The organism is Pectobacterium sp. A5351 (genome assembly GCF_028335745.1).
Classification (GTDB): domain Bacteria; phylum Pseudomonadota; class Gammaproteobacteria; order Enterobacterales; family Enterobacteriaceae; genus Pectobacterium.
This window is the reverse complement of sequence record NZ_CP116477.1, coordinates 230,686-461,371: the sequence shown is the minus strand read 5'-3', so window position 1 is coordinate 461,371 and position 230,686 is coordinate 230,686. Positions and strand designations below refer to the sequence as shown.

Genomic DNA, 230,686 nt, shown 5'->3' with positions numbered 1-230,686 from the left:
ACCTCAATACCACCAAAGGCCCCTTCCAGGATGTCGCGGTGCGTAAGGCATTCCAGAGCGCCGTAGATACCAACGCAGCGGTGAAAGTCGCATTCTTTGGTACGCTGAAAGCCGCCGATAACGTTCTCGGCCCCGCCACGCTGTACTACGATCCGAGTGTCGCATCCCGCTGGGGCTTCGATGTGAAAAAAGCCAACGAACTGCTGGATAATGCAGGCTGGAAACAGAAAGACGGCGAAGGCTTCCGAACCAAAGATGGCAAGCGCCTGAGCGTCAGCTTCGTGTACGCCTCAACCAACGTTGAAGCTGCCGATGTCGCGCTGTTCCAGGCGGTGCAATATCAGGTGAAGCAGGCAGGCTTCGAAGTCAAACTGACGCCAGTTGATGCGGGTGAATTCACCACGCGCACCAATGCCAATGAGTACGATATCGCCTCCAACTTCTTCGTGCGTGCAGAGCCGGATATTCTGCGTACCGTCTTCGATTCGGCCTATGCGCCACCGAACGGCAACAACTTTACGCGCATTAGCGTGCTGAATGACAAGCTGAGAAAAGCCATCGGCGCGGGCGAAGCGGAACGTAAACAGCTCTATAGCGAAATACAGCGTGAGGTCATCGATCAGGCGTATGTGGTTCCATTGTACATTCCCGCCTACCAACTCGGCCTGTCCAAACAGGTACAGGGCATAAGCTGGGCTACCAACGCAAAACCGAACTTCTATGATGTCTGGATTAAACGTTAATCTGTACGCGTTAGGTAAACGTCTCTTCACCATTCTGGCTGTGCTCTGGGGCGCAGCCACATTGACGTTTATTGCCGTCAAACTGATCCCCGGCGATCCTGTTGCCATTCTTAGCGGCGGCGATAACGTGGTGGATGAAGCCTATCGCGCCGTACTCATCAAACAATTCGGGCTCGACCAGCCGCTGTGGGTGCAGTATCTGCGCTACTGCGGACAGGCGCTACAGGGTGATTTTGGCGTCAGCTATCTCTACCGTCTGCCAGTCGGTAGCGTGATTAGCGATGCGATGCATGAAACCCTGCCGCTGGCGCTCGGCGGTCTGATTCTGGCGTTGCTCCTTGCCATCACCAGCGCGCTGCTGACTGCTGGCCGTTATGGTGCGCTACGTACCACCGTTTCCTGGCTGGAACTGACGCTGCTTAGCACACCAGTCTACTGGATTGGGATCGTACTGCTGAGCCTATTCAGCTTTCGTCTGCAATGGTTTCCGGTCACTGGCAACGATGGCGTGATGTCGCTGGTGCTACCGGTTATCACGTTGAGTCTACCGATTGCCGCGATTCTGAGTCAGGTACTGCGTGACGGTCTGGAAGAGGCACTCTCCCAGCCGTTCTCGCTCACCGTGCGCACACGCGGCGTCAGTGAAATCCGGTTACGTTTCCGCCACGGTTTGCGCCATGCGGCGCTGGCGGCCTCAACGCTGACCGGCACGCTGCTGGCAAGCGTACTTGGCGGCTCCGTGTTGACTGAAACCGTCTTTGGCCGCGCGGGTATCGGGCAGGTCACGTTGAGCGCGATTGAAAACCGTGACATGCCGCTGGTACTGGGCGTCGTGATGCTGTCCGCGTTCCTGTTCGTCGTCATCAACCTGCTGGTGGATGCGCTGTATCTCATCATCGATCCCCGCTTACGCAAGAAGGCGAGCGCCCATGAGTAGTGAACCGATGCCCTTTACGCAGACGCTCTCTGGAAAAACCTATCGCAGTCCGTGGCTGACCACAGCGACGCTATTGCCTGCCGCTATCGTTTTCCTGCTGGCGCTGGCAGTTTTTTTCCCTTCGCTGTTTACCAGCCGTACTGCCGATGAAATGGATATGGGGGCGGTATTTCAGCCGCCGAATGCCACCTATTGGTTCGGCACCGATCAACTGGGACGCGATATTTTTTCCCGTATCGTTCACGGCACCTCGCTGTCGCTGGGCATCGGCGTCGGCGCGATGCTGATCGCCTGCTTCGGCGGCGTGCTATTTGGCACTCTGTCAGTGCTCGCGCCGCTGCGTATCCGTCAGGTTCTGGTGCGCCTGTTGGACATCATGCTGGCGTTTCCCGATCTGCTGCTGGCGCTACTGGTGATCGCCGTACTGGGACGCGGCCCGGAAAACACCATGCTGGCCGTTGGGCTGGCGGGGATTGCCGGCTATGCGCGTTTAATTCGTTCTCAGGTACTGCAAGTCAGGCTATCCGGCTATGTCGAGCACGCGATTGCGCTGGGCGAGCACCCATTGTATATCGTTTTCCGCCATATCATTCCCAATACGCTGCGCCCGTTGTTGATTGTCGCCACCATTGGCGTCGGCCACGCGGTGCTGTCCGCCTCGGCGCTGAGTTTTCTGGGCTTGGGCGTCGTGCCACCGACAGCCGAATGGGGCGCGCTACTGGCTGACGGACGTAACTTCCTTGATATCGCGCCCTGGGTCAGCCTGCTGCCCGCCAGCGTCGTTGCGCTGTCGGTGATTTCCATCACGCTGCTCGGGCGTCGTTTACAGGCCATTTTGGCAAAAGGAGAGGCACGATGAGCCTGAATACACTTCCTCACCCCGCTCATGCCGCTTCAGAAGCCCCCGCAAAGACGCCGCTGCTGCGTGTAGACGGCCTGAGCGTCACCTTTCCCAGCCCTTTCGGCCCCATTCGTTCGGTTAAGAACCTCTCTTTTCAGGTCAATGACGGAGAAATTCTGGCGCTGGTCGGCGAATCGGGTTCAGGGAAATCCGTCACCGCTCGCACGCTGGTAGGTCTGGCTGGTGAAGCCGTTGACGTACAGGCAAACGCGATTGAGCTCACGCGCCATGACGGCAGCCGGTGTGATTTACGCTATCTGACCGATCGCGACTGGCGGGCGATTCGCGGCCGGGAAATCGGCTTTGTTTTACAGGATGCGCTGGTGTCTCTTGACCCACTGCGCAAGATCGGACAGGAAGTCGCCGAACCGATTCTGACCCACCGCCTGCTGCCACGTGAACAGATTCCCGCACGCGTCGCCGAACTTCTGGTGAAGGCCGGCATCCCCGATCCAGAGAATCGCGCGGCGCAGTATCCGCATGAGCTATCCGGCGGCCTGCGTCAGCGAGCGCTTATTGCTTCCGCGTTGGCAGCCGGCCCACAGTTACTGATCGCCGATGAACCGACTACCGCGCTGGATGCCACGGTGCAAAAGCAGGTGCTGAAAGTCTTCACCGCATTAGCGCAGGCAGGACATGGCGTGCTACTGATCACCCACGATCTTGCTGTCGTCGCAGACGTTGCGGATCGCGTCATCGTGATGCAGAACGGAGCGCTGGTAGAAGGCGGTGAGGCACGGCAGATCCTGTCAGCGCCGACACATCCCTACACCCGAAAACTGCTGGCGGCGATACCCACCGCGTCTACCCGTGGAAAGTGGCTGGCTGGCGTCGATCCCTTACAGGGTGGCATTGCTCCCTCAGCCGCGTCTCTGGCGACGACGCACACTGACGATACCATCGCCCTAACGGCAGATCGCATTGCAGTGTCGTTCAAACGCCCGGACGGCAGCCGGATGCAGGCCGTTAATCAGGTATCTCTCCAGATCAAACGCGGTGAAACGCTGGGTATCGTCGGGGAGTCCGGTTCGGGTAAAACCACGCTGGGCAAAGTCATTCTGGCGCTGCAAAAACCGGACAGCGGCGAAGTCAGACTGGCGGACCATGCCTGGAGCGCGTTAACAGAGCGCGAGCGCCGACCGCTACGCGCACGCATTCAGACGATCACGCAGGATCCGCTCAGTTCGTTCGATCCGCAATTTACCATCGCCCAGATTCTGAACCAGCCGCTGCGCCTGCGCCGCGATCTGAACGACGACGAGAAACAGCGGCGCATTCTGACGCTACTGGAGTATGTCGGCCTGACGCCCGACCTGCTGAGCCGCCGTCCAAGAGCGCTGTCCGGTGGGCAACGCCAGCGCGTTTCCATCGCACAGGCGCTGGCTTCGGAACCCGAGATTCTGATCTGCGACGAACCGGTATCGGCGCTGGACGTCACGACACAGGCGCAGGTGCTGGATTTACTCGTCGCGCTGCAACGCCAACTGGGGCTGACAATGCTGTTCATCTCCCACGATTTGGGCGTGGTGCAACACATGAGCCACCGCATCGCAGTGATGAAAGACGGGGATATCGTAGAAACCGGTCCGGTCGAGCAGATCTTCAACCAACCGCAACACCCCTACACGCGCCTGTTGCTTTCAACGGTGGCGGAGTAGCGCTGTTGAAGAAAGATTTGGTGGTTAAAAACGCAGCGACATTGTACAATGATAAGTACATATCAGGAGGTACAAATGCGTACAATTAGCTACAGTGAAGCCCGACAAAATCTATCGGCGACCATGATGAAAACGGTCGAAGACCGTGCTCCCATACTTATCACCCGACAGAATGGTGAAGCCTGCGTGCTGATGTCTTTGGAAGAGTATAACTCTCTAGAGGAGACCGCGTATTTACTGCGTTCACCAGCAAATGCAAAAAGACTGATGAACTCAATCGAGAGCCTTAAGGCTGGCCATGGTGAAGAAAGAGATATCATTGAGTGAAACTAATCTGGTCAGAAGAAGCATGGGAAGACTACCTGTACTGGCAGGACATCGATAAGCGGATGGTCAAAAAGATCAATGAATTAATAAAAGAAACGCACAGGACACCTTTTGAGGGAAAAGGAAAACCAGAGCCACTTAAACATAATCTTGCTGGTTTCTGGTCGCGCCGTATCACCGAAGAACATCGTTTGGTTTATGCCATCACCGATGACGCCATGATGATCGCTGCCTGCCGCTACCACTACTAACCCCCCATTGATTCATCGCACCCAATAGCTAAAAAGCGCCGTCACTCCACATTCAGGAAGCGCTGACGGTAGGCGCTGGGTGAGGTGCCGAACGCCTGATGGAACACGACGGAGAAGTAGTTGCTGTCTTCAAAACCGCACAGCGCGGCAACGTCGCCAATCGTTTGCAGGTCATAACGTAGCAGTTCCATCGCTTTACAGAGCCGCAACTGGCGCAGGTAGTGCGGCACGCTCATGCCGGTTTGTTCTTTAAAGCGCGAACGTAAGCTCCGGGCGCTGAAATGGTGCTGTTCGCAGAAGGCTTCAAAGCGGAACGGGATCGCAATGCTGGCACGCAACGCATTCATCAACATATCTAGCTGATGCGCATCGGCCAGTTGTGGATTATCCGGCGTGTGGCGATAGCGCGCCGCCAGCAGCGCAATCTGCAACAACAGCGCTTCGCTCAGTTGCAGCGACAACGCATCCGACTTCATGCACTCCTGCCTCAGCGCATCCACCTTCTCACGAAGGGTATCCATGCCTTCCGAGCCTAAACACCAGTGGCGCTGACTTTGTGGACGTTCTCCGCCCGGCAGTAACATTTGCCAGTCGGCAGACAGCGTCAGGCGATTGCGGATATAGAGGATGTTGTCCAGCTCAAGCTCGTGGACGGATTCATAGCTGTGACGATCATGTGCGGAAACATAGAACATATCGCCACGGGTAATGCGGTAAGGCACATCGTTCCAGAGGTGCAGGCCATTGCCACGCCAGACAATCACCAGTTCGTCAAAATCATGATGATGCAACGGAAACACCGGCTGCGGATGCCGCTCGGCCACCATCACGGCATTCTTGTCGGTGAGGAAATAGTCTTCAGTCTGTAATTTCAAACCCCGTACTGCTGTCGCCATTCCCTCACCCACCGTTGCCGTTACCTATTCTTCACGAGAAAACGCCTGATGGCGTAGTGACTTAGGCGCCTGCGAGAATGCCTTGCGGAATTGCGTCGAGAAGTGATTGCTGTCGCTAAATCCACAGGCGTGCGCAATGGTGGTGATCGAGTCATCACTCTGCTGCAACCGCCGACGCGCCTCCAGTAATCTTAACCGATTCAGATAGCGTTGTGGCGTCATACCCGTGTGTTGTTTGAGCTGGCGATGCAGCGTGCGCAGCGGCAGTGAGAACTGATCGGCCAGGCACCCCCAGTTCACCTCTTCACTGTAGTTGTTTTGCAACCAGCCCAGCAGCGCCTGTACTCCCTGACGCTCGGAGCCGTTGGCCTGCGTCTGGAAGCACTGCTGACGCAACTGCACCAGAATATGCAGAAACAGGCTCTCGCTGGCGGCAATCGCCTCCGGCGCATCGCTCTGCGCTAATTCAGCCAGGCTGTTCAACGACTGCTTCAACTGCTGCATCCCCGCCGCATTCACGTGCCACTGCCCCTGCCACTCGCCGTTCGGGCCATACGGCAAGAAGGCGGCGATATCGGAAAGGAAGCGAAACCCACGCGGCGAGCGGTACAGCATATTAGTCAGACACAGCCCTTCCACGTCTTCAAACAGATGCCTGTCGTTATCGCGAACAAAGAACACCGAACCGCTGCACAGCGCATAAGGCTGATCGTTAAACACATGGACGCCAGCGCCCTGTTCCACCAGCACAATTTCCCAGAAATCATGGTAGTGCTCAGGAAAAGCCGTTTGCGGGGTGCGCGGTTCTACCGCAACCGTTACGGCACGCGAAGTAAAAAAATCATCACCACGAAGTAACGTCATTTCAGTTCTCCATTCGGCCTCTGGCAAAAATGTGGCCTTTGAAAAAGGGTAGCCAGAAGCCAAAGAACCGACCTTAAATTACCGTCACTCACGTGCCATCTGACTGCTCTTTTTTCAAGATCGCACCGCCCAATTAGTTGAAGTGTGGTAAGGATCACACCGCTTTTTCCCTGATTTTTACGTGGTTATTCTCTGAATAATTTCCCAGATTGTGAGCCCTTTCACGGTCAGCTTTGTCATTTTGCCAACCGCCTGTTGTTGATGGCACTCATCGGAAGGTGGCTGCGGTTACCGCTCTTTACACTGCAACACATCCAACAATAAGGAGTGCGGCTATGGCGGTGAAGAATATCGTGGCGGTGGATTTAGGGGCATCCAGTGGTCGGGTCATGCTGGCAACCTTGCACACCGCAACGCAGCATCTGACGCTGAAAGAAATTCACCGTTTCAGCAATACGCTGGTGTTTCAGGACAACCACCACCAGTGGGATCTCGCCGCACTGGAACGTGACATCCTCATCGGATTACACCAAATCGATGCCATGGGTATCGCGCCTGATAGCATTGGAATCGACAGCTGGGGCGTGGACTATGTGCTACTCGATAAGGACGGGCAGCATATCGGCCTGCCGTATTCCTATCGCGACCACCGCACCGACGGCGTGATGGCTACCGTCACTGCCGAACTGGGGCGTGAGGCGATCTATCAGCGCACCGGCATTCAATTTCTGCCGTTTAATACGCTGTACCAGCTTAAAGCGCTGTGCGATACGCCGTCTGAAAATTTGAATCAGGTGGCACACCTGTTGATGATCCCCGACTATTTTCATTATCGCCTCACAGGGAATCGGGTCTGCGAATACACCAACGCCAGTACGACCCAACTGCTTAATCTGGAAAAGAAAACCTGGGATAGCACGCTGCTGGATTATCTGGGTGTCCCACACCGCTGGCTGAGCGAACCCGTGCAGCCGGGGCACGCCGTGGGAAACTGGACAGCACCGAGCGGACGACAGATTCCCGTCACCGCCGTCGCCACGCACGATACCGCCAGCGCGGTGGTCGGCGCGCCGTTGCAAAGCCGCGACAGCGCCTATCTCAGCTCCGGCACCTGGTCACTGATGGGGATTGAGAGCGACACGCCGTTTAACAGCCCACAGGCGCTGGCCGCCAATATCACCAACGAAGGCGGCGTGAATGGCACCTATCGGGTGCTGAAAAACATCATGGGCCTGTGGCTGTTACAGCGGGTCTGCCAGGAACGTGACATCAAGGATTTAGGCGCGCTGATTCAGTCCGCCGCCGCTCTACCTGCCTTCGTCAGCCTGATTCACCCGAATGACGAGTGCTTTATCAATCCGCCGTCTATGCATCAGGCAATCCGCGACTATTGCCGTGAGCACGGCCAGCCCGTGCCCCAAAGCGATGCCGAGCTGGCACGCTGTATCTTCGACAGCCTCGCGCTGCTCTACCGCCAGGTGGTGCTGGAACTGGGCGAACTGCGGCACGCCCCGATCCGCCAATTGCACATTGTCGGCGGCGGCAGCCAAAACGCTTTCCTGAACCAACTGTGCGCCGATGTGTGCCAGATTCCGGTTCTGGCCGGGCCGGTCGAAGCCTCGACGCTTGGCAATATCGGCTGCCAGCTGATGGCGCTGGGCGCCGTCGCCGACCTTGCCGCTTTCCGGCACATGCTGACTCATAACTTCCCTCTGCATCGCTATACCCCGCGCGCGGAGAGTGATTTTGCCGGGCACTGGCGTCGTTTTCAGGCGCTCAGCCAGCCAGAAACCGCCCCAAAGGGCAAAAAGGAGACCACGCAATGAGCACACCGATTGAAACCGCCTGGCAGTTGGCAAAAGCGCGTTATGCCAGCCTGAATATTGACGTAGAGGCCGCGCTGGAACAGCTCGATCAGATTCCGGTGTCAATGCACTGCTGGCAGGGTGACGATGTGGCCGGATTCGAAAACACTGGCGGGCCGCTGACCGGCGGCATTCAGGCCACCGGCAACTACCCCGGCAAAGCGAGCACGCCAGATGAACTGCGTGCCGATCTGGAACAGGCCTTTGCGCTGATCCCCGGCCCCAAACGGCTGAACCTGCACGCCATCTATCTGGAATCCGCGCAGCCCGTCGCCCGTAACGAGATTGCCCCCGAGCATTTCCGCACCTGGGTTGAATGGGCCAAGCGCCACCAGCTCGGGCTGGATTTTAACCCGACCTGCTTTTCGCATCCGCTGAGCGCAGACGGTTTTACCCTGTCGCACCCGGACGAAAAAGTACGTCGCTTCTGGATTGAACACTGTCAGGCCAGCCGCCGGATTTCTGCCTACTTCGGTCGCGAACTCGGTACGCCGTCAGTCATGAACATCTGGGTGCCGGACGGCATGAAAGATTTAACCATCGATCGTCTGGCGTTCCGCCAACGGCTACTCAGCGCACTGGATGAGATCATCGCTGAGCCGCTCGATCAGGCACACCATATCGATGCAGTGGAAAGTAAGCTGTTCGGGATCGGCGCGGAAAGCTTTACCGTCGGTTCCAATGAATTCTACCTCGGCTACGCGGCCAGTCGCGGCACTGCACTCTGTCTGGATGCCGGACACTTCCACCCGACAGAAGTCATTTCCGACAAGATCTCCAGTGCAATTCTGTACGTCCCGCGCCTGCTGCTGCACGTCAGCCGACCGGTACGTTGGGACAGCGACCATGTGGTGCTGCTGGATGACGAAACGCAGGCCATCGCCCACGAAATCGTGCGCCATAAGCTGCTTAATCGCGTGCATATCGGGCTCGATTTCTTTGATGCCTCGATCAACCGCATCGCCGCCTGGGTTATCGGTACACGCAATATGAAGAAAGCCCTGCTGCGCGCGCTGTTGGAACCGACGGAAACGCTACGCAAGCTGGAACAACAGGGCGATTACACTGCGCGTCTGGCGCTGCTGGAAGAGCAGAAATCGCTGCCGTGGCAAGCCGTGTGGGAGCACTACTGCCAGCGTCATGACGTACTTCCGGGCAGCGAATGGCTGCAACAGGTGCGTCAGTATGAAGAAACCATCCTCACTCAACGTCAAGGGTAAGACTATGCAAGCAATTCTCTCTTCCTGGTTTGTACAGGGAATGATTAAAGCCACCAGCGACATGTGGCTCAAAGGCTGGGACGAACGTAACGGCGGTAACGTCAGCCTGCGCCTGACGGCTGAGGATGTGACACCTTATGAAAGCGACTTCTACCCGCAGCCGCGCCATGAGGCGCTATCACAACCGATGCCCGAACTGGCTGATTGCTGGTTTATCGTCACCGGTTCCGGCAAATTTTTCCGCAACGTTCAACTCGACCCGGCGGATTCACTGGTGGTATTGCAGGTTGATAGCGACGGCAAAGGCTACCGTATTTTTTGGGGGCTCACCAACGGTGGCCTGCCGACCTCTGAGCTGGCCTCGCATTTCCAGTCGCACATTGTACGCATGGGCGTGACCCAAGGGCACGACCGCGTCATCATGCACTGCCATGCGACCAATCTGATCGCCCTGAGCTATGTGCTGGAGCTGGATACCGAGACGTTCACCCGTGAACTGTGGGAAGGCAGCACGGAGTGCCTGGTCGTCTTCCCGGACGGCGTGGGGATTGTGCCGTGGATGGTGCCGGGTACCGATGCCATTGGCGATGCCACCTCCGAGCAAATGAAGCGTCATTCGCTGGTGCTGTGGCCTTTCCACGGCATCTTCGGCACCGGCCCGACGCTGGACGACGCCTTCGGCCTGATCGATACCGCAGAAAAATCCGCCGAAGTCATGGTGAAAGTGAGATCGATGGGCGGTAAAAAGCAGACGATCTCGACCGAAGAGCTGATCGCACTGGGTAAACGTTTCGGCGTCACCCCTATGGAAGCCGCACTACGCGTGTAGTTCGCCTAACGTATCGCTTTCCTTCAGCCTCAACCCGCCACGGCATCCGCGTCGTGGCGGGCAGCCAACGACTACGGGGGACTCATCCATGTTGCGTAAGGCTTTTGTGATGTCGGTTTTTCCTGACTGCCACGACGACTACCAGCGTCGCCACAATCCTATCTGGCCGGAACTGGCCGACGTGCTGAAAAATCACGGCGCGCACCACTACAGTATCTTTCTGGATAAACAGCGCAATCTGCTGTTCGGCTATGTGGAAGTCGAATCCGAAGCGCGCTGGGAGGCGATTGCACAAACGGAAGTCTGCCAGCGCTGGTGGAAGCACATGAGCGACGTCATGCCCTCCAATCCCGATAACAGCCCGGTTAGCGATGCGCTGGAACCCGTGTTCTATCTGGACTAAGGTATACTTTGTGTTAAGCATCATCATGCAGCGGTAATGATATTACCGCTGTGTCATTATGGCTGAAGCGATCAAAAAAAATAATTTGTCATTTAGTTAATGGGTTTCGTTACATATAGCTATTAGCTTTAATAAACACATCAATATTTATTAAATATTGATGACGATCACATTTTACCCCCTTATTTGTGAACGTTTTATTTCTCACATTAAAAATAAAAACATTCATTAAAACAATGTTTAACAACCACCCTCTCGATTTAAAAAAAAGTCATTAAAAATAAACAGGATTTAGTATCGATAAAATCAAACCTGTTATTATTAAATTCCGTTTAATCACGCCACTCTCTTTATCGAATTACGTATTATAAAGATCTTATTTTATTTGCCGTTATCACTATTACCTTCTCTCTAATAATCAATAAGAATAGCGATGAAATTCTCTCAACTCACAGTATTTTCCAAGTTATTACTCGGGTTTTCCGTCCTGGTAGCCATGATGCTGCTATTGGGTGTGGTCTCACTACTCCAGCTTAGCGTTAATAACAGCCGTATTGTTGAATTAAGCAGCAACAGCCTGCCTGGCGTGCGATATAGTTTGGAAATGCGCGGCACATTGTCTGAAACGCGTTTACAGCAAATACAGTATATCGACTCCAAAACCCCCGAAGAGCGTGAAGGCCATCGCAAGGAATTATTGCAAAACGCCGATGCCTTCCTTGCTGCGTTTAAGAACTATCAAACGGTTGCAAGCACTGAGGATAAAAAAGCGCTGATTAAAGTGATTGGCGATAATTTCTCCGGTTTTAACTCGGTCAACGCCACGCTGATTGATACCGTGAACCGGGGCGATCTGGCTGAAGCGAGCAAAATCAGCGGCGCAAGCTCTTCTAAGTATCGTAGTCAGTTAATGAAAGATCTGGCCAGGCTGGTGGATATGGAAGTGGCGACGGCAAAAGACATCGTTGCCAGCGCCGATTCGACATATCGGACGTCGCAGTACTCTGTTTGGGGATTGCTGCTGCTCGCTCTGCTGACGACCGCCGTTATCGCCACCATTATCTCACGCAATATTTCACGCCAGCTCGGCGGCGACCCGAATTACGCACAAGAAATCATGACCGAGATTGCCTCCGGTAATCTCACAACGGAAATCAAACTGCGCCAAGGGGACAACAGCAGCCTGCTGGCTTCCATCAACTACATGAATCAACAGTTGATGGGCATCGTGCATACCATCATGAGCGGCAGTGAATCCATCTCGCTGGCATCCAGCGAGATTGCTCAGGGCAACAGCGACCTGTCGCAGCGTACCGAAGAGCAGGCAGCCTCGCTGATTCAGGCATCGGCGAATATGCAGCAGCTAACGCACACCGTGCGCCAGAATGCGGATAACGCCAAGGAAGCCAGCCAGTTGGCACAGCAAACCTCGGAAACCGCTTCTCAGGGTGGGCTTATCGTGGACGACATGCTCAAGCGCATGCATGAGATCTCCGACAGTTCACAGAAGATCGTCGATATTATCGCCGTGATCGAAGGGATCGCTTTCCAGACCAACATCCTTGCACTGAACGCCGCAGTAGAAGCCGCCAGAGCGGGCAGCGAAGGAAAAGGTTTTGCCGTCGTCGCGGGCGAAGTTCGGACACTGGCACAGAAGAGCGCCAATGCTGCCAAAGAGATCAAAACGCTGATCGAAGGCACCGTCGAGAAAATTACCGATGGCTCTGCGCGAGCAGACAAAGCCAGCCAGGCGATGTCGGAGATTGTGCTGTCAGTGAAAAAGGTCACCGATATCGTGGCGGAGATTTCTCAAGCCTCCAACGAGCAGCATATCGGCATTAAAGAGATTAGCGTGGCGGTAGAACAAATGGACCGCGTCACCCAGCAGAACGCCGCGCTGGTTGAAGAATCCGCCACGGCGGCGCACGCCATGACGGAACAGGGTGAACAACTGCGCGATGCGGTTCGCTTCTTTAAAGTGAATCAAGACCATATGCTGAGAATTCATTAATTCCCCTCTGCCCCGCTGGCTACCCGGTGGGGCACACATGCTTTCAGCGTTCCCCTTTTCACACCTCGCACCGACGACAGCGCGATACCCGCTGTTCGTCGGCTCCCCCAATCTGTCTCATGAACAAACGTTGACGTTCGGTTTAAACAAAGGGAGTTATTGTTGCACCACTAAACTACGTATGCTGTTTTTACGCCACGGTTTCTACGTACTCTACGTACCCTGCATCGTCAACTGACGACTATTTTGCTATCTCGCCGCACGGCGATAAGGAGACAACATGGACGAACACCCTCGATGGCCCGGTAAACCGCATCCGTTAGAATAAGGACCGTCTTCTTCCCCGACCCCTCTGTTCTCTCTGCCTGCGCCGTTTACCTCCCTTAATACCTTTATTTTTCTCCGCTTTACGTCCCTTTATCCGGGATGCGCGCCCGTGCGTGGCGGACAGGCAACATTAAGAGAGCAGCATCATGACCGATATGATCACGCAAACGGGGTATCGCCGCGCCCATAAAACCCCCACGGCCACTTTTGCGATTGCCCGCGAGGCGCAAAACAGCCTCGACCAAACGCTGGCTAACCTGAATACCCATCTGCACGGCTTAAGCCATGATGACGTGATTGAACGTCAGCAAACCTATGGCGAAAACCGTGTCGCCCATGAGAAAGCACCGCACGCGCTGGTACAGTTAGCCGCCGCGTTTAATAACCCGTTTATTTACGTGCTGACCGCGCTGGCCGCTATCAGCTTTTTCACCGATTACTGGCTACCGCTACGCCATAACGAAGAGACGTCGCTCACCGGCGTGATCATCATTCTGGTGATGGTGAGCCTGAGCGGCCTGCTGCGCTTCTGGCAGGAATTTCGCACCAATAAGGCCGCAGAAGCGCTGAAATCCATGGTGCGGACAACGGCCACCGTACTGCGCCGTCCTCACGCCAGCGCCAACGCCGTCATGCAGGAGATCCCGCTTCAGCAGTTGGTGCCCGGTGATATTCTGCTGCTTTCCGCTGGTGATATGGTGCCTGCGGATGTCCGGCTGGTGGAATCACGCGATCTGTTCGTCAGTCAGGCGGTTCTAACCGGTGAATCACTGCCGATCGAAAAATACGACGTGTTCAGCGATATCAGCGCCAAAGGCTGTCAGCCCACAAGCTGTGGCGGCGAAAGCGATCTGTTGGCGTTATCCAACATCTGCCTGATGGGAACCAACATTTCCAGCGGCACGGCAACGGCCATCGTCGTGGCGACCGGTAGCCATACTTACTTTGGCTCGCTGGCGAAATCCATCGTCGGCACCCGTTCCCAAACTGCCTTCGATCGCGGCGTCAACAGCGTAAGCTGGCTGCTGATCCGCTTTATGATCGTGATGGTGCCCGTCGTGCTGCTGATCAACGGCTTCACCAAAGGCGACTGGATGGATGCCAGCCTGTTTGCGCTGGCGGTCGCGGTTGGCCTGACGCCGGAAATGCTGCCGATGATCGTCTCGTCCAATCTGGCAAAAGGCGCGATTGCCATGGCACGGCGTAAAGTCGTGGTCAAACGCCTGAACGCGATTCAGAATTTTGGCGCGATGGATGTACTGTGCACCGATAAAACCGGCACGTTAACGCAGGATCGCATCATCCTTGAGCATCACCTGAATACGCGGGGTCAGGCCGATGAAAGCGTGCTACAACTTGCCTGGCTCAACAGCGCGCACCAGAGCGGCATGAAAAACCTGATGGATCAGGCCATCATGCAGTTTGGTCGCCATAATCCCGCCATTGCCGCGCTGGGCCGCTATCGCAAAATCGATGAGCTGCCGTTTGATTTTATTCGCCGCCGCCTGTCCATCATCGTTGCTGATGAACACAACCAGCAACGCCTGATTTGCAAAGGCGCGGTAGAAGAAATGCTCTCTGTCGCCACACACGTGAGTGAAAACGGACAGCGGTATGAACTGGACGATGCACGCCGTAATACGCTGAAAACGCTGGCAGAAAGCTACAATCAGCAAGGGTTTCGCGTGTTGATGATCGGCACTCGTGAGCTGAGTCCGGTGGGCAGCACGCTGCCACTCAGCGCCGAGGATGAACGCGGCCTGACAATCTGCGGCCTGCTGACGTTCCTCGATCCGCCGAAAGAGAGTGCTTCTGCCGCCCTTCGTGCCCTGCATGAAAACGGTGTGACGGTTAAAGTCCTGACGGGCGATAACGCGATCATTACCAGCAAGATCTGCCGCGATGTCGGGCTGGAACCGGGCGACGTACTGGAGGGGAATGCGATCGATGCGCTCAGCGATGAGCAGCTTGGCGTATTGGTGGAACAGCGCACCATTTTTACCCGGCTAACGCCGCTGCAAAAATCTCGCGTACTGAAGGCGCTGCAAGGCAATGATCATACGGTCGGCTTTTTAGGCGACGGCATCAACGATGCGCCCGCCCTGCGCGATGCCGATATCGGGATTTCTGTCGATACCGGCACGGATATCGCCAAGGAATCGGCCGATATCATTCTGCTGGAAAAGAACCTGATGGTACTGGAAGAAGGCGTTATCAAAGGGCGCGAGACGTTCGGGAATATCATCAAATACCTGAACATGACCGCCAGTTCCAACTTCGGCAACGTGTTTTCGGTGCTGGTCGCCAGTGCCTTTATTCCGTTCCTGCCGATGTTGGCGATCCATCTGCTGATTCAAAACCTGATGTATGACATCTCCCAACTGTCGCTGCCGTGGGACAAAATGGATAAGGAGTTCCTGCGTAAACCGCGTAAATGGGATGCCAAAAATATCGGTCGCTTCATGCTGTGTATCGGGCCAACGTCATCGATTTTTGACATCACCACCTACGCGCTAATGTGGTTCGTGTTTGCCGCCAATAGCGTAGAACATCAGGCACTGTTCCAGTCAGGCTGGTTCGTTGAAGGGCTGCTGTCACAAACGCTGGTGGTGCACATGCTGCGTACCCAGAAGATCCCGTTCATTCAGAGCACGGCGACGCTGCCGGTGATGCTGATGACAGGATTGGTGATGGTGACGGGTATTTACCTGCCGTTCTCATCGCTGGGGCCGCTGGTCGGGTTACAGCCGCTACCATGGGAATATTTCCCCTGGCTGGCCGCCACGCTGATTGGCTATTGCACTGTCGCGCAACTGGTCAAGCGCACTTATATCCGCCGCTTCGGCCAATGGTTCTGATCCCGTCCTTAAGTCTGTACAGCGGGAGCACAGTCACCCGCAGTGCAGCCTCAAACAAAGGCTGATGATGAAGGTATATTACATCCCAAAGCCACCGTTTGATTCCACAAATACTCAGGCAGGATAGAGGGGCACTCAATCTGTCACGATAATTTGATATTTCACACTACGGACTATAGAAAATCGGGAAAAGGAGTTAAACGATGATACAAGCACGACTAAGGAAAGCCTTACTGCTCGCTCTGGCTTTGGCCTCAGCGACCGCCTTCAACGCAGTAAGCACCATAGCAAACTCAGCTTCAGCAGCAAGTGTAGAGGCAACAGGCCTCGTTGACAGCATGACCTTTGGTGACACGGCGTCGGAAAACGGTCACAGCCTCAATGGGGAAAACAGCCAAACCATCTCAGGTGCACTCGGCGAATCAGCCCGTAAGTTACTCCCTTTTCAGCAGACAGGTATCTATGGCGGTAGCCTGACATTTACCATGCAGGTCGATCCGCTACGTCGCAATTATGTTTCCGTCAAACTGTGGGGGGAAGACGACGGCAATATTAATACGGGCCGTCTCTACCTTTATATGATCAAAGACGGTGTCGAATATCAAATAGGCTATCGTCATGAAGGCGACTATGCACCGCTCAGTGTCGCTCACTGGCATAAGCCGCTACCGGGGCGTTTTTTCTACTCTACGACGCTACTGCCTTATGCTATGACCAGAGGCAGCACGTCCGTCACGCTGAAAATCGTCTCCACTGGACGGCTCTATCCCTTCGGTTCCGGCGGGCCTGAATCAGCCAACCCTTATCAGTATGCGATGAACCAGCCAAGCCGTGGTATTTATCGCGCCTACACGCATGTCGACCCCTTCCTTAACGTCGCGGGAGAAAAACAGGGCAGCGAGCCAGCCGTAACGACACGCCCTTCACCGGGCGATGAAATTATCGGCACAAACGGTCGATTTCGCACTGCGGTGAATAACCGGATTAAGGCGCTTCTCAATAAGTCAGCGACTACCGATGCATTATCTGGGGGAGATTTACGCTATCTGGCGCGCGCCTGGTCCGTTCGCGAACTGTCTGGCTACAAGGATTCGGCTATCGTAGACAAAGTCACTGCGACACTTGATGCCTACGCCACGGCGTACTACGCCGATACCAACCTTGCCACCCAAAACTGGGGAGGTAATTACGGCGATTTAGGACGGGCGATCTACTACCTTAAAGATGCCTTCACATCAGAGTTGTTGAATACTTCAGTAAACTACGGCATCGCAGGCAATAAAGCTCGTCTTACTGCCTGGGCAGATATGCTATTTGCCAGCCGCGAATTTGGCCGTAAGAAAAATCGTCTAGTCTTAAGTAACCAGTCACTCATCGCGAATAGCAATATTTACTTCGCTAACAAAGGGTTACAGGTTTTGAACGATTCGCGTGCTTTCCCAGAAACCACCGCGCAACGCTATATCAAGGAAGCAGCCGGCCTGCTGCCCTGGACCGGGGATGATCGTAACGAACCGCAAGGTGGCGGCTGGGCACCGTTCGGCGATCGCTATTATCAGGTGACCAACAAAGGTCAGACGCGCGAATGGGGCTATCTCGGTGCGGGCTATGGTGAAGTTCAATCGTACCTTGCCGAGTATTATCGCGTTACAGGCAATGAAGATTTTCGTAAACAGATGATCAAAATGGCCAATGCGCGTGCGCCTTTCCGTCGCCCAGCGATTGAAATGAGTAACGGTGCCAACTACCGGGCGATGGAAGCCATTGGCCTGTTATCCTGGCGTGGCGCGCACGAGAGTGACGGTAATTTCGCAGGTTACCTCGCTTATGTCGATGCGGTAAATACCAATGAACGAGCCAAAGCACTGCGCGTCGCCGCTGCCAGTAACAACGCGACACTGATTGGCTACGCCAAACAGATGCTGGAGGATAATCAGTTCTTTGCCAATCTCGATGGTGCAGAGTCTGCATTTGAAGCGTTGGATATTTTTTCCGACTATCAGACGATCAAAACGGCAAGCGACAACGGCGCACGACTGCCGATGAGCGAAGGTCAGCCGGATTTTGCCTGGGCGGACGAAGAGAACGCCATCGTAGCCGTCAAAAAAGGTAATGAGCGCCTGTGGCTGACGACATATTGGCAGGCCAAAGCAGGAACCGGCATCAACGGGCTGGCGCGTTTCCATTTCAGTACACCGGGCTATGATCAGTATGGTGTACTGGAAACAACCCCGATCTTTCGTTCAACGACAAGCTATACGCGACCTAACCGCATCGACATGCCGGAGAAAACACTGTATACGCCACCGAATCCACCAACTAACGCCTATGCGGGTGAAATCCTGCCGCTAGGTATTAAGCCTGAGGATGCTTCCAACGATGAACCTTTCCGGGGCAAAGCTGATTTCTATGCCGCGCGTTTCGGCCATTATCTGATCGGTATTAATGCCAGCGCCGACAACCGCTATGCCCTGAAAACACCCGTCGGCTTTAAGGGCGCGGAAGATTTGGTATCACAGCGAACGCTGTCCGGTAACGTGACCGTCGATCCACGTTCCACCGTTGTGCTCTACCTGAATGACACTCGTGACGCCAAGGCAGTACCCAGCACGCCACTGCATCTGGGGTCACAGAATACCAACGGTGTAAACGCATTATTCTGGACGCCATCATCAGGCAGCCAAAACTATAAAGTGATGCGATCCACCAGCGAGAACGGGACTTATCAGGCAATTGCCACCGTCACGGATAACAGCTATAGCGATCGCTCTGGCGGCGCGTCTGGTCGTTACTATTACCGGATCGTGGCCACCAACAGCAATGGAGAAAGCCCCCCTTCAATGTCAGCTCACCCCTGACAGTTCTTCTATCTGCATTCGCGTAGCCCTGATTCTTTGGGGCTACGCCGTATTAACCTCTCGGCTGTCTTTTGCCTCAGCCAACACGAAAAATCGCTCGTCGCATCCTAATTCGCAACGCAAATACCTATATTGAGTTATTAAAGAGTGAGAGAACAAGGTAGTACCATAACCTAATAGTGAAATCTTCTTGTGAAAGAAGTCCAACCAGAGTAGACACACTTTTTTTATGGATGACACCTCATCAATGCTAAATCATTGCTTCATATCGCCGAAACTAAAATAAACCCCTGTCTACTTTTGCACTCTGCACATGTCAGGAACGGACGACTTGCAGGATATGGAGCACACCTATGAAATCCCTTCATCACATCTCGATCCGTAGTAAGTTCATTCTTGCCCTTCTTCCCCCCATCCTTGCCCTGCTGTGGTTCAGCTTTTCCGGCGTGATGGAACGCCGCAGCACGGAAAATGAAATGATCCGGATGGAGAAACTCATTACGCTGGCACGCGACTCAGGCGAACTCGCCCACCAGCTACAGCGTGAACGTGGTTTGAGCGCGGGCTATTTTGGCAGCCAGGGGAAAAAATTTGGCTCAGAGCTCGCCACACAACGGCAGGACACCGATCGAGCACAGCAACAGTTTCAACAAACGGCTACGAATCTCAGCGACAGCGAACTCGGTAATGATGTAAGTGAAGAGATCGGTAAAATTGCGCAGAAAATGCAACAGCTTGGCGAATTCCGTCGCAATATCGACAGCATGTCGATCTCTGTCACTCAGGCACTCGGCTACTATTCCGAGTCCGTCGGCTATCTGCTGAATATTGTCGGGGATATGACCCATCTGGTCAGCGACGGAGGGATTGCCCAACGCCTGGCGGCCTATTACAACCTGCTGAATGTGAAAGAGCAGGCGGGGCTCGAACGCGCCGTACTCTCCAACACCTTTTCCGCTAACAGCTTTGCTGCCGGTATGTTCGAGCGTCTGAACCAGATGGTCGGACGGGGAGACGCCTACATCAGCGCCTATAACATGTTCGCCAATGCCGACCTGCGCAAGGCTTTTGAACAGGCTCTTAACAATCCATCCGCACAAAACGCGCTTCAGATGCGCAACCAGGCATTAGCCTCCCCCGGTGGCAACTTTGGCATTGATGCCAGCCAGTGGTTTAATCAGCAAACGGTAAAAATCGATGAACTGAAAAAAATTGAGCAACTCGCCACTCGCGATCTTACTACACAGGTTAACGCCTTAGCCGCCGATGCCCGCCGCTCCTGGATTAGTTATCTAGCCGGCGCGCTGATTTCTCTACTCATGGCGCTCGGTCTGGCGTCGATGGTTATGCGCAGCATCAACGAGCAGCTTCGGCAAACGCTGACCACCATTCGTGAAATGGGTGGGGATCTGACACGTCGCCTGCGCGTGCCGGGAACCGACGAACTTTCTCAGTTGAATCAGGCGTATAACGCCTCGCTGGAAAATATCGCCGACATGGTAGTCAGTATTAAGCACAGCTCACAGACCATCGGGCGTGCCAGTAGCGAGATCGCTAACGGCAATCAGGATCTGGCCCAGCGTACTGAAGAGCAATCCGCTTCACTGGTACAAACCGCCAGTAGCATGGAAGAGATCACCGTCACAGTAAAACAAACCGCAGACTTTGCCGGACAGGCGCGTCAGTTGACGACAGAGGTGGACGATCAGGCTCGCCGCGTCGGAACCATTACCGAATCTGCCAGCGGCGCGATGGAAAAAATTCAGGACGCCAGCCAGCGCGTGAATGCAGTGGTTGCGGCCATTGACGCTATTGCCTTTCAGACCAACCTGCTGGCGCTGAACGCGGCAGTTGAGGCTGCACGGGCGGGGCAACATGGCCGTGGGTTCTCGGTCGTTGCGGCGGAAGTTCGTCAACTGTCACAACGCAGTGCAGACGAGGCAGGCAAAATCCGCGCGCTCATCGCCGACAGTATTGCCAGCGTCAGTGAGGGGACAAAGCTGGTGAATCAATCGAACCGGGGGATTAGCGATATCGTTGCTGGCACGCGTAAAGTACGCGATCTGGTGAATGAAATCGCGGTCGCCGCCGATGAACAATCTCTGGGCATTGCGCAAATTAACGAAGCGCTCAGCCAGTTGGAAATGGTCACACAGCAGAATGCGACGCTGGTTTCGCAGGCTTCCGTTGCCAGCCAACTGCTGGATGAACAAGCCATTGAAATGGAATCGCTGGTCAGCCGCTTCAAGGTTGACGACAGCGCCCCGCCGCAGACGTTACAACAACCTTTACCGCAAGCGCGATTATCAAGATAGGGAAACGATACTGACATCGACCAATAGTCGGTTTGCCCTTTCAGCATTGTGATACTAACGCCCTCATTGAGGGCGTTGTCTATTTGCCTCTTACTAAACACCGCTGACGGCGTTTATCGTTAGCGCAGCCCACGCCAATTATCCAGCCGGAGTCAAGCGCATGCATTTTACCGGCTGACCTGGCATAGTTAGCGCTATCACTAACCGAATGCGCTAACGAACGGACGAAACACGCATGGCTGCCACCAACCATTGGACGCGAGATCAGTTACTGATCGCCTTCACCCTGTACAGCCAGCTACCGTTTGGCAGACTGCATTCGCGTAATCCCGACATCATTCGCTACGCTAAGTTGCTCAACCGTACGCCTTCCGCACTGGCGATGAAGCTGGTCAATCTCGCCAGTCTCGATCCGTTTATTATTGATTCCGGTCGCACCGGTTTGCGCGGCGCGTCCAACGCCGACCGGGCGCTGTGGCAAGAGATGGACAGCAATCCTGAGTTATTTGAACAGCAGTGCCAACAGGCGATGGTATTGCTCGAGGCCGGAGCGACGGCAGCCCCCTCTCCGTTCCAAACCAACGATAGCGAAATCCCTGATTATCACGGCGGAGAACGCCTCGCTCAGGTGAAAACACGCATTGGGCAGCAGCTCTTCCGCAAACGCGTGCTCAGCAACTACGGCGAACGCTGCTGCGTGACCGGATTGGAAGAGCCTGCGCTGCTGGTCGCCAGCCACATTCGCCCGTGGAAAACGGCCGCGGAACACCGCCTCAACCCCAGCAACGGCCTTTGCCTGTCCAACCTACATGACAAAGCCTTTGATATGGGACTCATCAGCTTCAACGACTCGCTGGAAATGCTGCTCTCTCCGCGTATCAAAAAGCTGAAAAGCACCATCAGCGACGTCAACTTCGCCCAGTACGAAGGCAAACAAATCCACTTGCCAGACGCCTACCCACCCGACTTATCACAGATGGCATACCATCGTGAGCATATTTTTTTGGGGTAGGGGGTAAAGAGGTTATCGGTAGGATGTCGATAGCTTGCAGGAGGTATGCAATATACGCAGGATATGCACTTCGTTTCCCTGCTCTTTTTTCATACGAAAATCAGTCATGCAAAAACAGGGATCGCGGCCTTCACAATAGCCTGCGTGGGATGGTGCAGCACGGTCAGCAGCCGTTCACGCACGTCGTCACCGATACGCAGAATAACAATATGCAAGGCACTGTGGTACAGGTTTAGCGCTCGTCCAGATTGCATACCACCAGTCGTAACGGTGTTCATCCAACCCCAGAGCGTGATTTTGCGCATGGTGACCGTTGTCGACCGATCCAACGCCGCAGGGTAATGCGCAACCGGATCATTCTTTTTTCACGCAGCAGCGTTGAGGCACGATGGCGCACCAATGCGTTCTTATCAAACAATAAATCAACAGCGACGCAGACCGACTACGGAAGTATCTGGCACGTTTTGGGCTGAGCTGGGAGGGATTGAAGCGGGGGGTAAATTTATCCTAAATTTATAACTTAACGGATAGGCTGAGATATCATTACTCTGTTATCCTCAGGCAACAGCAAGATGAAAGCACTCGCTATTCCCAAATAGCAGGAGTCTACCGCTTATAGCCATATTCAACATAAGCAATTGTTTTAATTAAGGAAGATGATATGAAAACCACAATGTCTCAGAAGTCGGCCCGTGAAGGCCTTGGCAACCCTGAACTGTTTCAGGGGGGCGTTTATGTAACGAAAAATGGCTCCGCAGAACTCTTCGTGCAAACAGCGGCAGAACGGGAAGCAGAACTACTTGAGAGAGAAAGAGAAAAGCAATCTAACGCACTTTTGAAGCTGGTGATGACGGCCAAGAAAGAAATTAAAAACGGTCAAGGAATGTCCGCCGAGGAAGCCCTACAAAAATTACGTGAAACGCGAACGTAAAGTAAGGAGCCAATTTGGCCAGTTCGTACACCATTAAAGTCGCCCCTGCGGCTGTCTGGTCTTTGCAGGATGCTGAGTCTTATAAATCTCATTATATTGGCATTGAACAAGCCGCTACATGGTCTGAGTCGTTGTTCTTATCCTCTATGCAGGCCATTTCTCAAGATCCTTTCCGTTACAGATACAACGCCATATTATCCGATAAGGGAATCGCACTCCGTGAACGCCTCTCGATAGAAGATGATTTTCGCTGTTTATATGATGTTGATGAAGAGCATGGCGTCATAGAGATCCTGCTTTTTGTTAATATGAAACAGGACCTTGAGAAAATGCTTTATCGCTATCATGTATTGAGCTGATGGGTTCCTGACAAGTAAACAGGATACTTTCCGTTCAGTAAACTTGACGAAATATCTAAAATATTAGATATTTGATTTACTGAGATGAGGAGGTACATATTATGGCGTTAAAATTCTACGAAAGTCCGTTTCATGTGACGCATGACGCTGAGATTGCCAGCAAGATGGCAATGAAAATGGATTTATCGATCATGATCACTAATTTAATCAAAGAGAAAGGCTGGACACAAAAAGAGGCAGCAGAAAAGCTCGGTATTAACCAGTCTCGAGTTTCAGAACTGAAAAATGCCAAGATTGAGCTTTTCACTCTTGATGCCATGTTCGACATGCTCGACGCACTCGGTTTCCGAGCGAAAATGTCGATGCCAAGCCTGCATCAGGCATCAATCACAATCACTGAAGCCGAATCAGCAGGTTAACGTTTTTTACAACGTTCAGCTTCTCTGACATCGGCCATAAGCGCTTTGAGCCGTTGTGCAGCCACCTCTTTAGCTTTACGATCAACGCCATTGGTCGTTTTCTTAAAGGAATGCAAAACCACCACGGTATCAAGATATTTGGCAACATAGACACATCGATATGCAGGACTACCGTTTATCTTTAGTTCGATAACACCGATACCCACCCCATCAAGAAAATCAATTGGCAATTTAGGATCTTGTCCGTACTGAATGAGGCGTAAGTCTTTTCCAAATTCATCCTGTATATCAGCAGGAAGCGCTCGATATTCCCTTTCAGCAGCATCGTTAACAAATGCGAATTTTTTCAAAACTACTCCCTGTCGTCATTTTTTTCGCAAACACCGCAATATCCTTTACTACGGCCAATTAAAAAAGAAGAAGCCCGCTTATTTCCAGAGTTGAGCCCATTTCTGCGAACTTCATTCCAAAACGCGCTGTAATTCCACTGTAAATCCATCCACCCTATTCCACGTTTTCCGCCGTTGGAATACAGTCTCTGTGCTGCGGCAACATCCGCAGCCGGGCTTGGAACCCCGAACCTCTCAAGACTGAAAAACACTTTGTTTTTTCAGGGGCTGCGTGCACACTCTTTACGGTGACGCAGGCAGGGCAACCGCAAGGTTGACCGGTCTTCTTGAGAGCCGGGGTTCCAATCCTGTCTGTGTCACCACCCGAATTTGGAACCTTGTGTGGTGGCGGACTTAATTATCTCAAGGAAAAAATGACCATGACGGACACTCACGCCACACCCGCTGACAGCACCATTACCATTTTCCGCGATCTGATCGCCAGCCTGCCTTTCGCGCAGTTAGATGACGTTCAGCTCTGCGACCTAGGCGCAATTGCCGCCGAATCGGTCGAAGGCCTGTGCCTCGGACTGCATTACCTCGGCGACACACTGCAAAATGACGTTGAACTGCCGCAAGAAAGCCTCAGTCAACTCGGCGCTTGCCTAAACGCCACTGCACACCTGATTCCGGCACTGCTGGAAATGTGCGAACAGGCAGAACGTCACGTACGAACCGTCACGACAGTGAGCGACGCACCTCTTACCACACAGTAAAAACAATACGTTATAACTAACAGATGGATGATTTCCCTCGTCCTCGACTTCTCAACTGTCATTTATCCACAAATACAGAAGTTATCGCGGATTTTTCCGTTATCCGGCGTAAATAATTATGCTGAGGAGATAGCAGGCTTAGGATGAGCCGCATGGACGCGGCGAAAGCTTGCGCCACGCCGGGACCGTGTCGCAAGCGGTCCGTTAAGCCTGATACCGACGAAGGCACCGCGTAGCGGCATAATTTCCGCCAAAAGCCTGGGGTCTCGGGGCGAGCGGCGTTTGAGCCGTCCCGAGTCGGGCGCGTGCTACGAGATAACATAAAAATATCGGTGTTATGGCGCACGAAACCATCCCTCAGTTTGCATAAAAAATATAACTAAGAGGCAGCCCCTGAAGACGGGGAGGAAATAACATCAGCCAAGCAGAATCACTCTGACAGGCAGTGCTCAAGCGCTCTTCATACGTCACCTTCAGATCCGCTAAAGCTAGAAATAAGAAAAAATTAATCAGTGATGCAACCTGTATTTTTTCTGAAGTTAGCCGACTATTCTGACATCAGTTAGCGAGGTCGTGGTCAGCGAGATGAGATAGACTAACGCTTCATATTTCGACGACATCCACCTTGCAGCGTAGGCAAACTCACATGGTTAAACGCACAGTGTCCGCCAATAAATCGATCGATATGTACGCCGTCTATGTTTTTGTGACGATGGCAGAAGCAGGCAGCATGACGGCAGCCGCCGCGCGGTTAGGCCTGACGCCTTCTGCCATTTCGCAAACGATCCGGTTATTGGAAGAAGATTTCGGCGTCAAATTGGTTAACCGGGCTCGTCGCCCCTTTGTCCTGACGCCCTACGGCATTGCCTTGAAAAACCGCGGAGAAATCCTGACGGAGGAGATCGCAAACCTGAAGGCACAGGTGCTGGAAGCGGGAAAAGGGATTAAACCCGACTTGCGTATCGGCCTGGTGGATTCGTTCGCTATCACCTGCGGTTCGGTGTTTACCAAGAGTTTGATGAAGAGTTCATCGCAGTTGCTGATTCGTACCGGGCTCAGTCCGCAGCAGGGTGAAGCGCTAATGCGCCGTGAGCTGGATATGATCGTCACCAGTGACCCATTGATCGACAGCGATAGCGTCGTGCGCCATCAACTGTTTTCCGAGGGCTATTTCATTATTACGCCGCCGGATTACCGCAAACGCATCAAAACGGTTGAGGACATCCGTGAGCTTTCCGCCGCACTGCCGCTAGTGCGCTTTAACCGGAACTCACAGATTGGGATGCAGATTGAGCGTTACCTGCGCCGCATCGATGTCCGTGTACCAAACATGCTCGAGTTCGATAACGCGGATACCTTAACGTCGATGGTAGCGGCAGGCATCGGTTGGGCGGTAACCACCCCGCTGAGTTTCCTGCAATCCGTTGCGCACTCCAGGGAAGTGCTGACGCATATGCCGGAACAGCTGAATATTAAGCGCTCGCTGTATATTGTCGGGCACCGTGATGAATACAGCGCGTTCTTTGAAGAAGCGTGCGATGTCACACATGACATTATCAAAACCGTATTTATTCCGAAATTGAAAACGCTGAACCGCGGAATAGAAAAGCTGGTTGAGATTAACCCGGATAATACGGAATAGCCATTAGGGATATACCCTAAATAATTCGAGTTGCAGGACAAAACGTTAGCGTTTTGAACAACGCAAAGCGTTGACCCCGAAGGGGTGAGGCCACAAGGCCGAATAACGCGGCAAGAGAGAGAATCCCGATGAGCTTACTCAGGTAAGTGATTCGGGTGAATGAACGTAGCCAACGCACATGCAGCTTGAAGTATGACGGGTATAACTATTCACGATTGGGAGACAAAACATAAATGGAGGAATATATCCACCCATAGCCATTTAATGATGCTAATTCCATGTTCGTCTCCCCGAGAACGCTTTTTAGTCATGATTTTATAAAAATCGTGGTGGGTTCGTGTTACCTGAAAACCCGAAAGCAGGAAAAACAAACCCCAAAAAAATCATAGTTTTAATATTGAAAACGATGCTATGTACATCGAACAAGAAAAAGGAAGAAGCCCCATGTCAACGAATATCCGTATTGAAGAAGACCTGTTAGGTACCCGTGAAGTCCCTGCTGATGCCTATTATGGTATCCATACGCTGCGTGCGATTGAGAATTTTTATATTAGCAATAGCACCATCAGCGATATTCCAGAATTCGTCCGCGCTATGGTGATGGTCAAAAAAGCCGCCGCGCTGGCGAATAAAGAACTGCAAACCATCCCACGTAAAATTGCCGATACCATTCTGCAAGCCTGTGATGAAGTGCTGAATAACGGTAAATGCCTGGACCAATTCCCTGTCGATGTGTATCAGGGCGGCGCGGGTACGTCAGTCAACATGAACACCAACGAAGTGCTGGCGAATATCGGTCTGGAACTGATGGGTCACCAGAAAGGTGAATACCAATACCTGAATCCGAACGACCACCTGAACAAATGCCAGTCCACCAACGATGCTTACCCAACCGGCTTCCGCATCGCGGTATACACCTCCATCCTGAAACTGGTCGAAGCGATTACCCAGTTGAGCGATGGCTTTGAGCGCAAAGCGAAAGAGTTCGAAAACATCCTGAAAATGGGCCGTACCCAGTTGCAGGATGCCGTGCCGATGACCCTCGGTCAGGAATTCCACGCGTTCAACGTGCTGTTGAAAGAAGAAAACCGTAACCTGCTGCGCACCGCCGAGCTGCTGCTGGAAGTGAACCTGGGCGCAACCGCCATCGGTACACGCCTGAACACGCCGGATGAGTACCAGAAGCTGGCCGTCCAACATCTGGCAAAAGTCAGCGGCCTGCCTTGCGTACCGGCTGAAGACCTGATCGAAGCCACTTCCGACTGCGGTGCGTACGTAATGATGCACAGCGCCCTGAAACGTGTGGCGGTGAAACTGTCGAAGATCTGTAACGACCTGCGCCTGCTGTCTTCTGGCCCGCGCACTGGTCTGAACGAAATCAACCTGCCGGAATTGCAGGCGGGCTCGTCCATCATGCCAGCCAAAGTTAACCCTGTCGTACCAGAAGTCGTGAATCAGGTGTGCTTCAAAGTCATCGGCAACGATACCTGCGTCACCATGGCGGCAGAAGCGGGTCAATTGCAGTTGAACGTGATGGAACCCGTTATCGGACAAGCGATGTTCGAATCCATTCAGATTCTGTCCAGCGCCTGCTACAACCTGCTGGAAAAATGCGTCGACGGCATCACCGCCAACAAAGACGTGTGTGAAGCTTACGTTTTCAACTCTATCGGTATCGTGACCTATCTGAACCCATTCATCGGCCACCACAACGGCGATATCGTCGGGAAAATCTGTGCCGAAACCGGCAAGAGCGTACGCGAAGTGGTTTTGGAGCGCGGCCTGCTGACCGAAGAACAGTTGGACGACATTTTCTCCATCCAGAACCTGATGCACCCGGCTTACAAAGCCAAACGTTACACCGACGAAAACGAAGCCGTTTAATTTTTGTTTTCTGTCACGCTTTTCGCTAGTTGTCACACAGGCCCGAAGGAAACATCGGGCCTTTTCTTTGCCAAGATGCATTTATGGATGCAGCCGTGCTGTAAGACCTGCTGGCGTTATTCATGTCAGGATATCGGCAACGGCAATACCGCCGAGATAATCAGGCCGTGCGTCGATGGCTGGAGCATTATTGATAATTGGAAGAATCACCGATAACAGGAAAAATAACGTCCCGGCAGTTGCACCGGAACGTTGGTGTAAAAGCGTCGCTTAGTGTTTTTTCGCGTCAGCGTGCAAATTTTTCAGTACGAAAAGAACCGAGTCACGCAGTGAAACATTAACGGTTTCACTGTGGTTCATCCCCTTATATTCATGCACGTCAACCGACGTTCCGGCTTTAGCGACATCACGCGCGAATGCGCGCTGCATGATGGCGGGTACGTCAATATCCTGCGTCCCGGTACCAATAAATACCGGATGGGTAATTTTCAGGGTGTTATAGCGCAAACTGGCTGTCTGATTTTCCAGTAATCCCTGTGCTGTAGGCTTCAGGCTATTGCCCGCATTCAGGCCATCATCCATCACTTTTTTCGTTAACGCATCGATACACATTTCACGCGCGGCGGACACATCAGCAGCGGCTTTCGGCGTAAAATAATCATCCACATTCAGCCCTTTTTCCGTATCGGCTGCTGACAGATACATGTACATCGCATAGGGAATTTTGGGATCGCCGCCCTCTTTCGCCCCACCGCCGCCGGCAAAAAGTGCCGCTGCAGAGGTCTTGTCATCAAAATAAGGCGTGCCGGTCAAGACGGTTGAGACAACATGCAGATCCGGCGCATAGTCAGGCTGGTAGCCCGCGCTCGCAAAAGCCACATGTGCCCCTTGCGACTGCCCCACAATAGTTAGCTGATTGCGTAGCGGGAATGCGCCAAGCGCAACTTTCACGCCGTCCAACACGCTCCACGCTTCTCCACGCGCATTGAGGTAGTGATGCAACCCGGAGGATCCGAGCCCCGCATAGTCGGGAGCCACGATGGCAAATCCCAGCGACAGCCACGTATTCAAGTACTGCGCATCACGCGCTGAACGCGGGTTCAGAGAAGGCGCACAGGTTGTTTGCACGCCAACCGTCCCATGCGCCCATACCACGACGGGCCAGCCCCCTTTTGGCGTTTCACCTTTCGGGATGAAAACGGCACCGGTGTCTTCCCGCGGGCTTTTTCCATCCACGCCGCTCAACGAGCGGTATCGAATCAGATACTGCTCCGCCGCCTCCTGTAAGCCATTTTTCGCATCAAGCGTCGTTTTTCCTATCAAAGTCCCGGGCGTTGTCACCTCTGCTGAAGAAAGCAAAGGCATCATGCCGACAAATATGACAAAAAATAACGTCAAGAACCTTCGCAGTAACTGAGGTAAAGGAAACATGGCATCTCTCCGGGTGATTGATTTCACATCACCCTAAAAGATAGTTCACTTACCTATTGCCAATTAATTCAATCAATAACTAATTGCTAGCAATAGCAGACCATTCGTAGGCTAAGACGCGGCCTTGAACCACACCATGCCGTGTGTTCTCAGAAGCCGCCAGTGAGAAGCATGTTATTCGTCGAAGAACCAGTACCCCTGATTAACCAGCGCGGTTAATTCAGCCACAAAAGCTGGATTTTTCAGCGCCGCACCCAGCTCTTTTTTACCGAGAACGGTATAACGACACAGCGCATCAGCCGCTTTCGGATCGACCGTGTCCAGCTGTTCGCTGTTGATGAAGTAGCACCCACCTACCTCCAGCACGCGTAGACCACTCAGACGCGTCAACACATCGCCATCCATCAGCGCGCCCACAATCTCGTCCTGCTCGTACGGCGGTTCTGCCGGCGCGATATCCAGCTCGTGGCGCGGCGTCGTCACAAAGCGACCGAACCACGCTTTCAACGCTTCTGGCTGATTAATCACGTCGATCATCATCTCGCGCAGACGGTCAAATTCATACGCTTCAACCCGGCCGGGATGCTCACGACAGGTCAAATCAGGGTCGCTATAGTGCTCACCGCCGAGATCGTTCTCCAGCACGTAGTCAGCAAAACTGCTGATTAAATCTCTGCCGTTCGGCCCACGGAACCCCACGGAGTAGTTGAGCGCAGTTTCATGAGTGAAACCATCGTGCGGGAAGCCTGGCGGAATATAGAGAATGTCGCCCGGCTCAAGATCTTCATCAATAATCGGCGGGAAAGGATCGACATGCAGCAACGCAGGATGCGAGCAAAACTGACGCATCGGCAGCTTGTCACCCACGCGCCAACGACGGCTGCCCATTCCCTGAATGATGAAGACATCGTACTGATCGATATGCGGACCCACGCCGCCGCCCGGTACGGAAAAGGAAATCATCAGGTCATCTAAACGCCAATCTGGCAACACGCGGAACGGACGCACGAGTTCAGCCGACGGCGCATGCCAGTGGTTCACCGCCTGAGCCAACAGCGACCAGCCGGTTTCGCCCAAATTATCAAAATGCTCAAACGGCCCGTTGCTGGCCTGCCACTGACCCTTTTTATGGCTGACCAAACGACTATCGACCTCCGCCTCCATCGCCAGACCCGCCAACTCATCCGGCGTAATCGGATCGACAAAATTCGGAAAAGCGTTCTTCAATACAACAGGTTGTTTTTGCCAGTATTTTTCTAAGAATTCTGGCCAGTTAAGATTAAGTTGGTAAGCCATGCGTCCACACCAGTGAGAAGAGAAACGGGCCTGATTATAAAGAGGGTCACGCGCGGTCTACCTTGTCATTGGTCAATGGGTGGATAACTATCATGCAGCCTGAATATTTTTCTTTATTAGATAGTGTCGTAACATGCCGTCCTCAGGAAAATCAGGTAAAGACATTTGCAACTGATAACCTTGTTTTTCATAAAAAGGAAGCGCCTGAAAACTAAACGTATCCACAAGCGCATGACGGCACCCAAGACGTATAGCCTCCTCTTCCGCTTCTTTCACCAACGCGCTACCGAGCTTCAGACCTCTGGATTCCTCACCCACCCATAAATAATCAATACACAGCCATAGTCCCTTACGCGTGGCAATCAGTCCGCCGGTCATGGTTCCAGCACTATTGCGATGAAAAATACCGATTTGCCCAAAAGAAGCCGGATTAATAAACTGGCAGTTGTAGCTCCGAAGGCCCGCAAAAAGTGCTTCCCGATCGCTATCGGCAATATCGTGCGTCACGCTTAATTCCACTCGTCCTCCCAGATCCGTCATAAAGCGGCCACAGACGATCGGAGAGGCCGCGGTCATGGAACGACTTGTATCACACTGCGCCACGGGAACGAACAGGCTGCGAGAAAGAAAATGCGACATCTTGCAGGTTGCCGCTGGCATCGTTGACAACGTGTTCGCCTGTAGAGTATTACAAGGAGAAATCTCGCTTATCCCTCGTTAATCACCTGATACAACGGGATCATCGCCGCGCCCCGTGATGCACTTTGCGCCCCCATTGAGGAAGCAGCAAGCGCCACTTTCGGGCGGTTGGGGTCGAGTCGGGTTCCAAGCTGCTGATTCAGTTCCGTCACCAGACGGCTGATAATCGGTTTCGGCATCGCCCCGCCGAGCACGATAATTTGCGGATCCACCCACTGCACACAGCCGAACACCGTCTGCTCCACCTGATCACGACAGCGTTCAAACCAGCTTTCCAGTAGCGGATGCTGCCCGGCAATCAGGTCCGGTAGTTGGGTTTCACTGAATCCTTCACTCCCCAGAGTGGCAACCAGGTCCTTATACGACGGACGCGGCGTCTCGATAGGAAACGCCATCCCGACTTCACCAGCATTGCAGAACCCACCGCGCAGCATTTTATGCCCAGAGATAATCCCCGCGCCGATACCATAACCGAGATCGATAAAGGTCAGATCGCTGTACTCATTCCATTCACCGCTGTACAACTCGCCCACCGCCGATGCGTTGGCGTTGTTCTCCACCCATGTTGGCCACGGCAGGTTGTCAGCAAACGCCTGCTGCAAATCTACCTCGCGCCAGCTCTCCAGCCAGGGCACGCTATGGCGTTTACGCCCATCAGCTTTCAAAAAACCAGGCACCGCATAACCAATGCCCAGAATACGCGCGTGCTGAAGCTGGCGCTTTTTCAGCGTTTGTTCCACCAAGATCTTGATTTGTACCAGCGTGGCCGCCAGCGGCTGATTTTCCTGATGCGCTTCGGAGAACGACAACAACTGGCGGCCGCTGAGATCGACCACCGTCATATCGATAAAGCCGGGACTGAACGATAGCCCAATGGCACAACCACCACCAGGGTTAAGGCGCAGCGGCAGCGACGGCTGGCCACGCTGTCCTGTATTGCGCTCCCCTTCCACGACCAGACCGGAGAACATCAGCTCCCGACACTGTTGGGTGATCGCGCCAGCCGTCAACCCAGACAACCGCGCCAGTTCGGCTCGTGTCACCGGAGCGTGGCGCCGGATCAGTTCCAGCAGCAGGCGCTGCGAACCACGCAGTTCAAGGCGTTCAGATTGGGCGTTCATGGTGTCCTTAATTTTTATCTAATCCCAGTACAGTCCGGCCTCTTCAATCAGCCCCTGCAAATACGGAATATCATCGTGGCTGAGCATATCAATCAGCCCCGCCTGCATCCAGCCGATAATCACCGGACGACTATCGCAGCCGAATTTATAGTCGTACTGCTCCAGCGGTGTCATGCCGTTTTTCACTTCATGCAGGTACATCCGTACTCCCAGCCCTGCGTTCTTGTAGGACTGCAGATCGTCGATATGGGCGAACTCAAACTCAAAACAGACGCACCCGGCATTTGACTGCTGTACCGTCGCCAATTGATTATTGCAACGCTCCAGCGTTACCACCTGTAACGCCAGTTGCGGAATTTGTGCCTTCACCCGGTTGATTAGCACATGGTTGAAGCCCAGCAGTTGAATGTGACTAATGGCCTCCGGCTGCTCGCGCAGCAACGCAACCAGTACAGCGACAAACGTGTCATGACGGTTGCGCTGTTTTACCTCAACAATCAGCCCCATTCCGTTTTCCACCGCCCAGCGCAGCACATCCGCCAGCAAGGGGATTCTCGTTCCGGCAAACGACGAATGGTATTTCACGCCAAAGTCGTACTCCAGCAGTTGCGGGTACGTCATCTGCTCAACAAATCCGTACCCGGTGGAAACCCGGTCAATACGGTGATCATGCGTGACGACTATCTGATTATCCGTCGTCAGGTGGATATCGATTTCAATACAGTGGGTTCCCGCCTGACGGGCAGCTTCAAAGGCAGGAAAGGTGTTTTCTGGCGCGCGGCTGGAATATCCACGGTGGCTGTTGACCAGCACAACCCCCTCTGCTGCCCGGTGAAAGTTAAACGCCATCTTTAAAGTTCCTTATGATGAAAGATAACAATTAACTTTAATTATTAAATTTAAATTATAAAGTGTTTTTTGTGCGAAAAATAATAAATATTTATTTTTTAAGTACTTATTTTTTATATTTATGTCTTTTTTGATTTTAAAGATCGATGTCACATAAATTTAATATTTAGTATGTAAATTTAATCACCATCTTTAATCCGACGGAAAACAGGCTTATGTCAAAATTGGTTCTGGAACAGGTGACCAAAACGTTCGGCGAATTCTACGCCGCCAGGGGAATCTCGTTCTGCGCTGAAGAGGGGGAGTTCGTTACGCTGCTCGGGCCGAGCGGCTGCGGTAAAACGACCCTGCTGAAAATGATCGGCGGCTTTCACCAGCCGGACAGCGGACGCATTCTGATTGGCGATAAAACGGTTAACGCACTGCCGCCGGAAAAACGCAATACTGCCATGTGTTTCCAGTCCTATGCGCTGTTTCCGCATCTCAACGTGGCACACAACATCTGCTTTGGCCTGAAGCAGAAAAAGGTCGCCATCGGTGAACAGCAAGCCCGATTGGCGGAGGCGCTCAAGCAGGTGGGGCTGGAGAGCCAGCGGCTGAAAATGCCCGCTCAGCTCTCCGGCGGCCAGCAGCAGCGTGTGGCGCTAGCCCGGGCGATGATCACCCGTCCAGACGTGATCCTGTTTGACGAGCCGCTCTCCAACCTCGACGCCAAACTGCGCGAGAGCGTGCGTTTTGAGATTAAGGAACTGCAGCGGCAGTACCAGCTCACTTCAATTTACGTCACCCACGACCAGGCGGAAGCGCTGGCGATGTCGGACAAAATCGTGGTACTGAACGCCGGTAACGTTGAGCAGATCGGCAAACCGGAAGAGATCTACTACCGTCCGGCCAACCGATTTGTGGCGGATTTTATCGGGGCGGCCAATATCGACACCGCGCAGGTCACGCCCGCAGAACAGTCGGGTTATTACCGGGTACGCTGCACCCTCGGCGAGTTTTACGTCTTCTCGGACCAACCACCGCGGGCGGAGCACTGCTATATCTGCTGGCGACCGGAAGACGCGCAGTATGTCAACCAGCCGCAGGTGGGGGACAACCACTTCACTCTGACGCTCGACAAAATGGCCTTTATGGGCAACCTCACCGAGGCCTGGGGACACAACAACACAGGGCTGTCGGTGCGCCTGCAACTGATTAAAAAGCCGCCGGTTACGCCGGGTGAACGCGCCTGCTTCCGTTTGGCGGAAAACGCCATCCATTTTCTGGAGCCGGTATCATGAAAAAATGGCGCAACGATACTGTCGCCTGGCTGCTGATGCTCAGCGGTCTGGGCACGATCCTGCTGCTGATGGGATCCACCTTTTACGTGGTGATCGTCCAGAGCCTGGGCTGGTTCAACCTCGAAGGCGACAGCCATTTCTCACTGGAATACTGGCGCAACATGCTGCAGGACGAGGTGCTGCAAAGCGCGCTGTTTTATTCAGTAAAAGTGTCGATGCTGGGGGCGTTCGGCTCTGTGATTTTCGCGTATCCGCTGGCGCTATGGATGCGTAAACCGATGGTTGGCAAAGAAGGCATTACCGCCGTGCTGCGCGCACCGATGTTTATTCCCGGCCTGGTGGCGGCGTTCCTGTTCGTCAACATCGTCGCTTACCACGGCATCATCAACGAGCTGCTACTGGCGCTGGGTATTATCAGCGAGCCGCTACGGATGCAGAATGACGATTTCGGCTGGGGCGTGGTTATTCTGCAAATCTGGAAGAATCTCCCCTTCGCCCTGATCCTGGTGGGGGGGGCGGTCAACGCCATTCGTAACGACATACTGGACGCCGCCAGCAACCTCGGTGCCAGCCGCTGGCGCAGTTTTACCGGCGTGGTAGTGCCGCTGACGCTGCCTGCGGTACAAGTGACGCTGATTTTGGTGTTTATTGGTGCACTGGGCGACTTCGCCTTCTTCTCGGTGGCCGGGCCACGCAACACCTACTCGCTGGCGCGGCTGATGCAGGCCACCGCCATGGAGTACGGCGAGTGGAATAACGCGGCGGTGATTGCGGTGATCATTATGATCACCGCGGCAGTCTGCACACTGCTTTTCGCCATGATGATTACCCCGTTCGCTACCCGCAAAGGAGAGGTCAAATGAGCCACACTACCAATGGTCGCCGGGTGGTGACCATTTCGCTGGTCTTCTTCGTTGTCGCCAACCTGGTCTGGCTAGGCATGCCGTTTGGCATGGCGATCCTCTGGTCGCTGGTTGACCCGGCCCATCCGTGGAGCTACCCGGATATCTTCCCGCCAGTGCTGTCGTTCAACCGCTGGTTGCTAGTATGGGAAAAGACCTCACTTTCCGAGGCGCTGTTCAACAGCTACACCATTGCGCCTGCGGTGGCGGTGGTTAGCCTGCTGCTGTCTCTGCCCACTGCCTATGCCTTCGGGCGTATGAGCTTTCGTGGCAAGGCGGTGGCGGAGATGCTGACGCTGATCCCGCTGGTGATGCCGGGAATGCTGATTGGGATCTTCTTCAGCGCCATGCTGATTAACCTCAATATCAGCAATGCGTTTATCAGCATCGTCATCGGCCATACAGTGCTGACGCTGCCCTATTCCATCCGCATTATGTCGGCGGGGTTTAAGGCGGTACCGCAGGACCTGATCGATGCCAGCCGCGACTTAGGCTCCGGCGCGTGGAGCACCTTCTGCAATGCTTATCTGCCGTTGCTGAAACCGAGCTTCCTGGCAGCGCTGATTTTTTGTCTGGTGCGAAGTCTGGAGGAATTCAGCATCTCTTACGTGCTGGGTGCGCCGGATTTTATCACCGTCCCGACCATTCTTTACTCTTTCCTCGGCTACTCCTTCGTCCGCCCGGATGCAGCAGTGGTGTCGATGATTCTGGTGATTCCTAACGTTATCCTGATGATCATCATCGAGAAACTGCTGAAAGGGAACTACCTGTCACAGTCAACGGGGAAAGCCTAACCTTTTACAGGAGAAGTATAATGAAAAAAACAGTAATGATTCTGGCGGGCGGCCTGCTGTGCAGTTCGTTGGCACTGGCAGCAGATAATACCGGCTGGGATGCGGTAGTGGCTCAGGCTAAGCAGGAAGGCAGCATCACCTTTAACGTCTGGTACCTCCAGCCGCAGTGGCGCAGCTTTGTAAAAGACTTTGAGCAGCAGTACGGTATTAAAGTGCACATACCGGAAGGCAGTATCGACGGCAATATGAACAAGCTGCTGGCGGAGGCGGGTAAAGCGAAAGGCAAAATCGACGTCATCGCCCTCTCCGTGGCGCAGTTGTCGGTGACAACGGGGGCGAAAGTGCTAGCGAAGGTGGACTCTCTTCCCGGCTATGGCGACGCCATACACCAGATTCAGAACGTCGATACCCAAGGTTATGCCGTGGCGTTTTGGGGTAATCAGACTGGTTTTGCTTACGATCCGCAGCAGATAGGCAACCGAGCACTGCCGCAAACTCTCGAGCAACTGCAAAGCTTTATCGACGCCAACCCGAAAAAGTTTGGTTATAACGACCCGAACAACGGCGGCGCTGGGGAAGCGTTTATCCAACGAATTGTTACCACTTTGGGCGGCGAGTTTAACAGTGAAGCGGAGACCGTTGACCCTGCCGTGGTGAAAAAGTGGCATAAGGGCTGGCAGTGGTTTGCGTCCAATAACGACAAAATCATCCGCACAGCCTCCGGCGCTGACAGCCTGACGCGCCTGAACGATGGTGAGCTGATGCTGACGCCCGCCTGGGAAGATCATCTGTCTGGACTGCAAAAAGCTGGGGCTATCACCACACGCCTGAAATTTTACGTGCCGGAGTTTGGTATGCCAGGCGGTGGCAACATCGCAGCCATTGCCGCTAACAGTCCGCATCCGGCAGCATCACAGCTATTTCTCAACTGGCTAATTCAGCCGGAAACGCAGCAAGCGCTCAGCAAAGCTTTTGGTTCCACGCCGATGAATAAACAGATCAGCCAAGAAGTGAAAAGTCCGGACACAGCGACACAGTTTTATGGCAAGGCCTATAATACGCAACTCAGGAAAGAGTTCGTTCGTGAAGTTATGATGCAGTAAACCTCAATTTTCGTGTAACCAAAAACAATTTCCCCTGAACCTGACCATGCTAAAAGGCAGAATGCAAAAGGTTCAGGGGAAGGGGGATCTGCCCCTGAAATTATTCCCACCTAATTATGCCGCCATTTCATCATCCACCGGCGTTTGATAACCCATCGAATGTTTGCAACGGCAATTGTAAAACACCTCGATATCATCAAATATAGCGTTCATCACCTGTTCTCTGCTAACAAACACGCTTCCTCGCATCAACTCCGCTTTCAGCGTGCGATAGAAGCTTTCCATTTCTTCTTCGCGTTTTTCCGTGGGGTGGATACCCGGAGTTAACATGCCCAAAATGCCTCTTACTCCCGAACAGCGAATTAAAGAGCTTGAGCAGCAACTCGCTGAATCAGAAGTCAAAGCTCAGTTTTTTGAAGCGGTTGTTAAGGTCATGAACACGGAGTTCGGAGCTACACTCACAAAAAGCAGTTGGCCACGTTATCACGCAAGCACAAACGCCGGGACTCACAGTAACGCGCGCTTGCCGGTTCATGGGGATTAGCCGACAGGCGTGGTATCAGTCTTTACAGCGCGAGCGGGGAAGAGAAATACAGGCCAAAAATATCATTGAACAGGTGACGGCCATCCGGTTACTACAGCCCCGGTTGGGGGCGCGTAAATTGCATTACTTGTTGCAACAACAAGCAGAACCGGCGTTGCATATTGGCCGCGATCGCCTGTTCCAGATACTACGTCGCTCGCGGTTACTGGTGATGCCTAAATGTGCCTATCATAAAACAACCAACAGCCATCATCGTTTTTACCGTCACCCTAATTTATTGAAGTCAGGAGCAAATCAGGTTATTGCCAGCCACCCGTAGCAGGTATGGGTTGCGGATATCACTTACCTTCCGCTGCGTCAGGGAACGGCGTATGTGAGTCTGGTAACAGACACCTGGTCGAGAAAATTCGTCGACTACTGTCAGGCGCTGGCCTACACCATCATTGAACTCGACAACGCGCTCGCGAAAGAGCTGCTGATATTTATCCTGTGGGAGCGCCTGAACCAGTTGAATGACGCGCTGCAAGCGGAGGTGGCTGACGATGAGTAAATTCGTTTCAGACATTACCGCACAATCGCACCACCGTTGGGGTGTCATTCTGGCCGCGCTAGCTATTCCGGTGCCTTCCGGCTGTAAACATGGCGCTTGTCCTGCCTGTGGCGGCAAAGATCGCTTCCGTTTTGACGACAAGGAAGGACGGGGAACGTGGTTTTGCAATCAGTGTGGTCATGGCGATGGCCTTGATCTGGTCGCACGGGCGAAAAACTGTGACCTGTCAGACGCCGCAAAACAGGTGGCCGCGCTTTTAGTGGACGGCTGGGTGTCGTTACCGACCACCACAACGCTCTGTGACTGGGATGATTACCGTCAGCAATATGGGCTTGAGGCCACCAAATCCGCGTTCAACAAACAACGTTATCAGCCCGATACGATGTATACGCCTTTAGTCCGTACCGATTCCGCTACACCAGCATTCAACACAGCCTTGCCCCTGCGCAAAGACTCTGATGGTTTTGATACGCGGCAGGACTACCTGATTAAAGGCTATCTGCCGAGCTCATCCGTCGCCAGCGCTTACGGTGCCAGCGGCTCGTATAAGTCTTTTCTGGCGGTATCGTGGGGATGCCATATCGCCACTGGCAAACCGTGGGCGGGCAAGCCGGTGACACAGGGTGCGGTGATTTATGTCGTTGGTGAAGGTGGGATTGGCGTTCCCCGCCGTATCCGGGCATGGGAGCAGACGCTTAACGGCGGTAGCCCGATTAATGCGCTGTATCGTGTCGATTGCCCGATTTTTCCGGCCAGTCCGGAGAGCGTGCAGCAGGTGATACGTGCCGCCCGCTGTTTTGGCGGTTCGGATGAGAATGCGGCTAAAGACATGGGGGCATTCATCCAGGGATGTGACGCGATTAAAGCGGCAACACAGGCCACGGTGCTGATTATCCATCATTCCGGTAAAGATCAGGACAAAGGGGCGCGGGGATCCAGCGCCTTCCGTGCTGCGCTGGACATGGAATTTAACGTCAGGCGTGAAGGTGAAGGCGGCGCGTTGATCCTCAGTTGCACCAAGATGAAGGATGCGGAAGAACCACCGCGTCGTGCCTATGACCTGAATGCCGTCGATCTGTACGTGGATGATGATGGCGACCAGATCACCTCGCTGGTGCTGAACGATGAAGGCCGTGAAGTCAGAGAGGATGAGGCTACCAGCGATCCCGATTTAGTCGGTATCCCACGGCTGGCGGAAAATCATTTTGCGCTGTGGCAGGCCATTCGCTCACGCACGGCCAACGGTGAAGGCTGCACCCGTTCATTAGTGCGGGATGATATGCGGGCAATGGGCTTTGATGTAAACAAGAAGTTTAGCCGCTGGCTGGACAAGCTGGAAAAGGATGGCCTGATCGCCTTTGAGGGTGAGCGAATTACGCCACTATCGCAACGAAATAAGGTGGGGGATTAAACGGGGGAAAGTGGGGGATGGTTTGCTAATCGCTTACTCTGCCGATACACGTCAAATATAACATTTGAGTTATTATAACTTATGAGTTATACTCCCTGTTAATAAGGGGATTGACATGTATGAATTGATTTTTCACCCCGAAGCTGCAAGCGAAATTTATGACCTCGAACCTGTTATGCAGGCAAAAGCGCTTAAAGGGCTTGAAAAACTTGAAGCTAAAGGGCCCGAGCTAAGATATCCAGACACGGACATCATCGAAGGTGGGTTGTTTGAGCTACGGGTTGGTAGAAAAGACATCAGCAGAACGTTTTTTGCTTACGCAAAAGGACGTAAGATCTATATTTTAAGGACGTTCGTAAAGAAAACCCCTAAGACCCCGAAAGCTGAAATAGCGCTGGCAAAGTCAAGATGGGAGGAATTGAAAGATGGCAGTTAAAGGTATCAACTTCTCTGAAGTTAAAGCGAAAGCGCTTTCTAATCCTGAAGTTAAAAAAGCGTATGAGGACGAAACTCAAGAAGAAGCGCTTCGCGCTGTTCTGATCGAAATGAAGTCCAAGTCAGGTCTGACAAGTACAGAGATCGCTGCTCGCATGGGTGTAAGCCAACCTGCGGTGAGCCGCCTTGAGAGAAATGTTTCCAGTGCGAGTATCTCAACCTTACAACGGTATGCCGCTGCTTGCGGGATGCAGCTTAAGCTGTCACTGGGTTAAGATTAGTGCTGTATTTATAAGCCGGATTTTGCACTGGCTTGTCGGCTAGCGTCGGTGCTACACATTCCGGCTTGCTACTTCTATATGGTGGAAGACGATCTGGCAACATGATACTTGGATATGATGAGTAGCTGGAAAATCATCCACATAAGAAAGATGAGCGCCAGCCCCTCCCAAAAAAGGGGCTGGCGCGGTAGATAATATATCCTCAAATTTTAAATTTCCCTTCCGCATTAATAATTGTATCCCACTGTTTAAATTCGTCACTACTAAGAACTACACAACCTTTTGCCATAGATTTAAAATTCTCAGTAAGGTTTTTATCTTGCTTTGGAGGAAAATGATCGAAACTTGAAATCAATGTTTTTCTTCTAAGATTCTCTACATATTCGGGGCAAATTAGATTTTTTCCATCAAGCGAGAACATATTAACAGCTTTAATGAAGAAATCACTTCTATCTTTTAAGGATTGTGTATCCCATATTGAATTAGGAAATAACTCTTTATAGTATTTATCAGATGTAACATGGTAATAATGAGTTCTTTTATCTAATATGCCGATTACACTTAACGTATTTGAACTGATAAATAAAAAACCATTAGGCCAAAAGAAGAAAATTAAAAACAATGAAGCCAAAACGGAAAAAATAGTCTCTTTTGCAATTTTAATATTAAAAAGACCATTATTTCCAAAAGAAAAATTTCTTGAATAAAAAATCATAGCTGGAAACAATGATAAAATAGAATAAAAAGAGAGAAAAAATAAAGCGTATAAAAATCCAGAAAAAGTATGTCCATCCATATTCATCAAGAGCAAAGAAATAGATAGTGTTATTGATATTGAAGATAAAAAACAGATAAAAGAAGTGACAACAATAGAGCCAGCCACCCTAATTAATTTACTAAATCCTTCACGGATATTGGCATGAGTATTCTTCACCTTGCAAGTAAAAACCATAAATAAAACGGGAGGGATAAAAGATATAAGTAAAGAGCGAAATGGTTCGCTTATATAGAATAAAGCCGTTTCTAAATAAATATTTTCTTTAGCAAAAGAAGCAAAAAGGTCAGACGATAATATAAAGATAGAGATCAACATAGATATTATCATCATCAAAGTGATATATGGCATATACTTTGTGCTGCTGATATAACTTTCTTTAACAAAGGATGAAAACAACATTAAATTAACACTTGGAAGTACAAATATAAAAGACATTAACACTGACATGAATAAAAACGAACCAAATATTGAAATAAGTGTTGTTTTACTTTCAATTGCGCCAATTAACAAATCAAGTCGTGAAAAATGCCCTAAATAACCCCAAACAATAACTATGGAGGATAGTATGTATATAGGTGAAATTTTTAGCGCATAAAAAAAACATTTTTTAGCATTATTAAAAAATTGTGTTAATTCAATCTCTTTGATTCCTTCCATATATCCCTCTGCCTAGAAAAATAATCTATTAATAATCAACAAAATGATTAAATCCTATAAGATAGAGTATTCAGTACATCATTTCTTAAACTCATACGGCACCACATATTCTTCCCGATTGGCATCCAGATAATCTGCCCACCATTGCAACATTAGTCTGCGCTCATCCAGATGTTCCGCTTTGTGGATATAGGCAGCACGAACACCGTTGCGTTTCTGATGGCTCATCTGGCGCTCTACTGCATCCCGTGACCACTGGCCGGACTCCACCAGTGCGCTACAGGCCATGGTACGAAAGCCGTGTCCGCAAACTTCTATGGTGGTGTCGTAGCCCATTGTTCGCAATGCATTGTTGACGGTGTTTTCACTCATCGGTTTAGTTGGCCGACGATCGCCGGGGAAGATCAGTTCATGAGCACCGCTGATGGCCTTAATCTCTTCCAGCAGCGCTAAAGCCTGTCGGGATAACGGCACCAGATGTTCAGAGCGCATCTTTGCGCCGCGCTGCGAATGCTTCACGCCGGGAATGGCTTCACGTTCAGCCGGTATCGTCCACATGGCACGTTTAAAATCGATTTCCGGCCAGCGGGCAAAACGTAGCTCACTGGAGCGGATAAAAACGCACAGCGTGAGTTTTAACGCCAGTCTGGTTAACGCCCGCCCTTTGTGGCGTTCTATCCTTGCCAGAAAATCAGGCAGTTTATTCAGCTTCAGGGCTGGCCGATGGGTGGCTTTTGGCGCGGCTATCGCCCCGGAGAGGTCTTGCGCGGGGTTGCGCTCTATCATATCGTTCTGCACCGCGTAGCGCATGATATCGGTGACACGCTGGCGCAGCCGTGACGCCAAATCAAGATGACCGTTCTGTTCGACGACTTTCAGCGGCTCCAGCAGGTCTTTAGTTTTCAGGTCAGCAATATGACGATGCCCGATAGCAGGCAGTAGATTTCGTTCCATATCGCGCCATACCCGTCCGGCATGCGTTTCTGACCACCGGTTTTGGCTAATGTTTCGGTGCCAGTCCTGCGCGACCTTGGCAAAAGTATTCAACGCCTCTTGCGCCTGCTCTTTTTCTTCTTCGCGCTTTTCCGTGGGGTGGATCCCCTCCAACAGCAGCAATCGTATCTCATCACGCTTTTCTCTGGCTTTTGCCAGCGAGACTAGCGGATAGGCACCGAACGCAATCCGGCTTTCCTTACCTTCAAAGCGGTACTTGAGATACCAGCGCTTAGAGCCGTTAGGACTCACCAAAAGATACAGGCCATGCGCGTCCGCGAGCTTATAGGCTTTCTCGCGAGGCTTGGCGGTACGGGCAACAACGTCGGTCAGCGCCATAATTTGGGGGTCAACTCATAATCGAAGTGAATTGACCCTCATCTTGACCCCCAAATCATCTGGATGTCAATGGACGAAAAAAGACCACTGTGGATAAAACAGAAAAAACCCCAGAGAGGGAAATTAAATTAAAATCGTTATATTACATGTAGATATGGACGTTTCTGGACGATTTTGGACATAAAAAAAGCCACCCTAAGGTCTGAGGGATCCCCACAAAATTACCATTAATAAACCAGCACCATACTTCGGTAGGTGCTGGCGAGTTGAACTAAGATACTCTCCAGTTTTACACGCCTTAATATTCGCTCTGAATGTCGCAACACATTTTCTGCCAACGTCAGAAACGATATCACTCTACGCTTTTTGACGCTGTTTGCCTGATAGTGGAGGTGAAGTCCTTTATTCTCAAAGTGATAGCCCAATAACCAGAGGACTATCGATGCCAGTGTTGCCAGCAGGCTTAGCACCCACAGTCGCTCCCCGCTTTTGCTTCCACTGGCTCGTAGTCCAAAGCCAAATCGCTCGCTTTTTTCATCTCGAAAGTTTTGTTCAATCTGCATTCTCCTGCTGTAGAGCTTCATGATTTCACGGGGCTTAAATTCATCTGTGCTGGTAAATATCAGCCACGGCTCTTTGGCTGACGCACGTTGCTCTTTTTCCACGGTCGGATAGCCCGGTTTCCCTCTGGCTCGTTTGCTTTTTCGCCCTTTTGACGCTTTCTTGTGAAGGAAAAAATGTCCATCGCATTGCGCATATTTAGCGCGTGCCAGTGTGCCCGCTCCCAGATATTTTGCCTGCGCTGTTCCCTCGCAGTCTTTTACGGTCATCCAGTTCTCTTTGTCATGATGAAGGCTAAATTTAACCGTCCCTCTGATTCGACCAATAAAACTCCATCCCAGAAATTTGATATGCCGGAACCACGCGCTTTGAAAACCTGCATCGGTAATGACGGTGACTCGGGTATTCGGCGCGACAGCTTCCGCAAGGGCGTCAAGAAAGGTATTTTGTATCAGTACATTATTTTGTTTTTTTAACGGGACAACCTGACTCATTAAGGGGATGGCGCGCCCATCACAGATAAGGCTGGCACGGAGAACATGATATTCCTTACAGGGATAGCCGCTCCAGTCAACGGCGATGACGCACCACGACATAGGTTTCGTCATCATAGAAACAATATTATTAAATATCAGAGGGATATCACGATGAAGCGATGTGTTGCCGAGAAGACGGTCAATGCGTTTTATTTTATCCTTGACGCGAGCGGTCCCCGGCAGGTGACGTCCAATGCTGGTAAGGGAAAGTGTCGCGCCGTTCATCAGGGCAACGGTGGAATCGATAATGGCATTTTGCCGATATTGGTGCGTTGAGGCTAAAGCGTGACGGAAAAAAGTCTGGCATACTTTACGGGCAGGCATAGAGTTGATCTCATTGAGTTTTTTGGCGAAAATCAGTAGATCATAAAACTCTATGCCTGTCTCGTTTTCTGGGGATTCGTCAGCACTAAGGTGACTTAATTTTCATACAATGGTGCGAAGGCCGGACTCGCTATAATTTAATAAGCAATTAAATTATATATAGATAATTTTATCTAAAAATAAACCCGACCACCAATATGACCCCAATGCACTTCACACCATACGAATTTGATTAATTTTTGCTCCAAATATCTTGAAAACTAGGAGAATCTGATTTTGGAGGATATGCAGGTTTTCCTATCTGTATTGTCATCGGAATAGGAAAATCGACGCCAACAAGAGCAATCTCTCCTTGTTTTAAGCTGGGTAAAAATGCTGCCGCAGCTCTGTCAATCTCTCCACAGGCTCTTTCAACAACTTCTCTGTCTCGATCATTAGTTAATCGATGAACAAGAAGCGTTCCGATTTGACTTAAGACCCCTTCAGTAATATCTCTTGGCCTCTGTGTTGTAAGACACATATTCAGGCCATATTTCCTACCTTCTTTAGCAATCATTTCGAATGCATCTAATTTTACGGAGTGGTCTTCTGAACCAACCCTTTTACCTAAGAAGTTATGAGCTTCATCAACGATGACTAATAACGGCTGTGCTCGAAAAGATTCAGATCTAGCTAATATAAGCAACTTTCTTCCTATAACATTAGCTAATATTTCGCGGGCATAAAACTCATAACTAACATCACTAAGACAAAGACGTAAAACTCTTTTATCTCCATTTAAAAAACCATCAAAAACTTCACCAAGACTACTAAGATTCTCATCCCCATGAAATACTGACTTTAAAGAAGGTGAGTAAATTACGGCCTGAATTCTAGTTAGAAGTGAAGAGCAATAGCCAAGATCATTATTAGCTGCCCCCCAAGAGTCTTGATTATCCCAACAACATTCTTGAATTATTTGTGGTATTATTTTTGTTACATCAAATGGTTGAGATGGATTATCAACCAACTTAGAATTACCGCTCGTATTTAATGCTCTGCGGTAATCCGTTTTAGGCTGATTTATTTTAATTAAAACCCCATTATTCGCTATTTTGGGGTCAAGCGCAACTAGACGTAAACTTTTAATAGCTTCTTTTAATTTCGGCCCCTGAACTTTACCTGAAGGATCAAACATCGCAATAAAATCTGACTCAACAAAATCAGTTGGAGGTATACGAAATTCGATAGAATTATTATGGGAATTTAAGGGATTACCAATATGATAATGAATAACATTATCTGAATCAAAAGATCTATATTCGCTTGTAGCATCAATGATTACAATTTTTGAACCTTTGTAATTTGAACATTCCTCTATAATCTTGGATGTTGTCCAACTTTTACCACCGCCAGTCGCTCCTAATATAGCGCAATGCCTACCAAATAACTTCTCAGGAGTAACTCGGACAAAACTATCTACCCCACCAGAAATCACACCTAAATTAATAGAAATGTTTTTATTATCTACTTCGTTAACTCCTTTATTTATCAATTCAGGAATTAGAGAAATGAACTCTAATGGTGCAGAAAAAACTCTATCTCCAAGTCTAGGAAATGACTTTATGCCAGATTCTACTTTCAATTCTGATATGTCAATAGAACCTAGTAGTTGTATATAACCTATCGCGTCAATATTATCCTTCCCAGTCAAGCTCTCAGAAACTTCATTACGCTCTCTCTCAGGTAGTTTAACTTCAATCATCCTACCTAAAATTATTGACTGCTGACCTTCAACTAGCAATATTTCACCAACCTCACCTTTACCATATCTGTTTCCATGAATATAACTGCCACTTACATTTCCTGCATGAGTCAAATTTACTCTAACCGCCTGAGCTGAAACCGAAGATACAATGCCAACCTTTAGGTCACTACGCAGTATACCTGTATAAATGAAATCTTGATTATCCATTATCGTTCTCCCCCTGCTTGCTTTATTGCTTTTGCTAACTGGTCGGCAGGAGTCAATGCTTTTAAGTTAGGTATCAAACTAATAAAATCCTTGAATGAGGAATTTACGAAAAATATATCATACCCATTAAATGCCAATTCTGAAAAGAGTTTCCAATATTTACTTGAGCCATTACCCCCAGCATTCTCAATATGTGTAGCGCACTTAAAATCAGCAATAATTAATCTCAGGCTAGGGTTTGATTTTATAGCAGAGTAAATAGGTTCAGAGAGATGATCATCATTAAATCCAAAACCAGAAATCACTAAGCAACTATTTTTAATTCTTAATGAATCAAGAAATCTTGACAATAACTCAAGATGAGGTTGTATAAATGCTTGCTGATATTTTCCTTTTGCAGGATAAATCAAGCATGCAGAACTTGCTGATGGCTCATTATTCTCATATATTCCACCATCACTTCTCGACCAACTAACTGAACCATGTAGTTTATATAACTGGAAAACACCCTCTATAAATTCGTGCTCATTTTCATCTCTTTTTATAACATCATAATTAAAGTATTTACCATCAAATTTTCTTTTCCCTGTATATGAAAACCCATCAATTACCATCATACCAAGTTCTGAAGCAGATGTTTCAAAAGTCATATCATAGTTTGTAGTAAAAACTTTTAGTCTGGGATCCCTTACTCGACGTCGCGCCATTTTCTGCAATAACATCATATATGATGATAAGTTACTTTTCCCTGAAATTATAAAACTTTGACACTGTTCTAATATTATAGATTTAACTTCATTTAAAAAATCAGACACATCTTCATCATTATGAAATGACAAATAAGCATCACATTGTGATAAAAAATGTTCGATATTAGGATATTCTTTTTCAGAATAATTTACTTTATCACATATATCTGAAGCAGTTTCTTTCAGAAGACCATAATCAACATCCTCTTTTTTTGCTAATGGATTCTTCCACATAGCCTGAACCCACAGATCCCACATACTTGGACCACCGACTTCTCCTAAAGAAGTTCCACTACCTGCAAAGAATGATAAATTTGGTAACTGGAGAGAGCGAAGTAGAATATCATTAAAATAATTTCGATTATCTTTAACAAGATCTTTATCCGAATCCGTTAATGGGACTGGAGGTATAGAATCATCATCAGGTACCAATTCAATATTTTCTTTCCTATCTCTCCAAAAAACAAATGATTCATTATTTAAAGGAAGCCATTCACTACTTCCCGGCTTTAAAAAAGAAACAAACCCATCTGGATTATTACTCATCTACTATTCCTTCACTTTTTAAAATTAAATAGAAAAAATATAAATATATTTCAAACCTAATAATAAAAAATTAATAATTATAGAAAAATAATTACTTCATATATATTTTTATATCTATTTTTATTGGAGGAGCTAACTTATTAGGAAACTATAAATTTATAGCATAAATAACTATTTTTTGAACAAAAATCAAACCAACACCTTCAACCCATGCTTCTGCACCACGGTAAGCAGTTTCAGTGACAACCCGCTAGGGCGTTTTACGCCACTTTCCCATTTCTGCACCGTTGAGACACTGGTGTTCAGGTAGCTAGCGAAAACAGGCTGGCTGACGTTCAGCTTCTCACGCAGCGCCTTAATCTCAAGAGGCTGAAGATCGTCCACGCTATTGAGACACGCTTTGTCAAAGTTGCGCATCGTTTCCTGTGGGATAGCATCGACGCTGAATAATCCAGAAGCCGCGCTGTGGATAGCCTCAAATGCAGGGCTTTTGGATTTATTTTTTGCGGTCATGGCAAATCTCCACCCGTTCTTTACTCTTGATCACCGCCTCAATAGCTTCATATAACTCGCTATCCTTGATGGCGTGGGATTTAGCCGCTTTAGTGAACCATTTGGTTTTGAATACACTCGTCAGGCTGACATCCTGCAACCTTAACTATAGCACTTAGTGCTAGATTATTCGCTCTTCTGGCAGAGTAAAATCGCTTGAAGCCTGCAACGTTCTGACGTATTTTTGACCATGAAAAACTGCTGTCGATGACAGCCACCAATGTTTCCAGTATCGGGATGATACGAGTGACCTGTGAGAAACGCCTTCGGGTGGTCACACTGCCAAAGTCATAGGAATGGAGCGTGGTCTGAGACTGACGCCTTCGGGCGACCACACGATATCCTTCTGTAACCTGAAAGGAAGGAAGCGCGATTAAAAGCGTGGTAAATCTGCTTAACTTCTGAAAGCAGATGTCGTCAGAGCCGCTATGAGCATGACGATGAAGCTCACTTTTACTTCAAGCCCAACATTGCTGTGGGCTTCACTATACCCAGCCAGAGAGCGGTTTACATACCGTAGGAGACTGGCCGTAGCTGCAACGTTTATCGTTGTGGTGATTTCACTTCATAGGCGGCTTAAACAGCGCTTACCTTCGTAAGTTCGCGTTATCGCGTAACTTCGATTTTTCTCGTCTCAATGATTTGCGTCTGCGCGTGTGAACGTGCTGGCTGCGCGTTGCTATGCCGTCAGGCATCTGCTAAGCGTCTGCCGGCAACGTCTGCACCGGCGTCACTTTTTCCGTGTCAACGGATGAAAGTGACGCCGCAGCCGAAGACCCCATCAGCCCCTGAGACATGCACCTCAACCGCCGCGTCATGAATCTGACACACCCGTTTGTGCCGGACTGATCGCTTTTTTTACAGGAGATTGAACCGATACCGAGGCAGGCCTAACCGCCTGAGAGGAAATCCTGCAACCGCAGGCGGCCGCACCGAGTGCCTAGCCGACACCTCCCAAGACCTCAACTGCTGTCCGCTCTGGCGCACAGGTATCGTTCAAGGCAGGTCAATTGCGATTGTTTCTGCTCTTTCCCATGCGCCAGAGAAAAGCATCCAGTTGAATTATGAGAGGTAAGTTGCATGAGTAAATTAAGTCGTGAAATGACCGCGCTGGCGAAACAGGCTGGCGGGAGCTACAAGACGGTTCATGATCGTATCCGCATCATGGACAGGCTGTGCCGTCACCTGCTGGCGCTGAATATTCAGGTACGTGACGTTAAGTATCTCAAAGCCAGACATATCGAAAGCTATGTCGCCGAACGACTGTCACAGCGGATTGCCCTTCGTACCCTGCACAACGAAATGGCAGCATTACGCATCGTGTTTAAGCAGGGAGGACGGGAAAAACTCGCCGTTTCTGATCGCCTGACCAACAACGCGTTGGGGCTGAGTGGCGCAAGCCGTGCCGGGACAAAATTCGCTATCCCGGATGAGTGTTATCAGGCCGTTCTGCTTGCAGCGCAACAGCGTGATAAAGGGCTGGCCTGCGCACTTCAGCTTGCCCGATTGCTGGGGCTGCGCTCTCAGGAAGCGGTGCAGTGCGCCAGTTCCCTGAAGACATGGGAAAAGCAGCTTGAACGCCATCAACAGACGCTGACCGTGGTGTTTGGCACCAAAGGCGGCAGGCCGCGCGAAACCCGGATTATCGATCGCGAAGCGATTCAACGGGCAGTGAAAGCGGCGCTAGAGGTGGCTGAGGCGCGTAACGGCAGGCTGATCGATAAACCCGACCTGAAAACCGCCATGAACTTCTGGCGCACGCAGACCACCCGCTTAGGGCTGACCGGCCAATACTCTCCGCACAGCCTGCGCTACGCATGGGCGCAGGATGCCATGCGTTATTACCTGTCACAGGGCTTTTCCCGCAGTGAAGCCAGAGCATTAACTTCTATGGATCTCGGCCACGGTGATGGTCGGGGACGCTATGTCGAGCGGGTTTACACCCGGAAGGAGGATTGAACATGACGGATAACACGTTGATTCGCTTATCGAGTGTGATGAAAAAAACCGGCCTCAGGAAATCATGGATTTACCTGCTGATGAAGCAGGGGGACTTCCCTCAGACGGTCAAAATCGGTACTCGCTCGGTAGCGTGGGTGGAAAGTGAGGTGAATGACTGGATCGCGGCACGTATCAGCCAGCGCGGGGAGGCTAAACCATGATGCATTGTTATTTTTTTCTGGCGGGCGATTTACGATATACTGCTGATGCTGCGGCAAAATCCGCAGCCGGAATTGGCGTTCCGAACAAATGTCTGGTGCCTGAATATGCGTGTTATGCGCATTGCTGTTCAGGCACGCATCGAGCCGTACCTGCAATGGTGGCTCGTGCGGGGGCTCCGCAAGGAGCGCCGGTAGCCAGACTGTCCGGTAACGCCAACCCCGTACGGGCTACCACCCTTGAGGTTGGCGTCTCTGGTGGTAGCTGTCTAAGAAGCTACAGTCTGGAGGCTGCCTTATGGCTACGATCCTTCCCTTTCTCTACCCGCAATCTTTCTTTATTTCTGCGGGGGTACATCATGTATGACCCCACTCCCCTGACGTTAGAAGAACTCGTCGATCACTGTCGGGCGCTGGCCTACGCCATCATTGAACTGGACAACGCGCTCGCGAAAGAGCTGCTGATCTTTATCCTGTGGGAACGTCTGAACCAGTTGAATGACGCGCTGCAAGCGGAGGTGGCTGACGATGAGTAAATTCGTTTCAGACATTACCGCACAGTCGCGCCATCGCTGGCGTGCCATTCTGTCCACGCTGGCTATTTCAGTGCCTTCCGGCGGTAAACATGGCGCTTGTCCTGCCTGCGGCGGCAAAGATCGCTTCCGCTTTGACGACAAAGAAGGACGGGGAACGTGGTTTTGCAATCAATGCGGTCATGGTGATGGCCTTGATTTGGTCGCACGTGTGAAAAACTGTGACCTGTCAGACGCCGCAAAACAGGTGGCCGCGCTGACGCTCCCTGCCTCAACTACGCCAGCCAGGGAAAAAGCTGCTGAGCGCCCGCCGCTGGCCGATAAAATCAAGCAGATGCTGACCCATTCAAGGAACGGCGAAAGCGTCTACCTGAAAGCCAAAGGGTTCTCTATCGTTCATGCCCGTCTGACCGCACAGCAAAAAATGCGCATCGGTGGCGTACTGTTTGATGAGGGAAGCCTGCTGCTGAAATTGCATCGCGTTTCCGGTGAACTGATCGGCGCACAGTTGATCAACGACGACGGAGAAAAACGCCTGCTGCCCGGTTCACAGTTGAAAGGCGCTTTCATCGCGGTGCATTACCCGAAAGAGCCGGACACCATCGTGATCACCGAAGGATACGCCACCGGCCTGACCATCAGCCAGATCACCACGGCAGCGGTGGTCGCGGCGGTGTCGGCCAATAACCTGATAAACGTAGCACAAGCGCTGCGTGGCTGGTATCCCAATGCCACTATCATTCTGGCGGGCGACCATGACCTGCATGCCGACGGCTCAACCAATATCGGTAAGGAACAGGCTGAAAAAGCCGCGCTCGCGGTGGACGGCTGGGTGTCGTTACCGCCCACCACAACGCTCTGTGACTGGGATGATTACCGTCAGCAATATGGGCTTGAGTCCACCAAATCCGCGTTCAACAAACAACGCTATCAGTCCGACACGATGTATACGCCTTTAGTCCGCACCGATTCCGCTACACCGGCCTTCAACACCGCCTTACCCCTGCGCAAAGGCTCTGACGGTTTTGATACGCGGCAGGACTACCTGATTAAAGGCTATCTGCCGAGTTCATCCGTCGCCAGCGCTTACGGTGCCAGCGGCTCATATAAGTCGTTTCTGGCGGTATCGTGGGGATGCCACATCGCCACCGGCAAACCGTGGGCAGGCAAGCCGGTGACACAGGGTGCGGTGATTTATGTTGTTGGTGAAGGTGGGATTGGCGTTCCCCGCCGTATCCGGGCATGGGAGCAGACGCTTAATGGCGGTAGCCCGATTGACGCGCTGTATCGTGTCGATTGCCCGATTTTTCCGGCCAGCCCGGAGAGCGTACAGCAGGTGATACGTGCCGCACGCGATGTGAAAGTCGCCTCCGGTATGCCAGTTCGTTTGATTATTCTGGATACGCTCGCCCGCTGTTTTGGCGGTTCGGATGAGAACGCAGCTAAAGATATGGGCGCATTCATTCAGGGATGTGACGCGATTAAAGCGGCAACACAGGCCACGGTGCTGATTATCCATCATTCCGGTAAAGATCAGGACAAAGGGGCGCGGGGATCCAGCGCCTTCCGTGCTGCGCTGGACGTAGAATTTAACGTCAGGCGTGAAGATGACGGCGGCGCGTTGATCCTCAGTTGCACCAAGATGAAGGATGCGGAAGAACCACCGCGTCGTGCCTATGACCTGAATGCCGTCGATCTGTACGTGGATGATGATGGCGACCAGATCACCTCGCTGGTGCTGAACGATGAAGGCCGTGAAGTCAGAGAGGATGAGGCTGCCAGCGATCCCGATTTAGCCGGTATCCCACGGCTGACGGAAAATCATTTTGCGCTGTGGCAGGCTATTCGCTCACGCACAGCCAACGGTGAAGGCTGCACCCGCTCATTAGTACGGGATGATATGCGGGCAATGGGCTTTGATGTAAACAAGAAGTTTACCCGCTGGCTGGACAAGCTGGAAAAGGATGGCCTGATCGCCTTTGAGGGTGAGCGAATTACGCCACTATCGCAACGAAATAAGGTGGGGGATTAAACGGGGGAAAGTGGGGGCGAACGGATAATGAGTCCCTCTATCCGGCATTTTCCCCCACTTCCCACGCATATATAGGCGCGAAGTGGGGGAATAACTTAACTTACTAATAAATAATCATTTTTAACAGAGCCATAAAAATTAGGTGGGGGAAGCCGTGATCCCTGAGTAAGTGGGGGAAAGGTGGGGGATGTTTATGATCGCTTTCCCTAGTCACTCACCGTTCTGTGGCTACCCCTGCCTGAAAGGTGAATTGCTTCAAGACGTTCTTAAATATCCTATTTACGGTGCAATTCTTGTAACCGACCACACTGTTGTCGCATACCGTCAAAAACACATTCCGCAAGCTCTGGTGGGAATGACTCAGGCAGCAACGAAGATACACGTTCAATAACCTCAGGTGTCCTAGATATAATATCATCCATCATGGCTTCAACCTGTCGTCTACCCAGACCAGTTAATTCACCATGATTGACCCAATGCCGCCGTTGAATTCTGTACAGATGGTAATAATTACTACTACCCCGAACAGCCATTGCCAGCTTGCACTTCTGCCAGGAAATCTGGTTATTACGCGGACCAATGACCGGCCATGCCGATAAAACATCATAAAGCGGCGTAAGGTGATAGCGACCTTGTGGCTCAATAGTGATACTGAAATTTTTGGCGTGCCCATCAGTAGCCGCTATCAGCCAGAAAATAATTTGCGCCCTGAAAAACTGCGCTTTGTCCTGCTCAGCCTGTTCCGAATGACTCAGTATGGTCATAATATCGGAAATCCCCGGCCCACCATCAGACTGGTATTTTCGTAGCGGGGAAACACCCAGAGCCTGACACATATCCTCTTGTGGCAAGCGAATGATCCATTGCTGATCGCTTGACCATCTTCTGTCAAAACGCTCAACAACCAATACTTTCTGATCTTCAAACTGCGCAATCTGTGTTTTTGCAACAGGAATTCCATATTCCTTAAGGATCAAAGAACACAGCCATTCATTTTCAACCGACGTACTCATATCCGCTTGCATATTACCCACTAGCCCGAGTGGTAACTTGAAAATATGCGTCGTAGGGGTACTCCCTTCTGGCAAACACCATTGCCTTTCATGCCAGAGTAAAGCCGTTTTTTCCTGCGCACCGGCAATCGATAAACGTAAATCGTCAGTATCATCCTGCCGACCTGGCAGCAATGCCGCTGTTGTATTACGCAATATAGTGGCGATCTCAGCTTCACAAAGTGGGCGATAATTTACGGAAAATAGATCTGTGGGCTCCTCATTACCATTCAGTAACTGTATTGCGCCAACACAGTCTCTTCCCAGCTCAGCCAACAGATCAAAAGGCTCAAGGCTATCAGCGTGGTAACGCGTTGCTAAACGCCTGCGTATACCTTCGCTGTCAGGCAATAAATTATCAAAATAGTCGCGTACCACATTGCCGCGCCAAAGCTGATTACCGGGGGTGAAAAGCAAAGAAAGCGATAAAGGTCTTCCCTGTTCATCAGCGATCCATTCGGGAAGATATTGCAATCTATCTTCGCCCCGGGTCTTTTCCCAGAATCCCACTTGAATTCCATTCATCCATATTGCTAAACGCTGTTGTGTTCGAGGCATAGTGTCACCATTTTTCCCGTCTGGCGGGTGAGTCTATTGGCTTTTCTGGCTCTTCCATTGTTGAGGATGACATAGAGAAATGTACTCTTGGTCCAGAAGACAGCACCACCTCAACCCCCAGAACGGTGAGCACTTTAAACAAGCGCTCAATACTGGCACTTCCAGGGTTTGCTTCCAAACGGGCATAGGTTTGTTGTGTTACACCTAACCTTTCAGACACGTCTTTTTGCGTCAGTCCTTTAGCTTTGCGAAAGCCAATCAACAATGGGCGCAACTGATTCAAGGTTTTCAACGGATAGACTGTATTCATAAGGCACTTACCCTTATTTTAGATACTTATACATACTATAGGCTGTTTTTACATAATACACCCTATAAGCTGTAAAAACAAAAATACATCAAATAAGCTGTAAAATAACAAAACAGCTTATATGCTGTAAAAAGGTAAACTTATAATGGTGGAAAACGATCTAGTGGAAATGATACTTGGGTATTATGAGTAGCTGGAAAATCATCCACATAAGAAAGATGAGCGCCAGCCCCTCCCAAAAAAGGGGCTAGCGCGGCGCTTAATGCATAGGCTTTCGATACAGGATACGCCCTGTATTTCTATCGATTAGGCTTTCTTCAGTCTGGTGATGAATGCCTGCATATCAGCGTGATTTACAACACGCCTAGCATCAACATCAGCAAGTCCCTGTAAGACCCTCTGATGACGCTGTTCTGCCTCTTCAATCAAAGAAGTAAGCGCCACCGCTGGTTTTTTCGTTTTTTTCATCGTTAACTCACGAATGAATCAGATCTTTTTAAACTCATACGGCACCACATACTCTTCCCGATTCGCATCCAGATAATCCGCCCACCATTGCAGCATTAGCCTGCGCTCATCCAGATGTTCTGCTTTGTGGATATAGGCAGCACGAACGCCGTTGCGTTCCTGATGGCTCATCTGGCGCTCTACCGCATCCCGTGACCACTGGCCGGACTCCACCAGTGCGCTACAGGCCATCGTGCGGAAGCCATGTCCGCACACTTCGGTGGTAGTGTCATAGCCCATGGTTCGTAATGCGTTGTTGACGGTGTTTTCACTCATCGGTTTGGTTGGCCGACGATCGCCGGGGAAGATCAGTTCATGAGCGCCACTGATGACCTTAATCTCTTCCAGCAACGCTAAAGCCTGTCGGGATAACGGCACCAGATGTTCAGAGCGCATCTTTGCGCCGCGCTGTGAGTGCTTCACACCAGGGATGGCTTCACGTTCAGCCGGTATCGTCCACATGGCACGTTTAAAATCGATTTCCGGCCAGCGTGCGAAACGTAGCTCGCTGGAACGGATAAAAACGCACAGCGTGAGTTTTAACGCCAGTCTGGTTAACGCCCGCCCTTTGTGGCGTTCAATCCTTGTCAGAAAATCCGGCAGCTTGTTCAGCTTCAACGCTGGCCGATGTGTGGCTTTTGGTGCAGCTATCGCGCCGGAGAGGTCTTGCGCGGGGTTTCGCTCTATCAGATCGTTTTGCACCGCGAAGCGCATGATATCGGTGACACGCTGGCGCAGCCGTGACGCCAAATCAAGATGACCGTTCTGTTCGACGACTTTCAGCGGCTCCAGCAGGTCTTTAGTTTTCAGGTCGGCAATATGGCGATGCCCGATAGCAGGCAGTAGATTTCGTTCCATATCGCGCCATACCCGTCCGGCATGCGTTTCTGACCACCGGTTTTGGCTAATATTTCGGTGCCAGTCCTGCGCGACCTTCGCAAAAGTATTCAACGCTTCTTGCGCCTGCTCTTTTTCTTCTTCACGCTTTTCCGTTGGGTGGATACCCTCCAACAGCAGCAATCGTATCTCATCACGCTTCTCTCTGGCCTTCGCCAGCGAGATCAGCGGATAGGCACCGAACGCAATCCGGCTTTCCTTACCTTCAAAGCGGTACTTGAGATACCAGCGCTTAGAGCCGTTCGGACTCACCAAAAGATACAGGCCGTGCGCGTCCGCCAGCTTATAAGCTTTCTCGCGGGGCTTGGCGGTACGGGCAACAACGTCGGTCAGTGCCATAATTTGGGGGTCAACTCATAATCGAAGTGAATTGACCCTCATCTTGACCCCCAAATCATCTGGATGTCAATGGACGAAAAAAGACCACTGTGGATAAAACAGACAAAATCGCAGAGATGAGAAGTAAATTAAAATCGTTATTTTACAATGTGATATGGACGTTACTGGACGATTACGGACATAAAAAAAGCCACCCTGAGGTGACTTAATTTTCATACTGTTGGTGCCGAAGGCCGGACTCGAACCGGCACACCTTGCGGCGGTTGATTTTGAATCAACTGCGTCTACCGATTTCGCCACTTCGGCACAGAAGTAGTATGCGGAAAACGGGTGCATTATACCGTTTGATGGCTCTCGCGCAACGTTAATCCACTCCGTGTTCGGTTAAGTGCTGAAAAAATCATCTTTAGCAACGTGTTATGCCCGTTTCACATTAATATGGTGCGGTAATGGACGTTGCCGAGGGCACTTTGTCACAGCCAATAAAAAAGCGCCGAGGATTGATTCACTCAGCGCTTTTTCAGACTTATTGGGGGCTATCGGCGTTTAAGCAGCAGCGCGACGCTGATGAACAGAAACACCGAGCTCGGCAATATCGCGCCCAGGATCGGCGGGATGCCATAGACCAGGCTGAGTGGGCGGAAAATCTCATTCAGCAGGTAGAAGAGGAAACCGAAGCTGATACCTATCACGATGCGTGAACCCGCCGACACGCTGCGCAGCGGGCCGAAGATGAAAGAGACCGCCATGAGCATCATCACCGCGACGGAAACCGGTGCAAAGATTTTGCTCCACATGTTCAGTTGGTAGCGATTCGACTCTTGCCCACTTTGTTTCAGGTATTTGGCGTAATTATGTAGCCCACGGATCGACAGCGCATCCGGCTCAAGCGCCACAACACCCAGCTTATCCGGCGTCAGGTTGGTTTTCCATTCTCCGCTGAACGTCTGGCTGCCACCAATTTGTTTGCCGTCGCTCAAATCAGATTCATCAACCTGCGAGAGCTTCCAGACATTCCTGTCATCTTCAAACTCGGCGGAAGCCGCATAGCGCACAGATAGCAGCTTGTTCTTATCGTCGAAGTGGTAGATGTTGACGCCAGACAGCTCTTTATCGCCCGTCACCCGTTCGATATAGATAAAGTCATTACCGTCTTTTGCCCACAGTCCGCCCTGCGTAGAGATCATCGACCCACCGGAGATCATCTGAGAACGGTAGTTGCGCGCCATCTGTTCCCCTTGCGGAGAAACCCATTCGCCAATCGCCATCGTCAGCAGCACCAACGGAATCGCGGTTTTCATCACGGCCGTCGCAATCTGCAAGCGGGTAAAACCGGAAGCCTGCATCACCACAAGTTCGCTGCGGGTCGCAAGCTGGCCTAGCCCAAGCAATGCACCAAGCAGCGCCGCCATTGGGAAGAAGATCTCAATATCTTTGGGTACGCTAAGCAAAGTGTACAACCCAGCGCCCAGCGCCGAATACTCGCCCTGCCCAACTTTACGCAGTTGGTCGACAAACTTGATGATGCCGGAGAGCGACACCAGCATGAACAGCGTCGTCATGATGGTGGTGAAAATCGTTTTGCCGATATAGCGGTCTAATACACCAAACATCAGGCCGCTCCTTGTGTTCTAAGAGTACGAGGCTTAAAGCGGGCGCGCACTTTGCGCATCGGCACGGTATCCCATAGGTTAAGCATGACCCCGATACCGAAATACGTCAGGTTAGTCAGCCAGACCCATACCATCGGATCGATTTTGCCTTTACTGGCGTTAGAACGCAGAGAGCTTTGCAACAGGAAGAAAATCAGGTACAGCAGCATCGCAGGCAGCATACTCAGCACCCTCCCCTGACGTGGGTTCACCACACTCAGCGGCACCACCATCAGCGCCATGATCAGTACCGAAATAATCAACGTCAGCCGCCAGTGGAACTCTGCACGCGCATCGTGCGCATCCGAATGCCACAGGGTCTGCATATCCATTTGCTGCACGTCGCTATTATTCAGCGTCACGGCCTGGTGACCGATCACAGCCTGATAGTTGGTGAAATCCGTGATACGAAAATCACGCAAAAGCGCCGTGCCTTCGTAACGCGAACCGTTATCCAACGTCACGACCTGCGCACCATCTTCGTTCTGCTTGATATGGCCGCGATCGGCCACGACGACAGAAGGCCGCGCATTCCCGCTGGGGCGCAGTTGAGCCAGAAAGACGTGCTCAAACTCCGAGCCTTTGACATTGCCGACAAACAGCACCGCGTTGCCACCCTGTGCGGACTGGAACTGCCCTTCTACCAATGCCGCCATACCGGGGTTCGCTTTCGCTTCCGCCAGCACCTCTTCCTGATGCCGGGACGACCACGGGCTGAGCCACATAACGTTAATGGTGGCGATGGTGGCGGTGAATACCGCCAAGGCCAGCGCAGCTTTCATCAACACGCGTTTGCCCAGCCCGCAGGCGTGCATGACGGTGATCTCGCTTTCCGCATAGAGGCGGCCAAACGTCATCAATACGCCAAGAAACAGGCTTAATGGCAGGATGAGCTGCACCATCTCTGGCACGCCCAATCCCAACAGGGAGATAACCAAATTTGTCGGGATTTCACCATCAACAGCGGCACCCAGTATCCGTACCAATTTCTGACAAAAGAAAATCAGTAACAGAATGAAAAGGATGGCCAGTTGGCTCTTAAAGGTTTCCCGTACCAGATATCGAATGATGATCACGCTTAATTACGCCTGTGAAAACTTGTCTTTTTGCAGGAAAATCGATAGTTTCTTCGCTAACGCGCCATTTATACTCATTTTTGGCAGCCCTCTTAGCTAAAACGGTATTACAACACATTGCGTTTGAGCAGTTGTATCAGAACCTGCTTATTAGTCACTAAAACAGGTTCGCTACGTCGTTAAGATTAACACAGGTTATGTTAACGCAACGGCGGGAAGTATTACGGAGTGTCACATTCTAGCCGTTGCCCCCGCCGTTGTCTTTAAGATTCAGGAGAGTACATGGAGTTCAGCGTAAAAAGCGGTAGCCCGGAAAAACAACGCAGTGCCTGCATTGTCGTCGGCGTGTTTGAACCGCGTCGTCTGTCCCCTATTGCCGAACAACTCGATAAAATCAGCGACGGCTACATCAGCGCGTTGCTTCGCCGTGGTGAATTAGAAGGCAAAGTGGGGCAATCACTGCTTTTGCACCATGTACCTAACATTCTTTCCGAGCGCATTCTGCTGATTGGTTGCGGTAAAGAGCGCGAACTTGATGAACGCCAGTACAAACAGGTGATTCAGAAGACGATCAACGCCCTGAACGAAACCGGCTCGATGGAAGCGGTCTGCTTCCTGACCGAGCTGCACGTGAAAGGCCGTAATACCTACTGGAAAGTGCGTCAGGCGGTCGAAACCGCCAAAGAAACGCTGTATACCTTCGATCAGCTCAAGAGCAACAAGGTCGAGCTGCGCCGTCCGCTGCGCAAAATGGTCTTCAACGTGCCAACGCGCCGTGAGCTGACCAGCGGCGAGCGCGCTATTCAGCACGGCCTGGCGATTGCTGCGGGCATCAAAGCCGCGAAAGATCTCGGCAACATGCCACCAAATATCTGTAATGCCGCCTATCTGGCTTCGCAGGCGCGTCAGTTGGCCGATACCTACAGCCAGAACATCATCACGCGCGTGATTGGCGAACAGCAGATGAAAGAGCTGGGCATGAATGCCTATCTGGCCGTGGGTCAGGGCTCGCAGAATGAATCGCTGATGTCCGTGATCGAATATAAAGGCGATCCAAACCCGGAAACCCGCCCGATTGTGCTGGTAGGTAAAGGGCTGACGTTCGATTCCGGCGGCATCTCCATCAAGCCTGCCGACAGCATGGACGAAATGAAGTACGACATGTGCGGCGCGGCCACGGTCTACGGAGTGATGCGCATGGCAGCCGAACTGGCGCTGCCGCTGAACATCATCGGCGTGCTGGCTGGCTGTGAAAACATGGTCGATGGACGTGCCTACCGTCCGGGTGACGTGCTGACCACGATGTCCGGCCAAACGGTAGAAGTGCTGAACACCGACGCAGAAGGCCGTCTGGTCTTGTGTGATACGCTGACCTACGTTGAGCGCTATGAGCCGGACGTCGTCATTGACGTCGCGACGCTAACTGGCGCGTGCGTGATTGCGCTGGGGCACCACATCACCGGCTTGATGGCGAACCACAACCCGCTGGCGCACGAGCTGTTGAGTGCGTCTGAGCAGTCTGGTGACCGCGCATGGCGTCTGCCGCTGACCGACGAGTTCCAGGAACAGTTGGAATCCAATTTTGCCGATATGGCAAACATTGGCGGCCGTCCGGGAGGAGCGATTACCGCAGGCTGCTTCCTGTCACGCTTTACGCGTAAGTACAGCTGGGCGCATCTGGATATCGCGGGTACCGCCTGGCGTTCCGGCAAAGCCAAAGGCGCTACGGGTCGTCCGGTCGCGCTGTTATCACAGTTCCTGCTTAACCGCGCCGGACAGAACGACGTAGAATAAGGCTTTCGCGTCAGGGCGATGGCCTTATCATGTCATTGTCGTCTTATGGGTCGGACTTCCGGCCCTTATCACTTTCTGGCTCTTAGCAATCAATAGTGTGAACAATGAAAAACGCAACGTTCTATCTTCTCGAACACGACAGCAAAAGCGGTGAGCTCAGCGCCCATGAGGCACTGGCCTGCGATCTGGCGGCAGAACGTTGGCGAGCAGGAAAGCGCGTGCTGATTGCCTGTGAGGATGAGCAGCAGGCCATCAGGCTCGACGAGGCGCTGTGGCAGCGCGATCCTACTGCGTTCGTGCCGCATAATCTGGCAGGCGAAGGGCCGCGTCACGGTGCGCCGGTCGAACTGGCCTGGCCGCAGCGGCGTGGCAATGCGCCACGGGATCTGCTGATTAGCCTATTGCCGCAGTTCGCAGATTTTGCCACCGCTTTCCATGAAGTGATAGACTTTGTCCCTTACGAAGAATCCTTGAAACAGTTGGCGCGCGACCGCTATAAAACCTATCGCAGCGTCGGCTTCCAATTGACCACGGCTACGCCGCCAACTCACTGAATTTTGAGCATAATGGAAACGAAATATAACCCGCAAGATATCGAGCAGCCACTCTACGAACACTGGGAAAAGCAAGGCTACTTCAAGCCTCACGGCGACACGAGTAAAGAAAGCTTCAGCATCATGATCCCGCCGCCCAACGTCACCGGCAGCTTGCATATGGGTCATGCTTTCCAGCAAACCATTATGGATACGTTGATTCGTTATCAGCGTATGCAGGGCAAAAACACCCTATGGCAGGCGGGTACTGACCACGCCGGTATCGCCACGCAGATGGTCGTTGAGCGCAAGATCGCCGCAGAAGAAGGCAAAACTCGCCACGATTACGGCCGCGAAGCGTTCATCGACAAAATCTGGCAGTGGAAAGGCGAATCCGGTGGCAACATCACCAATCAGATGCGCCGTCTGGGCAACTCCGTTGACTGGGAGCGCGAGCGCTTCACCATGGATGAAGGCCTGTCCAACGCGGTGAAAGAAGTTTTCGTCCGTCTGTATAAAGAAGACCTGATTTACCGTGGCAAGCGTCTGGTGAACTGGGATCCAAAACTGCGCACCGCAATTTCCGATCTGGAAGTCGAAAACCGCGAAGTGAAAGGGTCGATGTGGCACCTGCGCTATCCGCTGGCCGATGGCGTGAAAACCGCTGACGGGAAAGACTATCTGGTCGTCGCGACTACCCGCCCGGAAACCGTTCTGGGTGATACTGGCGTCGCCGTTAACCCGGAAGATCCGCGCTATAAAGATCTGATCGGCAAAGAAGTGATCCTGCCGCTGATTGGTCGTCGTATTCCGATTGTTGGCGACGAACATGCCGATATGGAAAAAGGCACTGGCTGCGTGAAGATCACACCAGCACACGACTTCAACGACTACGAAGTCGGTAAACGTCATCAGTTGCCGATGGTCAATATCCTGACGTTCGACGGTGATATTCGTCAGAGCGCCGAAGTGTTTGATACCAATGGCGAAGCCAGCACGGTTTACAGCAGCGATATTCCAGAAGCCTTCCAGGGTCTGGAGCGTTTTGCCGCACGTAAAGCGCTCGTCGCCGCATTCGATGAACTTGGCCTGCTAGAAGAAATTAAAGCGCACGATCTGACCGTGCCTTACGGCGACCGTGGCGGCGTGGTGATTGAGCCGATGCTGACCGACCAATGGTACGTGCGCGCTGCCGTGCTGGCTAAACCAGCGGTAGAAGCAGTGGAAGATGGTCGCATTCAGTTCGTGCCAAAACAGTACGAAAACATGTACTTCAGTTGGATGCGCGACATTCAGGACTGGTGTATTTCCCGTCAGCTGTGGTGGGGTCACCGTATCCCGGCCTGGTACGACGCTAACGGCAACGTCTATGTTGGCCGTACAGAAGCGGAAGTTCGTAGTGAAAACAACCTCGCTGATGATGTCGCTCTGAACCAGGACGAAGACGTACTGGATACCTGGTTCTCATCCGGCCTATGGACGTTCTCTACGTTGGGCTGGCCGGAGCAAACGCCGGATCTGAAAGCCTTCCACCCAAGCAGCGTGATGGTCAGCGGTTTCGACATCATCTTCTTCTGGATTGCCCGCATGATCATGCTGACCATGCACTTCATCAAAGACGAAGACGGCAAACCGCAGGTGCCATTCCACACTGTCTATATGACCGGTCTGATCCGTGATGAGGAAGGCCAGAAGATGTCCAAATCCAAAGGGAACGTTATCGACCCGCTGGATATGGTGGACGGTATTTCACTGGAAGCGCTGCTGGAAAAACGTACCGGCAACATGATGCAGCCTCAGTTGGCGGAAAAAATCCGCAAGCGTACCGAGAAGCAGTTCCCGAATGGCATCGAGCCTCACGGTACAGACGCCCTGCGCTTTACGCTGGCGGCGCTGGCCTCAACCGGCCGCGACATCAACTGGGATATGAAGCGTCTGGAAGGTTACCGCAACTTCTGTAACAAGCTGTGGAACGCCAGCCGTTTTGTGCTGATGAACACCGAAGATCAGGATTGTGGTTTTGGCGCAGGCGAGAAAGTGCTGTCGCTGGCTGACCGCTGGATTCTGGCAGAATTCAACCGTACGGTGAAAGCCTATCGTGAAGCGCTGGACGGTTATCGCTTTGATATTGCGGCCGGTATTCTGTACGAATTCACCTGGAACCAGTTCTGCGACTGGTATCTGGAACTGACGAAACCTGTGATGAATGGCGGTTCAGAAGCGGAACTGCGCGGTACGCGCCATACGCTGGTGACCGTACTGGAAGCGTTGCTGCGTCTGGCGCATCCAATTATTCCGTTCATTACCGAAACCATCTGGCTACGCGTTAAAGCGCTGAAAGGCATTAGCGCCGACACCATCATGTTGCAGCCGTTCCCTGAGTTTGATGCCGCGCAGGAGGATACGCTGGCGCTGAACGATCTGGAGTGGATTAAACAGGCGATTATCGCTGTGCGTAACATTCGTGCGGAAATGAACATCGCGCCGGGCAAACCGCTGGAAGTCTTACTACGTGATGTCACTGGTGAAGCACAGCGTCGCGTGGAAGAGAACCGCAGCTTTATCCAAACGCTGGCGCGTCTGGAAAGCATTACGCTGCTGCCTGCGGGCGATAAAGGTCCGGTTTCCGTCACCAAACTCATTGATGGCGCTGAGCTGTTAATCCCGATGGCGGGTCTGATCGACAAAGCGGCAGAGCTGGATCGTCTGGCGAAAGAAGTGGCGAAAATCGAAGCTGAGATTGGCCGCATCGAAAGCAAGCTGTCCAACGAAGGCTTTGTGGCGCGCGCACCGGAAGCGGTCGTTGCCAAAGAACGTGAAAAATTGGACGGCTACGCCGTAGCGAAAGCCAAACTGCTGGAACAGCAAGCGGTCATCGATGCACTGTAAGCGCTAACCGATTTCCAGCGGTAGCAGGGTAAGCACAAAGGCCTCGTTGCAAAACGGGGTTTTTTTCATTAAGGGATGTGCCCCAATACGATTCTGCTACACATCAGTTGGTTTATACACCACACCATCAACCATGCACAGACAACGCTCATTGGCGAAATCAGTAAACACGGTCGTTCTGGCTGGAAATTTCTGTTCGGAAAAATACTCGCGAAAGATATCTCTGGCTTTACTAAAGTTGGCGCGATGCCTTAGGTAAAGATTGAGTTGAACGAGATCCACCAGATCAGCATTCACTAACTGTAGCGTTTTACGTAATGCATTCAAAGAAGCTCTGACCTGAAACTCGACGTCATCTTTTTCATGTCCTCCTGAGTGGTGAGCAAGAAAGATAAAACCGCCCGCCACGGCGCAGGATGGGCTCGTGTCGTCTTTACCTTGTGTTTTCATTCGAGTAATCACAGCACTATCTCCACTTTTTTTATGTGGATTATATGTGCTGGTTATTTATACAGATTCAAATGGCAAAAATGAGTACATCAACGTGATGTACTCATGATTGTTTATCATCAGGAAAAAACAGACGAACAGACGCTATAGGTATTTAACGCTTAGCGGGCATCTGCCAAGGCAATGTTCTGACGCAAGGCGGGCAGAACGTTATCCATCTCCATGTTTTCTCTTGCGATCTGGAAACGGGAAACGGACTGTTGCAGATTAACCACCTGTTCCTGAAGCGCATTCGCCGAGGTTGCCACTTCTGATACCAATGATGCGTTCTGCTGCGTCACTCCATCCATCTGATTGATGGCGATATTGATCTGCGAAATGCCGCGGCTCTGCTCGCTGGAGGCCAACGTGATCTCATCCATGATATCGACCACTTTCTTCACATCCATCAGCACTTCGTCCATGGTGTTGCCGGCCACTTCAACCAGACCCGCCCCCTTTTCAATACGGCTGAGAGAATCATCAATCATGGTGCCGATCTCTTTCGCTGCCGTCGCGCTGCGTGCCGCCAGCATCCGTACTTCAGACGCAACCACCGCAAAGCCTTTACCGTATTGACCGGCACGCGCCGATTCTACCGCCGCATTCAGCGCCAGCAGGTTAGTCTGAAAGGCAATGCCGTCGATCACACCAACAATATCGGAGATTTTGGCAGAGCTCTGCTTGATGGAACGCATGGTATCAACCACTTCAGAGACAACATCGCCGCCGCGAGACGCAGAATTAGAGGCTTTCAGCGCCAGATCGTTAGCTTTACGCGTGTTGTCTTCGTTGTTTTTCACCGTCGACATGATCTGCTCCATACTTGAAGCGGTTTCATCCAACGAGGCCGCCTGCTGCTCGGTACGACTGGAGAGATCGATGTTGCCGGAGGTGATTTCCTCAACGCCGACGCTGATCGCATCGGTGCCGTTACGTACCACTCGTACCATGTTTTCCAGACCATCACGCATACGTTGAACCGCAGCAAACAGCAGTGCGATTTCATTTTTCCCACTGCTGTCGATCTGCGCCCTCAAGTCGCCTTCAGCAATGCGGTCAAAGACGGAAATAGCCTGATTGAGCGGTTTCACGATCATATTGGTCATGACAGACCAGGCCAGCACCGCCAGCAGCAATGCACACGCGATCGCCGTATATAAAATGGTTTCCATCAGCGTCACACGCCCATTTGAATCCGCGTAGGCTTCGTCAATGCTCTTAATCTTAAAGGCAACCAACGCTTTAGAGGATTTATCAAACGCAGCATACAGCACCGTCGATTTCCCGGCACGCTGACGATATTCATCCAAATTGCCTGCGTTAAGCGCCGCAAATGCCGGATCGATAAAGTCCTGCATCAGCGTATTGCGCTTCTCAGCCATATCCGCAGAAATCACTTTTTCTTCGTCGGACTGCGGGTATTTCAGATATTCCTGCCATTTCTCGCTGGCACCATCCACTTTGGTTCTGGCGCGTCCCAGCGCGACTTTAGCCGCCTCAACATCCCCTTTCCCCATTAATGATTCGTACAGACGCAAATCCAAACGACCACGCAACAGTAGTTCAGAGCTATCATTCAGCGCGACCAGCCCTGGCAGCACTTCCATATCGACACGAGCAAATGATTTGTTTCCTGACTGAACGGCAACCAACCCCAGAACGCCGACAAAAAGCAGTAACGCCGCTAACGAAAACACCATCATGCTGAGTGCAGTACGGATCTTTATCTTACGAAACATAAATTGTCCCTGTGGTCTGAAATAAGAGAGGGTGAGCGCCAGCTCGTTCAGTTATTTACGTAATAGCCATTATATTTCCAGACGTGTTAAATCCACGATCTGAAATAAATACGTTATAAAACCGTAATAAAGAAACGTATAAAGAAGATGATGACCGACAGAAAATAGATTTTCTGTCGGTCATTAAGATTTATTTTTTATTATTTTTCTGAGAAAGATGCTTTTCTAAGAAACGTTGCAACTCATCTTTATAAAACTTCGCTGACATCATCGTGCCATGCCCGCTGGTGTCTTTACTGGCGGGAATAAGGAACAATGCCGCCTGCTTAATTTTCTTTAGCTCATTCTCCAGGATGCCAGTTTCAACAGGATTACGCTCGTCATCCGCAGAGTTAATCACCAGAACTGGGGCCTTAATCTTATTCAGCTCCGGGGCGGCGTTATAATTTGCAGACGCCCCCCAGATATAAATAAAGTCATTCGCATCGCTGTTCGAAGGGGCCGCAAGGCGATCTTCGACCAGTTTATCCGCCTGTGCACGCGTTGGCGCTTTGCTCTGGTATGCCAGCGTGCCGCCAGTCGTGGCGATACTGAACATAATGCTGGCCGTTTTCAGCGTTGGCGGCTGCTGCGTGTACTCACCATTATTCCAGGCCGGATCGTTCTTGATGGATTCAATCAGGATGCGACGCATCATCCAGTTACGGCCAGACAGTTCATTTGGCAGTGACGCCATTGGCACCAGCGCATCCATCATGTCCGGGTATTTTTCACCCCAGAGCCAGGTTTGCATACCGCCCATGGAATATCCCATCACCAGGCGTAGGTGGTTAACACCCAGGCCTTCTTTGACTAAGCGATATTGTGCCTGCACCATATCGTTATAGTCGTACTGCGGGAATTTCATGCGTAGGTCGTCTGACGGTTTGGACGATTTTCCAGAACCAATGCTCTCCGGCATAATAATAAAGTATTTGCTACTATCCAGCGCTTGACCCGGCCCGAACAGCTCTCCGCCAAAGCCATTGGCGAGCAGCGCTTTAATCGGCTGGTTCGTTCCATGTAGCAATAAGACAGCAGGCTTGGTTTTATCACCGATCGTGTAATAGTGAATACGCAGATTTTTTAATTTTTCGCCACTGTTGAAGGTAAATTCTGGCGCAATCCAGTCACCTTCTTTGGGCTCTGGGAAATTGGCCTGTGCATACGTTAATGGTGACAGCATTAACAGAAATGCGCCCACCACTCCTGATAATATTCGATTAATCATAAATAACTCTTCGGTAACCATGAAGTCGTGTTGTCGCGATTCTAATGTCTATTAGGAAAAATCCCAATAAGCATAAGTAACCTAATAATAAAAAGAGATTATTCTCTGAATTTTTTATTTATCGCGAGAGATTCTATAAATAGTTTTCAATAAGATGATATTAAAAGAATTCCTGCCTAAATGCGTCACCCCATTTCCCATACTTTCAGCCTGAAACAGGCGAGGATAAAAACAGCAAAAGGCGGATGTTTGCTCACATTTTTAACAAGAAGAGAATCGTGTGCGGTCATATCCACGCACGAGCGATATAAGATAGGAGTAAAAAACGGGGTTGAGAGTCAAAAGCGGTAGTAATGCGTAGCGCCCGCCCACGGCAGCGCCACGTAAACATAGCTTGTCGCCATCTAATATCGTGGCGAATAACGTGAGAATGACGCCACGTTTATGGCGTTCCAAGCGGTGGACCCACTCTGGACTACGGTGCGCAGAATCCCCTGCGCGAAATGCAGGAACGTTGGCAGGAAAAAAACGGCCGCTACGGTAGCTGGACATAATGGCCCCATGACGCCAATTGCGGATCACGATAATCGAAATAAGTGCCGCAAATGCCGAACACAATAATAGTGCCGAGTATGACGGGTATAGACGTTGCATCGATATGCCCTGAAATGGTATTACAATCGACCAGAATCATTCCCCTCGTAAACCGTAAGAGCAAGAGTACGTATTATGACAACCGCGACCTCCGCCAATCTTCAGGTACGCCCAATCACCGCGCAGGACGATGCCGCTATCGCTCAGGTCATCCGTCAGGTTTCTGCTGAATTTGGTTTGACGGCCGATAAAGGCTACACCGTTTCCGATCCTAATCTGGACGCGTTGTTTGCCTTATATAGTCAGCCGCAAAGTGCCTACTGGGTGATTGAATACGAAGGCCGCGTGGTTGGCGGCGGCGGCATTGCGCCACTGGTCGCGGGTGAAGACGATGTGTGTGAATTGCAGAAAATGTATTTCCTGCCCGTCGCGCGCGGCAAAGGGTTGGCGCGTCAGTTAGCGATACAGGCGCTTGATTTTGCACGTCAGCACGGCTTTCGCCGCTGCTATCTGGAAACAACCGGCCACCTGACCAGCGCGATCCGACTGTATGAATCGCTGGGCTTCGAGCCAATTCCGCACTCAATGGGCAACACGGGCCACACCGATTGTGAAGTGACCATGCTGAAGGTGCTGTAAAAAGTGCTGTAATAGGCTGAAAGTACAGTAATACGGCGCTGTCATACCGGATAAAAAACGCCGCAGGGTGTTCCCTGCGGCATTCAGTGAGGCCTGTTCTTCGAGATTAATGACTTAATAATTAATGACGTTTGCCGTCATCATCTTCGTCATAAAAATCTTCATCATCCCCGTCTTCTTCACCTTCACCATCGGGATCTTCGAAGTAGGTGCCCCAACCGTCGTAATTCACGCCGTGGCGTTCCGCCAGTGCCAGCAGTTGTTCTACCTGTGCGTCGATCAGTTCCGCATTTAGCGCAACTTCGCTGATAGCATCACAGCACATCAGCAACACACCATCTTCCACTTCCAGCTCTTCCGCATCCGTCACTTCGTAGCCCATTTTGAAGGCTTCTACAGCGACTTTTTCCAACACTTCAAACTTCTCAGCAGAGAAATGGTGTTCAATGGTATAGAGCGCGTCAGGATCGCTGCCGTCATCCAACAGCTCTTCGATGATCAGGCGTGTCTCTTCCCGTTGTTCTTCCAGTAATTCGCGGTTTGCCATGCCTCAGTCCTCATTAATCGACGTAATAGTGCTTATTGTCCCACAGCCCTGCGGCTTGCTCCACCACAAAGTTTGATATCACCACTTGAATTTGAATAATTACACATATAAAGTGAATTTTAATTCAATCAATGATGTTGAGCCACATGGAGATGTACATCATGCAACCGTTCTACAAGCGTCATTTTTTAAGGTTAATGGATTTTACACCCGCAGAAATTGCCAATCTTTTAGCCCTGTCAACGAAACTGAAAGCCAATAAAAAAAACGGGACAGAAGTCCGCCGCCTGCAAGGTAAAAACATCGCACTCATCTTCGAAAAAGATTCGACTCGTACTCGCTGCTCTTTCGAAGTTGCTGCATACGATCAGGGCGCGCAAGTGACCTATCTCGGCCCAAGCGGTAGCCAAATCGGCCATAAAGAATCCATCAAAGATACCGCTCGCGTGCTGGGAAGAATGTACGACGGCATTCAATATCGCGGCTATGGCCAGCAGATTGTCGAAACGCTGGCGCAATACGCTGGTGTGCCAGTCTGGAACGGACTGACGAACGAATTCCACCCTACGCAGTTGCTGGCGGATCTGCTGACGATGCAGGAACATTTGCCGGGTAAACCGCTGTCAGAAATGGCGCTCGTTTACGTGGGTGATGCGCGCAACAACATGGGCAACACCATGTTGGAAGCAGCAGCGCTGACCGGGCTGGATCTACGCCTCGTGGCACCAAAAGCCTGCTGGCCGGATGCTGGTCTGGTGGCAGAGTGTCAGGCGGCGGCAGAGCAAACCGGCGGCAGCATCACGCTGACGGAAGATATCGCTACGGGCGTCGCAGGCGCAGATTTCATTTATACCGACGTCTGGGTTTCCATGGGGGAACCGAAAGAAACCTGGCAGGAGCGCATCGCGCTGCTGAAGCCGTATCAGGTGAACGCGGCGATGATTGCTGCGACGGGCAATCCGCAGGTGAAATTCCTGCACTGCCTGCCCGCTTTCCACGACGATCAGACGACGATGGGCCAACAAATGGCAGAACAATACGGTCTGCACGGTGGAATGGAAGTCACGGACGAGGTCTTTGAATCCGCGCACAGCATCGTGTTCGATCAGGCGGAAAACCGTATGCACACCATCAAAGCGGTGATGGTCGCCACGCTGGCGCAAGATTAAGATTTAGCCTGCCTTTGATATGTTTTAAAAACAGATCAGAGGTGGGAAGGCTCTTTTTCAGTGGGATTATCCCGTGTCGATGTTCTCTCGCCTGACTCCGGGCATTCAGCAGCCCCAGTGAGTGCGGGACAACACGCAATCAATTCAGGCTCAAGAAAATCACCGAAAGAGGTCAGAGGATTACGGGTAGCGTCGTAGCAGGAAACAAGGTCGAGAGCCTAAGCAATGTACATAAAAAATCCGAAAGCAAGGCACGTTTGTGGATTCTTACACAGTAGTTGGATCGTTCAACTGATCCTTAACTGCTCGGCTTAGAGTCCTTTCCCGTCATTTTGACATGAGAGGCTCGAACCACAGCCCCTCAGGTAATCGACACATGCCCTTTTATCAGAAAAAAAGGAGGAATGTAGTTATCCCATCCTTTTTGGTTGCAGTGTTGGATCAGGGCGGTGCTGTTTGCCACTCCTGCTTTATCACAGCAACGCGTTATCCTGTTACGAAGCGTTGAGGAACTTATACCGAGTATGTCCGGAATACGGTTCTGCTTTACCCCGCTCTGCAGTAAAAGAACGGCCTCCCACTCTTTGTCTGTAAAAATATTTGCCGGTCGGGTGAACACAATGGGCTTCCTTTCGCATGGCATAAGAAAGGTTGAAAAGTAAACATTGGTGATTTCTATGTAGGTGCAAACAATCCCGTCACTGCCATCATTGAGCCGCCAAGGGCGCTTCTCCACCAGAAAAGACCTGAGTCTATTTCGTCTTCCGTAATCAAATGTTTTGAGGACAATACTCATTTCATTTGTGGTCAATATTTTTTGGTCGTCATACAGTATATGACCGTAGTGCTCGCTGATATCGGGCGTTAAGTCAGTGTCGAGACAGCCTACAAGTTTATTTTCTGTTACGCCGAAATACTGACATGCCATCTTATTGCCATAAACATACTGAGAGTTACAGTCCTTTATTGCCCAGCCAAACAAAGAGTTATCAAAGTAATACTCAACAGGAGTCAAATCTGGGTCCATCAGGTTAGCCTCTGATAATGATATGTCCTTTTTTCAGAAAGAACAGCGGGATGTAGTTATCAAATCGGTTATCTCTACAGTATTCCTTTAGGCCTGATACTGAATTCAAACCTGTTTTTCTGTAGCAGCTTCTGAGTCTGCTGTTAACAGCATCGACGGTGATTGAGAGGATGCTGCTTATATCTTTAAGCATCATCCCACAGACAAGCAGGTAAATAACCTCCCATTCCTTCTCGGTAAATATTGTAGAAGGGGGCTCGAAGGTGGAGTGTTGAATTATGGTTCCATTTAGCAACGAGGTCGGTGTGATGATCCTAACATGCCTGACGCTGATAACTGTGCCTATACAGTTGCGATGTTCATCATAGATTGGCTCCTGAATATTGTAGGCAGGCTGCATTATTTTTTCCGTGCCTTGAATATGCGTTGTAATGGCTCTCACCGCCTTACCAGTACGCTCTATCTCTCGTTCCTGCTGGTTAAAAATGTCTGAAAATTCGGCGACAGGAACAGGGATATCCCTAATGTTCAAGCCTTCATAATCATAACGAGTTGATATGGTTTGCCAGGTTTTAAAGGTGTTATTGACATAAACAAAACAGGAATTTGTGTCTTTTATTGCCCAGCCGACAAGAGGATCGCTTTCAAACATTGCGATTAATCTGTCAGGTAACGTAATTTGTGTCATCAGTGTATCCCTACATTAAAATTACCCTACATAAAATATGCCGTACCTGATATGCACCTGTTTATAAAAACTAAAATAGAATAAAAAGTCTGTGACAGGCCAATGCCAGGGAAAACATCCTACATAAATTAAAGTAATAATATACCTATAATCGAAAGGTCATAAGGTTTTCTAGCAAGAAAATCATTTTCTTAATAATGCCAGTCAGTTAAGCAACTGACTGGCTATTTTTTCTATGCCTTGCGGTATTTACGTAGGTTTTCCTTTACCACGCTGTAGAAGGGGAAAACCACCGAGAGGCATCTGAGGCATTATTTTCTTCCATTTTATGGTTGAACGTTCCTTGTTCACAAAAATCCTACACCAGCGACGCGTCGATTTTCACTACAGCTTTGCGTACGTGTGCCAGTTCACCAACGGCACACAGCGGTTTGTGTACTTCACCTGGGAAGAAGACGACAAAATCGCCTTCCTGCATCACAAACTGTTTTTCCTGTTCACCCGATGGCAGGAAGGCAATATCTTTATCCGCCAACCAATCGGTATCCGGCTTGCCCGCAGGCAGGTTACTGAAGGTCATCCCTTCCACGCCGGACAGCACAATCTGAATGTCCAGATATTTGGCGTGATACTCAGCACGGCGTTTTTCCAGCAGATCGGTGCTGTCGTTGGAGATCAGCACAAACACGCTGTTGCCCTCAATATCATGCTTGCCCAGCGGCGTGTCCGCCGTAATATTTTGCTTCACGTATTCAATCGCTTCGCGCAGTTTGGCAGGCAGATAAGGAACCAGTTCAAGGTGGTGGACATTGCCAGTAATCATAAAAACCTCGTTATATAGAAAAAATGAAACTCTGTTTTATAAACCTTATACTCTCCAAATGTGACGCCCGCCAGAGCGTTAATCCGAAAAAGTGAACTGTCCATCACTCTTCCCCATTGACGGTCTTCCACCTGCAAGCGTTATGCATACCACCCCCTATCCGCAACCGATTGCGATGCGTAAAAAACCACGTTTTCTGCTTGAAATAGCCTAGTCGGCGCGTATAATTCCCGACAGTTTTCCGGGAGGGGTCATGCACTGTTACACCAAAAAATCCGCTGCTTATGTTGGTTCTCAACCACAACTGCCATCCGGCAGCCAGCCAGCGTTTTCCTTTCCGTTGCTCAATCATTCCATTAAGAAAGCCCCTCAATGAGGGGTTTTTTTTTGTGCCCTATCATCCACGACGACGCCCTTTCAGGGCATCGTTTTGTGGCATCAAAACGCGTTCAGGCATTTTTTTGCCGACAGCTCGGGCAGCCAGATACGACATTTCCTGTTTACTCGTGAGGAGAAAGACACCATGGTCAATCCGCTCTATCAAAAACATATTATTTCGATTAACGACCTCAGTCGGGAAGATTTGGAACTGACGCTGCGTGTCGCCGCCAGCCTGAAAGCCAAGCCTCAGCCTGAGCTGTTAAAACATAAAGTGATTGCCAGCTGCTTCTTTGAAGCCTCCACCCGGACGCGTTTATCCTTTGAAACCGCGATGCATCGTCTCGGTGCCTCCGTCGTCGGCTTCGCCGACAGCAACAACACCTCGCTGGGGAAAAAGGGCGAAACGCTGGCCGACACCATCTCCGTTATCAGCCAATATGTTGATGCCATCGTGATGCGTCATCCGCAGGAAGGCGCGTCCCGCCTTGCGACCGAGTTTTCCGGTGGCATTCCGGTACTGAACGCCGGTGACGGTGCGAACCAGCACCCGACGCAAACGCTGCTCGATTTGTTCACCATTCAGGAAACGCAGGGACGCCTGAACAACATCAACATCGCGATGGTCGGTGATTTGAAATATGGCCGCACCGTGCATTCACTCACGCAGGCGCTGGCGAAGTTTGAAGGCAACCGCTTCTACTTCATCGCTCCAGACGCGCTGGCGATGCCGGACTACATTCTGAGCATGCTGAAAGAGAAAAATATTGCTTACAGCCTGCACAACAGCATTGAAGAAGTCGTCGGCGAGCTGGATATCCTGTACATGACGCGCGTGCAGAAAGAGCGTCTGGATCCGTCCGAGTACATCAACATCAAATCCCAGTTTGTACTGCGCGCGGCGGACCTGCACAGCGCCCGCTCGAATTTGAAAGTGCTGCACCCGCTGCCGCGCGTCGATGAGATCACCATTGATGTGGATGCCACACCCTACGCCTATTATTTCCAACAGGCGGGCAACGGTATTTATGCCCGTCAGGCGCTGCTGGCGCTGGTCCTGAATCGCGAACTGGTTCTGTAAGAGGAAGAAACCATCATGACACACGATAATAAATTACAGGTTGAAGCGATCAAACGTGGCACGGTGATCGACCACATTCCCGCACAGGTGGGTTTTAAACTGCTGACGCTGTTTAAACTCACCGCGACAGACCAGCGCATCACCATCGGCCTGAACTTGCCGTCCAACCACCTTGGGCGCAAAGATCTGATCAAGATCGAAAACGTCTTCCTGACCGAACAACAGGCGAATCAGTTGGCGATCTACGCGCCGCAGGCGACCGTCAATCAGATTGATGACTATGACGTCGTGCGCAAGCTGGTGCCGACGCTGCCAGAGCATATTACTGGCGTGCTCATCTGCCCGAACAGCAACTGCATCAGCCGCAGCGAACCGGTGTCCTCGTCGTTCAGCGTTAAACAGCGCGACGGCGACGTTCACCTGAAGTGTAAGTACTGCGAAAAAGAGTTTGAACGTCAGGCCGTGCTGCAAGATCGTTAGTTTTCTGTTTTACCCCGCGATGGACATTGCCTGCGGCGGGGCTTTTTTGAATAATGGCTGCGTCCGCGTAATGCCGATCGTTTAAGGATCGAGATACCGGGGCGACCACGGCGTGAGGCATCCCTACGGGAACCTCATCACCGCGTTTCCCCGAAATCCATGCTTGAGTGGCTGGCATTCTACGTCCGCGTTCCTTTTACGCCCCCATCAAGGAGATACCATGTCACGCATTATCAGCACTGAGCACGCCCCTGCCGCCATCGGCCCCTATGTTCAGGGCGTTGACCTCGGCAGCATGATCATCACGTCCGGCCAGATTCCGGTGAACCCGAAAAGCGGTCTGGTAGCAGATAACATCACCGCGCAGACGCGTCAGTCACTGGAAAACGTACAGGCGATTGTGGAAGCCGCTGGCCTGAAAGTTTCCGATATCGTGAAAACCACGGTATTCGTGAAAGACCTGCACGACTTCACCCTGGTGAATACCGCCTATGAAGCCTTCTTCAACGAACACGATGCCCCGTTCCCGGCTCGCTCTTGCGTTGAAGTTGCCCGCCTGCCAAAAGACGTGAAAATCGAAATCGAAGCGATCGCCGTTCGTCGCTAATTATCGACATGACTCTCCCCCAAAAGCGCACGATAACCCGTGCGCTTTTTTCTGTTCTTTCTTTCACCACCACAACATTATCGCTATTCCCAATCCCTTTTCAGGTCAAAAAACAGGCAAAAATCTGCCAGCCCGCATGTAGCAAGCCTTCCCGCTCCCACCGCCTTTTTTGACTGTTTTTTGCACAGGTTCAAATTCCCTCCGACATGAAGATTTCTTTGCTCTATATCAATTTTGGGGCGATAAAAGCGTAAACACCCCTACGCAATTTCAATATATAGTGCCTATCCTATAAACACGACCCATATGTAGTGCTTATCCACAATATCATCCACAGCCCTCTGTAACCCTTGTCAGTTACGGCTTTCGCCTGTGGATAACCTTTCGAGAGGAAGAAAACGTGAAACCAGTAGTGATTAAACGGGACGGTTGCCAGGTGCCTTTTGATGAAGTGCGTATCAAAGAGGCGGTTGAACGCGCGGCGCATGCAGCCGGTGTCAATGATGCAGACTACTGCGCAACTGTGGCCTGTGCGGTCGCTCAACAAATGCAGGATAAAACGCGCGTAGATATCCGCGATATTCAGAACGCGGTCGAAAACCTGCTGATGTCCGGCAATTACAAGCAACTGGCGCGAACCTACATCGAATACCGCCACGATCGAGATATCGCGCGTGAACGCCACGGTCGGCTGAATCAGGAAATTCGCGGTCTGGTCGAGCAGAGCAACATGGCGCTGCTGAACGAGAACGCCAACAAAGACAGTAAAGTCATTCCCACCCAGCGCGACCTGCTGGCTGGTATCGTCGCCAAGCATTACGCCAAACAGTACATCCTGCCGCGTGATGTGGTATTGGCGCACGAACGTGGCGAGATTCACTATCACGACCTCGACTATTCGCCCTTTTTCCCGATGTTTAACTGCATGCTGATCGACCTGAACGGCATGCTGACCAATGGCTTCAAAATGGGTAATGCGGAGATTGAGCCGCCGAAGTCGATCTCCACGGCCACTGCCGTCACGGCGCAGATTATCGCGCAGGTCGCCAGCCACATTTATGGCGGCACCACGATCAACCGCATTGATGAGATTCTGGCGCCGTTCGTCACCGCCAGCCATGCGAAACATAAAGCCGTGGCAGAAGAGTGGCAAATTCCAGATGCGGAAAACTATGCCTTAACCCGCACGGAAAAAGAGTGCTACGACGCCTTCCAGTCACTGGAATACGAAGTCAACACGCTCCATACCGCTAACGGCCAGACGCCGTTCGTGACCTTTGGTTTTGGGCTCGGCGTCAGTTGGGAATCGCGTCTGATTCAGGAATCGATCCTGCGCAACCGCATTGCCGGACTGGGTAAAAACCACAAAACGGCGGTATTCCCGAAACTGGTTTTTGCTATCCGCGACGGTCTGAACCACAAAGCGGGCGATCCAAATTACGATGTCAAACAGCTTGCGCTGGAGTGTGCCAGCAAGCGCATGTACCCAGATATTCTGAACTACGATCAGGTCGTGAACGTCACCGGTTCGTTCAAAACGCCAATGGGCTGCCGCAGCTTCCTCGGCGTTTATGAAGAAAACGGCCAGCAGATTCACGACGGCCGTAATAATCTGGGTGTGATTAGCCTGAACCTGCCGCGCATCGCGCTGGAGGCCGAAGGCAATGAAAGCCGTTTCTGGACGCTGCTCGACCAGCGTCTGACACTGGCGAAGAAAGCGCTGATGACGCGCATTGCGCGGCTGGAAAACGTGAAAGCCCGAGTTGCCCCCATCCTGTATATGGAAGGCGCCTGTGGCGTTCGCTTAAAAGCGGACGACAGCATTGCGGATATCTTCAAGAACGGACGCGCCTCCATTTCGCTGGGCTATATTGGCCTGCATGAAACGATTAACGCGCTCTTCGGCAACCAAACGCATGTTTTTGATGACGAGGCGCTACGTGCCAAAGCCGTGGCCATCATCATCCGTCTGAAAAAGGCAACCGAGCAGTGGAAATCGGAAACGGGCTATGGCTTCAGCCTGTACAGCACGCCGAGTGAAAACCTGTGCGACCGCTTCTGCCGTCTGGATACCGCCGAGTTTGGCGTCGTGCAGGGCGTGACGGACAAAGGGTATTACACCAACAGCTTCCACCTTGATGTGGAGAAGAAGGTGAACCCTTACCAGAAAATCGACTTCGAGCTGCCCTATCCGCCGCTGGCTAACGGTGGGTTCATTTGCTACGGCGAATACCCGAACCTGCAACACAACCTCAAAGCGCTGGAAGACGTGTGGGATTACAGCTACAGCCGCGTGCCTTACTACGGCACCAACACGCCGATCGACGAATGCTATGAATGTGGCTTCACCGGTGAATTCGAGTGCACCAGCAAAGGCTTCACCTGCCCGAAATGCGGTAACCACGATTCGGCCCGCGTTTCCGTCACACGCCGCGTGTGCGGCTACCTCGGTAGCCCGGATGCACGCCCGTTCAACGCGGGTAAGCAGGAAGAAGTGAAGCGTCGTATCAAGCACTTAGGTAACGGTCAACTGGGATAATCCCTTCTGGGCCGCAGCAATGCGGCCCGTCTTTCGCGGCACCGTCAACACGCGCCCGCTTCATAACATGGGCTCTACCGTATGAATTACCACCAGTATTATCCCGTTGATGTCGTCAACGGCCCCGGCACCCGCTGCACGCTGTTTGTCGCTGGCTGCGTGCATGAGTGCGTGGGGTGCTACAACAAAAGCACCTGGCGACTGAACTCCGGCCAGCCGTTTACGCAGGAACAGGAAGATCGGGTCATCGCCGATCTTCAGGATACGGTGATTCCACGACAGGGCATTTCGCTGTCTGGCGGCGATCCGCTGCACCCACAAAATGTGCCTGACATCCTGCGGCTGGTCGAACGCATACGCGCAGAATGCCCAGGCAAAGATATCTGGGTCTGGACAGGCTATGTGCTGGCAGAATTGACGCCGGAGCAACAACAGGTGGTCGATCTCATCAACGTGTTAGTCGATGGGAAATTTGTGCAAGACCTGAAAGATCCCGCACTGATTTGGCGCGGCAGCAGTAATCAGGTTGTCCACCGCCTGCGGTGATCGATAAGCGGCTACTGAAGCGGTTGCTGCTTACCCAGTGAACGTAATTGATCGGATTCCAGCACGGTGACCCGCGCTTTGGGCTCGGGTGAGAACGCCTGATTCAGCAACGCCTGCGCGACTGTTTTCCCCTCAATGGCTCGCCACTTTGCCGGGAACAGGCGGAACAGCGGGGCGGCCAGACTTTCTAGCGGACGGCTATCCTCTCTTTCCCCCAGCAGCATCGACGGCTGTGCCAATGTCAGATGCTGCCAGCCCTGCTGCCGCAGCGATTTTTCCGCTTCTCCCTTCACTCGCGAATAGAAGAAAGGTGACGTCGCATTCGCACTCAGCGAACTGACGACCAACAGGTGCGTCGCGCCCAGTGCCAGCGCCACTTTTGATCCTTCCACCACCAGCGTGTAATCCACATAGCGGAACGCCTGTTTACTGCCTGCCGTCTTGAGCGTCGATCCCAGACAGCAAAAGGCGATGTCGACAGGATCGGTCAATTGTCCTAGGGCGGTAGACAGATCGGGATCGTGCGGATTGACCACTTTCTCCGACGGTGCCAGCGGCTTACGGGTCGGCGCATAGATCGTCTCTACCCGATTATTGGCTTTCAACAGCTGTAACAACTCGTGCCCCACTAACCCCGTTGCACCTAATAACAGTACTCGGCTCATCGGTTTCCCCCTTGCTCTACGTCTTGCGCTATCTCATCTTTTTCGATTTCTGTTGTTATTAATGACAAACGTTATTTATGACAAATGTTATCTCTACTGAACCTGCTCATCGCGCTGCCAGTAGCGTTTCTTACCAAAGCCCAGCGCATTGTCCGTCATCTTGATTTCTGTCAGATCGAGCCGCCAGATCGGCGCTTGCGATGCCCGGGCAATGGGAAAACGCGTGTTATACCGCGCTCTGGCCTGCTGGGCTTCATCGCCCTCCAACAGCACCGCCTGCCCCCGAAACTGCACGCCTTTAATCAGCATCACGCTCTTCGGCTGACCGCTGACCGTACCCGCCACCTGCGGTAGCCTCGCCATCATTTCACCGTGGCGCGTCTGCAACTCTGTCATTAGATAGAAGGCTATTTGTTGATCGTCATAAGTATAGAAGCAACTCGCACACCATAATTCCGAATTTTCACCCACGCATAACGTCAGTACGTGCAACTTCTTCAAATAGCGGGAGATTGCCTCAAGATCGCTGCTTATTTCTCTCGGTTCTTTCTGCATTACGCTGCCTCAATCCACTTTCTGAACGAACGTATCCTGCCCGACCACTAACTGCCCTTCCACAGAATGCGGCAGCATGGTTTGCAGAGGCTGGCCGGTGTGTTTATCCAACAGCAGGGAGTGAGGTTCTCCCTCCGCAAACAGCTGCTGTTCCCCCCACTGGCGTAGCGCCACGACGAGCGGGAATAGCTGTTCGCCTTTTGGCGTCAGGATATATTCCTGATAGGCCGAGCTTTCGGAAACGGGCTGAACGGACAAAATACCTTCGTCAACCAACGTGCGCAGACGGTCGGTAAGAATATTTTTGGCAACGCCTAAACTGCGTTGAAAATCGCTGAAACGGCAGCGATTATCGAAAGCATCGCGGATAATCAGCAGCGCCCAACGATCCCCAATCACATCCAGCGCGCGGGCGACAGGGCACGTATCCTCTTTCAGGCTTTTGCGCTTCACCATGACGATTTTCTCCCCTTTTTCCTGTTCATCCGGCCTTATCCCTAGACTGAAAAACTGACCGTACGTTTTTTGGTTGCAGGCGGGTGAGGTAAATACGGGCGAGTTCGATGACTTTGCACAGATCATTCCCGTCGTCCGCGCGGTATTCCAGTGTGGGCGGCACTGCGTACGCTAGGGCGTAGCGGCGATGGTCGAACGACACTGCCGACAGGCAACATTCAGACCGCCGGTTTATCCCCGCTGGCGCGGGGAATACTCAGACAACAGCCAGCCATCGCGTCATACCACAGTTTATTCCTTATGAGATGCATAATGCCGCTCTTAGCAAGAATTGCTGAACAGTCGTGTCAATCAACAAAAGCACTCACGGGAATATCGAATCGTTTAGCAAGCGCTCTCATATGATCAAGCGTTAGAGTACGCTCACCGTTTAGAATGCGGGATACCAGAGACTTTTTACCGATCTCAGCTTCAAAATCACTCTGCGTTAGCTGATGCTGATCCATGAGGACGCGCAGTAAAGCGATACCGGCAGGCAGAGCTTTAACACGTTCGTTGAAGGCAGCAAACTCCGACGCATCATCTTCGTATTTGTCAATCTTGGCAGTCAGCATATCGATTAACGGGCTATCAGGCTCACTCTCGATCAGGTATTCAGTGAGTTTCAGCGCATCCTCATAATCCTTACGCGAAGTGCTACCACCGAGGAACGGTACGATACTCATCAGGTTGTTAGCTGCCTTGATAGCGTCTGCATACATCATTCTTTATTCCTCCGGTAATACTCTGTCAGCCTGTCGTACTCTGCATGGGATGTGATGTGCTTGATGAAGATTTCCCCCCGCTCGAAATCAGCAAAAAACATCATTCGAAGATGCCCGCCACCAATATCAATCACCCACCACTTTTCCCGATATTTCATCCTATCCAGGCTGGGAAAGCGTTTTTTCATATCATCCGGCGTTGCATACATTTCGCGTTTGATAACCCGATATAGATCAGCAAGTGCTGCCGCCTGATTCGGAAACTGAGTGGTTGCAGTGTCGAAAGGTGCCCGCGAAATAACATGCATATGGATTCACTTCCTGATGTTTCCAGATTGGAAACAATATGCCATAAATGGAACGAGTTGACAATAAGGAAACCGTTATAATCTACATCCCTGCTGTTCGGTTTATCCCCGCAGAGCGGGGAACACGAAACTTACATCCAGAGATGTAAGGGAGAACATCACGCCGTTGGCGCATTGCTCGCTAGTGCGACGACGTTCTCTTGCTCTGCGGGGGTTTTACCGGTTTTCTCTTTTTTCTTTTCCACGTAGCTCAGTTTTTCCTGATGCTGCGCTGGCGGGGTCAGCGGGTGGGACTGGCCGGTGAAGATGCCGCCTTTTTCGATGGAAAGCTCATCGGTGAAAATATCGCCGAATACTTTTCCCTGCGCCAGAATGGCGACGACGCTGGCGGCGATACGTCCTTCAACGCGACCGTTGATGACGATCTGCTGCGATTTCATTTCGCCGTTTACCTGACCGGTGTGCTCCACTTTAATCGTGTTATCGCACTGCACATCGCCTTCTACCCGACCTTCCACGGTAATGTTGCCATCCACAACCAGAGAACCCGTCATCCGTGCGCCCTGAGAAATGAAGGTGTCTTTTTTCACACGCACAGGGTTCACTGAATTAATCAACTCGTTCGATGGACTGATAGCGGGGGAGCTGTTTATTTCACTGCGCTCTTGCGGTTCTTTTGCATCTTTTTTGTTTTTATCAAATGAAAACATCGTGTTATTCCTTTTAACAGTATAGAAAAATGCGATCGTGGCACTCGTGACGAGTACGGCAGCCACTCCCTGACCGTAATAGCGAAGAGGGAATTCGCTATAAATATCAATAAGCCAGGCGACGACCAACAAAGCCCATAGTGCCCATATTCCCCAAAGCAGGTTGTAATTACGCACCGGGGTAACCCCGGAAAAAGGTGGGGTAATGCATATCCTTCTCCATTCGTCCTTTTTGCGGCTTGATTCCCGGATTCATTGAGCCATACCTCATAACTATCGGATGGCAGGCCCGTTTATTTAGTCCGATGACCGTGGCAACGTGATGACTATCGCATAAATTTTCACCATTACGATGTGGAAAAGTGCGTTTTATTGATGTGGATACGTCTCTGCGGTGAAGAGTATTGCTTAGCTAAACCGATTCTTTTATGTTAGCAAACAGTCTGATTATCGTTGATAAGAGTAACGTTATGGCAAACAGAATTTGGGTCATGGGCGACGCCGTTGTCGATCTCATCCCGGAAGATACGGAACGCTATCTGAAATGTCCCGGCGGCGCACCGGCCAATGTCGCAGTCGGCATTGCCAGACTGGGGGGAAACAGCGCGTTTATCGGGCGCGTCGGTGAAGATGTTTTTGGTCATTTTCTAAAAACGGTGCTGGAGCAGGAGAACGTCGATACCCACCACATGGCACACGACGGGCACCACAGAACCTCAACCGTGGTTGTCAGTCTAGATGACGCAGGCGAACGCACCTTCACGTTTATGGTACGCCCGAGTGCCGACCTGTTTTTACAGCCGGAAGACCTGCCGATGTTCAACCAAAGAGAGTGGCTGCACCTCTGCTCCATCGCGCTCTCACAGGAACCTTCACGCAGTACCGCCTTTGAGGCGATGCGGCAAGTGAAAGCCGCGCGAGGCAGGGTTAGCTTCGACCCGAATATCCGTGACGACCTGTGGCAAAATGAGCAGGAACTGCGCGACTGCCTGACACAGGCGCTGATGCTGGCCGACGTGGTGAAACTGTCGCGTGAAGAACTCGCTTTCCTCTGTTCAACACCGGATGTTGAAGCGGGGATTCAGCAGTTCATGCAGCGCTACCCCACCCGGCTCTTGCTGGTGACACTGGGCAGCGAAGGCGTCTGGCTGCACGATCGCCACCAGCTACAGCACTTTGTCGCACCATTGGTGACCCCCGTCGATACCACAGGTGCAGGTGACGCCTTCGTTGCCGGTTTATTGCACGGCCTGGCGCAGTATGACGATCTGTCACAGCCGCTGAGCTGGGACCCGATTATCGCTCAGGCGCAGCGGTGCGGTGCTCTTGCCACCACGGCAAAAGGCGCGATGACCGCACTTCCCTATGCTCAACAGTTAGACACGCTCCCCTTAGCCAAACCCTAAGTCCCTCCGTTTAATACGGTTACCGCCCGGTTTTGTCGTCAGGATCACAGTTACAGAATCGGGCGAGTGAAATTTCTTGCTAACCCTCCTGCTGGCTTTTATTTTCCCTATGAAAAATCGGTTTAGCAATTTAGCTAAACATGAGAAATCCAAAAACAATAAATCGACTTCACGACGAGAACGAAAAAATGAAACCAAGCCACCTTGCTGTGACGATAGGATTATTACTCTCCTCCCCGTTTTATGTTTCTGCTGCCAACACCGATAGTATTGAAGCCCGTCTGAATGCCATGGAGCAGCGTTTGCAACAGGCCGAAGCCCGTGCTCAGGCCGCCGAGGCCAGAGCCGACGCCGCAGAAAAGCAAACCCAACAGCTTGCCACCCGCACCACGCAAACCGAACAGAAAACCCAGCAGGTGGAACAGCGCACGACGGCGCTGGCTAAGCAAAAATCATTTGCCGATGGATTTGAATTCCACGGCTACGCGCGCTCCGGCTTATCGATCAATGACTCCGCCACCAGTTCCAAAACCGATATCGGGCCGGGCATGTCCCCTGCCGGCCAGACTGGCGGACATATCGGTCGCTTAGGCAATGAAGACGACACCTACGTCGAGATCAAACTGGAGCACAAACAGAAGCTGGATAACGGCGCGACAACTCGCTTCAAGGTGATGATGGCGGATGGCCAGCGCAGCTATAACGATTGGACCGGAGATGATAGCAAACTCAACATTCGTGAAGCCTTCGTCGAACTGGGCTCACTGCCAACCTTCACCGGCGCCTTTAAGGACACTACGCTGTGGGCAGGTAAACGCTTCGATCGCGATAACTTCGATATTCACTGGCTGGACAGCGACGTGGTCTTCCTCGCGGGCACCGGCGGCGGGATCTATGACGTGAAATGGGCGGATAGCGCCAAGAGTAACGTCTCGCTGTATGGCCGTAGCCTCGGCCCAATTACCTCGCTGGATAACGACATCAAAAACTATGTCTTTACCACCAACAACTACGTCGGGCCATTCCAGTTCATGCTGAGCGGATTAACGGCCAAAAATAACGATGTAAAAGCAAACACCGGTACAAGCCGTGATAACACCGTCGTCACCAACACCAATGCGGGCGATAAAGGCTACCACGCGATGGTGGCTTACCACGGTGACAGCTTCTACGGCTTGCGCAAAGGGACATCGAAAACCGCGATCCTCTACGGTCACGGACTGGGCGGCGAAGTGAAAAACATCGGTGCCGACGGCAACCTGACCAACGATGCCAACACCTGGCGCTTTGCGACCTACGGCACCACGGCGTTGAACAAGACCTGGAGCTTCGCCCCGTCCATTTTGGCGCAAACCAGCAAAGACCGTTACGTCAACGGCGATAGCTACGAGTGGGTGACATTTAATGCGCGCCTGATTCAGGAAATCACCGAAAACTTTGCACTGGCTTATGAAGGCAGCTATCAATACATGGACCTCGATCCGCGCGGTTATAAAAACCTGAATCAGGTGAGCGGCGGTTTCTATAAGCTGACCTTCGCACCAACATTCAAGGTCGGCGATATCGGCAACTTCTTTAGCCGTCCTGAACTGCGCGTGTTTGCCAGTTACATGGACTGGGATAAACGGCTGGATAACTACTCCAGTGAAGATACGTTTGGCTCCACCGGCTTTAAAGCAGGCGGCGAATGGAACTTCGGTATCCAGATGGAAACCTGGTTCTAACCCTTGCCCGGCCTTGGCGTCGATTACGCGCTAATCGACGTCAAAGTGGCGACATATAAAGAGGAATAACATGGATATCAACAAAACTGCCGCCGTGCTCATCCCGCTTCTCGGCGGGAAAGAGAATATCGCCAGCGCGGCTCACTGTGCGACTCGCCTGCGTCTGGTACTGAATGATGACAGTCTGGCTGACAAGAAAGCCATCGAGAACGTTGACGGCGTGAAAGGCTGTTTCCAGAACGCGGGACAAATGCAGATCATTTTCGGCACAGGGCTGGTCAACAAGGTGTATGCCGAGTTCATCAAAGCGGCTGGCATCAGTGAATCGAGTAAATCCGAAGCGGCCTCCATCGCAGCGAAGAAGCTAAACCCGCTGCAACGTTTGGCGCGTCTGCTATCAAACATCTTCGTCCCTATCATGCCGGCGATTATCGCCTCCGGTCTGTTGATGGGGCTACTCGGCATGATCAAGACCTACGGTTGGGTCGATGCCAGCAGCGCGATCTTTGTGATGCTGGATATGTTCAGCTCCGCTGCCTTTATTATCCTGCCTATCCTGATCGGTTTTACCGCCGCGCGCGAGTTCGGCGGCAACCCCTATCTCGGCGCGACGCTGGGCGGCATCCTGACTCACCCGGCGCTGACCAACGCCTGGGGCGTCGCGGGGGGCTTCCAGACCATGCACTTTTTCGGCATGGACATCGCCATGATCGGCTATCAGGGTACTGTGTTTCCGGTCCTGCTGGCCGTCTGGTTCATGAGCATCGTAGAAAAGCGCCTGCGTAAAATCGTACCTGACGCGCTGGATATCATCGTCACGCCGTTCCTCACGGTCATCATTTCCGGCTTCGTTGCTATGCTGATTATCGGTCCGGCTGGGCGCGCGCTGGGCGACGGTATTTCTTTCTTACTCAGCACGTTGATTGCTCACGCGGGCTGGCTGGCCGGTTTGCTGTTTGGCGGCCTCTACTCCGTTATCGTCATCACCGGCGTTCATCACAGCTTCCATGCCATTGAAGCCGGACTGCTTGGCAATCCGAATATCGGCGTCAACTTCCTGCTGCCGATTTGGGCGATGGCAAATGTGGCGCAGGGTGGCGCGTGTCTGGCGGTATACTTCAAAACGCGTGATGCCAAAACTCGAGCGATTGCCGTTCCCGCAGGGCTGTCTTGTCTGCTGGGCATCACAGAAGCGGCGATATTTGGTATCAACCTGCGCTTTATTAAACCGTTCCTGGCCGCACTGGCAGGCGGTGCCCTTGGTGGCGCATGGGTCGTCTTCAATCACGTCAATATGACGGCCGTTGGGCTGACCGGTTTTCCGGGGCTGGCCATTGTGCAAGGCGGGTCGATGCTTAACTACCTGATTGGGATGTTCATTGCGTTCGGTGCCGCCTTTGTCATTTCTTTACTGCTGAAATATAAAACGGATAGCGAATAATGAAGGAAGTCCACTTACTAAAGCGCATGGCGCACGCCCTGATGTCAGGTTACTCACAGAAACAGGAAGACCCGTATCGCCCGGAATGGCATCTCTCCCCGTGTGTGGGTCTGCTCAACGATCCGAACGGATTTATTCATCACAATGGGCGTTACCATCTGTTTTATCAGTGGAATCCTTTATCTTGTGCCCACGGAGCAAAATTCTGGGGGCACTGGAGCTCCGCCGATCTGGTGAACTGGACGCATGAACCCGTCGCATTGGTGCCAAGTGAAAGCTATGAAAGCCACGGCTGCTACTCCGGTTCTGCCGTGGTGGATCAGGGGGCGATCATGCTGATGTATACGGGTAACGTGAAATACGACGATGGCTCACGTACCGCATTTCAGTGCCTCGCCCGTGAGAATCCTAACGGTGAATATGACAAGCTGGGAGCGGTTCTGACGCTCCCTGACGGCTACACCGGGCACGTTCGCGATCCCAAAGTGTGGCGCCATGATGACCGCTGGTACATGGTGCTCGGCGCACAAAATCTCGACCTGCAAGGGAAAGTGCTGCTCTATCGTTCTGACGATCTGCTGGCATGGGAAAAGGTCGGTGAGATCGCCGGTTCCCGTTTGGGCGGGATCGGGGATTTTGGCTACATGTGGGAGTGCCCGGATCTGTTCCCGTTGGATGGAAAGGACGTGCTGATCTGCTGCCCGCAGGGGCTTCCCGCCGAAGAAGAACGTTATCTGAATACCTTCCAGGCGGGCTATTTCATCGGCTCGCTCAACTACGACAGCGGCGCTTATCCGCATCAGGGTTTCCACGAACTGGATCTCGGCTTTGAGTTTTACGCTCCGCAAACCACGCTGAGTGACGACGGGCGACGCCTGCTGTTCGGTTGGATGTCGATTCCCGACGATAATGAATTCTTTGAACCGACGATCGAGTACGGCTGGATCCATACCATGACCTGCCCGCGCGAACTCACGTTGCAAGGCGATCGCGTTTATCAACGCCCTGCACGTGAACTGCAACAGCTGCGCAGGCAACATTCCACCTGGCATGGTGCCGCAGACTACGCATCCCCGCTGCACGCTAGCAGCGCGGAAATCCTCATCACCGTGCAGGGGGAATTCCAGCTCAGCCTCGCCTCGCAACTGGTTCTCTGTTGGGATGGGGAACGCGTCACGCTGAGCCGACGCAACCGCCGCACTGGTGAACCCGAACATCGCTACTGGCGTGGCGACCTCAACCAATTGCAGATACTGTGCGATCGCTCCAGCGTTGAAATTTTTATCAACGACGGCGAGGCTGTGATGTCTGCGCGCTATTTCCCGGAAAGTGAAGCGACCATGACGTTCAGCGGCTCTGGGCGATTAACGCTACAGCACTGGCTGTTGGCGCCATGCGTGATAGAATAACGTTCCTTTTTTCTGATAGCAGACCTCGCGGTGAAACCGACTAAACGCATAACAATCAGTGACATCGCCGCGCTGGCCGGTGTATCAAAATCCACCGCCAGTCTGGTACTTAACGGACGCAGCAAAGAATTTCGCGTTTCTGATGAAACCCGCGATCGCATTTTAGCCGTCGCGCATGAACAGCGTTATCAGCCCAGCATTCATGCCCGTTCTCTGCGCTCATCCCGCAGCAACACGCTGGGGCTGGTGGTGCCGGAAATGACCAACTACGGCTTTGCCGTCATTTCCCGCGAGTTGGAGATGCTGTGCCGTGAAGCAGGACTACAGTTGCTGATTGCCTGCACCGACGAAAATGCTAGTCAGGAGATGATGGCGGTCAACAGTCTGGTGCAGCGTCAGGTCGATGGTCTGATTGTCGCCTCCAGCCTGTTGAGCGATATCGAGTATCAGAAAATTAACCAGCAGTTGCCCGTCATACAATTTGACCGGGTGATTGGTGATTCCACGCTGCCGATGGTGATTTCCGAAGCGGTAGAATCCACGGCGGAAATGGTCGAACGTATCGCCCGTCAGCATCGTGATGAGTTCTATTTCCTTGGCGGCCAGCCGAGAATTTCTCCGACCCGCCACCGTCTGGAAGGTTTCCAACTCGGGCTGGCACGCGCAGGTATCGACTGCAAACCGGAGTGGATTATTCACGGCAGCTATCACCCCAGCGCGGGTTATGAAATGTTTGCTCAGCTATGTGCCACGCTGGGCCGCCCGCCAAAAGCGTTGTTTGTTGCCGCCTGTGGCCTGATGGAAGGCGTGCTGCGTTATATGAACCAGCATGACCTGATGGAAAGCGGCATCCGGCTGTGCTGCTTTGACGATCACTATCTGTTTGACTGTTTACCGCTGAAGATCGATACCGTGGCGCAAAATTGTGAAAATCTGGCGCGCAGCAGTTTTGAGATGGTGACCAGCCTGATTGCACAGCAGCCGCTTGAAGAAGATCGGCGCTATATTCCGACGCGGATTCACTGGCGTCATCCTGATTCGCGGGCGTAGGCCAACGCCCAAATCGCACAACATCCTCCAGACATAAACCTACAGACGTAAAAAAAGGAATGCGGTTTGAATTTCCTCCGCATTCCTTCCTAAACCAACCTTAACCGTTATTTAGCGGCTGCGGTTTCCGCACCGACCAGACCAACCTTGAGGTAGCCTGCTTTACGCAGTGAATCCATCACGCTCATAATGGTTTCATAATCGACGCTTTTATCCGCCTGAAAGAAGATAGTCGTTTCTTTGTTAGCGCTGGTTTTCGCGTCCAGTACCTGAGCCAGAGATTGCTCGCTAACCACCTCTTCCCCCAGAAACATTTGCTTATCCGCTTTTACCGTCAGATAAAGCGGTTTTTCCGGTCGCGGCTGCGGCGCTGCCGATGAGGCAGGCAGATCGACACGAATGTCTACCGTTGCCAGCGGTGCCGCCACCATGAAGATAATCAGCAGAACCAGCATGACGTCAATGAACGGCGTGACGTTAATGTCATGCATTTCACCGTCATCACTCACGTCCTCCTTCAAATGCATCGCCATGACTTAACCCACCCGCAGTTTATGCGCTGCTGAAGACGCCCGGTTATCGTTGCTGGCAGCCACGTCGAGATCGCGACTTTGCAACAGCAGCACTTGTGCAGCCACATCGCCGACCATCGCTTTGTAGCCGGCAATCGAACGTGCAAAGACGTTATAGATAACTACCGCAGGAATCGCGGCCACCAGACCAATCGCCGTCGCCAGCAGGGCTTCTGCGATCCCCGGTGCGACTACCGCCAGGTTGGTGGTTTGCGTCTGTGCGATACCGATGAAGCTGTTCATGATGCCCCATACCGTACCAAACAGCCCGACGAACGGGGCAACCGCGCCGACCGTGGCCAGATAGCCGTTACCACGTCCCATATGACGACGGGTAGCCGCCACGCGACGTTCCAGACGAAATGCGGTACGTTCTTTAATCCCGTTGTTGTCATCAGAACGTGCGGAAAGTTCCAGTTCGTTCTGCGCATCCACCAGCAGTTGTTGCGCGACGCTGCCAGCTTTGAACGCGTCGGCTGTTTCCAGCGCATCATCCAGCGTTTTCGCCTGTTCTAATGCCAGATATTCACGGCGCAGACGGCGTTTCGCACCAGACATCTCAACGCTTTTACTGAAGAAGATCGCCCAGGTAATCACGGAAGCCAACAGTAAGCCAATCATCACCGTTTTCACCACAGCATCAGCGTGCTGGTACATGCCCCAGACGGACAAATCGGTTTTCATCAGGTTATTGGTGCCCGGTGCCGCACTCGCTGGAAGCGAGAGAGCTGACGCCGGAACATCGGTTGTCACGGGGGCTGAAGGGGATGACGCAGCAGACTGAGCGGCAGGTGCGGCATTCTCTGTCGATAACGGTGCCGTTGCGGGAGCCGCAAACGCATTTCCACTTAGTCCCGCCGTACACAGCAGGATAACCAGCACGCTACGGGAAAATGCGCTGAACGCGCCACGTTTTTTTTGCCAGGTTGATAACACCTGTTGAGTTGTATTACTGACAGCCGTCTTCATGCTGTGCCTCCACCATTCGTTCTGTACAATCATCTGTTCTGTACAATATCCGCACATACCCGCAGGTATAATGCCGCAATAACGCAGCCTGAAATGATACCAAACCCTGAACGAATTGATAGTCGTTCTCATTATTATTTACACAAGATAATGCACTTTTCTTGCGTTCTGACAGGGTTTTTGGGGGTGGCCTGCACAACAGTAGAAAACATAAGAAAAAGATGAAGAATGACATTCAGGACTATCTCAGACAGAGAGAGGCCAGGAATAGGATGCGCATCCTGTGTTCTGGTACTCAACTTTTGTGATCGCCATTAAGTTATCACACCATTTCGTACCAACAGATGATAGATTTTTAAAAACGAAAGGTGGTTTCAAAAAAAATAATTAGCGAAAAAACAAAAAATTAATCATCTATCTTTGATAAAACCAATAATATCAACTATACAAAACAGTATTTCATATTAGCTTTTTCTTTTGTGACGCGAGTCATTCTACGAAGTTGTATAATAGGTTAGCTTAGCTATCAGAGAATGCCAAAATGCGTTCAACGATAGCGAAATAGAACGCCATTCTCTTACTCTTAAATCCATTGTTTATTATTCTATTTTTCATGGACTTAATTTTCAAATCGCCATTTGATGATTGCCATTCATTACCCATATCGCTGGAGACTACTCAATGAAGCTGTCGAAAAAATTGCTCGGCCTTTGCCTGGGTTCTGCCACACTGCTGATGAGCCAAGCCCTTCTGGCACAACAAATTAAAGCCTCTGATGTTCACCCGGAAGGTTACCCTAATGTCGTCGCCGTTCAGAAAATGGGAGAGAAATTAAAAGCTGCCACAAATGGCCGACTGGAAATTAAAACCTTCCCCGGTGGAGTCTTGGGTGATGAAAAACAAATGATTGAGCAGGCACAGCTCGGCGCGATTGATATTATCCGTGTATCCATGACGCCCGTTGCCGCTATTTTACCAGAAATAGAAGTCTTCACGCTGCCCTATATCTTCCGTGATGAAGATCATATGCACAAAGTGCTAGATGGGAAAATCGGTCAGGAGATTGGAGACAAAATTACTAACAACAGCAAATCCAAACTGGTTTTTCTGGGCTGGATGGACGCGGGCACGCGTAACTTGATCACCAAACAACCTGTGGTGAAACCAGAAGACCTCAAGGGCATGAAAATTCGCGTCCAGGGGAGTCCGGTCGCGCTGGCAACGCTAAAAGCCATGGGTGCCAACTCAATCGCGATGGGCGTCAGTGAAGTCTTCAGCGGCATGCAAACCGGCGTAATTGACGGCACTGAAAATAACCCGCCGACGTTTGTCGCACACAACTACCTGCCTGTCGTGAAAAACTATACCTGGAGCCGCCACTTCATTATTCCTGAGCTGTTCCTGTATTCCAAAACCAAATGGGACAAACTTTCTAAAGAGGATCAGGATCTGATCCTGAAGCTGGCGAAAGAAGCGCAGCAAGAACAGCGCGTGCTGTGGAATGAATATACTCAGCAATCTCTGGATAAAATGAAGGCCGGCGGCGTTCAATTCCATGACATTGATACCGAGTATTATTTCAAAGCTACTCAGCCCGTACGCGATCAGTTTGGTGCCAAATATCAGGATCTGATTAAAGCCGTAGCCGACGTGAAATAATCAATCTCTCATCTAAGCGGATAAATAGCAGATTCTTGACGAACGGATTTACGCAATGAAAATGGTGATAGTGGATAGATTTCCATTATCACCGCACCACGGATTTATCAGCAACGTCATAAATAGCGCTCTATTTATCCGCCCCTGATATCAACAATTCCCCTTCGCTTATTGCTTAGCGAATATAGGTGGCACAATGGCACAGTCTTATCTTTCCAGTATGGATGTACTCTATCGTATTGCCATGTGGGTTTCTGGTCTGGCGTTATTAATTATGACGCTCGTGATTCCAGTCGGAATATTCGCACGCTATGTATTAAATGCCGCATTATCCTGGCCAGAACCCATTTCAATTATTTGTATGGTGACATTTACTTTTGTCGGCTCCGCCGTCAGTTATCGTTCCAACTCACATATTGCCGTCAGCATGTTAACCGACAGATTGCCAGAATCCGGTAAGAAGATTTGCGTCCATCTGTCGAACCTCCTGATGCTATTAATCAGCCTGTTTATTCTTTATTACAGCACATTGCTTTGCCTGGAATTATGGGAACAGCCCGTGGCGGAGTTTCCCTTATTAACCGCGGGTGAAAGCTATTTACCGCTGCCTATCGGTTCGTTAATCACCGTGCTGTTCATCATCGAAAAAATGTTTTTCGGCCCGCAGGATAAACGCCCTGTGGTAATGCTTGGCAGTTCTTAATTCGGAGCCAATACCATGGATGCATTTATTCTGATTGCCTCACTGGCCGTGCTGTTAGCGGTCGGCGTACCCGTCGCTTACGCGGTTGGGTTGAGCGCCATTGTTGGCGCGTTCTGGATCGATCTGCCGCTTGAAGCGGTCATGATCCAGATTACCAACGGCGTGAACAAATTTTCGCTATTGGCGATTCCTTTCTTTATTCTGGCCGGGGCAATCATGGCCGAGGGTGGCATCGCCCGTCGACTGGTCAGCTTCGCTTACATCTTTGTCGGCTTTATTCGCGGCGGTTTATCGCTGGTTAATATCGTCGCCTCCACGTTTTTCGGCGCGATATCCGGTTCTTCTGTCGCAGATACGGCCTCAATCGGTTCGGTGATGATCCCAGAGATGGAGAAGAAGGGTTACCCGCGCGACTTCTCTGCCGCCGTCACCGCCAGCGGCTCCGTGCAGGCGATTTTGACACCACCTAGCCACAACTCCGTGATCTACTCACTGGCAACCGGCGGTACGGTTTCCATCGCTTCGCTGTTTATTGCAGGGATCCTGCCCGGTCTGCTGCTCAGCATGACCCTGATGGTGATGTGCGTCGGCTTCGCACATCGACGCGGTTATCCAAAAGGCGAACGCGTACCGTTCCGTCAGGCGCTGAAAATCTTTGTAGATACCCTGTGGGGATTGATGACGGTCGTCATCATCATGGGCGGGATCCTATCCGGCATTTTCACCGCAACCGAGTCTGCGGCCATCGCCTGCCTGTGGTCCTTCTTCGTGACCATGTTTATCTACAAAGACTATAAATGGTCAGAACTGCCCAAGCTGATGTACCGCACGGTAAAAACCGTCACGATCGTAATGATCCTGATCGGCTTCGCCGCCGCGTTCGGTGCCATCATGACTTACATGCAGCTACCGAGCCGCATTACCGAGTTTTTCACCTCCATTTCGGATAACAAGTACGTCATCCTGATGTGGATTAACATCATGCTGCTGCTACTTGGCACACTGATGGACATGGCACCGCTCATTCTGATCCTGACGCCCGTTCTGCTGCCCGTCGCTCTCTCGCTCGGCATCGATCCGGTGCATTTCGGCATGATCATGCTGGTGAATCTCGGGATCGGCCTGATTACACCACCGGTGGGGTCGGTGCTTTTCGTCGCCAGCGCGGTGAGTAAGCAGAAGATAGAACAAGTCGTTAAAGCAATGCTGCCCTTTTACTGCGGGCTGTTCTTTGTGCTGATGCTGGTCACTTATATTCCGGCGATCTCACTCTGGCTACCCAAATTCTTCGGTGTGCATACGGGTTAGCGCACTACACTGCGCCATGTTGATTAACTGAGTACAGAAGACATGGCGCTTTCCTTGCGTTTCCCTACCTGAAATATTTTCACCTACCTCTAATCTTATCCTACTCAAGCCCACGCGACGCCCAAGCCATGATAACGTAGGTTAATACATCGAATCACGCCTCCTTCCTTCCTCACACTTTTGCTATCAGGTATATCTGGCGTATTGGGTCATCCAGCAGGATTGAATAGAAAAGGTAATAGTAGTTATGACAAGCAAAAAAACAGCAACCGCGTTAGTCGCCGCAGGACGCAGCAAGAAATTCACCCACGGTTCTGTAAATCCCGTTATTCAGCGCGCTTCTTCGCTGGTATTCGATACCGTGCAGGACAAGAAGCATGCCACCATTAACCGGGCTAAAGGGGCCTTGTTCTACGGACGCCGCGGTACGCTGACCCATTTCTCATTTCAGGAAGCGATGGTGGAGCTGGAAGGCGGCGCAGGCTGCGCGTTGTATCCTTGTGGAGCGGCCGCGATTTCTAATGCAATCCTCTCTTTCGTTGCGGCAGGCGATCACATTCTGGTGACGGAGTCGGCCTACGAACCCACGCAGGATTTCTGCACCAAAGTGCTCCAGAAGTTGAACGTCAGCACCACCTATTTTGATCCGCTCATCGGTGACGGCATTGCCGAATTGATCCAGCCCAATACCAAAGTCGTCTTTCTCGAATCGCCCGGCTCCATCACCATGGAAGTCCATGATGTGCCAGCGATCGTACAAGCCGTGCGCCGCATCAATCCCGACATCGTTATCATGATTGATAATACCTGGGCAGCAGGCATTTTATTCAAAGCGCTCGACTTCGATATTGATATCTCCATTCAGGCGGGCACGAAATACATCGTCGGCCATTCCGATGCCATGCTCGGTACGGCGGTGGCGAATGAGCGCTGCTGGGCGCAGTTGCGTGAACACTCTTACCTGATGGGCCAAATGGTAGACGCTGATACCGCTTATGTCGCCAGCCGTGGCCTGCGCACGCTGGGCGTCAGGCTCAAACAGCATCAGGAAAGCAGCATCCGTATTGCGAAATGGCTAGCGGAGCGCCCTGAAGTCGCCGCCGTTAATCACCCTGCGCTGCCGGGATGCAAAGGGCATGAATTCTACGTACGCGATTTTAACGGCTGCAACGGCTTGTTCTCCTTTGTGCTGAAAGAAAAATTAAGCAAAGAGGCGCTGGCACACTATCTGGATCATTTTGAACACTTCAGCATGGCGTATTCCTGGGGAGGCTTCGAGTCTCTGATTCTGGCAAATCAGCCGGAAGAACTTGCGGCTATCCGCCCGGTGAGCGGCGTGGATTTTACCGGCACACTTATTCGGTTACATATTGGACTTGAAGACAGTGACGATCTGATCGACGATCTGGCCGCGGGTTTCAGCAGGCTGAGCGCATAGTCTGGCAAGGCGTCAGCAGGCTCATCGCTGCCAAACGGCAGGAAACAAAATATATACCCTAAATAATTCGAGTTGCAGGAAGGCGGCAAGAGAGAGAATCCCGATGAGCTTACTCAGGTAAGTGATTCGGGTGAATGAACGTAGCCAACGCACATGCGGCTTGAAGTATGACGGGTATGGCAGGAAATAAAATATAGAAAATGTGACGGCCATAAAGCCGCCACATCTTGATTTCCCCTGCGGCACGGTGGGTAATGCGTTATCATAATCATGAGTCAACGCTTACCAAAAAACGCGTTACCTTAACCAAAATTAAGCATTAAGCCCTGTCACATTCTCACGATGTGGCAAGGCGTTTTGCCCAACCGATTTTAGGGCTTGATAGGCAGTAGATTTCAGGTAATTCAGCGTTCCATCGCCGCAACCTGAGAGATAGTGAATATCGTCACTGGCGGGATGTAATATGAGTGTGGTTCACGACATTATTCAGGCGCTCTGGCAGCAGGATTTTAGTGCATTGGCCGATCCCCACGTCATTTGGGTGGTGTACGGCATTCTGTTCACGACGCTGTTTCTGGAGAACGGCCTGCTACCTGCCTCTTTTCTGCCCGGCGACAGCCTGCTATTGCTCACGGGTGCCATGATTGCCAAAGGCGTGATGAGCTTTTTCCCTACGATGATTTTGCTCACCGTCGCCGCCAGCCTCGGCTGCTGGCTCAGCTACCTTCAAGGGCGCTGGCTGAGTGATACGCGTCTGGTAAAAGGCTGGCTATTGCAACTTCCTGCGCATTACCACCAGCGTGCCCATCACCTGTTCCATCGACACGGCCTGATGGCGCTGTTGATTGGCCGCTTTTTAGCGTTTATCCGCACGCTGTTGCCGACGATGGCGGGCATTTCCGGGTTAAATAATACGCGCTTTCAAATTTTCAACTGGCTCAGCGGGTTGCTGTGGGTCGGTGGAATTGTCACGCTCGGCTATGCGCTCAGCCACATTCCGCTGGTCAAACGCTATGAAGATCAGGTGATGACCGCGCTGATCCTGCTCCCGATGATTTTGCTGGTTAGCGGCCTGATTGGCATGGCTGTTGTAGTGTGGCGTAAAAAACGTGCCGTCGCCTAATCGGTAACCGCACGCTTTCTTAACGCCTCCAGCTTTCCTCAACTGCCATATTGCTGGCCTTTAATCTCGCCGCCTCATCGCTCGGCGTCGCACCGAAATAGCGCTTAAATTCCCGGCTAAATTGCGACACGCTCTCATATCCTACACGAGCGGCCGCGACGCCCGCTCTCAGCCCTTCGTTGATCATCATCACGCGGGCTTTGTGTAAGCGGTAGGATTTCAGGTACTGCAACGGCGAGGTGTTGGTGACCGCTTTGAAATTATGATGAAAAGCCGAGACGCTCATGTTCACTTCCGCCGCCAGTTGTTCCACATTCAGGCTATCGGCATAGTGGTTTTCGATACGTCGCAGAGACTTGGCAATTTGGCTGAAGTGCGTGTGCCGATTGACCAGCGCCTGTAATGCCGCGCCGCGTTCGCCGCAGAGCATATGATAGATAATCTCGCGCACAATCGTAGGCCCCAGCACGCGGGCATCACGCGGGTTATCCATCGCATCCAGCAGCCGCTCCACGGCACACAGAATTTCATCGGTCAGCGGCGCGCTGTTCACGCCGCATGTGCAGGAACAGGGGCGGATCGCACTGTCGTCATCACCGATATCAATCAACAAATCCTGAAGCATCTGGATATCGATACGGATCGCCATCCCCACCAACGGGTGTTCAACGCTGGCTATCGTTTCACATTCAAACGGCAGCGGCACCGTCATCAGCAGGTAGTTTTCCGGGTCATACTGGAAGGTTTTCCCGCCCAGATAGCCAATTTTCTGCCCCTGAAAAATGATGACGATCGTCGGCTCATACATGACTGGCACGCGCGGGTGGTGCTGTTCCGTATAAAGAATTTTAACCTGAGGCACGAGCGAAGGCGTGGCCCAGTTTTTGGTTGAGCAGCGGATAGCCTGTTGCACGATGCGTTGCCGTACCGTCTGCTGCGGTTCAGTGAGTTCCTGAACGATGGGTTTCTGATCTGCGGGGTTCTGAACAAATCCCTCGCACTGGCCTTCGGTCAACATAATTGGCTTTCCGTCAAAATAGAGTTATCTCGCTACGGGTTCGCTTTTCCTGCCCGAAGCCGCTCTCCTGACAGAAGAAACAAAATGACATACCTGCGAATTATTATCACCCTTTTCTCCTGTATTTTGGAGAAATAGGCAATAAGCAAACAGAAATGTGCATTGAACGGCTTTCGCGGGTTGATGACAATACTCAGCATACATTCGCCCCTTCATCCCACGGGAAAAGACATGAATAAAACAATTGAGCTGTTCACCTCACACCGCAGTGAACGTAGCTATCTTGATAAAGCGATTCCCGATGACGTGCTGGATGCCATTATTCAGTCCGCGCATCTGGCACCGACCTCCGTGAACTCTCAACAGGTCTCGCTCATCGTCACTCGTGACCCGGAACGCAGGGCGCGCATCGCCGAGTTGGCTGGCGGCCAGCCGTGGATTGCCAAAGCGCCCGTCTTTATTACCGTGGTACTGGATATGCATAAAACACAGGTCGGGATTGCCATGAGCGACAAGCAACAGCACGCGCATGAAAGCCTCGAAAGCCTGATCGCTGGCACAACGGATGTCGGTATCGCGCTTGGCACGCTGATGGCCGCGGCACGCTCATTTGGGCTGGGCATCGTCCCGATTGGCGGCATTCGTCGCGAGCCGCAGGCGATGATCGATTTTCTGGAACTGCCTGAACTGACGTTCCCCGTCGCAGGTATCGCTATCGGTTATGTGGACACCCCTGCGCATCAAAAACCACGTCTGCCGCTGAATTCATTCCGCCATGATGAAACCTACCATCAGGAGGTTCTGCCTGCGGCTATCGAGCAATATAACCACACGCTGGTGACACACTGGCAGCAAACCGGCCGCGCAGACGGTGACAACTGGGGTGATAACACCGCCAGCTACTATCAGCACATTTATTTCCCGAAAGTCTTACCCGCGATCCTCCAACAGGGCTTTAAACTGGACAAATAACCTATGCTCAATTTCACACTTCATACCCCTACCAAAATTTTGTTTGGCGAAGGCCAGATTGCTGAATTAGGCAAAGAAATTCCTGCCGATGCCCGTATCCTCATTACCTACGGCGGCGGCAGCGTGAAGCACAATGGCGTACTGGATCAGGTCTATCGCGCACTAGAAGGCCGCAACGTACGTGAGTTTTCCGGCATTGAGCCGAACCCGACTTACGAAACGCTGATGAAAGCCGTCGAGGTCGTCCGTGCGGAGAAGATTGATTTCCTGCTGGCCGTTGGCGGTGGATCTGTGGTTGATGGCACGAAATTTATCGCTGCTGCCGCAGATTATCAGGCCGCGCAGGACCCGTGGCACATCCTGCAAACCGGTGGCGCAGAAATCGATCGCGGCGTTGCAATGGCCGCCGTGCTCACTCTGCCTGCGACCGGTTCGGAATCCAATAACGGCGCGGTCATCACCCGTCAATCGACCAACGATAAGCTCGCTTTCCGTTCACGCTACACACAGCCGCTTTTCGCCGTGCTCGATCCCGTCGTGACGTATACCCTGCCCGCTCGCCAAATTGCGAACGGCGTGGTTGACGCCTTCGTTCATACTGTCGAGCAGTACCTGACGTATTCCGTCGATGCCAAAGTACAGGATCGTTTTGCGGAAGGCTTGCTGCTGACGCTGGTTGAAGAAGGCCCGCGCGCACTGGCAGAACCGGAAAACTACAAGGTCAGAGCCAATGTGATGTGGAGCGCCACGATGGCGTTGAACGGCCTGATTGGCGCAGGCGTGCCGCAGGATTGGTCAACCCACATGCTGGGGCACGAATTAACGGCGCTGCACGGTCTCGATCATGCCCAAACGCTGGCTATCGTCCTGCCCGCCATGCTGGCAGCGAGAAAAGCCCAGAAGCGCGACAAACTGCTGCAATACGCCGAGCGCGTCTGGAACCTGCGCGACGGTAGCGAAGACCAGCGCATCGACGGTGCGATTGCCGCTACGCGCGACTTCTTCGAGAAAATGGGCGTACCGACCCGCATGTCTGACTATCAGTTGGATGGCAGGTCCATTCCGACACTGGTCGCCAAACTCAACGAGCATGGCCTGACCGCGCTGGGCGAGCACCGCGACATTACGCTGGAAGAAAGTCAGAAGATTTACGAAGCGGCGCGCTAAGCCCCTCCGTTCTTAACCCTTCGAATGATAGGAGAAAACGCGATCATTTAAACAACACTAATACCCTCAACTCAATGCTGTGTCTGTTAAGGGGAGCCAATCGGCTCCCCTTATCATCGGACAATCCATAACCGCTGCATTTTTCTACTAGAATGAAATCATATGCCTGTTCCTGCGAGGGACACGTTCCGCTATTTTCGTGATATGAACAGGTCGCCCATCCAGTTAACTCTATGATATTTTTATGGATTAACGGATATAAAAGGAGAATGAGATGACGCAACCGAAAGTTAAGCTGGCGGACGGCAATATCATGCCCCAGTTGGGCCTTGGTGTCTGGCGAGCAAGCAGTGAAGACACGGTAATCGCCGTGACTGAAGCATTGTCCCTCGGTTATCGGGCGATCGATACCGCCGCTATTTATAAGAACGAGGAAGCTGTCGGTCAGGCACTGAGCTCCGCGAATCTGCCGCGTGAAGAAGTCTTCATCACCACCAAGCTCTGGAATGGCGATCATACCGATCCCCAGAAGGCGTTGGAGGAAAGCCTGAGAAAACTTCGGTTAGATTATATCGATCTCTACCTGATTCACTGGCCGCTCCCGCAACAGAACACCTCTGTGGATGCCTGGCGCGGACTCATCAAACTCCAGGAACAGGGTCTGGCGAAAAGCATCGGCGTTAGCAATTTCCACATTCACCACTTACAGCGGCTAAAAGAAGAAACGGGCGTATTGCCAGTTATCGATCAGGTCGAGCTACACCCTCTTCTCCAGCAAAGACAGCTCCACGCCTGGAATGCGACGCATCATATCCAGACCGAGTCCTGGAGCCCGCTGGCACAGGGCGGCGAGGGTGTTTTTGACCATCCGATTATCCGTAAACTGGCGACAAAATACGGGAAAACGCCGGCACAGATCGTGATTCGCTGGCATCTGGACTGCGGGCTGGTGGTGATTCCTAAATCGGTGACGCCTTCCCGCATCAAGGAAAACTTCGAGGTGTTCGATTTCCGTCTGGATAAAGACGAGCTGGGTGAAATTGCCAAGCTGGATAGCGGGAAGCGACTCGGGTCGGACCCAGATGAACCGAGAAACGACTAAGCGCTAATCTACGGCTAAGAGCTAATCCACCTTTAATGCCAGCATTCACCGCGCTGGCATTTTTCTTCTAATCGGCAAATTGAATTTCATACACATCGCTACGGCAATGTGCCTCGCTGTATTCCAGCAGTTCACCCCGATCGTTATAAACATGCAGTTGGCAATACAGTATCGGTGCTTCCACCGCGATACCAAGCAGCGTGGCGACTTCTGCCGCACAGGCAATCGCTTTGAAAAGATAGCGTTTCTTGTCTGGGATGATCCCACCTGTCCTCCAATATTGGTAGAGAGACTGTTCAAGCGCTTCCGGGTCAGGCAGGAATTTTTGCGGAATCCAGGTTGTTTCCAGCGAGACAGGCTCACCATTGCTGAGCCGCACGCGCCGCAGATAGGTAACGGCCTCACCTTCCGGCAGCAACATTTTTGCCGCGATAGCAGCAGGCGGAACCTGTATCGTTTTCTCTAACCACAGGCTACCAGCGACGCCACCCTGTTTCAGCACCAACGCGGTGAAACCTTCATCTTCGGCGCTTAACGCGTAGTGGAGCCGTTGAACGATGCGGGTTCCTACCCCCTGCTGGCGAACAATCAACCCCTTTTCTTCCAGCAGCGACAAGGAACGGGAAACCGTTACGCGTGATAATCCCAGCTGTTGTGCAATCAATCTTTCCGCAGGTAAGAACTGACCTGCTAACGCCTTCCGACGGCCGATTTCTGATTCAAGCAACGACGCGAGCTGCATATAGCGAGGCGCCGACGACGCCTCAGCCAGTTGATCCCTGACCCAAAGCAGTAATTCCCGCATAGTGCAGCCTTTTTAGTGACGCAGCATTCTGGCTGCGTGCAGGTTAAAACAGGGAGTGAACCTGATTTCATCGCGAAACGGAACGCTCTGACTCTGAAATTGTTGTAATAAAACGTGTTTTTTTAGCACCTATCAAACCCGGAACCGCATGTGATTCAAAACGCGATTCACCCTAAATTCATAACAACATCAATCTATAAGGTATCGTCCGCACGGCTTCGCATCTTTAATTTTGGTTTGTCTGAATAGAGGTGGATCACATTAAGAAACTGATGGATACCAGAAACAATGCCGTCACACGCGTCACGGCAGAGGGATAAGTAAAGAAGGGGAATGGCGATCGATAAGGGGCTTACATAGTAGGCTGTACGATGAGCTGTCCCGTTGAACCACGATCGGCCAATTCCAGCGTCTGGCTGTAATACAGGAAAGGGAACGCCATTGAGGAAGGCTGCATGAAATAAACCAGCAGCTCGACATCGTTATCCACCCACACCGTATCTTTCCAGCCGCTGTCCTCGACAGCCGGAGGGCCGCCGTTCGCGCTACGCACCAGGAATTTAACACCCTGAATATGGAAAGCCTGCGGCGTGTCGGCGTGGATAATCCAGCGCTCACAGCGGCCAAGCTGAGTTTGTACATCGGCACGCGTCATGTCCCACATCGCACCGTTGATGCCGGGCAAGCTGTCACCCAGACGGAATTCGCGCGTGCGGCTGATGCTGCCTTCAATGATGTTGTCGGCCAGCAGGCGCATCGGCAGGTTGTCCGTCACCAATGGCAGCAGGCCCGTCGGCTTAAGCGTGAGTATTTGCGTAGAAATCAGGATGCTGGAAGGCTCAAATAAGCCGCGCAGGCGATCCATAATCCCAGCCGACTCCCCTGCCGTCAGCGTGACGTCTTCGCCCTGCGACATATCGATCAGAATCTCACGCCGTTCGCCGGGTGCAAGAGAAAGCTGGTTCACCGCCATCGGCGCGGGTAGCAGTCCTTGATCGCTGGCAATCACATGCATCGCCCGACCATCGCTCAACCGCATCACATAACGCCGGGAGTTCGACGCGTTCAGCAACCTCAGACGCACCCAGCCACGGGACACTTCAACAAAGGGATTTTGGATGCCGTTAACTAATAGCGAATCCCCCACGAAGCCGCCGCTAGAAGGCGGGTTATAAATAGGGACACCAAAGTTATCCAGTCGTTTATCCTGAATAATCAAGGGGAAATCATCAACACCGTAGTGATTGGGCAGCGGCAGGGCCTTACTGGCTCGGTCTTCCACCAGCCATAGTCCTGCCAGCCCGTTATAGATATGAGGTGCCATGCGGTTCGGCGTATTCGCATGATACCAGCAGGTCGCTGACGGCTGACGAATGGGCAACACCGGCGACCAGTCGGTTCCTGGAGAAATAATACGGGCGGATCCGCCCATTAGCGGACCTGGCACCTGCAACCCGCCGATCGTCATCGCGACAGGCTCGCTCAGGCGGTTACTGTAAATCAGCTTAACGTCATCACCGTCATACACCCGCACCGTTGGCCCCAGATAACGGCCGTTGATTCCCCAAATGGCGGTCTTACGATCGCCGGAAAATGCCCAATGGGCACGCTGCATGGTCAGAAAAAGCGGCTGGCCTCGGCGCGACTCCAGTAATGGCGGTATCGGCAATGCGGCGGAATTCCCACTGGCTTTAGCTGCCAGTGGCGTCATACCCGCACATAACGCAAGGCCCGATGCCTGAATAAACTGACGCCGGCTGAGTGACATAATGACTCCGTAAATCCATTAACCATAAGCAAAGTTTAACTGGCGATTAGGTATTCGGAAGAAATAATCGGAACAAATAATCGCGTAACCCGATGAGGTAAGTTTATTTTTTGTCTGCCGCTTCGCGCGCCGCTACATCCGCATCCAGCTCGGCAATCTTGGCCGCCATCACATCATGGCAGTGTATCGCCAGCTCGCGAACCTGATCTTTGGTATACGCACGGGTATCAATGGGCGGCAACATTTCTACGATAACGAGGCCGTTATTCCAGCGGTTCAATTTCACTTTATTGCTGGTCGTAGACACGCAAATCGGCACAATCGGCACGCCTGCGCTAATCGCGGCATGAAAAGCACCGGTTTTGAATGGCAGCAGACCGCGTCCACGGCTGCGTGTACCTTCGGGGAACATCCAGATAGAGGTGTTTCGTTCTTTAATGTGCTTCACCACCTGAGCGATGGTGCCGTGCGCTTTCGCGCGGTTTTCGCGATCAATCAGCAAATTCCCCGTCAGCCAGTAGAGCGGCCCAAAGAACGGGATCCACAGCAGGCTTTTCTTACCCACGGTAACCGTACTAGGCTGGACGGCTTTGGATACCGTGACCATATCGTAATTATTCTGATGATTCGCGATATAGATGCAGTTGCCGTAACGCGCGGCTTCTTCCGGTATCCGCATTTCTACTTTCAGGCCAAACACCGTGGACAAACGCCCAAAAAGATGGCCGAAGGTCGCCACATGACGGGGATTTCTAGGGCTGAACAGGCAGTAAAACAAGCCAAAAACACAGACCAAAATCGAAAATATAACGACAATAAAAAAACGCAAAATGGATAACATAGCAACCTCATTAGCCAACAGCCGCCGCTAGTATAGCGATTTCGCGCTAAAACACACGGTGATTCAATTTGCTGCAAGATGGCAACCGGAAACTAAAGAAAGGCGGTATTACACCGCCTTTCTCAACATGCACAGGACAATACGGAGGGGTTATTCTTCGCTGCTGCCGGTGCTAATCTGCTGCGGTGCATCCACCTCAATCCGGTCGATGCGCTGTAGCCCACGCAGCAACGTGCCTTTCCGTCCGCGCTCACCCTGATACTTCTGAAGCTCGTTCGGACGCAACACCAGCTTACGCTTACCGAAATAGAGCGTGACGGAAGCCTGTGGCGGCAGCAGATACAGCCAGGTCAGACGGTCTTTACCTTCAGCAAAATCTGCCGAAGAGATGGACACAATCTTGTTGCCTTTGCCTTTTGACAGCTGTGGCAGATCGGAGACAGGGAACAACAACATTCTGCCAGCGGCGGTGATCGCCATCAGCAGGTTATCGTCACCGTGGATCTCAATCGGAGCCAGCGCTTTCGCATTATCCGGCAGCGTAATAATCGCTTTGCCCGCGCGGTTGCGCGCCACCAGATCGTTAAAGGTACACACGAAGCCATAACCCGCATCCGATGCCATCAGCAGCGGCTGATCGTCTGCGGTCATCAGCACCTGTTCAATCGTTGCGCCCGGCGGCGGCGTGAGTTTGCCCGTCAGCGGCTCGCCCTGACCGCGTGCGGAAGGCAGTGTGATAGGGTCCAGCGCGTAGCTGCGGCCGGTAGAGTCAATAAACACCACAGGCTGATTGCTCTTACCTTTCGCGGCGGCGCGGAAACTGTCGCCCGCTTTGTAACTCAGTCCGGCAGGATCGATATCATGCCCTTTGGCGCTGCGCACCCACCCCATTTCCGACAGCACAATGGTGACCGGTTCGGACGGCACAAAGTCATGTTCGCTCATCGCTTTCGCTTCTCCGCGTTCATGCAACGGCGAGCGACGATCGTCGCCATAAGTTTGCGCATCCGCCTGAATTTCTTTCTTAATCAGATTGCTGAGCTTACGATCCGACGCCAGCAGGTCCTGAAGCCGATCGCGCTCTTTTGCCAGATCGTCCTGCTCGCCGCGGATTTTCATCTCTTCCAGCTTGGCCAAATGACGTAATTTCAGCTCCAGGATCGCTTCAGCCTGCGTTTCACTCAGGCTGAACTGGCGCATCAGTACCGGCTTCGGCTCATCTTCCGTGCGGATGATATGAATGACTTCATCAATATTCAGGAACGCAATCAGCAAGCCTTCAAGGATATGCAGGCGCTTGAGCACTTTTTCCAGACGGTAGTTCAGTCGGCGGCACACGGTGTCACGACGGAATACCAGCCATTCGCTCAGGATCTCGACCAACCCTTTCACACTAGGACGACCATCCAGACCGATCATGTTCATGTTAACGCGATAGCTCTTTTCCAGATCGGTAGTGGCGAACAGGTGGTTCATCACTTGATCCAGATCGATGCGGTTCGAACGCGGCACCAGCACCAGACGGGTTGGGTTCTCGTGATCGGATTCATCGCGCAGATCGTCGATCATCGGCAGCTTCTTCGCGCGCATCTGGCTGGCAATCTGCTCCAACACTTTGGCGCCGGAAACCTGATGCGGCAGCGCGGTAATCACCACTTCGCCGTCTTCTTTTTTCCAGACGGCACGCATACGCACCGAGCCACGGCCATTCTGGTAAAGCTTGCGCACTTCCTCGCGCGGCGTAATGATTTCAGCTTCCGTCGGGAAATCCGGCCCTTGAACGTGCTGCAATAAGTCGTCCAGCGAGGCGTTCGGTTTTTCCAGCAGCATCACCGCGGCGGCAGCGACTTCGCGCACGTTGTGCGGCGGTATGTCCGTGGCCATCCCGACGGCGATACCGGTGGTGCCGTTCAGCAGAATATTCGGCAGACGCGCAGGCAGCATTTTCGGCTCCTGCATCGTCCCGTCAAAGTTCGGGATGTAATCAACCGTGCCCTGCCCTAACTCCGACAGCAGGATTTCAGCGTATTTGGACAGCCGAGATTCGGTATAACGCATGGCGGCGAAGGATTTTGGATCGTCCGGCGCCCCCCAGTTCCCCTGCCCATCCACCAGCGGATAGCGGTACGAGAACGGCTGCGCCATCAGCACCATCGCTTCATAGCAGGCGCTGTCGCCGTGCGGGTGGTATTTACCCAGCACGTCACCCACGGTACGGGCGGATTTTTTAAATTTGGCGCTGGCATTCAGCCCCAGTTCGGACATCGCATACACAATGCGACGCTGCACAGGCTTCAGGCCATCGCCAATGAACGGCAATGCCCTGTCCATGATGACGTACATGGAATAATTCAGGTATGCATTTTCGGTAAACGTGCGCAGCGCAAGGCTTTCTGCGCCGTCATGAGTCATCTCACTCATTTCTCTCATTTCCCTCACATCGCGGCGCGATGGTTACGCTTTCCGGCACGCCATAGCGGCGGTATGTTTGGCGGGAATAGTACCTTATCTGATGAGGTGATGTCACAGGGAACCGTTAGCAGGGAACTGCGTGGCGGCTCCACGCCAATGATGACTGAGATGAATCCGGCTACGGCGAGAAAGGGGGTTAGTGATGGACGCCATATCGCCGTGGCAATGAAGGAAGCGTCAGCGTGTGTTTCGCAACCGCTGACGAAGAGCAGCGCGTATTGCGCTCATCCTTATCGTGTCATTGGTCGGAGCAAGATCGCCTTGCCTTTCCAGCAGATCCAAAGGGGATGAGCCGCCAACGCCACGCACAGAAGCTCAGTAAGGTCTGACATTCGATATGTAATAACTTTTATAAAGCCCTTGATATCCATGATATCAAGGGCTAGCTTGAAAACATCGGCTAGCGTTAGCGACTATACCTCGATCTCCGCCTTATCGCCTTTCTCTTGCAGCCAGTTGCGGCGATCTTCCGAGCGTTTCTTCGCTAATAGCATATCCATCATCGCCATCGTCTGATCCATATCCTCTTCGTTGATAGTCAACTGCACCAGGCGGCGAGTATTCGGATCCAGTGTGGTTTCACGCAGTTGTAGCGGGTTCATTTCTCCCAGACCTTTAAAGCGCTGCACGTTAGGCTTACCTTTCTTGCGCTTAAGCTGCTCCAGCACGCCCGCTTTTTCCTCTTCGTCCAGCGCGTAGTACACCTCTTTGCCTAGATCGATGCGGTATAACGGCGGCATGGCGACATACACGTGCCCCCCCTGAACCAGCGCCCGGAAATGGCGGACAAACAGCGCACACAGCAGCGTCGCAATGTGCAAACCATCGGAGTCTGCATCCGCCAGAATACAGATCTTGCCGTAACGCAGTTGGCTGAGATCGGCACTGTCAGGATCGATACCGATCGCGACTGAAATATCGTGAACTTCCTGCGACGCCAAGACTTCATCCGAGGAGACTTCCCAGGTATTCAGGATCTTACCTTTCAGCGGCATGATCGCCTGGAATTCACGTTCGCGCGCCTGTTTCGCCGATCCACCCGCCGAATCCCCTTCCACCAGAAACAGTTCCGTCCGGTTGAGATCCTGCGAAGTACAATCGGCCAGTTTTCCTGGCAACGCCGGCCCGCTGGTCAACTTTTTACGCACCACTTTCTTGGCGGCACGCATACGACGCTGCGCGCTGGAAATCGCCAGCTCAGCCAACTGCTCCGCAGCCTGCACGTTCTGGTTCAGCCACAGGCTGAACGCGTCTTTCACCACGCCGGACACAAACGCGGCGCACTGACGGGAAGAGAGGCGTTCTTTGGTCTGCCCGGCAAACTGCGGTTCCTGCATTTTAACCGACAGCACATAAGCACAACGTTCCCAGATATCGTCTGCGCTCAGCTTCACGCCGCGCGGCAGAATATTGCGGAATTCGCAAAATTCACGCATCGCATCCAGCAGCCCTTGGCGCAGGCCGTTAACGTGCGTCCCGCCCATCGGCGTCGGAATCAGGTTAACGTAGCTTTCCGTCAGCAGTTCACCGCCTTCCGGCAGCCAGAGCAGCGCCCAGTCTACGGCTTCGGTATCACCAGTAATCGACCCCAGGAACGGTTTTTCCGGCAACGTGATCAGACCGTTTACTGCTTCGCACAGGTAGTCATTCAAGCCATCCTGATAGCACCAGCGCTGCTCGGTATTGTTAACTTTATCTTTGAAGATGATTTCCACGCCGGGGCATAAGACCGCTTTAGCCTTCAGCAGGTGCGTCAAACGGGAGACAGAAAAGCGAGCACTATCGAAAAATTTCTCATCCGGCCAGAAATGCACGCGCGTCCCGGTATTACGACGTCCGCAGGTGCCTGTTACCGCGAGTTCCTGGACTTTATCGCCGTTTGCAAACGCGATGTCATACACCTGACCATCGCGCTTGACGGTGACTTCGACACGGGTAGACAGGGCGTTCACCACGGAAATCCCTACGCCGTGCAAGCCGCCCGAAAACTGGTAGTTTTTACCGGAAAATTTGCCGCCTGCGTGCAGACGGCACAGAATCAGCTCAACGGCAGGCACACCCTCTTCTGGGTGAATATCCACCGGCATGCCACGGCCGTCGTCAATCACTTCCAGCGACTGATCGGCGTGCAGAATCACATCAATACGACGCGCATGACCCGCCAGCGCTTCATCAACACTGTTATCTATGACCTCTTGCCCCAGATGGTTAGGACGCGTGGTATCGGTGTACATTCCCGGACGACGGCGCACCGGTTCCAGTCCGCTGAGTACTTCAATCGCATCAGCGTTATAACTTGATTGAGCCATAGTTTGCGTTAATTCTTTGAGTTCAGTGAATGGGGTTTAACGAGCCGCGCCTTCGCGAGTCGTTTTTCAATCCATAATGCATAGGTGGCGATTCAGTCTGTCGTGAGCCCTAAGAAATTCACCATCGGCGTGAAAAAGTGCTCAAATCCGACAAAGGCATGATTGCCCCCTGACTCCACAGTTTGACGGCAGGCCGTGTAATACGCGACTGCCTGACGATAATCCAGAACCTCATCCCCCGTCTGCAACAGCAGCCAGAGCAAATCCGGTGATTCCAGTCGGTCAACCTGCATGACCTTCAGATCGTAAACGTGCCGAGACTCTAGCACATATTGTTCACCGGTGTAGGGGTTCTGGTATTCACCCAGATGGTCCAGCAATAGCTCAAACGGCCTCACCGCAGGATTCACCACCACGGCAGGCAGCATAAAACACTGGGATAACCAGGTGGCATAATAACCACCGAGGGAAGAACCAACAATCCCCACCGGACGACCGGCCCGCTCCATAATCAACGATTCCATCATCTCGGCAGCTTCCGCCGGATAAGGCGGAAGCTGTGGAATCACCATGTCAACTTCAGGATGCTGCTCCGCCAGCCACGTTTTCAGCGCCGTCGCTTTCGCCGACTGTGGCGTACTGTTGAAGCCGTGCAGATAAAGAAGCGTGGGCATTAGTAACCGTCCGAATCCATGTCAGGCAGGAATTCGCTACCCGACAGACGATAAACCTCAGTTTCCAGACGCCCATCCGGCAGCAGATCCAGATAGCGCCAACCTGGCGCGACGTCATCAATCGTGAAGTTAGTACAATGCGGTTTAAACTGCACGCAGGTCGATGGCGTCGCCAGCAAACGGCGGCCATGCCAGTCAAAATCCATCTCCTGATGAATATGTCCACACAGCACGGTGTTCACCTGAGGATAACGATCCAGCACCGCAGACAGGCTATGTGCATTACGCAAGCTGTGCTGATCGAGCCAGGTACAACCGGAAGGATGCGGGTGATGATGCAGTAGCAGCAGCGTAAAGCGGTCGGGCTGGCTTTTCAGGCTGCGTTCCAGCCATTCAAGCTGGTATTCACTCAGCTCGCCATGCGGGACGCCGAACACTTGGCTGTCCAACAGGATAATCTGCCACTTGTCGCCCAACAGCACATGCTTGGATGGCGCAATACCGGCCTCAGCCAGCGCATCGACCATCGCCGGTTGGAAATCATGGTTACCCGGAAGCCATACGCAAGGTGCAGGGATCTGCGCAATGCCGCGCGAGAATTGATGATAGGCCTCCAGCGTGTGATCCTGCGCCAAATCGCCCGTCGCCACGATTAAATCAAACGCATCCTGCCGAGCCTTGATGGCATTCAGCACTGCGTGATAGCTACGATAGGTGTTGATACCCAGCAAGGTTTCATGCTCGCCCGCAAAAAGGTGGGTATCCGTTATTTGTAAAATCCTGACTCTGGCGCCACTCGCCACAGGCAGTGTCAACAGGCTTTCCAAATGGTGTCCTTGGTTACGTAAATCTGTCTCTACCCGTCATCTTTCAAATTGCAGAATACGCTAGCTTCCCTTGATGGCTCGACTGTCGCTGTCCTGCGTCTTGAAATCTATTGGGTATCGAAAACCGGTATCGACATCGAACCATACGCCAAACAATATTTTAGCCAATCAGCAAGAAACTGATTAATTTGATGCTTTTCGTCACGCTGGTGTAACTTCTTATTAGGATAATCATAACGTGCTTTGAAACGAAAGATCTGCTGGCTGGCACACACTTCCGCAACCAGTGCATCATGATACAGCCTAACGCTCATCATTGGCAGGCTCCAGTAACTGACAGTGGGCGCTGTCTGCTTGATTTCGACCAATGAGGTATAGCGGGTAGACTCAAGAATCGTCAGTTGATAGACCGCATTATTGACGTGATAAACCGCGATTTCACCGACTTCATCAATTTTTGGCAGCAAACGCCGTAATTGCATGAAGTTGGTTTCACATAGCCTCATCATGGCCGGGAAATCCGGAGTATAACGTTTCATAAATTCAATCCACCCACGCGCGTTTCAGTTCTTCATGGTGCAAGGCCAACCATTGCAGGGCAATGACAGACGCGGCGTTATCAACAATGCCTTCTTCAACCCATTGATAACTTTGTTCACGACTCACGACATGTACGCGAATATCTTCATTCTCTTCCGCGAGGCCGTGAATGCCTTTCGCCGTTCGCGTATCCACTTCGCCTACCATCACCGCCAGCCGTTCGCTGGTGCCACCGGGACTGGCGAGATAGTTGATTATCGGTCGACAACGATCAACCCTTAATCCGGCTTCTTCCTGCGCTTCGCGCCGCGCCACCTCTTCGTGGCTTTCTCCTGGTTCAATCATGCCAGCCACCAGCTCAAACAACCAGGGTGACGCGCTGGTGTCATAAGCAGCAATGCGAATCTGTTCGATTAATACCACTTCATCACGTACCGGATCATAAGGCAACAGCACGACAGCATGACCGCGCTCCAGGATCTCACGGCGGACTTCACCGCTCATGCCGCCATTAAACAGGCGATGGCGAAAGCGGTAACGCTCCAGCGAAAAAAAACCGTCGTACAGCGTTTCGCGTGCAATAATTTCTACATCATCTTTGGTGAAAGTAACCGGGCCAGATTCGGAAGACGACATGGCTGCACTCCTGTAACAAGTATTAATGGAATCCGATATTGTATGGCGGAATCCGCTGTCATTATACTCATCATTGTTTTTGAACGTTTATTAGGCGTGACGTCGGCGAAGTGAGGGGGATTCCCCTCCATCACATCACTTTTCGGTACCTTACTGAACAGCAAAACGCCGCACTGAATCTTCCAACGGGTCAATTTACCTGACCATTTGGACATATTCCGCTGAAAGATGGCACGTTCAGCTACCTTATCCTATTGGCAGATTCTGATAGAATCGACAATTATTCGTCTACAGACAGCGCTACCATAGCGAGATTGCTGCACAACAAGGAATGCAAATGAAGAAATTGCTCCCTCTTCTTATTGGTCTGAGCCTGGGCGGTTTTAGCGCCATGAGTCAGGCGGAAAACCTGTTACAGGTCTACCAGCAGGCAAAAAGCACCAACCCTGATTTACGCAGCGCTGCGGCAACGCGCGACGCCGCGTTTGAAAAGATTAATCAAGCGCGCAGCCCATTACTGCCACAGTTAGGTTTAGGGGCTGACTATACCTATAACAGAGGCTATCGTGACAGCAAAGGCGTCGACAGCAACGTCAAAGGCGCGTCACTGCAACTGACTCAGACCTTGTTCGACATGTCCAAATGGCGCGCACTGACGTTGCAGGAAAAACAAGCCGGTATTGAAGACGTCACCTATCAGACCGCCCAGCAAAATCTGATGCTGAACACGGCAACCGCCTATTTCAACGTGCTGCGCGCCATTGACTCCCTGTCCTACATCAGTGCACAGAAACAGGCGATTTATCGCCAGTTGGATCAAACGACACAGCGCTTCAACGTGGGTCTGGTTGCCATTACCGACGTCCAGAACGCCCGAGCACAATATGACAGCGTGCTGGCCAATGAAGTGTTAACACGCAATACGCTGGATAACGCACTGGAATCACTGCGTCAGATTACTGGCAACTTCTACCCGCAGTTGGCTGGCCTGAACATCGAACGTTTCTCTACCCAGAAACCGGAAGCGGTTAACAACCTGCTGAAAGAAGCTGAAAATCGCAACCTGAACCTGTTGTCCGCACGTTTGAGCCAGGATTTGGCACGCGAGCAGATTCGCTCCGCCGAAACAGGCTATATGCCAACGCTGGATCTCACCGCTTCAACGGGTGTGAGCGATACCCGCTATTCTGGTTCAAGAACCCAGAACAGTAACTCGTTTAACGATTCAGACGCCGGGCAGCACAAAGTCGGCATCAACTTCACCCTACCGCTCTACAGCGGTGGTGCCACTAACTCTCAGGTCAAACAGGCGCAGCACAGCTACGTCAGCGCCAGTGAGTTGTTGGAAAGCGCACACCGTTCGGTTATCCAGACCGTACGTTCATCGTTTAACAACATTTCTGCGTCCATCAGCAGCATCAACGCTTACAAACAGGCTGAAGTGTCTGCACAAAGCTCGCTGGATGCGATGGAAGCCGGTTATCAGGTAGGCACACGTACTATTGTCGACGTACTGGATGCCACCACCACGCTATATAATGCCAAACAGCAACTCTCCAGCGCACGTTATGATTACCTGATCAATCAGTTAAACATCAAATCCGCGCAGGGCACGCTGAGCGAAACCGATCTACAAGCGCTGAATGCGTCGCTGGGTCAACCGGTGTCAACCACGCCGACCGTGACGGACAACAGCGCTCCGCTGGCAACCACTGCCTCGGCACAACGTTAATCAGCTAGCCACTTTTACCGATACAGACGGGGAACTACGGTTCCCCTTTTTTATGTCGATGTTTTTGTAGAACCAAGCAACTTCATCAAGTTGCAGAAGACGTGTTCACTTTTCATTAAGCGAAACGTTGCACAACGTAATGTATAGCAACGTAAAGACGCCTTCAGTTACACCTATTGCCGCTTTAAATTCAAGCAGCGTTCCCCTATTCTTAGGCACACTTATTGGTTATTGGCCGTGATGCTTTGCTCTGGGATAAACATGATGAAACGTACAAAAAATATTAATCAGGAAACGTTCCGCAAGGAATGGCGAACGCACCGTCTGGCACCTGTTGCTTTGGCCGTCAGCGCCGTATTTTTCCTCGCGGGCTGTGAACAAACCGATGAAACCGTCTCTCTCTATCAGAATGCAGATGACTGTTCGTCAGCTAACCCGTCAATGGCTGCCCAGTGCACCACCGCGTACAATAATGCGTTAAAAGAAGCGGAAAAAACGGCACCAAAATACGCAACGAAAGAAGATTGCGTAGCAGAATTCGGCGAAGCACAGTGTACCCAAACGCCTGCGCCAGCACAGGCTGGTATGGCCGCAGAATCTCAGCAGGGCGGCGGTATGTCCTGGATGCCATTGATGGCTGGCTACATGATGGGCCGCATGATGGGTGGCGGTGCTGGTTTCGCACAGCAACCGCTATTCAGCCCAAAAACACCGGCCAGCCCGGCCAATGGCCAGTTCGTTGATGCTGCGGGCAAAAACTACGGTAATGCAACGACAGGCCGTTCAATGACCGTGCCTAAAACCGCACTGGCACCAAAACCTGCAACCACCTCAACCATCACGCGTGGTGGCTTTGGTGAAACCGTAGCGAAGCAAAACAGCATGCAGCGCAGCAGCGCCAGCTCAAGTTCCAGCTCTTCCCGTAGCATGGGCGGCTGAGGCGTATTGAATGAAGCGGATAGATATTACAGCGCGTCCTGATTGGCAGGAAAAAGCCACCGAGTTTGGTTTTCGTTTTCACACCATGTACGGCGAGCCCTACTGGAGCGAAGAGGCTTACTATCAGTTCACGCTGGCTCAGATTGAAGAGTTGGAAGAAACCACGGCAGAGCTGCACCAGATGTGTTTGCAGGTGGTAGAAAAAGTTATCAATAGCGACGCGCTGCTCGCCAAATTCCGTATTCCCAAACACACCTGGGAATTCGTCAGACACTCATGGCGTACCAATCAGCCCTCGCTGTATTCACGCCTCGATTTGGCGTATGACGGCAAGTCTCCAGCCAAGCTGCTGGAAAATAATGCGGATACGCCAACATCGCTATACGAAGCCGCCTTTTTCCAATGGCTCTGGCTGGAAGATCAAATCAACGCCGGGAATCTGCCGCAGAATTCTGACCAGTACAACAGCATTCAGGAAAAGCTGATCGAACGTTTTGAAGAGCTAAAACTGAATCATGGCTTCGGCTTGCTGCACTTCGCCTGCTGTCAGGATACGGAAGAAGATCGCGGCACAGTGCAATACCTTCAGGATTGCGCGCTGGAAGCGGGCCTGCCGAGCGAGTTTCTGTACATCGAGGAAATTGGCCTCGGTGAGAAAGGCCAGTTTACCGATCCTGAAAATCAGGTGATTGGTAATCTGTTCAAGCTGTATCCGTGGGAATTCATGCTGCGCGAGATGTTTTCCACCAAACTGGAAGATGCTGGCGTGCGTTGGCTGGAGCCAGCCTGGAAAAGCATCATTTCCAATAAAGCGCTGCTGCCGATGCTGTGGGAAATGTTCCCAGATCACCCCAACCTGCTTCCTGCCTACTTTGCGGAAGATGAACATCCCAAGCTGGACAGCTACGTCACCAAGCCGCTGTTTTCACGCGAAGGGGCAAACATCCAAATTATCGAAAATGGGAAAGAGATTGCGTCAGCCGACGGCCCCTACGGCGAAGAAGGGATGATCGTCCAGCAATATCATCCTTTGCCGAAATTTGGCGATAGCTACACGCTGATTGGTAGCTGGCTAGTAAACGACCAACCTTGCGGTATCGGCGTACGTGAAGATCGCGCTCTGATCACGCAGGATCTCTCGCGCTTCTATCCGCACACCATTCTGGATTAAGCCGCAAAATTGAAACTAATAAGGCACGGTTTTCACCGTGCCTTATTCATCACTGAAGCAAAAAGCGGATTACCCCACCTGCACCGACAGCATACTCAGCGAGCCCATTTCGAGCCCATCGACCGGAATGCCGATCGCCTCTTTACCGTCCCAGCTTCCCAGTACATAGAGCAGCGGGAAATAGTGATCGGGCGTCGGGTTAGATAATGCGGCACCGCCATGCTGCATAAAATTAACCAGCGGATGGTCGTCCCCCTGATAAGTCAGGTTATCACGCACAAATTGATTGAACGAAATTGCCCACGGATACGGCTCCGCGTCGCCAGCCCATTTCACCATCCGCAGGTTATGCACGACGTTACCGCTGGCGACAATCATGAAGCCTTCATCACGCAGTGCCGCCAGCTTGCGCCCTAATTCGTAGTGATACGCGGCGGGCTGCGTGCCGTCCACGCTCAGTTGCACAACGGGAATATCCGCATCAGGATACATCTTGATCAGTACGCCCCAAGAGCCGTGATCCAAACCCCATTGGCTCTGATCGGCAGTCACGGGATATGGCGCCAGCACCTGCTGGATTCTCGCCGCCAATTCAGGCGAGCCGGGTGCCGGATACTGGGTATCAAACAGCGCCTGTGGGAAGCCGCCAAAATCATGGATGGTGCGTGGGTTTTTCATCGCCGTTACGGCGGTGCCACGGGTATACCAGTGGGCGGAAACGGCAATAATCGCCTTTGGACGCGGCAGCGTCTCACCCAGCGTTTGCCATGCCTGCGTATATACATTGTTTTCCAACACGTTCATCGGGCTACCGTGGCCGAGGAACAGTGCAGGCATCCGGGAAGTGTTGTTCATAGTCATATCCTCTGAAAGATGTCAGCGAACGTGCAACCGCACGCGATGGCCTTACTTTACGCGCTTTGTGACACAGAAAAAGTCAGAGTTATGTGATGAAGAACATCAATTAATTTGAAATGTATTACACGGCAAGCAAAACTGCCGACGAGGAATAGATAACTCGCAAAAGACCAGATTAAGCAGAGCGACCTTTAGTATCAGAATAAACCTGACTACCTTCGCGCTTTCCAACCCCCATGACCATCACTGTAATGGTCTCATCCTGGACCAAATACACCAGCCGGTAACCAGCAGACTTCAGTTTAATTTTATACTGGTCTTTACGACCATGAAGCTGGGCTGAGGGAACACGAGGATGTTCTAAACGCTCAGCCAGCTTTTTCTTGAACTGTTCCCGAACAGGATGCCCTAATTTTTTCCATTCCTTCATTGCCGAAGGCACAAATTTTAACTTATAGGTCATCGAGCGAAATCTCTTCCGCGTCAGCTAACTCTGACATACGATCATCAACAGTACGCCCCAGTTCTGCATCTTCAGCCAATTCCATTAAATAAGCGAACATAGCAGGAGGCACACAATAGAACGCAGGCTCATTCCGGTTCAGTATAGCGATAGTCTCACCTTCAGCAGCCCGTACTGTCCCCATTGGGTCGCGTTTCAGTTCCGTGATGCTGGCCGCTGTGTTAGTTAGGATATTGAAAGCCATAATTCGGTCACTCAATTCGGTTAGTCAAAGACAACTTAAACACGCTAATAATAACACTTCTAAAAGCACTCAATATAGTATTTCCTACGCATCGTTTCATACTCGCTGTTAAGCCGCGTTCTTTCATAAAAAGCGTCGTGGACAGTCATTCATCTTGCCTGCCCCATAAAGCAAAACCCCGCCGAAGCGGCGGTTTTATGATGAAGGGCGTTGACCGTTAAGCCGCGTTCTTTCATAAAAAGCGTCGTGGACAGTCATTCATCTTGCCTGTCCCCATAAAGCAAAACCCCGCCGAAGCGGGGTTTTATGATGAAGGGCGTTGACCGTTAAGCCGCGTTCTTTCATAAAAAGCGTCGTGGACAGTCATTCATCTTGCCTGTCCCCATAAAGCAAAACCCCGCCGAAGCGGCGTTTTATGATGAAGGGCGTTGACCGTTAAGCCGGGCTCTTTCATAAAAAGCGTCGTGGACAGTCATTCATCTTGCCTGTCCCCATAAAGCAAAACCCCGCCGAAGCGGGGTTTTATGATGAAGGGAGTTGACCGTTAAGCCGGGTTCTGTCGTGGACAGTCATTCATCTAGGCCAGCAATCACTCACTGGCTCAAGCAGCCTACCCGGGTTCAGTACGGGCCGTACCATGTGAACCCCTATTTGGCCTTGCTCCGGGTGGAGTTTACCGTGCCACGAACTGTTGCCAGTCGCGCGGTGCGCTCTTACCGCACCCTTTCACCCTTACCTGATCCCACTTGCGTGGGCCATCGGCGGTTTGCTCTCTGTTGCACTAGTCGTAGGCTTACGCCTCCCAGGCGTTACCTGGCACCCTGCCCTATGGAGCCCGGACTTTCCTCCCCTCCACCTGTCTCCCCCGAAAGGGACGGCAGTGAAGCGGCGACTGTCTGGTCAACTCCGGCGCGGATGATAGGGCAAATTGCCCTACTTGTCATCCCCCGATTCACCGCTATCGCCTTCTTGCTCCAGCCCATAGCGGTAAAGTGCGTTCTTCTTCACGCCATGAATCTCCGCCGCCAGCGCCGCCGCTTTCTTCAGGGGCAGCTCGGCGCGTAATAGCGTCAGCGTGCGCAACGCTTCCGCCGACAGCGCGCTGTCATCAGCCTGATGCCCTTCCACAATCAGCACCATTTCCCCTTTGCGCCGATTCTCATCTTCTTTCACCCAGGCCAGCAGTTCACCCACGGGCGCGCCGTGAATCGACTCCCAGGTTTTGGTGATTTCACGCGCTAATACGACATAGCGATCGACCCCCAGCACTTCGCTGATATCTTGTAGGCTGTCCAAAAGGCGATGGGTGGATTCATAGAAAATCAGCGTACGGGGTTCTTCCCCCAGATCGCGTAGCGTATCTTTACGCGCCTTGGTCTTGGCAGGAAGAAAACCTTCATAGCAAAAGCGGTCAGACGCCAAGCCAGACGCGGAGAGCGCCGTTATCGCCGCGCATGCGCCCGGTAGCGGCACCACGCGAACGCCCGCTTCGCGGCAGCGCCGAACTAAATGGTAACCGGGGTCGTTAATCAGCGGCGTACCCGCATCTGAAACCAGCGCGATGCTTTGCCCTGACTGCAATTTAGCCAGTAACACATCCGCTTTTTGTTGCTCGTTGTGATCGTGTAATGCGAACAGTCGCGCATTAATCGCAAAATGTTGTAACAGCAGACCGGTATGGCGGGTATCCTCTGCGGCGATCAGATCAACGCTCGCCAATACCGCCAGCGCACGCTGCGTGATGTCACCCAGATTGCCGATTGGCGTGGGGACAATGTAGAGGGTAGATGCAGAAATGTCTGCTTGTTGGTCTTGATTCATTGTTTCATCCGGGTTGCCGATTTAATATTGAGCATCTTTAAAAAAAATCACTGGATACAGTATGCTTCCCTTTCATTTCGTCCGTACCCAGGCAGGGCGTGTTATCCCTGTTTTGTTAGCGGCACTGTTTCTCGCAGGCTGTCCAAGTCACGCCCCGCAGAGCCCACCACCCGAGGTTCAGGGCAAAGCCGACGCATCATCCGATTATTATCTGCAACAGATGCAGCAAAGTAGCGATAATAACAAGGCTGACTGGCAATTACTTGCTATTCGTTCCCTGTTACAGGAAGGGAAAGCCCCTCAGGCAAGCCAGCAGTTCAACACGCTGCCAGAAAAATTAAGCTCGGCGCAAAAACAAGAACAACAACTACTTAGCGCGGAACTGTCTGTTGCACAAAACAGCATGAATGCGGCCAAGGCAGCACTGAGCCAGCTTGATGTGGGCGCGCTTTCCGATCAGCAGAAGCAACGTTATTACCAGGCGCAGATCAAAACCGCGCAAGGGCGTCCTTCCATTGAGCTACTGCGCGCCTATATCGCTCAAGAGCCGCAGTTGAAAGGCGACGAACATCAGATCAATCTCGATCAGACCTGGCTGACGTTGACGCAAATGTCACCGCAGGAGTCCAGCTCGCTGCTGATTAATGCGAATGAAAATGTGCTGCAAGGCTGGGTCGATCTACTCAATAACTATCAGGACAACCGGACTTCTCCCGATCAGTTAAAGAGTGCGATTCAGGACTGGCAGACCCGCTACCCGCATCATCCTGCGGCGAAAACGCTGCCTACACAGTTGAATCAAGTACTCAACTACCAGCAGTCATCGGTGAACAGCATCGCGCTGCTGTTACCACTTAACGGTCAGGCGCAGGTTTTTGCTAATGCCATTCAGCAAGGTTTTAACACGGCCAAGAACGGTCAGATAGCCACAGCGGCCATATCTGCCCCTGCTGCACCTTCGGCGGATACCACGCAAGCAGAACAGGTAACCCCGGCGTCAGAGGGTCAGAATACCCAATCCCCCGCGACGTACAGCGATCAGGCAGTCACCTCTCCGACACCAGCACTGGAAGCACAGGCAACAAGCGCTGGGCTGTCCAGTTCGCTTCCAGTCAAAGTGTATGACACCTCTTCACAGCCGCTGGCGAATATTCTCACACAGGCACAGCAAGATGGCGCATCGCTGGTCATCGGCCCTCTACTGAAAAATGAAGTAGATCAGTTGGCGAACAGCCAATCGCCGCTGAATATTTTGGCATTGAACCAGCCGGAACACGTCGAAAATAGCCCTAACATCTGTTACTTCGCGCTCTCTCCGGAAGATGAAGCCAGAGACGCGGCAAAATTTATCCACCAGCAGGGTAAACAGCAGCCGTTGGTCTTGGCGCCTCGCGGTGCGCTGGGCGACCGTATCGTTAATGCATTTGCTCAAGCCTGGAACCAACAAAGCAGTGCCAACCCTCTGCAACAGCGCTTTGGCAACACGGCGGAGCTAAAGCAGGCCATCAATAGCGGCGCAGGTTTAAGCCTGAGCGGCCAGCCGGTTAGCGTGTCGCAACAGCAAGCGCAACCGGGCACCACCATCGGAGGCTTAACGATTCCTTCACAGGTTCAACCGACGGTCAGCTCATCCGTTAGTGGCAATATCGATGCGGTCTACATCATCGCAACGCCAGACGAGCTGGCGCTGATTAAGCCGATGATCGATATGCGTACCACTTCACACGCACGCCCAGCGCTTTATGCCAGCTCACGTAGCTTCCAGGCTGGATTAGGCCCTGATTTCCGCCTTGAAATGGAAGGGTTGCAGTTCAGCGATATCCCGCTGTTAGCAGGCGCGAACCCAGCACTGATGCAGCAGGTCAGCAGCCAGTTTAAAAACGATTACTCATTAGTCCGCCTGTATGCCATGGGGATGGATGCCTGGACGCTGGCCAGCCACTTTGGTGAAATGCGCCAGATTCCGGGTCACCAGATTCCCGGCGCAACAGGCATGTTAAGCGCAGGGCCGGATTGCACTATCAATCGGCAGTTAACCTGGCAGCAATATCGCCAGGGTCAGTTGGTACCGGTTCTCTGAATCAGCGGGCCGCTGGCGCAGTTTATGAACAACAAGCCCGTCGTTATCTTGAACGCGCGGGTCTGACCTTCACCGCCGCAAATGTTACGCTACGCGGCGGTGAGTTGGACTTAATTATGCGTGACCGTCATATCTGGGTGTTTGTTGAAGTGCGCTATCGGCGCAACGCCCAGTTTGGCGATGCGGCAGCCAGCATCACCCGACGCAAACAGCAGCGGTTGCTGCATGCCGCCGCCGTGTGGTTGGCACAGCGAGGTGCCAGTTTTGACACGGTAGACTGCCGTTTTGACGTGCTGGCCATTACGGGCGACCAATTCGACTGGCTACCGAACGCCTTTGCCGCTCAGGGATAATTCATCCTTATGAATTTTAATTTACGTAGGTTAACTCAACGTGCTGGATAGAATAAAAGTTTGTTTTACCGAGAGTATTCAAACGCAGATTGCAGCGGCAGAAGCCTTGCCAGACGCCATTTCCCGTGGCGCAATTGCGATGGTGCAGTCTCTGCTGAACGGTAACAAGATTCTGTGCTGTGGTAACGGAACATCGGCAGCCAATTCGCAGCATTTTGCTGCCAGCATGATTAACCGCTTCGAGGCGGAACGCCCTAGTTTACCGGCCATCGCACTTAATGCGGATAATGTGGTCTTAACTGCGATAGCAAATGATCGCTTGCATGAAGAGGTCTATGCCAAACAAGTCAGAGCATTAGGTCAGGCAGGCGACGTATTACTGGCGATATCAACCCGTGGCAATAGCCGCGATATTGTTAAAGCCGTAGAGTCTGCTGTTACCCGCGACATGACGATTGTCGCCCTGACTGGCTACGATGGCGGAGAACTGGCTGGGCTGCTCGGGCCACAGGATGTGGAGATTCGCATCCCGTCACACCGCAGCGCCCGTATTCAGGAAATGCACATGCTGACAGTAAATTGCCTGTGCGATTTGATTGATAACACACTTTTTCCACACCAGAACGATTGAAGGAGCACTACATGAGGATAAGTTCTGCATTTGCCGTGCTGTCTATCGCCCTGCTGCTACAAGGCTGTGTCGGGGTTGTTGCGGTTGGCAGTGCCGTGGCGACCAAAACAGCCACAGACCCGCGTACTGTTGGCACGCAGGTTGACGATGGCACACTGGAAGTCCGCGTGACGAATGCAATCAGCAAAGACGAGCAGCTGAAAAAAGAAGCCCGTATCATTGCGACGGCTTATCAGGGGAAAGTCTTGTTAACAGGGCAAGCTCCGAACACAGAAATGGCAAACCGGGCTAAGCAAATTGCCCTTGGCGTGGAAGGTGCAGCCGAAGTCTACAACGAAATACGTCAAGGCACCCCAGTCTCAATGGGAACCGCCTCCATGGATACCTGGATCACCACCAAGGTTCGCTCACAGATTCTGGCAAGCGACACGGTTAAATCCTCTAACGTAAAAGTCACAACGGAAAACGGCGAAGTCTTCCTGTTAGGTCTGGTGACACAGCGTGAAGGCGCTTCCGCCGCAGAAATCGCCAGTAAGGTTGGCGGTGTGAAACACGTAACGACGGCCTTTACCTACCTGCAATAACGTTTTGATTTATTTAATACATTTTTCTTTTTAAAAACAAAAACCGCTGATGAAGACATCAGCGGTTTTTTTATCTTTGCACGTTTTTATTGTGGTTCGGCAGGCACGTATCGTCACCCGATGGAATCAGGGACAACCAAATTATGGTGTAGCAGGATTCAGCAACCAGAGCGCACGGCGGGTTTCTACGCTGACATGGCTCGGTTCTTTATCTCGCGCGCTGGCAGCACCAGTAAGTAACTCCGCAAAGCCCGCCTGCCTGATTTGCGTCTGGTAACGCGGTGTTTTCAAACCGTGCTCCGCCTGCAATAGCAGAGGAATGAGACGGCTGCTTTGTCTGTCCATCGTCTTGCGCGGCCACGCCTTGTTTTCATCCAGATACGGTGCCATAAAATCCAGCGCCTTTATCACACTGCTGCCCTTCGGCGTGTGGTATTGCCAGATATTCTCCCCGACACGCGAAGCCAACATCGCCATATCCGTTATCGCCTGAAGGTTGAAGTAGCTGTAATGGAAAGAGCGAGTGCGCGCCAGTTCCTCCGGCTGAGAACCATCCGGCAGCAACTGGTGATCCAGTTTTTCCCGCTGCAATTGCGCCATAGACTTCACCACGTCGATTTTTCCCAGATACCAGGCAATTCCCGCTACCTGTACGGTATACCAGCTACCGTGGTTGTTCTGGGCCGTTGCCTCTTTTTTCCCCAGCTTGCTGGTTTGCAGCCAGTGCAGATAATCGCTCATCCATTTCTGCATCTGTTGCTCATCCTGCGTCGTCCAGCCCGGAGCGTGACGCAGCATAATCAGGGAATCGACAATGCGGGTGGAAAAATAGCGTCCGTCCAATACACCCGCCCCTCTGCCCGGCGCGATGCCCGGCACACCTTGCGCGAAATCGAGATTAGGGTTCATGCGCGTAGCGGGGTCGATAAACCAGGTACGGATCATCGAGATGGCCTTATCGGCATAAGCCTGTTTGCCAGAGAAATACCACGCCAACGTCAACGCCTGCGTTTGGGCGGTGAATTTTGCCAGCCTAACCCCGTCAGTCTCTTCATCCTTACTGGCAGGGTTTACCTGCCCATCACGACGAATCCAGGGCAAACCATCAGCTTTGTCGGGATCGGGCCACCAGTAGGCGCTGAGGCTCAAATAATCATGTTTTGAACCGCTAGGGGGCGTGGATTTTTTTCCCGTCACGCTAGGGTTCTCAATTTTCAGTGCACGATCGGCTTCTGAAATGAGTTGCTCATACGCCATGCGCGTCTGCGGCTTTTCCGTTTTCTGTTGTAACTGCTGTTTTACCGAGGATAGCTGAGGCTGCTGCAAGAAGGCGTAGGGATTATCGGGGGGTGACGCTTTAGGCTCCGCATCCGCACGGGCAACGGAAGCCACACAACACAGTGCAACCAGTAAACCTGACCAATAACGTAACCGCATACTTTCTCCTGATGTCGAAAACACGACCGTTAACGCAAAAATTCCTCGGTATACTAACGAAGAACACTTATTAATTCAGATTGTTATCTCACAACAAATTGATTTCTCACAACAGATCGTTATCTCGCAAAAATGCGTCGCCGCCCATCTGTCTCATCTGACGCAAAATCCACTGCTGGCGTTGAATAACATAGCCGGAGGGGGCATTCGCACGAAAGCGAATAGGGTTAGGCAGCACCGCCGCCAGCAAGGCGGACTCGCTTGCCGCCAGCCTGCTGGCTGGCTTGTTGAAATAACGTCTGGCAGCCGCTTCCACGCCAAAGATACCGGGGCCAAATTCGGCGATATTCAGATACACGGTCAGGATCCGCCGTTTTGTCCAGACCAGCTCCACCCCGGTGGTAATCCCCGCTTCAAGCCCCTTACGTACCCAGCTACGTCCATCCCACAGGAACAGATTCTTCACCATCTGCTGTGAGAGCGTAGAAGCACCGCGAATCCGCTGTGTATTGCGCTCGTTGTGCTTCAATGCCTGACCAATCGCATCCAGATCGAAGCCCCAATGTTGAGGGAATTTTTGGTCTTCCGCCGCTATCACCGCCAGCGCCATTTCCGGTGCAATTTCCTCCATCGAAACCCAGTCAGAATGGGCAACATAGGAGAATTCGCCTTTTAGCCATGCGCTGATTTGCCTGTCGGCCATCACCGCAGAGAACGGCACTGGCAGGAAGGAAAACAGCAGGATGCCACCCAGCCACGCACCGATGACGACCAGCACACTGCGAACAATCAGACGCTTCAGCCACGTTAGCACGCCTCCACGCCCTCTGCTCCACCTCATTCGGTGAGATCCAAAACGCGGGCTACGAGCTTATCAATGCCTTTTGCCGCTTCGCTGATGGAGTTAGCCAGCATGTAAGCCGGTGTCGTCACGATTTTATGTTCCGCATCAACCACGATATCATCGACCGGACAAACAACATGGATGCCGCCCATCTCTTCAACCGCTTCAGCGGTGTCAATATCGTTACCAATAGTTATGCGTACAGGTTCACCCAAAATCTTCGGCAGGAGCGCAGGTGAGATGCAAATAAAACCAATTGGTTTATTTTGCTTATAAATTTCCTGTGTGAGCAATTGCAGCGCTTCATCGATCTGACATGTCGTTCCTTGCGTCGCAAAGTCGCTTAAATTTTTCGCAGCACCAAAACCACCGGGCACAATCAGCGCATCTAAATCTTCTGTATTCGCGGTAGAAAGCGGCTGAATTTTTCCTCTGACGATCCGTGCCGATTCTGCTAAAACGTTGCGATTCTCACCAGTTACGTCACCCGTCAGGTGATTAACCACCTGTAATTGCGGCTTATCTGGCGCAAAGCAAACCGCTTCTGCGCCCGCGCGATCCAGCGCAAGTAACGTCAATACGGCTTCATGAATCTCGGAACCGTCATAAACACCACAGCCACTAAGGACAATGCCGACTCGTTTCATCATATTTTCCTTCATTTCATTACATCAACTAATTGATTTTTTAATTGACAAACACTAATCTACATCACACATTTTAATGATTCTTGTAACAAAGATTTCTACATTTGCTATTTTGTTGCTTGATGAAGATGTACAATAGTTAGGTTTTAATCACTGTTGTAAGATGTACTTAGAAACTAAGCTCTGCTTAGAAACATAGTTAAGTTAGAAACATAGTTAAGACACGAATATCCGCACTTGCGAGTTTACAAAACCTGAAATCTAGATGCAGGTGCATGTTTTCCCTGGTGTTGGCGCATAATTCGCGCACCCCGGCTTCGGCCGGGGTCATTTTTTTCTACCGTATGAAAACGTGCAAAGCCTCGCATTCCCTGTCCCTCTTCACTCGTAAACCCCGCTCAATGTGGCATCTTTTTGCATGATTTCGCGTGAGATGAAAAAATTTTTCTAACCGTTTCACTCGCCACGTCCCTGTGGCTGCACAGAACATATCAGGATTCTTTTTCTGCTTTTGCTACCCAATCACGCAGCACCTGAACATCATGACGCCAGTCGTGCTTAAGTTCATCGACCCATTCCTGCACGTTATCCCACCATGCTGGTAGCGATGAGGTCTGAATCTGCTGAGCAACTTGCTGCAAATGCCGTAACCCGACTGAACCTGCTGCCCCTTTGATTTTGTGCCCTTCTTCCGTAATGCCCTTCTGGTCACGCGCCGTCATGTTGGAATCCAGAATCGCCAGATAGCCCGGCATCATCTGTTCAAACATTTCCAGACTCTGATGAATCAGTTTCGGCCCGACCAAATCCAGATACTGCTCAAGCATCGGGATATCCAGCAGATCTTCTTCTGCTTTTGCCATTTCAGTCCCCTCCTCAATCACTGGTTCTTCCGTCCACACCGTGCGAGTGTCCCAGAATTGTTTGATGACAGCCGTCAGCGCTGGCACCGACAGCGGCTTGCTGAGCACATCATCCATACCCGCATCCAGATATTCGCGTTTATCTTTCAGCACATTCGCCGTCAGCGCCACCAGCGGCGGCAGACTGCGGTTGCCATAGCGTGAACGCAGCTGACGCGCGACGTCCAGCCCGGTCATATCTGGCAGTTGAATATCGAGCAGCACCAGATCGAACTCATCGGGATCGAACATATCCAGCGCCTCCTGTCCGGTCATGGCGACATCCACGCTATTGCCCAATTTTTCCAGCACCGAACGCGCAACCACCACGTTCAGTTCGATATCTTCCACCAGCAGAACGTGCAGCGCCGGTAGCGGCAAATCATCGTCGTCGTCCAGACCACTTCCCGCTTCATCGACGCTCGGCGCAATGACCGTCAGGGTAAAGCAGGAGCCTTTGCCCTGCGTGCTCGAAACCTGGATATCGCCTCCCATGTTCTGCGCCAGACGCTTCGACACGGCAAGACCGATTCCCGTCCCTGTCGCTGGCTTCCCACCGTGCTGGTCTTTGACCTGATAATACATGGCGAAGATTTTTTCCAGTTCATCCGCCGGAATGCCCATCCCGGAATCTTCCACTTCAAAGCGCAGGCGATCGCTTTTTTCATGCCAGACGCGCACCACAATTTCGCCTTTTTTGCCGTTCTCACCCTTCGGCGTGAATTTCACCGCATTACTGAGCAGGTTCCACAGGATCTGCCGCAGGCGCGTTCCGTCAGTAATGACTTTCTGCGGCAGAGGCTGGTGCTGATCCATAATCAGCTTCAGGCCTTTCGGTTCCGCCAACAAGCCGCCGAGATTCTCCAGATCCACCAGAAAACCAGTGAAATCAATCGGCTGGTTATCCAATTGCACCTTGCGGCGCTCCTGTTTATCCATCTCAATCACGTCGTTAAAGATATTGCCCAGCGTAATCGCGCTGACGTGGATGGTTTTCAGGTATTTTTGCTGTTCAGGGTCAAGTTGCGTATCCAGCAGGATGCGACTTAACCCGACAATGCCATTAAGCGGCGTACGAAGCTCGTGGCTGATTGTTGAGATAAAAGTGGTCTTCTCCCTACTGGCGTTCTCTAACGCGTCCTGGTAACGCTTACGCTCCGTTATATCGCGTCCAAACCCCATCAACCCGTGACGTTTACCCATCCGGTCATAAAACGGCACCTTACGCAGCTCAAAACAGGCTTTACGGCCATCGGGATAAACCAGCCACTGTTCATAGGTCAGAGAAACGTTATGACGGAACACTTTTTCGTCCGTCTCCATCACTTTCTCGGCAATATCGGGGGAGTAAACATCCTGCGGCGTCAGGCCAATGAGCTGCTTCTGGCTTTTGCCCACTAACAGCTCCATCGCCCGGTTGCAGCCGGAGAATTCTTTCTCTTCGTTACGGTAGTAAACCAAATCCGGCGAGGCATCGAGGAACGAGCGCAGCAACGCCGACTGTTGCTCCAGTTCAATCTGCGCCTGTTCACGGCGGGACATCTCGTCTTTGAGTCGGCTCATCACCAGCGCACGCGCATCTTCCGCTTTGATACGGTCAGCGATTTCCTGATTGAGCTGTGCGATGTTCTCCTGAAGCTGCGCATTCAGCTCCAGATCCCGATGGCGCATTTCTTCCAGCTTCGCCACCAGCTTCGACAGCCGCTGGCGCGACTCCTCGAGCTGTTCCACCACCACGGAGAGAAAATAAACGGCCCAGGGCGTAATCAGCAGCCCGAAGAAAATGGAACGGACGACGTCGATGTTCTCGACTTCCCCGCTGAGCAGCAGGGTGACGGCCATTTGCACCACCATCGCCAACAGCACCAATACCGAGGCCAGCAGCAGTGAAAAACGGACAAGCCCCAGTTTTACCATCAAATCAACATAGTACTGCGCCAACAGACGAATTTGCTTCATAGCGATTTCCCTTAGTCACCCACCCGCGCATCATAACGTAAAACGGCGGCTGATACGGTGCTGCCGCACAGATTCACGGCACGAAATATCAGCCTCTAACGCCCACCTCTTTTGACGCATTACATACTAGCGTAGCGGTAGGGCGTGCCGAGCGCGGAACCCTGTACACCATGCGTTTGCAGATAGCGATCCAGCTCGACCATGCCCGTCCAGCGGTTTTCACACCAGAGCGGAGCCAGCAGGGTCGGACGGCGAGCGCTGGCGGAAATGCGGTGATAGATCACCTCCGGCGGCGTATGGCGAATCATCTCTCCTGCCGTCTCCACATAGCGATCCAGTGCCAGCTCGGACAGCCTTCCCGCCCGCCAGGCTTTCGCCATCGTGCTGCCTTCCACGATATGGAGCGGGTGTAGCTTAATGCCCTCCACGCCGGTCTCAACCACCTGCTCCAGCGTCGATAAGCAGCGCTGTGCGTCTTCTCCCGGTAAACCGACAATCAGATGGCTACACACTTTCAGGCCGCGCTCACGTGCGCGGCGGGTGGTTTCCTGATAGCAGGCGAAATCATGTCCGCGATTAATCCGGTGCAGCGTTTTGTCACACGCACTTTGCAGCCCCAGTTCCAGCCAGACCTCGTAACCCTGTTCATGATAACGGGACAGCAAATCCAGCACCGCATCAGGCACGCAGTCAGGGCGCGTGCCCACACACAGTCCCACCATTTCGGCCTGTTTCAGCGCTTCCTGATACATGCTTTCCAGCACCTGAACTTCGGCATAGGTGCTAGTATACGCCTGGAAATACGCCAGATAGCGTTTGGCGCGGTTCACCTTTCCCGCCTGCGTTTCCAACTGCTGCGCAATACTGCGTTGCTGCATCTGTTCATCCGCAAACGAGGCCACATTGCAGAACGTACAGCCGCCTCGCCCCAGCGTGCCATCACGGTTAGGGCAATTAAAACCACCGTGTAGCGTCAGCTTGTGGATCTTCTCGCCATAGCGGCGTTGAAGATTTCCGCCAAACATATTGATTAATTTTTGCAATTGCATATTCTAACCTGCTCCCTTGAGGAACAGCAGACTACCTTTCTCTTGCCCCCTTCGCGATGACCGCGATCAATCACACACACCCCAACGAAATGCATTTTTATTCGCTTTTAGTGAAAATAAACTCACGTCTGTGCTAATTAATTTTTCTTATCCCGTATGCGCGCTTGATGAAAAGATGAAGCAATACTTAAAAATAGTTTCATTAAATCTAAAAGTAACCATATACAGCATAATATGCTGAGACTGAGAAACAATGCAGCACGGATAAGGGTTCTCGCGCTTTTATATAGTGATACAGCTCACACTTCAATTAAACGCCATAGTCATTTACCGAGATAATTTTTCTAAAAAAATCATTATCTTTCATAGGTATAATTAAAAACTATCGTTTATCAGCACATTTTGCACTGGTATTTGACCTGAACAGGCTTTCTCGCTAATTTGGGAATCCGCTGGAAGCTTTCCTGACGGGTCCATGATTCGTCATATTTATGCAGTAAATGAAGACTCCCTCTAAAAACAAGTCATTTACCACTTGTGAGACCGTCACGAGAGGCCGAAGAAGAGAGCGTAATACTAGCCGCTCAACGCCACGGTGCTTTCTCGCAGTAGGTTGTGAGAGTCACACAGAGCCTGGGGAGGTTCACTAATATGTTGTACGATGCATCCCAAGAGAGAGATAACTGTGGTTTCGGATTAATCGCCCATATAGAAGGTGAGCCGAGCCATAAAGTAGTGCGTACCGCGATTCACGCACTCGCACGCATGCAGCACCGTGGCGCAATCCTTGCTGACGGCAAGACTGGCGACGGCTGCGGTTTATTACTTCAGAAGCCAGACCGTTTCTTTCGTCTGGTGGCGGAAGAGCACGGCTGGCGCTTAGCCAAAAACTACGCTGTTGGCATGATGTTTCTCAATCAGGACGAAGAGCTGGCTCGCGCCACGCGTCGGATTGTAGAAGAAGAGTTGCAGAACGAAACGCTGTCCGTACTGGGCTGGCGTGAAGTGCCAACCAATCCGGATGTGCTGGGTGAAATTGCCCTGTCATCCATGCCGCGTATTGAGCAAATTTTCGTTAACGCCCCCGCTGGCTGGCGTCAACGTGATATGGAACGCCGTTTGTTCATGGCGCGCCGCCGTATCGAAAAGCGCATCGAAGATAAAGACTTCTACGTTTGTAGCTTCTCCAATCTGGTCACGATCTATAAAGGTCTGTGTATGCCGGCGGATCTGCCGCGCTTCTACCTCGATCTGGCTGACCTACGTCTGGAATCTTCGATCTGTCTGTTCCACCAGCGTTTCTCAACCAACACGGTACCCCGCTGGCCGCTGGCGCAGCCGTTCCGCTATCTGGCGCACAACGGCGAAATCAACACCATCGCTGGTAACCGCCAATGGGCACGCGCGCGCGCTTACAAATTCAAAACCCCGCTGATCCCAGACTTGCAGGATGCCGCGCCGTTCGTCAACGAAACCGGCTCTGACTCCAGCTCGCTGGATAACATGCTGGAACTGTTCCTGAGCGGCGGGATGGATATCATCCGCGCCATGCGCCTGCTGGTTCCGCCAGCCTGGCAGAACAACCCGGATATGGATCCTGAACTGCGCGCCTTCTTCGACTTTAACTCCATGCACATGGAGCCGTGGGATGGCCCGGCCGGTATCGTGATGTCCGACGGGCGCTATGCTGCCTGTAACCTGGATCGTAACGGCCTGCGCCCGGCGCGCTACGTCATCACCAAAGACAAGCTGATCACCTGTGCGTCTGAAGTCGGCATCTGGGATTATCAACCGGATGAAGTGGTTGAAAAAGGCCGCGTCGGTCCGGGTGAGCTGATGGTCATCGACACCCGCAGTGGCCGTATCCTGCACTCTGCTGAAACCGATGACGATCTGAAAAGCCGCCACCCTTACAAAGAGTGGATGGAGAAAAACGTTAAGCGCCTCGTGCCGTTTGAAGAGTTGCCAGACGATCAGGTCGGCAGCCGTGAATTCGACGATGAACTGCTGGAGACCTTCCAGAAACAGTACGGTTACAGCAGCGAAGAGCTGGATCAGGTCATCCGCGTGCTGGGCGAAAACGGTCAGGAAGCGACCGGTTCCATGGGCGATGACACGCCGTTCGCCGTGCTGTCGAGCCGTCCACGCATCATTTATGACTACTTCCGTCAGCAGTTCGCGCAGGTCACCAACCCGCCGATCGACCCGCTGCGTGAAGCCCATGTCATGTCGCTGGCGACCAGCATTGGTCGTGAAATGAACGTGTTCTGTGAAGCGGAAGGTCAGGCTCACCGTCTGAGCTTTAAATCACCGATCCTGCTTTACTCCGACTTCACCCAACTGACGTCGCAGGATGAACTGCACTATCGTGCCGACACGCTGGATCTGACGTTTGATCCGTCGCAGCAAACGCTACAACAGACGATCGAGAAACTGTGTGACGAAGCAGAAAGCAAAGTCAGAGACGGTGCCGTTCTGCTGGTGCTGTCCGACCGCGGCATTAGCGAATCACGCTTGCCTGTCCCTGCGCCAATGGCCGTCGGTGCCGTTCAGCGCCGTCTGGTCGAAAAGAGCCTGCGCTGTGATGCCAACATCATTGTCGAAACCGCCAGCGCACGCGACCCGCACCACTTTGCCGTGCTGTTAGGCTTTGGTGCAACGGCGATCTACCCTTACCTCGCTTACGAAACGCTGGCCCGGATGGTGGATAACCACACCATCGACAAACCTTATCGTGCCGTGATGCTGAACTACCGTAATGGCATCAACAAAGGCCTGTACAAGATTATGTCCAAAATGGGCATCTCGACGATTGCGTCTTACCGCTGCTCCAAGCTGTTTGAAGCCGTGGGCCTGCACAAAGATGTGTCGACGCAATGCTTCCTGGGCGTCGTCAGCCGCATCGGCGGTGCAAACTACAGCGACTTCGAACAAGATCTGTTGAACCTGTCCAAACGCGCCTGGCTGAAGCGTAAAACGCTGGAACAGGGCGGACTGCTGAAGTTTGTGCACGGCGGCGAATACCATGCCTACAACCCAGACGTGGTCACCACGCTGCAAACCGCGGTGAAAACCGGGGAGTACAGCGATTACGAGCAATACGCCAAACTGGTTAACGAGCGTCCAGCAGCGACCTTACGCGACCTGCTGGCACTGAAACCGCAAGAAGGCGCGGCTATCGCGATCGACAGCGTTGAACCCGCTTCTGAAATGTTCAAACGCTTCGATACCGCGGCCATGTCCATCGGCGCACTCAGCCCAGAAGCGCATGAATCACTGGCAGAAGCGATGAACGGGCTGGGCGGTTTCTCCAACTCCGGTGAAGGTGGTGAAGATCCCGCGCGTTACGGTACCAATAAAGTGTCCCGTATCAAGCAGGTTGCTTCTGGCCGCTTTGGTGTGACGCCAGCCTATTTGGTTAACGCTGATGTGATTCAGATTAAAGTGGCGCAGGGCGCGAAGCCGGGCGAAGGCGGTCAGTTACCGGGTGATAAAGTCACGCCGTACATTGCCCGTCTGCGTTATTCCGTGCCGGGTGTGACGCTGATTTCACCACCGCCGCACCACGACATTTACTCTATCGAAGATCTGGCACAGCTGATTTTCGATCTGAAACAGGTCAACCCGAAAGCGATGATTTCGGTAAAACTGGTGTCCGAACCGGGCGTCGGAACGATCGCTACAGGTGTTGCCAAGGCGTATGCCGACCTGATTACCATCGCTGGTTACGACGGCGGTACCGGTGCCAGCCCGCTGTCTTCCGTGAAATACGCGGGCTGCCCGTGGGAACTGGGTCTGGTAGAAACACAGCAAGCTTTGGTATCCAACGGTTTGCGCCACAAAATCCGCCTTCAAGTGGACGGTGGCCTGAAAACTGGCTTGGATATCGTCAAGGCAGCGATTTTGGGTGCGGAAAGCTTCGGCTTCGGTACCGGGCCAATGGTCGCACTGGGCTGTAAATACCTGCGTATCTGCCACCTGAACAACTGTGCGACCGGCGTTGCCACGCAGGATGAGAAGCTGCGTCGCGATCACTACCACGGTCTGCCTGAGCGTGTGACCAACTACTTCCAGTTCATCGCACACGAAACCCGCGTGCTGATGGCGGAGTTGGGCGTCAGCCGTCTGGTGGATCTGATTGGCCGCACCGACTTGCTGGTTGAGCTGGACGGTTTCAGCGCTAAACAGAACAAACTGGATCTGTCTCCGCTGCTGCACGCTGCACAGCCTCAGCCGGGCAAAGCGCTGTACTGCACTGAAAGCAATCTGTCGTTCGATAAAGGCTTGCTGAACAAAGAGTTGCTGGCACAGGCACAGCCGCACATCGATTCGAAACAGGGCAAAGCGCTCTACTTCGATATCCGTAACACCGATCGCTCCGTCGGCGCGACGCTGTCTGGTGCAATTGCCGAGAAACATGGCGATCAAGGGCTGGCTGGCGATCCGATCAAAGCCTACTTCTCCGGTACCGCAGGACAGAGCTTTGGCGTCTGGAACGCAGGCGGCGTGGAACTAAAATTAACTGGTGATGCCAACGACTATGTGGGCAAAGGCATGGCAGGCGGCAGCATCTCCGTGCGCCCTCCGGTGGGTTCCGCCTTCCGCAGCCACGAAGCCAGCATTATTGGTAACACCTGTCTCTACGGCGCGACTGGCGGTAAGCTGTTTGCCGCAGGCCGCGCCGGTGAGCGTTTCGCCGTACGTAACTCCGGCTGTATCACCGTGGTAGAAGGCATCGGCGATAACGGCTGTGAATACATGACGGGCGGTATCGTCTGCGTGCTGGGTCGTACTGGCGTGAACTTTGGCGCAGGCATGACCGGTGGATTCGCCTACGTGCTGGATGAAGACGGTGAATTCCGCAAACGCGTTAACCCGGAACTGGTGGAAGTGCTGGATGTCGAAGAACTGGCTATTCATGAAGAGCATCTTCGTGGCCTGATCACCGAGCACGTGCAGAATACCGGTTCACACCGCGGAGAAGAGATCCTCGCTAACTGGCCGACCTGGGCACCGAAGTTTGCTCTGGTGAAACCGAAGTCAAGTGATGTGAAGGCATTGTTGGGTCACCGTAGTCGTTCCGCAGCCGAGCTGCGGGTTCAGGCGCAGTAAGAGGTCATCATGAGTCAGAATGTTTACCAGTTTATCGACTTACAGCGCGTTGATCCGCCCAAGAAACCGCTGAAGATTCGTAAAATTGAATTTGTTGAGATCTACGAGCCGTTCTCAGAAAGCCAGTCCAAAGCTCAGGCAGATCGCTGCCTGTCGTGCGGTAACCCTTACTGTGAGTGGAAATGTCCGGTACATAACTACATCCCGAACTGGCTGAAGCTGGCGAACGAAGGTCGTATTATCGAAGCGGCGGAGTTATCGCACCAGACCAACAGCCTGCCGGAAGTCTGCGGTCGCGTGTGCCCGCAGGATCGTCTGTGTGAAGGTTCCTGTACGCTGAATGATGAGTTCGGCGCGGTCACCATCGGCAACATCGAGCGCTATATCAATGATAAAGCGATAGAGATGGGCTGGAAGCCAAGCGTTGCCAACGTCAAACCGACTGGCAAACGCGTCGCCATCATTGGTGCAGGCCCTGCTGGACTAGCCTGTGCCGACGTGCTGGCACGCAATGGCGTACAAGCCGTCGTCTTCGATCGTCATCCCGAGATCGGTGGCCTGCTGACCTTCGGTATCCCCTCTTTCAAGCTGGAAAAAGAGGTGATGGTGAAACGTCGTGAGATTTTCACCGAGATGGGCATCGAATTCCGTCTGAACACCGAAGTCGGCAAAGACGTGCAGATGAAAGCGCTGCTGGATGAATATGATGCCGTCTTCCTCGGCGTCGGCACCTATCAGTCTATGCGTGGCGGATTGGACAATGAAGACGCTCAGGGTGTCTACGATGCGCTGCCGTTCCTGATCGCCAACACTAAGCAGCTGATGGGCTTTGAAGCCGCAGCAGACGAGCCTTACGTCAGCATGCAAGGTAAACGCGTTGTGGTGCTGGGCGGTGGTGACACCGCGATGGACTGCGTGCGTACCTCGATTCGCCAGGGTTCAACGCACGTGACCTGTGCCTATCGTCGTGATGAAGAGAACATGCCGGGTTCCAAACGCGAAGTGAAAAACGCGCGTGAAGAAGGCGTCGAGTTCAAATTCAACCTGCAACCGTTAAGCGTCGAGATCAACGGCGCGGGCAAAGTGTGCGGCGTGAGAATGGCGCGTACCGCACTGGGTGCGCCGGATGCCAACGGGCGTCGTCGTCCTGAAATCGTAGAGGGTTCCGAACACGTTCTGGAAGCCGATGCGGTCATCATGGCGTTCGGCTTCCGTCCGCACAAAATGGCGTGGCTGGCAGAACATGACGTCAAACTGGACGATCAAGGTCGCATTGTCGCACCGGAAAGCTGCGATAACGCCTTCCAGACCAGCAACCCGAAAATTTTTGCGGGCGGCGATGCGGTACGTGGTTCCGACCTGGTGGTCACCGCCATCGCAGAAGGCCGTAAAGCCGCTGATGGCATCATGAACTATCTGGAAGTGTAAAAACGTGGAAGTGTAAAAACGACCCACTTCTCTTAAGGGCAGCGCTGGCTGCCCTTTTCTTTTTCCGTCCTTACCTAAGCCTTCAATCTTTACCTGCATAAAGCGCGATAATATCCTGCTCCGTCAGCGTCGGCGTCTTTTCAGCAAATGAGTAGTAGCCCGGTTTCTTATCAATATAAATCTGCGATATCAGCGTCTTACTCGTCTCCTCAGCAAAGAAACCCGCCGGAATATGATAGGCATTACCGCCACGCAGTCGGTAAAATAGATGCGTTCCACACACGCGGCAAAAACCGCGTTCGGCCCATTCCGATGATGGCCAGACCGTAATGTTCTCCTCACCTTCTATCTCAATCGCCGGATCCGTGCATTCGACGGACATCAAGGGTCCGCCGCCCCACGTCTGGCACATTCCACAATGGCACGCGCTGACATCACTCACCGAATGCGCCGTGGAAATCGTCACGCCGCCACATAAACAACGACCTTGATGCATAGCTTCCTCCCCTGATGTTCTGCGTTCTAGAATCGCAATATCCCATAAACAGGGAATATCACCGCTGGTTCCGGTTATAGCATAGGTTATATACGCCCTTGATCTTATTCTCAGGAAGTCGGACAGCGCTCAACTTTCATCGGTATCGCCCTAAAAGTCATAGTCAGAGGCTGAAGTAAGCCGCTCCGTAGCAGCCGATGACAATCAGCTCATCTCCCTGCGGAACATCACACCATAAAGTCCAATAAAACCTTTATCTTTCCACTTCTCTCTAAAGAACTTTTCGTAATAAATCCTGCAATATCACATTAAAGGCCTACACTTACCTCCGGCATTTACTTGTCTTTATTGAGATTGGATTTCATTAAGGAGGAACTATGACAGTCGAAGTGGCCCTTGTTACAGGAGCCGGTCAAGGTATTGGCCGCGCTATTGCTCTCAGACTGGCGGCAGACGGTTTTGCCGTCGCCATCGTGGACTACAATCAGGAAACCGCGCACAGCGTGGCGCAAGAAATCGAAAAAGCTGGCGGACAGGCTATCGCATTACAGGCAGACGTCGCGGATCGTGAGGCCGTTTTTGCTGCCGTTGCCGCAACCAAAAAGCGCTTTGGTGACTTTAACGTCATCGTCAATAACGCCGGCGTTGCCCCCTCAACGCTGATTGAAGACATCACGCCGGAAGTCATCGATCGCGTGTATAACATCAACGTCAAAGGCGTTATCTGGGGCATTCAGGCGGCGCTCGATGCCTTTAAATCTCTGGGGCACGGCGGAAAAATCATCAATGCCTGCTCGCAGGCCGGACATGTGGGCAACCCTGAGCTCGCCGTCTACAGTTCAAGTAAATTTGCGGTTCGCGGTCTGACACAAACTGCCGCACGCGATTTAGCGCCGTTGGGCATCACGGTCAACGGTTACTGCCCGGGTATCGTAAAAACGCCAATGTGGGATGAGATCGATCGAAAGATCTCCGAGTCCGCAGGGAAACCGCGTGGCTATGCGACAGAAGAATTCGCCAAACGCATTACGCTGGGTCGCCTTTCCGAACCAGAAGATGTCGCGGCATGCGTCTCCTATCTGGCCAGCCACGATTCCGACTATATGACGGGGCAATCGCTATTGATTGATGGCGGAATGGTGTTCAGTTAACGGCATATTTAGCTAACAACAGAAATAGAAAAGGGCACCGCAGTGGTGCCCTTGAAAATGAATTATTTAACAACCCGCAGCGACGGTCTGCCACCTTTAGGCGGCTGTGGCGGTTCATCATCAGAACCGGGGCCATCGTCAGGGGCTTCAGAATCAGGCGGACTCTCGACAATCGATATCACCGTCCCTGAAGAGGGAGCGCCTTCCTGGAAGTCTTCAAATTCACCTGCGGATTCTTCGTAAGCAGGTTCAGGCTCAAACATCGTTCCAGCCCCGTTCTCACGCGCATAAATCGCCATTACGGCCGCCATCGGCACGTAGACCTGGCGCGGTACGCCACCAAAACGGGCATTGAAACGAACGCTGTCATCAGCTAACTCAAGGCCGCCAACAGCGCGCGGTGCGATATTCAGCACGATCTGGCCGTCACGGGCGAACTCCATCGGCACCATAACACCCGGCAGAGTGACATCTACCACCAGATGAGGCGTTAATTGGTTATCCAGCAACCAATCATAAAAAGCCCGTAATAAATACGGACGACGCGGAGACAGTTGAGACAACGCCATACAGTTTAACCTCGGGTTTGCAAACGCATTTCACGTTCCACTTCCGTCAGGGAAGCCAGAAACGCATCACGCTCAAAGACGCGTGTCATGTAGCCTTTCAGCTCTTTCGCGCCCGAACCACTCAGTTCAATGCCTAACTGCGGCAGACGCCACAGCAGCGGAGCCAGATAGCAATCCACCAGACTGAACTCTTCGCTCATGAAATAAGGTGCTTCGTTAAACACCGGAGCAATAGCCAGCAGCTCTTCACGCAGTTGCTTACGCGCCGCGTCCGCTTCTTGCGCGCTGCCATGAGTAATTTTCTTCAATAAAGAATACCAGTCGCTCTCAATGCGATGCATCATCAGGCGGCTGTTACCGCGAGCTACCGGGTAGACAGGCATTAACGGCGGATGAGGAAAACGTTCATCCAGATACTCCATGATAATGCGTGATTCATAGAGCGTCAGTTCACGATCGACCAGCGTTGGCACGGAACCGTAAGGATTGAGGTCAATAAGATCCTGAGGCAGATTATCCATGTCTACCTGCTCAATCTCGACACTCACACCTTTTTCCGCCAATACGATGCGTACCTGATGGCTAAAAATGTCGGATGGACCAGAAAACAGCGTCATTACCGAACGTTTGTTGGCAGCGACAGCCATGAAAACCTCCAAGTTTATCGAGAAAATATGGCGAATAGCCGTGCAGTCAATAACCTGCAAACCGCTATTCGAAATGCTGCTCGCCAATGTGTGTAAACATCGCCCGACCATATCTGGCGTTTTAAACAGCGACGCGATAGCTGGCACACAGGCATAAAATCGGCGAATAGCTTATCAGATTTTGTTCGTTTTGTGGGGATATAAGCGCAACTTCATCGCTAACATACGGAAAGTAAAGCGTATATTTCGAGGAAATTTATTTTCAGGCATAAAAAACCCGGTGACCAGCACCGGGTTTTTTGCATTAATTTCGCTGCAAAGCAGCAAGAAATTAACGCTTGGAGAACTGAGGACGACGACGTGCTTTACGCAGGCCGACTTTCTTACGTTCAACCTGACGAGCATCACGAGTAACGAAGCCAGCTTTACGCAGTTCGCTACGCAGAGACTCATCATACTCCATCAGAGCGCGGGTGATACCGTGACGGATCGCACCAGCCTGACCAGAGATACCACCACCTTTAACGGTGATGTACAGATCCAGTTTCTCAACCATGTCGACCAGTTCCAGCGGCTGACGAACTACCATGCGGGCAGTTTCGCGACCGAAGTACTGTTCCAGACTACGCTGGTTGATAACGATGTTACCGTTGCCCGGTTTGATGAACACGCGAGCGGCGGAGCTTTTGCGGCGACCAGTGCCGTAGTATTGATTTTCAGCCATTGCCTATAATCCCGATTAAATGTCCAGAACTTGCGGTTGCTGTGCCGCGTGATTGTGCTCGGTGCCCGCGTAAACTTTCAGTTTACGGAACATAGCACGACCCAACGGGCCCTTCGGCAGCATGCCTTTAACCGCGATTTCAATCACACGCTCAGGACGGCGGGCAATCATCTCTTCAAAGGTCGCTTGTTTGATACCACCGATGTGGCCGGTGTGGTGATAATAAATCTTGTCGTTACGCTTGTTGCCAGTTACAGCAACTTTGTCAGCGTTCAGAACGATGATGTAATCACCTGTATCAACGTGCGGGGTGTATTCCGCTTTATGCTTGCCGCGCAGACGACGAGCCAGTTCAGTAGCGAGACGGCCTAAAGTTTTACCGTTCGCATCAACAACGTACCAGTCGCGTTTTACGGTCTCTGGTTTAGCTGTAAAAGTTTTCATTAAAAGCTTACCCAATAATTAGTTACACGTTGGTGAACACCCAAACGCTCAAAAACAGTTGAGGCTCACACGACCATCAAGTCCAGCAAACCTACCCCTTCGAATAGCCATTGCCGGCACTATAAAGTTTTTGGGAAAAAAACTTTGTTGTAACGTGGGGTCGCAAGATTATAGAGAAGTCATTCCCAAAGATCGACCTTTTTTCACACGCAAATGACTAAAAAACCGCAGCCTGCGTTATGCCAAATGTGGCTGTCGTAAGTACTCTTCGCTCTGCATTTCCTGCAAACGGGACAGACAGCGCTGATATTCAAATTTCAGGTGTTCTCCCTGATAAATCTCAAACATGGATACCTGCGCAGAAATAATCAATTTGATGCGACGCTCGTAGCACTCATCTACCAGTGCCAGAAAACGGCGGGCAGTGTTTTCTTCCTTCGTTTCCATCACCGTCACATTGTGCAGCAGCATCGTGTGGTAGAGACGCGAAAGCGCAATGTAATCATTCTGGCTGCGCGCTTCGGTACACAACGTGTGGAAATCGACCGCCAGCACGCCATCACTCACGCCGAGTGTCGCCAACGGGCGATGATTGATTTCCAGCACCGGTCCCGGCGTCTGCCAGCGTTTCCCCGTCAGGCGGGTAAACATCTGCTGCATCGCGGCATCCGCCTTTGCATCCAACGGAGAAAGATAAAGGTGTGCCTGCGTCAGCGTGCGCAGACGATAATCGATACCCGCATCGACATTACGCACTTCACAATGCTGTTTAATCAGCTCAATCGCAGGAAGAAAACGTGCACGTTGTAATCCATTGCGGTAGAGATCGTCCGGCGGAATATTTGATGTCGCCACCAGCGCAATTCCGCGGGCAAACAGCGCACGCAGCAGCTCGGCCAGCAGCATCGCGTCGGTAATATCAGAGACGAAGAATTCATCGAAACACAGCACGTCGGTTTCCGCTTTAAAACCGTCGGCCACTTTTTCCAACGGATTTTCCTGCCCCTGAAACTGGTTCAGTTCTTCATGCACACGCAGCATAAAACGATGAAAATGCAGGCGCATTTTGCGCTCAGCGGGCAAGCTGTGAAAAAACATATCCATCAGCCAGGTTTTACCGCGCCCGACGCCGCCCCACATATACAACCCTTGGACTGGCGCAGATTCACGTTTCTCACGTAGCCCAAGCCAGCTACGCCATTTTCCCACGCGGCCGGATGCCCCTGCATTGTCATCAGCAGCACGTTCGCATAGCGCCTGATGTATCGCTTCCAGGCGCACAACCGTTTGCCGCTGCACCTCATCCGGCTGATATTCACCAGCGGAAAGCGCCTGCTGATAAAGTGCCAAGGGTGTTGTTTGCTGCCGTGTTGTCTGTGGAGTAGCCATCGCAATCCCTGAGAAAAAAGTTAGTCGTGTTTTGCTGTGTGTTGCCGTCGATTTAAGCCGTAATCGTCGCAGTTAACAACCTTGATGTCTGCGGTGGGTCAACATTCCCTTCCATCATCGAGTATCAGGATTCCACTCAGGCAAGGTTAACGGTTATAGTGACTATTATTAAGTGAAAAACCCTACGGGACAACGACGTCAAAATAGGAGCTATTATGACTTGGGAGTATGCGCTGATAGGTTTAGTAGTCGGTATTATTATTGGTGCTGTCGCCATGCGCTTTGGGAACCGTAAGCTGCGGCAACAGCAGGTATTGCAGAATGAGCTGGAGAAAAGCAAAACCGAACTGGAAGACTATCGTCAGGAATTGGTGGGTCACTTCGCCCGCAGTGCGGAGCTATTGGATAACATGGCGGATGATTATCGTCAGCTTTATCAGCACATGGCGAAAAGCTCCAATAACCTGTTACCTAACGTTCCCGGCCAGGATAATCCGTTTAAATATCGTCTGACCGAATCCGAAGCGGATAACGATCAGGCTCCGGTGAACATGCCACCGCGTGATTATTCCGACGGTGCATCAGGCCTGCTGCGGGGCGAACGCCCGATTCGCAAATAATTAAGTCTCCTCCAGCGTGAGTAATGCTGATCAGTTAAGGATCAGTTGAACGATCCAATAGCTGTGTAAGAATCCGGAAATGTTCTTCATTTCCGGATTTTTTTATGCGTATTTCTCAGGCCATCGACCTCGTTTCACGTTACGACTCGACCCGTAACCCTTTGACTTCTCTTGGCGACTTTCTTGACCCAGAACTTATTGCTCGTTGCCTTGCTGAGTCCGGCGTGGTCACCCTGCGTAAACGCCGTCTTCCTCTCGAAATGATGGTCTGGTGCATTGTCGGCATGGCGCTTGAACGTAAGGAGCCGCTTCATCAGATTGTCAATCGGCTGGATATTATGCTGCCCGGTAACCGTCCCTTTGTTGCTCCCAGCGCGGTTATCCAGGCCCGCCAGCGACTCGGAAGTGATGCCGTTCGACGGGTGTTCACGCACACTGCTCACTTGTGGCACAACGCTGTGGCACATCCTCACTGGTGTGGATTGACGTTACTGGCGATGGATGGCGTCGTCTGGCGCACACAGGAAACACCTGAAAATGATGCCGCCTTCCCGCGCCAGACTTACTGCGGCCAACCTGGCCCCTACCCGCAGGTCAAAATGGTCTGTCAGATGGAGCTGACCAGCCATCTGATAACCGCCGCAGCCTTCGGTACGATGAAAGACAGCGAATATACCCTGGCTGAGCAACTGATAGACCAGACCGCAGATAATACGCTGACGCTGCTCGATAAAGGGTATTACTCATTAGGGTTACTGAATGCCTGGAAGCGTGCGGGAGAACACCGACACTGGATGATACCGCTTAAGAAAGGTACCCGTTACGAGGAGGTCCGGAAACTGGGAAAAGGCGATCATCTGGTACAGTTGAAAACGACGCCACAATCCCGCAAAAAATGGCCGGGACTGAGTACAGAAGTGACAGCCCGATTACTGACCTATAGCCGTAAAGGCAAAACCTATCAGTTACTGACCTCGATGACCGATGGCATGCGTTATCCGGGAGGTGAAATGGTTGAGCTTTACAGTCACCGTTGGGAAATCGAGTTGGGTTACCGTGAAATCAAACAGACAATGCAACTGAGCAGACTGACACTGAGAAGCAAAAAACCGGAACTTGTGGAGCAGGAGTTATGGGGTGTGCTGCTGGCGTATAATCTGGTGCGTTATCAGATGATTAAAATGGCCAGTCAACTGAAAGGTTACTGGCCAAATCAGCTGAGCTTCTCAGAATCCTGCGGGCTGGTCATGAGAATGTTGATGACGCTTCAGGGCGCATCGCCGGGTCGTATCCCTGAGCTACTGCGAGATCTGGAAAGTATGGGGCAGATGGTGAAGCTGCCGATAAGAAGGGAAAGAGCCTTTCCGAGAGTGGTGAAAGAGAGACCTTATAAATATCGAAAAGCTGAGAAAAAATGCCAGTCAGTTGCTTAACTGACTGGCATTACCTCCAGCGTGAGGCTTTCTGGCCTCACGTTTTCCCTTCCTATGCTCTACGCTTAAAGCGTTTGTCCGTTTAAGACGCGCACCGTAGGCTGCCATCGTTCGATAACACCACCGTTCGGTAACACGTTGTATAAAAGCGATAGTTACAATCTGCTGACGAAACAGCAGTGAACTTTACACATTGATCGCCAGTCTGACTCTTCACCGTGTCTTTAAGTTTATATATCATCGTTTTATTCATCCGCAGGCCGTGAGAGAGTTAATAACAATGAAAAAAACATCATTATTATTTAGTGCACTGGCAATGAGTATAGGTTTGACCCTGTCCACGCTTCCCGCAGCGCATGCTGCGCTGCCTGCTGTGGTACAAGGGCAACAGACGCCAAGCCTGGCCCCGATGCTGGAAAAAGTGTTGCCAGCCGTCGTCAGCGTGCATGTTGAAGGTACACAGGTACAGCGTCAGCGCGTACCGGAAGAGTTCAAGTTCTTCTTTGGTCCAAACTTCCCGACGGACAAACAAAGTTCTCGTCCGTTTGAAGGGCTGGGCTCTGGCGTCATTATTGATGCCGCAAAAGGTTACGTGCTCACCAATAACCACGTGATCAATAACGCCGACAAAATTCGCGTCCAGCTTAATGACGGACGTGAGTATGAAGCGAAACTGATTGGTCGCGACGAGCAGACCGATATCGCCCTACTACAACTGAATGACGCCAAGAATCTGGTCGCGGTGAAAATGGCTGATTCCGATCAACTCCGCGTCGGTGATTTCGCCGTTGCTGTGGGTAACCCGTTCGGCCTTGGTCAGACCGCGACCTCAGGTATCATCTCCGCGCTGGGACGCAGCGGGCTGAATCTGGAAGGGTTGGAAAACTTCATCCAGACCGATGCCTCCATCAACCGTGGCAACTCCGGCGGTGCGCTGGTTAACCTCAACGGCGAACTGATCGGTATCAACACCGCAATCCTAGCGCCGGGCGGTGGGAACATCGGCATCGGTTTCGCTATCCCCAGCAACATGGCTCAGAATCTGGCACAGCAGTTGGTTGAATTTGGCGAAGTCAAACGCGGGCTCCTGGGTATTAAAGGCAGCGAGATGACGTCTGAGATGGCGAAAGCCTTCAACGTCGATGCACAGCGTGGTGCCTTTGTCAGCGAAGTCTTACCGAAATCTGCCGCCGCGAAAGCCGGTATCAAGGCGGGTGACGTGTTGACGACGCTGGATGGTAAACCGATCAGCAGCTTTGCGGAACTGCGGGCGAAAGTCGGCACCACCGCGCCAGGCAAGACCGTGAAAATCGGCCTGCTGCGCGATGGCAAACCGCAGGAAGTGTCCGTCGTGTTGGATAACAGCTCATCGGCATCAACCAGCGCCGAAACGCTTTCGCCGTCATTGCAGGGAGCGTCTTTGACCAATGGTCAATTGAAAGACGGCAGCAAAGGCGTACAGATTGATAACGTCGCCAAAGACACGCCTGCGGCGCAGGTTGGTCTGCAAAAAGGCGATATCATCATCGGCGTAAACCGCGAGCGTATTGAAAACATCACACAGCTGCGCAAGCTGCTGGAAGCGAAACCTTCTGTTCTGGCGTTGAATATCGTCCGGGGCGAAGAAACGATTTATCTGCTGTTACGTTAACCACCTGTCGTCTTTTTCGGTAGCGTAACCAAGCAGAAAGTCGTTGATGTTAAAAATTTCCGGGAGAAATTTTTAACGTTGTATCAGCAACGGTCCGTAAGGGTGGCGGCCAAAGATGGCACGCCATAAAAAAATCGGACACCGAATCATGCGGTGTCCGAACTTCTCGTGATATCCTCCCCCTACCCCCCTTTTCCACAGTAAATCACGGTCATGCTTGCTAAGTTATTACGTTCAGCACTCTTTGGTGCCCTGGTCGCCGGTATTATTCTGGCCGTACTCCCCTTTATCGGATCTGGCACATCGTTTCTGAAAAGCAGTGGCAGACAGACGGATAATTCGCCCGTAAGCTACCATCAGGGAGTGAGCCGTGCGGCGCCTGCTGTGGTTAACATTTACAACCGGGTTGCCAAGGCGGACAAACCCAGCGAAGTCGCTATTCATCCTCTGGGGTCTGGCGTCATCATGAATGAAAAAGGGTACATTTTAACCAACAAGCATGTAATTAATAACGTGCAACAGATCCAGATAGAGCTGTCGGACGGCAGGCTGTACGAGGCCCGAGTGATCGGTTCTGATTCCTTGACCGACCTGTCTGTGTTGCAAATTGATGGCGTCAATCTGCCCGTTATTCCAATCAATTCAGACCGTATACCCCACGTCGGCGATGTCGTGATGGCAATCGGCAACCCTTATAATCTGGGGCAAACCATCACGCAGGGTATCATCAGCGCAACGGGCCGTGTCAGCCTCAGCGCTTATGGCCAGCAACGAAGCCAGGTCGGACGCCAAAACTTGCTGCAGACCGACGCCTCCATTAACCACGGGAATTCCGGCGGCGCGCTCGTCAATACACTGGGTGAACTGGTCGGTATCAATACCCTCTCTTTTGATAAAAGCAGCAACGGCGAAACGCCGGAAGGCATTAGTTTTGCGATCCCCGTGGCGCTGGCGACCAAGGTGATGGGCAAGCTCATCCGCGATGGTCGCGTGGTGCGTGGCTATATTGGCGTCAACGGTGTACAGCTTGAAAACTTTGAGAACAGTACATTGACCAATAGCCGTTATGCTCAGGGGCGATTAACCGGTATTCTCGTTCAGACTATCGACCCAGGTGGACCAGCAGATAAAGCGGGTATCCATATTGAAGACGTTATCGTGAGCGTGAACAATAAGCCTGCCCGTTCGATTATCGAAACCATGGAGCAGATTTCAGAAATACGCCCTGGCACCGTCATTCCGGTCACCATTGAGCGCGATAATAAGCAAATCACACTACAAATGACGATTCAGGAATTTCCCAATCAATAGCGGTATCCAAGGCGAGTTGATAGACGAGACGATATCAGCGGGTAAACAATAAACCGGGTGGGAACCCACCCGGTTGAAAAACATCATGGTGACGACAAATAGCGGGAGCGATTACTCGTGTTCTTTAACGCGCTCGATGTTCGCACCTAATCCACGCAGCTTGTCTTCGATGCGGTCATAGCCACGATCGATATGATAAATACGATCGACTATCGTCACGCCTTCCGCGATACAACCCGCCAATACCAGACTGGCCGACGCACGTAAGTCGGTCGCCATCACCTGTGCGCCAGACAGCTTATCAACGCCGTGGCAAATCACCGTATTGCTCTCAATTTCCGCCTGCGCGCCCATACGGATAAGCTCAGGCACATGCATGAAGCGGTTTTCGAAGATGGTTTCGGTAATTACGCCGGTTCCTTCCGCAACCAGATTCAGCAAGCTGAACTGCGCCTGCATATCGGTCGGGAACCCCGGATGCGGCGACGTGCGAACGGTAACCGCTTTTGGACGCTTACCGTGCATATCCAGACTGATCCAGTCTTCGCCGATGTCGATCTCCGCACCCGCTTCGCGCAGCTTCGCCAATACCGCATCCAGCGTATCAGGACGGGTATTGCGACAGATAATCTGACCACGAGATACCGCAGCCGCAACCAGGAATGTCCCGGTTTCAATGCGGTCTGGCACCACGCGGTACACGCCGCCGCCCAAACGCGCAACACCTTCAATGGTGATTTTATCGCTACCTGCACCGCTGATTTTCGCACCCAGCGTATTGAGGAAGTTTGCCGTATCGACAATCTCCGGTTCACGCGCCGCGTTCTCAATAATCGTAGTGCCTTCCGCCAGCGTCGCCGCGCTCATGATGGTGACCGTGGCACCCACGCTCACTTTGTCCATCACGATATGCGCGCCTTTCAGGCGACCATCAACCGTCGCTTTTACATACCCCTCTTCCAGCACAATCTGTGCACCAAGCTGCTCAAGGCCGTAAATATGCAAATCTACCGGACGTGCACCAATCGCACAGCCGCCGGGCAGCGATACCTGACCTTGACCAAAACGCGCCACCAGCGGCCCCAGAGCCCAGATGGATGCACGCATGGTTTTTACCAGATCGTACGGCGCACAGAATACGTTTACATTGCTGGCATCCACATGGACAGAGCCGTTACGCTCAACGCGCGCGCCCAGCTGACCAAGCAGCTTCATGGTGGTATCAATGTCGCGCAGTTTCGGTACGTTTTGAATCTCTACCGGTTCTTCTGCGAGCAACGCAGCGAACAGGATGGGCAACGCAGCATTCTTGGCACCGGAAATGGTCACTTCCCCCGCTAAGCGGGTTGGGCCCTGAACACGAAATTTATCCATAGTCTTTGTATCTCGATGTCTTAATTCATTGTTTCATCACACTGATACTGGCGATGACTCTCCGCTCACACACGGAGCGTATTTAGAAGCCGTTCAGTTTACGGTCGCGTTGCCACTCTTCCGGCGTATAGGCCTTGATTGACAGTGCGTGAATACGGTTATCCGCGATGTACTCCATCAGCGGCGCATAAACGGCCTGCTGTTTTTTGACTCGGCTCATTCCAGCAAAAAGTCCGCCCACCACGATGACCTGAAAATGGCTGCCATCGCCAGAAACATGGGCTTCTTCCAGTGCTAATGCGTTCATCAGCACGTCTTTAATTTCGTTATTTTCCATCGCTCTCGATTTCTATGTCAGGGGGAGATGATTTACAGGGAGGTATCTTAGATGAATATGGCGCTATCTTAAACAAAGAATGCGCCGATGCCTGAAGGGGAAATCAGGCATCGGCGTGACAGGTTAAGACACTGGGATGATTTCATTCAGGTTATAGAGCGCAATGAGCGTTTTTAGCCGATCGCTAGCACCGACAATCGTTATCTCACTCCCTGAAGATGGCGGCTGATAAACGTGCATCAGTAATGCCAACCCGGCAGAATCAACGCGGTTTAACCCCGACACATCCAGCGCGGTTTTACCCACGAGCAACGCTTCACGCTGCTGCCAGAACGGTAACAGCGTTTCACGATCCAGATCGCCCGTTAACGCCAGCGTGGAGTCCTGTGCCTGCCAGTTCAATGCGTTCGCCATGTTCACACCCACATTACTTTTTCTGATCCAACGTGATGGTCTGCTTCGCTGAGGATTCCAGTTGTTGAGTCAGGCCATCAACACCTTTCTGGCGCAGAATTGTCGCCCACTCATTTTGCTTCGTGGTGATCATACTGACACCTTCAGCAATCATGTCGTACGCCTGCCAGTTACCGGTTTTGCTGTTCTTACGCCATTGAAAGTCCAGACGTACCGGAGGGCGACCGCCGTTATCAATGATGGTCACGCGAATGGAAACGATATCGGCATTGCCCAGTGGCTGTTCAGGAGCAATCTGATAGGTTTGCCCGTTATACATCGCCAAAGCCTGGCCATAGGCCTGCTCCAGATACGCTTCAAACGCTTTGAAATAGGCATCACGCTGTGCCGGTGTCGCGTCTTTGTAATAACGCCCCAGCACCAACGCACCGGCGTATCTCACCTGAACATACGGCAGTAACTCTTCACGTACGATAGTACGCAGATAGTCAGGATTTTTTTTGATCGTTGGTTGTTCGTTCTTCAAGCGGTTAAACGTTTTTTCCGCCGCTTCATTCATTAAACTGTAGGGATTCGTTTGGTCCGCCGCGTTGGCTAATGGCGCGACCACCAGTAAAGCCACCATCAGTAAACGTTTAAACATGCAGGTATCCTCTTATTATGGATGTGAAGGAACAGGTTCGTTGTTGTGCTCAGGGGTTGCCGCAGGATTGGCACCTGGCTCCGTACCCGATTGACCGGCATTATCTTCGCTATTGCTGCCGCTCTTATATAGGAATTGACCGATGAGATCTTCAAGTACCATCGCTGACTTGGTGTCCTGAATCACACCGCCATCCTTCAGGATAGTCGTGCCCATTTCTTCATCTTCAAACCCAATGTTCAGTGCCAGATACTGTTCGCCCAGCAAACCAGACGTACGAATGGCCAGAGAACTGGTATCCGGAATATGATCGTAGCGCTGCTGAATATCCATCGCTACACGCGGCAGGTAGGTTTTCTCGTCCAGCGAAATATCCGCCACGCGACCAATGACCACGCCGCCAATTCGGATCGGAGAACGCGCTTTCAGCCCGCCAATGTTGTCAAACGTCGCGTACAGACGGTACGTTGGCTCACTCCCGATCGACTTGAGATCGGCTACTTTCAGGCATAAAAAGAGGATGGCAGCCAGCGCGATCAACATAAACACACCAACCCAGACTTCAGTTTTCTTTGTTTGCATCGACTCAGTTCCCAAACATCAGTGCTGTCAGCACAAAATCCAATCCCAATACCGCTAACGACGAGTGCACGACGGTTCGCGTCGTTGCACGGCTAATCCCTTCAGACGTCGGGATCGCGTCATAGCCGTTAAACAGTGCAATCCAGGTCACGGTAATCGCAAATACGACACTTTTAATCACGCAGTTCAAGACATCCTGACGCCAGTCAACCGCACCCTGCATGGCGGACCAGAAGAACCCGCTGTCGATGCCTTTCCAGTCCACACCGACTAACCCGCCTCCCCAGATCCCCACGGCGACAAAAATCACCGCCAGCAGCGGCATGCTGATTAGTCCCGCCCAAAAGCGCGGTGCAACAACGCGGCGCAGCGGGTCGACCGCCATCATCTCCATGCTGGAGAGCTGTTCCGTTGCCTTCATCAGCCCAATTTCTGCCGTCAGCGCGGAACCTGCACGCCCGGCGAACAGCAGCGCCGTCACTACCGGACCAAGCTCACGCAGCAGCGACAGCGCCACCATCATGCCCAGACTGGCCTCGGCGCTGTATGTCGTCAGGATGATAAACCCCTGCAACCCCAGCACCATGCCGATGAACAGGCCGGAAACCATGATGATCAGCAGCGACTGCACGCCAACGCTGTAAAGTTGTTTCACCAACAGCGGCCACTGTTTGCTAAATTCGGGCTTACCCACCAGCGCATTAAACAGCATCAATCCGGCGCGCCCAAACGCGGCACTGGTAGCGATGCCTTGACGCCCAAGCGACGCCAACGTCCGTAATAACATGACTGCATTAACCCCCTGAACCTAGCAGCGACGTTTTATAGTCGCCCGCCGGAAAACGGAAAGGCACTGGCCCGTCGGCGATACCATCCAGAAACTGGCGAACCTGCGGGTCATTGTTCGCCCTCAGTTCATCTGCGGTTCCTTCCGCCACCACACGTTTATCGGCCACGATATACGCGTAATCGGCGATACTCATCACCTCCGGCACATCGTGAGAAACGACAATGCAGGTCACACCCAATGCATGGTTCAGCTCGTCGATGAGCTTCACCAGCGTCCCCAGTGTGATCGGGTCCTGCCCGACAAAAGGCTCATCAAACATAATCAACTGCGGGTCAAGCGCAATGGCTCTCGCCAACGCCGCGCGCCGCGCCATACCGCCGGACAGTTCCGCAGGCATCAGTTCTGACGCACCACGGAGCCCCACCGCCTCCAGCTTCATCATCACGATGCTACGCAGCAGCGATTCCGGCAGTTTAGTATGTTCACGCAGCGGCCAGGCGACATTATCAAACACGTTCAAATCGGTGAATAACGCCCCGGACTGAAACAACATGCTCATTTTCTTGCGCGCGTTGTACAGTTCGCTACGCGATAACATGGGGATATTCTCGCCATCAAACCAGATTTCGCCACTGTCCGGCTGTAGCTGCCCGCCAATCAGACGCAACAGCGTAGTTTTACCGATACCGGAAGGCCCCATGATCGCGGTGACCTTGCCTTTAGGAACATTCAGCGTGATGTCCGTAAAGATCTCTCGCTCCCCGCGACGAAAGCTCAGACCACGGATCTCAACCAGATTAGTTGCCTCATGGTGCATTATTTCCATTCCTTACCCATCAGTACGCCAGTCAGTACGTTTATGTAGCGTCTTTCACTCCAGCCTAACGGCTGACTTTCATCAAGGTGCGAGTTTTACAAAAACTTACCGTCAGTTCTTGTCCAAAATGGCGGCATAAGCCGTTATCGGGTTTTACTTATCGCGACAGATTTTACTTTTTCGCCTAGCACCGTCAGAATTAGCACTCATCACAGAAAAATGCTTTTTGTGCGAAAATCGTCCAGAAATGCTGACTTATTCGACAACAAGCCGGTGATTATACACTAAATAATTCGAGTTGCAGGAAGGCGGCAAGCGGGGGAATCCCGATGAGCTTACTCAAGTAAGTGATTCGGATGAGTAAACGCAGCCAACACACATGCGGCTTGAAGTATGACGGGTATATATCCTATTAAAGGACGCTGCATGCTCTTTGCAACACTACTCTTGTTCGTTGGTTTGCTACTACTGGTTTACGGTGCCGATCGTCTTGTCTATGGCGCTGCCGTGCTTGCGCGTTCTCTTGGCTTACCTCCTTTCGTCATCGGCATCACCATTGTCGGCTTCGGCACCTCTCTCCCCGAGCTGATTGTTTCCGTTACCGCTGCCTTAAACAATCAGAACGACATGGCCGTCGGTAATGTTATCGGCTCTAATATCGCCAATATCTTACTCATTCTCGGCAGCGCAGCGCTTATCCGGCCGCTGACGGTACAGTCAGCCATCCTGCGTCGGGAATTGCCGCTCATGTTGTCCGTCACTTTATTGTGTGGCGTTTTACTGCATGATAGCTACCTGAGCCGCGCCGACGGCATGATGCTGCTCTTCGCCGCCGTTCTGTGTCTGGTGTTGATACTACGCATGGCGCAACAGGCGCAGCGAGAAGGTGGCGATAGCCTGACCCGCGAACAGTTGGCGGAACTTCCGCAGGACGACAGCAATCAGATGGTCGCCGTGTTGTGGCTGATTCTCGGCCTGATTATTTTACCCATGGCTGCCCGCATGGTGGTGGATAACGCCACCGTCATTGCACGCTACTTCGACGTCAGCGAATTGACCATTGGACTGACGATATTGGCTATCGGCACCAGCCTGCCCGAGCTTGCTACCGCCATCGTCGGGACGTTGAAGAAAGAAGATGATATTGCGCTGGGCAACCTGATTGGCTCGAACATTTTTAATATCGCGATTGTGCTGGGCGTCCCCGCGCTGCTCTCGCCGGGCGCACTGAATCCTCAGGTTTTTCAGCGCGACTATTGGGTCATGCTGGCGGCGAGCGTGCTGTTGACCGCACTGTGCCTCAGCAAAAAACGCCGTATCGGACAGGGCGCGGGCGCATTATTATGCTGCGCGTTTATCGCCTACCTGACGGTGTTGTTCTGTTTTTCATAATTAAGCTGTTCCGTTTTTCATCATAATCAGGACTATTGGTATGTCACAGTTTGAACAAGATGCTCATCTAAAACAGCAGTCTGACCGTGCACTATCCGATCATGCAACACAAGCCGATCACGCACCACAAGCCGATCATACGCGAAAAAAGTCTCATGAACTGCCAGCCGATTTCGACTTCCAGCAGGCGGGCAAGCAGGTAATAAGCATCGAACGCGATGGGCTTGCGCAATTAGATCAGTACATTGATGATAATTTTACCCTCGCCTGTAAAAAGATATTCGATTGCCAAGGCAAAGTTGTGGTGATGGGAATGGGCAAATCCGGTCACATTGGCTGCAAGATGGCCGCGACTTTCGCCAGTACCGGTACGCCTGCTTTTTTTGTTCACCCAGGCGAAGCCAGCCACGGCGACCTCGGTATGGTGACGCCACACGATATCGTGATCGCCATTTCCAACTCTGGCGAGTCCCATGAGATTCTGTCGCTGATTCCCGTCCTGAAACGCCAGAAAGTGTTCCTGATCTGCATGACCAGCGCGCCAGAAAGTACAATGGGTAAAGCGGCGGATATTCACCTGTGCGTGCACGTCCCGCAGGAAGCCTGCCCGCTCGGTCTGGCACCCACCACCAGCACCACCGCAACGCTGGTCATGGGCGATGCGCTGGCCGTAGCCTTACTACAGGCGCGTGGCTTTACCGCCGAAGATTTTGCCCTTTCTCACCCTGGTGGCGCACTCGGCCGCAAACTTTTACTGCGCGTCAGCGATATCATGCATTCAGGCGACGAGATTCCGCATGTCCCACACGATGCTTCACTCCGTGATGCACTGGTGGAAATTACGCGCAAAAATCTGGGTATGACGGTAATCTGCGAGGCGGATATGAAAATTCAGGGCATCTTTACCGATGGTGACCTGCGCCGCATCTTCGACATGAATATTGACTTGAACAGCGCGCGCATTGCTGATGTGATGACCGCGGGCGGCATCCGGGTCGCACCGCAAACGCTGGCGGTAGATGCACTTAACCTGATGCAGTCGCGCCACATTACCTCAGTGCTGGTGGCAGAAAACGATCGTTTGGTCGGTATTATCCATATGCACGATATGTTGCGGGCTGGCGTGGTTTAAAAAGAAAGGATAATAGTGAATGAGTGAAGTCAGGGCGCAAACCGATACCTGCTATGGGCCTGTCGATCAACAGGTACTGGATAAAGCCCGTGAAGTGCGCCTGTTAATCTGCGACGTTGACGGCGTGATGTCCGATGGTCTGATTTATATGGGCAACCACGGCGAAGAACTGAAAGCCTTTAACGTCCGCGACGGTTATGGTATTCGCTGCTTGCTGACGTCTGGCATTGAGGTTGCCATCATCACCGGTCGTTCAGCAAAACTGCTGGAAGATCGGTGTAAAACACTGGGCATTAACCATCTTTATCAGGGGCAATCGGATAAGGTTTTGGCCTTCAACGATCTGTTGGATAAACTATCAGTAACAGCAAATCAGGCCGCGTATATCGGCGACGATATGATCGACTGGCCGGTGATGGCACAGGTCGGGTTGAGCGTTGCCGTGGCTGACGCCCACCCGCTGTTGTTACCACGCGCAGATTATGTCACCCGCATTGCGGGAGGCCGCGGAGCCGTACGTGAGCTGTGTGATTTGATTTTGTTCTCGCAGGACAAGCTGGAGCATGCCAAAGGGTTGTCAATATGAGTAAAACCAAGCGTTGGCTCACCGCTTTCCTGGCGCTGTTGGTGCTTATCCTCATCGGCTGGAATATTGCGGATGACGACACGGTAGCGGCACCGGATGCAAACGACCCTGCCGTGCCGGTTTATACCAGCGAGAAAACCAACACGCAGGTATACAGCCCTGCGGGTAAGCTGAGTTACAGACTGATTTCGGAAAAAGCGGAGTATTTCAACGACGAGCAGTTGAGTTGGTTTACCGCCCCCGTTGCCACCCTGTTCAACGAACAGGGGACAGCAACCTGGTCAGTACGCGCCGACCGCGCCAAGCTGACAAAAGACAAGATGCTCTATCTGTACGGCCACGTCGAGGTGAATAGCCTGACCAAAGACGCACAGCTTCAGCGCATCACAACGAATAATGCCCAGGTGAATCTGGTGACGCAGGACGTTTCGTCCGATGATGAAGTCACCCTGTACGGCACTAGCTTTACCTCAAGCGGAATGAAAATGCGCGGAAATCTGCGTAACAAAACGGCCGAGTTGATCGAAAAGGTAAAAACCTCTTATGAAATCCAAAACCAATAATCTGATGCGTAACACCCTGATCGCCAGCTCGCTGTTCGCCGTCAGCGTGTCCGCCTTTGCCGTCACAGGCGATAGCAACCAACCGATTCGCATTGATTCCGCACAGCAGTCTCTGGACATGCAGGGCAACACGGTGACGTTCACCGGTAATGTTGTCGTGAAGCAAGGGACGATTGAAGTAAAAGCCGACAAGGTCGTCGTGACGCGCCCACAAGGCACGCAAGGCAGTGAAGTGGTGGAAGGCTACGGTAATCCCGTGACGTTCTACCAGATGCAGGACAACGGCAAACCGGTAAAAGGTCACGCGCAGAAAATCCGCTACGAACTGGCCAAAGACTTTCTGGTACTGACAGGCAATGCCTATCTGGAACAGCAGGATAGCAATGTAAAAGGCGATCGCATCACCTATCTGGTGAAACAGCAGCAGATGGAAGCGACCAGCGAAAAAGGAAAGCGCGTGACGACGGTGTTGGTCCCCTCTCAGCTTCAGGAGAAAGAGAACAAGAACCAGCCTTCTCATTCTCAACAACCGCAACCACGGGTCACTGAATAAGTTATGGCAACATTAACCGCAGAAAATCTGGCCAAGGCGTACAAAGGCCGTAAGGTCGTCGAAAATGTCAGCCTGACCGTCAATTCCGGTGAAATCGTCGGCCTGCTCGGGCCGAACGGTGCCGGCAAAACGACAACGTTCTACATGGTCGTGGGTATCGTCCCGCGTGATGAAGGACGTATTGTCATCGACGACGACGACATCAGCCTGCTTCCTCTGCACGAACGCGCGCTGCGCGGCATCGGCTACCTGCCGCAGGAAGCCTCTATTTTTCGTCGCTTAAGCGTCTATGACAACCTGATGGCGGTGTTACAGATCCGTAAAGATCTGACGAACGAGCAGCAGGAAGATCGTGCCAATGAGCTAATGGAAGAATTCCATATTATTCATTTGCGCGATAGTCTGGGACAATCGCTGTCCGGTGGGGAAAGACGCCGTGTAGAGATTGCGCGTGCACTGGCGGCGAATCCGAAGTTCATCCTGTTGGATGAACCGTTTGCGGGCGTAGACCCGATCTCCGTACTGGATATTAAAAAAATCATTGAGCATCTGCGTGACAGCGGGCTCGGCGTGTTGATTACCGATCATAACGTCCGCGAAACGCTTGATGTCTGTGAACGAGCCTACATCGTGAGTCAGGGCAACCTGATCGCCCACGGTTCACCGACCGATATTCTGGCTGATGAACAGGTGAAACGCGTCTATCTGGGCGAAGGCTTCCGACTCTGATAGGGTAATATTTTATCTTTGCAGTACTTATGGGACGTTAGCGCGATTTATGAAGCAAGGTTTGCAACTCAGGCTTAGCCAGCAACTGGCCATGACCCCACAGCTCCAACAGGCCATCCGCCTGTTGCAACTGTCCACGCTTGAATTGCAACAGGAAATTCAACAGGCGCTGGAAAGCAATCCGTTGCTCGAACAAACGGATCAGCACGACGAAATCGAGTCATTTGAAAAGGCAGACAGCGATTCACTGGATACCGGTGAGGCTCTGGAACAGAAGGACATGCCGGAAGAATTGCCACTCGATGCCACCTGGGATGAAATTTACTCAGCAGGCACACCGTCGGGCACCGGCACCGACTATCGCGATGAAGAGTTGCCGATTTATCAAGGTGAAACCACGCAAACGCTTCAGGACTACCTGATGTGGCAGGTTGAGCTGACGCCGTTTTCCGACACCGATGCCGCCATCGCGACCTCTATCGTCGATGCGGTGGACAACACCGGTTACCTGACTGTACCGCTACAGGACATTCTTGAGAGCATCGGTGACGACGACGTGACGCTGGAAGAAGTTGAAGCCGTACTCAAACGCGTGCAGCGCTTCGACCCCGTTGGCGTCGCCGCCCGCGACCTACGCGATTGTCTGCTGGTGCAGCTTTCCCAGTTCGCCGACGACACGCCACGCCTGACCGAAGCGCGTCTGATCGTCAGCGATCATCTCGATCTGTTAGCCAACCATGATTTCCGCAGCCTGATCCGTATCACGCGCCTGAAAGAAGAGGTGCTGAAAGAAGCACTGGCGTTGATTCAATCACTCGATCCCCGTCCGGGACAATCGATCAACACCGGTGAATCCGAATACGTCATCCCTGACGTACTGGTCCGTAAAGTTCAGGGAATCTGGTCCGTTGAACTGAACACCGACAGCGTTCCCCGCTTGCAGATTAACCAGCAATACGCTGCGCTGGGTAACAGCGCGCGCAACGACAGCGACGGACAGTTTATTCGTAGTAATCTGCAAGAGGCGCGCTGGCTCATCAAAAGCCTGGAAAGTCGTAACGACACACTGCTGAAAGTGACCCGCTGCATCGTCGAACAGCAGCAGGATTTCTTCGAGCAGGGTGAAGAATTCATGAAGCCCATGGTACTGGCAGACATCGCGCAGGCAGTGGATATGCATGAATCCACCATCTCACGCGTGACGACACAGAAGTTCCTGCACAGCCCGCGCGGCATTTTTGAGCTAAAATATTTCTTCTCCAGCCACGTTAATACCGATAGCGGCGGAGAAGCGTCGTCAACGGCAATCCGCGCGCTGGTGAAGAAGCTGATTGCAGCGGAAAACCCCGCGAAGCCACTGAGCGATAGCAAGCTGACGGCGCTGCTCTCCGATCAGGGCATCATCGTGGCGCGCCGTACCGTGGCAAAATACCGAGAGTCTTTATCTATCCCACCATCAAATCAGCGTAAACAACTGGTTTGATCTCAACAGAGAAGGAAGACGCTATGCAGCTCAACATTACCGGACACCACATCGAGATCACTGAACCGCTGCGTGATTTTGTGAATGGCAAGTTTGCCAAATTAGAGCAGTATTTTGACCGGATTAATCAGGTCAATGTGGTATTGAGAGTGGAAAAAGTTCAGCAAATTGCCGAGGCCACGCTCCACGTTAATGGTGGCGAGCTGCATGCAACCTCAGAAGCGGAAGATATGTACGCCGCGATAGATTTATTGATTGATAAGCTGGCAAGACAGCTCAATAAGCATAAAGATAAACTCAAGCAGCACTAATTTTCTCCTTTGCCGTTTGGCAAAGGAACAAACTCGACCCATCCATCGGATGGGTCGGGATCACCAGAAGTGAAAGCGTCGTTAAGTGAACATAAAATGAACCACGATCCCGTATTGCAGCTCAGCACCGTATTACGTCCTGAGTGCACCCGAAGCACCGTCCACTGCCAGAGTAAGAAGCGGGCATTGGAAATTATCAGTGAGCTGGCCGCCAGGCAGCTTAACATTCCTTCGCAGATTATCTTTGATGCCATCCTGACCCGGGAGCGGATGGGCAGCACGGGAATCGGCGGCGGCATTGCCATTCCTCACGGCAAGCTGGAAGACGATAATGCGCTGGGTGCCATCGGTGTTTTCATCCAGTTAGAGCAACCGATCGCTTTCGATGCTATTGATAATCAGGCCGTTGATCTGCTTTTTGCCTTGCTGGTTCCGGCGGAACAATGTAAAACCCATTTGCATACCCTGTCGCTTGTTGCCAAGCGGCTGGCGGATAAAACGGTTTGCCGACGCCTGCGTGCGGCGCAAAGCGATGAAGAGCTGTACCAGATTATGACGGAAGCCGGTTAAGCCGGATGGTGGTCATGTTCACGATGATGGGCGATTTGCCGTGGATTCAGAGAATGCTTGCAATCCCTACGCGAAGCCGTCATTTTTTTAGCTATACATCACTTTTTTATAAAAACAGTGGCAATGAGAATTCGCCATCACGTTGCCAGAGGGGAGTCGTCAGATGGTGCTGATGATTGTCAGTGGTCGCTCAGGTTCAGGGAAATCTGTCGCCCTGCGCGCACTGGAAGATATGGGGTTCTACTGCGTAGATAACCTGCCTGTGGTTTTACTGCCAGAGCTGGCTAATACGCTTGCGGCACGTAACATTTCCGCAGCAGTCAGTATTGACGTGCGCAATATGCCGGAATCGCCAGAGATCTTCGAGCATGCCATGGAGCAACTGCCGCCAAGCTTCTCGCCTCAATTGCTATTTCTGGATGCCGACCGCAATACATTAATCCGTCGCTATAGCGATACCCGTCGCCTGCATCCGCTCTCCAGCAAGAATCTGTCGCTGGAAAGCGCCATTGATGAAGAAAGCGATCTGCTGGAGCCGCTGCGTTCACGCGCCGACCTGATTATCGACACCTCAGAGATGTCGGTACATGAACTGGCTGAGATGCTACGTACCCGTTTGCTCGGCAAGCGGGAACGTGAGCTTACGATGGTGTTCGAATCGTTCGGCTTCAAGCACGGTATCCCCATTGATGCGGATTACGTCTTTGACGTGCGTTTCTTGCCGAACCCGCACTGGGATCCGAAACTGCGCCCGATGACCGGCTTGGATAAGCCCGTTGCGTCCTTCCTCGACAGACATACCGAAGTTCACAATTTCATCTACCAGACCCGCAGCTATCTGGAACTGTGGCTGCCGATGCTGGAAACCAATAACCGCAGTTATCTGACTGTCGCCATTGGCTGTACCGGCGGTAAACACCGTTCCGTCTACGTCGCCGAGCAGTTGGCAGACTACTTCCGCTCACGCGGTAAGAACGTCCAGTCACGCCACCGTACGCTGGAAAAGCGTAAACCCTCGTAATCGTTGGCACACCAGTACAGCCAGGTAACCCATGACAGTCCGGCAAACGGTTGAAATCAAAAACAAGCTGGGCATGCACGCTCGCCCAGCCATGAAATTGTTCGAGCTGGTGCAGAGCTTTGATGCAGAAGTAATGCTGCGTAATGACAGCGGCACCGAAGCCGAAGCCAGCAGCGTGATTGCCATGCTGATGCTGGACTCGGCCAAAGGGCGACTCATTGAGGTGGAAGCCACTGGCCCGGATGAAGAACAGGCACTTGCTGCCGTCATCGGGCTGTTCGAAGCCGGGTTCGACGAGGACTAGCGATTTCCTTAGCTGGCTATCTGTACACCTTAGTGCTTCACTTTCCCTTCCGAACCTCCTACTATCCACATATATCATATTTTCTTATACCCCCCGTTCCTTTGGGCGCGGGGGGTTATTTTTATACCATCTGAAAATATCAACTGGAGAGGAGTATGACGAAACCTAACCTGACAATCAGTGAATTGGATGCAGAACGTCTGGATATGTTATTGGAGCAGCCCGCCTTTGCGGACAGCGATATCGCACAGGCGTTGAATGAGGAACTGGATCGGGCGGTCATTCTGCCTTCGGCATCGATTCCCTCACATGTCGTCACCATGAATAGTCGGGTGCGTTTCCGCGATCTGAATACCAACGAAGAGCACATCCGCACGCTGGTTTATCCGGCCGCGGTGAAAGACAGCCAAGAACCGCTGTCGGTGATGGCTCCGCTGGGCGCGGCACTATTGGGAATGCATGTGGGAAATGCTATCACCTGGCAGTTGCCAAACGGTGAAGAAACGCGAATTGAAGTATTGGAACTACTCTATCAGCCTGAAGCCGCGGGCGAGTACCACCGCTAAATTAGCGAGGTACGATGCCACTATCGGCATAGCGTAACCGCCGTCGGACACTGCTGACGGCGGCTCCTGCTAAATACTTTCTACTTCAGCGGCATCTGGTCGTTTGGAAACGGGATTCTCCCCATTACCACAGTTTATCTCAGATGAACATATCAACCACATACCTCCCTTGCTCCCGCTCAAGTTTATCAGCCCAGAGAATAGCATCAGCTTCACTACTTCCTGTTGTTTCGCAATAAATTCGGAGCAGTGTTGCACGAACCTCTGGTGCCATTTGCAGACCGTCACCGCAAACGAAGATAATCCCCCCCTGGCAAAAGAGCGTCTTAATACGCTCCCTATCAGCCCAAACGCGATGCTGAACGAAGGTAACCTCTCCATCAGGCTGATGGGAAAATGCAGGCAACACCGTCACAATATGACTTTTCTCCCAGGCAGCAAGCTCATCGCGATAGAGATAATCGACATCAGGATGGCCTGTGCCAAAAAACAATAGCGCTGGACCAACACTCACTCCGGCCGCCTGCTGCAATGCACGTTCCTGTAGAAAACCACGAAATGGCGCTATCCCTGAACCTGCACCGATCAAAATAATCGGTATCGAAGGATCATCCGGTAGATGGAAAAACGGGCTAGAAGGGCGTACCACAATGGCGATACGATCGCCAGGTTTCAGAGAAGCAAGGTAGTTGGAGGCGACGCCTTTGTAACGGCCTATACCGGATAACGCTGGCGAATCGACGACCGCGACAGTGAGCGTAACGTGGTCCGGTTTCCATGCTGGCGATGATGAGATTGAGTACTGCCGTGCTTTAATCGATGGCAGCATTGTAAGGTAGCGGCGAAAGTCAGTCGGACAAGATTGGAAGCGATAAAGTAGATCCAGCAAGCTCAAACGCGGTACGAGCACGTCATTCTCGTAATGCTCCGTGGCCAGTTTTTCAAGCTCCATTTTTTCCGGCGGGCAGCGTGTTGCCGCCGCCAATGCCGCGACCTGTGCCCGCGTAGCCGGTTGCGACAGCTCAACATAGTTTCCCAACAATTCTGCACAGCTAATCGGTTGTCCAATCGGCAACCCCATGATATTGGGGGCTTGATTAATGACAAGCATCATATCGGGTGACAGACCAAAACGCCGTAATACGCGATCTATCTGATCATCTGAGTTTCTCGGCAATACGGCAAGATAATCTCCCGCTCGGTATGCCATCCCTTCCGGCAACCTGATTTCAATATGCCTTTTTGAACGTGCAAAAGGTGATGTCATGTCGACAAGTTCTCGATTCTCAACCACAACTCCACATCCCATATCGGGAATCTGTAATGTACTGACGCGATCGGCATGAACAAATTCCAGTTCGAGTTCAGCCGCGCCCTCAGCCATGGATCCCTGTCTACCGAATGCCGTTGTCAGCGCAGGCCAGAGTTTGGTGTACCAGTCGTCAAAATTGCCGAAAAAATCCCCACCAGAATCGGCAACGCCTCGCTCATGGATACGCTGCCCCCCAGCATGTTCAAGTGCGAGGTCCACTCGCTTGGGTATCGCCTGATAGGTGCGCACCCATTGTAAGTTACCACAACCAAATACGCTGAATTTCAGCCCTGACAGTGCGTCATCCGCCAGCCCCTCAACCCAAGGGACAAAATGGCGTGCATTGTTCGGCGGCATCCCTTCATAAGAGGCAGTGACAACAATGAGTGCGCCGGTTTGCGGTAATTTCTCAGCATAATCATCCAGCGCTGCGAGCGTAGAGGCAAAACCGTATCTCTGTGCATCAGCCGCGATACGGTTAGCGAATGCTTCTGAAGATCCGGTATTGCCGCCATGCAGCACCAACAAGGGGATAAGATCCTGATGGTGCTGTGCCTTGGCCACAGGCATCACGGCCATCTTGTTTGAGGTCTCTTTGGGCGTGACACCTCGTGTCAGCGTTTTTGACGGTTTACGCACCCGGGTGCGGATTTTCAAGTTATCGGGTTTAATCGTCAGATGTTCGACAATCTTAAGCTCATAGGAAGGATCACTCAGTTCAAAATCAAAACGCTGCAACATCATTGCCAGCACAAGCTGTGCTTCCTGCATAGCAAACATTCTTCCAATGCAGGCGCGTTTGCCGGAGCCAAAAGGCTGCCAGGAATTTGGCAGCAAATTCTCTGCATTATCTGGTCCGAATCGCTCTGGTTTGAACAGGTTGGCATCATCCCCCCACGCCTTGACATCACGATGAAGCTGCGGTTGAAGGATGACGATCGAATCTTTTGGCGTAAGGGGGTATTTACCCGCCAATATCGTATCCTGTATGGGACTCACGATGTGGCCCCCGGCAGTAGGCCACAAACGCAAACTTTCCATCAGTATCTGTTCCAGATAGCGTAGCTGAGCAAGGTGCTCAATACGGGGTATTTCATCCCCAAGAACCTCATCAACGATAGCCTGCGCTTTATTTAGAACGTCTGGATTTTTCAACAAAAAATAAACGGTAAAAGAAAGCATACCGCTGGTGGTTTCATGGCCCGCAACCAAAAACGTCAACATCTGATGAGCAATATTCTCATCAGACAGTTTTTCCCCGGTTTGCGGATCGACGCCATTCAACATGCGATTGAGCAGATCGTTTTTTTCATTCGCCTTCGGATCCACTTTTCTCGCCGCGATCAGCTGCTCTACCACTGAATACATCAGCGCTTTATCTGTCCGGTATTGGCGAGTGCTAGAAATCATCAATTTGTTCACGATTCCAGGGCGGTGTATACGTAAACCAGCCTCTTTAAGCGAACCAACTACTGCTTTCACGAAAGGCAACAAATCATCACGGTAGAAGCTATTGAAGCGATAATCGAACCCACAGAACGCGATCGTATCCAGCGTTAGCCGGGTCATATTATCAGCAACATCAATATCAACATCGGGGCCAAAACGCTCCCAACGCAAAAACATCTGCTCTGAAATATCCAGCATCTTATCGAACATCGAGCGAACACCGAGCGGACCTAATGCTGGCATCAAAATTCGATGCGCCTTACCCCAATTTGGCTCATGAGTATAAGCCGTAAAAAGTCCATCACCGCCTAGATAACGCAATTCGAGTAATTCTGCGCTTGACTTTTTCTCAAAGTAATTTTCATCACTCAGTTCGTTCACGAGTTCCTGAGAGGAGGCAACATAAAACTCATCGCTAAAAATTCGCATTTTAAAGAATGGGCCGTATGTTTTTGCTAATTTCATTAAACTGGCGATGCCATTACGGGGATCCACATCAGCCAAATTGCCAATGACCGGTTTGATGGGAGGTTGGGGAACCGCTGTCTTTCCTGACATAATCCATATCCTTATGAAGAAACAACACGTTAATTTCGCTCCAGCGCTGTTTACAGCCCCCACGGTAACGCCCGTCCGGATATTACCCAGCCGATATTAGCGAGTTCATCATGGCCATATAAATTCATAATCAGGCGGGCTGAAAGCCATTACCGTTCATTACGCAATAATTCAGGCTCTAAACAATCGTTTTTAAAAATAGCAAATCAAAGTAATAGGGAGAACAGTATTTACACAAGCACCGCATTTATAGCTAATTGCCACATCGCGCGCGTAAAATCTGCTATTGAGTGCATTTCATTTTGGCAGGAAGACAGGCATCACATCACGGTACGCCTGAAAGATCAGGCCCGTACCGTGATGCATTCCACGATAGAACACAATTGCACAGCTAAAGCCGGGGCTCCATCCCCAACACGCGACGCCATTACTCCCCTGCGATTTTCATCTCTGGCAGCAGCACGGAACCACACTGGATATTGCTCCGGGTTTCGATATCGTTCCCCACCGTCACAATATTACGCAGCATGTCTTTCAGGTTACCCGCGATCGTAATCTCGCTGACCGGATACTGAATTTCACCGTTTTCAACCCAGAAGCCGGATGCCCCACGGGAATAATCCCCCGTCACACCGCTTACCCCCTGCCCCATCAGTTCGGTCACCAGCAGGCCTTTGCCCATCTGTTTCAGCATGTCGTTGAAACCCAGGCCCTGTCCGGCAATCCGCCAGTTATGAATGCCACCCGCGTGGCCGGTGCTCTTCATCCCCAGTTTGCGCGCGGAGTAGCTCGTCAACAGCCAGGTTTGCAGCACGCCCGCTTTCACAATTTCACGTGCCTGCGTCCGTACGCCTTCGCTGTCGAACGGCGTAGAAGCCAGCCCTTTAAGCAAGTGCGGCTGTTCCTCAATCGTCAGCCACTCTGGCAGAATCTGCTGACCGAGCTTATCGAGCAGGAAGGTCGATTTACGATAAACGCTGCCGCCGCTGATCGCGCCAACCAGATGACCAAACAGACCCGTCGCGACTTCCGCAGAAAACATCACTGGTGACTGCATGGTTGGCAGCTTACGCGGTGAAAGGCGAGATAACGTGCGGCGCGCGCACTCTTCGCCCACCCACTCCGGGCTGCGCAAATCATCCAGAGCACGGCCGACGGTATAAGCATAATCCCGCTCCATATCGCCATTGACTTCGGCAATCACGCAACTGGACATGGAATGACGGCTGGAGCAGTAGCTTTTTAGCAAGCCGTGGCTATTGCCGAACACCTTAACGCCATAGTGGCTATTAAAACTGCCGCCTTCGGTATTGGTGATACGTTTGTCAGCCTGTAACGCCGCCTGCTCTGCGCGAGCCGCTAATTCAATGCCGCGATCCGCATCCAGTTCGGTCGGATGGAACAGATCGAGATCCGGCGCATCGAATGCCAGAAGATCCCGATCCGCCGGGCCAGCAGAAGGATCGACAGAGGTATAACGAGCAATATCCAGTGCGGCCTGAACCGTACGCGCGATCGCATCCGGACTGAGATCGGTAGACGATGCGCTGCCTTTACGTTGTTGGTAATACACCGTAATACCCAACGCGCCATCGCTATTGAATTCAACATTTTCAACGTCACCATAACGGGTGCTGACGCTAATGCCCGTCGTTTTTGACACCGCGACTTCTGCCGCATCCGAACCGGCACGCGCCAATTCCAACGCCTGAGCAACCGCGAGTTCCAGCGCTTTACGCTGCTCTGCAACCTGAGTAGTTATCGTCATTGTTCTGCCATAATGAGTGGAAGAAAGCTCACCATCATCATCCCCGCAACGAGTACAAAAGGGGCGTATACTCTACCTACTTCGCGCAGCCAACACATCGGTAACGTGAGGTATGACGAGCATAATATGGTGTAGCATAATGCTTTCTAGTCTAACAGGATCTACGGACAATTTCGCACAAAGCCCAAACCTGTTAGTATCAGCCTCTTTTTTTTCTGGTGGGCACGCTGTTCACCATCCCGGAGCCGCTCTCGTCACGGTACGAATTGCTCCTGGACACTTTTTAGGAGCCACCCATGAAACAAAAACCCGAAGACTGGCTGAATGACGTCCCGGATAATCAGGAAGACGATGAAGATGATGAAATTATCTGGGTCAGTAAAAGCGAAATAAAGCGCGATGCCGAAGCGCTGAAAGATCTCGGCGCGGAACTGGTTGATCTGGGCAAAAACGCCCTGGAGAAGATCCCACTGGACGACGATCTGCGTGCAGCGGTAGAACTGGCACAGCGGATCAAAAAAGAAGGTCGTCGCCGTCAGCTACAGTTGATTGGCAAAATGTTACGCGCCCGCGATCCTGAACCGATCCAAACGGCTCTGGATAAGCTGAACAACCGTCATAATCAGCAGGTGGCGTTATTCCACAAACTGGAACAACTGCGCGATCGTCTGATTGCCGAGGGTGACGATGTAGTTCCCGATGTTCTGGCGCTGTACCCGCATGCTGACCGTCAACAGTTACGTTCTCTGGTGCGTAATGCGCAGAAAGAGAAAGCCGCAAACAAACCGCCGAAATCCGCCCGCCAGATCTTCCAATATCTGCGCGAACTGGCAGAAACCACAGACTAACGGCAAGTGCGGGATGAGGGTTCGCTCATCCCACGCTTTATTCATACTCGCCATAACAGATCTTTTGGCTTTCTGGCGCAATCGGGTAATTTCTTGACAGGGCTGAATTCGGTTCGTATTCTGTCCAAAGCCGCATTGTGTATAGAAAACAACCAAGGAATTATCATGTCCCTTGCAGAGCAAATCAAACCCATTACCTACCTAAAATCCAGTGCAGCGGAGATCGTTAAGGAATTTGCGGTCAATCCTGAACCCATTATTATCACTCAAAATGGTGAAGCCAAAATGGTGGTTATGGACATCATAGAATATGAAAAACAACAAGAAACGCTTGCCTTGCTTAAGCTGTTAGCCTTGGGGAGAAAAGCGTTTACGGAAGGTAAATATTCTGATGCAGAATCTTTTTTGGATGAAATGGACGACTGATGTCGATAAGAAAAGTTGTCATTCTTGACAGTGCCAAAGAAGAACTCAAAGACATTAAGAAATATGTCAGAGCAAAATTTGGCGATTCTGTATGGAACACAATAAATCCAGAATACAAGACAGCCATTCAGAGAATTAAGCAAAACCCTCAAAGTGGCGGTTACATTGACGAACTGAAAGAACTTGGCGTCACAAACGTCAAATATACGCTGGTCAGACAAACAAGGGTCGTTTATGAATTTGACGACAGTATCGTTCTGATTCATATGTTCATCAACACCAAAAGAGATTTCAGGACTCATTTATTCAAAAGGCTTTTGAATCAATAAATAAAACTCACCACAGGTGAAAGTCGCCACGTAAACGCCTTCCTGATCGTACTGTCTGTCCCACCAATATTAGTTGCTCAGCGCATGCTGATAATCACGCAGGATTCCGGTTAATCGCCCTACAGGTGCCGTCACGCTCGGGGGAAGCTGCTGTTCCGTCAACATCTGCTGATAACGTTCAAGCTCGTCTAACAGCTGCGTGAAATAGCGGCTGCGCGTACTATCACGTCGAGCCAACACCACCTGCTCTGCCGTTGCGCGAATCTGACGATGCAAGGCAGAGAGCGCCGCGTTTTGCGGAATATCCAGCGTTCTCAGACGCTGATGCATGATGATCAACCACAGTGCGAGACGATACCTGGCAATATCGTCAGGAAAGCGGTTCAGCAGCAGGAACAACTGTTGGTACAACGCAGGCAGATGGTTTTCCTTGCGCCGCGTCGTGTTGGTCGTCAGCGCTGAAACCGCGCCATATACAAAACGGTTCAGCAGCGTTCTCCCCGTATGCGCCTTGGTGTTATCCCGGATCAGCAGGATCACCATCAGCGCCAGAAAACAGCCGATGATCTGGCCGATCGCGCTGTCCAGAAACTGGCTGATATGGAACGTCATCGGGTTATCCAGCACCAATATATTGATCGTACTGGCTAATGCACCCAGCGAACCGAGCCGACGTTTTTGTACTTCAATCCCAAGAAAGAAGGCCATCGCCCCCAAACTCAGGCACAGTAGCAGCATACTTTGCTGCGTTGAGGGCATAATAAACATGAACATTATTGCCCCCAGCGGCAGCGCATAGATCGTCCCGAACAGAAAATCCTTCGCCATCATCTGCGGATTCGGCAAACGCATGGCAAGCGATGTCACCACCGCAATCATCACCATACACACGCTGCCAGAGGTCCAGCCGGTGCTCAACCAGAACAAGCAGCCCAGCGCAGTCGCCACGCCAGTACGTAAGCCGTTGATCATGGCATGATGGGTTTCGGCTGATGGCGCTTTAATTTCCACATCGCTGTTCAACACGTCAGCTTCAATCGTCGTGATACGCCCGTTGGTCTGCACGCCTTTCGCTAACAACAAATAGCGCGTCGCTGCCCCCACCCAGCTAACCAATGTAGGTGGCACGTCACGGCTGTCTGCGGCAATCAGGTGGCGCAATGCTTTCACACGGCAATGCACATCGCGAAACGACTCAACGGGCTGATCCAACAACAGTTTCAGGCTGCTTTTTACGGGAGTCGGGGCATCCTGCAACATCAGGTAGGTTTCACACGCCTGTGTAATCATCGTGAGCGATTGCGTATGCAGCGACGTTAAACGGCGGTTACTGTTCTGCCAGCGCGAGGATTCCAGCATCAGACTGCTGTGCATGCCGTTTAGCGCGGTCGTTTTACGCACCAACGCATGCCATGCGACATCGATGGCTTCTTTCTCCGCGCCGTTCATGCTGAGTTGCAGTAAGCGATATTGATCCACCAGCAGTTCGCCAATACTGCGATCAACGTCCTGCTTGATCGAACGTGGCGAAAACAGTAAATCCGCCAGAATGGCACAAAAAATGCCTAGCACAATCTCGCTACAGCGCTCCACGGCAAACTGCGGCGTCAGCAGCGGCGTGCCCTGCGTCGACACAATAATAATCAGCGCGGTGTAACCCGCCAGCCCGAACACATAGGCGTTTTCGACTTTAACCAGCGAGGAAACCCAAGTGCAAAGGCCTGCCCAAATACAGCACAACATTAACATCACAACCGGTGCGCGAACAGTGGCGATAATGATGATAAGTGCACCGATGCAGCCGATAAAGGTGCCAATAATGCGCAGAATACCACGATGACGAATTGCGCCGGAAAACGGCTCGCCGCCTGCGGCAAAAGCGGGGCCAGCAGCAACAATCGCCGCCGTCAGCACCGACCAGCGCGGGGTTTCCAACTGGAGATGAAACCCCAGAAACAGGGACAGTACAATCGCAAAGCTCAGTTTGAAGGCAAAGCGCAAGCGCGCAAACTTCGGTGTCGTAAAAAACACAGGGCCTGTCAACGACGGCGTTTTCATCATCGCCTCACTTAACCAAACTCACGCAGGCGATAAAGGAGACGAATAAGCGGTGACGGCTTTTTGTCATTGTTGACCTGCTCACCGGTGATCACCACGGTTGCCGTCGTGCCAGCTGGATAAAGGTCGCCCATTTGACGATCGAGGCGAATTTTTACCGGCACACGCTGCGCCAGACGCACCCACTCCAGATTAGAATCCACATTCGCCAAGCCTTTATTGTTCGCGCTGCTGCTGCTGTTATTCACACCCGCCGCTACGCTATCAACCGTGCCGTAAAATATCTTTTCACTGCCCAGCGGGGTGATTTCCGCACGGTAACCGCGGCGAACCCCTTCAAGCTTGGTTTCTTCCATGTACGCCAGCAGGTAGAACGAATCCTTCTTCACCAGCGCCACGGCCGTATTACCGCGTTCGATGAACTCACCGCTCTGCACATGCAGGTTGGTCACCCAGCCGTCGGCAGGGGCGCGAACCACGGTGCGTTCCAGTTCCAACTGCGCCAGTGACAACACCGCCTGCGCTTTAGCAAGCTGGTGCGTGGCGGTTTCCAGGGCATTACTGGACTGATCGATATTTTCCTGCGACATCGCACTGACGCCCAGACGAGCACGACGCCCCGATTCCCGACGTTTTTCCGTCACCAGAGCCTGATAGTAGGCAACATCGGCTTCCGCCTGCGCCACGGCCTGATGGTAGCGCGGCTGATCGATAACAAACAGCACGTCACCTTGGTTCACCCGTTGATTGTCCGTGACGCGAACATCGCTCAACAACCCACTGACGTCCGGCGCGATTGCAACAACGTCCGCCGTAAATTTGGCATCACGCGTCCAGGGCGATTCGGTATAAAACGCCCAGACACGGAAAATAGCGACAATCGCGCACAGCACAATCACCAGCGTAATGACCACGCGGCTCAGTTTTTTGATCAGCACGGCCTGCTGTCTCAACAAGGTTAAAAAGAACGCTTTCACAGACGCCTCACAGACCGTAACGGAAGAGTAAATAGAACAAACAGCAGAACAGCGCGCTGTTAAACAGCGCCGGATGCCAGACAAAGTCATAGATACCCGTCGGTTGCAGCAGGCGGTTCACGACAAAAAACAGGGTCAATGACACCAGCAAGACAAAAAATACGGGGGGAAATGACAACCCGAATAGCACCATAACCGGGAGTGAACTCATCCTCTTTTCCTTTTTTCTATTAGGTAGCGGTAGCGTGCAGGTTCGCTACCGGATGGTAAATGATGTCGTCTGATGCTGACGTTCAGCATAGACAAAAGCGCGTCATCCCGCAGGCTGTAGCCAGCGAATTAAATAGCGTTAAACTGATGAATAGCGATGCCAGCAGAGGCTGACTAGCGATGGGAAATCAGCGCACGATCTACATTGGGTAAATAAACGCAATCATTGGCTAGCTCTGGGCGGTGAATAATCATGGACGACCACAGGGGCGATGTCTGTTCGTTTTCACCTTCAGGCAACGCTGCCGCTTGAACGATGGCGGACAATGTTCCACCCGGCATCACCGGATAGGCTATATTATGGATGCTTATTATCACCTTATCTACATAGTGTGATCTAAATCACTTTTAAGCCAGAGTGAATAATGGAAAGACTAAAGAGTATGTCGGTGTTTGCCCGCGTGGTGGAATTTGGGTCTTTTACCGCCGCCGCCCGCCAGTTGCAGATGAGCGTATCCGCCGTCAGCCAGACCGTCACCAAGCTTGAAGATGAACTACAGATTAAGCTGCTGAACCGCAGTACGCGCAGCATTGGGCTGACGGAAGCGGGGAAAATTTACTACCACGGCTGTCGCCGCATGCTGCATGAGGCTCATGAGGTCCATGAGCAGCTTTACGCCTTCAACAATACGCCCATCGGCACACTGCGCATCGGCAGTTCTTCCACGATGGCACAGAATGTATTGTCCACCATGACTGCCGCGATGCTGAAGGAATACCCCGGCTTGTCCGTCAATCTGGTCACAGGAATTCCCGCTCCCGACCTGATTGCCGATGGGCTGGATATCGTAATCCGCGTCGGCGCATTACAGGATTCCAGCCTGTTCTCGAAACGCTTAGGCTCGATGCCCATGGTGGTCTGTGCCGCCAAAAGCTATCTGGCACAGCACGGCACGCCGGATAAACCAGCCGATATGGTGAATTTTTCCTGGCTGGAATACAGCGTGCGTCCCGACAGCGAATTCGAGTTGATCGCCCCAGAGGGCATTTCAACCCGCGTCACGCCACAAGGACGCTTTGTCACTAACGATCCACAAACGCTGGTGCGCTGGCTCAAGGCTGGCGCGGGTATCGCGTACGTGCCGCTCATGTGGATCGTGGATGAAATCCATCGTGGCGAAATTGAGATCCTGTTTAACCGCTACCACTCCGATCCGCGCCCGGTCTATGCGCTCTACACCCGCAAAGACAATCTGCCGCTAAAAGTACAGGTCTGCATTAACTACATGACGGAATACTTCAAAAACGTAGCCCTGACGTATCAGGGCTATCGGCAGAACCATAGCGAGGAAAAAAAGTAGGTTTTGCAAAGAGGAAAACGCGAAGCGCTTCCCTCTTTCATACAAAACACATCCCCATCCTACCCTCCGTGCGTTATACCTCTTTCCTTCGTTCAGGAAAGTAAAATCATATGGATAACGTACGAATAAATTCGTACAATATGGGTGAAGGGATGGGATTCAAGGATGCCAAAAAGCAGCTTATTGTCTGTTTGCAGTCAGGTAATGTGCTGCATGAGGCCAGAGGGAATATCAGCACGAAGAATTTGCTGGCAACCGGACAACTATCAATAACAGAACTCATTGATATTATTTATCAATCTTCGGAGGCATCGTACGCTTCTTCACCCCATCATTTTGCAGCGCATATTGATGTTCATATCATCCGTTGCCGCCATCGGGAAATACCGTGGTATATCAAATGGTATTTTTCCGAGCCGAATTGTGTCTTTATTAGCGTCCACCATTGAGGCGATGACATGAAAATTTTCAAAGTCGGCGATACACAGTCCGCTCTCTGTAACACATGCCAGTCACTTGAAACGGCGACGTTTCAGCTTAGAGACGTCCCATTCAGCGATAACAGCGGCATGGTGAGACAGGTCTTGGTTGGCGTTTGCAATCGCTGCGGGAATGTTGCCATCATCCCCCATCAATCTACGCCTATGATTAAGAAAGCGCTGGATGTACAGCGTAAGGCACTGGAAAGCAGAGTCCCTGCGCACATGATAGACATATTAAATCTGGCAAGTTGCGAATTAGGTGGGGAGCCCGATTTTATTCCCACGCTGATGAAATATTATCTGCACACGCTGGCGGCCGACCACACAGCGGCAAAAGATATCCCGCGTTTTCTGCAAAGTGATTTGGCAAAAGGAAAATCCGAGAAACGTCTTTCACTTAAAGGCAGGCATGTCGCAGCAGACATTGACGTACTCAAAACTACGACAAATATCTCCAGCACAACAGACCTGTTGAAAGGCATTGTTCTCAAGATTAAGGAAGACGTTTTGGTACAGCGGGATGAAATACACATCAAGCAACTCAAATCGATTATTGCCGCAGTGTCCTGACTTTGTGCTCCATTACCTTTCAGCCCAATAAAAAACCGCGCTTATAAAGCGCGGTTCAGACCGTTGACAAACCTATTTGCTGAATAAAAACGGGAGTAAGGGAATAGAAGAGTAAAGCGTTTGCGCCAGGGATGGCGCAATCCGAGCGTACAGGGAGGTACTTGCAGCGTCTTTACGATCTATCCGTTAATCCCGCACTACGGACTTTGTCATCAACCTCAACCGCGCTTATAAAGCGCGGTTCTACAAGACTCTCAGATATCACGCGGTGCCGCCAACGGTCAGGCTTTCCAGCTTCAGCGTAGGCTGGCCAACGCCGACGGGCAGGCTTTGCCCTTCTTTACCGCACACCCCAACGCCTTTATCCAGCGCCAGATCGTTGCCGACCATCGAGATCTGCTGCATCGCTTCAATACCGGAGCCAATCAGCGTGGCACCTTTAACTGGCGTGGTGATGCGGCCTTTTTCGATCAGGTATGCTTCGGACGTCGAGAAGACGAACTTGCCAGAGGTGATATCGACCTGACCGCCGCCAAAGTTTGGCGCATACAGGCCATATTCGACGCTGGAGATAATCTCTTCCGGCGTGGATTTCCCAGCCAGCATGTAGGTGTTCGTCATACGAGGCATCGGCAGGTGCGCATAAGACTCACGGCGGCCGTTGCCCGTCGGTGCAACGCCCATCAGACGAGCGTTCAGCTTGTCCTGCATGTAGCCTTTCAGAATGCCGTTTTCAATCAGGACGTTGTACTGCCCTGGCACGCCCTCATCGTCCATTGAGAGGGAGCCACGGCGTCCACTCAAGGTGCCATCATCGACCACCGTACACAGCTCTGATGCGACGAGTTTCCCCATCTGTCCACTGAACACTGACGTTCCGCGACGGTTAAAGTCGCCTTCCAAACCGTGGCCTACCGCTTCATGCAGCAGCACCCCCGGCCAGCCTGCGCCCAGCACCACAGGCATCGGCCCTGCGGGTGCGGCCACCGCTGACAGATTTACCAGCGCCATACGCACGGCTTCTTTTGCCCAGGCGTCGACACGTGCTTCGCCGTCAGTCACTTCCCAGAAATAATCGTAACCACCACGCAGGCCGCCGCCGCTAGAACCACGCTCGCGTTTACCCTCAGATTCAACCAACACGCTGATCGACAAGCGAACCAGCGGACGCACATCCGCCGCCAGCGTGCCGTCTGTCGCGGCCACCAGCACCAGTTCGTACACGCCGGTCAGGCTGGCTGACACTTCCTGCACCCGCGCATCTGCGGCACGTGCGACCGTATCGGCGCGCTGCAACAGCGCAATCTTGTCCTCACGCGTCAGGCTATCCAACGGATTCAACGTTGGATAAAGCGCATTATGCGATACCGCTCCCAACGTGTGCGCAGTCCCCGTTCCCTGTTCCCGCACAATGCTGCGTGCAGCCTGCGCACTCTGGTGCAATGCGTTCAGCGTGATCTGATCGGCATAAGCAAACCCGGTCTTTTCTCCGTCAATCGCGCGGATACCCACGCCCTGATCGATATTGTAAGAACCGTCTTTAATGATACGGTCTTCCAGTACCCAGGATTCATGGTAGCTGGACTGGAAATAGAGATCGGCATAGTCCAGACGACGCTCATTAAGCGACCCCAGCACAGCAGCGAGATCGTCAAGATTCAATTTGTTAGCGGTGAGTAACTGCTCACTGACAAACGAAAGGCTCATAGTTTTTCACTCTTTATCAGATAATCGGTTGAGTACACTGCGCTGCCCTAACGGCATTATTCGCCTTTCTTTTTGTTCGGCTCACGCAGCACTTCCTGAATCTTTGGCTGATCGACGCTACCGGAAATCTGGTAGCGAATCAGCGAAATCTTGTTCCATAGCGGTGCCAGCACTTTACTGGCAGCAAACACGGCGGCACCCACAACCGGGTTGACGGCAAAGGCAGTCGCCACGCCCACCGTCGCGGAAATTTCCGGAGCGATAACGGCTTCCATATTGACCTGGCGCTGAGCGAGGTCGAGATCGCCTTTCATCGCGATATCCGCTTCAAGCCCGTCGATCAGCATATCATCAGTATGCAACACGCCGTCTTTAATCCATGCGGTGCTGCGAATCGAATCGAAGTAAAATCCACGGCCAAACGTATCACTAAAATCAAACCGCAGCTTACGCATCAACGCATCGAAGCTCAATAAACGCAGCAGTTGACCCGCCTGACCCGCGCCGACTTCGGCAATTTCACCCTTACCAATACGCGTGTGCAATATTCCACTCAGGCTGGCAATATCCGGCGCCCAAGGTGTTCCACGCCAGTATAAATCGTAATCCACATCGAAAGAGCCAGCCTTGAGCGGTGAATCCACGCCGAACCAGTTTGCGTTCTGCTCCAGACTGTCTCCCGTCAGGCGGCCTTTTAGCGCGGTCCGCACACCTTCCGCATTTTCCTGCCAGGTACCGTTTACCGTCAGGCGGGCTTTACCCGTATCAATAACGCCATCCTTCAGCGTTAATTTTTCCTTTTCTGGCAACAGCGTTCCCTGAATGCTCCCCATATTCTGCCCGATAATCCAGCACTGGCGACAGTTAACCGCCAGCGACGGCCAGTCTTCAAAGCTAATGCTCGGGTCATTCAGAGGCGATTTTTTCTCTGCTAACGCCACCGGGTTGGTCGCTTCATTCCCTTTCCACTGAGGATTGTAGTAGAGATAATGGATATCGCTGCGCCACATACCACGATTGGGTATCTCAACCGTTCCGTCAATTTCACGCCCTTTTGCCTGCACTTCACTGCCACCAAGCGTATTTTTGCGTGTGATTTCCAGATCGTGCCACTGCTGCCCTAGCAGTTGTAATTCAGACGTCCGCAACGTCACCGCTTCCGGAAAACGAAGGGAACTGTGTGCCTTTCTGCCTTCCGCTGATGTCGAGGCACGCAGCGATGGCAGGAGCCCCAGCCAGCTTTCTGCATCCAGCGGCGGAAGATAGAGCACCAGCGAAGAGTCTTCTGGTAGTGCAGGAGCTGCCGTTGTCCCGTTCTGCCAGCTTGCCCGCGCCAGCGTCACGGTGTCGCCTTTCAGCAACCATTGGCTATTGAAGTGGTTATCTTTGCCCAGCCGTCCCTGCATCGTGAAACCATTCAGGTCACCGCTGGCTTTTACCTCCAGCGGCAGGCTCTCGCCAGCAGGTTTATTTAGTGGGTTAGGTAAGTGACTACTTACTTTGCTTAAATCAGCCTGTACATCAACATCGTAGGTTGTTTTACCAGAATGTGGCAGGTTGACGACCACCGTACTCTTCCAGCCTGCCGAACCGGACACAGCTTTGCTTGCCGATGCGGGTAAACCGGGCAAGCGCGCAGGCTGCCAGTCTCCCTGCAAGCCAACATTCACCAGAAAAGCCTTCGCCTGCTCCTCCGTCGTGAAATTGACCGTCATCGGCTGATTCATCCAGTTCGCCTGGAGCGTGTCACTGCGTAACTTGCCGTTTTCATAGCGAAATTTACCCGTGAGATTCTTAATCGTGGTATCCAGTGGCTTGATATAGAGGCTGTTATTGTTCAGCGAGATGTCGCCACTGGCGCGAACATCGTCACCAGCAAGCGGAATATCCAGATGCAGCGTGCCTTTCACCGGCCCACCAATTTTTAGTTCATCCAGCGCCGTACCCAACGAAGATTTCAGCGGCGTCTGATGAAAATAGCTCCCCACTTCAGGCCCCGGACCTTCCAGCTCGCCATCAATGAGCAGCATCTCTTTTTCATAATCGGGAATGACCGCGCTAATATTCTTGCCTTCCACCTTGCCCAGCCAGGTTTGCGGCGCAAACATCCACAGGCCGTTGTTGGCAAAATCCAGATTGATATCCAGCGGCGTCAGCGCAGGCCAGCCCGGCTCAAACTCGAAGGTGGCCTCTTTCACCGGCACCCAGACTTCAAACTGGCCTTCGTTGTGCGTATAGGGGAAATGCTGCGGATTACCGGCAAAAATCAGCGTCGCATTGTCAACACGGCCGCCCTTCAGCGCACCGCTCAGATAGTCCACCAGCTCGGTGCCCATAAACAGCTCAGGATAATAGCGCCAGGCGTCCGCCGCGTCGGTCAGCCGAATGCCCGCCAGAATATCCAGCTTCGGTTCCTGTTTAGCAGGCTGTTCGTAACGGAAATCGCCATTAGCCCATAGCGATTTCGCCTGTACGTCCAGCCCGTGGCTCCAGAGCGCCAGACCCTGTGCGTCATTACGCCAGTCAATCGTACCGCTGGCCTGCTTGATTTCCAGCGGCGCGCGGAACATATCGACATAGGGCAGCGTGCTCTGATCTAACGCGACGCTAACCTGGCCACGTTCGGCGCTACCGCGGGCAGAACCGGAGAAATGATTAACGCCCGGCAGCAATTTCCACTGCTGCCAGCTCACGTCCTGCCAGTTGGCCTGAAAGCGGCTTCTCTCCGGCTGTTGCAGAGGAATATCGACAGCAACGGTATTCAATGTACCCGTTGGTTGCAGTTCTGCCCAACGTTCTTTCAAGGCTGGCGTAGTCCCGGATAACAGCGGAAGCAGCGTGCTTACCCGTTCCAGCGCCAGATTACTGGCTCGAACGCGCAGTTCTTCCTGTCGATCGGGCCCTAATATGTGTTCATTTTTTGGCAGCCAGAGGGCAGAGAGCCGACCTTTTGGCCAGGCGACGCCATCCGTTGCCAGATTCAATTCAGGCACATCCACCTGCCAGCCATTTTCCTGACGGCTGACATGCAGTGTCATGTCATCGACATTCAGGCGATGTGCATCGCGGCCTTCACCCCAGTTGGCCGTCCCCTGATTAAGGAACACATCACCGCTGTGGATATCGCCTTCACGGACGTTCAGCCAGGCCGCCAGACTAAAGTCGGCACTTTCCAACCCGGTCGTATTTTTCATCCAGCGGCTGAGCCAAGGCTTCATATCAATATTGTCAGCCTGCAGATAGAACGTACCGTTACTGAGTAGCCCCTGCTCATCGTGCAAGTCCATTCTCATCTGTACCACGCCGTGCTGACCATTAAAACTCGACAGGCTGATCAACCCTTCCGCACGATGGCGTTTGTCGGAATTCAGCCAGGTCAGTTGCGGAATGCTCAGCTCCGCGCGGGCACCGGAAGGCGTCAGAAAGGTAATATGGCTATCACGCAGATCAAAACGGTCAAACTGGCGCAGGAAAAGATCGCTGACCTTTCCTGATTCCATCAATTTGCTATCTTGCTGCTGCCCAGTAAATTGGCTATTGATATCAAGCTTTAGCTGGTGAAACGTGAGATCACGGAACTGCCAGCGCCCATGCAGCAGCGACTGCCACACATCCAATGCCAGCGTAATACGGTCAACCTGCCAGTTCGATTCCGGCAGGAATGTACGAAATTTTTCAATTTCCAGCGTGGGGCCAAAGGACTCCCAGCGCCCCGTCATCGAACCGATTTCTAACGGAACACCGGCCGCAGACTGCGCCCAGGCCACCAACTGTGGCCGGAAGTGATCGAGTTGCGGCAGCACCAGTCTTAAGCCGCTGACTAACAGCGCAACCATCACGACAAGAGTGGCACCCGTGATGACGAGTATTCCGGGCAGTCGCCTCACTAATCTCTCCTTCTTTCGTCGCCGACGACGAGCGCACGAATTTACATCATTACGACGTCAAACTGCTCCTGGCTATACAGGGGTTCGATTTGTACTTTGACCTGCTTGCCGACGAAAATTTCAACTTCAGCCAACGCGTGCGATTCTTCGCTTCTCAGCGCTTCCCCGACAGCCGGTGAGGCATAAACCAGGAATCGATCGGTGTCATACGCGTGGTGGACACGCACGATTTCACGCATGATTTCATAGCAGACGCTTTCTACCGTCTTCACCGTGCCGCGACCGTGGCACGTCGGGCATTCATGGCAGAGCACGTGTTCGATACTCTCACGGGTACGTTTACGCGTCATCTCCACTAATCCTAGTTGAGAGAAGCCACTAATACTGGTTTTGACCCGATCTTTACTGAGCGCCTGCTCCAGTGAATGCAGCACCCGCCGACGGTGATCTTCGTTATTCATATCGATGAAATCGATAATGATAATGCCGCCGAGGTTACGCAGGCGCAACTGCCGTGCAATCGCCTGCGTGGCCTCCGTGTTGGTATTGAAAATGGTCTCATCCAGATTACGGTGGCCGACAAACGCCCCCGTGTTGATATCAATGGTCGTCATCGCCTCAGTCTGATCGATGATCAAATAGCCGCCGGATTTCAGTTCAACCTTTCTGTCCAGTGAACGCTGGATTTCATTTTCCACGTCAAACAGGTCAAAAATTGGCTGTTTACCCGCATAATGTTCGAGTCTACGGGTCATTTCCGGGATATATTCGGAGGTAAATTCCAGCAGCGCTTCATACGTCAGCCGGGAGTCAATCCGAATGCGATCCAACGCCGCACCGGCAAAATCACGCAAAATTCGCTGGGCGAGTGCCACTTCACCGTAGAGCTTACATTTGGTCTGGTTGCGCTTCTTGCGCTCCATCACCTTACCCCACAGACGCTTCAGGAACGCCGCATCCTGTGAAAGCTCTTCTTCGCCGATCCCTTCCGCGGCAGTACGAATGATGAAGCCACCGTCATCGTCACAATACTCGGCGACCGTCTTCTTTAAGCGCTCACGTTCCGCTTCACTCTCAATCCGCTGTGACACGCCAACGTGCGATGCACCGGGCATAAACACCAGATAGCGCGACGGCAGCGTGATATCGGTCGTCAGACGCGCACCTTTGGTTCCCAGTGGATCTTTGACCACCTGAACCATGAGATCCTGCCCTTGACGCACCAGTTCGGCGATATCACGGACGTGAAAATTCTTCTGTTCGTCACCGGCAACACATTCGGTGTGCGGCATAATATCGGACGCGTGCAGAAAGGCCGCTTTATCCAGACCAATATCCACGAACGCCGCCTGCATACCCGGCAGAACACGGCTCACGCGGCCCTTATAAATGTTGCCGACGATGCCGCGCTTCGCATCACGCTCAATGTGGATTTCCTGCAGAATACCGCCGTCGATATAGGCAACGCGCGTTTCTGAAGGTGTAACGTTTACCAGTAACTCAGCAGTCATGTTTTCCTCTTGCATTCCGCAATGCAGCAAAATTACTGAATAGCTCATGGGTTTCTACCAGCGGCAGTCCAACCACCGCGTAATAGCTTCCGTTAAGCGACCGGACAAAGCATCCACCCTTGCCCTGAATACCATAAGCCCCGGCTTTATCCATCGGCTCCCCGCTGGCGATATACCGTTCGATATCCTGCTGCGAGAGCGGACGAAAGACGACATCGGTGATCACCAGACAGCTCAATATATCGTCTTTATCTGCCAGTGCGACGGCCGTCATCACCTGATGCGGTTTCCCGGATAGTTGACTCAACATCTCCGCCGCATGAACTGCATCCTGAGGCTTTTCCAATACCTGCCCGTTCAGCACAACAATGGTATCCGCCCCCAGAACGGGCAAATCGAGCGGTGCGACCGCGACACCCGCCGCCGCTTTCTCATGCGCCAGACGCCGGACATAGACTTCCGCCGCTTCCTCCGGTAACCGCTGTTCTTCCACCGCAACGTTCAGTACAGCAAAAGGAATATCGAGCTGCATGAGCAGTTCACGACGACGGGGGGAAGCGGAGGCCAGATAGAGCTGGGTCATGAATCACCTTATTGCACAGTAAACTGACGGCGAATTTTACGCATCAGCAGGAACAGCCACGGCCAGAGTACGCCATCAACGACGCAATTCCAGAATGTTTCTGGTCGGAAAGAGACATTAATAACTAAAAATTCTGCCCAGAATACCGAGAGGTCCATCAGCAACGACAATAGCATCACGATTAATGCCTGCTGCCATAACGCCATATTTCGGAACAGTTGAAATTTAAAAGCGACCAGATAAGCAATAATGCTCAACGCCAGCGCTCGTACTCCCAGTGTAGACCCAAGAATCAGGTCCATAATCAGACCTAATATAAATCCTGTGCCGACATTTACCCGATGTGGCAATGCCATCACCCAGTAAATCAGGAATAGCGTCAGCCAGGAGGGGCGAAACATGTAGATTTCATCCGGCCACGGCATAATCTGCAAAACCATGGCGATCAGAAAAGAAAGCCAGATAATCCAGTTGCCATGCCTGCGATAACGGTTCATTGGCGGCCTCTCTGCGGCCCGACGGTAGGCCCAGCGGCTTCAGGAGGAAGCGGCGGCCCCATCTCATCAGGCGAGGGTAAAACCTGCGGCATCATCTGCATCAGACGTTCATTGGCAACCCGATGAACTTCCGACGGCGGCAGCGACGTGTTGGAATTATTCTCCACGCCCCACAGTAAGAGCAGATAGCGCAGACGCTGTAGCCCCGCCGTCGGACGTGCCTGAATAATCGTATAGGCCCGCTGTGTATCCGCTTTTACCGACGACACGACCGCTACCGGATACCCTTCAGGAAAACGTCCGCCCAGCCCCGATGTGACCAGCACATCACCGACGCGAATATCGGTATTGTTAGGCAAATGCTCCAGTTGCAGATCGTCGGTGCAGCCATTACCGGCAGCAATCACGCGGATATCATTGCGCAGCACCTGAATGGGCAACGCGTGGGAAACATCACAAATCAATAAAACCCGGCTGGTAAACTGGCCAACCGCCACAACCTGCCCCACCACGCCTTTATCGCTGATGACCGGTTGCCCTTCATACACACCGTTCGCCTGACCTTTATCAATCACCACCTGATCGCTGTAAGGATCGGTTCCGGCAGACATCACCTGCGTCACCATCTTCTGCTCATCCTGACGCAGCGGCGAGCCGAGCAATTCACGTAACCGCGCATTTTCTTGCTTGAGCTGGCCTAACAGCAACAGGTCGCTGTTTTTCATCAACAGTTCCTGACGCAGTGCGGTATTTTCAAGGCCTAATTGCTCGCGGGTTGCCAGTGAGGCAGACATATTGTCCAGAATCTGGCGGGGCCCATTCGCCAGAAAATAAAATGGGCTAACGGCGGTATCCATGTACGTTCTGATTTTGACGAACGAACCGAGCCGACTGTCCGCAACGATCACAACAATCGCGGTAACGACAGCAAGAAAAAGTCGTAATTGCAGGGAAGGTCCCCTGCTAAAAAGCGGCTTCATAAAATTTGCGTATTCCTCGACAGCAACCTCAAATCGCTCCTGGCGATTTTTAACGTCACAAAGCGGCACCCCGTAGGGCGGATTTCATTCGCTCAGGCAAATAAAAAAGGGGTAACCACGAGAGATGAAAAACGCAAGCGTTCATCCATCCGGTCCCCCCCTTTTCCAGACAGGATTACTCCTCGCTGAACAAATCGCCACCGTGCATGTCGATCATTTCCAGCGCCTTGCCGCCACCACGGGCAACACAGGTCAGTGGATCTTCAGCCACCACAACAGGAATACCGGTTTCTTCCATCAGCAAACGATCCAGATTACGCAACAGCGCGCCGCCGCCAGTCAACACCATACCGCGCTCAGAAATATCGGAGGCCAGTTCCGGTGGGCACTGTTCCAACGCCGCCATGACTGCGCTGACGATACCCGTCAACGGCTCTTGCAGCGCTTCCAGAATTTCGTTGGAGTTCAGCGTGAAGCCACGCGGTACACCTTCAGCAAGGTTACGGCCGCGCACTTCAATCTCAAGCACTTCGTCGCCTGGATAAGCGGAGCCGATTTCATGCTTGATACGTTCCGCCGTCGCTTCACCGATCAGTGAACCATAGTTACGACGAACGTAGTTGATGATCGCTTCATCAAAGCGGTCACCGCCAATACGGACAGAAGAGGAGTACACCACGCCGTTCAGCGAGATCACCGCCACTTCCGTGGTACCACCACCGATATCCACTACCATGGAGCCCGTCGCTTCGGATACCGGCATGCCAGCGCCGATCGCAGCCGCCATCGGCTCTTCGATCAGGAACACTTCACGTGCACCCGCACCCAGCGCGGATTCGCGAATGGCACGACGTTCAACCTGGGTTGCTCCTACCGGAACACACACCAGCACACGTGGGCTCGGACGCATAAAGCTGTCGCTATGCACTTGTTTGATGAAGTGCTGCAACATTTTTTCCGTGACCTGGAAGTCGGCAATAACACCGTCTTTCATCGGGCGAATCGCCACGATATTCCCCGGCGTTCTGCCCAGCATCTGCTTCGCGTCGTGGCCTACCGCCGCCACGCTTTTTTGGGAACCGGCGCGATCCTGACGAATCGCAACCACAGAGGGTTCATTCAGTATGATGCCCTGCCCTTTAACGTAAATCAGGGTATTGGCGGTACCCAGGTCGATGGACAAGTCGTTAGAAAACATGCCACGAAATTTCTTAAACATAACTAAAGGATAATCCTGCAAGCTGGGGGCGAAAAATAAATCCGCCTACTTTACCAACCACACGAAGCAGCGACAAGGCACGAAAACGCTCTGCTTCGGTGAAAAATGAGTCTGCGTTGCGCACGTCGGCGTCAGGGAGAAGGCACAACATGCTTTCTCCTCAGGCGGCAAGGCATCTTACCACTGTCCACCCGACAGAATTGCGCTAACACAGGACATAAAATCTAACATTTAATCGGATTGTCGCTATCGTAAGCACACACTAACCGATTTAACAGCCGCCTCATTCTACGTCAATTTGAACAGGACGTTTATATTAAACACGATGCCGCGATGAATATTTTTTCAGCTCATCGGTTACAAGGACTGATGCGGCAAAAAAATCCCCTTGCCCACCATAGGCCCCCTTGCCCAACAGCATTCTCCACTCCTCTTTGGTTCGCACGCCGGCAGCAAACACCCGCGTTTGCGTACCTTTACAGGCTTCAGTCAGGCTTTGTACAAACAACTGATTTTCCGGCCGGCGCTCAAGACTCCGAACCAAACCGGGATGAAGCTTGATGATCTCCACGGGGAGTGACTTGATATAGGTTGTGCTGACCAGCGTTAAACCCGCCTGCGTGACCGCCAGGCGACAGCCTAATCCCAGGATCACAGTGAGAACCGGGCGCAGACGGCCGATATATTGACAAACATCGGCCTCTGCAAGTTCAAATAAAATGCGCTGTCGCTGCGTTTTCGGACATTGCAGTAAGACTTCTTGCAGCCAGCGCAGGAAAGGCTTCTGTAAAAGTGAGTCCACACTTACCGGCAAAGCCAGTGTTTCTCCCGGCCAGCTCGCTGATAAATCAATAATGCGAGCCACCAGTTGCCGATCATAGCTGGCCGCCAACCCCAGTTGTTGAACCAGCGGCATATACTCCGCGGCGAGCAGTTCCTGTTCTCCGTCGTAGATCCGGCTCATCATTTCGCGATGATGTACCACGCCCTCTTTCGTGACTGCGGGTTTCTGATACAGCCGCGGGCCGCCGCGCGCCAACGTCTGTTCTAGCAAGGTGCGCCACTTCACGCTGCCGCGCCCTTTGTCTGGCACCTGCCTGTCAAACACGCACCAGCTGTTACCGCCCTGCAACACCGCATTGCGCGTCGCGTCTTCCACACTTTCCATCACCTGTTCAGCACTTTGCCCACCGCGATAGGCACAGATACCAATGTGAAGTACCTCTTCCCGATCGATTAACGAGTTGGTGGGGAGAATATCGATGGCCTTCACCAGTTGCGTGGCAATCGCATTGGCTTCTTTTAACGTGCTATGGGGGAGCAATACGGTGAAATCGCTGCTGAAGTAACGCGCCAGCAGGGCGGAGGGATAGCGCATGACAAACGTCGACAGCAGGTTGACCAGCGTGAAACGGTATTCCTGAAGTACACTGCTATAGCCGTGCGTTTCCTGCAAGGTTTCAAAATCGGGTACGCGGATCATCATAACGACGCCGTGCGTCCCCACTTCTTCGCCATCTTCTAACTGTGTGGTCAACTGATTATCAAAGAACAGGCGATTACTCAGTCCGGTTTCAGCGTCCTGCGCGGCAAAAGCACGAATTAAGGTATCCACCCGCCCGCGATCCTCCCGCGCCTCCACTAAATCAGACAACAGTTGATCGAGCGCTCCGCTGGTATTGACCGGCCATTCACGTACCGAGCCCTGCATAACCGATTCACGTTCGCCCTTAAGAATACGCTGTGCCCGCTCCTCCAACTCTTCCTGCCCGGCAGCCTGACGACGTAGCCAGCGAATGGAGAAATACAGCATCAGGAGCATCAGACCCGCAGCCAGTAACACCGATAGCATCGATACGACAAAGCGCGGTAAACCGATCAGCGGATCGACATACCTAATGGCGATCGTCATGTTCAAATGATGCATCAGCGGAAATTCAACCTCATGATAGAGGTGCGTGCGTTCCCAGCCAGCCTCAGGCAACTGTATTGAATAGAGGGTAGAATCGTTGTCCTGAATATCCAGCACAACAATGCCTGCCGTCTTCATCATTGCTGGCAGCCAATATTGGATATTTTCGGGCGATTGCACTAATAACGCCTGATCGATACTGGCCGTAACCTCTCGCAACTGCTGCTCAGTCCGCAACTGGCTATAATAACAGAGGCTAAATATACTACTGAAAAGCATAAGAAAAATGGCGAGAACCGTCAGCAATACCACGAGTATCGAGAATCTGGTCGTAAATCCCATCCCTGCGTCCTATTCCAAATAATTGCGAGTTTGTTGTTTTTTATCAGTTCGCATGAGCCAGCTACAACGCATAGTACCAGTACTAACAAAGGTAACTGTATTAACAAATAGTATCTGCAATAACTATAGTCGTTAATGACTTCCCCATTTTAATCCTGCCACAGGAGATAGCCCATGCAGGCTTTAGTTCTTGAACAGTCAAACGGACTGACCCACGCTCAGATTCGCGAGATTGACGCCGAGCAGCTTCCCACCGGGGATGTAACTGTTGATATCAGTTGGTCCGGCATTAATTATAAAGATGCGCTTGCCATTACTGGCAAAGGCAAAATTATTCGTAACTTCCCGATGGTTCCAGGGATCGATTTTGTCGGAACCGTGCGTCACAGCGATAGCGATCGGTTTGCCGTCGGTCAGCCCGTCATCCTGACGGGTTGGGGCGTGGGTGAAAACCACTGGGGCGGCCTGGCACAACAGGCGCGAGTGAAGAGCGATTGGCTGATCCCTCTGCCCGCATCGCTGGATGCGCGTAAGGCTATGATTCTTGGCACCGCAGGCTTTACTGCGATGCTGTGCGTGATGGCGCTGGAAGACGGCGGTATCACTCCGGAAAGCGGCGACATCATTGTGACGGGTGCCAGCGGCGGCGTCGGCAGCACGGCAGTCGCCCTGCTTGCAGAGCTAGGCTATCAGGTGACCGCCGTCAGCGGCCGTGCCGACAACACTGATTATCTGAAAAGATTGGGTGCCAAACAGGTGCTGGACCGCAGCGAATTCAGCGGCAGTCCTCGTCCGTTGGAAAAACAACGTTGGGCTGGCGCGGTGGATACCGTCGGCGACAACGTGCTGGCGACGCTGCTTGCGCAGATGGATTACAACGCGACGGTTGCCGCATGCGGTCTGGCTGGCGGTATCGCGCTGCCAACGACCGTGATGCCATTTATTTTACGTAATGTTCGCCTGCAAGGTGTAGATTCCGTGATGGCACCACTGGCGCGCCGTCAGCAAGCGTGGGAGCGTCTGGCTGCCATCCTGCCTGAGTCGTTCTATCAACAGGTGACGCAGGAAATCGGGTTGGAAGACGTCCCTGCTGTTGCCGCTGCCCTGCTGGAAAACAAAGTCACTGGCCGTACGCTGGTGAAAATCAGCTAACGTCTTTCGTCGGCACACTCAGCCACCTTCGGGTGGCTGTTACACCCTGCAAAAAAGTATTTCATCTCTCCTGTCGCGGTTTCTGCCGTACTTCATCTATAACTAAGTGAACGGTAAGCAGTAAAAACGCCACTTTGTGTCAAAAAAATAATGACTGGCGGGAGTTCACATGCACAAACATCGCAAGTTCACGGAAGCCGACGTTACCCCGGAATCCCTCTTCTATCAGCGCCGGCGCGTACTCAAAGCGCTGGGTATTTCCGCTGCGGCGCTTGCACTGCCGTTTTCTGCACAGGCCGACCTGCTGGCCTGGTTTAAAGGTGCCGATAAACCCAAAGCGCCGCCGGGTAAACCGCTCACGTTTAGCCAACCCGCTGATTGGAAGCTCGATCTGCCGCTCACGCCGGAAGATAAGGTCACGGGGTATAACAACTTCTATGAGTTCGGGCTCGATAAAGCCGACCCGGCAGCCAATGCTGGCGGGTTAAAAACCGAAGGCTGGACCATCAAGATAGGCGGCGATGTCGCCAAACCCCTCACGCTAGATATGGACGATTTACTCAAACGCTTTCCGCTGGAAGAACGCATCTACCGTTTCCGCTGCGTTGAGGCGTGGTCAATGGTAATTCCATGGGTTGGGTTTGAGCTGGCCAAGCTGATTAAATTCGCCGAACCCACCAGCAACGCGCGCTACGTGGCGTTTCAAACGCTTTACGACCCAGAACAGATGCCGGGGCAAAAAGATCGCTTTATGGGTGGCGGGCTGGACTATCCCTATGTAGAAGGGCTACGGCTGGATGAAGCCATGAACCCTTTGGCGCTAATGGCCGTCGGTGTTTACGGCAAAACGTTGCCGCCGCAGAACGGTGCCCCCATCCGGTTAGTCACGCCGTGGAAATACGGCTTCAAAAACATCAAATCCATCGTACATATCCGGTTCACTCGTGAGAAACCACCCTGCACCTGGAATCTGGCAGCCCCGGACGAATATGGCTTCTATGCCAACGTTAACCCCCATGTGGATCACCCGCGCTGGTCGCAAGCGACAGAACGCGTCATCGGTTCAGGCGGCCTGCTTAACGTTGAGCGTCAACCCACGCTGTTGTTCAACGGCTATGCGGAACAGGTCGCTTCGCTGTATCGCGGCTTGAATCTGCGTGAAAACTTTTAGCGACGAATACAAAAACGTGAACGAATAACACAAAACGTCTAACCAATAACACCTTGTCAGGATAGGAATCCACATCAGCATGAGACTGACGCTACAACACATTACCCGGTTAAAAATGCTACTCCATCTGGCTGGTTTTCTGCCACTGGTGTGGCTGATATTGTCGGTTGACCAAGGGTGGTTTAGCACCGATCCGGCCAAGGATATCCAGCACTTTACCGGCAGAATGGCGCTGAAATTGCTGCTGGCGACGCTGCTGGTCACGCCGTTGGCACGCTACGGCAAACAGCCGCTACTCATTCGCTGCCGTCGGCTCCTCGGGCTGTGGTGCTTTTTCTGGGCGACGTTACATCTGGTGAGCTATGCGCTACTGGAGTTAGGTCTGAACCATTTGGCACTGCTGGGTAAGGAACTGATCTCCCGTCCCTATTTGACGCTGGGTATCATAAGCTGGCTGATTTTGCTGGCGCTGGCGGTCACCTCGCCACAGCTCATGATGCGTAAGTTGGGAGCGCAATGGCAGAAACTGCATAATTTCGTCTATGTGGTCGCCATTTTTGCGCCTATCCACTATCTTTGGTCAGTTAAAACGCTATCACCGCAGCCCATTTTGTATGCGCTGGCGGCGCTACTCTTGCTGCTGTTCCGTTATAAGAAATTTCGTCAATGGTGGCGCTAAACGCCGCGCTAGCATGGGAAAATCCGAGTGTGAGCCGCAGCAAGATTCACGCCGTCTCACAGTCTGGTGCAGGAATATCTCCGCAGATAAGACCAGTATTTAGCTGCGAATTGCCACGATATGGTTATAATGCACGACTTTAGTTTCTCGGGCAGGACAATTTGCGTCACGAAAGGTGACAAACGAATAGCTTCGCGCTATTTTGTGCGACACGGTTTTGGCAATTTTAGTCAATCGCGGGAGATAGCAGCACAATGGCAGAAAAGTTTCACATTTTGCTCTTGAACGGTCCAAACCTGAATCTGCTAGGAACCCGAGAGCCCGACAAATACGGTAAAACGACGCTAGCAGACATTGTCAGCGAACTGGAAACACAGGCGCAGACATTGAACGTGAAGTTTTCCCATCTGCAATCCAACGCGGAGCATGTCCTGATCGATACCATCCATCAGGCCAGAGGAAACACAGACTTCATTCTGATTAACCCGGCGGCATTCACCCACACTAGCGTTGCGCTACGTGATGCCCTGCTGGCGGTCTCGATTCCGTTTATCGAAATTCATCTGTCCAACGTGCACGCACGCGAGCCTTTTCGTCATCACTCCTATCTTTCTGATGTTGCGGTAGGCGTGATATGCGGCCTGGGGGCAGAGGGTTATCAGTATGCTTTACAGACGGCGGTAAAACGCCTGTCAACTTCCAATTAAACAAAAGAGTACGGAACCACATCCATGGATATTCGTAAAATCAAAAAACTGATCGAACTGGTTGAAGAGTCCGGCATCGCCGAACTGGAAATTTCTGAAGGTGAAGAATCAGTACGTATCAGTCGTGCCCCAGCAGCGGTTAACTACCCGATGATGCAACAGGCTTACGCTACGCCGATGATGCAGCCACAGCCTGCTCTGGCTGCCGCCGTTGCACCAGCGCCAGTGGAAGCTGCAGCAGCACCGGCTGCCATCAGTGGACACATCGTTCGTTCTCCAATGGTTGGAACCTTCTATCGCACCCCAAGCCCGGACGCTAAAGCTTTCGTGGAAGTGGGTCAGCACGTCAATGTTGGCGATACCCTGTGCATCGTCGAAGCCATGAAAATGATGAACCAGATCGAAGCCGACAAAGCGGGCGTGGTGAAAGCCATTCTGCTCGAAAGCGGTCAGCCGGTCGAATTTGACGAGCCATTGGTTGTCATCGAATAACGAGGCTTATCATGCTAGATAAAATCGTTATCGCTAACCGCGGAGAAATTGCGCTGCGTATTTTGCGTGCCTGTAAAGAGTTGGGCATCAAAACCGTCGCCGTTCACTCCAGTGCGGATCGCGATTTGAAACACGTATTGCTGGCGGACGAAACCGTGTGTATCGGCCCAGCGCCGTCAACAAAAAGCTATCTGAATATCCCAGCGATTATTTCCGCTGCGGAAATCACCGGGGCCGTCGCGATTCACCCTGGCTACGGTTTCCTGTCCGAAAATGCGGATTTTGCCGAGCAGGTTGAACGATCCGGCTTTATCTTCATCGGCCCACGCGCAGAAACCATTCGCCTGATGGGCGATAAAGTGTCTGCCATCACCGCAATGAAAAAAGCGGGTGTTCCAACCGTACCTGGCTCTGATGGCCCGTTAGACGGTGACATGGACGCTAACCGCGCTCATGCAAAACGCATCGGCTATCCGGTCATCATCAAAGCCTCTGGCGGCGGTGGCGGTCGTGGTATGCGCGTCGTGCGCAGCGACAAAGAGCTGGAACAATCCATCAACATGACCCGTGCGGAAGCCAAAGCGGCTTTCAACAACGACATGGTCTACATGGAAAAATACCTGGAAAACCCACGCCACGTGGAAATTCAGGTACTGGCTGACGGTCAGGGCCACGCCGTTTATCTGGCCGAGCGTGACTGCTCCATGCAGCGTCGCCACCAAAAAGTGGTAGAAGAAGCGCCAGCACCGGGCATTACGGATGAGCTGCGCCGCAATATCGGCGATCGCTGCGCCAAAGCCTGTGTCGATATCAACTATCGCGGTGCGGGTACGTTCGAATTCCTGTACGAAAACGGTGAGTTCTACTTCATTGAAATGAACACCCGTATTCAGGTTGAACATCCGGTTACCGAGATGATTACCGGCGTGGATCTGATCAAAGAGCAGCTGCGCATCGCTGCCGGTCTGCCATTGTCCATCAAGCAGAAAGACGTCAAGGTTCGCGGCCATGCGGTAGAATGCCGTATCAACGCGGAAGATCCGAACACGTTCCTGCCAAGCCCAGGTAAAATCACGCGTTTCCACGCGCCGGGCGGCTTTGGTGTCCGTTGGGAATCGCACATTTACGCCGGTTATACCGTACCGCCGTATTACGATTCTATGATCGGCAAGCTGATCACCTACGGCGAAACCCGCGAAATCGCGATTTCCCGTATGAAGAACGCGCTGGCTGAACTGATTATCGATGGCATCAAAACCAACATCGAACTTCAGATGAAGATCATGAGCGATGAAAACTTCCAGAGAGGTGGCACGAACATCCACTATCTGGAGAAGAAACTCGGCTTGCAGTAAACACTTCGCAATCGAGCAAAGGCCAGCTTATGCTGGCCTTTGTTATTTTATTCCTTCACGTATCAGTATTGGTAAGCAACGCCTAACCAGTAGTTACGCCCTTCCTCAACATAGCCTTCCTGATAAGCGTAAGCCGTATCAAACAGGTTGTTGACCGACGCATTCACGCTAAAGCCAGCCCCCAGATGATAATCCAACCGCACATTGGTCATCGCAAATCCACGCGTTTTATCGTTATTATCTGAATTATTGAATCCCCAGCTACGCGCTTCTTCCATCACCGTAATGCTGACCGGTTCGAAAGGCGTCATCGTTACCCAGGCAAACACTTTATGCTTCGGTAAATCGACAATATTGCCGATATCCTTGCGCTTCACATCGCTATGAATCAGTCCATAGTTAACCCCGACGGTTAACCAGTCTTTGACATCACCGTGAATGCCCAGATCCAGGCCGTAGTAATCCACCCGACCGCTGTTACGGTTTTGGATCAAACTCGGTGTAATGTTATGTGACAGAATCGCATTTGATACCCGGTTGTAGTACACGCTGGCATCGTAACCCCAGCCTTCGGTCAGGCCACCGCGATAGTTCAACTCAAGGTTTTGCGCACGCTCGGGTTTTAAGTTCGGATTAACCAGCGCATCCTGATTTTTGGCAGGCTTAGAGGTGGTGTAACGCTCTTTCAGCGTAGGGAAACGGCTGCGTTCAGACAGCGATAATTGCAGCTCATCACGATTATCGAAACGATACTTCGTCATCATCTGCCAGTTAAACGCATCCTGATTGTTTTGGTCATAATTCGTTAGCGCCCCATTCTTTTCATGCTTCATGCCCTGCTTGCTGTCGCGCCAGTCGTAGCTCACGCCAAATACCGCATCCAGCTTCTCGGACACATTCCACTGGTATTCGCTTGCCATCGACCAGGTACGGTCCTTATAGCGATCGTAAGGCGCGTTCAGTGCCCCTTTCTCGCGATGCACGTCATCTTTCCAGTGGACGGCGAACGACAGCAAATCCAGTTCGCGCATATCAATCCCTAATTGCAGCCCCGCGCCGTTACTGAAATCCGCATAGTGGCTATAGTTACCGTTCTTATTTTTGAAATCCGCCAGCGTTTTATACATCAGCAAGGTATTTTCAAATTCATCATGATAGAAGCGGCTTTTCAGCGTCATTCTGTCACTGAGCTTCGTCGTGCCCTGATAGTAATAACTTTCTTTATTGTAGTCCGGCCACTGCCAATAGCGTGCCGACTGACCGTTGTTGCCCGCATAAGGCGGCGTATTCTTCTCACCTTCCTGATTGATGTAGGTAAACGTATATTCATCGGATTCCCGCGGTGTGAACCCGACCTTAAGCATGCCGCGCTTATCATCATTCGCGGAATTCATCCGCTGGCCTTCGCTACCGGCTGTCGGGTTATCAACGCCGTGAGGCAGCCCGGTAAAACGCTGTTTCTGACGGCTGCCGCTAATCTGGAAGAACCCCAGATCGCCTTTCCCACCAAATGACGCATCCATGTTATGCGCATTGTCACGCCCGCGTGCCCAGCCCTGATTCAAACGCACGTTCGCTTCCAGCTCTTTTTTTGGCCGCAGGGTCGTGAGGTTAATCGCGCCCCCCATTTGATTCGGGCCTTGCAGCAGCGAGGTATACCCTTTAGACACCTCTACTGCCGCCAGATCGGAAGCCTGAAAACGGCCAAGATCCAGATTCCCATCATAGGGAACATAAATCGGCACGCCGTCGAGAAAAACCGGCACCTGTCGACTATCAAAGCCGCGAACCTTAACCTGCTGCTCGCTGCGCCCGCCTGATTTTTGTAACGTCACGCCCGGCACAACATTCAGCGCTTCCGCCACGTTGCGTCGGTTTAGCTGGTTAATCTGCTCCTGATTCACAATATCGTTGGTCGCCGCGACTGGACTGCTCCACACCGTCATCATGTCTTTATCCTTCGTGGTCTCAACCGCGTCACCAGAGGCAGCATAGACGCAAGAGACGGGTAATAGACTGGCTGACAACAGCCAACTTAATTTTTTTATTTGCATGACATTGTTCCCTTAAAAAAACACATTGCTGTATAAAAATTTATATAACGATAGATATCGCCACTTTCCGTCATCCGGGCGTTCAGGATGATGGCGTTAGCGTTTTGGCGTTAAAACGACGCGAATATCGGCAGAGGGCGCATGGTAAGGCGCAGACGTGACCAGCAAAGAAACGCCGGTTTCGGCATAACGTTGAACCGTTTGCAGGTTGATTCCCCCCGCAGCAGACACCTTACACGCAGGCGCATGGCGGGCAGCGTAAGACAGCGTGGCGATCACCTGTTCAGGTGTAAACTTATCAAGCTGTAGAATATCGGGCCCGGCGCTGAGCGCGAGCATCACCTCATCGGGACGATCCACCTCCACGATGATGGCTTTCTCCGGTGCCGCATGGCGCAATTGGGTAATATGGGCAGCCCAGTCATCCTGATTCGGTAAAAAACGGCGGTGATTCGTGAATAACAGCACCGTTTCTGCACACCCCAAACGGTGTACAATTCCGCCCCCAGCCAGCACAGCCAAGATCGAGAGCAGCTTCGTGCCCGGAATAATTTTGCGCGTACAGGCAATCTGCCCGTATGGAACCTCATGGGTATAAATTGCCTTCATTTGATGCAGATATTTACTGACGCCACAGCACCACTCCAGAACGTTCTGCGTAACCTTCCAACCTTGATGTAACGCGGCAACCTTTCCTGTTGCAGCAAGCATCGCCTCGCCGGGCTGAACGCATTCGCCATCCTGAACGCAATGCGTCACCCGCAGCCCCAGTCGCTGTAGCAAGCGTTCCGCGACTGGCATCCCGCTCACACATCCGCCCTGACGATGGAAAAACGTGATTTCACCTTCCCCTTGCTCGATTCCCAGCGCTCGGGTGGTGACATCACCGTACTGAATATCTTCCAGCAAGATCTGGTCAAGGTACGCATCTGGGATATAAATCATCGTACGAACTCCGTATACGGAACCACATCCCAGTAGACAAACGCCCAATCTCGCGTCGGAGAAACGAGCGGAATATCATCATCTTGGTGTGTCTCGTAATAGGTTTTCAGACGCTGTCTTTCCTCCTCATTCAGCTTGCCTAACGACCAGGACACACCGTCCGCAAAACGTTCGAAGGTTTCGCCATGCCTTTGGCAATTCTGCCCACGAATAAAACTCACGTTGGCGTGAATGCCCATGCGATAGAGGATATTTACGGCATAGATATAGTTCGGTAACGATGTCGACGTTCGCCCAATCACCGCCGATATCCGTGGATCAACAAACGTAGGGGAAACTGTGTGGGTGGTGTACACCCGAAGGCGGGCTTTCTGATTCAACTTGTAGAGCGCCCCAGCCAGATCCATCACCAGCGTCGAGCGCGATGCCACCACAATGTCGCAGTCAGGCAAATCCGCCCAGTCATCTTCCCAGGCACGGTGAGTAAACGTCGCATTCGCTATCCCCATCAAATCGGCTCGACGACGTGCCACGTCCAGCATTCCCTCGCTGTAATCAATGCCGTAAACCTGTTCAAGCCGCGACGCCACATTCAGGCACACCGATCCCGGTCCGCACCCAACGTCCAGCAGCGTTTTCGCCCCCGAAAAGTCCATGTTGGCGATAAACCGATCCAGATACGGATCGCGTGGCCCCGCGCACGCTACAGCCATGTTCTCTGCACGCTTATCCCAGTGGTCAGGTGTCTTAGCGGTTCTGGCCGCCTGCGCCATATGCGCCTGATAAAGCGCGGAAAAATCAATCTCATCGATAATCATATTCTCTTCCTGACTTCTCTTTTTATTAGGTGCTGCTTGCCTGCACATCAGGTGCGGAAATGGGCGTGAATATCCGCTTCTTTTACGCCGTACAACGCCGCCAGCTTCGTCGGCGTCAACAGAACGTCCGGGCTTCCCTGTTCCGTTCCCGCGCCGGGATGCAGCAAGACCACGTTATCCGCCACGGCTCGCGCATGCTGGGGATGGTGTGTGGACATCAACACTGCCATCCCGCTTTCTTTGAGCTGCCTTATGTGTGCCAGTAATCGAATCTGGTTGCCAAAATCCAGACTGGCCGCAGGTTCATCCATCACCATCAGCAAAGGCTGCTGTATTAGCGCACGAGCAATCAGTACACGCTGCCGTTCGCCTCCGCTCAGCGTCGCGTATGAACGCAGGCTCAGTGACAAAATCCCGAGCTGGGATAGCACCGCTTCGGCCTGTGCGATTTCACGTTTTCCCGGCGTGGAAAAGAGCGACAAACGGGGGTGACATCCCATCAGCACCATATCCAACACGCGGAAAGCAAAAGGCGAGTCATGCGCCTGAGGCACATAGGCCGCAACCTGTGCGAGCGCTCTGGCAGACCACGCGGCAATGGGTTTCTCAGCGATATGTATCTGACCGGAAAAGGCGGGAATCAGGCCCAGCAAGGTGCGCATCAGGGTGGTTTTGCCGCTGCCATTGGTGCCCAGCAAACAGGTAATCTGCCCGGATGGCAGTGAAAACGAGATGTCGCGATTCACAACGGTGCGACCATATCCGACGCTAACCGCCTGAAGCGTAGCGATGCTGCTGCCCGTCATGCTCTTTCCCCCCTCAACAACAGGAGCAGGAAGAAGGGCGCACCGATGGACGACGTCAGAATGCCTAGCGGCAGTTCAATCGCAGCGATCGTTCGCGCTAGCGTGTCGGTGAGTAACAGCAGCAGCGCTCCAACGGCAATAGAAACGGGTAATAGCCGATTGAAATTGTCTCCGACGATCAAACGGCAGATGTGCGGCACCACCAGCCCTATCCACCCGATGATTCCCGCAATCGACACCGCGCTGGCGGTAATTAACGTCGCCGCAAAAATGAATAACAGCCGAGTATAAAGGATATTCACGCCCAGCGTGCGGGCTTCTTCATCCGGTAGACTCAGCAGATTCATGCGCCAGCGCAGTAAAATGAGCGGAGCCAGCCCAATCACAATCAGTATCGCTGCGACTTTTAAATCCTGAGCCGTGGTGGCGGATAGCCCGCCCAATAACCAGAAGGTAATAGACGGTAATTGAGTATAGGGATCGGCCAGGATCTTGATCAGCGCGATCGCCGCACCGCCTAATGCGCCGATCGCCATGCCCACCAACACCAGCGCCAAGACGGGATCGTGTCGCTTCGCCATACGAGCAATCAGGCAAACCAGCGTCACCGCCCCCAGTCCGCCGACAAATGCCAGAAGCTGAATAAACAGCATCGGTAAACCGAGGAAAATCCCGAGCGTCGCCCCTACGCCAGCACCGGCAGAGACGCCAAGAATATCCGGGGAAACCAGAGGATTACGGAACATGCCCTGATAAGCCGCACCGGCGGCGGCCAACCCGGCACCAATCAGCATCGCCGCCAGTAGGCGCGGCAAGCGAATATTCCAGAACACGGTCGCTTTACGTGGCTCGATCGACGCCGTTCCCTGCGGAGCAGTGATAATTTGCAGGATTTCCTGCGCAGAAAGGGAATAGTGTCCCACCGTTAACGCGAACAGCGCACTGCCGATCAGCAAAACCCCCAGTACTAGAGTAATGGTATGGCTTTTCATCCCACTCTCAGCAACGACTCAAGCTGTGCATCATTCAGATCGGTATGGTAAAACAGGCGGAAAAACGTTCGGGTATCGCTTTTGAGTTGCTGCGCGGCGGCAGGGTCAAAATGGCTTTGTAAGCGGCACAGCCCCAGCAGCCGATTCAGGCCGGGCGGTGCATCCAGCCAGCCAAACGGCAAGCCGGACATCAGGATCACGCGCTGCTGTGCAACCGCATGCACGTCCTGCCATTGCTCCGAGTACATAATGTGCTGATAGCTTTGCACATCCTGCGTGATGATGAGTGCCGGGTTCCACCGCAGAATGTGCTCCATCGACACCTGAGTCAGCGTTTTTAATTCCCCTGCGGTCGCAACATTCTCAAAACCCAGCAGTTCCACCGCTTCGGTATGGAGAGAACCACGCAGTCCGGTTTCCAACCCCATCGCCCCGCGAGCGAAATAGAAGCACGGCTTCTCAGCCTGGACATTGGTGCGGTAGGCATTCGCACGCTGCAAAATCGCCTCGGCAAACTGCGCCTGCTGCTCCGCTCGCTCTGCGGCATTCAGTAACAGCCCCACCTGCCGGAGCTGCGAAGGCGTGTCCAGTAAGCCACCATCCACCAGCACGTAAGGCACACCGGTCTGCTGTGATGTCCTCTGCGCCAGCGAGCGATACGTTTCATCAGCATTCCCGCAGTCAATGATGATGTCTGGGTTTAGCGTCAGCAGTTTTTCCAGCGATAACGTACTGGCTCTGCCCGATAAACGGCCCAAACGCGGCAATCGGCGAACAGTTTCAGAAAACAGTACGCCCGATTCACCCGACAAATCAAACGATGAAAACCCAAGCAGCTTTTCCGGAACCAGTGCCAGCAGCAGCAGATCCGCAGGTGGCCCCGCGCTGATGACGCGCTGAATATCAGAAGGAGCGGGAATTTGACCAAACCACCCAGCAATGCGGTCAAACGCATGCGCAAAGGAAGCAGGAAAAAGAGGTAAAGTAGACAATGCCGCCAGATACGACAAGAAAGTACGCCTGTTAATTCCCATGGTGATCCCAGAGTTAAATAATATCGTTATATATATTTTTATATAAGGGTATTATCCACACACAAACTTCAGGGTCAATCATCCAGATCACATTTCCAGCGATACCTGACGTGGGTCATTTGAACCAAAAAATAAGATATGTTTTATGCAGAAATACAGCAGAAGAAGAAATTTTCCGGGGGTAAAAAATAAGCCGATAAACCATTATATATCGAGAGTTTACCGGCAGATGGCTGGGTGATTTGTTAAGGAAAACGCAATTATTTGCGGGTAGCCAGAATAATACTGGAAGCCTTAACCAGAGCGATTAATTCGCTGCCCACATCAATGTTCATCTCTTCCAGGCTTTCATTGGTCACGGTTGAGGTCAGTGTCAACCCACCAGCGGTAACCAGTTGCACTGTCGAGTTTACGGCACCTTTAGCCACGGTACTCACTTTGCCGTGAAACTGATTGCGGGCAGAGAAATTCAAACCACATTCCGCCGATGCCAAAATGACCCAGGGTGCTTTCACCAACGCAATGGCTGGCTTGCCGACAGCCAATTCCATTGAATCACAACTGGCTCGTGTAATCACCGTCGTTAACTTATCCCCGCTTTCCAGGGTCAATGCCACTTCATTGTTTACCGCACCTTCTACAATAGAAGACACAACACCCGATAGCTGATTTCTTGCTGAAACTGACATAACGACTCCTTTGGTTCATCTTTAACATAATAGTAACGACTAAATAATCCAGGCAGCAGGAAGTTGCGACACGATAATTACCTGATGCACAACAGCGCCAATATCGTTGGCGCTATTATTACTTTCCTTTCGTATCGCCACTATTCCTCGCTGGAATAGCAGACGATAAATAATAGCCCTATAGTAAACGTTCTTCTGAGAAAATTATGCGATGTGGCATCTATCATTCGCCAATTACCTCAAGATCAATAAGCCAAGATACTCATTTAGTATTATTTTGTGGCGAGATAAATTTTATTTCCGCCCTGCTCTGTTGCTCACCAGACCGAAATAGCTCACACCGTGGTAGCCCCGGTATCTCGATTCTTCAACGATTAGCATTACCCCCGCGACTGGCTTTTACGCTTCTGGCGTAATTCTTACTAGTCAATTGGCCCACATGCCGTAAAATTCCCGCTTTCGTCATCACGACGTTCATAACGATATCAATGCTCCCATTTACGGTGGAGAAAAACATGGATACACGCTTTCCTCAGGCGCACAAAGAGGCCCGCTGGGCTTTTGGCCTGACGTTGATTTATTTAGTGGCCTGGGTGCTTGCCGCCTATTTGCCTGACAACACACAAGGGATAACCGGCCTTCCGCACTGGTTTGAGATGGCCTGCCTGCTGCTGCCGCTCGTGTTTACGCTGCTGTGCTGGCTGATGGTGCGCGTCATTTTCTGCGATATCTCACTGGAGAGTGACGATGCAAATTGAAATTTTATTGCCGCTGATTGGCTATCTACTGCTGGTGTTCGGGCTGTCGGTTTATGCGTACCGTCGCCGTCAGGCGGGTAACTTTCTTAACGAGTATTTCCTCGGCGGCCGCTCAATGGGCGGGTTTGTGCTGGCGATGACGCTGATCGGCACGTATGTCAGCGCCAGCTCTTTTATCGGCGGGCCGGGTGCCGCGTATAAATACGGGCTGGGCTGGGTACTGCTGTCGATGATCCAACTTCCCACCATGCTGCTATCGCTCGGGATTTTGGGGAAAAAGTTCGCCATTTTGGCGCGGCGCTACAACGCCATCACGCTGAATGACATGCTGTACGCCCGCTATAACAGCCCGCTGCTGGTGTGGTTTGCCAGTATCAGCCTGCTGGTCGCGTTTATCGGGGCGATGGCCGTGCAGTTCATCGGCGGTGCGCGCCTGCTGGAAACCGCCGCGAACATCCCTTACGACATCGGTCTGCTGATTTTCGGCGTCACTATTGCGCTCTACACCACATTTGGCGGCTTCCGCGCCAGCGTGCTGAATGATGCGATGCAGGGCATCGTGATGCTGATCGGCACCGTCATCCTGCTGGTCGGCGTGATCTATGCCGCTGGCGGCCTGCACAGCGCGGTGGATAAGCTGCAACAGATTGACCCGATGCTGGTGTCACCACAGGGCAGCGGCGGTATTCTGTCGATGCCGTTTATGGCCTCATTTTGGGTGCTGGTCTGCTTCGGCGTTATCGGCCTGCCGAACACTGCCGTCCGCTGTATTTCTTATCGTGACAGCAAAGCGCTGCACCGTGGAATTATCATTGGCACCATCGTCATCGGCATTCTGATGCTCGGCATGCATCTGGCTGGTGCGCTGGGCCGCGCCGTGATGCCAGATCTGACGATCCCCGATCAGGTGTTACCGGCGCTGATGGTCACCGTATTACCGCCGCTGGCCGCAGGGATCTTTCTCGCTGCGCCAATGGCCGCTATCATGTCCAACATTAATGCGCATCTGCTTCAGGCTTCCGCCACGATCATTAAAGATCTCTATCTCAGCGTACGTCCGCAGCAGATCCATAACGAACGCCGCATCAAGATCCTCTCCAGCATGACTACGCTGCTGTTGGGTCTGCTGGTGCTGCTGGCCTCCTTACGGCCACCGGATATGATCATCTGGCTGAATCTGCTGGCGTTTGGCGGGCTGGAAGCGGTGTTTCTGTGGCCGCTGGTACTGGGCCTGTATTGGGAACGCGCGAATGCCGCAGGGGCGCTCAGCGCCATGTTCACCGGGGCGATTTGCTATACCTTACTGGCTAGCTTCAATCTTCAGTTGGCTGGCTATCACCCGATTGTGCCATCGCTGTTACTCAGCCTGATGGCGTTTATTATTGGCAACCGCTTTGGTCATAATCCACCAGCGCCGGTTGCCGCTTCATCTTCACTTTAAATGTAATAGAGACTGCTATGCCGTGGATTCAACTGAAAATAAACACCTCAGGAAAGGTTGCAGAACCACTGGGTGACGTCATGATGGAAAGCGGTGCGGTATCCGTTACGTTTCAGGATACGCACGATACCCCGGTGTTCGAACCGCTGCCGGGCGAGACCCGCCTGTGGGGCGATACCGACGCGATTGCGCTGTACGACGCCGAAACCGACATGAACGCGGTTATCGCCATGCTGGAGCAAGAACCGCTACTGGGCGTGGGTTTTAAACACAAGATCGAACAATTGGAAGACAAAGACTGGGAACGCGAATGGATGGATAACTTCCACCCAATGCAGTTCGGCAAACGTCTGTGGATTTGCCCAAGCTGGCTTGACATTCCTGACCCGACTGCCGTCAACGTCATGCTCGATCCGGGCCTGGCCTTTGGCACTGGCACCCACCCGACGACCGCGCTGTGCCTGCAATGGCTCGACGGGCTTGATCTGGAAGGGAAAACCATTATCGATTTCGGCTGCGGTTCCGGCATTTTGGCGATTGCCGCCCTGAAACTGGGTGCGGCACGCGCTATCGGGATTGATATCGATCCGCAGGCGATTCAGGCCAGCCGAGATAACGCACAGCGCAACGGCGTTTCCGAGCGTCTTGAGCTTTATCTGCCGAAAGAGCAGCCTGCTGACCTGTCTGCCGATGTCGTCGTTGCCAACATCCTTGCTGGCCCGCTGCGCGAACTGGCACCGCTGATTAGCGATTTGCCAAAAGCAGGCGGCCACCTCGGCCTTTCCGGCGTGCTGGCGACGCAGGCCGAAGGCGTCGCAGAAGCGTATGCAGACAAGTTCACGCTCGATCCGGTCGCTGAACGCGAAGAATGGTGCCGCATTACCGGCCAACGCCGCGCATCGTAATAACGCCATCCCGCTAGTCCCGCCCACCGTATGCAACGGTGGGCACCCTTCTTCTTGTTATATCTCACGATTGCTCACCATAAACTGGCGTATTATTCGGCTCGGCAAGTGACCGGACGCACCTGCGCCCCGCGCTCAACGATGCCGTATCATTATTTTCAAGGGATGAAAAATGAAAGGTAAACTCTCTATCGTATTGATGCTGTCCGCCAGCTTTTCCACCTTGGCGGCCGATCCGGTGCACTGGGGCTACGAAGGCAACGGCGATCCCGCACACTGGGGAAAGCTGTCTCCAGATTTCTCGCTGTGTGAAACCGGTAAAAACCAATCTCCCATCAATATCCGCCAGGCGCTGAACGCCCAGCACGACCCTTTACAGCTAGCCTTCCTGCCAGGGACACAGCAAATTATCAACAACAGGCATACCGTTCAGGTTAACGTCGGTCCGGGGAACACGCTGGAATTGGATAACGAGACATTCACCTTACAACAGTTTCACTTTCACGCACCGAGCGAGAATGAAATTGACGGTAAGCAGTTTCCGCTGGAAGGCCATTTTGTCTATAAAGACGCGGCTGGCGCGCTTACCGTTATCGCGCTGATGTTTCAGGAAGGAGAGGCCAATCTGCCGTTAGCCACGACATGGCAGCAGATTCCGGCTCAGGTTAATCAGGCGGAGGACGTGCGCACGCCAATCGCGATTCAGAGCCTGTTACCGACGTCATTAAACTACTATCGGTTTAGCGGGTCGCTCACCACGCCACCGTGCTCGGAAGGCATTCGCTGGCTGGTGCTGGATCACCCCGTCACCGCCTCCGTTGAACAGATAAACCAGTTCCGCTCAGTCATGCATCACGCCAATAATCGCCCCATACAGCCGCTTAATGGCCGCGTCATCATCCATTAAACCGCTCCGCGAGGCTGGTCAGACCGTCTGTCGACCAGCCTGTGATGAATCCGTACCCTTTTTGCCGCATTAACCAACGCATTTCACTGATAACGCATTGATAGCCTGCTGTATCTCCACTAAAAATGACTGCGCTTACAGATAAAATTCTGTAAACAGATGAATATTTCCCAGAACAAAAAATCGCCATAAAAATATAACTAGCTGTTAAATATGGATAATATTTTTACACACCTTAACGATGTGCATTTTCATTGATCGATAGCCGTAAATTGGTCAAAGTTTGGCCTTTCATCTGACGTAAAAAATGCGTAATATACGCGCCCTTGCAGGCACAGTATGGTCAATTTTTGTCTATGCACATTGGACAATTTCAGCTTACCAATCGTTTGATAGCAGCCCCAATGGCTGGTATTAGCGATCGCCCATTTAGAGCACTCTGTCACGCGATGGGCGCTGGAATGACCGTGTCTGAAATGCTTTCTTCCAACCCGGAAGTGTGGCGTTCAGACAAATCGCGTTTGCGAATGGTTCATAGCGATGAACCGGGTATCAGAGCCGTGCAGATTGCCGGTTGTGACCCCAATGAGATGGCGGCGGCAGCGAGAATCAATGCTGATTCCGGCGCGCAAATCATTGACATCAATATGGGCTGCCCGGCGAAGAAGGTGAACCGCAAGATGGCAGGATCTGCGTTATTGCAGTATCCGGATTTGGTCAAACAGATCCTCTCTGCGGTAGTGAAAGCGGTAGACGTGCCGGTGACACTGAAAATCCGTACCGGTTGGGCACCAGAGCACCGCAACTGTGTAGAAATTGCCAAACTGGCCGAAGACTGTGGCATTCAGGCGTTAACCATTCACGGACGCACCCGTGCGTGCCTGTTCAATGGTTTCGCGGAATACGACAGCATTCGGGCAGTTAAGCAGGCCGTTACCATTCCTATTGTTGCGAATGGCGACATTACAGACCCGCATAAAGCCAGAGCGGTTCTGGACTACACCGGGGCTGACGCCCTGATGATAGGACGAGCCGCTCAGGGAAGACCCTGGATCTTTCGGGAAATCCAGCATTATCTGGACACAGGGGAGTTGCTGGCACCGATGCCGTTGGCAGAGGTTAAGCGCTTGTTGATCGAGCATATACGGGAATTGCACGACTTTTATGGTCCAGGCAAGGGATTTCGTATCGCTCGTAAGCACGTATCCTGGTATCTCCAGGAGCATGCCCCAAACGACCAGTTTAGGCGCACATTCAACGCCATTGAGGATGCCAGCGAGCAGCTGGAGGCGTTGAAGGCATATTTTGAAAATCTTGCGTAAACAGAAAAAGAGCTGACAGAACTATGTTCGAACAACGCGTGAATTCTGACGTACTGACCGTTTCCACTGTAAACTCTCAGGCTCAGGTAACCCAAAAACCCCTGCGCGACTCGGTTAAACAGGCACTGAAGAACTATTTTGCTCAATTGAACGGTCAGGATGTAAGTGACCTGTATGAGCTGGTACTGGCTGAAGTTGAACAGCCACTGTTGGACATGGTGATGCAATACACCCGCGGTAACCAAACCCGCGCCGCCCTGATGATGGGCATCAACCGCGGTACTCTGCGTAAGAAATTGAAAAAATACGGCATGAACTGATACTAATCAGTTAAGCATTTGAAAAAAGGCGCTTTACCTCTTGGGTTAAGCGCCTTTTTCTTTGTCATCTATTTAGGTAGCAACAGTCTTAGCGTGGCGGCCTGAGCCATTTCGTCTGCGAGATGAGGAATTCGTTGTTAATGACTCATCCCTTCTTGTGTATCCGTTTCTGACGCATGAAAGAGTCGGTGCAGGTTATCCAGTCGTTCCGCTAACACGAACGTTAAAATCTCTTTCGATTCTGGGTTGTCTAATTCAACAATGGCGTAAGCCAGCGCACGACACTGATCGAGCGCTTCTTCGGGTTCTAACGGTGTGTTATCAAACATGGTGCACCTCCTGAACGGGCAGACGACCAGCAAAGACCATGACATGACCATCAGGGGAATGTTCCCGCGCCTGACGTTCGGTGGCAGCAATAATATGAACGACACGCCGAGAAGATGTTCCCAAAGCAAGAAAGCGATACTGAAATTCGGGGCGAGTTTGGGTAGACTGGATATCAGCCATAGTGTTAGCTCCAATAACATTGTGGTTAGAGGCCCGGTTAGTGCTCCAACACTGCCGGGCTTCGCATTTTATAGGTGAATCGCACCTATGCAGCTAACATTACGCCTAAGTGAATCGCACCTCAAGGTGTTTTTTAGAATTATTTTTACGTATACTGAATCGCACTTAGTACATGGAGATCCAGCAATGGCAACGGGTTCAATTAACAACAAGTCACAGCAGTTGAATGCAAGGTTCCCGCACGACGTTGTTGCTGAAATGGAAAGCAGCCTTGAAGCTGGTGAGACAAAGGCGCAATTCATCATCACCGCAGTAAAAGGCGAGATCAAACGCCGCCAGCGCAAGCAGCCTAAAGATGGGTCCTAAGAATGGGCATTTTTACGGGTAACGTGAGCTATACGCACTAGTGCTTAGACAGCCAGCTAAGTACCAGACATGAACATTTACACTTTGGATATGCACTAATCTTTCTTTCAAATCATTGATGCTGGATGAGTATTATAGAAGACAGAAATATCATAATTAGTTATTTTTGCAGAAAATAGCACAAGACTATATTTATACCAAAAAATATCAAATAGATAACTAACAGCTATCTCATGTGAATAACCATAGAAACTTAGAGTCTATTTTATTGAAAGAATTCATAAAATAAAGAGAAAGCATATCGTTAAAAAAACCGCCAGCATGACGGTAATTTTAACAAGTTAGTTTATTTTTCAGAATCTTTCTTCCCGAAAAGATATCCTAAAGCGAGAGTTATTATAGGTATAAATATTGACGAAACCTTGACTATTATATCAATCGCTGCTGCCCCTCCTGTATTATATATATCAACTAGAACCAGCAGGAAAATAATAACCCAAGAATATCTTATCGTTCTTGTTACGACATACCATACAACCGAATTTTTTGCTTCTTCAGCAGTCCCTATAAAATCGCTTATTTTTTCTTTAAGAAAATAATTAAGTATGTTTTTGGGGGGTGTTTTTTGATATGACTTATCTTCTGATAAGTCATCATAAAGTTTATTCTCTGCCCCTTCTTTTTCTTTCATTATTCGTCTTCCTTGCACGCTCGGTAAAGAGATATAGATAAAAGAGAAATGCTATTATTATTATTTGGTTGATATAAAAAACCAAGATATATATCTAATCCATCCACTTTTGCTATCCGTGGAAATGCTTTTGTAGTACCTAATTGAGTATTTTTTTTTGCCAACCTATTTATCTTGAAAGTCAGAGTTTTATCCACAATTTCGAAGTCCCAGTTTTTTAACTTCTCCTCGCTAATATCATCTAACATGTTAGAAAATTCAAATATGATATTGATGTCTTCTATATTGATTGACACCTTATCTTCGCTGACTGGAAGAGCTATGTTGTAGCTCTTTATTAATTCTTTTTTTCCGACTTTGAGTCCGATGTCCATTTATTTACCCTAATCTAATAATGAAACTATTTCTGAGATATTAACATAAGGTTCATAGTCTCCTCTGTGAAATCAAAAAACCGCCTTGAAAGGCGGTTTTCAAAGGTTCTTGAGAGTTTTATCTCTTAAAAACCAAGGTAACTGCGTAGAGGAGCACAGTGCCCAAAGATATGTTTTAGTTTAGCCTTAACTAACGCATAACTTCAAGATTAAATCCTTCTTAGTACGTTACCAATGCATACCACCACTGGCTATTTTTCATATCTTTTCCATTTATAATTCGAAACAATAATTACCAGAAATAGTGTGATACTCGGCTGAACCGAGCTTGAGCAGCCCCAACCTAGAGTGAACAGTCTTCACATAACTGATAATCAGGTGTGGAATAGGATAAAAGGATCTATAACTACAAAACGATAACAGTAAACCGAGGCAATAACAGCCAGTTTGAGCATCAACTACTTCAAAACACCTCAACCAGCTCAAACTCTTCAAACACCAGCAGCATATCCGGGGCAAACGTGCCTTCTCGTTCGAAAAATGTCTGATGGCCTTCACGCCAGAAAGCCAGGCTTTTGTCGCCTTCGCCCTCTTTCGCCGCCATCTCAGCAGTCACATCGCAGTAGCGCACCAGCGTTAACGAGCGCGTCCGAATCACGCAGGAAGGCTGTCCGGCACCGTCCAGAACGATATTGTAATCGCCGACCTGCGGCGTTTGCTCGTTTTTGAATGCGTGGTACGAACTACAGGTTGCCGTTTTATGCCCTTGTCGCACCAGTTGCAGCAGCTCATCCGCCAGCTCGGGGCTGTCGCCAAATGACCAGCGCAGCGCGTCTGGGTACTTTTCCAATCCTTGTTTATGACTCATCATCTTCCTCGGTTTATACGGCTATCATCGCTCTGTTTTCTTACGCCATCATAGCCGTAAAGCGACCATCAGGTAATGTCCACTTCTACCCAAAGCGCGGCATGGTCAGACGCAGCCGTGTCCCATGATGTCACTTCGGGTAGCGGCGTAACCGGTTCAGCGCCCTCTTTGGCAGCAATCTTGTCGATATTATAAATGCCCCGACGTTCGATTCCCCACTCCACCACCGCCTGATGCAGAGGCGCAGACAGGAAAATGTAGTCAAGTTGATTTAACCGCGCGCCCTTCTTTCCTCCAGCAAAATAGTAGGTGTAGCGCTCTTTTTCCGGGCGCTCAGGGTCGATAACCGGGTGTAAGTCCAACAGGGAAAACAACGGAGCCAAACTGTTCCAGGGGTTTGACGAATCCTCGTTCAAATCACCGAGAATGACCACATAGTCTTTCTTGAGATCGTAAGTCTGTTGGACAATCTCCGCGACACGTTCGGCCTGATCGCGGCGCTTCTCCGCCCCACGCTGCCGCTCTTCTTCCGTTTGACCGCTCTGACTTTTGAAATGGTTACACAGAATATAAATCGGCTGTTTGAGACCGGCATCCAGCATCACTTCGAGACAATCACGGCTAAATACGGGATCGAAGCGCTTTCCGGCATCAAAAATATGTGTGCGGAGCTGAGCAATCCGATAACGCGTCAAGCAGGCGACATCAATACCACGCGGATCGTTCGGGCTGTCGATCATCACGAACTGGCTGAATTTATTTTCCCCCAGTACCTGATTATTGAAATCACGCAGGACATCCATATTTTCGACTTCAACCGCGCACAGAATATCGACGTTAAGCAGGGTGATAATCTTGCCCGTATTCTTACGCTGTTGGCTGCTGAACTCCTGCGATTTAAATACGATTTCACCGATCCAATCCCCACGACCGCGGCAGCTTTTATTGATCCTAAATCCGGTACCGGCGTCCTCCTTTTTCCATCGCCCCAGCGTGCCTGCATCGGTGCGAATATCAATATAAGGACGTAGTGCGATAGAAAGGTGGAACACCTGATCTTTCAGGGCATCATCGTATTGGGGCTGTTCAAGAAGATGCTGAAGCTGCCTGACCTGCTGCAATAAGGCGTCAATCTGCTGGGTATCGGGGAGGTTGAGAATCGCGGTACGGTGGAACAGGTTCTCAACGTTATAGCTGGCGATGCGGATCTTCATTGTTGTCTCCTGCTAGGTAGTGGCAAAAGCAATGATGTCCTTTTGAGAATAGAAGCACATTGTGACAGTTGGGTAGCATTTACGGCGCAATAGACTCTTTCTATCGTTCCTTCACTCAACATGGTTAAAACGTGTTAGACGCACTATATTCACTACAAAAGTCAGGCTCGCGACAAAAGTACGCACGCCATGAGTACTATATTCACTTCTGATATAAATCATCACACAACGTGATTTATAAACAGATGTGTTGTCGCGTAGATTCGTTATTAACAAAAGTTATAAGCGCATCACTGCATACCACTCACAGGAATTCATAATGAAAAAAATACGTTTTGCTTTACTGACCAGCGCCCTGCTTGCTACCAGCGTATTCGCTCATGCCGATGACCTTAGCGCCATCAAGTCCGCAGGGGTTATCAAGATCGGCACAGAAGGCACCTATGCGCCTTATACCTATCATGATAAATCAGGCCAGTTGGTTGGTTTCGATGTGGATATTGGCCGCGCGGTGGCAGAAAAACTCGGCGTGAAAGCCCAGTTCATTGAAGGACGTTGGGACGGCTTAATCGCCGGTATTGATGCCAAGCGCTACGATGCGGTCATCAATCAGGTTGGTGTGACCAAAGAGCGCCAAGCCAAGTATGATTTCTCCAAGCCTTATATCGACTCCAAAGCGGTGCTGGTTGTCCGTGGCGATAACACCACCATTAAAGATTTCAGCGATTTGAAAGGCAAAAAATCAGCACAAAGCCTGACCAGCAATTACTCTAAACAAGCCACCCGCTACGGCGCGGACATCGTGCCGACGGACGGCTTTAATCAGTCGCTGGATCTGGTTCTCAGCGGCCGTGCGGACGCCACGTTGAACGACAATCTGTCATTCTTGGATTTCAAAAAGCAGAAGCCAGATGCCAACGTGAAGATTGCAGCGACCTCAAAAGACGGCGAACCTTCCGCGATTCTGGTACGTAAAAATCAGGAACCACTGGTAGAAGCATTAAATAAAGCTCTGGATGAAATTAAAGCAGACGGCACCTATAAAACGATATCTGTGCGATACTTCGGGGAGGATGTTTCTCAATAATCGCACTGTTACCAGAGCGCGTTGTTATGAATGTGATTATCATCAACGCGCTCTGTAATTAGAGCATATCTTTATCGGAGCTCGTTTTCATGCCGCCTTGGCTACAACTCATGGCAGACTCCTTCTGGAGCCTGCTGTCTGCGGGACTGAAATTTACCGTCCCTCTGGCTATCCTGTCTTTCATCTTTGGCTTAGCTCTCGGCATTATCATCGCACTGGTTCGCCTTTATGGCCCAAAGCCGCTGAAATGGGTGGGTGATTTCTACGTTTGGGTTATTCGTGGAACGCCATTATTGGTTCAGCTTTTCCTGATTTTTTATGGACTACCCAGCGCGGGGATTACTCTGGATGCCTTTCCGGCTGCCCTTATTGGTTTCACTATCAGCGTGGGTGCCTATAGCTCGGAGATCGTCCGCGGGGCAATTTTGTCTGTCCCGAAAGGCCAATGGAATGCCGCCTATTCTCTCGGTATGAACGGCAGGCAGGCGATTCGCTGGGTCATCTTCCCGCAATCCGTTTTCGTGTCGCTGCCGCCGCTTTCCAATACGTTTATTTCCTTAATCAAGGATACGTCGCTGGCCGCCGTGATCACCGTACCGGAGATGTTTTTATCCGCTCAGCGCATCGTCTCCGTTACCTATGAGCCTCTGATTCTGTATATCGAAGCAGCGCTGATTTATCTGATGTTCAGCACCGTGCTGAGCCAGCTACAGGTGAAACTAGAAAAGTATTATCAGCGCCATATCACACACTAACGCCGACATCAGCCTATGCAATCCGCTGGGCTGATGGCGTCCTCGCACTCACGCCATTTAACAAACGGCTATCCATACCGGAAAAATATGCATATTGGCTGACGCTGCCTCATTCTCTCTATTTTAACTTAGCCAGTCTGGGTCGTAAAAACGTCCTGTTCTTCGGCTCTGACCACTGTGTTTTGTTTTCCCCAACACGCACACAGCAAAAAGCCCCTGTCTTTCGACAGGGGCCTTCCACTATTTGATGCCTGGCAGTTCCCTACTCTCACATGGGGAAGCCCCACACTACCATCGGCGCTACGGCGTTTCACTTCTGAGTTCGGCATGGGGTCAGGTGGGACCACCGCGCTATCGCCGCCAGGCAAATTCTGTTTCATTCCAACCGTTGTACTTCACTCACTTTCGTGTGTTTGTGTACAACCATCAGAACCAATCTTCGAACAAGCTAAATATCAAAACACTTCTCTATGAGTCATCTCACAAAACACCTTCGGTGTTGTAAGGTTAAGCCTCCCGGGTCATTAGTACTGGTTAGCTCAACGTATCGCTACGCTTACACACCCAGCCTATCTACGTCGTCGTCTTCAACGGCCCTTCAGGGGTATCAAGTACCCAGGGAAGACTCATCTCGAGGCAAGTTTCCCGCTTAGATGCTTTCAGCGGTTATCTCTTCCGCACTTAGCTACCGGGCAATGCAATTGGCATCACAACCCGTACACCAGTGGTGCGTTCACTCCGGTCCTCTCGTACTAGGAGCAACCCCTCTCAATCTTCCAACGCCCACGGCAGATAGGGACCGAACTGTCTCACGACGTTCTAAACCCAGCTCGCGTACCACTTTAAATGGCGAACAGCCATACCCTTGGGACCTACTTCAGCCCCAGGATGTGATGAGCCGACATCGAGGTGCCAAACACCGCCGTCGATATGAACTCTTGGGCGGTATCAGCCTGTTATCCCCGGAGTACCTTTTATCCGTTGAGCGATGGCCCTTCCATTCAGAACCACCGGATCACTAAGACCTGCTTTCGCACCTGCTCGAGCTGTCACTCTCGCAGTCAAGCTAGCTTATGCCTTTGCACTAACCTCCTGATGTCCGACCAGGATTAGCTAACCTTCGTGCTCCTCCGTTACGCTTTGGGAGGAGACCGCCCCAGTCAAACTACCCACCAGACACTGTCCGCAACCCGGATTACGGGCCCACGTTAGAACATCAAACATTAAAGGGTGGTATTTCAAGGTCGGCTCCACGCAGACTGGCGTCCACGCTTCAAAGCCTCCCACCTATCCTACACATCAAGGCTCAAGGTTCAGTGTCAAGCTATAGTAAAGGTTCACGGGGTCTTTCCGTCTTGCCGCGGGTACACTGCATCTTCACAGCGAGTTCAATTTCACTGAGTCTCGGGTGGAGACAGCCTGGCCATCATTACGCCATTCGTGCAGGTCGGAACTTACCCGACAAGGAATTTCGCTACCTTAGGACCGTTATAGTTACGGCCGCCGTTTACCGGGGCTTCGATCAAGAGCTTCGCCTTGCGGCTGACCCCATCAATTAACCTTCCGGCACCGGGCAGGCGTCACACCGTATACGTCCACTTTCGTGTTTGCACAGTGCTGTGTTTTTATTAAACAGTTGCAGCCAGCTGGTATCTTCGACTGGTCTCAGCTCCATCCGCGAGGGACTTCACCTTACACCAGCGTGCCTTCTCCCGAAGTTACGGCACCATTTTGCCTAGTTCCTTCACCCGAGTTCTCTCAAGCGCCTGAGTATTCTCTACCTGACCACCTGTGTCGGTTTGGGGTACGATTCGGTGTTACCTGGAGCTTAGAGGCTTTTCCTGGAAGCGTAGCATCAGTTACTTCATCACCGTAGTGACTCGTCATCACGCCTCAGTGTTAATGATGACCCGGATTTACCAAAGTCACCCACCTTCACGCTTAAACCGGGACAACCGTCGCCCGGATAACCTAGCTTTCTCCGTCCCCCCTTCGCAGTAACACCCAGTACAGGAATATTAACCTGTTTCCCATCGACTACGCTTTTCAGCCTCGCCTTAGGGGTCGACTCACCCTGCCCCGATTAACGTTGGACAGGAACCCTTGGTCTTCCGGCGTGCGGGTTTTTCACCCGCATTATCGTTACTTATGTCAGCATTCGCACTTCTGATACCTCCAGCACCCCTCACAGGACACCTTCGCAGGCTTACAGAACGCTCCCCTACCCAACAACACCTGAGTGTCGCTGCCGCAGCTTCGGTGCATGGTTTAGCCCCGTTACATCTTCCGCGCAGGCCGACTCGACCAGTGAGCTATTACGCTTTCTTTAAATGATGGCTGCTTCTAAGCCAACATCCTGGCTGTCTGTGCCTTCCCACATCGTTTCCCACTTAACCATGACTTTGGGACCTTAGCTGGCGGTCTGGGTTGTTTCCCTCTTCACGACGAACGTTAGCACCCGCCGTGTGTCTCCCGTGATAACATTCTTCGGTATTCGTAGTTTGCATCGGGTTGGTAAGTCGGGATGACCCCCTAGCCGAAACAGTGCTCTACCCCCGAAGATGAATTCACGAGGCGCTACCTAAATAGCTTTCGGGGAGAACCAGCTATCTCCCGGTTTGATTGGCCTTTCACCCCCAGCCACAAGTCATCCGCTAATTTTTCAACATTAGTCGGTTCGGTCCTCCAGTTAGTGTTACCCAACCTTCAACCTGCCCATGGCTAGATCACCGGGTTTCGGGTCTATACCCTGCAACTTAACGCCCAGTTAAGACTCGGTTTCCCTGCGGCTCCCCTATTCGGTTAACCTTGCTACAGAATATAAGTCGCTGACCCATTATACAAAAGGTACGCAGTCACCTAACAAGTAGGCTCCCACTGCTTGTACGTACACGGTTTCAGGTTCTATTTCACTCCCCTCGCCGGGGTTCTTTTCGCCTTTCCCTCACGGTACTGGTTCACTATCGGTCAGTCAGGAGTATTTAGCCTTGGAGGATGGTCCCCCCATATTCAGACAGGATGTCACGTGTCCCGCCCTACTCATCGAACTCACAACTTGTGCATTTTTGTGTACGGGACTATCACCCTTTACTGTGCGACTTTCCAGACGCTTCCACTCACACACAAACTGATTCAGGTTCTGGGCTCCTCCCCGTTCGCTCGCCGCTACTGGGGGAATCTCGGTTGATTTCTTTTCCTCGGGGTACTGAGATGTTTCAGTTCCCCCGGTTCGCCTCATGACACTATGGATTCATGTCATGATAGTGTGTCGAAACACACTGGGTTTCCCCATTCGGGTATCGTCGGGTATAACGCTTCATATCAGCTTACCGACGCTTATCGCAGATTAGCACGCCCTTCATCGCCTCTGACTGCCTAGGCATCCACCGTGTACGCTTAGTCGCTTAACCTCACAACCCGAAGGTGTCTTGAAGACACATTCGCGCTGCGATTATTTGAGAGACTCATTGACAGACTGATTCATCACAACTCACCCGAAGGCAGTCATGCATGTTCAGCTGTCATGTTTCAATTTTCAGCTTGTTCCAGATTGTTAAAGAGCAAAATACTTCGCAGCATACTGTTTCCAATACGCTCTGAAGTCTTTTTAATGGTGGAGCTATGCGGGATCGAACCGCAGACCTCCTGCGTGCAAAGCAGGCGCTCTCCCAGCTGAGCTATAGCCCCATCGTTGCTTACAGATACCTTATATACCACTCACGGAAGAGTTGGTAGGCCTGAGTGGACTTGAACCACCGACCTCACCCTTATCAGGGGTGCGCTCTAACCACCTGAGCTACAAGCCTATTAAGGTATTTCTGCTCGTTATTTTCATCAGACAATCTGTGTGAGCACTTCACTCAACGCACATCTTCTTGGTAAGGAGGTGATCCAACCGCAGGTTCCCCTACGGTTACCTTGTTACGACTTCACCCCAGTCATGAATCACAAAGTGGTAAGCGCCCTCCCGAAGGTTAAGCTACCTACTTCTTTTGCAACCCACTCCCATGGTGTGACGGGCGGTGTGTACAAGGCCCGGGAACGTATTCACCGTAGCATTCTGATCTACGATTACTAGCGATTCCGACTTCATGGAGTCGAGTTGCAGACTCCAATCCGGACTACGACGTACTTTATGAGGTCCGCTTGCTCTCGCGAGGTCGCTTCTCTTTGTATACGCCATTGTAGCACGTGTGTAGCCCTACTCGTAAGGGCCATGATGACTTGACGTCATCCCCACCTTCCTCCAGTTTATCACTGGCAGTCTCCTTTGAGTTCCCGGCCTAACCGCTGGCAACAAAGGATAAGGGTTGCGCTCGTTGCGGGACTTAACCCAACATTTCACAACACGAGCTGACGACAGCCATGCAGCACCTGTCTCACAGTTCCCGAAGGCACTAAGGTATCTCTACCGAATTCTGTGGATGTCAAGAGTAGGTAAGGTTCTTCGCGTTGCATCGAATTAAACCACATGCTCCACCGCTTGTGCGGGCCCCCGTCAATTCATTTGAGTTTTAACCTTGCGGCCGTACTCCCCAGGCGGTCGATTTAACGCGTTAGCTCCGGAAGCCACGCCTCAAGGGCACAACCTCCAAATCGACATCGTTTACAGCGTGGACTACCAGGGTATCTAATCCTGTTTGCTCCCCACGCTTTCGCACCTGAGCGTCAGTCTTTGTCCAGGGGGCCGCCTTCGCCACCGGTATTCCTCCAGATCTCTACGCATTTCACCGCTACACCTGGAATTCTACCCCCCTCTACAAGACTCTAGCTTGCCAGTTTCAAATGCAGTTCCCAAGTTAAGCTCGGGGATTTCACATCTGACTTAACAAACCGCCTGCGTGCGCTTTACGCCCAGTCATTCCGATTAACGCTTGCACCCTCCGTATTACCGCGGCTGCTGGCACGGAGTTAGCCGGTGCTTCTTCTGCGGGTAACGTCAATCGATGAGGTTATTAACCTCACCGCCTTCCTCCCCGCTGAAAGTGCTTTACAACCCGAAGGCCTTCTTCACACACGCGGCATGGCTGCATCAGGCTTGCGCCCATTGTGCAATATTCCCCACTGCTGCCTCCCGTAGGAGTCTGGACCGTGTCTCAGTTCCAGTGTGGCTGGTCATCCTCTCAGACCAGCTAGGGATCGTCGCCTAGGTGAGCCATTACCTCACCTACCAGCTAATCCCATCTGGGCACATCTGATGGCGCGAGGCCCGAAGGTCCCCCGCTTTGGTCCGAAGACGTTATGCGGTATTAGCTACCGTTTCCAGTAGTTATCCCCCTCCATCAGGCAGTTTCCCAGACATTACTCACCCGTCCGCCGCTCGTCACCCAAGGAGCAAGCTCCTCTGTGCTACCGCCCGACTTGCATGTGTTAGGCCTGCCGCCAGCGTTCAATCTGAGCCATGATCAAACTCTTCAATTTAAGATTTGTTTGATTTGCTGAACTCGTCAGCGATGCTCAAAGAATTAAAACTGTTTATTCGTAATGAATTTACTGTTGTTCACTCTTCAAGACTTTTTATATCGTTAAGATACGGTCTTGTGAGTGCCCACACAGATTGTCTGATTAAATTGTTAAAGAGCAGTGCCACAATCTCTCGTGGCGCGGGTCGCATATACTATGCTAATCCGCTTTAAAGTCAAGTCATTGCTGACTGCTTTATGAAATCTTTTTCCTGTCATCACAACTGCGTTTGCGCTGTTGCCGTGTCAGTGGAGGCGCATTATAGGGACTTCTCGGCAGGCCGCAATAGGTATTTTAAAGAAAAATGTTTGTTTGCTGCATTCCACAGCAAAACCCCGCTTTATACCTATTTTTGCACAAACTTATCCACAGAAAGCATTCTACTCAAAAATTGACGAGCATCACGCAAACGTTTTCGCTACAATTCACCCCATTCAAGATCGTCGTATTTTTGCGAACGCTAACTGAATATTTCTCTTTATTCCGCAACTATTGCTCTGACAAAGACGATATTCACATACCGTTCTTTACTGACTACCCAAATCCAGGGGATAACATCATCATGCAACAACGCCGTCCAATTCGCCGCGCTCTGCTCAGCGTTTCTGACAAAGCAGGTATTGTCGAATTTGCTCAAGCTCTGTCCCACCGTGGTGTCGAGCTCCTTTCAACCGGAGGAACCGCACGTTTGCTGGCTGATGCTGGCTTGCCGGTGACTGAAGTCTCTGACTACACTGGCTTCCCGGAAATGATGGATGGGCGTGTAAAGACTCTGCACCCGAAAGTACACGGCGGTATTTTGGGACGTCGCGGTCAAGATGATGCGATCATGACGCAGCACGACATCAAGCCGATCGATATCGTTGTTGTGAATCTGTATCCGTTTGCCCAGACCGTGGCTCGTGAGAACTGCACATTAGAAGACGCCGTCGAGAATATCGATATCGGTGGCCCTACGATGGTTCGCTCCGCAGCAAAAAACCATAAGGATGTGGCTATCGTAGTCAAGAGCAGCGACTACAGCGCCATCATTAATGAAATCGACGCCAACGACGGTTCGCTGACCTACGAAACCCGTTTCGATTTAGCGATCAAAGCCTTCGAACACACTGCCGCGTACGACAGCATGATTGCCAACTACTTTGGCGCACTGGTTCCGCCTTACCACGGTGAAACCGATAAACCATCAGGTAGCTTCCCACGCACGTTGAACCTGAACTACATCAAAAAGCAGGACATGCGCTACGGCGAGAACAGCCATCAGCAAGCCGCCTTCTATATAGAAGAGAATATTAGCGAGGCTTCTGTCGCGACCTCTACGCAGTTACAAGGAAAGGCGCTGTCTTATAACAACATCGCCGATACCGATGCGGCGCTGGAGTGCGTGAAAGAATTTGCCGAACCGGCCTGCGTTATCGTTAAACATGCGAATCCGTGTGGCGTAGCAATCGGCGGTTCAATCCTTGATGCCTACGAACGCGCCTATAAAACCGACCCAACATCGGCATTCGGCGGCATTATCGCTTTCAACCGTGAACTGGATGAAGAAACGGCGCAGGCCATTATCAGCCGTCAGTTTGTCGAAGTGATTATTGCGCCATCCGCCAGCGAGGCCGCATTGAAGGTGACCGCTGCCAAACAAAACGTACGCGTCCTGACCTGTGGCAGTTGGCAGCAACGTGTTGCTGGTCTGGATTTCAAACGCGTCAACGGCGGTTTGCTGGTACAGGATCGCGATCTGGGCATGGTCGATGCGTCTCAGCTGCGTGTCGTGACCGAACGTCAGCCAAGCGAACAGGAATTACGCGACGCCCTCTTCTGCTGGAAAGTGGCTAAATTCGTCAAATCCAATGCGATTGTGTACGCACGCGACAATATAACCATCGGAATAGGTGCCGGTCAGATGAGCCGTGTTTATTCAGCAAAAATCGCCGGAATCAAAGCGGGTGATGAAGGGCTGGAGGTAAAAGGCTCCGCGATGGCATCTGATGCGTTCTTCCCATTCCGTGATGGTATTGATGCTGCCGCTGCCGTTGGTATTACCTGTGTGATCCAACCAGGCGGATCCATTCGCGATGATGAAGTCATTGCCGCCGCCAACGAACACGGCATTGCGATGATTTTTACCGACATGCGCCATTTCCGCCATTAATTCTGGAGCTTGACCGAAATGAACATTTTAATCATTGGTAATGGCGGACGCGAGCACGCGCTGGCCTGGAAAGCCGCACAGTCACCGCTGGCAAAACACGTTTATGTCGCTCCGGGAAATGCCGGCACCGCGCTTGAGCCAGCGCTGACCAATGTCGATATCGCCGCAACCGACATTCCAGCGTTAGTCACTTTTGCGCAGGAAAACCACATCGATTTAACCATCGTTGGCCCAGAAACACCGTTAGTTCTCGGTGTTGTCGATGCATTTCAGCACGCGGGTCTAAAAATCTTTGGCCCAAAACAGGGCGCAGCACAGTTAGAAGGTTCTAAAGCCTTCACTAAAGATTTTCTGGCACGCCACCGCATCCCGACAGCGGAATACCAGAACTTCACCGAAGTTGAACCTGCACTGGCCTACGTACGCAGCAAAGGTGCGCCTATCGTCATCAAGGCAGATGGATTAGCCGCTGGCAAGGGTGTGATTGTCGCCATGACGTTGCAGGAAGCGGAAAACGCCATTCAGGATATGCTGGCGGGGAATGCATTCGGCGATGCCGGACACCGTATCGTGGTGGAAGAATTCCTTGATGGCGAAGAAGCCAGCTTTATCGTGATGGTGGATGGCAAGAATGTGCTACCGATGGCAACCAGTCAGGATCATAAACGCGTTGGAGATAAAGATACGGGCCCAAATACTGGCGGTATGGGTGCTTATTCTCCAGCCCCGGTCGTGACTGATGAAATCCACCAGCGCGTGATGGATCAGGTAATTTGGCCAACCGTAAACGGCATGGCCGCAGAGGGAAATACCTACGTCGGTTTCCTGTATGCAGGACTGATGATTTCTGCCGATGGTCAGCCAAAAGTGATCGAGTTCAACTGCCGCTTCGGCGATCCAGAAACACAGCCCATTATGTTGCGCCTACGCTCCGATCTGGTGGAACTGTGTCTGGCAGCCTGTGATGGCACGCTGGACCAGAAAGATTCCGTCTGGGATGAACGTCCGTCTCTGGGCGTGGTATTGGCCGCAGGCGGCTACCCGGCTGACTACAACACGGGCGATGTGATTTCCGGCTTACCGCAGCAGGATGCTGAAGATGGCAAGGTCTTCCATGCTGGTACCAAGCTAAATGGTATTAATGTCGTGACCAACGGCGGCCGTGTACTGTGCGTCACCGCACTGGGCAATACCGTCGCTGAAGCGCAGCAGCGCGCTTACGAAATCGCAGCGGGTATTCAATGGCAGGGAGTATTCTGTCGAAAAGACATCGGCTACCGCGCCATTGAGCGCGAGCAAGCCTGATAGGCGATCCGATAACGATTGTCTGATAAATACTGAAGCCCGGAGAAATCCGGGTTTTTTATCGCCAGATTTTTAGATTAACGTTATTTAGGCTGCCACTGGCAAACATCATCTTCCACCACCAGCAATAGCTGCGTCCCTTCCGGCGCTTCCAGCCACGCGACATTTAGCGGGCGCGTTGCCTGCACTTTTTGCTCTGCAATCCATTCACGCGAATCATTGTCAAAATCAGGGCGAACCACCGTACCGTCACAAGACTGTACTTGCCCTTCCTGCCATTTCCCTTGCTTTAGCGTCACCTTTCCTGCTCGCAGTACATCGCTCAACTCCAGCATACGCTTAGCATCAAACTGGTAGAGCGCGATATCATCATCAGAAACCGATTCTCGTCTTTCGGCAAGTTGCCGCTGCATAAAGCTGACGGTTCCATCTTCTGCAAAGCGCAAACGCATATCTTCTTGTTGCGCCCCGAGCTGATTACGCTGTATCTCGCGTAGCTTATCCTGTTGGAACGTATAGCGCGTCACCACCAGAGCATTGCCCTGAAGCGGGTTGAACACGGTGGTCAGCGCCGTCGTATTCTGCGCATCGTCTTTACGCCACAAACGCACAATACCGCGATCGGCAACGTAACCGCTGGCGAAAAACTCCGGCGGTGCGGTGCGGCTACTACAGGCCACCACAGCAGTCAGCACGAGGCCTGCGCCACACAAACGTCGTAAAAGCAAAAGGGGCGAAAACGCCCCTCTGCTTAAACTTTTAACCGACATGGGCTTATTTAACAGCGTCTTTCAGAGCCTTGCCAGAAACAAACGCTGGCACGTTGGCAGCAGCAATTTTGATTTCTTTACCGGTTTGTGGGTTGCGGCCAGTGCGCTCATTACGATGGTTGACTTTAAACGTACCAAAACCAACTAATTGTACTGCATCACCTTCTTTCAGAGACTCGGTAATTGCCGCCAGAGTTGATTCCAAAGCTGCTTTAGCCTGTACTTTTGACAGATCAGCTTTATCCGCAATTACATCAATCAGTTGAGTCTTATTCATAAGTTATCCTTACAGTGTGTTTATCGCTTGCTAAGCATCGAGTGCGACGGATATGCCATCTCCCCTTTCAGGGTGTGGTAGCACTCTCCTGCATACACGCACCGACAGCCACTTTTTTTACGCCCCCCAAATGTAGACCAGACAGGGTGCGAATGTGAAGCCTTAAGACAGGCCATTTCAGGCCTTAAATCACGTTTTATCGCGTTATTGATGCAAATTTATCCCGATGTTACTACTTCCGGCCTCGCGCAGATCGGAACGGAGCCCTTTTATCAGCTCAATATCACGTTCTTCACAGGCCGCCAACAGGCGAAAAATCTCCCATTGGATGTCCCATTCTTCTTCAATTGCAGGCAAAACCTTTAGCTCATCGTCGGTCATTTCTTTGCCTGCCTGCGTCATTTCCAACATGGCAACCGTGCGGATAGATGTTTCGCTAATTGCTATCGCATGTTCGAGCGTTGCGCCGCTTAAACGCGAATGAATCAGCTCGCCCAGCGCGATACAGGCATCAATAGCCGGGTAGACACCGTAAAGATCGTAATCTTCCGCAGCGGGAATCGCTTCTTCCAGCTTTTCCAACTGGCTATCGAAATTAACCTTCGCATCTTTAACAACCAATGTTTCCCATACCAGATCGAGAATGCGGCGGTAAACCATCGCATCACCGAACGTTGTTTGACGGCAGAACTCGTGGTAATTAGGATACATACGTTCACAAAGGCATGCCATGAAAGTGACATGTTGCCAGCTTGCCAGTTTTTCCAGACGTAAATGAATGGGGTTACGTAACATTTTTATGCTCATTAACAGCGACGGACGGCAGTGTACCTGAAATCACAGTGTCGCCCTATGCCTGAATTCTTAAAGTTTTACGACAATACGTTAGCGGCTTGCTGCCGTTGCCAACGCACAAATGCGGGGCGATTCGATGCAACCGCATCAGCCCAACGGGTCGGCTCCGGTAAACGGTAGCCGCGCATACAACGTTGTACCCAATGCAATGCACTATCTTGTCCAACGCGGTGCCCCGTCGCCACAAACAGCGGATTACAGCGCGCTTTGCTACGCCATACCCAACCAATCTGCTCGCCCTTATCCAGTAACGGCTGCTGGCTACCGACGCTCTCTGCCAACGGTTCAAACCGGCCGCAAAGCCGACTTTTCGCCACGCCAATGGTGGGCACATCAACCAACAGACCAAAATGACTAGCAACACCGAGACGACGTGGATGGGAAATCCCGTGTCCATCGACAAACAGCAGGTCCGGTTTCTGTTCCAGCAACGCCCACGCAGCAAGTAAGCCAGGGCATTCACGAAATGAAAGAAAACCGGGGATATAAGGCATCGTCGTGCTAATGCGTGCAATCTTGTATTCTACCAGCTCTAGCGAAGGATAGCGCATTACTGCAATTGCGGCGCGGGTGACCGAACCTTCTTGCTCAAAGCCAACATCAGCGCCTGCGATAAACGCAGGCTGTTCAAAAGGTACATCGTCGTGCCGAATCACATCAGACGCCCGAGCCAGTTGTTCAGCCCGCAGCTGTTGTGTATCAATCACATCACCTCCTGTGAATCATGCGTGATAAGGGCGGGACAACCGATGTACGGCCTCAACAAAAACGCCTGCATGTTCCGGCGGCACGTCTTGATGAATGCCGTGACCCAGATTGAAAACATGTCCGTTGCCTTGCCCAAATCCAGCGAGGATAGATGCCACTTCCTGTTCGATCCGTGCAGGATCGGCATACAACATCGACGGATCCATATTACCCTGTAGCGCCACTCTATCGCCGACCCGACGGCGTGCGTCGGCAATATCGCTCGTCCAGTCCAGCCCCAGCGCGTCACAGCCCGTTTCTGCCATCGCCTCCAGCCACTGGCCTCCGCCTTTGGTAAAGAGCGTCACAGGCACTCGGCGACCTTCGTTCTCACGTTGTAAACCATCAACAATCTTATGCATGTACCGCAGGGAGAATTCTTTGTAGTCACGTCCGCTCAGCGCGCCGCCCCAGGTATCGAATACCATGACCGCCTGCGCGCCAGCGCGAATTTGCGCGTTGAGATAAAGAATGACGCTATCAGCCAGCTTATCCAGCAGCAGGTGTAACGTTTTAGGCTCAGCGAACATCATTTTCTTGATGACGGTAAACGCTTTGCTGCTACCGCCTTCAACCATATAGGTCGCCAGCGTCCACGGGCTGCCCGAGAAACCGATCAACGGCACTTCACCGGCAAGGTTTTTACGGATCGTCCGCACCGCGTTCATCACATAACCCAGTTCCTGCTCTGGATCGGGAACTGGCAGGTTCACCACATCGGCATGGGACGTAATAGGAGAATGGAAACGAGGGCCTTCCCCCGCTTCAAAATAGAGCCCTAATCCCATAGCATCAGGGATGGTCAGGATATCGGAGAACAGGATTGCCGCATCCAGCGCATAGCGCCGTAAAGGTTGTAACGTGACTTCGCAAGCCAGTTCTGCGCTTTTACACAGCGACATAAAATCCCCCGCCTGCGCGCGCGTTGCCTTATATTCCGGCAAATAACGCCCCGCCTGACGCATCATCCACACCGGGGTAACATCAACGGGTTGGCGCAATAACGCCCGCAAGTAGCGATCGTTTTTCAGATCAGTCATGTTCTTTTCCTTTCAACCTCACGGCGGTTCGACACCGGGTAGATATGATGAAACGGATGCGTTATAAAACGAACGCTTTATAAAACGAATACGCTATGACGCGAGTACGTTGTGTACGCGAGCCATTCATGGCGCAAATAGTACCACGTCAGCCTTCGTTCTCGTGATAAGTGCGACACAACACCACCGTATCTTCGATAAGCCGACGTGCCACGGTGCCCGGCGGGGGCAGTTGCGGGAGTTGGTCAAAGCGGAACCAGCCCGCGTCACGCAGCTCTTTCGGGTCGTGCTTGATGTCTCCACCCGCATACTCAGCCATAAACGCCATCATCAACGAATGCGGGAAAGGCCAAGGCTGCGAACTCACGTAGCGCAGGTTTTTTATCTGGATTTGGCTCTCTTCCATCACCTCACGTACGACCGTCTGTTCCAACGTTTCACCGACTTCCACAAACCCAGCCAGCACGGTGTACATATTTCCGCGATGTCGATTATGCTGCGCCAGCAAAATCTCATCGCCACGGCGAATCGCGACAATGATGCAAGGTGCGATCTGCGGATAATAACGCTCTTTGCAGTGGTGGCATAAGCACGCCAGTTCCGTTTTACTCCGCACCATTTCATGGCCGCAGTAACCGCAAAAACGATGAGAACGATAGAACTCAGCCAGCTGTACACCTCGCCCCGCCAGTTGGAATAAGCCCACGTCCTGCTCGAGCAGTTGGCGAACCGAGGCCATATCGGTATCACGGCCCTGACACACCAGCCAGACGGGCTGTTCTTGCCATTCGCCGATTTGGCGAGCCGTTTTCCCCTGCAAAGACCACTCTATCGCCGTTCCACACGGTAATTCTCCCTGGGGCAGCCAGATTTGTACCGCATCGCTAACCACCCACCAGCCGGTCTCATCACCTTTTAGCGTCTGTTCCATATCTTTTTATTGCTCCACTGCCACTTCACTGGCATTTTACATTCAGAGTGATTACATAAGTTTTATAACTGGGATTTCAGTTATTTCTTACCCTTCACGGAGTCAACGATGCTAAACCAGCTACAAAGTCTGACTGAATACGTTGGTGGCAATAATGCGTTAATCGACCAATGGCTACAAGCGCGTAAGCAGCTTCTGGTGGCTTACTATCATCTGGTTGGCATCAAGCCGAACAAGGAAGCGCTTTCTCTTCTGGATGAAGAAGCATTGGATAATTTTTGCCAGAATCTGGTGGATTACCTTTCTACCGGCCACTTTCATTTATACGAAAAGATGCTGCATGAAGCAGCGACACACAGCGAACAGCTCTTAGCCCTTTCCACCCAGCTCGACCTCGCCTTGCAAAATAACACGCAGCACATTATGACGTTTTACGATAGCCATTTGGCGGCCGCCATCGACCATGATAACTGTCTCAAATTTCAGCAGGCACTCTCCAGCGTCGGTGAAGCTCTGGAAGAGCGTTTTACGTTAGAAGACAACATGATCCGTCTGGTTTACGACAACTAGCGGTCATTTGACGTTATTTAAAAACATCGCCACACGCTGTACAGGCAAAAGCGACACGCTTTGACATCCGCGTTTTGCCGACATACAGTGTAGGGGTTTTATTGGCCCGTTTAAGAAACGGGCATATCTTGTCGGAGTGCCTAGCGTGCTCGTGTTTTGTTTTACGAAATCAATCGTTTTACGAAACCTATGAGCGCACAGGCTGAGACCGTTAATTCGGGATCCGCGGAACCTGATCGGGTTAATACCTGCGAAGGGAACAAGAGTAATGCACCTCATTGAGATTGAGCCCAAGGCTGCGTATTCCTACATACCTGCTCTGATGCTTGATATCATTATTACTCCCTCCGGCTCCAGACAAGCAATCTTCCCTTTACGTCTTACAGGAACTTGCTATGTCTACAGAACCCTTGTCTATAAAAACCTCGTCGGTAAAGACAGAGTTATCTACAGCATCCAAATCGGGTCGCCGCGAGCAGCGTTCCGCCGCCCAGCAATTTATCGACACCTTACAGGGAACAGCCTTCCCTAATTCCAAACGTATCTACCTTGCAGGTTCGCGCGACGATATTCACGTGCCAATGCGAGAAATTCAGCTCAGCCCGACGCTACTCGGCGGCAGCAAAGACAATCCGCAATACGAACCCAATGAACCGATCCCGGTTTATGATACGTCAGGGCCCTATGGCGACCCCGCCGCCCAACCCGATGTCCGCGTTGGCTTAGCGAAGCTGCGCGCCAGTTGGATTGCCGAACGTCACGACACCGAGGCGCTATCCGGCGTCAGTTCCGATTTCACTCAGCAGCGTCTGGCAGATGCCGGTCTTGATCATCTGCGCTTCGAACACTTGCCACGGCCGCTTCGTGCCAAAGCGGGCAAACGCGTCACTCAGCTTCACTATGCACGACAGGGGATCATTACCCCCGAAATGGAATTTATCGCCATTCGCGAAAATATGGGACGCGAGCGTATTCGCACTGACGTGCTGCGCCAGCAGCATCCGGGGCAAAGTTTCGGTGCACTTCTGCCGGAAAACATCACGCCGGAATTCGTTCGTCAGGAAGTCGCCGCCGGTCGCGCCATTATTCCTTCCAACATCAACCATCCCGAATCAGAGCCGATGATCATCGGACGCAATTTTCTGGTGAAGGTTAACGCCAATATCGGTAATTCCGCCGTGACGTCCTCCATCGAAGAAGAGGTGGAAAAGCTGGTCTGGTCTACCCGCTGGGGCGCGGATACGGTGATGGATCTCTCAACTGGCCGCTATATTCATGAAACCCGCGAGTGGATTCTGCGCAACAGTCCCGTGCCAATCGGTACCGTGCCAATCTATCAGGCGCTGGAAAAAGTGAACGGCGTGGCGGAAAACCTGAATTGGGAAATGTTCCGCGATACGCTGCTGGAACAGGCAGAACAGGGCGTGGACTATTTCACTATCCATGCGGGTGTGCTGCTGCGCTATGTACCGATGACGGCCAAACGCCTGACCGGCATCGTCTCACGCGGCGGTTCCATTATGGCGAAATGGTGCCTGTCACATCACACAGAAAGCTTCCTGTACGAACACTTCCGCGAAATCTGTGAAATCTGTGCCGCTTATGACGTCGCGCTGTCACTAGGCGATGGCTTACGTCCCGGCTCCATTCAGGATGCCAACGACGAAGCCCAGTTTGCTGAGCTACATACGTTGGGCGAGCTGACCAAAATCGCCTGGGAATACGACGTACAGGTGATGATCGAAGGCCCCGGCCATGTTCCGATGCAGATGATCCGCCGCAACATGACCGAAGAACTGGAGCACTGCCATGAAGCGCCATTCTATACGCTCGGCCCGTTAACCACCGATATCGCACCGGGTTACGATCACTTCACCTCCGGCATCGGTGCCGCCATGATCGGCTGGTTCGGCTGCGCGATGCTCTGTTATGTAACGCCGAAGGAACATCTAGGCCTGCCGAACAAAGAAGACGTCAAACAGGGGCTGATTACCTACAAGATCGCCGCTCACGCCGCCGATCTGGCGAAAGGTCATCCCGGTGCGCAGATCCGTGATAACGCCATGTCGAAAGCACGTTTCGAATTCCGCTGGGAAGACCAGTTCAATCTGGCGCTCGATCCCCAAACGGCACGTGCCTACCACGATGAAACGCTGCCGCAGGAATCCGGTAAAGTCGCTCACTTCTGTTCTATGTGCGGCCCCAAATTCTGCTCGATGAAAATCTCACAGGAAGTACGCGACTACGCCGCGAAACAGGAAGCGGAAGCCAAACCGATCGAAGTGGGTATGGCGCAGATGTCGCAAGAATTCCGCTCTCGCGGCAGCGAGCTTTATCACAGCGCCACCAGCCTGCAAACCGAGGAAAGCAAATGACAGACTCGACGCCTTTTGCCCCAACGGCGCAGCGGCTGGGGCTGTATCCCGTCGTCGATAGCGTGGAGTGGATTGAACGCTTACTCAGCATCGGGGTGAAAACGATCCAGCTCAGGATCAAAGATCGGTCAGATGAACAAGCCGAAACCGATGTGATCCAGGCGATCGCATTGGGTCGTCGCTATCAGGCGCAGCTCTTCATCAATGACTACTGGAAATTAGCGATAAAACATCAGGCGTACGGCGTACATCTGGGTCAGGAAGATCTGGATACCGCCGATCTGGCAGCGATTAAACAAGCTGGACTGCGCTTAGGCGTTTCCACGCACGACGATCGTGAACTGGCGCGCGCGGTGGCGATAAACCCGTCCTACATCGCACTGGGACATATTTTCCCCACGCAAACCAAAGATATGCCATCAGCGCCGCAGGGGCTGGCCGAACTGACGCGACACATAACCGATCTGCAAGGCCGTTTTCCCACCGTTGCGATCGGCGGTATCAGCATCGATAGCGTCCCTGCGGTGCTGAAAACGGGCGTCGGCAGCATTGCTGTCGTCAGTGCCATTACTCAGGCACCGGACTGGCGTCAGGCGACGGCAACGTTGCTCAGGATGATTGAAGGGCGGGAGGCATAACATGGCAACGCATCACCACTCTACTCCAGCCGGACTGAGCGATAGCGAGTTCATGCGCTACAGCCGTCAACTCATGCTGGAAGATATTGGCCCGGAAGGTCAGGATAAGCTCAAAGCCGCCTGCGTTCTGCTAGTCGGACTGGGTGGACTGGGCGCGCCCGCTTCGCTCTATCTGGCTGCCGCAGGGATCGGCACGCTGCTGCTTGCCGACGATGACGCACTGCATATCAGCAACCTGCAACGCCAGATTCTGTATCGCACCAGCGACACCGACAAACCCAAAGCCGTGCTGGCACAGCGTCAGCTACAGGCGTTAAATCCGCACTCGGAAGCCATCGCACTCACTGAAAGGCTTAGTGGTGAGACACTAGATAACGCCGTCAGCCGCGTCGATCTGGTGTTGGATTGCAGCGACAACATGGCCACTCGCCACGCGGTTAACGCCGCCTGCTTTCGCGCAGGCAAGCCACTCATCAGCGGAAGCGCCGTCGGTTTCAGCGGTCAGCTCGCGGTCTTCACGCCGCCTTATCACTCTGGCTGCTACGCCTGCCTCTATCCCGATACGACCGAACCACAACGCAACTGCCGTACCGCAGGCGTGCTGGGTCCGGTGGTCGGCGTAATTGGCACACTTCAGGCACTGGAAGCGATCAAGCTGCTGGCAGGTATGCCATCTGCGCTGGATGGCAAGCTGAGAATGTTCAATGGCAAACAGCAGAGCTGGAACACGCTCCAGCTCACGCGTGCCCCCCATTGCTCAGTCTGTGGGGGAGCAGCATGAGAATCACGCTGAATGATGAGCCCTTTGAATTCCCAGAGGCCATCACGGTTGAAGCGCTGCTAAGCCAGATAAACCGGCTCCAGCCCGGCACGGCGCTGGCTATCAATCAGACCATTATCCCGCACGCCACCTGGTCACAGCATCAGGTTCAGGACGGTGATGATATTTTGCTTTTTCAGGCAATCGCGGGAGGATGACATGCTGCACATTGCCGATACGACATTAGCTTCACGACTGCTGACCGGAACCGGGAAATTCGCCACGCCAGAACTGATGCTGGCGGCACTTGAGGCTTCTGGTTCCCAGTTAGTTACCATGGCGATGAAACGCGTTGACCTGAACGGCGGCAACGATGCCATTCTCGCCCCGCTACGCCAGCTCGGCATTAAGCTGCTGCCGAATACCTCAGGAGCCAAAACCGCAGACGAAGCTATTTTTGCCGCCCGACTGGCGCGAGAAGCGCTGGGCACTCGCTGGCTGAAACTGGAAATTCACCCCGATGTGAAATACCTGCTGCCCGACCCTATTGAAACCCTGAAGGCCGCCGAACAGCTGGTAAAAGAAGGATTCACGGTTCTACCTTACTGCGGGGCCGATCCAGTACTGTGCAAACGGCTGGAAGAGGCTGGCTGCGCGGCGGTGATGCCGCTCGGCGCGCCCATTGGCTCCAATCAGGGGCTGCAAACGCGTGATTTTCTCCGCATCATCATCGAACAAGCGCGCGTTCCGGTGATTGTCGATGCGGGCATTGGTGCCCCCAGCCATGCGGCCGACGCGCTGGAAATGGGTGCCGACGCCGTGCTGGTCAATACGGCAATCGCGGTTGCTCGCGATCCGGTGGCGATGGCGCACGCATTCCGACTGGCAATCGAGGCAGGTGATCT

The 230,686-nt window shown here is 52.2% G+C and carries 213 protein-coding genes, 3 tRNA genes, 3 rRNA genes, 1 other RNA gene, 5 pseudogenes and 1 riboswitch (2 of these 226 running past the window's edge); of the genes and pseudogenes, 114 read left to right on the top strand and 111 right to left on the bottom strand.

What is annotated here, in order from left to right:
* The 6 genes from O1Q74_RS02180 to O1Q74_RS02155 form a co-directional block, all read left to right on the top strand.
* Positions 1-743 carry the 3' end of an ABC transporter substrate-binding protein gene (locus O1Q74_RS02180; protein ID WP_271875897.1) on the top strand. 871 nt of this gene lie to the left of the window's left edge, so the window shows 743 of its 1,614 coding nt (coding positions 872-1,614); the start codon falls outside the window, past its left edge; it ends in the stop codon at positions 741-743.
* Complete coding sequence (locus O1Q74_RS02175) at positions 721-1,680, top strand: ABC transporter permease (RefSeq protein ID WP_271875896.1); 960 nt, start codon at positions 721-723, stop codon at positions 1,678-1,680. The genes O1Q74_RS02180 and O1Q74_RS02175 overlap by 23 nt, the downstream gene beginning before the upstream one ends.
* The gene (locus O1Q74_RS02170; RefSeq protein WP_271875895.1) at positions 1,673-2,539 is read left to right on the top strand and encodes an ABC transporter permease; all 867 of its coding nucleotides are present in this window, start codon (positions 1,673-1,675) and stop codon (positions 2,537-2,539) included. The genes O1Q74_RS02175 and O1Q74_RS02170 overlap by 8 nt, the downstream gene beginning before the upstream one ends.
* Positions 2,536-4,239 carry a dipeptide ABC transporter ATP-binding protein gene (locus O1Q74_RS02165; protein WP_271875894.1) on the top strand — a complete coding sequence of 568 codons (1,704 nt, stop codon included), beginning with the start codon at positions 2,536-2,538 and terminating at the stop codon, positions 4,237-4,239. The genes O1Q74_RS02170 and O1Q74_RS02165 overlap by 4 nt, the downstream gene beginning before the upstream one ends.
* Positions 4,240-4,314: 75 nt before the next feature.
* Positions 4,315-4,566: a YoeB-YefM toxin-antitoxin system antitoxin YefM gene (yefM, locus tag O1Q74_RS02160; protein WP_225086722.1), complete on the top strand. Its 252-nt coding sequence runs from the start codon at positions 4,315-4,317 to the stop codon at positions 4,564-4,566.
* Positions 4,563-4,817 carry a Txe/YoeB family addiction module toxin gene (locus O1Q74_RS02155; protein WP_271875893.1) on the top strand — a complete coding sequence of 85 codons (255 nt, stop codon included), beginning with the start codon at positions 4,563-4,565 and terminating at the stop codon, positions 4,815-4,817. Before yefM ends, O1Q74_RS02155 begins: the two co-directional genes overlap by 4 nt.
* 41 nt (positions 4,818-4,858) lie before the next feature.
* On the opposite strand, the gene O1Q74_RS02150 is transcribed toward O1Q74_RS02155, so the two are convergent.
* Together O1Q74_RS02150 and rhaS are read right to left on the bottom strand one after the other, a co-directional pair.
* The gene (locus O1Q74_RS02150; protein WP_271875892.1) at positions 4,859-5,713 is read right to left on the bottom strand and encodes a helix-turn-helix domain-containing protein; all 855 of its coding nucleotides are present in this window, start codon (positions 5,711-5,713) and stop codon (positions 4,859-4,861) included.
* Between the two features lie 24 nt (positions 5,714-5,737).
* The gene (rhaS, locus tag O1Q74_RS02145) at positions 5,738-6,577 is read right to left on the bottom strand and encodes an HTH-type transcriptional activator RhaS (protein ID WP_271875891.1); all 840 of its coding nucleotides are present in this window, start codon (positions 6,575-6,577) and stop codon (positions 5,738-5,740) included.
* Between the two features lie 335 nt (positions 6,578-6,912).
* On the opposite strand from rhaS, the gene rhaB reads away from it, so the two are divergent.
* The 9 genes from rhaB (at position 6,913) to O1Q74_RS02100 (ending at position 22,275) form a co-directional block, all read left to right on the top strand.
* Complete coding sequence (gene rhaB, locus O1Q74_RS02140) at positions 6,913-8,403, top strand: rhamnulokinase (RefSeq protein WP_271875890.1); 1,491 nt, start codon at positions 6,913-6,915, stop codon at positions 8,401-8,403.
* On the top strand, positions 8,400-9,662 hold the full coding sequence (locus O1Q74_RS02135; protein ID WP_271875889.1) for an L-rhamnose isomerase: 1,263 nt from the start codon (positions 8,400-8,402) through the stop codon (positions 9,660-9,662). The genes rhaB and O1Q74_RS02135 overlap by 4 nt, the downstream gene beginning before the upstream one ends.
* Positions 9,663-9,666: 4 nt before the next feature.
* A complete protein-coding gene (rhaD, locus tag O1Q74_RS02130; protein ID WP_271875888.1) occupies positions 9,667-10,491 on the top strand; it encodes a rhamnulose-1-phosphate aldolase in 825 nt (274 codons plus the stop codon).
* 88 nt (positions 10,492-10,579) lie between these two features.
* Positions 10,580-10,894, top strand: a complete 315-nt coding sequence (rhaM, locus tag O1Q74_RS02125) for an L-rhamnose mutarotase (RefSeq protein ID WP_271875887.1) — start codon at positions 10,580-10,582, stop codon at positions 10,892-10,894.
* 433 nt (positions 10,895-11,327) lie between these two features.
* Positions 11,328-12,905, top strand: a complete 1,578-nt coding sequence (locus O1Q74_RS02120; protein WP_271875886.1) for a methyl-accepting chemotaxis protein — start codon at positions 11,328-11,330, stop codon at positions 12,903-12,905.
* A gap of 473 nt (positions 12,906-13,378) precedes the next feature.
* Positions 13,379-16,090, top strand: a complete 2,712-nt coding sequence (gene mgtA, locus O1Q74_RS02115) for a magnesium-translocating P-type ATPase (protein ID WP_271875885.1) — start codon at positions 13,379-13,381, stop codon at positions 16,088-16,090.
* A 203-nt stretch (positions 16,091-16,293) separates the two neighbouring features.
* A complete protein-coding gene (locus O1Q74_RS02110) occupies positions 16,294-18,948 on the top strand; it encodes a fibronectin type III domain-containing protein (RefSeq protein WP_271875884.1) in 2,655 nt (884 codons plus the stop codon).
* A gap of 353 nt (positions 18,949-19,301) precedes the next feature.
* Complete coding sequence (locus O1Q74_RS02105; protein ID WP_271875883.1) at positions 19,302-21,263, top strand: methyl-accepting chemotaxis protein; 1,962 nt, start codon at positions 19,302-19,304, stop codon at positions 21,261-21,263.
* A gap of 235 nt (positions 21,264-21,498) precedes the next feature.
* Positions 21,499-22,275 carry an HNH endonuclease gene (locus O1Q74_RS02100; RefSeq protein ID WP_271875882.1) on the top strand — a complete coding sequence of 259 codons (777 nt, stop codon included), beginning with the start codon at positions 21,499-21,501 and terminating at the stop codon, positions 22,273-22,275.
* Between the two features lie 104 nt (positions 22,276-22,379).
* On the opposite strand, the gene O1Q74_RS02095 is transcribed toward O1Q74_RS02100, so the two are convergent.
* Positions 22,380-22,553, bottom strand: a complete 174-nt coding sequence (locus O1Q74_RS02095) for a hypothetical protein (RefSeq protein WP_271875881.1) — start codon at positions 22,551-22,553, stop codon at positions 22,380-22,382.
* Positions 22,554-22,936: 383 nt separating this feature from the next.
* Between O1Q74_RS02095 and O1Q74_RS02090 the strand changes: the two genes are divergently transcribed.
* The 3 genes from O1Q74_RS02090 (at position 22,937) to O1Q74_RS02080 (ending at position 23,984) form a co-directional block, all read left to right on the top strand.
* Positions 22,937-23,206, top strand: a complete 270-nt coding sequence (locus tag O1Q74_RS02090; RefSeq protein ID WP_271875880.1) for a hypothetical protein — start codon at positions 22,937-22,939, stop codon at positions 23,204-23,206.
* A 14-nt stretch (positions 23,207-23,220) separates the two neighbouring features.
* The gene (locus O1Q74_RS02085) at positions 23,221-23,565 is read left to right on the top strand and encodes a type II toxin-antitoxin system RelE/ParE family toxin (RefSeq protein ID WP_271875879.1); all 345 of its coding nucleotides are present in this window, start codon (positions 23,221-23,223) and stop codon (positions 23,563-23,565) included.
* 101 nt (positions 23,566-23,666) lie between these two features.
* A complete protein-coding gene (locus tag O1Q74_RS02080) occupies positions 23,667-23,984 on the top strand; it encodes a helix-turn-helix domain-containing protein (RefSeq protein ID WP_271875878.1) in 318 nt (105 codons plus the stop codon).
* On the opposite strand, the gene O1Q74_RS02075 is transcribed toward O1Q74_RS02080, so the two are convergent.
* On the bottom strand, positions 23,981-24,334 hold the full coding sequence (locus O1Q74_RS02075; protein WP_271875877.1) for a type II toxin-antitoxin system RelE/ParE family toxin: 354 nt from the start codon (positions 24,332-24,334) through the stop codon (positions 23,981-23,983). The genes O1Q74_RS02080 and O1Q74_RS02075 overlap by 4 nt on opposite strands.
* Before the next feature lie 419 nt (positions 24,335-24,753).
* Between O1Q74_RS02075 and O1Q74_RS02070 the strand changes: the two genes are divergently transcribed.
* The 3 genes from O1Q74_RS02070 (at position 24,754) to aspA (ending at position 28,615) form a co-directional block, all read left to right on the top strand.
* Positions 24,754-25,089 carry a hypothetical protein gene (locus O1Q74_RS02070; protein ID WP_225086704.1) on the top strand — a complete coding sequence of 112 codons (336 nt, stop codon included), beginning with the start codon at positions 24,754-24,756 and terminating at the stop codon, positions 25,087-25,089.
* 646 nt (positions 25,090-25,735) lie between these two features.
* Positions 25,736-26,731, top strand: a complete 996-nt coding sequence (locus O1Q74_RS02065; RefSeq protein WP_271875876.1) for a LysR family transcriptional regulator — start codon at positions 25,736-25,738, stop codon at positions 26,729-26,731.
* A gap of 444 nt (positions 26,732-27,175) precedes the next feature.
* A complete protein-coding gene (gene aspA, locus O1Q74_RS02060; RefSeq protein WP_012773111.1) occupies positions 27,176-28,615 on the top strand; it encodes an aspartate ammonia-lyase in 1,440 nt (479 codons plus the stop codon).
* Between the two features lie 270 nt (positions 28,616-28,885).
* Here the strand turns inward: aspA and O1Q74_RS02055 are convergent, their stop codons facing one another.
* The 5 genes from O1Q74_RS02055 to O1Q74_RS02035 all read right to left on the bottom strand — a co-directional run bounded on the left by O1Q74_RS02055 (position 28,886) and on the right by O1Q74_RS02035 (position 34,011).
* Positions 28,886-30,046 (bottom strand): alpha/beta fold hydrolase, encoded by a 1,161-nt coding sequence (locus tag O1Q74_RS02055; protein WP_271875875.1) that lies wholly within the window; start codon positions 30,044-30,046, stop codon positions 28,886-28,888.
* 174 nt (positions 30,047-30,220) lie between these two features.
* On the bottom strand, positions 30,221-31,342 hold the full coding sequence (locus tag O1Q74_RS02050) for a ribosomal protein uL16 3-hydroxylase (RefSeq protein ID WP_271875874.1): 1,122 nt from the start codon (positions 31,340-31,342) through the stop codon (positions 30,221-30,223).
* A 90-nt stretch (positions 31,343-31,432) separates the two neighbouring features.
* Positions 31,433-31,861 carry a GNAT family N-acetyltransferase gene (locus O1Q74_RS02045; RefSeq protein ID WP_271878708.1) on the bottom strand — a complete coding sequence of 143 codons (429 nt, stop codon included), beginning with the start codon at positions 31,859-31,861 and terminating at the stop codon, positions 31,433-31,435.
* A 188-nt stretch (positions 31,862-32,049) separates the two neighbouring features.
* Positions 32,050-33,162 carry an ROK family transcriptional regulator gene (locus tag O1Q74_RS02040; RefSeq protein ID WP_271875873.1) on the bottom strand — a complete coding sequence of 371 codons (1,113 nt, stop codon included), beginning with the start codon at positions 33,160-33,162 and terminating at the stop codon, positions 32,050-32,052.
* A gap of 18 nt (positions 33,163-33,180) precedes the next feature.
* Positions 33,181-34,011, bottom strand: coding sequence for a glycerophosphodiester phosphodiesterase (locus O1Q74_RS02035; RefSeq protein WP_271875872.1), 831 nt, complete (start codon positions 34,009-34,011; stop codon positions 33,181-33,183).
* 215 nt (positions 34,012-34,226) lie between these two features.
* Between O1Q74_RS02035 and O1Q74_RS02030 the strand changes: the two genes are divergently transcribed.
* Genes O1Q74_RS02030 through O1Q74_RS02015 form a run of 4 tightly spaced genes read left to right on the top strand, consistent with a single transcriptional unit; the run spans position 34,227 to position 38,093 of the window.
* Positions 34,227-35,294 (top strand): ABC transporter ATP-binding protein, encoded by a 1,068-nt coding sequence (locus O1Q74_RS02030; RefSeq protein WP_271875871.1) that lies wholly within the window; start codon positions 34,227-34,229, stop codon positions 35,292-35,294.
* A complete protein-coding gene (locus O1Q74_RS02025) occupies positions 35,291-36,157 on the top strand; it encodes an ABC transporter permease (protein ID WP_271875870.1) in 867 nt (288 codons plus the stop codon). Before O1Q74_RS02030 ends, O1Q74_RS02025 begins: the two co-directional genes overlap by 4 nt.
* Positions 36,154-36,990: an ABC transporter permease gene (locus O1Q74_RS02020; RefSeq protein WP_271875869.1), complete on the top strand. Its 837-nt coding sequence runs from the start codon at positions 36,154-36,156 to the stop codon at positions 36,988-36,990. The genes O1Q74_RS02025 and O1Q74_RS02020 overlap by 4 nt, the downstream gene beginning before the upstream one ends.
* 20 nt (positions 36,991-37,010) lie before the next feature.
* On the top strand, positions 37,011-38,093 hold the full coding sequence (locus tag O1Q74_RS02015) for an extracellular solute-binding protein (protein ID WP_271875868.1): 1,083 nt from the start codon (positions 37,011-37,013) through the stop codon (positions 38,091-38,093).
* 114 nt (positions 38,094-38,207) lie between these two features.
* On the opposite strand, the gene O1Q74_RS02010 is transcribed toward O1Q74_RS02015, so the two are convergent.
* The gene (locus O1Q74_RS02010) at positions 38,208-38,423 is read right to left on the bottom strand and encodes an IS3 family transposase (RefSeq protein ID WP_271875867.1); all 216 of its coding nucleotides are present in this window, start codon (positions 38,421-38,423) and stop codon (positions 38,208-38,210) included.
* Between the two features lie 7 nt (positions 38,424-38,430).
* On the opposite strand from O1Q74_RS02010, the pseudogene O1Q74_RS02005 reads away from it, so the two are divergent.
* From O1Q74_RS02005 to O1Q74_RS01990, 5 genes and pseudogenes are all read left to right on the top strand, one after another.
* A pseudogene (locus O1Q74_RS02005) lies at positions 38,431-39,055 on the top strand (IS3 family transposase); the annotation flags it as partial.
* Between the two features lie 94 nt (positions 39,056-39,149).
* Positions 39,150-39,329 (top strand): annotated as a pseudogene (locus O1Q74_RS20325) (primase-helicase zinc-binding domain-containing protein); the annotation flags it as partial.
* Positions 39,330-39,569: 240 nt separating this feature from the next.
* A complete protein-coding gene (locus tag O1Q74_RS02000; protein WP_442953134.1) occupies positions 39,570-40,598 on the top strand; it encodes a helicase RepA family protein in 1,029 nt (342 codons plus the stop codon).
* 115 nt (positions 40,599-40,713) lie between these two features.
* The gene (locus O1Q74_RS01995) at positions 40,714-41,034 is read left to right on the top strand and encodes a type II toxin-antitoxin system RelE/ParE family toxin (RefSeq protein WP_005971241.1); all 321 of its coding nucleotides are present in this window, start codon (positions 40,714-40,716) and stop codon (positions 41,032-41,034) included.
* On the top strand, positions 41,024-41,308 hold the full coding sequence (locus O1Q74_RS01990; RefSeq protein ID WP_005971242.1) for a helix-turn-helix domain-containing protein: 285 nt from the start codon (positions 41,024-41,026) through the stop codon (positions 41,306-41,308). The genes O1Q74_RS01995 and O1Q74_RS01990 overlap by 11 nt, the downstream gene beginning before the upstream one ends.
* 208 nt (positions 41,309-41,516) lie before the next feature.
* Here O1Q74_RS01990 and O1Q74_RS01980 read toward each other — a convergent pair whose 3' ends face one another.
* From O1Q74_RS01980 to O1Q74_RS01950, 7 genes and pseudogenes are all read right to left on the bottom strand, one after another.
* Positions 41,517-42,749, bottom strand: a complete 1,233-nt coding sequence (locus O1Q74_RS01980; protein ID WP_271875866.1) for a hypothetical protein — start codon at positions 42,747-42,749, stop codon at positions 41,517-41,519.
* 78 nt (positions 42,750-42,827) lie between these two features.
* Positions 42,828-44,081, bottom strand: coding sequence for a tyrosine-type recombinase/integrase (locus tag O1Q74_RS01975; RefSeq protein ID WP_271875865.1), 1,254 nt, complete (start codon positions 44,079-44,081; stop codon positions 42,828-42,830).
* A 227-nt stretch (positions 44,082-44,308) separates the two neighbouring features.
* Entirely contained in the window at positions 44,309-45,502 is a 1,194-nt protein-coding gene (locus tag O1Q74_RS01970) for an IS4 family transposase (protein WP_271875634.1), read from the bottom strand.
* Between the two features lie 232 nt (positions 45,503-45,734).
* On the bottom strand, positions 45,735-47,456 hold the full coding sequence (locus O1Q74_RS01965) for an ATP-binding protein (protein WP_271875864.1): 1,722 nt from the start codon (positions 47,454-47,456) through the stop codon (positions 45,735-45,737).
* On the bottom strand, positions 47,456-48,751 hold the full coding sequence (locus O1Q74_RS01960; RefSeq protein WP_233978355.1) for an SIR2 family protein: 1,296 nt from the start codon (positions 48,749-48,751) through the stop codon (positions 47,456-47,458). Before O1Q74_RS01960 ends, O1Q74_RS01965 begins: the two co-directional genes overlap by 1 nt.
* A 189-nt stretch (positions 48,752-48,940) precedes the next feature.
* Positions 48,941-49,264 (bottom strand): helix-turn-helix domain-containing protein, encoded by a 324-nt coding sequence (locus O1Q74_RS01955; protein WP_271875863.1) that lies wholly within the window; start codon positions 49,262-49,264, stop codon positions 48,941-48,943.
* A 19-nt stretch (positions 49,265-49,283) separates the two neighbouring features.
* Positions 49,284-49,388, bottom strand: a pseudogene (locus tag O1Q74_RS01950) (type II toxin-antitoxin system RelE/ParE family toxin); the annotation flags it as partial.
* 995 nt (positions 49,389-50,383) lie between these two features.
* Between O1Q74_RS01950 and O1Q74_RS01945 the strand changes: the two are divergent.
* The 5 genes and pseudogenes from O1Q74_RS01945 to O1Q74_RS01925 all read left to right on the top strand — a co-directional run bounded on the left by O1Q74_RS01945 (position 50,384) and on the right by O1Q74_RS01925 (position 54,027).
* Positions 50,384-51,262 (top strand): integrase domain-containing protein, encoded by an 879-nt coding sequence (locus O1Q74_RS01945; protein ID WP_271875862.1) that lies wholly within the window; start codon positions 50,384-50,386, stop codon positions 51,260-51,262.
* Positions 51,263-51,264: 2 nt separating this feature from the next.
* Positions 51,265-51,465, top strand: coding sequence for a helix-turn-helix transcriptional regulator (locus O1Q74_RS01940; RefSeq protein ID WP_271875861.1), 201 nt, complete (start codon positions 51,265-51,267; stop codon positions 51,463-51,465).
* The gene (locus O1Q74_RS01935) at positions 51,462-51,998 is read left to right on the top strand and encodes an ash family protein (RefSeq protein ID WP_271875860.1); all 537 of its coding nucleotides are present in this window, start codon (positions 51,462-51,464) and stop codon (positions 51,996-51,998) included. Before O1Q74_RS01940 ends, O1Q74_RS01935 begins: the two co-directional genes overlap by 4 nt.
* Positions 51,961-52,827 (top strand): annotated as a pseudogene (locus tag O1Q74_RS01930) (primase-helicase zinc-binding domain-containing protein); the annotation flags it as partial. The gene O1Q74_RS01935 and the pseudogene O1Q74_RS01930, both read left to right, overlap by 38 nt.
* 111 nt (positions 52,828-52,938) lie before the next feature.
* A complete protein-coding gene (locus O1Q74_RS01925; RefSeq protein ID WP_271878704.1) occupies positions 52,939-54,027 on the top strand; it encodes a helicase RepA family protein in 1,089 nt (362 codons plus the stop codon).
* 275 nt (positions 54,028-54,302) lie between these two features.
* On the opposite strand, the gene O1Q74_RS01920 is transcribed toward O1Q74_RS01925, so the two are convergent.
* The 7 genes from O1Q74_RS01920 to lptF form a co-directional block, all read right to left on the bottom strand.
* Positions 54,303-55,637 carry a type II toxin-antitoxin system HipA family toxin gene (locus O1Q74_RS01920; protein ID WP_271875859.1) on the bottom strand — a complete coding sequence of 445 codons (1,335 nt, stop codon included), beginning with the start codon at positions 55,635-55,637 and terminating at the stop codon, positions 54,303-54,305.
* Between the two features lie 4 nt (positions 55,638-55,641).
* Positions 55,642-55,947, bottom strand: a complete 306-nt coding sequence (locus O1Q74_RS01915; protein ID WP_015848020.1) for a helix-turn-helix transcriptional regulator — start codon at positions 55,945-55,947, stop codon at positions 55,642-55,644.
* Positions 55,948-56,253: 306 nt separating this feature from the next.
* On the bottom strand, positions 56,254-56,415 hold the full coding sequence (locus O1Q74_RS01910; protein WP_271875858.1) for a CopG family transcriptional regulator: 162 nt from the start codon (positions 56,413-56,415) through the stop codon (positions 56,254-56,256).
* Between the two features lie 18 nt (positions 56,416-56,433).
* Entirely contained in the window at positions 56,434-57,690 is a 1,257-nt protein-coding gene (locus tag O1Q74_RS01905) for a tyrosine-type recombinase/integrase (RefSeq protein WP_271875857.1), read from the bottom strand.
* A 221-nt stretch (positions 57,691-57,911) separates the two neighbouring features.
* Positions 57,912-57,996 (bottom strand) — tRNA-Leu (locus O1Q74_RS01900).
* 230 nt (positions 57,997-58,226) lie between these two features.
* Positions 58,227-59,303, bottom strand: a complete 1,077-nt coding sequence (gene lptG, locus O1Q74_RS01895) for an LPS export ABC transporter permease LptG (protein ID WP_010284634.1) — start codon at positions 59,301-59,303, stop codon at positions 58,227-58,229.
* Positions 59,303-60,418: an LPS export ABC transporter permease LptF gene (gene lptF / locus O1Q74_RS01890; protein WP_271875856.1), complete on the bottom strand. Its 1,116-nt coding sequence runs from the start codon at positions 60,416-60,418 to the stop codon at positions 59,303-59,305. The genes lptG and lptF overlap by 1 nt, the downstream gene beginning before the upstream one ends.
* Before the next feature lie 282 nt (positions 60,419-60,700).
* On the opposite strand from lptF, the gene pepA reads away from it, so the two are divergent.
* The 3 genes from pepA to O1Q74_RS01875 all read left to right on the top strand — a co-directional run bounded on the left by pepA (position 60,701) and on the right by O1Q74_RS01875 (position 65,634).
* Positions 60,701-62,212, top strand: coding sequence for a leucyl aminopeptidase (gene pepA / locus O1Q74_RS01885; protein WP_010284628.1), 1,512 nt, complete (start codon positions 60,701-60,703; stop codon positions 62,210-62,212).
* A gap of 104 nt (positions 62,213-62,316) precedes the next feature.
* A complete protein-coding gene (locus O1Q74_RS01880) occupies positions 62,317-62,766 on the top strand; it encodes a DNA polymerase III subunit chi (protein ID WP_012773101.1) in 450 nt (149 codons plus the stop codon).
* 12 nt (positions 62,767-62,778) lie between these two features.
* On the top strand, positions 62,779-65,634 hold the full coding sequence (locus tag O1Q74_RS01875) for a valine--tRNA ligase (protein ID WP_271875855.1): 2,856 nt from the start codon (positions 62,779-62,781) through the stop codon (positions 65,632-65,634).
* 96 nt (positions 65,635-65,730) lie between these two features.
* Here O1Q74_RS01875 and O1Q74_RS01870 read toward each other — a convergent pair whose 3' ends face one another.
* The 3 genes from O1Q74_RS01870 to O1Q74_RS01860 all read right to left on the bottom strand — a co-directional run bounded on the left by O1Q74_RS01870 (position 65,731) and on the right by O1Q74_RS01860 (position 69,135).
* Complete coding sequence (locus O1Q74_RS01870) at positions 65,731-66,084, bottom strand: RidA family protein (RefSeq protein ID WP_271875854.1); 354 nt, start codon at positions 66,082-66,084, stop codon at positions 65,731-65,733.
* A 161-nt stretch (positions 66,085-66,245) separates the two neighbouring features.
* Positions 66,246-67,865: a methyl-accepting chemotaxis protein gene (locus tag O1Q74_RS01865; protein WP_271875853.1), complete on the bottom strand. Its 1,620-nt coding sequence runs from the start codon at positions 67,863-67,865 to the stop codon at positions 66,246-66,248.
* 190 nt (positions 67,866-68,055) lie between these two features.
* Entirely contained in the window at positions 68,056-69,135 is a 1,080-nt protein-coding gene (locus O1Q74_RS01860) for an alpha/beta fold hydrolase (RefSeq protein WP_271875852.1), read from the bottom strand.
* Between the two features lie 729 nt (positions 69,136-69,864).
* Between O1Q74_RS01860 and O1Q74_RS01855 the strand changes: the two genes are divergently transcribed.
* Positions 69,865-70,368, top strand: coding sequence for a GNAT family N-acetyltransferase (locus tag O1Q74_RS01855; protein ID WP_271875851.1), 504 nt, complete (start codon positions 69,865-69,867; stop codon positions 70,366-70,368).
* A 121-nt stretch (positions 70,369-70,489) separates the two neighbouring features.
* Here O1Q74_RS01855 and rraB read toward each other — a convergent pair whose 3' ends face one another.
* Positions 70,490-70,915 carry a ribonuclease E inhibitor RraB gene (gene rraB / locus O1Q74_RS01850; RefSeq protein WP_271875850.1) on the bottom strand — a complete coding sequence of 142 codons (426 nt, stop codon included), beginning with the start codon at positions 70,913-70,915 and terminating at the stop codon, positions 70,490-70,492.
* 161 nt (positions 70,916-71,076) lie between these two features.
* On the opposite strand from rraB, the gene argF reads away from it, so the two are divergent.
* Positions 71,077-72,084 carry an ornithine carbamoyltransferase gene (argF, locus tag O1Q74_RS01845; protein ID WP_271875849.1) on the top strand — a complete coding sequence of 336 codons (1,008 nt, stop codon included), beginning with the start codon at positions 71,077-71,079 and terminating at the stop codon, positions 72,082-72,084.
* 113 nt (positions 72,085-72,197) lie between these two features.
* On the opposite strand, the pseudogene O1Q74_RS01840 reads toward argF, so the two are convergent.
* The 4 genes and pseudogenes from O1Q74_RS01840 to O1Q74_RS01825 all read right to left on the bottom strand — a co-directional run.
* Positions 72,198-72,302, bottom strand: a pseudogene (locus O1Q74_RS01840) (hypothetical protein); the annotation flags it as partial.
* A 143-nt stretch (positions 72,303-72,445) separates the two neighbouring features.
* Positions 72,446-73,111 carry a PAS domain-containing protein gene (locus O1Q74_RS01835; RefSeq protein ID WP_012773088.1) on the bottom strand — a complete coding sequence of 222 codons (666 nt, stop codon included), beginning with the start codon at positions 73,109-73,111 and terminating at the stop codon, positions 72,446-72,448.
* A 4-nt stretch (positions 73,112-73,115) separates the two neighbouring features.
* Complete coding sequence (locus tag O1Q74_RS01830) at positions 73,116-73,799, bottom strand: helix-turn-helix transcriptional regulator (RefSeq protein ID WP_271875848.1); 684 nt, start codon at positions 73,797-73,799, stop codon at positions 73,116-73,118.
* A 358-nt stretch (positions 73,800-74,157) separates the two neighbouring features.
* Complete coding sequence (locus tag O1Q74_RS01825) at positions 74,158-74,622, bottom strand: YhcH/YjgK/YiaL family protein (protein WP_271875847.1); 465 nt, start codon at positions 74,620-74,622, stop codon at positions 74,158-74,160.
* 523 nt (positions 74,623-75,145) lie between these two features.
* On the opposite strand from O1Q74_RS01825, the gene pyrB reads away from it, so the two are divergent.
* From pyrB to nrdG, 5 genes are all read left to right on the top strand, one after another.
* Positions 75,146-76,081: an aspartate carbamoyltransferase gene (gene pyrB, locus O1Q74_RS01820; RefSeq protein ID WP_271878702.1), complete on the top strand. Its 936-nt coding sequence runs from the start codon at positions 75,146-75,148 to the stop codon at positions 76,079-76,081.
* A gap of 15 nt (positions 76,082-76,096) precedes the next feature.
* The gene (gene pyrI, locus O1Q74_RS01815) at positions 76,097-76,561 is read left to right on the top strand and encodes an aspartate carbamoyltransferase regulatory subunit (protein WP_271875846.1); all 465 of its coding nucleotides are present in this window, start codon (positions 76,097-76,099) and stop codon (positions 76,559-76,561) included.
* Positions 76,562-76,781: 220 nt separating this feature from the next.
* Positions 76,782-77,168, top strand: coding sequence for a 2-iminobutanoate/2-iminopropanoate deaminase (ridA, locus tag O1Q74_RS01810; RefSeq protein WP_224556680.1), 387 nt, complete (start codon positions 76,782-76,784; stop codon positions 77,166-77,168).
* A 400-nt stretch (positions 77,169-77,568) separates the two neighbouring features.
* Positions 77,569-79,707, top strand: a complete 2,139-nt coding sequence (nrdD, locus tag O1Q74_RS01805) for an anaerobic ribonucleoside-triphosphate reductase (protein ID WP_271875845.1) — start codon at positions 77,569-77,571, stop codon at positions 79,705-79,707.
* An 81-nt stretch (positions 79,708-79,788) separates the two neighbouring features.
* On the top strand, positions 79,789-80,253 hold the full coding sequence (nrdG, locus tag O1Q74_RS01800) for an anaerobic ribonucleoside-triphosphate reductase-activating protein (protein WP_271875844.1): 465 nt from the start codon (positions 79,789-79,791) through the stop codon (positions 80,251-80,253).
* Between the two features lie 11 nt (positions 80,254-80,264).
* Here nrdG and O1Q74_RS01795 read toward each other — a convergent pair whose 3' ends face one another.
* The 6 genes from O1Q74_RS01795 to O1Q74_RS01770 form a co-directional block, all read right to left on the bottom strand.
* Positions 80,265-80,918, bottom strand: coding sequence for a hypothetical protein (locus O1Q74_RS01795; RefSeq protein WP_271875843.1), 654 nt, complete (start codon positions 80,916-80,918; stop codon positions 80,265-80,267).
* Between the two features lie 93 nt (positions 80,919-81,011).
* Complete coding sequence (locus O1Q74_RS01790; protein ID WP_271875842.1) at positions 81,012-81,473, bottom strand: YhbP family protein; 462 nt, start codon at positions 81,471-81,473, stop codon at positions 81,012-81,014.
* Positions 81,474-81,482: 9 nt separating this feature from the next.
* Positions 81,483-81,929: a winged helix-turn-helix transcriptional regulator gene (locus tag O1Q74_RS01785; protein WP_271875841.1), complete on the bottom strand. Its 447-nt coding sequence runs from the start codon at positions 81,927-81,929 to the stop codon at positions 81,483-81,485.
* Between the two features lie 347 nt (positions 81,930-82,276).
* Entirely contained in the window at positions 82,277-82,693 is a 417-nt protein-coding gene (locus tag O1Q74_RS01780; RefSeq protein ID WP_271875840.1) for a helix-turn-helix domain-containing protein, read from the bottom strand.
* Positions 82,690-83,001, bottom strand: coding sequence for a type II toxin-antitoxin system HigB family toxin (locus tag O1Q74_RS01775; RefSeq protein ID WP_271875839.1), 312 nt, complete (start codon positions 82,999-83,001; stop codon positions 82,690-82,692). The genes O1Q74_RS01780 and O1Q74_RS01775 overlap by 4 nt, the downstream gene beginning before the upstream one ends.
* A 158-nt stretch (positions 83,002-83,159) precedes the next feature.
* Positions 83,160-83,711, bottom strand: coding sequence for a bactofilin family protein (locus O1Q74_RS01770; RefSeq protein ID WP_271875838.1), 552 nt, complete (start codon positions 83,709-83,711; stop codon positions 83,160-83,162).
* 470 nt (positions 83,712-84,181) lie between these two features.
* Here O1Q74_RS01770 and O1Q74_RS01765 point away from each other — a divergent pair, with 470 nt between their 5' ends.
* From O1Q74_RS01765 to O1Q74_RS01745, 5 genes are all read left to right on the top strand, one after another.
* A complete protein-coding gene (locus O1Q74_RS01765) occupies positions 84,182-85,117 on the top strand; it encodes an aminoimidazole riboside kinase (protein ID WP_271875837.1) in 936 nt (311 codons plus the stop codon).
* Positions 85,118-85,305: 188 nt separating this feature from the next.
* Positions 85,306-86,841, top strand: a complete 1,536-nt coding sequence (locus O1Q74_RS01760; protein ID WP_271875836.1) for a carbohydrate porin — start codon at positions 85,306-85,308, stop codon at positions 86,839-86,841.
* Between the two features lie 70 nt (positions 86,842-86,911).
* On the top strand, positions 86,912-88,282 hold the full coding sequence (locus O1Q74_RS01755; protein ID WP_271875835.1) for a sucrose-specific PTS transporter subunit IIBC: 1,371 nt from the start codon (positions 86,912-86,914) through the stop codon (positions 88,280-88,282).
* Complete coding sequence (locus O1Q74_RS01750; protein WP_271875834.1) at positions 88,282-89,691, top strand: glycoside hydrolase family 32 protein; 1,410 nt, start codon at positions 88,282-88,284, stop codon at positions 89,689-89,691. Before O1Q74_RS01755 ends, O1Q74_RS01750 begins: the two co-directional genes overlap by 1 nt.
* Before the next feature lie 30 nt (positions 89,692-89,721).
* Positions 89,722-90,741 carry a substrate-binding domain-containing protein gene (locus O1Q74_RS01745; protein WP_271875833.1) on the top strand — a complete coding sequence of 340 codons (1,020 nt, stop codon included), beginning with the start codon at positions 89,722-89,724 and terminating at the stop codon, positions 90,739-90,741.
* Between the two features lie 107 nt (positions 90,742-90,848).
* Here the strand turns inward: O1Q74_RS01745 and exbD are convergent, their stop codons facing one another.
* Positions 90,849-91,274 carry a TonB system transport protein ExbD gene (gene exbD / locus O1Q74_RS01740; RefSeq protein WP_010280259.1) on the bottom strand — a complete coding sequence of 142 codons (426 nt, stop codon included), beginning with the start codon at positions 91,272-91,274 and terminating at the stop codon, positions 90,849-90,851.
* Between the two features lie 3 nt (positions 91,275-91,277).
* Positions 91,278-92,282 (bottom strand): tol-pal system-associated acyl-CoA thioesterase, encoded by a 1,005-nt coding sequence (exbB, locus tag O1Q74_RS01735; protein ID WP_271875832.1) that lies wholly within the window; start codon positions 92,280-92,282, stop codon positions 91,278-91,280.
* Between the two features lie 681 nt (positions 92,283-92,963).
* Between exbB and O1Q74_RS01730 the strand changes: the two genes are divergently transcribed.
* From O1Q74_RS01730 to O1Q74_RS01710, 5 genes are all read left to right on the top strand, one after another.
* Complete coding sequence (locus O1Q74_RS01730) at positions 92,964-93,941, top strand: TRAP transporter substrate-binding protein (RefSeq protein ID WP_271875831.1); 978 nt, start codon at positions 92,964-92,966, stop codon at positions 93,939-93,941.
* A 196-nt stretch (positions 93,942-94,137) separates the two neighbouring features.
* On the top strand, positions 94,138-94,644 hold the full coding sequence (locus O1Q74_RS01725) for a TRAP transporter small permease (protein ID WP_271875830.1): 507 nt from the start codon (positions 94,138-94,140) through the stop codon (positions 94,642-94,644).
* Between the two features lie 15 nt (positions 94,645-94,659).
* On the top strand, positions 94,660-95,952 hold the full coding sequence (locus tag O1Q74_RS01720; RefSeq protein ID WP_271875829.1) for a TRAP transporter large permease: 1,293 nt from the start codon (positions 94,660-94,662) through the stop codon (positions 95,950-95,952).
* Between the two features lie 247 nt (positions 95,953-96,199).
* Positions 96,200-97,390, top strand: coding sequence for a cystathionine beta-lyase (gene metC, locus O1Q74_RS01715; RefSeq protein WP_271875828.1), 1,191 nt, complete (start codon positions 96,200-96,202; stop codon positions 97,388-97,390).
* 463 nt (positions 97,391-97,853) lie between these two features.
* Positions 97,854-98,513, top strand: coding sequence for a DedA family protein (locus tag O1Q74_RS01710; RefSeq protein ID WP_271875827.1), 660 nt, complete (start codon positions 97,854-97,856; stop codon positions 98,511-98,513).
* Positions 98,514-98,532: 19 nt separating this feature from the next.
* On the opposite strand, the gene O1Q74_RS01705 is transcribed toward O1Q74_RS01710, so the two are convergent.
* The gene (locus O1Q74_RS01705) at positions 98,533-99,531 is read right to left on the bottom strand and encodes an AraC family transcriptional regulator (RefSeq protein WP_271875826.1); all 999 of its coding nucleotides are present in this window, start codon (positions 99,529-99,531) and stop codon (positions 98,533-98,535) included.
* 231 nt (positions 99,532-99,762) lie between these two features.
* On the opposite strand from O1Q74_RS01705, the gene O1Q74_RS01700 reads away from it, so the two are divergent.
* The 3 genes from O1Q74_RS01700 (at position 99,763) to dkgA (ending at position 102,772) form a co-directional block, all read left to right on the top strand.
* Positions 99,763-100,503, top strand: coding sequence for an NADPH-dependent oxidoreductase (locus tag O1Q74_RS01700; RefSeq protein WP_271875825.1), 741 nt, complete (start codon positions 99,763-99,765; stop codon positions 100,501-100,503).
* 3 nt (positions 100,504-100,506) lie between these two features.
* Positions 100,507-101,670: an alcohol dehydrogenase gene (gene yqhD / locus O1Q74_RS01695; RefSeq protein ID WP_271875824.1), complete on the top strand. Its 1,164-nt coding sequence runs from the start codon at positions 100,507-100,509 to the stop codon at positions 101,668-101,670.
* Between the two features lie 274 nt (positions 101,671-101,944).
* Positions 101,945-102,772, top strand: coding sequence for a 2,5-didehydrogluconate reductase DkgA (gene dkgA, locus O1Q74_RS01690; RefSeq protein ID WP_271875823.1), 828 nt, complete (start codon positions 101,945-101,947; stop codon positions 102,770-102,772).
* Positions 102,773-102,839: 67 nt separating this feature from the next.
* Here the strand turns inward: dkgA and O1Q74_RS01685 are convergent, their stop codons facing one another.
* The 4 genes from O1Q74_RS01685 to parC form a co-directional block, all read right to left on the bottom strand.
* Positions 102,840-103,577 (bottom strand): GntR family transcriptional regulator, encoded by a 738-nt coding sequence (locus O1Q74_RS01685; RefSeq protein ID WP_271875822.1) that lies wholly within the window; start codon positions 103,575-103,577, stop codon positions 102,840-102,842.
* Between the two features lie 352 nt (positions 103,578-103,929).
* Entirely contained in the window at positions 103,930-105,345 is a 1,416-nt protein-coding gene (gene ftsP / locus O1Q74_RS01680) for a cell division protein FtsP (protein WP_271875821.1), read from the bottom strand.
* Positions 105,346-105,448: 103 nt separating this feature from the next.
* On the bottom strand, positions 105,449-106,186 hold the full coding sequence (locus O1Q74_RS01675; RefSeq protein ID WP_271875820.1) for a 1-acylglycerol-3-phosphate O-acyltransferase: 738 nt from the start codon (positions 106,184-106,186) through the stop codon (positions 105,449-105,451).
* Positions 106,187-106,336: 150 nt separating this feature from the next.
* Positions 106,337-108,607 carry a DNA topoisomerase IV subunit A gene (parC, locus tag O1Q74_RS01670; RefSeq protein ID WP_271875819.1) on the bottom strand — a complete coding sequence of 757 codons (2,271 nt, stop codon included), beginning with the start codon at positions 108,605-108,607 and terminating at the stop codon, positions 106,337-106,339.
* Between parC and O1Q74_RS01665 the strand changes: the two genes are divergently transcribed.
* Positions 108,590-108,949: a hypothetical protein gene (locus O1Q74_RS01665; protein ID WP_271875818.1), complete on the top strand. Its 360-nt coding sequence runs from the start codon at positions 108,590-108,592 to the stop codon at positions 108,947-108,949. The two genes, parC and O1Q74_RS01665, sit on opposite strands and share 18 nt — an antisense overlap.
* Positions 108,950-109,071: 122 nt before the next feature.
* Here O1Q74_RS01665 and parE read toward each other — a convergent pair whose 3' ends face one another.
* From parE to nudF, 5 genes are all read right to left on the bottom strand, one after another.
* A complete protein-coding gene (parE, locus tag O1Q74_RS01660; protein ID WP_271875817.1) occupies positions 109,072-110,967 on the bottom strand; it encodes a DNA topoisomerase IV subunit B in 1,896 nt (631 codons plus the stop codon).
* Between the two features lie 92 nt (positions 110,968-111,059).
* A complete protein-coding gene (gene yqiA, locus O1Q74_RS01655; RefSeq protein ID WP_271875816.1) occupies positions 111,060-111,641 on the bottom strand; it encodes an esterase YqiA in 582 nt (193 codons plus the stop codon).
* Entirely contained in the window at positions 111,641-112,468 is an 828-nt protein-coding gene (cpdA, locus tag O1Q74_RS01650) for a 3',5'-cyclic-AMP phosphodiesterase (RefSeq protein WP_271875815.1), read from the bottom strand. Before cpdA ends, yqiA begins: the two co-directional genes overlap by 1 nt.
* A 107-nt stretch (positions 112,469-112,575) precedes the next feature.
* Entirely contained in the window at positions 112,576-113,007 is a 432-nt protein-coding gene (locus tag O1Q74_RS01645; RefSeq protein ID WP_010280219.1) for a DUF1249 family protein, read from the bottom strand.
* Positions 113,008-113,011: 4 nt separating this feature from the next.
* Entirely contained in the window at positions 113,012-113,644 is a 633-nt protein-coding gene (gene nudF / locus O1Q74_RS01640) for an ADP-ribose diphosphatase (protein ID WP_271875814.1), read from the bottom strand.
* Between the two features lie 337 nt (positions 113,645-113,981).
* On the opposite strand from nudF, the gene tolC reads away from it, so the two are divergent.
* The 3 genes from tolC to O1Q74_RS01625 all read left to right on the top strand — a co-directional run bounded on the left by tolC (position 113,982) and on the right by O1Q74_RS01625 (position 117,486).
* The gene (tolC, locus tag O1Q74_RS01635) at positions 113,982-115,376 is read left to right on the top strand and encodes an outer membrane channel protein TolC (protein ID WP_271875813.1); all 1,395 of its coding nucleotides are present in this window, start codon (positions 113,982-113,984) and stop codon (positions 115,374-115,376) included.
* 264 nt (positions 115,377-115,640) lie between these two features.
* A complete protein-coding gene (locus O1Q74_RS01630) occupies positions 115,641-116,315 on the top strand; it encodes a DUF1190 family protein (RefSeq protein WP_010297420.1) in 675 nt (224 codons plus the stop codon).
* A gap of 10 nt (positions 116,316-116,325) precedes the next feature.
* Positions 116,326-117,486 (top strand): glutathionylspermidine synthase family protein, encoded by a 1,161-nt coding sequence (locus O1Q74_RS01625; protein ID WP_180778474.1) that lies wholly within the window; start codon positions 116,326-116,328, stop codon positions 117,484-117,486.
* A 69-nt stretch (positions 117,487-117,555) separates the two neighbouring features.
* Here O1Q74_RS01625 and ygiD read toward each other — a convergent pair whose 3' ends face one another.
* The 5 genes from ygiD to rsmI form a co-directional block, all read right to left on the bottom strand.
* Positions 117,556-118,341, bottom strand: a complete 786-nt coding sequence (ygiD, locus tag O1Q74_RS01620; RefSeq protein ID WP_271875812.1) for a 4,5-DOPA dioxygenase extradiol — start codon at positions 118,339-118,341, stop codon at positions 117,556-117,558.
* 178 nt (positions 118,342-118,519) lie between these two features.
* Positions 118,520-118,807: a type II toxin-antitoxin system RelE family toxin gene (locus O1Q74_RS01615; RefSeq protein ID WP_271875811.1), complete on the bottom strand. Its 288-nt coding sequence runs from the start codon at positions 118,805-118,807 to the stop codon at positions 118,520-118,522.
* A complete protein-coding gene (locus O1Q74_RS01610) occupies positions 118,797-119,051 on the bottom strand; it encodes a type II toxin-antitoxin system Phd/YefM family antitoxin (protein WP_180778477.1) in 255 nt (84 codons plus the stop codon). Before O1Q74_RS01610 ends, O1Q74_RS01615 begins: the two co-directional genes overlap by 11 nt.
* Before the next feature lie 529 nt (positions 119,052-119,580).
* Positions 119,581-119,959, bottom strand: an RNA gene (rnpB, locus tag O1Q74_RS01605) — RNase P RNA component class A.
* A 25-nt stretch (positions 119,960-119,984) separates the two neighbouring features.
* The gene (rsmI, locus tag O1Q74_RS01600) at positions 119,985-120,872 is read right to left on the bottom strand and encodes a 16S rRNA (cytidine(1402)-2'-O)-methyltransferase (protein ID WP_271875810.1); all 888 of its coding nucleotides are present in this window, start codon (positions 120,870-120,872) and stop codon (positions 119,985-119,987) included.
* Positions 120,873-120,933: 61 nt separating this feature from the next.
* Between rsmI and O1Q74_RS01595 the strand changes: the two genes are divergently transcribed.
* The 4 genes from O1Q74_RS01595 to dolP are packed head-to-tail and all read left to right on the top strand — an operon-like array spanning position 120,934 to position 124,520.
* Positions 120,934-122,952, top strand: coding sequence for a penicillin-binding protein activator (locus tag O1Q74_RS01595; RefSeq protein WP_271875809.1), 2,019 nt, complete (start codon positions 120,934-120,936; stop codon positions 122,950-122,952).
* A complete protein-coding gene (locus O1Q74_RS01590; protein ID WP_271878699.1) occupies positions 122,949-123,305 on the top strand; it encodes a YraN family protein in 357 nt (118 codons plus the stop codon). The genes O1Q74_RS01595 and O1Q74_RS01590 overlap by 4 nt, the downstream gene beginning before the upstream one ends.
* A 40-nt stretch (positions 123,306-123,345) precedes the next feature.
* Positions 123,346-123,936: a DnaA initiator-associating protein DiaA gene (gene diaA, locus O1Q74_RS01585; protein WP_005975525.1), complete on the top strand. Its 591-nt coding sequence runs from the start codon at positions 123,346-123,348 to the stop codon at positions 123,934-123,936.
* An 11-nt stretch (positions 123,937-123,947) separates the two neighbouring features.
* Positions 123,948-124,520 (top strand): division/outer membrane stress-associated lipid-binding lipoprotein, encoded by a 573-nt coding sequence (gene dolP / locus O1Q74_RS01580; protein ID WP_271875808.1) that lies wholly within the window; start codon positions 123,948-123,950, stop codon positions 124,518-124,520.
* 141 nt (positions 124,521-124,661) lie between these two features.
* Here dolP and O1Q74_RS01575 read toward each other — a convergent pair whose 3' ends face one another.
* The 5 genes from O1Q74_RS01575 to O1Q74_RS01555 all read right to left on the bottom strand — a co-directional run bounded on the left by O1Q74_RS01575 (position 124,662) and on the right by O1Q74_RS01555 (position 131,358).
* A complete protein-coding gene (locus O1Q74_RS01575; protein WP_271875807.1) occupies positions 124,662-125,957 on the bottom strand; it encodes an alginate lyase family protein in 1,296 nt (431 codons plus the stop codon).
* A gap of 106 nt (positions 125,958-126,063) precedes the next feature.
* Positions 126,064-126,798 (bottom strand): monofunctional biosynthetic peptidoglycan transglycosylase, encoded by a 735-nt coding sequence (mtgA, locus tag O1Q74_RS01570; protein WP_271875806.1) that lies wholly within the window; start codon positions 126,796-126,798, stop codon positions 126,064-126,066.
* Positions 126,795-127,448, bottom strand: coding sequence for an isoprenoid biosynthesis glyoxalase ElbB (gene elbB / locus O1Q74_RS01565; protein ID WP_271878697.1), 654 nt, complete (start codon positions 127,446-127,448; stop codon positions 126,795-126,797). The genes mtgA and elbB overlap by 4 nt, the downstream gene beginning before the upstream one ends.
* Positions 127,449-127,939: 491 nt before the next feature.
* The gene (gene arcB, locus O1Q74_RS01560) at positions 127,940-130,309 is read right to left on the bottom strand and encodes an aerobic respiration two-component sensor histidine kinase ArcB (RefSeq protein WP_271875805.1); all 2,370 of its coding nucleotides are present in this window, start codon (positions 130,307-130,309) and stop codon (positions 127,940-127,942) included.
* A 119-nt stretch (positions 130,310-130,428) separates the two neighbouring features.
* Positions 130,429-131,358, bottom strand: a complete 930-nt coding sequence (locus O1Q74_RS01555) for a TIGR01212 family radical SAM protein (RefSeq protein WP_271875804.1) — start codon at positions 131,356-131,358, stop codon at positions 130,429-130,431.
* 651 nt (positions 131,359-132,009) lie between these two features.
* Here O1Q74_RS01555 and gltB point away from each other — a divergent pair.
* A complete protein-coding gene (gene gltB, locus O1Q74_RS01550) occupies positions 132,010-136,470 on the top strand; it encodes a glutamate synthase large subunit (protein WP_271875803.1) in 4,461 nt (1,486 codons plus the stop codon).
* Between the two features lie 9 nt (positions 136,471-136,479).
* The gene (locus O1Q74_RS01545) at positions 136,480-137,898 is read left to right on the top strand and encodes a glutamate synthase small subunit (protein WP_271875802.1); all 1,419 of its coding nucleotides are present in this window, start codon (positions 136,480-136,482) and stop codon (positions 137,896-137,898) included.
* Positions 137,899-137,980: 82 nt separating this feature from the next.
* On the opposite strand, the gene O1Q74_RS01540 is transcribed toward O1Q74_RS01545, so the two are convergent.
* On the bottom strand, positions 137,981-138,394 hold the full coding sequence (locus O1Q74_RS01540) for a GFA family protein (RefSeq protein WP_271875801.1): 414 nt from the start codon (positions 138,392-138,394) through the stop codon (positions 137,981-137,983).
* Between the two features lie 377 nt (positions 138,395-138,771).
* Here O1Q74_RS01540 and O1Q74_RS01535 point away from each other — a divergent pair, with 377 nt between their 5' ends.
* The gene (locus tag O1Q74_RS01535; protein WP_271875800.1) at positions 138,772-139,545 is read left to right on the top strand and encodes a (S)-acetoin forming diacetyl reductase; all 774 of its coding nucleotides are present in this window, start codon (positions 138,772-138,774) and stop codon (positions 139,543-139,545) included.
* Between the two features lie 62 nt (positions 139,546-139,607).
* Here O1Q74_RS01535 and sspB read toward each other — a convergent pair whose 3' ends face one another.
* From sspB to zapE, 5 genes are all read right to left on the bottom strand, one after another.
* Positions 139,608-140,114, bottom strand: coding sequence for a ClpXP protease specificity-enhancing factor (gene sspB / locus O1Q74_RS01530; RefSeq protein WP_271875799.1), 507 nt, complete (start codon positions 140,112-140,114; stop codon positions 139,608-139,610).
* A 5-nt stretch (positions 140,115-140,119) separates the two neighbouring features.
* The gene (gene sspA, locus O1Q74_RS01525; RefSeq protein ID WP_005975503.1) at positions 140,120-140,761 is read right to left on the bottom strand and encodes a stringent starvation protein SspA; all 642 of its coding nucleotides are present in this window, start codon (positions 140,759-140,761) and stop codon (positions 140,120-140,122) included.
* A 331-nt stretch (positions 140,762-141,092) separates the two neighbouring features.
* Positions 141,093-141,485, bottom strand: coding sequence for a 30S ribosomal protein S9 (rpsI, locus tag O1Q74_RS01520; RefSeq protein WP_039346610.1), 393 nt, complete (start codon positions 141,483-141,485; stop codon positions 141,093-141,095).
* Between the two features lie 15 nt (positions 141,486-141,500).
* Entirely contained in the window at positions 141,501-141,929 is a 429-nt protein-coding gene (gene rplM / locus O1Q74_RS01515) for a 50S ribosomal protein L13 (RefSeq protein ID WP_012773011.1), read from the bottom strand.
* A 237-nt stretch (positions 141,930-142,166) separates the two neighbouring features.
* Positions 142,167-143,318 carry a cell division protein ZapE gene (gene zapE, locus O1Q74_RS01510; protein WP_271875798.1) on the bottom strand — a complete coding sequence of 384 codons (1,152 nt, stop codon included), beginning with the start codon at positions 143,316-143,318 and terminating at the stop codon, positions 142,167-142,169.
* A gap of 215 nt (positions 143,319-143,533) precedes the next feature.
* Here zapE and zapG point away from each other — a divergent pair, with 215 nt between their 5' ends.
* The 4 genes from zapG (at position 143,534) to degS (ending at position 148,333) form a co-directional block, all read left to right on the top strand.
* Positions 143,534-143,938 carry a Z-ring associated protein ZapG gene (gene zapG, locus O1Q74_RS01505; protein WP_005975485.1) on the top strand — a complete coding sequence of 135 codons (405 nt, stop codon included), beginning with the start codon at positions 143,534-143,536 and terminating at the stop codon, positions 143,936-143,938.
* A gap of 104 nt (positions 143,939-144,042) precedes the next feature.
* The gene (locus O1Q74_RS01500; protein WP_271874802.1) at positions 144,043-145,371 is read left to right on the top strand and encodes an IS4 family transposase; all 1,329 of its coding nucleotides are present in this window, start codon (positions 144,043-144,045) and stop codon (positions 145,369-145,371) included.
* Between the two features lie 280 nt (positions 145,372-145,651).
* Positions 145,652-147,022 carry a serine endoprotease DegQ gene (gene degQ, locus O1Q74_RS01495; RefSeq protein ID WP_271875797.1) on the top strand — a complete coding sequence of 457 codons (1,371 nt, stop codon included), beginning with the start codon at positions 145,652-145,654 and terminating at the stop codon, positions 147,020-147,022.
* Between the two features lie 213 nt (positions 147,023-147,235).
* Positions 147,236-148,333 (top strand): outer membrane-stress sensor serine endopeptidase DegS, encoded by a 1,098-nt coding sequence (gene degS, locus O1Q74_RS01490; RefSeq protein ID WP_271875796.1) that lies wholly within the window; start codon positions 147,236-147,238, stop codon positions 148,331-148,333.
* Positions 148,334-148,444: 111 nt separating this feature from the next.
* On the opposite strand, the gene murA is transcribed toward degS, so the two are convergent.
* From murA to mlaF, 7 genes are all read right to left on the bottom strand, one after another.
* Positions 148,445-149,707 (bottom strand): UDP-N-acetylglucosamine 1-carboxyvinyltransferase, encoded by a 1,263-nt coding sequence (murA, locus tag O1Q74_RS01485; RefSeq protein ID WP_271875795.1) that lies wholly within the window; start codon positions 149,705-149,707, stop codon positions 148,445-148,447.
* Between the two features lie 82 nt (positions 149,708-149,789).
* Positions 149,790-150,044, bottom strand: a complete 255-nt coding sequence (ibaG, locus tag O1Q74_RS01480; RefSeq protein WP_010280170.1) for a BolA family iron metabolism protein IbaG — start codon at positions 150,042-150,044, stop codon at positions 149,790-149,792.
* A gap of 123 nt (positions 150,045-150,167) precedes the next feature.
* Positions 150,168-150,458: a lipid asymmetry maintenance protein MlaB gene (mlaB, locus tag O1Q74_RS01475; protein WP_271875794.1), complete on the bottom strand. Its 291-nt coding sequence runs from the start codon at positions 150,456-150,458 to the stop codon at positions 150,168-150,170.
* Between the two features lie 13 nt (positions 150,459-150,471).
* Positions 150,472-151,101: a phospholipid-binding protein MlaC gene (mlaC, locus tag O1Q74_RS01470; RefSeq protein WP_271875793.1), complete on the bottom strand. Its 630-nt coding sequence runs from the start codon at positions 151,099-151,101 to the stop codon at positions 150,472-150,474.
* A 15-nt stretch (positions 151,102-151,116) separates the two neighbouring features.
* Positions 151,117-151,683, bottom strand: a complete 567-nt coding sequence (mlaD, locus tag O1Q74_RS01465; RefSeq protein WP_271875792.1) for an outer membrane lipid asymmetry maintenance protein MlaD — start codon at positions 151,681-151,683, stop codon at positions 151,117-151,119.
* A gap of 4 nt (positions 151,684-151,687) precedes the next feature.
* Positions 151,688-152,470: a lipid asymmetry maintenance ABC transporter permease subunit MlaE gene (gene mlaE / locus O1Q74_RS01460; RefSeq protein ID WP_271875791.1), complete on the bottom strand. Its 783-nt coding sequence runs from the start codon at positions 152,468-152,470 to the stop codon at positions 151,688-151,690.
* A 7-nt stretch (positions 152,471-152,477) separates the two neighbouring features.
* Complete coding sequence (gene mlaF / locus O1Q74_RS01455) at positions 152,478-153,290, bottom strand: phospholipid ABC transporter ATP-binding protein MlaF (protein ID WP_271875790.1); 813 nt, start codon at positions 153,288-153,290, stop codon at positions 152,478-152,480.
* A gap of 426 nt (positions 153,291-153,716) precedes the next feature.
* Between mlaF and O1Q74_RS01450 the strand changes: the two genes are divergently transcribed.
* From O1Q74_RS01450 to rnk, 12 genes are all read left to right on the top strand, one after another.
* Complete coding sequence (locus O1Q74_RS01450) at positions 153,717-154,682, top strand: calcium/sodium antiporter (protein WP_271875789.1); 966 nt, start codon at positions 153,717-153,719, stop codon at positions 154,680-154,682.
* 40 nt (positions 154,683-154,722) lie between these two features.
* Positions 154,723-155,814, top strand: coding sequence for an arabinose-5-phosphate isomerase KdsD (kdsD, locus tag O1Q74_RS01445; protein ID WP_271875787.1), 1,092 nt, complete (start codon positions 154,723-154,725; stop codon positions 155,812-155,814).
* A 19-nt stretch (positions 155,815-155,833) separates the two neighbouring features.
* The gene (gene kdsC, locus O1Q74_RS01440; RefSeq protein ID WP_271875785.1) at positions 155,834-156,400 is read left to right on the top strand and encodes a 3-deoxy-manno-octulosonate-8-phosphatase KdsC; all 567 of its coding nucleotides are present in this window, start codon (positions 155,834-155,836) and stop codon (positions 156,398-156,400) included.
* Complete coding sequence (lptC, locus tag O1Q74_RS01435; RefSeq protein WP_012772998.1) at positions 156,397-156,963, top strand: LPS export ABC transporter periplasmic protein LptC; 567 nt, start codon at positions 156,397-156,399, stop codon at positions 156,961-156,963. Before kdsC ends, lptC begins: the two co-directional genes overlap by 4 nt.
* The gene (gene lptA / locus O1Q74_RS01430) at positions 156,944-157,516 is read left to right on the top strand and encodes a lipopolysaccharide ABC transporter substrate-binding protein LptA (protein WP_271875783.1); all 573 of its coding nucleotides are present in this window, start codon (positions 156,944-156,946) and stop codon (positions 157,514-157,516) included. The genes lptC and lptA overlap by 20 nt, the downstream gene beginning before the upstream one ends.
* A 3-nt stretch (positions 157,517-157,519) precedes the next feature.
* Positions 157,520-158,245, top strand: a complete 726-nt coding sequence (gene lptB, locus O1Q74_RS01425; protein ID WP_271875781.1) for an LPS export ABC transporter ATP-binding protein — start codon at positions 157,520-157,522, stop codon at positions 158,243-158,245.
* Positions 158,246-158,294: 49 nt separating this feature from the next.
* A complete protein-coding gene (gene rpoN / locus O1Q74_RS01420; protein WP_271875779.1) occupies positions 158,295-159,728 on the top strand; it encodes an RNA polymerase factor sigma-54 in 1,434 nt (477 codons plus the stop codon).
* A 23-nt stretch (positions 159,729-159,751) separates the two neighbouring features.
* Entirely contained in the window at positions 159,752-160,039 is a 288-nt protein-coding gene (gene hpf, locus O1Q74_RS01415) for a ribosome hibernation promoting factor (protein ID WP_011091920.1), read from the top strand.
* Between the two features lie 96 nt (positions 160,040-160,135).
* Positions 160,136-160,609: a PTS IIA-like nitrogen regulatory protein PtsN gene (gene ptsN, locus O1Q74_RS01410; RefSeq protein ID WP_039279069.1), complete on the top strand. Its 474-nt coding sequence runs from the start codon at positions 160,136-160,138 to the stop codon at positions 160,607-160,609.
* Positions 160,610-160,772: 163 nt separating this feature from the next.
* Positions 160,773-161,630, top strand: coding sequence for an RNase adapter RapZ (gene rapZ, locus O1Q74_RS01405; RefSeq protein WP_010296630.1), 858 nt, complete (start codon positions 160,773-160,775; stop codon positions 161,628-161,630).
* A gap of 31 nt (positions 161,631-161,661) precedes the next feature.
* A complete protein-coding gene (npr, locus tag O1Q74_RS01400) occupies positions 161,662-161,934 on the top strand; it encodes a PTS phosphocarrier protein NPr (protein ID WP_174866488.1) in 273 nt (90 codons plus the stop codon).
* 155 nt (positions 161,935-162,089) lie between these two features.
* Positions 162,090-162,500, top strand: coding sequence for a nucleoside diphosphate kinase regulator (gene rnk, locus O1Q74_RS01395; protein WP_271875773.1), 411 nt, complete (start codon positions 162,090-162,092; stop codon positions 162,498-162,500).
* Between the two features lie 139 nt (positions 162,501-162,639).
* Here rnk and O1Q74_RS01390 read toward each other — a convergent pair whose 3' ends face one another.
* Positions 162,640-165,819, bottom strand: coding sequence for a bifunctional cytochrome P450/NADPH--P450 reductase (locus tag O1Q74_RS01390; RefSeq protein ID WP_271875771.1), 3,180 nt, complete (start codon positions 165,817-165,819; stop codon positions 162,640-162,642).
* Between the two features lie 427 nt (positions 165,820-166,246).
* The gene (gene pmbA / locus O1Q74_RS01385; RefSeq protein ID WP_271875769.1) at positions 166,247-167,587 is read right to left on the bottom strand and encodes a metalloprotease PmbA; all 1,341 of its coding nucleotides are present in this window, start codon (positions 167,585-167,587) and stop codon (positions 166,247-166,249) included.
* Positions 167,588-167,883: 296 nt separating this feature from the next.
* On the opposite strand from pmbA, the gene yjgA reads away from it, so the two are divergent.
* The 3 genes from yjgA (at position 167,884) to O1Q74_RS01370 (ending at position 169,190) form a co-directional block, all read left to right on the top strand.
* Complete coding sequence (gene yjgA, locus O1Q74_RS01380; RefSeq protein ID WP_271875767.1) at positions 167,884-168,435, top strand: ribosome biogenesis factor YjgA; 552 nt, start codon at positions 167,884-167,886, stop codon at positions 168,433-168,435.
* A 165-nt stretch (positions 168,436-168,600) separates the two neighbouring features.
* Positions 168,601-168,861 carry a type II toxin-antitoxin system Phd/YefM family antitoxin gene (locus tag O1Q74_RS01375; RefSeq protein ID WP_271875765.1) on the top strand — a complete coding sequence of 87 codons (261 nt, stop codon included), beginning with the start codon at positions 168,601-168,603 and terminating at the stop codon, positions 168,859-168,861.
* Entirely contained in the window at positions 168,861-169,190 is a 330-nt protein-coding gene (locus O1Q74_RS01370) for a type II toxin-antitoxin system RelE/ParE family toxin (protein WP_271875764.1), read from the top strand. The genes O1Q74_RS01375 and O1Q74_RS01370 overlap by 1 nt, the downstream gene beginning before the upstream one ends.
* A gap of 69 nt (positions 169,191-169,259) precedes the next feature.
* Here the strand turns inward: O1Q74_RS01370 and aaeB are convergent, their stop codons facing one another.
* The 3 genes from aaeB to aaeX are packed head-to-tail and all read right to left on the bottom strand — an operon-like array spanning position 169,260 to position 172,436.
* Complete coding sequence (gene aaeB, locus O1Q74_RS01365) at positions 169,260-171,248, bottom strand: p-hydroxybenzoic acid efflux pump subunit AaeB (protein WP_271878695.1); 1,989 nt, start codon at positions 171,246-171,248, stop codon at positions 169,260-169,262.
* 11 nt (positions 171,249-171,259) lie between these two features.
* Entirely contained in the window at positions 171,260-172,225 is a 966-nt protein-coding gene (gene aaeA, locus O1Q74_RS01360; RefSeq protein WP_271875762.1) for a p-hydroxybenzoic acid efflux pump subunit AaeA, read from the bottom strand.
* Positions 172,226-172,232: 7 nt separating this feature from the next.
* Positions 172,233-172,436, bottom strand: coding sequence for a p-hydroxybenzoic acid efflux pump operon protein AaeX (gene aaeX, locus O1Q74_RS01355; RefSeq protein WP_005975424.1), 204 nt, complete (start codon positions 172,434-172,436; stop codon positions 172,233-172,235).
* Positions 172,437-172,860: 424 nt separating this feature from the next.
* On the opposite strand from aaeX, the gene aaeR reads away from it, so the two are divergent.
* The 3 genes from aaeR to O1Q74_RS01340 all read left to right on the top strand — a co-directional run bounded on the left by aaeR (position 172,861) and on the right by O1Q74_RS01340 (position 174,848).
* Positions 172,861-173,796: an HTH-type transcriptional activator AaeR gene (gene aaeR, locus O1Q74_RS01350; protein ID WP_271875759.1), complete on the top strand. Its 936-nt coding sequence runs from the start codon at positions 172,861-172,863 to the stop codon at positions 173,794-173,796.
* A gap of 110 nt (positions 173,797-173,906) precedes the next feature.
* Positions 173,907-174,245 carry a hypothetical protein gene (locus O1Q74_RS01345; protein WP_271875758.1) on the top strand — a complete coding sequence of 113 codons (339 nt, stop codon included), beginning with the start codon at positions 173,907-173,909 and terminating at the stop codon, positions 174,243-174,245.
* Between the two features lie 9 nt (positions 174,246-174,254).
* Complete coding sequence (locus O1Q74_RS01340; protein WP_271875756.1) at positions 174,255-174,848, top strand: hypothetical protein; 594 nt, start codon at positions 174,255-174,257, stop codon at positions 174,846-174,848.
* A 261-nt stretch (positions 174,849-175,109) separates the two neighbouring features.
* Here O1Q74_RS01340 and tldD read toward each other — a convergent pair whose 3' ends face one another.
* From tldD to csrD, 9 genes are all read right to left on the bottom strand, one after another.
* Positions 175,110-176,555, bottom strand: coding sequence for a metalloprotease TldD (tldD, locus tag O1Q74_RS01335; protein WP_271875754.1), 1,446 nt, complete (start codon positions 176,553-176,555; stop codon positions 175,110-175,112).
* Between the two features lie 56 nt (positions 176,556-176,611).
* The gene (gene yhdP / locus O1Q74_RS01330; protein ID WP_271875752.1) at positions 176,612-180,442 is read right to left on the bottom strand and encodes an AsmA2 domain-containing protein YhdP; all 3,831 of its coding nucleotides are present in this window, start codon (positions 180,440-180,442) and stop codon (positions 176,612-176,614) included.
* 41 nt (positions 180,443-180,483) lie between these two features.
* The gene (rng, locus tag O1Q74_RS01325) at positions 180,484-181,953 is read right to left on the bottom strand and encodes a ribonuclease G (RefSeq protein WP_271875750.1); all 1,470 of its coding nucleotides are present in this window, start codon (positions 181,951-181,953) and stop codon (positions 180,484-180,486) included.
* Positions 181,943-182,536, bottom strand: a complete 594-nt coding sequence (locus O1Q74_RS01320; protein ID WP_271875748.1) for a Maf family protein — start codon at positions 182,534-182,536, stop codon at positions 181,943-181,945. Before O1Q74_RS01320 ends, rng begins: the two co-directional genes overlap by 11 nt.
* A gap of 8 nt (positions 182,537-182,544) precedes the next feature.
* Complete coding sequence (gene mreD, locus O1Q74_RS01315; RefSeq protein ID WP_271875746.1) at positions 182,545-183,033, bottom strand: rod shape-determining protein MreD; 489 nt, start codon at positions 183,031-183,033, stop codon at positions 182,545-182,547.
* Positions 183,030-184,013 carry a rod shape-determining protein MreC gene (gene mreC / locus O1Q74_RS01310; RefSeq protein ID WP_271875745.1) on the bottom strand — a complete coding sequence of 328 codons (984 nt, stop codon included), beginning with the start codon at positions 184,011-184,013 and terminating at the stop codon, positions 183,030-183,032. The genes mreD and mreC overlap by 4 nt, the downstream gene beginning before the upstream one ends.
* Positions 184,014-184,188: 175 nt before the next feature.
* Positions 184,189-185,232, bottom strand: a complete 1,044-nt coding sequence (gene mreB, locus O1Q74_RS01305) for a rod shape-determining protein MreB (protein WP_010300322.1) — start codon at positions 185,230-185,232, stop codon at positions 184,189-184,191.
* Positions 185,225-185,383, bottom strand: coding sequence for a hypothetical protein (locus tag O1Q74_RS01300; RefSeq protein WP_271875741.1), 159 nt, complete (start codon positions 185,381-185,383; stop codon positions 185,225-185,227). Before O1Q74_RS01300 ends, mreB begins: the two co-directional genes overlap by 8 nt.
* Before the next feature lie 165 nt (positions 185,384-185,548).
* Positions 185,549-187,486, bottom strand: coding sequence for an RNase E specificity factor CsrD (gene csrD / locus O1Q74_RS01295; protein WP_271875739.1), 1,938 nt, complete (start codon positions 187,484-187,486; stop codon positions 185,549-185,551).
* A gap of 174 nt (positions 187,487-187,660) precedes the next feature.
* On the opposite strand from csrD, the gene acuI reads away from it, so the two are divergent.
* The 6 genes from acuI to accC all read left to right on the top strand — a co-directional run bounded on the left by acuI (position 187,661) and on the right by accC (position 193,042).
* The gene (gene acuI / locus O1Q74_RS01290; RefSeq protein WP_271875737.1) at positions 187,661-188,638 is read left to right on the top strand and encodes an acrylyl-CoA reductase (NADPH); all 978 of its coding nucleotides are present in this window, start codon (positions 187,661-187,663) and stop codon (positions 188,636-188,638) included.
* A 169-nt stretch (positions 188,639-188,807) separates the two neighbouring features.
* On the top strand, positions 188,808-189,809 hold the full coding sequence (msrP, locus tag O1Q74_RS01285) for a protein-methionine-sulfoxide reductase catalytic subunit MsrP (protein ID WP_271875735.1): 1,002 nt from the start codon (positions 188,808-188,810) through the stop codon (positions 189,807-189,809).
* Positions 189,810-189,888: 79 nt separating this feature from the next.
* A complete protein-coding gene (gene msrQ, locus O1Q74_RS01280) occupies positions 189,889-190,488 on the top strand; it encodes a protein-methionine-sulfoxide reductase heme-binding subunit MsrQ (protein ID WP_271875733.1) in 600 nt (199 codons plus the stop codon).
* Between the two features lie 254 nt (positions 190,489-190,742).
* Complete coding sequence (gene aroQ / locus O1Q74_RS01275) at positions 190,743-191,195, top strand: type II 3-dehydroquinate dehydratase (RefSeq protein WP_271875731.1); 453 nt, start codon at positions 190,743-190,745, stop codon at positions 191,193-191,195.
* Between the two features lie 24 nt (positions 191,196-191,219).
* Positions 191,220-191,687: an acetyl-CoA carboxylase biotin carboxyl carrier protein gene (gene accB / locus O1Q74_RS01270; RefSeq protein ID WP_271875729.1), complete on the top strand. Its 468-nt coding sequence runs from the start codon at positions 191,220-191,222 to the stop codon at positions 191,685-191,687.
* Positions 191,688-191,698: 11 nt separating this feature from the next.
* Positions 191,699-193,042, top strand: coding sequence for an acetyl-CoA carboxylase biotin carboxylase subunit (accC, locus tag O1Q74_RS01265; protein ID WP_271875728.1), 1,344 nt, complete (start codon positions 191,699-191,701; stop codon positions 193,040-193,042).
* A gap of 62 nt (positions 193,043-193,104) precedes the next feature.
* Here the strand turns inward: accC and O1Q74_RS01260 are convergent, their stop codons facing one another.
* The 7 genes from O1Q74_RS01260 to O1Q74_RS01230 all read right to left on the bottom strand — a co-directional run bounded on the left by O1Q74_RS01260 (position 193,105) and on the right by O1Q74_RS01230 (position 200,380).
* Positions 193,105-195,096 carry a TonB-dependent receptor plug domain-containing protein gene (locus O1Q74_RS01260; RefSeq protein WP_271875726.1) on the bottom strand — a complete coding sequence of 664 codons (1,992 nt, stop codon included), beginning with the start codon at positions 195,094-195,096 and terminating at the stop codon, positions 193,105-193,107.
* Between the two features lie 96 nt (positions 195,097-195,192).
* Positions 195,193-196,041, bottom strand: coding sequence for a ModD protein (modD, locus tag O1Q74_RS01255; RefSeq protein ID WP_271875724.1), 849 nt, complete (start codon positions 196,039-196,041; stop codon positions 195,193-195,195).
* The gene (locus O1Q74_RS01250) at positions 196,038-196,859 is read right to left on the bottom strand and encodes a class I SAM-dependent methyltransferase (protein WP_271875723.1); all 822 of its coding nucleotides are present in this window, start codon (positions 196,857-196,859) and stop codon (positions 196,038-196,040) included. The genes modD and O1Q74_RS01250 overlap by 4 nt, the downstream gene beginning before the upstream one ends.
* A 47-nt stretch (positions 196,860-196,906) precedes the next feature.
* The gene (locus tag O1Q74_RS01245) at positions 196,907-197,665 is read right to left on the bottom strand and encodes an ABC transporter ATP-binding protein (RefSeq protein WP_271875721.1); all 759 of its coding nucleotides are present in this window, start codon (positions 197,663-197,665) and stop codon (positions 196,907-196,909) included.
* The gene (locus tag O1Q74_RS01240) at positions 197,662-198,657 is read right to left on the bottom strand and encodes a FecCD family ABC transporter permease (RefSeq protein ID WP_271875719.1); all 996 of its coding nucleotides are present in this window, start codon (positions 198,655-198,657) and stop codon (positions 197,662-197,664) included. Before O1Q74_RS01240 ends, O1Q74_RS01245 begins: the two co-directional genes overlap by 4 nt.
* Positions 198,654-199,691 (bottom strand): ABC transporter substrate-binding protein, encoded by a 1,038-nt coding sequence (locus O1Q74_RS01235; RefSeq protein ID WP_271875717.1) that lies wholly within the window; start codon positions 199,689-199,691, stop codon positions 198,654-198,656. The genes O1Q74_RS01240 and O1Q74_RS01235 overlap by 4 nt, the downstream gene beginning before the upstream one ends.
* Before the next feature lie 260 nt (positions 199,692-199,951).
* Entirely contained in the window at positions 199,952-200,380 is a 429-nt protein-coding gene (locus O1Q74_RS01230; protein ID WP_271875716.1) for a TOBE domain-containing protein, read from the bottom strand.
* A gap of 515 nt (positions 200,381-200,895) precedes the next feature.
* Here O1Q74_RS01230 and O1Q74_RS01225 point away from each other — a divergent pair.
* The 6 genes from O1Q74_RS01225 (at position 200,896) to fis (ending at position 206,033) form a co-directional block, all read left to right on the top strand.
* Positions 200,896-201,138 (top strand): YhdT family protein, encoded by a 243-nt coding sequence (locus O1Q74_RS01225; RefSeq protein WP_271875714.1) that lies wholly within the window; start codon positions 200,896-200,898, stop codon positions 201,136-201,138.
* Entirely contained in the window at positions 201,128-202,579 is a 1,452-nt protein-coding gene (panF, locus tag O1Q74_RS01220) for a sodium/pantothenate symporter (protein ID WP_271875712.1), read from the top strand. The genes O1Q74_RS01225 and panF overlap by 11 nt, the downstream gene beginning before the upstream one ends.
* Before the next feature lie 17 nt (positions 202,580-202,596).
* Entirely contained in the window at positions 202,597-203,484 is an 888-nt protein-coding gene (prmA, locus tag O1Q74_RS01215; protein ID WP_271875710.1) for a 50S ribosomal protein L11 methyltransferase, read from the top strand.
* Between the two features lie 172 nt (positions 203,485-203,656).
* The gene (locus O1Q74_RS01210; RefSeq protein ID WP_271875708.1) at positions 203,657-204,391 is read left to right on the top strand and encodes a carbonic anhydrase; all 735 of its coding nucleotides are present in this window, start codon (positions 203,657-203,659) and stop codon (positions 204,389-204,391) included.
* 356 nt (positions 204,392-204,747) lie between these two features.
* Positions 204,748-205,713 carry a tRNA dihydrouridine synthase DusB gene (gene dusB, locus O1Q74_RS01205; protein WP_271875706.1) on the top strand — a complete coding sequence of 322 codons (966 nt, stop codon included), beginning with the start codon at positions 204,748-204,750 and terminating at the stop codon, positions 205,711-205,713.
* Between the two features lie 23 nt (positions 205,714-205,736).
* Positions 205,737-206,033, top strand: coding sequence for a DNA-binding transcriptional regulator Fis (fis, locus tag O1Q74_RS01200; RefSeq protein WP_005975342.1), 297 nt, complete (start codon positions 205,737-205,739; stop codon positions 206,031-206,033).
* A gap of 137 nt (positions 206,034-206,170) precedes the next feature.
* On the opposite strand, the gene O1Q74_RS01195 is transcribed toward fis, so the two are convergent.
* Together O1Q74_RS01195 and O1Q74_RS01190 are read right to left on the bottom strand one after the other, a co-directional pair.
* Positions 206,171-206,362 (bottom strand): hypothetical protein, encoded by a 192-nt coding sequence (locus tag O1Q74_RS01195; RefSeq protein ID WP_271875697.1) that lies wholly within the window; start codon positions 206,360-206,362, stop codon positions 206,171-206,173.
* Positions 206,355-206,543, bottom strand: coding sequence for a host cell division inhibitor Icd-like protein (locus tag O1Q74_RS01190; RefSeq protein WP_271875695.1), 189 nt, complete (start codon positions 206,541-206,543; stop codon positions 206,355-206,357). The genes O1Q74_RS01195 and O1Q74_RS01190 overlap by 8 nt, the downstream gene beginning before the upstream one ends.
* Before the next feature lie 186 nt (positions 206,544-206,729).
* On the opposite strand from O1Q74_RS01190, the gene O1Q74_RS01185 reads away from it, so the two are divergent.
* Positions 206,730-206,909 (top strand): YlcI/YnfO family protein, encoded by a 180-nt coding sequence (locus O1Q74_RS01185; protein WP_271875693.1) that lies wholly within the window; start codon positions 206,730-206,732, stop codon positions 206,907-206,909.
* A gap of 346 nt (positions 206,910-207,255) precedes the next feature.
* On the opposite strand, the gene O1Q74_RS01180 is transcribed toward O1Q74_RS01185, so the two are convergent.
* The 4 genes from O1Q74_RS01180 to O1Q74_RS01165 form a co-directional block, all read right to left on the bottom strand.
* Positions 207,256-207,600, bottom strand: a complete 345-nt coding sequence (locus tag O1Q74_RS01180) for a hypothetical protein (RefSeq protein ID WP_271875692.1) — start codon at positions 207,598-207,600, stop codon at positions 207,256-207,258.
* Positions 207,600-207,974, bottom strand: a complete 375-nt coding sequence (locus tag O1Q74_RS01175; RefSeq protein WP_271875690.1) for a hypothetical protein — start codon at positions 207,972-207,974, stop codon at positions 207,600-207,602. The genes O1Q74_RS01180 and O1Q74_RS01175 overlap by 1 nt, the downstream gene beginning before the upstream one ends.
* 463 nt (positions 207,975-208,437) lie before the next feature.
* Positions 208,438-208,842: an ASCH domain-containing protein gene (locus O1Q74_RS01170; RefSeq protein ID WP_271875689.1), complete on the bottom strand. Its 405-nt coding sequence runs from the start codon at positions 208,840-208,842 to the stop codon at positions 208,438-208,440.
* Between the two features lie 68 nt (positions 208,843-208,910).
* On the bottom strand, positions 208,911-210,056 hold the full coding sequence (locus tag O1Q74_RS01165; RefSeq protein WP_271875688.1) for an endonuclease/exonuclease/phosphatase family protein: 1,146 nt from the start codon (positions 210,054-210,056) through the stop codon (positions 208,911-208,913).
* Between the two features lie 319 nt (positions 210,057-210,375).
* Between O1Q74_RS01165 and O1Q74_RS01160 the strand changes: the two genes are divergently transcribed.
* Positions 210,376-211,143, top strand: a complete 768-nt coding sequence (locus O1Q74_RS01160) for an amino acid ABC transporter substrate-binding protein (protein ID WP_271875687.1) — start codon at positions 210,376-210,378, stop codon at positions 211,141-211,143.
* Between the two features lie 89 nt (positions 211,144-211,232).
* The gene (locus tag O1Q74_RS01155; protein ID WP_271875685.1) at positions 211,233-211,898 is read left to right on the top strand and encodes an amino acid ABC transporter permease; all 666 of its coding nucleotides are present in this window, start codon (positions 211,233-211,235) and stop codon (positions 211,896-211,898) included.
* Between the two features lie 249 nt (positions 211,899-212,147).
* Here the strand turns inward: O1Q74_RS01155 and rrf are convergent.
* The 5 genes from rrf to O1Q74_RS01130 form a co-directional block, all read right to left on the bottom strand.
* Positions 212,148-212,263, bottom strand: a 5S ribosomal RNA gene (gene rrf / locus O1Q74_RS01150).
* 138 nt (positions 212,264-212,401) lie between these two features.
* A 23S ribosomal RNA gene (locus O1Q74_RS01145) occupies positions 212,402-215,308 on the bottom strand.
* 201 nt (positions 215,309-215,509) lie between these two features.
* Positions 215,510-215,585, bottom strand: a tRNA-Ala gene (locus tag O1Q74_RS01140).
* A gap of 42 nt (positions 215,586-215,627) precedes the next feature.
* Positions 215,628-215,704 (bottom strand) — tRNA-Ile (locus O1Q74_RS01135).
* Positions 215,705-215,777: 73 nt separating this feature from the next.
* Positions 215,778-217,319, bottom strand: a 16S ribosomal RNA gene (locus O1Q74_RS01130).
* The 16S, 23S and 5S rRNA genes sit together here with 2 tRNA genes alongside, the layout of an rRNA operon.
* Before the next feature lie 604 nt (positions 217,320-217,923).
* On the opposite strand from O1Q74_RS01130, the gene purH reads away from it, so the two are divergent.
* Both purH and purD read left to right on the top strand, forming a co-directional pair.
* Positions 217,924-219,513, top strand: a complete 1,590-nt coding sequence (gene purH / locus O1Q74_RS01125) for a bifunctional phosphoribosylaminoimidazolecarboxamide formyltransferase/IMP cyclohydrolase (RefSeq protein WP_271875683.1) — start codon at positions 217,924-217,926, stop codon at positions 219,511-219,513.
* An 18-nt stretch (positions 219,514-219,531) separates the two neighbouring features.
* Positions 219,532-220,818, top strand: coding sequence for a phosphoribosylamine--glycine ligase (gene purD / locus O1Q74_RS01120; RefSeq protein WP_271875681.1), 1,287 nt, complete (start codon positions 219,532-219,534; stop codon positions 220,816-220,818).
* 83 nt (positions 220,819-220,901) lie between these two features.
* Here purD and O1Q74_RS01115 read toward each other — a convergent pair whose 3' ends face one another.
* The 6 genes from O1Q74_RS01115 to nudC all read right to left on the bottom strand — a co-directional run bounded on the left by O1Q74_RS01115 (position 220,902) and on the right by nudC (position 225,438).
* On the bottom strand, positions 220,902-221,588 hold the full coding sequence (locus tag O1Q74_RS01115; RefSeq protein WP_271875679.1) for a DUF1481 domain-containing protein: 687 nt from the start codon (positions 221,586-221,588) through the stop codon (positions 220,902-220,904).
* A 4-nt stretch (positions 221,589-221,592) separates the two neighbouring features.
* Positions 221,593-221,865 carry a nucleoid-associated protein HU-alpha gene (hupA, locus tag O1Q74_RS01110; RefSeq protein ID WP_009114799.1) on the bottom strand — a complete coding sequence of 91 codons (273 nt, stop codon included), beginning with the start codon at positions 221,863-221,865 and terminating at the stop codon, positions 221,593-221,595.
* A 204-nt stretch (positions 221,866-222,069) separates the two neighbouring features.
* Complete coding sequence (locus O1Q74_RS01105; protein ID WP_271875674.1) at positions 222,070-222,660, bottom strand: YjaG family protein; 591 nt, start codon at positions 222,658-222,660, stop codon at positions 222,070-222,072.
* A gap of 77 nt (positions 222,661-222,737) precedes the next feature.
* Positions 222,738-223,427 (bottom strand): deoxyribonuclease V, encoded by a 690-nt coding sequence (nfi, locus tag O1Q74_RS01100; RefSeq protein WP_271875672.1) that lies wholly within the window; start codon positions 223,425-223,427, stop codon positions 222,738-222,740.
* Between the two features lie 15 nt (positions 223,428-223,442).
* Positions 223,443-224,507 (bottom strand): uroporphyrinogen decarboxylase, encoded by a 1,065-nt coding sequence (gene hemE, locus O1Q74_RS01095; RefSeq protein ID WP_271875670.1) that lies wholly within the window; start codon positions 224,505-224,507, stop codon positions 223,443-223,445.
* A 148-nt stretch (positions 224,508-224,655) separates the two neighbouring features.
* Entirely contained in the window at positions 224,656-225,438 is a 783-nt protein-coding gene (gene nudC / locus O1Q74_RS01090) for an NAD(+) diphosphatase (protein ID WP_271875668.1), read from the bottom strand.
* Between the two features lie 108 nt (positions 225,439-225,546).
* Between nudC and rsd the strand changes: the two genes are divergently transcribed.
* The 6 genes from rsd to O1Q74_RS01060 all read left to right on the top strand — a co-directional run.
* Positions 225,547-226,008: a sigma D regulator gene (gene rsd, locus O1Q74_RS01085; RefSeq protein WP_271875666.1), complete on the top strand. Its 462-nt coding sequence runs from the start codon at positions 225,547-225,549 to the stop codon at positions 226,006-226,008.
* Between the two features lie 122 nt (positions 226,009-226,130).
* Positions 226,131-226,284: riboswitch (TPP riboswitch) on the top strand.
* Between the two features lie 119 nt (positions 226,285-226,403).
* A complete protein-coding gene (gene thiC, locus O1Q74_RS01080) occupies positions 226,404-228,383 on the top strand; it encodes a phosphomethylpyrimidine synthase ThiC (RefSeq protein ID WP_271875664.1) in 1,980 nt (659 codons plus the stop codon).
* Positions 228,380-229,021 carry a thiamine phosphate synthase gene (thiE, locus tag O1Q74_RS01075; protein WP_271875663.1) on the top strand — a complete coding sequence of 214 codons (642 nt, stop codon included), beginning with the start codon at positions 228,380-228,382 and terminating at the stop codon, positions 229,019-229,021. Before thiC ends, thiE begins: the two co-directional genes overlap by 4 nt.
* 1 nt (position 229,022) lies before the next feature.
* The gene (locus O1Q74_RS01070) at positions 229,023-229,802 is read left to right on the top strand and encodes a HesA/MoeB/ThiF family protein (protein ID WP_271875661.1); all 780 of its coding nucleotides are present in this window, start codon (positions 229,023-229,025) and stop codon (positions 229,800-229,802) included.
* Complete coding sequence (thiS, locus tag O1Q74_RS01065; protein ID WP_010285513.1) at positions 229,799-229,999, top strand: sulfur carrier protein ThiS; 201 nt, start codon at positions 229,799-229,801, stop codon at positions 229,997-229,999. The genes O1Q74_RS01070 and thiS overlap by 4 nt, the downstream gene beginning before the upstream one ends.
* Before the next feature lies 1 nt (position 230,000).
* Positions 230,001-230,686, top strand: partial view of a thiazole synthase gene (locus O1Q74_RS01060; protein WP_271875657.1) — the 5' portion only. The gene runs 100 nt beyond the window's last position; the window shows 686 of its 786 coding nt (coding positions 1-686); it begins with the start codon at positions 230,001-230,003; its stop codon lies off the right edge, out of view.

Excerpts from the sequence above, each read along its gene's own strand:
- O1Q74_RS02175 (WP_271875896.1), top strand. The coding sequence starts at position 721 with ATGATGTCTGGATTAAACGTTAATCTGTACGCGTTAGGTAAACGTCTC.
- O1Q74_RS02170 (WP_271875895.1), top strand. The coding sequence starts at position 1,673 with ATGAGTAGTGAACCGATGCCCTTTACGCAGACGCTCTCTGGAAAAACC.
- O1Q74_RS02165 (WP_271875894.1), top strand. The coding sequence starts at position 2,536 with ATGAGCCTGAATACACTTCCTCACCCCGCTCATGCCGCTTCAGAAGCC.
- yefM (WP_225086722.1), top strand. The coding sequence starts at position 4,315 with ATGCGTACAATTAGCTACAGTGAAGCCCGACAAAATCTATCGGCGACC.
- O1Q74_RS02150 (WP_271875892.1), bottom strand. The coding sequence starts at position 5,713 with ATGGCGACAGCAGTACGGGGTTTGAAATTACAGACTGAAGACTATTTC.
- rhaS (WP_271875891.1), bottom strand. The coding sequence starts at position 6,577 with ATGACGTTACTTCGTGGTGATGATTTTTTTACTTCGCGTGCCGTAACG.
- rhaB (WP_271875890.1), top strand. The coding sequence starts at position 6,913 with ATGGCGGTGAAGAATATCGTGGCGGTGGATTTAGGGGCATCCAGTGGT.
- O1Q74_RS02135 (WP_271875889.1), top strand. The coding sequence starts at position 8,400 with ATGAGCACACCGATTGAAACCGCCTGGCAGTTGGCAAAAGCGCGTTAT.
- rhaD (WP_271875888.1), top strand. The coding sequence starts at position 9,667 with ATGCAAGCAATTCTCTCTTCCTGGTTTGTACAGGGAATGATTAAAGCC.
- rhaM (WP_271875887.1), top strand. The coding sequence starts at position 10,580 with ATGTTGCGTAAGGCTTTTGTGATGTCGGTTTTTCCTGACTGCCACGAC.
- O1Q74_RS02120 (WP_271875886.1), top strand. The coding sequence starts at position 11,328 with ATGAAATTCTCTCAACTCACAGTATTTTCCAAGTTATTACTCGGGTTT.
- mgtA (WP_271875885.1), top strand. The coding sequence starts at position 13,379 with ATGACCGATATGATCACGCAAACGGGGTATCGCCGCGCCCATAAAACC.
- O1Q74_RS02110 (WP_271875884.1), top strand. The coding sequence starts at position 16,294 with ATGATACAAGCACGACTAAGGAAAGCCTTACTGCTCGCTCTGGCTTTG.
- O1Q74_RS02105 (WP_271875883.1), top strand. The coding sequence starts at position 19,302 with ATGAAATCCCTTCATCACATCTCGATCCGTAGTAAGTTCATTCTTGCC.
- O1Q74_RS02100 (WP_271875882.1), top strand. The coding sequence starts at position 21,499 with ATGGCTGCCACCAACCATTGGACGCGAGATCAGTTACTGATCGCCTTC.
- O1Q74_RS02095 (WP_271875881.1), bottom strand. The coding sequence starts at position 22,553 with ATGAACACCGTTACGACTGGTGGTATGCAATCTGGACGAGCGCTAAAC.
- O1Q74_RS02090 (WP_271875880.1), top strand. The coding sequence starts at position 22,937 with ATGAAAACCACAATGTCTCAGAAGTCGGCCCGTGAAGGCCTTGGCAAC.
- O1Q74_RS02080 (WP_271875878.1), top strand. The coding sequence starts at position 23,667 with ATGGCGTTAAAATTCTACGAAAGTCCGTTTCATGTGACGCATGACGCT.
- O1Q74_RS02070 (WP_225086704.1), top strand. The coding sequence starts at position 24,754 with ATGACGGACACTCACGCCACACCCGCTGACAGCACCATTACCATTTTC.
- O1Q74_RS02065 (WP_271875876.1), top strand. The coding sequence starts at position 25,736 with ATGGTTAAACGCACAGTGTCCGCCAATAAATCGATCGATATGTACGCC.
- aspA (WP_012773111.1), top strand. The coding sequence starts at position 27,176 with ATGTCAACGAATATCCGTATTGAAGAAGACCTGTTAGGTACCCGTGAA.
- O1Q74_RS02055 (WP_271875875.1), bottom strand. The coding sequence starts at position 30,046 with ATGTTTCCTTTACCTCAGTTACTGCGAAGGTTCTTGACGTTATTTTTT.
- O1Q74_RS02050 (WP_271875874.1), bottom strand. The coding sequence starts at position 31,342 with ATGGCTTACCAACTTAATCTTAACTGGCCAGAATTCTTAGAAAAATAC.
- O1Q74_RS02040 (WP_271875873.1), bottom strand. The coding sequence starts at position 33,162 with ATGAACGCCCAATCTGAACGCCTTGAACTGCGTGGTTCGCAGCGCCTG.
- O1Q74_RS02035 (WP_271875872.1), bottom strand. The coding sequence starts at position 34,011 with ATGGCGTTTAACTTTCACCGGGCAGCAGAGGGGGTTGTGCTGGTCAAC.
- O1Q74_RS02030 (WP_271875871.1), top strand. The coding sequence starts at position 34,227 with ATGTCAAAATTGGTTCTGGAACAGGTGACCAAAACGTTCGGCGAATTC.
- O1Q74_RS02025 (WP_271875870.1), top strand. The coding sequence starts at position 35,291 with ATGAAAAAATGGCGCAACGATACTGTCGCCTGGCTGCTGATGCTCAGC.
- O1Q74_RS02020 (WP_271875869.1), top strand. The coding sequence starts at position 36,154 with ATGAGCCACACTACCAATGGTCGCCGGGTGGTGACCATTTCGCTGGTC.
- O1Q74_RS02015 (WP_271875868.1), top strand. The coding sequence starts at position 37,011 with ATGAAAAAAACAGTAATGATTCTGGCGGGCGGCCTGCTGTGCAGTTCG.
- O1Q74_RS02010 (WP_271875867.1), bottom strand. The coding sequence starts at position 38,423 with ATGTTAACTCCGGGTATCCACCCCACGGAAAAACGCGAAGAAGAAATG.
- O1Q74_RS02000 (WP_442953134.1), top strand. The coding sequence starts at position 39,570 with ATGTATACGCCTTTAGTCCGTACCGATTCCGCTACACCAGCATTCAAC.
- O1Q74_RS01995 (WP_005971241.1), top strand. The coding sequence starts at position 40,714 with ATGTATGAATTGATTTTTCACCCCGAAGCTGCAAGCGAAATTTATGAC.
- O1Q74_RS01990 (WP_005971242.1), top strand. The coding sequence starts at position 41,024 with ATGGCAGTTAAAGGTATCAACTTCTCTGAAGTTAAAGCGAAAGCGCTT.
- O1Q74_RS01980 (WP_271875866.1), bottom strand. The coding sequence starts at position 42,749 with ATGGAAGGAATCAAAGAGATTGAATTAACACAATTTTTTAATAATGCT.
- O1Q74_RS01975 (WP_271875865.1), bottom strand. The coding sequence starts at position 44,081 with ATGGCGCTGACCGACGTTGTTGCCCGTACCGCCAAGCCTCGCGAGAAA.
- O1Q74_RS01970 (WP_271875634.1), bottom strand. The coding sequence starts at position 45,502 with ATGCCTGCCCGTAAAGTATGCCAGACTTTTTTCCGTCACGCTTTAGCC.
- O1Q74_RS01965 (WP_271875864.1), bottom strand. The coding sequence starts at position 47,456 with ATGGATAATCAAGATTTCATTTATACAGGTATACTGCGTAGTGACCTA.
- O1Q74_RS01960 (WP_233978355.1), bottom strand. The coding sequence starts at position 48,751 with ATGAGTAATAATCCAGATGGGTTTGTTTCTTTTTTAAAGCCGGGAAGT.
- O1Q74_RS01955 (WP_271875863.1), bottom strand. The coding sequence starts at position 49,264 with ATGACCGCAAAAAATAAATCCAAAAGCCCTGCATTTGAGGCTATCCAC.
- O1Q74_RS01945 (WP_271875862.1), top strand. The coding sequence starts at position 50,384 with ATGAGTAAATTAAGTCGTGAAATGACCGCGCTGGCGAAACAGGCTGGC.
- O1Q74_RS01940 (WP_271875861.1), top strand. The coding sequence starts at position 51,265 with ATGACGGATAACACGTTGATTCGCTTATCGAGTGTGATGAAAAAAACC.
- O1Q74_RS01935 (WP_271875860.1), top strand. The coding sequence starts at position 51,462 with ATGATGCATTGTTATTTTTTTCTGGCGGGCGATTTACGATATACTGCT.
- O1Q74_RS01925 (WP_271878704.1), top strand. The coding sequence starts at position 52,939 with ATGTATACGCCTTTAGTCCGCACCGATTCCGCTACACCGGCCTTCAAC.
- O1Q74_RS01920 (WP_271875859.1), bottom strand. The coding sequence starts at position 55,637 with ATGCCTCGAACACAACAGCGTTTAGCAATATGGATGAATGGAATTCAA.
- O1Q74_RS01915 (WP_015848020.1), bottom strand. The coding sequence starts at position 55,947 with ATGAATACAGTCTATCCGTTGAAAACCTTGAATCAGTTGCGCCCATTG.
- O1Q74_RS01910 (WP_271875858.1), bottom strand. The coding sequence starts at position 56,415 with ATGAAAAAAACGAAAAAACCAGCGGTGGCGCTTACTTCTTTGATTGAA.
- O1Q74_RS01905 (WP_271875857.1), bottom strand. The coding sequence starts at position 57,690 with ATGGCACTGACCGACGTTGTTGCCCGTACCGCCAAGCCCCGCGAGAAA.
- lptG (WP_010284634.1), bottom strand. The coding sequence starts at position 59,303 with ATGTTTGGTGTATTAGACCGCTATATCGGCAAAACGATTTTCACCACC.
- pepA (WP_010284628.1), top strand. The coding sequence starts at position 60,701 with ATGGAGTTCAGCGTAAAAAGCGGTAGCCCGGAAAAACAACGCAGTGCC.
- O1Q74_RS01880 (WP_012773101.1), top strand. The coding sequence starts at position 62,317 with ATGAAAAACGCAACGTTCTATCTTCTCGAACACGACAGCAAAAGCGGT.
- O1Q74_RS01875 (WP_271875855.1), top strand. The coding sequence starts at position 62,779 with ATGGAAACGAAATATAACCCGCAAGATATCGAGCAGCCACTCTACGAA.
- O1Q74_RS01870 (WP_271875854.1), bottom strand. The coding sequence starts at position 66,084 with ATGAAAACACAAGGTAAAGACGACACGAGCCCATCCTGCGCCGTGGCG.
- O1Q74_RS01865 (WP_271875853.1), bottom strand. The coding sequence starts at position 67,865 with ATGTTTCGTAAGATAAAGATCCGTACTGCACTCAGCATGATGGTGTTT.
- O1Q74_RS01860 (WP_271875852.1), bottom strand. The coding sequence starts at position 69,135 with ATGATTAATCGAATATTATCAGGAGTGGTGGGCGCATTTCTGTTAATG.
- O1Q74_RS01855 (WP_271875851.1), top strand. The coding sequence starts at position 69,865 with ATGACAACCGCGACCTCCGCCAATCTTCAGGTACGCCCAATCACCGCG.
- rraB (WP_271875850.1), bottom strand. The coding sequence starts at position 70,915 with ATGGCAAACCGCGAATTACTGGAAGAACAACGGGAAGAGACACGCCTG.
- argF (WP_271875849.1), top strand. The coding sequence starts at position 71,077 with ATGCAACCGTTCTACAAGCGTCATTTTTTAAGGTTAATGGATTTTACA.
- O1Q74_RS01835 (WP_012773088.1), bottom strand. The coding sequence starts at position 73,111 with ATGGACCCAGATTTGACTCCTGTTGAGTATTACTTTGATAACTCTTTG.
- O1Q74_RS01830 (WP_271875848.1), bottom strand. The coding sequence starts at position 73,799 with ATGACACAAATTACGTTACCTGACAGATTAATCGCAATGTTTGAAAGC.
- O1Q74_RS01825 (WP_271875847.1), bottom strand. The coding sequence starts at position 74,622 with ATGATTACTGGCAATGTCCACCACCTTGAACTGGTTCCTTATCTGCCT.
- pyrB (WP_271878702.1), top strand. The coding sequence starts at position 75,146 with ATGGTCAATCCGCTCTATCAAAAACATATTATTTCGATTAACGACCTC.
- pyrI (WP_271875846.1), top strand. The coding sequence starts at position 76,097 with ATGACACACGATAATAAATTACAGGTTGAAGCGATCAAACGTGGCACG.
- ridA (WP_224556680.1), top strand. The coding sequence starts at position 76,782 with ATGTCACGCATTATCAGCACTGAGCACGCCCCTGCCGCCATCGGCCCC.
- nrdG (WP_271875844.1), top strand. The coding sequence starts at position 79,789 with ATGAATTACCACCAGTATTATCCCGTTGATGTCGTCAACGGCCCCGGC.
- O1Q74_RS01795 (WP_271875843.1), bottom strand. The coding sequence starts at position 80,918 with ATGAGCCGAGTACTGTTATTAGGTGCAACGGGGTTAGTGGGGCACGAG.
- O1Q74_RS01790 (WP_271875842.1), bottom strand. The coding sequence starts at position 81,473 with ATGCAGAAAGAACCGAGAGAAATAAGCAGCGATCTTGAGGCAATCTCC.
- O1Q74_RS01785 (WP_271875841.1), bottom strand. The coding sequence starts at position 81,929 with ATGGTGAAGCGCAAAAGCCTGAAAGAGGATACGTGCCCTGTCGCCCGC.
- O1Q74_RS01780 (WP_271875840.1), bottom strand. The coding sequence starts at position 82,693 with ATGATGTATGCAGACGCTATCAAGGCAGCTAACAACCTGATGAGTATC.
- O1Q74_RS01775 (WP_271875839.1), bottom strand. The coding sequence starts at position 83,001 with ATGCATGTTATTTCGCGGGCACCTTTCGACACTGCAACCACTCAGTTT.
- O1Q74_RS01770 (WP_271875838.1), bottom strand. The coding sequence starts at position 83,711 with ATGTTTTCATTTGATAAAAACAAAAAAGATGCAAAAGAACCGCAAGAG.
- O1Q74_RS01765 (WP_271875837.1), top strand. The coding sequence starts at position 84,182 with ATGGCAAACAGAATTTGGGTCATGGGCGACGCCGTTGTCGATCTCATC.
- O1Q74_RS01760 (WP_271875836.1), top strand. The coding sequence starts at position 85,306 with ATGAAACCAAGCCACCTTGCTGTGACGATAGGATTATTACTCTCCTCC.
- O1Q74_RS01755 (WP_271875835.1), top strand. The coding sequence starts at position 86,912 with ATGGATATCAACAAAACTGCCGCCGTGCTCATCCCGCTTCTCGGCGGG.
- O1Q74_RS01750 (WP_271875834.1), top strand. The coding sequence starts at position 88,282 with ATGAAGGAAGTCCACTTACTAAAGCGCATGGCGCACGCCCTGATGTCA.
- exbD (WP_010280259.1), bottom strand. The coding sequence starts at position 91,274 with ATGGCGATGCATTTGAAGGAGGACGTGAGTGATGACGGTGAAATGCAT.
- exbB (WP_271875832.1), bottom strand. The coding sequence starts at position 92,282 with ATGAAGACGGCTGTCAGTAATACAACTCAACAGGTGTTATCAACCTGG.
- O1Q74_RS01730 (WP_271875831.1), top strand. The coding sequence starts at position 92,964 with ATGAAGCTGTCGAAAAAATTGCTCGGCCTTTGCCTGGGTTCTGCCACA.
- O1Q74_RS01725 (WP_271875830.1), top strand. The coding sequence starts at position 94,138 with ATGGCACAGTCTTATCTTTCCAGTATGGATGTACTCTATCGTATTGCC.
- O1Q74_RS01720 (WP_271875829.1), top strand. The coding sequence starts at position 94,660 with ATGGATGCATTTATTCTGATTGCCTCACTGGCCGTGCTGTTAGCGGTC.
- metC (WP_271875828.1), top strand. The coding sequence starts at position 96,200 with ATGACAAGCAAAAAAACAGCAACCGCGTTAGTCGCCGCAGGACGCAGC.
- O1Q74_RS01710 (WP_271875827.1), top strand. The coding sequence starts at position 97,854 with ATGAGTGTGGTTCACGACATTATTCAGGCGCTCTGGCAGCAGGATTTT.
- O1Q74_RS01705 (WP_271875826.1), bottom strand. The coding sequence starts at position 99,531 with ATGTTGACCGAAGGCCAGTGCGAGGGATTTGTTCAGAACCCCGCAGAT.
- O1Q74_RS01700 (WP_271875825.1), top strand. The coding sequence starts at position 99,763 with ATGAATAAAACAATTGAGCTGTTCACCTCACACCGCAGTGAACGTAGC.
- yqhD (WP_271875824.1), top strand. The coding sequence starts at position 100,507 with ATGCTCAATTTCACACTTCATACCCCTACCAAAATTTTGTTTGGCGAA.
- dkgA (WP_271875823.1), top strand. The coding sequence starts at position 101,945 with ATGACGCAACCGAAAGTTAAGCTGGCGGACGGCAATATCATGCCCCAG.
- O1Q74_RS01685 (WP_271875822.1), bottom strand. The coding sequence starts at position 103,577 with ATGCGGGAATTACTGCTTTGGGTCAGGGATCAACTGGCTGAGGCGTCG.
- ftsP (WP_271875821.1), bottom strand. The coding sequence starts at position 105,345 with ATGTCACTCAGCCGGCGTCAGTTTATTCAGGCATCGGGCCTTGCGTTA.
- O1Q74_RS01675 (WP_271875820.1), bottom strand. The coding sequence starts at position 106,186 with ATGTTATCCATTTTGCGTTTTTTTATTGTCGTTATATTTTCGATTTTG.
- O1Q74_RS01665 (WP_271875818.1), top strand. The coding sequence starts at position 108,590 with ATGAGTCATCTCACTCATTTCTCTCATTTCCCTCACATCGCGGCGCGA.
- parC (WP_271875819.1), bottom strand. The coding sequence starts at position 108,607 with ATGAGTGAGATGACTCATGACGGCGCAGAAAGCCTTGCGCTGCGCACG.
- parE (WP_271875817.1), bottom strand. The coding sequence starts at position 110,967 with ATGGCTCAATCAAGTTATAACGCTGATGCGATTGAAGTACTCAGCGGA.
- yqiA (WP_271875816.1), bottom strand. The coding sequence starts at position 111,641 with ATGCCCACGCTTCTTTATCTGCACGGCTTCAACAGTACGCCACAGTCG.
- O1Q74_RS01645 (WP_010280219.1), bottom strand. The coding sequence starts at position 113,007 with ATGAAACGTTATACTCCGGATTTCCCGGCCATGATGAGGCTATGTGAA.
- nudF (WP_271875814.1), bottom strand. The coding sequence starts at position 113,644 with ATGTCGTCTTCCGAATCTGGCCCGGTTACTTTCACCAAAGATGATGTA.
- tolC (WP_271875813.1), top strand. The coding sequence starts at position 113,982 with ATGAAGAAATTGCTCCCTCTTCTTATTGGTCTGAGCCTGGGCGGTTTT.
- O1Q74_RS01630 (WP_010297420.1), top strand. The coding sequence starts at position 115,641 with ATGAAACGTACAAAAAATATTAATCAGGAAACGTTCCGCAAGGAATGG.
- O1Q74_RS01625 (WP_180778474.1), top strand. The coding sequence starts at position 116,326 with ATGAAGCGGATAGATATTACAGCGCGTCCTGATTGGCAGGAAAAAGCC.
- ygiD (WP_271875812.1), bottom strand. The coding sequence starts at position 118,341 with ATGAACAACACTTCCCGGATGCCTGCACTGTTCCTCGGCCACGGTAGC.
- O1Q74_RS01615 (WP_271875811.1), bottom strand. The coding sequence starts at position 118,807 with ATGACCTATAAGTTAAAATTTGTGCCTTCGGCAATGAAGGAATGGAAA.
- O1Q74_RS01610 (WP_180778477.1), bottom strand. The coding sequence starts at position 119,051 with ATGGCTTTCAATATCCTAACTAACACAGCGGCCAGCATCACGGAACTG.
- rsmI (WP_271875810.1), bottom strand. The coding sequence starts at position 120,872 with ATGAATCAAGACCAACAAGCAGACATTTCTGCATCTACCCTCTACATT.
- O1Q74_RS01595 (WP_271875809.1), top strand. The coding sequence starts at position 120,934 with ATGCTTCCCTTTCATTTCGTCCGTACCCAGGCAGGGCGTGTTATCCCT.
- dolP (WP_271875808.1), top strand. The coding sequence starts at position 123,948 with ATGAGGATAAGTTCTGCATTTGCCGTGCTGTCTATCGCCCTGCTGCTA.
- O1Q74_RS01575 (WP_271875807.1), bottom strand. The coding sequence starts at position 125,957 with ATGCGGTTACGTTATTGGTCAGGTTTACTGGTTGCACTGTGTTGTGTG.
- mtgA (WP_271875806.1), bottom strand. The coding sequence starts at position 126,798 with ATGAGGTGGAGCAGAGGGCGTGGAGGCGTGCTAACGTGGCTGAAGCGT.
- elbB (WP_271878697.1), bottom strand. The coding sequence starts at position 127,448 with ATGAAACGAGTCGGCATTGTCCTTAGTGGCTGTGGTGTTTATGACGGT.
- arcB (WP_271875805.1), bottom strand. The coding sequence starts at position 130,309 with ATGAAGCAAATTCGTCTGTTGGCGCAGTACTATGTTGATTTGATGGTA.
- O1Q74_RS01555 (WP_271875804.1), bottom strand. The coding sequence starts at position 131,358 with ATGCAATTGCAAAAATTAATCAATATGTTTGGCGGAAATCTTCAACGC.
- gltB (WP_271875803.1), top strand. The coding sequence starts at position 132,010 with ATGTTGTACGATGCATCCCAAGAGAGAGATAACTGTGGTTTCGGATTA.
- O1Q74_RS01545 (WP_271875802.1), top strand. The coding sequence starts at position 136,480 with ATGAGTCAGAATGTTTACCAGTTTATCGACTTACAGCGCGTTGATCCG.
- O1Q74_RS01540 (WP_271875801.1), bottom strand. The coding sequence starts at position 138,394 with ATGCATCAAGGTCGTTGTTTATGTGGCGGCGTGACGATTTCCACGGCG.
- O1Q74_RS01535 (WP_271875800.1), top strand. The coding sequence starts at position 138,772 with ATGACAGTCGAAGTGGCCCTTGTTACAGGAGCCGGTCAAGGTATTGGC.
- sspB (WP_271875799.1), bottom strand. The coding sequence starts at position 140,114 with ATGGCGTTGTCTCAACTGTCTCCGCGTCGTCCGTATTTATTACGGGCT.
- sspA (WP_005975503.1), bottom strand. The coding sequence starts at position 140,761 with ATGGCTGTCGCTGCCAACAAACGTTCGGTAATGACGCTGTTTTCTGGT.
- rpsI (WP_039346610.1), bottom strand. The coding sequence starts at position 141,485 with ATGGCTGAAAATCAATACTACGGCACTGGTCGCCGCAAAAGCTCCGCC.
- rplM (WP_012773011.1), bottom strand. The coding sequence starts at position 141,929 with ATGAAAACTTTTACAGCTAAACCAGAGACCGTAAAACGCGACTGGTAC.
- zapE (WP_271875798.1), bottom strand. The coding sequence starts at position 143,318 with ATGGCTACTCCACAGACAACACGGCAGCAAACAACACCCTTGGCACTT.
- zapG (WP_005975485.1), top strand. The coding sequence starts at position 143,534 with ATGACTTGGGAGTATGCGCTGATAGGTTTAGTAGTCGGTATTATTATT.
- O1Q74_RS01500 (WP_271874802.1), top strand. The coding sequence starts at position 144,043 with ATGCGTATTTCTCAGGCCATCGACCTCGTTTCACGTTACGACTCGACC.
- degQ (WP_271875797.1), top strand. The coding sequence starts at position 145,652 with ATGAAAAAAACATCATTATTATTTAGTGCACTGGCAATGAGTATAGGT.
- degS (WP_271875796.1), top strand. The coding sequence starts at position 147,236 with ATGCTTGCTAAGTTATTACGTTCAGCACTCTTTGGTGCCCTGGTCGCC.
- murA (WP_271875795.1), bottom strand. The coding sequence starts at position 149,707 with ATGGATAAATTTCGTGTTCAGGGCCCAACCCGCTTAGCGGGGGAAGTG.
- ibaG (WP_010280170.1), bottom strand. The coding sequence starts at position 150,044 with ATGGAAAATAACGAAATTAAAGACGTGCTGATGAACGCATTAGCACTG.
- mlaB (WP_271875794.1), bottom strand. The coding sequence starts at position 150,458 with ATGGCGAACGCATTGAACTGGCAGGCACAGGACTCCACGCTGGCGTTA.
- mlaC (WP_271875793.1), bottom strand. The coding sequence starts at position 151,101 with ATGTTTAAACGTTTACTGATGGTGGCTTTACTGGTGGTCGCGCCATTA.
- mlaD (WP_271875792.1), bottom strand. The coding sequence starts at position 151,683 with ATGCAAACAAAGAAAACTGAAGTCTGGGTTGGTGTGTTTATGTTGATC.
- mlaE (WP_271875791.1), bottom strand. The coding sequence starts at position 152,470 with ATGTTATTACGGACGTTGGCGTCGCTTGGGCGTCAAGGCATCGCTACC.
- mlaF (WP_271875790.1), bottom strand. The coding sequence starts at position 153,290 with ATGCACCATGAGGCAACTAATCTGGTTGAGATCCGTGGTCTGAGCTTT.
- O1Q74_RS01450 (WP_271875789.1), top strand. The coding sequence starts at position 153,717 with ATGCTCTTTGCAACACTACTCTTGTTCGTTGGTTTGCTACTACTGGTT.
- kdsD (WP_271875787.1), top strand. The coding sequence starts at position 154,723 with ATGTCACAGTTTGAACAAGATGCTCATCTAAAACAGCAGTCTGACCGT.
- kdsC (WP_271875785.1), top strand. The coding sequence starts at position 155,834 with ATGAGTGAAGTCAGGGCGCAAACCGATACCTGCTATGGGCCTGTCGAT.
- lptC (WP_012772998.1), top strand. The coding sequence starts at position 156,397 with ATGAGTAAAACCAAGCGTTGGCTCACCGCTTTCCTGGCGCTGTTGGTG.
- lptA (WP_271875783.1), top strand. The coding sequence starts at position 156,944 with ATGAAATCCAAAACCAATAATCTGATGCGTAACACCCTGATCGCCAGC.
- lptB (WP_271875781.1), top strand. The coding sequence starts at position 157,520 with ATGGCAACATTAACCGCAGAAAATCTGGCCAAGGCGTACAAAGGCCGT.
- rpoN (WP_271875779.1), top strand. The coding sequence starts at position 158,295 with ATGAAGCAAGGTTTGCAACTCAGGCTTAGCCAGCAACTGGCCATGACC.
- hpf (WP_011091920.1), top strand. The coding sequence starts at position 159,752 with ATGCAGCTCAACATTACCGGACACCACATCGAGATCACTGAACCGCTG.
- ptsN (WP_039279069.1), top strand. The coding sequence starts at position 160,136 with ATGAACCACGATCCCGTATTGCAGCTCAGCACCGTATTACGTCCTGAG.
- rapZ (WP_010296630.1), top strand. The coding sequence starts at position 160,773 with ATGGTGCTGATGATTGTCAGTGGTCGCTCAGGTTCAGGGAAATCTGTC.
- npr (WP_174866488.1), top strand. The coding sequence starts at position 161,662 with ATGACAGTCCGGCAAACGGTTGAAATCAAAAACAAGCTGGGCATGCAC.
- rnk (WP_271875773.1), top strand. The coding sequence starts at position 162,090 with ATGACGAAACCTAACCTGACAATCAGTGAATTGGATGCAGAACGTCTG.
- O1Q74_RS01390 (WP_271875771.1), bottom strand. The coding sequence starts at position 165,819 with ATGTCAGGAAAGACAGCGGTTCCCCAACCTCCCATCAAACCGGTCATT.
- pmbA (WP_271875769.1), bottom strand. The coding sequence starts at position 167,587 with ATGACGATAACTACTCAGGTTGCAGAGCAGCGTAAAGCGCTGGAACTC.
- yjgA (WP_271875767.1), top strand. The coding sequence starts at position 167,884 with ATGAAACAAAAACCCGAAGACTGGCTGAATGACGTCCCGGATAATCAG.
- O1Q74_RS01375 (WP_271875765.1), top strand. The coding sequence starts at position 168,601 with ATGTCCCTTGCAGAGCAAATCAAACCCATTACCTACCTAAAATCCAGT.
- O1Q74_RS01370 (WP_271875764.1), top strand. The coding sequence starts at position 168,861 with ATGTCGATAAGAAAAGTTGTCATTCTTGACAGTGCCAAAGAAGAACTC.
- aaeB (WP_271878695.1), bottom strand. The coding sequence starts at position 171,248 with ATGAAAACGCCGTCGTTGACAGGCCCTGTGTTTTTTACGACACCGAAG.
- aaeX (WP_005975424.1), bottom strand. The coding sequence starts at position 172,436 with ATGAGTTCACTCCCGGTTATGGTGCTATTCGGGTTGTCATTTCCCCCC.
- aaeR (WP_271875759.1), top strand. The coding sequence starts at position 172,861 with ATGGAAAGACTAAAGAGTATGTCGGTGTTTGCCCGCGTGGTGGAATTT.
- O1Q74_RS01345 (WP_271875758.1), top strand. The coding sequence starts at position 173,907 with ATGGATAACGTACGAATAAATTCGTACAATATGGGTGAAGGGATGGGA.
- O1Q74_RS01340 (WP_271875756.1), top strand. The coding sequence starts at position 174,255 with ATGAAAATTTTCAAAGTCGGCGATACACAGTCCGCTCTCTGTAACACA.
- tldD (WP_271875754.1), bottom strand. The coding sequence starts at position 176,555 with ATGAGCCTTTCGTTTGTCAGTGAGCAGTTACTCACCGCTAACAAATTG.
- rng (WP_271875750.1), bottom strand. The coding sequence starts at position 181,953 with ATGACTGCTGAGTTACTGGTAAACGTTACACCTTCAGAAACGCGCGTT.
- O1Q74_RS01320 (WP_271875748.1), bottom strand. The coding sequence starts at position 182,536 with ATGACCCAGCTCTATCTGGCCTCCGCTTCCCCCCGTCGTCGTGAACTG.
- mreD (WP_271875746.1), bottom strand. The coding sequence starts at position 183,033 with ATGAACCGTTATCGCAGGCATGGCAACTGGATTATCTGGCTTTCTTTT.
- mreC (WP_271875745.1), bottom strand. The coding sequence starts at position 184,013 with ATGAAGCCGCTTTTTAGCAGGGGACCTTCCCTGCAATTACGACTTTTT.
- mreB (WP_010300322.1), bottom strand. The coding sequence starts at position 185,232 with ATGTTTAAGAAATTTCGTGGCATGTTTTCTAACGACTTGTCCATCGAC.
- O1Q74_RS01300 (WP_271875741.1), bottom strand. The coding sequence starts at position 185,383 with ATGTTGTGCCTTCTCCCTGACGCCGACGTGCGCAACGCAGACTCATTT.
- csrD (WP_271875739.1), bottom strand. The coding sequence starts at position 187,486 with ATGGGATTTACGACCAGATTCTCGATACTCGTGGTATTGCTGACGGTT.
- acuI (WP_271875737.1), top strand. The coding sequence starts at position 187,661 with ATGCAGGCTTTAGTTCTTGAACAGTCAAACGGACTGACCCACGCTCAG.
- msrP (WP_271875735.1), top strand. The coding sequence starts at position 188,808 with ATGCACAAACATCGCAAGTTCACGGAAGCCGACGTTACCCCGGAATCC.
- msrQ (WP_271875733.1), top strand. The coding sequence starts at position 189,889 with ATGAGACTGACGCTACAACACATTACCCGGTTAAAAATGCTACTCCAT.
- aroQ (WP_271875731.1), top strand. The coding sequence starts at position 190,743 with ATGGCAGAAAAGTTTCACATTTTGCTCTTGAACGGTCCAAACCTGAAT.
- accB (WP_271875729.1), top strand. The coding sequence starts at position 191,220 with ATGGATATTCGTAAAATCAAAAAACTGATCGAACTGGTTGAAGAGTCC.
- accC (WP_271875728.1), top strand. The coding sequence starts at position 191,699 with ATGCTAGATAAAATCGTTATCGCTAACCGCGGAGAAATTGCGCTGCGT.
- O1Q74_RS01260 (WP_271875726.1), bottom strand. The coding sequence starts at position 195,096 with ATGCAAATAAAAAAATTAAGTTGGCTGTTGTCAGCCAGTCTATTACCC.
- modD (WP_271875724.1), bottom strand. The coding sequence starts at position 196,041 with ATGATTTATATCCCAGATGCGTACCTTGACCAGATCTTGCTGGAAGAT.
- O1Q74_RS01250 (WP_271875723.1), bottom strand. The coding sequence starts at position 196,859 with ATGATTATCGATGAGATTGATTTTTCCGCGCTTTATCAGGCGCATATG.
- O1Q74_RS01245 (WP_271875721.1), bottom strand. The coding sequence starts at position 197,665 with ATGACGGGCAGCAGCATCGCTACGCTTCAGGCGGTTAGCGTCGGATAT.
- O1Q74_RS01240 (WP_271875719.1), bottom strand. The coding sequence starts at position 198,657 with ATGAAAAGCCATACCATTACTCTAGTACTGGGGGTTTTGCTGATCGGC.
- O1Q74_RS01235 (WP_271875717.1), bottom strand. The coding sequence starts at position 199,691 with ATGGGAATTAACAGGCGTACTTTCTTGTCGTATCTGGCGGCATTGTCT.
- O1Q74_RS01230 (WP_271875716.1), bottom strand. The coding sequence starts at position 200,380 with ATGTCAGTTTCAGCAAGAAATCAGCTATCGGGTGTTGTGTCTTCTATT.
- O1Q74_RS01225 (WP_271875714.1), top strand. The coding sequence starts at position 200,896 with ATGGATACACGCTTTCCTCAGGCGCACAAAGAGGCCCGCTGGGCTTTT.
- panF (WP_271875712.1), top strand. The coding sequence starts at position 201,128 with ATGCAAATTGAAATTTTATTGCCGCTGATTGGCTATCTACTGCTGGTG.
- prmA (WP_271875710.1), top strand. The coding sequence starts at position 202,597 with ATGCCGTGGATTCAACTGAAAATAAACACCTCAGGAAAGGTTGCAGAA.
- O1Q74_RS01210 (WP_271875708.1), top strand. The coding sequence starts at position 203,657 with ATGAAAGGTAAACTCTCTATCGTATTGATGCTGTCCGCCAGCTTTTCC.
- dusB (WP_271875706.1), top strand. The coding sequence starts at position 204,748 with ATGCACATTGGACAATTTCAGCTTACCAATCGTTTGATAGCAGCCCCA.
- fis (WP_005975342.1), top strand. The coding sequence starts at position 205,737 with ATGTTCGAACAACGCGTGAATTCTGACGTACTGACCGTTTCCACTGTA.
- O1Q74_RS01195 (WP_271875697.1), bottom strand. The coding sequence starts at position 206,362 with ATGTTTGATAACACACCGTTAGAACCCGAAGAAGCGCTCGATCAGTGT.
- O1Q74_RS01190 (WP_271875695.1), bottom strand. The coding sequence starts at position 206,543 with ATGGCTGATATCCAGTCTACCCAAACTCGCCCCGAATTTCAGTATCGC.
- O1Q74_RS01185 (WP_271875693.1), top strand. The coding sequence starts at position 206,730 with ATGGCAACGGGTTCAATTAACAACAAGTCACAGCAGTTGAATGCAAGG.
- O1Q74_RS01180 (WP_271875692.1), bottom strand. The coding sequence starts at position 207,600 with ATGAAAGAAAAAGAAGGGGCAGAGAATAAACTTTATGATGACTTATCA.
- O1Q74_RS01175 (WP_271875690.1), bottom strand. The coding sequence starts at position 207,974 with ATGGACATCGGACTCAAAGTCGGAAAAAAAGAATTAATAAAGAGCTAC.
- O1Q74_RS01170 (WP_271875689.1), bottom strand. The coding sequence starts at position 208,842 with ATGAGTCATAAACAAGGATTGGAAAAGTACCCAGACGCGCTGCGCTGG.
- O1Q74_RS01165 (WP_271875688.1), bottom strand. The coding sequence starts at position 210,056 with ATGAAGATCCGCATCGCCAGCTATAACGTTGAGAACCTGTTCCACCGT.
- O1Q74_RS01160 (WP_271875687.1), top strand. The coding sequence starts at position 210,376 with ATGAAAAAAATACGTTTTGCTTTACTGACCAGCGCCCTGCTTGCTACC.
- O1Q74_RS01155 (WP_271875685.1), top strand. The coding sequence starts at position 211,233 with ATGCCGCCTTGGCTACAACTCATGGCAGACTCCTTCTGGAGCCTGCTG.
- purH (WP_271875683.1), top strand. The coding sequence starts at position 217,924 with ATGCAACAACGCCGTCCAATTCGCCGCGCTCTGCTCAGCGTTTCTGAC.
- purD (WP_271875681.1), top strand. The coding sequence starts at position 219,532 with ATGAACATTTTAATCATTGGTAATGGCGGACGCGAGCACGCGCTGGCC.
- O1Q74_RS01115 (WP_271875679.1), bottom strand. The coding sequence starts at position 221,588 with ATGTCGGTTAAAAGTTTAAGCAGAGGGGCGTTTTCGCCCCTTTTGCTT.
- hupA (WP_009114799.1), bottom strand. The coding sequence starts at position 221,865 with ATGAATAAGACTCAACTGATTGATGTAATTGCGGATAAAGCTGATCTG.
- O1Q74_RS01105 (WP_271875674.1), bottom strand. The coding sequence starts at position 222,660 with ATGTTACGTAACCCCATTCATTTACGTCTGGAAAAACTGGCAAGCTGG.
- hemE (WP_271875670.1), bottom strand. The coding sequence starts at position 224,507 with ATGACTGATCTGAAAAACGATCGCTACTTGCGGGCGTTATTGCGCCAA.
- nudC (WP_271875668.1), bottom strand. The coding sequence starts at position 225,438 with ATGGAACAGACGCTAAAAGGTGATGAGACCGGCTGGTGGGTGGTTAGC.
- rsd (WP_271875666.1), top strand. The coding sequence starts at position 225,547 with ATGCTAAACCAGCTACAAAGTCTGACTGAATACGTTGGTGGCAATAAT.
- thiC (WP_271875664.1), top strand. The coding sequence starts at position 226,404 with ATGTCTACAGAACCCTTGTCTATAAAAACCTCGTCGGTAAAGACAGAG.
- thiE (WP_271875663.1), top strand. The coding sequence starts at position 228,380 with ATGACAGACTCGACGCCTTTTGCCCCAACGGCGCAGCGGCTGGGGCTG.
- O1Q74_RS01070 (WP_271875661.1), top strand. The coding sequence starts at position 229,023 with ATGGCAACGCATCACCACTCTACTCCAGCCGGACTGAGCGATAGCGAG.
- thiS (WP_010285513.1), top strand. The coding sequence starts at position 229,799 with ATGAGAATCACGCTGAATGATGAGCCCTTTGAATTCCCAGAGGCCATC.